This window comes from Paenibacillus sp. FSL P2-0089 (genome assembly GCF_038595095.1).
In the GTDB taxonomy this organism is placed as follows: Bacteria; Bacillota; Bacilli; order Paenibacillales; family Paenibacillaceae; genus Paenibacillus_AQ; species Paenibacillus_AQ silagei.
Window position 1 is genome coordinate 1 of the sequence record NZ_CP152006.1, and the last position, 230,686, is coordinate 230,686.

At 54.3% G+C, this 230,686-nt stretch carries 189 protein-coding genes, 1 tRNA gene, 1 pseudogene and 5 riboswitches; of the genes and pseudogenes, 124 read left to right on the forward strand and 67 right to left on the reverse strand.

Features of this window, described 5'->3' with window-relative positions; genetic code table 11:
- Entirely contained in the window at positions 1 to 525 is a 525-nt protein-coding gene (locus NST69_RS00005) for a helix-turn-helix domain-containing protein (RefSeq protein WP_342548170.1), read from the forward strand.
- Here NST69_RS00005 and NST69_RS00010 read toward each other — a convergent pair.
- The 3 genes and pseudogenes from NST69_RS00010 to NST69_RS00020 form a co-directional block, all read right to left on the reverse strand.
- Positions 522 to 638, reverse strand: a pseudogene (locus tag NST69_RS00010) (flavin reductase family protein); the annotation flags it as partial. The gene NST69_RS00005 and the pseudogene NST69_RS00010 sit on opposite strands and share 4 nt — an antisense overlap.
- Positions 639 to 656: 18 nt before the next feature.
- Positions 657 to 1,100, reverse strand: a complete 444-nt coding sequence (locus tag NST69_RS00015) for an SMI1/KNR4 family protein (protein ID WP_342548171.1) — start codon at positions 1,098 to 1,100, stop codon at positions 657 to 659.
- A 205-nt stretch (positions 1,101 to 1,305) separates the two neighbouring features.
- Complete coding sequence (locus NST69_RS00020) at positions 1,306 to 1,716, reverse strand: hypothetical protein (protein WP_340956619.1); 411 nt, start codon at positions 1,714 to 1,716, stop codon at positions 1,306 to 1,308.
- A 238-nt stretch (positions 1,717 to 1,954) separates the two neighbouring features.
- Here NST69_RS00020 and NST69_RS00025 point away from each other — a divergent pair, with 238 nt between their 5' ends.
- The 9 genes from NST69_RS00025 to NST69_RS00065 all read left to right on the forward strand — a co-directional run bounded on the left by NST69_RS00025 (position 1,955) and on the right by NST69_RS00065 (position 10,609).
- Positions 1,955 to 2,647 (forward strand): response regulator transcription factor, encoded by a 693-nt coding sequence (locus NST69_RS00025; RefSeq protein WP_036723597.1) that lies wholly within the window; start codon positions 1,955 to 1,957, stop codon positions 2,645 to 2,647.
- Positions 2,644 to 4,122 carry a HAMP domain-containing sensor histidine kinase gene (locus NST69_RS00030; protein WP_342548172.1) on the forward strand — a complete coding sequence of 493 codons (1,479 nt, stop codon included), beginning with the start codon at positions 2,644 to 2,646 and terminating at the stop codon, positions 4,120 to 4,122. The genes NST69_RS00025 and NST69_RS00030 overlap by 4 nt, the downstream gene beginning before the upstream one ends.
- A 103-nt stretch (positions 4,123 to 4,225) precedes the next feature.
- Entirely contained in the window at positions 4,226 to 5,347 is a 1,122-nt protein-coding gene (locus NST69_RS00035; RefSeq protein WP_342548173.1) for a hypothetical protein, read from the forward strand.
- Between the two features lie 209 nt (positions 5,348 to 5,556).
- Positions 5,557 to 6,099 carry a MarR family transcriptional regulator gene (locus NST69_RS00040; RefSeq protein WP_342548174.1) on the forward strand — a complete coding sequence of 181 codons (543 nt, stop codon included), beginning with the start codon at positions 5,557 to 5,559 and terminating at the stop codon, positions 6,097 to 6,099.
- 41 nt (positions 6,100 to 6,140) lie between these two features.
- Positions 6,141 to 7,595, forward strand: coding sequence for an aryl-sulfate sulfotransferase (locus NST69_RS00045; protein ID WP_342548175.1), 1,455 nt, complete (start codon positions 6,141 to 6,143; stop codon positions 7,593 to 7,595).
- A 47-nt stretch (positions 7,596 to 7,642) separates the two neighbouring features.
- Positions 7,643 to 8,671 carry an ABC transporter substrate-binding protein gene (locus NST69_RS00050; protein ID WP_342548176.1) on the forward strand — a complete coding sequence of 343 codons (1,029 nt, stop codon included), beginning with the start codon at positions 7,643 to 7,645 and terminating at the stop codon, positions 8,669 to 8,671.
- 22 nt (positions 8,672 to 8,693) lie between these two features.
- Positions 8,694 to 9,482, forward strand: coding sequence for an ABC transporter ATP-binding protein (locus tag NST69_RS00055; protein WP_339253058.1), 789 nt, complete (start codon positions 8,694 to 8,696; stop codon positions 9,480 to 9,482).
- A gap of 18 nt (positions 9,483 to 9,500) precedes the next feature.
- Complete coding sequence (locus NST69_RS00060) at positions 9,501 to 10,277, forward strand: ABC transporter permease (RefSeq protein ID WP_342548177.1); 777 nt, start codon at positions 9,501 to 9,503, stop codon at positions 10,275 to 10,277.
- 95 nt (positions 10,278 to 10,372) lie between these two features.
- Positions 10,373 to 10,609, forward strand: coding sequence for a hypothetical protein (locus NST69_RS00065; protein WP_036723590.1), 237 nt, complete (start codon positions 10,373 to 10,375; stop codon positions 10,607 to 10,609).
- Between the two features lie 814 nt (positions 10,610 to 11,423).
- On the opposite strand, the gene NST69_RS00070 is transcribed toward NST69_RS00065, so the two are convergent.
- Genes NST69_RS00070 through NST69_RS00080 form a run of 3 tightly spaced genes read right to left on the reverse strand, consistent with a single transcriptional unit; the run spans position 11,424 to position 14,786 of the window.
- Positions 11,424 to 12,506, reverse strand: coding sequence for a mannose-1-phosphate guanylyltransferase (locus NST69_RS00070; RefSeq protein ID WP_340956613.1), 1,083 nt, complete (start codon positions 12,504 to 12,506; stop codon positions 11,424 to 11,426).
- A complete protein-coding gene (locus tag NST69_RS00075; RefSeq protein WP_051477883.1) occupies positions 12,499 to 13,605 on the reverse strand; it encodes a glycosyl transferase in 1,107 nt (368 codons plus the stop codon). The genes NST69_RS00070 and NST69_RS00075 overlap by 8 nt, the downstream gene beginning before the upstream one ends.
- Positions 13,605 to 14,786, reverse strand: coding sequence for a glycosyltransferase family 4 protein (locus NST69_RS00080; RefSeq protein ID WP_342548178.1), 1,182 nt, complete (start codon positions 14,784 to 14,786; stop codon positions 13,605 to 13,607). Before NST69_RS00080 ends, NST69_RS00075 begins: the two co-directional genes overlap by 1 nt.
- 201 nt (positions 14,787 to 14,987) lie before the next feature.
- Between NST69_RS00080 and NST69_RS00085 the strand changes: the two genes are divergently transcribed.
- The 3 genes from NST69_RS00085 to NST69_RS00095 all read left to right on the forward strand — a co-directional run bounded on the left by NST69_RS00085 (position 14,988) and on the right by NST69_RS00095 (position 16,866).
- The gene (locus tag NST69_RS00085) at positions 14,988 to 15,284 is read left to right on the forward strand and encodes a helix-turn-helix transcriptional regulator (protein ID WP_339253067.1); all 297 of its coding nucleotides are present in this window, start codon (positions 14,988 to 14,990) and stop codon (positions 15,282 to 15,284) included.
- Positions 15,250 to 16,197 carry a DUF1861 family protein gene (locus tag NST69_RS00090; protein WP_342548179.1) on the forward strand — a complete coding sequence of 316 codons (948 nt, stop codon included), beginning with the start codon at positions 15,250 to 15,252 and terminating at the stop codon, positions 16,195 to 16,197. The genes NST69_RS00085 and NST69_RS00090 overlap by 35 nt, the downstream gene beginning before the upstream one ends.
- Before the next feature lie 84 nt (positions 16,198 to 16,281).
- On the forward strand, positions 16,282 to 16,866 hold the full coding sequence (locus NST69_RS00095) for a 50S ribosomal protein L25 (protein WP_339253070.1): 585 nt from the start codon (positions 16,282 to 16,284) through the stop codon (positions 16,864 to 16,866).
- Between the two features lie 127 nt (positions 16,867 to 16,993).
- On the opposite strand, the gene NST69_RS00100 is transcribed toward NST69_RS00095, so the two are convergent.
- From NST69_RS00100 to NST69_RS00110, 3 genes are all read right to left on the reverse strand, one after another.
- Entirely contained in the window at positions 16,994 to 17,935 is a 942-nt protein-coding gene (locus NST69_RS00100) for a carbohydrate ABC transporter permease (protein WP_339312400.1), read from the reverse strand.
- 41 nt (positions 17,936 to 17,976) lie between these two features.
- The gene (locus tag NST69_RS00105) at positions 17,977 to 18,861 is read right to left on the reverse strand and encodes a sugar ABC transporter permease (RefSeq protein WP_051477881.1); all 885 of its coding nucleotides are present in this window, start codon (positions 18,859 to 18,861) and stop codon (positions 17,977 to 17,979) included.
- 83 nt (positions 18,862 to 18,944) lie between these two features.
- On the reverse strand, positions 18,945 to 20,240 hold the full coding sequence (locus NST69_RS00110) for an extracellular solute-binding protein (protein ID WP_342548180.1): 1,296 nt from the start codon (positions 20,238 to 20,240) through the stop codon (positions 18,945 to 18,947).
- A 618-nt stretch (positions 20,241 to 20,858) separates the two neighbouring features.
- Between NST69_RS00110 and NST69_RS00115 the strand changes: the two genes are divergently transcribed.
- Both NST69_RS00115 and NST69_RS00120 read left to right on the forward strand, forming a co-directional pair.
- Positions 20,859 to 22,799 carry an S-layer homology domain-containing protein gene (locus NST69_RS00115; RefSeq protein WP_342548181.1) on the forward strand — a complete coding sequence of 647 codons (1,941 nt, stop codon included), beginning with the start codon at positions 20,859 to 20,861 and terminating at the stop codon, positions 22,797 to 22,799.
- Between the two features lie 23 nt (positions 22,800 to 22,822).
- Positions 22,823 to 25,366: a hypothetical protein gene (locus NST69_RS00120; RefSeq protein ID WP_342548182.1), complete on the forward strand. Its 2,544-nt coding sequence runs from the start codon at positions 22,823 to 22,825 to the stop codon at positions 25,364 to 25,366.
- A 92-nt stretch (positions 25,367 to 25,458) separates the two neighbouring features.
- Here the strand turns inward: NST69_RS00120 and NST69_RS00125 are convergent, their stop codons facing one another.
- Positions 25,459 to 26,175: a GntR family transcriptional regulator gene (locus NST69_RS00125; RefSeq protein WP_036723582.1), complete on the reverse strand. Its 717-nt coding sequence runs from the start codon at positions 26,173 to 26,175 to the stop codon at positions 25,459 to 25,461.
- A 273-nt stretch (positions 26,176 to 26,448) separates the two neighbouring features.
- Here NST69_RS00125 and NST69_RS00130 point away from each other — a divergent pair, with 273 nt between their 5' ends.
- Positions 26,449 to 27,777: a 6-phospho-beta-glucosidase gene (locus NST69_RS00130; RefSeq protein ID WP_342548183.1), complete on the forward strand. Its 1,329-nt coding sequence runs from the start codon at positions 26,449 to 26,451 to the stop codon at positions 27,775 to 27,777.
- Between the two features lie 88 nt (positions 27,778 to 27,865).
- Here the strand turns inward: NST69_RS00130 and NST69_RS00135 are convergent, their stop codons facing one another.
- The 3 genes from NST69_RS00135 to NST69_RS00145 all read right to left on the reverse strand — a co-directional run bounded on the left by NST69_RS00135 (position 27,866) and on the right by NST69_RS00145 (position 31,925).
- Positions 27,866 to 30,211 carry a UvrD-helicase domain-containing protein gene (locus tag NST69_RS00135; protein WP_342548184.1) on the reverse strand — a complete coding sequence of 782 codons (2,346 nt, stop codon included), beginning with the start codon at positions 30,209 to 30,211 and terminating at the stop codon, positions 27,866 to 27,868.
- 93 nt (positions 30,212 to 30,304) lie between these two features.
- Positions 30,305 to 30,775, reverse strand: coding sequence for an Imm30 family immunity protein (locus NST69_RS00140; RefSeq protein ID WP_036723578.1), 471 nt, complete (start codon positions 30,773 to 30,775; stop codon positions 30,305 to 30,307).
- Between the two features lie 274 nt (positions 30,776 to 31,049).
- Positions 31,050 to 31,925, reverse strand: coding sequence for a Cof-type HAD-IIB family hydrolase (locus NST69_RS00145; protein ID WP_036723577.1), 876 nt, complete (start codon positions 31,923 to 31,925; stop codon positions 31,050 to 31,052).
- A 395-nt stretch (positions 31,926 to 32,320) separates the two neighbouring features.
- Here NST69_RS00145 and NST69_RS00150 point away from each other — a divergent pair, with 395 nt between their 5' ends.
- The gene (locus NST69_RS00150; RefSeq protein ID WP_076077524.1) at positions 32,321 to 33,562 is read left to right on the forward strand and encodes a DUF445 domain-containing protein; all 1,242 of its coding nucleotides are present in this window, start codon (positions 32,321 to 32,323) and stop codon (positions 33,560 to 33,562) included.
- A gap of 232 nt (positions 33,563 to 33,794) precedes the next feature.
- On the opposite strand, the gene NST69_RS00155 is transcribed toward NST69_RS00150, so the two are convergent.
- The 3 genes from NST69_RS00155 to NST69_RS00165 all read right to left on the reverse strand — a co-directional run bounded on the left by NST69_RS00155 (position 33,795) and on the right by NST69_RS00165 (position 36,440).
- Positions 33,795 to 34,121 carry a P-II family nitrogen regulator gene (locus NST69_RS00155; RefSeq protein WP_036723574.1) on the reverse strand — a complete coding sequence of 109 codons (327 nt, stop codon included), beginning with the start codon at positions 34,119 to 34,121 and terminating at the stop codon, positions 33,795 to 33,797.
- A gap of 283 nt (positions 34,122 to 34,404) precedes the next feature.
- Positions 34,405 to 35,511 (reverse strand): glycosyltransferase family 4 protein, encoded by a 1,107-nt coding sequence (locus NST69_RS00160; RefSeq protein ID WP_340956593.1) that lies wholly within the window; start codon positions 35,509 to 35,511, stop codon positions 34,405 to 34,407.
- Between the two features lie 104 nt (positions 35,512 to 35,615).
- On the reverse strand, positions 35,616 to 36,440 hold the full coding sequence (locus NST69_RS00165; protein ID WP_340956592.1) for a hypothetical protein: 825 nt from the start codon (positions 36,438 to 36,440) through the stop codon (positions 35,616 to 35,618).
- A gap of 302 nt (positions 36,441 to 36,742) precedes the next feature.
- Between NST69_RS00165 and NST69_RS00170 the strand changes: the two genes are divergently transcribed.
- The 3 genes from NST69_RS00170 to pulA all read left to right on the forward strand — a co-directional run bounded on the left by NST69_RS00170 (position 36,743) and on the right by pulA (position 43,464).
- A complete protein-coding gene (locus NST69_RS00170; RefSeq protein ID WP_342548185.1) occupies positions 36,743 to 40,216 on the forward strand; it encodes a PAS domain S-box protein in 3,474 nt (1,157 codons plus the stop codon).
- A complete protein-coding gene (locus tag NST69_RS00175; RefSeq protein WP_340956586.1) occupies positions 40,213 to 40,839 on the forward strand; it encodes a C39 family peptidase in 627 nt (208 codons plus the stop codon). Before NST69_RS00170 ends, NST69_RS00175 begins: the two co-directional genes overlap by 4 nt.
- 669 nt (positions 40,840 to 41,508) lie before the next feature.
- Complete coding sequence (gene pulA / locus NST69_RS00180) at positions 41,509 to 43,464, forward strand: type I pullulanase (RefSeq protein WP_339253096.1); 1,956 nt, start codon at positions 41,509 to 41,511, stop codon at positions 43,462 to 43,464.
- Between the two features lie 174 nt (positions 43,465 to 43,638).
- Here pulA and NST69_RS00185 read toward each other — a convergent pair whose 3' ends face one another.
- Both NST69_RS00185 and NST69_RS00190 read right to left on the reverse strand, forming a co-directional pair.
- The gene (locus NST69_RS00185; protein ID WP_340958169.1) at positions 43,639 to 44,487 is read right to left on the reverse strand and encodes a hypothetical protein; all 849 of its coding nucleotides are present in this window, start codon (positions 44,485 to 44,487) and stop codon (positions 43,639 to 43,641) included.
- A 111-nt stretch (positions 44,488 to 44,598) separates the two neighbouring features.
- A complete protein-coding gene (locus NST69_RS00190; RefSeq protein WP_209876284.1) occupies positions 44,599 to 45,120 on the reverse strand; it encodes a TetR/AcrR family transcriptional regulator in 522 nt (173 codons plus the stop codon).
- Between the two features lie 229 nt (positions 45,121 to 45,349).
- Between NST69_RS00190 and NST69_RS00195 the strand changes: the two genes are divergently transcribed.
- The 24 genes from NST69_RS00195 (at position 45,350) to NST69_RS00310 (ending at position 70,413) form a co-directional block, all read left to right on the forward strand.
- On the forward strand, positions 45,350 to 45,676 hold the full coding sequence (locus NST69_RS00195) for a PadR family transcriptional regulator (protein WP_036723569.1): 327 nt from the start codon (positions 45,350 to 45,352) through the stop codon (positions 45,674 to 45,676).
- 5 nt (positions 45,677 to 45,681) lie between these two features.
- Positions 45,682 to 46,674 (forward strand): permease prefix domain 1-containing protein, encoded by a 993-nt coding sequence (locus NST69_RS00200; RefSeq protein ID WP_342548186.1) that lies wholly within the window; start codon positions 45,682 to 45,684, stop codon positions 46,672 to 46,674.
- Between the two features lie 293 nt (positions 46,675 to 46,967).
- A complete protein-coding gene (locus NST69_RS00205) occupies positions 46,968 to 48,452 on the forward strand; it encodes a glutamate synthase subunit beta (protein WP_342548187.1) in 1,485 nt (494 codons plus the stop codon).
- A 262-nt stretch (positions 48,453 to 48,714) separates the two neighbouring features.
- The gene (yfcE, locus tag NST69_RS00210) at positions 48,715 to 49,266 is read left to right on the forward strand and encodes a phosphodiesterase (protein WP_342548188.1); all 552 of its coding nucleotides are present in this window, start codon (positions 48,715 to 48,717) and stop codon (positions 49,264 to 49,266) included.
- 153 nt (positions 49,267 to 49,419) lie between these two features.
- Positions 49,420 to 50,454, forward strand: coding sequence for an agmatine deiminase family protein (locus tag NST69_RS00215; RefSeq protein ID WP_342550248.1), 1,035 nt, complete (start codon positions 49,420 to 49,422; stop codon positions 50,452 to 50,454).
- Positions 50,455 to 50,654: 200 nt separating this feature from the next.
- Complete coding sequence (gene aguB / locus NST69_RS00220; protein ID WP_342548189.1) at positions 50,655 to 51,530, forward strand: N-carbamoylputrescine amidase; 876 nt, start codon at positions 50,655 to 50,657, stop codon at positions 51,528 to 51,530.
- A gap of 270 nt (positions 51,531 to 51,800) precedes the next feature.
- Positions 51,801 to 52,559 carry a transporter substrate-binding domain-containing protein gene (locus tag NST69_RS00225; RefSeq protein ID WP_235191809.1) on the forward strand — a complete coding sequence of 253 codons (759 nt, stop codon included), beginning with the start codon at positions 51,801 to 51,803 and terminating at the stop codon, positions 52,557 to 52,559.
- A gap of 97 nt (positions 52,560 to 52,656) precedes the next feature.
- The gene (locus NST69_RS00230) at positions 52,657 to 53,304 is read left to right on the forward strand and encodes an amino acid ABC transporter permease (protein WP_342548190.1); all 648 of its coding nucleotides are present in this window, start codon (positions 52,657 to 52,659) and stop codon (positions 53,302 to 53,304) included.
- A 5-nt stretch (positions 53,305 to 53,309) separates the two neighbouring features.
- Entirely contained in the window at positions 53,310 to 54,041 is a 732-nt protein-coding gene (locus NST69_RS00235) for an amino acid ABC transporter ATP-binding protein (protein ID WP_342548191.1), read from the forward strand.
- Positions 54,042 to 54,298: 257 nt separating this feature from the next.
- Positions 54,299 to 54,745, forward strand: coding sequence for a tellurite resistance TerB family protein (locus NST69_RS00240; protein ID WP_036723555.1), 447 nt, complete (start codon positions 54,299 to 54,301; stop codon positions 54,743 to 54,745).
- 111 nt (positions 54,746 to 54,856) lie between these two features.
- On the forward strand, positions 54,857 to 55,453 hold the full coding sequence (locus tag NST69_RS00245) for a TerD family protein (protein WP_036723553.1): 597 nt from the start codon (positions 54,857 to 54,859) through the stop codon (positions 55,451 to 55,453).
- Between the two features lie 29 nt (positions 55,454 to 55,482).
- Positions 55,483 to 56,058: a TerD family protein gene (locus NST69_RS00250; RefSeq protein WP_209876311.1), complete on the forward strand. Its 576-nt coding sequence runs from the start codon at positions 55,483 to 55,485 to the stop codon at positions 56,056 to 56,058.
- Positions 56,059 to 56,108: 50 nt separating this feature from the next.
- Positions 56,109 to 56,690: a TerD family protein gene (locus tag NST69_RS00255; protein ID WP_036723550.1), complete on the forward strand. Its 582-nt coding sequence runs from the start codon at positions 56,109 to 56,111 to the stop codon at positions 56,688 to 56,690.
- A gap of 94 nt (positions 56,691 to 56,784) precedes the next feature.
- Complete coding sequence (locus NST69_RS00260) at positions 56,785 to 58,110, forward strand: TerD family protein (protein ID WP_342548192.1); 1,326 nt, start codon at positions 56,785 to 56,787, stop codon at positions 58,108 to 58,110.
- A 27-nt stretch (positions 58,111 to 58,137) separates the two neighbouring features.
- A complete protein-coding gene (locus NST69_RS00265; protein WP_036723548.1) occupies positions 58,138 to 58,881 on the forward strand; it encodes a TerC family protein in 744 nt (247 codons plus the stop codon).
- 233 nt (positions 58,882 to 59,114) lie between these two features.
- The gene (locus NST69_RS00270; protein ID WP_340945215.1) at positions 59,115 to 60,323 is read left to right on the forward strand and encodes an HpcH/HpaI aldolase/citrate lyase family protein; all 1,209 of its coding nucleotides are present in this window, start codon (positions 59,115 to 59,117) and stop codon (positions 60,321 to 60,323) included.
- A gap of 76 nt (positions 60,324 to 60,399) precedes the next feature.
- Complete coding sequence (locus NST69_RS00275; RefSeq protein ID WP_036723547.1) at positions 60,400 to 61,692, forward strand: phosphoribosyltransferase family protein; 1,293 nt, start codon at positions 60,400 to 60,402, stop codon at positions 61,690 to 61,692.
- Positions 61,689 to 62,843 carry a cysteine protease StiP family protein gene (locus NST69_RS00280; protein WP_036723545.1) on the forward strand — a complete coding sequence of 385 codons (1,155 nt, stop codon included), beginning with the start codon at positions 61,689 to 61,691 and terminating at the stop codon, positions 62,841 to 62,843. The genes NST69_RS00275 and NST69_RS00280 overlap by 4 nt, the downstream gene beginning before the upstream one ends.
- A complete protein-coding gene (locus tag NST69_RS00285) occupies positions 62,840 to 63,676 on the forward strand; it encodes an HAD family hydrolase (protein ID WP_342548193.1) in 837 nt (278 codons plus the stop codon). Before NST69_RS00280 ends, NST69_RS00285 begins: the two co-directional genes overlap by 4 nt.
- A complete protein-coding gene (locus NST69_RS00290) occupies positions 63,673 to 64,728 on the forward strand; it encodes an ATP-grasp domain-containing protein (RefSeq protein WP_342548194.1) in 1,056 nt (351 codons plus the stop codon). The genes NST69_RS00285 and NST69_RS00290 overlap by 4 nt, the downstream gene beginning before the upstream one ends.
- Before the next feature lie 36 nt (positions 64,729 to 64,764).
- Positions 64,765 to 65,481 carry a hypothetical protein gene (locus NST69_RS00295; RefSeq protein ID WP_342548195.1) on the forward strand — a complete coding sequence of 239 codons (717 nt, stop codon included), beginning with the start codon at positions 64,765 to 64,767 and terminating at the stop codon, positions 65,479 to 65,481.
- A gap of 13 nt (positions 65,482 to 65,494) precedes the next feature.
- Positions 65,495 to 66,589, forward strand: coding sequence for a toxic anion resistance protein (locus NST69_RS00300; RefSeq protein WP_036723538.1), 1,095 nt, complete (start codon positions 65,495 to 65,497; stop codon positions 66,587 to 66,589).
- 159 nt (positions 66,590 to 66,748) lie between these two features.
- Entirely contained in the window at positions 66,749 to 69,289 is a 2,541-nt protein-coding gene (locus NST69_RS00305) for an S-layer homology domain-containing protein (RefSeq protein WP_342548196.1), read from the forward strand.
- Between the two features lie 335 nt (positions 69,290 to 69,624).
- Positions 69,625 to 70,413, forward strand: coding sequence for a formate/nitrite transporter family protein (locus tag NST69_RS00310; RefSeq protein ID WP_036723535.1), 789 nt, complete (start codon positions 69,625 to 69,627; stop codon positions 70,411 to 70,413).
- Between the two features lie 676 nt (positions 70,414 to 71,089).
- On the opposite strand, the gene NST69_RS00315 is transcribed toward NST69_RS00310, so the two are convergent.
- Together NST69_RS00315 and NST69_RS00320 are read right to left on the reverse strand one after the other, a co-directional pair.
- On the reverse strand, positions 71,090 to 73,372 hold the full coding sequence (locus NST69_RS00315) for a TPM domain-containing protein (protein ID WP_342548197.1): 2,283 nt from the start codon (positions 73,370 to 73,372) through the stop codon (positions 71,090 to 71,092).
- Between the two features lie 245 nt (positions 73,373 to 73,617).
- A complete protein-coding gene (locus tag NST69_RS00320) occupies positions 73,618 to 73,761 on the reverse strand; it encodes a hypothetical protein (RefSeq protein WP_200869518.1) in 144 nt (47 codons plus the stop codon).
- Between the two features lie 298 nt (positions 73,762 to 74,059).
- Here NST69_RS00320 and NST69_RS00325 point away from each other — a divergent pair, with 298 nt between their 5' ends.
- Entirely contained in the window at positions 74,060 to 77,200 is a 3,141-nt protein-coding gene (locus tag NST69_RS00325; protein ID WP_342548198.1) for an EAL domain-containing protein, read from the forward strand.
- A gap of 256 nt (positions 77,201 to 77,456) precedes the next feature.
- Here the strand turns inward: NST69_RS00325 and NST69_RS00330 are convergent, their stop codons facing one another.
- Positions 77,457 to 78,467 (reverse strand): GGDEF domain-containing protein, encoded by a 1,011-nt coding sequence (locus NST69_RS00330; protein WP_342548199.1) that lies wholly within the window; start codon positions 78,465 to 78,467, stop codon positions 77,457 to 77,459.
- A 310-nt stretch (positions 78,468 to 78,777) separates the two neighbouring features.
- A riboswitch (purine riboswitch) is annotated at positions 78,778 to 78,877 on the forward strand.
- A gap of 138 nt (positions 78,878 to 79,015) precedes the next feature.
- Here NST69_RS00330 and NST69_RS00335 point away from each other — a divergent pair.
- Together NST69_RS00335 and NST69_RS00340 are read left to right on the forward strand one after the other, a co-directional pair.
- The gene (locus NST69_RS00335; RefSeq protein ID WP_342548200.1) at positions 79,016 to 80,479 is read left to right on the forward strand and encodes an NAD(P)/FAD-dependent oxidoreductase; all 1,464 of its coding nucleotides are present in this window, start codon (positions 79,016 to 79,018) and stop codon (positions 80,477 to 80,479) included.
- A 451-nt stretch (positions 80,480 to 80,930) separates the two neighbouring features.
- On the forward strand, positions 80,931 to 82,448 hold the full coding sequence (locus tag NST69_RS00340) for a methyl-accepting chemotaxis protein (RefSeq protein WP_342548201.1): 1,518 nt from the start codon (positions 80,931 to 80,933) through the stop codon (positions 82,446 to 82,448).
- Between the two features lie 295 nt (positions 82,449 to 82,743).
- Here NST69_RS00340 and NST69_RS00345 read toward each other — a convergent pair whose 3' ends face one another.
- Positions 82,744 to 83,424, reverse strand: a complete 681-nt coding sequence (locus NST69_RS00345) for a methyltransferase domain-containing protein (protein ID WP_340978318.1) — start codon at positions 83,422 to 83,424, stop codon at positions 82,744 to 82,746.
- Between the two features lie 560 nt (positions 83,425 to 83,984).
- On the opposite strand from NST69_RS00345, the gene NST69_RS00350 reads away from it, so the two are divergent.
- The 3 genes from NST69_RS00350 (at position 83,985) to NST69_RS00360 (ending at position 87,765) form a co-directional block, all read left to right on the forward strand.
- A complete protein-coding gene (locus NST69_RS00350) occupies positions 83,985 to 85,646 on the forward strand; it encodes a sensor histidine kinase (RefSeq protein ID WP_342548202.1) in 1,662 nt (553 codons plus the stop codon).
- The gene (locus NST69_RS00355) at positions 85,643 to 86,374 is read left to right on the forward strand and encodes a LytTR family DNA-binding domain-containing protein (RefSeq protein WP_036723527.1); all 732 of its coding nucleotides are present in this window, start codon (positions 85,643 to 85,645) and stop codon (positions 86,372 to 86,374) included. The genes NST69_RS00350 and NST69_RS00355 overlap by 4 nt, the downstream gene beginning before the upstream one ends.
- Before the next feature lie 131 nt (positions 86,375 to 86,505).
- Positions 86,506 to 87,765, forward strand: coding sequence for an OFA family MFS transporter (locus NST69_RS00360; RefSeq protein WP_342548203.1), 1,260 nt, complete (start codon positions 86,506 to 86,508; stop codon positions 87,763 to 87,765).
- Positions 87,766 to 88,583: 818 nt separating this feature from the next.
- Here NST69_RS00360 and odhB read toward each other — a convergent pair.
- On the reverse strand, positions 88,584 to 89,900 hold the full coding sequence (gene odhB, locus NST69_RS00365) for a 2-oxoglutarate dehydrogenase complex dihydrolipoyllysine-residue succinyltransferase (RefSeq protein ID WP_342548204.1): 1,317 nt from the start codon (positions 89,898 to 89,900) through the stop codon (positions 88,584 to 88,586).
- A gap of 59 nt (positions 89,901 to 89,959) precedes the next feature.
- A complete protein-coding gene (locus NST69_RS00370) occupies positions 89,960 to 92,827 on the reverse strand; it encodes a 2-oxoglutarate dehydrogenase E1 component (protein WP_342548205.1) in 2,868 nt (955 codons plus the stop codon).
- A gap of 495 nt (positions 92,828 to 93,322) precedes the next feature.
- Positions 93,323 to 93,426: riboswitch (cyclic di-GMP riboswitch) on the forward strand.
- A 34-nt stretch (positions 93,427 to 93,460) separates the two neighbouring features.
- Here NST69_RS00370 and NST69_RS00375 point away from each other — a divergent pair.
- The gene (locus tag NST69_RS00375; protein ID WP_143803895.1) at positions 93,461 to 93,604 is read left to right on the forward strand and encodes an anti-repressor SinI family protein; all 144 of its coding nucleotides are present in this window, start codon (positions 93,461 to 93,463) and stop codon (positions 93,602 to 93,604) included.
- Between the two features lie 145 nt (positions 93,605 to 93,749).
- Here the strand turns inward: NST69_RS00375 and NST69_RS00380 are convergent, their stop codons facing one another.
- The 9 genes from NST69_RS00380 to NST69_RS00420 form a co-directional block, all read right to left on the reverse strand.
- Positions 93,750 to 94,082: a helix-turn-helix domain-containing protein gene (locus NST69_RS00380; protein WP_036732876.1), complete on the reverse strand. Its 333-nt coding sequence runs from the start codon at positions 94,080 to 94,082 to the stop codon at positions 93,750 to 93,752.
- A 321-nt stretch (positions 94,083 to 94,403) separates the two neighbouring features.
- Entirely contained in the window at positions 94,404 to 94,994 is a 591-nt protein-coding gene (locus NST69_RS00385) for a TasA family protein (protein ID WP_036732873.1), read from the reverse strand.
- Positions 94,995 to 95,031: 37 nt separating this feature from the next.
- The gene (locus NST69_RS00390) at positions 95,032 to 95,628 is read right to left on the reverse strand and encodes a TasA family protein (RefSeq protein WP_036732870.1); all 597 of its coding nucleotides are present in this window, start codon (positions 95,626 to 95,628) and stop codon (positions 95,032 to 95,034) included.
- Between the two features lie 99 nt (positions 95,629 to 95,727).
- Positions 95,728 to 96,330 carry a signal peptidase I gene (locus NST69_RS00395; protein WP_036732868.1) on the reverse strand — a complete coding sequence of 201 codons (603 nt, stop codon included), beginning with the start codon at positions 96,328 to 96,330 and terminating at the stop codon, positions 95,728 to 95,730.
- Between the two features lies 1 nt (position 96,331).
- Positions 96,332 to 97,642, reverse strand: a complete 1,311-nt coding sequence (locus tag NST69_RS00400; RefSeq protein WP_342548206.1) for a hypothetical protein — start codon at positions 97,640 to 97,642, stop codon at positions 96,332 to 96,334.
- Positions 97,643 to 98,172: 530 nt separating this feature from the next.
- Positions 98,173 to 99,150: an aldo/keto reductase gene (locus NST69_RS00405; RefSeq protein WP_342548207.1), complete on the reverse strand. Its 978-nt coding sequence runs from the start codon at positions 99,148 to 99,150 to the stop codon at positions 98,173 to 98,175.
- 64 nt (positions 99,151 to 99,214) lie between these two features.
- Entirely contained in the window at positions 99,215 to 99,427 is a 213-nt protein-coding gene (locus NST69_RS00410; RefSeq protein WP_339253130.1) for a hypothetical protein, read from the reverse strand.
- Positions 99,428 to 99,690: 263 nt separating this feature from the next.
- Positions 99,691 to 100,281 carry a PadR family transcriptional regulator gene (locus NST69_RS00415; RefSeq protein WP_342548208.1) on the reverse strand — a complete coding sequence of 197 codons (591 nt, stop codon included), beginning with the start codon at positions 100,279 to 100,281 and terminating at the stop codon, positions 99,691 to 99,693.
- On the reverse strand, positions 100,259 to 101,779 hold the full coding sequence (locus tag NST69_RS00420; protein WP_036732853.1) for an MDR family MFS transporter: 1,521 nt from the start codon (positions 101,777 to 101,779) through the stop codon (positions 100,259 to 100,261). The genes NST69_RS00415 and NST69_RS00420 overlap by 23 nt, the downstream gene beginning before the upstream one ends.
- 268 nt (positions 101,780 to 102,047) lie before the next feature.
- Between NST69_RS00420 and NST69_RS00425 the strand changes: the two genes are divergently transcribed.
- The 3 genes from NST69_RS00425 (at position 102,048) to NST69_RS00435 (ending at position 105,466) form a co-directional block, all read left to right on the forward strand.
- A complete protein-coding gene (locus NST69_RS00425; protein ID WP_036732850.1) occupies positions 102,048 to 102,395 on the forward strand; it encodes a metal-sensitive transcriptional regulator in 348 nt (115 codons plus the stop codon).
- Positions 102,396 to 102,690: 295 nt separating this feature from the next.
- Complete coding sequence (locus NST69_RS00430) at positions 102,691 to 102,891, forward strand: copper ion binding protein (RefSeq protein ID WP_342548209.1); 201 nt, start codon at positions 102,691 to 102,693, stop codon at positions 102,889 to 102,891.
- A gap of 118 nt (positions 102,892 to 103,009) precedes the next feature.
- The gene (locus NST69_RS00435; RefSeq protein WP_342548210.1) at positions 103,010 to 105,466 is read left to right on the forward strand and encodes a heavy metal translocating P-type ATPase; all 2,457 of its coding nucleotides are present in this window, start codon (positions 103,010 to 103,012) and stop codon (positions 105,464 to 105,466) included.
- 240 nt (positions 105,467 to 105,706) lie between these two features.
- Here NST69_RS00435 and NST69_RS00440 read toward each other — a convergent pair whose 3' ends face one another.
- Entirely contained in the window at positions 105,707 to 106,645 is a 939-nt protein-coding gene (locus NST69_RS00440) for a DMT family transporter (protein WP_342548211.1), read from the reverse strand.
- A gap of 208 nt (positions 106,646 to 106,853) precedes the next feature.
- On the opposite strand from NST69_RS00440, the gene NST69_RS00445 reads away from it, so the two are divergent.
- From NST69_RS00445 to NST69_RS00480, 8 genes are all read left to right on the forward strand, one after another.
- Positions 106,854 to 108,197, forward strand: a complete 1,344-nt coding sequence (locus NST69_RS00445; RefSeq protein WP_342548212.1) for a PLP-dependent aminotransferase family protein — start codon at positions 106,854 to 106,856, stop codon at positions 108,195 to 108,197.
- Positions 108,198 to 108,339: 142 nt separating this feature from the next.
- Positions 108,340 to 109,092, forward strand: a complete 753-nt coding sequence (gene nfsA / locus NST69_RS00450; protein WP_342548213.1) for an oxygen-insensitive NADPH nitroreductase — start codon at positions 108,340 to 108,342, stop codon at positions 109,090 to 109,092.
- Positions 109,093 to 110,317: 1,225 nt separating this feature from the next.
- Positions 110,318 to 111,580 carry a prolyl oligopeptidase family serine peptidase gene (locus NST69_RS00455; protein WP_342548214.1) on the forward strand — a complete coding sequence of 421 codons (1,263 nt, stop codon included), beginning with the start codon at positions 110,318 to 110,320 and terminating at the stop codon, positions 111,578 to 111,580.
- 109 nt (positions 111,581 to 111,689) lie between these two features.
- Positions 111,690 to 112,277, forward strand: coding sequence for a TetR/AcrR family transcriptional regulator (locus tag NST69_RS00460; RefSeq protein WP_342548215.1), 588 nt, complete (start codon positions 111,690 to 111,692; stop codon positions 112,275 to 112,277).
- 275 nt (positions 112,278 to 112,552) lie between these two features.
- Positions 112,553 to 113,464, forward strand: a complete 912-nt coding sequence (locus NST69_RS00465; protein WP_342548216.1) for an ABC transporter ATP-binding protein — start codon at positions 112,553 to 112,555, stop codon at positions 113,462 to 113,464.
- Positions 113,464 to 114,201, forward strand: a complete 738-nt coding sequence (locus NST69_RS00470; protein ID WP_342550052.1) for an ABC transporter permease — start codon at positions 113,464 to 113,466, stop codon at positions 114,199 to 114,201. Before NST69_RS00465 ends, NST69_RS00470 begins: the two co-directional genes overlap by 1 nt.
- 3 nt (positions 114,202 to 114,204) lie before the next feature.
- Positions 114,205 to 115,362, forward strand: coding sequence for a sensor histidine kinase (locus NST69_RS00475; protein ID WP_342548217.1), 1,158 nt, complete (start codon positions 114,205 to 114,207; stop codon positions 115,360 to 115,362).
- Positions 115,359 to 115,961, forward strand: a complete 603-nt coding sequence (locus NST69_RS00480) for a response regulator transcription factor (RefSeq protein ID WP_209877390.1) — start codon at positions 115,359 to 115,361, stop codon at positions 115,959 to 115,961. The genes NST69_RS00475 and NST69_RS00480 overlap by 4 nt, the downstream gene beginning before the upstream one ends.
- A gap of 311 nt (positions 115,962 to 116,272) precedes the next feature.
- Here the strand turns inward: NST69_RS00480 and NST69_RS00485 are convergent, their stop codons facing one another.
- The 6 genes from NST69_RS00485 to NST69_RS00510 all read right to left on the reverse strand — a co-directional run bounded on the left by NST69_RS00485 (position 116,273) and on the right by NST69_RS00510 (position 122,364).
- A complete protein-coding gene (locus tag NST69_RS00485; protein WP_235192090.1) occupies positions 116,273 to 117,097 on the reverse strand; it encodes an ABC transporter ATP-binding protein in 825 nt (274 codons plus the stop codon).
- A gap of 79 nt (positions 117,098 to 117,176) precedes the next feature.
- Positions 117,177 to 117,938, reverse strand: a complete 762-nt coding sequence (locus NST69_RS00490) for an ABC transporter permease (RefSeq protein ID WP_209877388.1) — start codon at positions 117,936 to 117,938, stop codon at positions 117,177 to 117,179.
- Positions 117,935 to 118,228 carry an MTH1187 family thiamine-binding protein gene (locus tag NST69_RS00495; RefSeq protein WP_036732817.1) on the reverse strand — a complete coding sequence of 98 codons (294 nt, stop codon included), beginning with the start codon at positions 118,226 to 118,228 and terminating at the stop codon, positions 117,935 to 117,937. The genes NST69_RS00490 and NST69_RS00495 overlap by 4 nt, the downstream gene beginning before the upstream one ends.
- A gap of 51 nt (positions 118,229 to 118,279) precedes the next feature.
- Positions 118,280 to 119,353: an ABC transporter substrate-binding protein gene (locus tag NST69_RS00500; RefSeq protein WP_036732815.1), complete on the reverse strand. Its 1,074-nt coding sequence runs from the start codon at positions 119,351 to 119,353 to the stop codon at positions 118,280 to 118,282.
- A 149-nt stretch (positions 119,354 to 119,502) separates the two neighbouring features.
- Positions 119,503 to 119,613, reverse strand: a riboswitch (TPP riboswitch).
- 72 nt (positions 119,614 to 119,685) lie between these two features.
- Positions 119,686 to 121,137 (reverse strand): hypothetical protein, encoded by a 1,452-nt coding sequence (locus tag NST69_RS00505; protein ID WP_340956526.1) that lies wholly within the window; start codon positions 121,135 to 121,137, stop codon positions 119,686 to 119,688.
- 48 nt (positions 121,138 to 121,185) lie between these two features.
- On the reverse strand, positions 121,186 to 122,364 hold the full coding sequence (locus NST69_RS00510; protein WP_209877382.1) for an MFS transporter: 1,179 nt from the start codon (positions 122,362 to 122,364) through the stop codon (positions 121,186 to 121,188).
- Between the two features lie 159 nt (positions 122,365 to 122,523).
- Between NST69_RS00510 and NST69_RS00515 the strand changes: the two genes are divergently transcribed.
- The 8 genes from NST69_RS00515 to NST69_RS00550 all read left to right on the forward strand — a co-directional run bounded on the left by NST69_RS00515 (position 122,524) and on the right by NST69_RS00550 (position 129,634).
- Entirely contained in the window at positions 122,524 to 122,943 is a 420-nt protein-coding gene (locus tag NST69_RS00515; RefSeq protein ID WP_339221824.1) for a pyridoxamine 5'-phosphate oxidase family protein, read from the forward strand.
- 208 nt (positions 122,944 to 123,151) lie between these two features.
- Complete coding sequence (locus NST69_RS00520) at positions 123,152 to 124,186, forward strand: EAL domain-containing protein (protein ID WP_342548218.1); 1,035 nt, start codon at positions 123,152 to 123,154, stop codon at positions 124,184 to 124,186.
- A 100-nt stretch (positions 124,187 to 124,286) separates the two neighbouring features.
- Positions 124,287 to 124,961 (forward strand): response regulator transcription factor, encoded by a 675-nt coding sequence (locus tag NST69_RS00525; RefSeq protein ID WP_036732799.1) that lies wholly within the window; start codon positions 124,287 to 124,289, stop codon positions 124,959 to 124,961.
- Entirely contained in the window at positions 124,958 to 126,397 is a 1,440-nt protein-coding gene (locus NST69_RS00530; protein WP_209877379.1) for a sensor histidine kinase, read from the forward strand. The genes NST69_RS00525 and NST69_RS00530 overlap by 4 nt, the downstream gene beginning before the upstream one ends.
- Before the next feature lie 58 nt (positions 126,398 to 126,455).
- The gene (locus NST69_RS00535; RefSeq protein WP_342548219.1) at positions 126,456 to 127,367 is read left to right on the forward strand and encodes an ABC transporter ATP-binding protein; all 912 of its coding nucleotides are present in this window, start codon (positions 126,456 to 126,458) and stop codon (positions 127,365 to 127,367) included.
- The gene (locus NST69_RS00540; RefSeq protein ID WP_076083440.1) at positions 127,364 to 128,080 is read left to right on the forward strand and encodes an ABC transporter permease; all 717 of its coding nucleotides are present in this window, start codon (positions 127,364 to 127,366) and stop codon (positions 128,078 to 128,080) included. The genes NST69_RS00535 and NST69_RS00540 overlap by 4 nt, the downstream gene beginning before the upstream one ends.
- 2 nt (positions 128,081 to 128,082) lie before the next feature.
- Positions 128,083 to 128,820: an ABC transporter permease gene (locus NST69_RS00545; RefSeq protein ID WP_342548220.1), complete on the forward strand. Its 738-nt coding sequence runs from the start codon at positions 128,083 to 128,085 to the stop codon at positions 128,818 to 128,820.
- Between the two features lie 448 nt (positions 128,821 to 129,268).
- Positions 129,269 to 129,634 carry a metalloregulator ArsR/SmtB family transcription factor gene (locus NST69_RS00550; protein ID WP_036732785.1) on the forward strand — a complete coding sequence of 122 codons (366 nt, stop codon included), beginning with the start codon at positions 129,269 to 129,271 and terminating at the stop codon, positions 129,632 to 129,634.
- 269 nt (positions 129,635 to 129,903) lie between these two features.
- Here NST69_RS00550 and NST69_RS00555 read toward each other — a convergent pair whose 3' ends face one another.
- Positions 129,904 to 130,884, reverse strand: a complete 981-nt coding sequence (locus NST69_RS00555; protein WP_342548221.1) for a cation diffusion facilitator family transporter — start codon at positions 130,882 to 130,884, stop codon at positions 129,904 to 129,906.
- Between the two features lie 266 nt (positions 130,885 to 131,150).
- On the opposite strand from NST69_RS00555, the gene NST69_RS00560 reads away from it, so the two are divergent.
- Together NST69_RS00560 and NST69_RS00565 are read left to right on the forward strand one after the other, a co-directional pair.
- Positions 131,151 to 133,478 carry a heavy metal translocating P-type ATPase gene (locus NST69_RS00560; protein WP_340956513.1) on the forward strand — a complete coding sequence of 776 codons (2,328 nt, stop codon included), beginning with the start codon at positions 131,151 to 131,153 and terminating at the stop codon, positions 133,476 to 133,478.
- 184 nt (positions 133,479 to 133,662) lie between these two features.
- Positions 133,663 to 135,690 carry a methyl-accepting chemotaxis protein gene (locus tag NST69_RS00565; protein ID WP_340956511.1) on the forward strand — a complete coding sequence of 676 codons (2,028 nt, stop codon included), beginning with the start codon at positions 133,663 to 133,665 and terminating at the stop codon, positions 135,688 to 135,690.
- Between the two features lie 91 nt (positions 135,691 to 135,781).
- On the opposite strand, the gene NST69_RS00570 is transcribed toward NST69_RS00565, so the two are convergent.
- The 3 genes from NST69_RS00570 to NST69_RS00580 all read right to left on the reverse strand — a co-directional run bounded on the left by NST69_RS00570 (position 135,782) and on the right by NST69_RS00580 (position 137,984).
- Entirely contained in the window at positions 135,782 to 136,744 is a 963-nt protein-coding gene (locus NST69_RS00570; RefSeq protein WP_036732776.1) for an L-lactate dehydrogenase, read from the reverse strand.
- 271 nt (positions 136,745 to 137,015) lie between these two features.
- Positions 137,016 to 137,522, reverse strand: coding sequence for a cytochrome c biogenesis protein CcdC (locus NST69_RS00575; RefSeq protein ID WP_036732774.1), 507 nt, complete (start codon positions 137,520 to 137,522; stop codon positions 137,016 to 137,018).
- 201 nt (positions 137,523 to 137,723) lie between these two features.
- A complete protein-coding gene (locus NST69_RS00580; RefSeq protein ID WP_036732764.1) occupies positions 137,724 to 137,984 on the reverse strand; it encodes a GlsB/YeaQ/YmgE family stress response membrane protein in 261 nt (86 codons plus the stop codon).
- 257 nt (positions 137,985 to 138,241) lie between these two features.
- On the opposite strand from NST69_RS00580, the gene NST69_RS00585 reads away from it, so the two are divergent.
- On the forward strand, positions 138,242 to 139,294 hold the full coding sequence (locus tag NST69_RS00585) for a lactonase family protein (protein WP_342548222.1): 1,053 nt from the start codon (positions 138,242 to 138,244) through the stop codon (positions 139,292 to 139,294).
- Positions 139,295 to 139,392: 98 nt separating this feature from the next.
- Here the strand turns inward: NST69_RS00585 and NST69_RS00590 are convergent, their stop codons facing one another.
- On the reverse strand, positions 139,393 to 141,720 hold the full coding sequence (locus tag NST69_RS00590) for an alpha/beta hydrolase (protein WP_342548223.1): 2,328 nt from the start codon (positions 141,718 to 141,720) through the stop codon (positions 139,393 to 139,395).
- Positions 141,721 to 142,127: 407 nt separating this feature from the next.
- Between NST69_RS00590 and NST69_RS00595 the strand changes: the two genes are divergently transcribed.
- The 4 genes from NST69_RS00595 to NST69_RS00610 all read left to right on the forward strand — a co-directional run bounded on the left by NST69_RS00595 (position 142,128) and on the right by NST69_RS00610 (position 145,572).
- Positions 142,128 to 143,249: a sulfate ABC transporter substrate-binding protein gene (locus tag NST69_RS00595; RefSeq protein ID WP_036732757.1), complete on the forward strand. Its 1,122-nt coding sequence runs from the start codon at positions 142,128 to 142,130 to the stop codon at positions 143,247 to 143,249.
- A gap of 111 nt (positions 143,250 to 143,360) precedes the next feature.
- Positions 143,361 to 144,212 carry a sulfate ABC transporter permease subunit CysT gene (cysT, locus tag NST69_RS00600; RefSeq protein WP_209877361.1) on the forward strand — a complete coding sequence of 284 codons (852 nt, stop codon included), beginning with the start codon at positions 143,361 to 143,363 and terminating at the stop codon, positions 144,210 to 144,212.
- A gap of 174 nt (positions 144,213 to 144,386) precedes the next feature.
- Positions 144,387 to 145,250 carry a sulfate ABC transporter permease subunit CysW gene (cysW, locus tag NST69_RS00605; RefSeq protein WP_340956503.1) on the forward strand — a complete coding sequence of 288 codons (864 nt, stop codon included), beginning with the start codon at positions 144,387 to 144,389 and terminating at the stop codon, positions 145,248 to 145,250.
- Between the two features lie 100 nt (positions 145,251 to 145,350).
- On the forward strand, positions 145,351 to 145,572 hold the full coding sequence (locus tag NST69_RS00610) for a YezD family protein (RefSeq protein ID WP_036732753.1): 222 nt from the start codon (positions 145,351 to 145,353) through the stop codon (positions 145,570 to 145,572).
- A 172-nt stretch (positions 145,573 to 145,744) separates the two neighbouring features.
- Here the strand turns inward: NST69_RS00610 and NST69_RS00615 are convergent, their stop codons facing one another.
- Entirely contained in the window at positions 145,745 to 146,212 is a 468-nt protein-coding gene (locus tag NST69_RS00615) for a VOC family protein (protein ID WP_036732749.1), read from the reverse strand.
- A gap of 43 nt (positions 146,213 to 146,255) precedes the next feature.
- Positions 146,256 to 146,564 (reverse strand): hypothetical protein, encoded by a 309-nt coding sequence (locus tag NST69_RS00620; protein WP_340956501.1) that lies wholly within the window; start codon positions 146,562 to 146,564, stop codon positions 146,256 to 146,258.
- 228 nt (positions 146,565 to 146,792) lie between these two features.
- Between NST69_RS00620 and NST69_RS00625 the strand changes: the two genes are divergently transcribed.
- The 3 genes from NST69_RS00625 (at position 146,793) to NST69_RS00635 (ending at position 150,099) form a co-directional block, all read left to right on the forward strand.
- Positions 146,793 to 147,206: a GNAT family N-acetyltransferase gene (locus NST69_RS00625; protein ID WP_340956500.1), complete on the forward strand. Its 414-nt coding sequence runs from the start codon at positions 146,793 to 146,795 to the stop codon at positions 147,204 to 147,206.
- A gap of 60 nt (positions 147,207 to 147,266) precedes the next feature.
- Complete coding sequence (locus NST69_RS00630) at positions 147,267 to 147,899, forward strand: NAD(P)H-binding protein (RefSeq protein WP_036732742.1); 633 nt, start codon at positions 147,267 to 147,269, stop codon at positions 147,897 to 147,899.
- A gap of 445 nt (positions 147,900 to 148,344) precedes the next feature.
- A complete protein-coding gene (locus tag NST69_RS00635; protein ID WP_342548224.1) occupies positions 148,345 to 150,099 on the forward strand; it encodes an NAD(P)H-hydrate dehydratase in 1,755 nt (584 codons plus the stop codon).
- A 649-nt stretch (positions 150,100 to 150,748) separates the two neighbouring features.
- On the opposite strand, the gene NST69_RS00640 is transcribed toward NST69_RS00635, so the two are convergent.
- Complete coding sequence (locus NST69_RS00640) at positions 150,749 to 151,204, reverse strand: hypothetical protein (RefSeq protein WP_036732735.1); 456 nt, start codon at positions 151,202 to 151,204, stop codon at positions 150,749 to 150,751.
- 270 nt (positions 151,205 to 151,474) lie between these two features.
- On the opposite strand from NST69_RS00640, the gene NST69_RS00645 reads away from it, so the two are divergent.
- The 3 genes from NST69_RS00645 (at position 151,475) to sdaAA (ending at position 153,717) form a co-directional block, all read left to right on the forward strand.
- Positions 151,475 to 151,885 carry a GNAT family N-acetyltransferase gene (locus tag NST69_RS00645; protein ID WP_340956490.1) on the forward strand — a complete coding sequence of 137 codons (411 nt, stop codon included), beginning with the start codon at positions 151,475 to 151,477 and terminating at the stop codon, positions 151,883 to 151,885.
- A 240-nt stretch (positions 151,886 to 152,125) separates the two neighbouring features.
- Positions 152,126 to 152,842, forward strand: a complete 717-nt coding sequence (gene sdaAB / locus NST69_RS00650) for an L-serine ammonia-lyase, iron-sulfur-dependent subunit beta (protein WP_340956488.1) — start codon at positions 152,126 to 152,128, stop codon at positions 152,840 to 152,842.
- A complete protein-coding gene (gene sdaAA / locus NST69_RS00655) occupies positions 152,839 to 153,717 on the forward strand; it encodes an L-serine ammonia-lyase, iron-sulfur-dependent, subunit alpha (protein ID WP_342548225.1) in 879 nt (292 codons plus the stop codon). The genes sdaAB and sdaAA overlap by 4 nt, the downstream gene beginning before the upstream one ends.
- Before the next feature lie 37 nt (positions 153,718 to 153,754).
- On the opposite strand, the gene NST69_RS00660 is transcribed toward sdaAA, so the two are convergent.
- Positions 153,755 to 154,057 (reverse strand): hypothetical protein, encoded by a 303-nt coding sequence (locus tag NST69_RS00660; protein ID WP_209877347.1) that lies wholly within the window; start codon positions 154,055 to 154,057, stop codon positions 153,755 to 153,757.
- A gap of 72 nt (positions 154,058 to 154,129) precedes the next feature.
- Between NST69_RS00660 and NST69_RS00665 the strand changes: the two genes are divergently transcribed.
- Entirely contained in the window at positions 154,130 to 154,327 is a 198-nt protein-coding gene (locus NST69_RS00665; RefSeq protein WP_209877346.1) for a YwbE family protein, read from the forward strand.
- Here the strand turns inward: NST69_RS00665 and NST69_RS00670 are convergent.
- On the reverse strand, positions 154,314 to 155,129 hold the full coding sequence (locus NST69_RS00670) for an HNH endonuclease (RefSeq protein ID WP_340956484.1): 816 nt from the start codon (positions 155,127 to 155,129) through the stop codon (positions 154,314 to 154,316). The two genes, NST69_RS00665 and NST69_RS00670, sit on opposite strands and share 14 nt — an antisense overlap.
- A 307-nt stretch (positions 155,130 to 155,436) precedes the next feature.
- Here NST69_RS00670 and NST69_RS00675 point away from each other — a divergent pair, with 307 nt between their 5' ends.
- From NST69_RS00675 to NST69_RS00730, 12 genes are all read left to right on the forward strand, one after another.
- Positions 155,437 to 155,919 (forward strand): hypothetical protein, encoded by a 483-nt coding sequence (locus NST69_RS00675; protein ID WP_340956483.1) that lies wholly within the window; start codon positions 155,437 to 155,439, stop codon positions 155,917 to 155,919.
- Positions 155,920 to 155,971: 52 nt separating this feature from the next.
- Positions 155,972 to 156,985 carry a LacI family DNA-binding transcriptional regulator gene (locus NST69_RS00680; protein ID WP_340956482.1) on the forward strand — a complete coding sequence of 338 codons (1,014 nt, stop codon included), beginning with the start codon at positions 155,972 to 155,974 and terminating at the stop codon, positions 156,983 to 156,985.
- A 109-nt stretch (positions 156,986 to 157,094) separates the two neighbouring features.
- Positions 157,095 to 158,438 (forward strand): glycoside hydrolase family 30 protein, encoded by a 1,344-nt coding sequence (locus tag NST69_RS00685; RefSeq protein WP_340956481.1) that lies wholly within the window; start codon positions 157,095 to 157,097, stop codon positions 158,436 to 158,438.
- Between the two features lie 43 nt (positions 158,439 to 158,481).
- Positions 158,482 to 161,709: a cellobiose phosphorylase gene (locus tag NST69_RS00690; protein WP_340956479.1), complete on the forward strand. Its 3,228-nt coding sequence runs from the start codon at positions 158,482 to 158,484 to the stop codon at positions 161,707 to 161,709.
- Between the two features lie 158 nt (positions 161,710 to 161,867).
- Complete coding sequence (locus NST69_RS00695) at positions 161,868 to 162,533, forward strand: hypothetical protein (protein WP_340956477.1); 666 nt, start codon at positions 161,868 to 161,870, stop codon at positions 162,531 to 162,533.
- 161 nt (positions 162,534 to 162,694) lie between these two features.
- Positions 162,695 to 163,684, forward strand: coding sequence for an ABC transporter permease subunit (locus NST69_RS00700; protein ID WP_036732708.1), 990 nt, complete (start codon positions 162,695 to 162,697; stop codon positions 163,682 to 163,684).
- A gap of 18 nt (positions 163,685 to 163,702) precedes the next feature.
- On the forward strand, positions 163,703 to 164,593 hold the full coding sequence (locus NST69_RS00705) for a carbohydrate ABC transporter permease (RefSeq protein WP_036732706.1): 891 nt from the start codon (positions 163,703 to 163,705) through the stop codon (positions 164,591 to 164,593).
- 98 nt (positions 164,594 to 164,691) lie between these two features.
- The gene (locus NST69_RS00710; RefSeq protein ID WP_036732697.1) at positions 164,692 to 166,392 is read left to right on the forward strand and encodes an extracellular solute-binding protein; all 1,701 of its coding nucleotides are present in this window, start codon (positions 164,692 to 164,694) and stop codon (positions 166,390 to 166,392) included.
- A 66-nt stretch (positions 166,393 to 166,458) separates the two neighbouring features.
- Positions 166,459 to 168,357 (forward strand): histidine kinase, encoded by a 1,899-nt coding sequence (locus NST69_RS00715; protein ID WP_036732696.1) that lies wholly within the window; start codon positions 166,459 to 166,461, stop codon positions 168,355 to 168,357.
- Positions 168,350 to 169,933 (forward strand): response regulator, encoded by a 1,584-nt coding sequence (locus NST69_RS00720; protein ID WP_036732694.1) that lies wholly within the window; start codon positions 168,350 to 168,352, stop codon positions 169,931 to 169,933. Before NST69_RS00715 ends, NST69_RS00720 begins: the two co-directional genes overlap by 8 nt.
- A gap of 107 nt (positions 169,934 to 170,040) precedes the next feature.
- Positions 170,041 to 170,844: an AAC(3) family N-acetyltransferase gene (locus tag NST69_RS00725; protein ID WP_036732692.1), complete on the forward strand. Its 804-nt coding sequence runs from the start codon at positions 170,041 to 170,043 to the stop codon at positions 170,842 to 170,844.
- A 93-nt stretch (positions 170,845 to 170,937) separates the two neighbouring features.
- Complete coding sequence (locus NST69_RS00730; RefSeq protein ID WP_036732690.1) at positions 170,938 to 171,573, forward strand: histidine phosphatase family protein; 636 nt, start codon at positions 170,938 to 170,940, stop codon at positions 171,571 to 171,573.
- Between the two features lie 147 nt (positions 171,574 to 171,720).
- Here the strand turns inward: NST69_RS00730 and NST69_RS00735 are convergent, their stop codons facing one another.
- The 4 genes from NST69_RS00735 to serS form a co-directional block, all read right to left on the reverse strand.
- Positions 171,721 to 172,992 carry an MFS transporter gene (locus NST69_RS00735; protein ID WP_036732687.1) on the reverse strand — a complete coding sequence of 424 codons (1,272 nt, stop codon included), beginning with the start codon at positions 172,990 to 172,992 and terminating at the stop codon, positions 171,721 to 171,723.
- Between the two features lie 5 nt (positions 172,993 to 172,997).
- Positions 172,998 to 173,903 carry a winged helix-turn-helix domain-containing protein gene (locus tag NST69_RS00740; protein WP_036732679.1) on the reverse strand — a complete coding sequence of 302 codons (906 nt, stop codon included), beginning with the start codon at positions 173,901 to 173,903 and terminating at the stop codon, positions 172,998 to 173,000.
- A 247-nt stretch (positions 173,904 to 174,150) separates the two neighbouring features.
- Entirely contained in the window at positions 174,151 to 180,474 is a 6,324-nt protein-coding gene (locus NST69_RS00745) for an S-layer homology domain-containing protein (protein WP_342548226.1), read from the reverse strand.
- Between the two features lie 267 nt (positions 180,475 to 180,741).
- Positions 180,742 to 182,034 carry a serine--tRNA ligase gene (gene serS, locus NST69_RS00750; protein ID WP_036732676.1) on the reverse strand — a complete coding sequence of 431 codons (1,293 nt, stop codon included), beginning with the start codon at positions 182,032 to 182,034 and terminating at the stop codon, positions 180,742 to 180,744.
- Positions 182,035 to 182,441: 407 nt separating this feature from the next.
- On the opposite strand from serS, the gene ssuE reads away from it, so the two are divergent.
- A complete protein-coding gene (gene ssuE, locus NST69_RS00755; RefSeq protein ID WP_036732673.1) occupies positions 182,442 to 183,011 on the forward strand; it encodes an NADPH-dependent FMN reductase in 570 nt (189 codons plus the stop codon).
- A 91-nt stretch (positions 183,012 to 183,102) separates the two neighbouring features.
- On the opposite strand, the gene nrdG is transcribed toward ssuE, so the two are convergent.
- A complete protein-coding gene (nrdG, locus tag NST69_RS00760) occupies positions 183,103 to 183,630 on the reverse strand; it encodes an anaerobic ribonucleoside-triphosphate reductase activating protein (protein WP_036732670.1) in 528 nt (175 codons plus the stop codon).
- Complete coding sequence (locus tag NST69_RS00765; protein WP_036732668.1) at positions 183,627 to 185,612, reverse strand: anaerobic ribonucleoside triphosphate reductase; 1,986 nt, start codon at positions 185,610 to 185,612, stop codon at positions 183,627 to 183,629. Before NST69_RS00765 ends, nrdG begins: the two co-directional genes overlap by 4 nt.
- Positions 185,613 to 185,920: 308 nt before the next feature.
- Positions 185,921 to 186,152: riboswitch (cobalamin riboswitch) on the reverse strand.
- A gap of 341 nt (positions 186,153 to 186,493) precedes the next feature.
- Between NST69_RS00765 and NST69_RS00770 the strand changes: the two genes are divergently transcribed.
- From NST69_RS00770 to NST69_RS00780, 3 genes are all read left to right on the forward strand, one after another.
- Positions 186,494 to 186,802: an MTH1187 family thiamine-binding protein gene (locus tag NST69_RS00770; RefSeq protein ID WP_036732667.1), complete on the forward strand. Its 309-nt coding sequence runs from the start codon at positions 186,494 to 186,496 to the stop codon at positions 186,800 to 186,802.
- Between the two features lie 47 nt (positions 186,803 to 186,849).
- A complete protein-coding gene (locus NST69_RS00775; RefSeq protein WP_036732665.1) occupies positions 186,850 to 187,629 on the forward strand; it encodes a sugar phosphate isomerase/epimerase in 780 nt (259 codons plus the stop codon).
- Between the two features lie 88 nt (positions 187,630 to 187,717).
- Positions 187,718 to 187,789: transfer RNA gene (locus tag NST69_RS00780), tRNA-Thr, on the forward strand.
- Positions 187,790 to 187,849: 60 nt separating this feature from the next.
- Here NST69_RS00780 and NST69_RS00785 read toward each other — a convergent pair.
- Positions 187,850 to 188,596 carry a YukJ family protein gene (locus NST69_RS00785; RefSeq protein WP_342548227.1) on the reverse strand — a complete coding sequence of 249 codons (747 nt, stop codon included), beginning with the start codon at positions 188,594 to 188,596 and terminating at the stop codon, positions 187,850 to 187,852.
- Between the two features lie 97 nt (positions 188,597 to 188,693).
- Between NST69_RS00785 and NST69_RS00790 the strand changes: the two genes are divergently transcribed.
- Positions 188,694 to 189,116 carry an ASCH domain-containing protein gene (locus NST69_RS00790; protein ID WP_036732659.1) on the forward strand — a complete coding sequence of 141 codons (423 nt, stop codon included), beginning with the start codon at positions 188,694 to 188,696 and terminating at the stop codon, positions 189,114 to 189,116.
- A gap of 362 nt (positions 189,117 to 189,478) precedes the next feature.
- Here the strand turns inward: NST69_RS00790 and NST69_RS00795 are convergent, their stop codons facing one another.
- The gene (locus tag NST69_RS00795) at positions 189,479 to 189,844 is read right to left on the reverse strand and encodes a hypothetical protein (protein WP_051478700.1); all 366 of its coding nucleotides are present in this window, start codon (positions 189,842 to 189,844) and stop codon (positions 189,479 to 189,481) included.
- 749 nt (positions 189,845 to 190,593) lie between these two features.
- Positions 190,594 to 190,686: riboswitch (cyclic di-GMP riboswitch) on the forward strand.
- An 81-nt stretch (positions 190,687 to 190,767) separates the two neighbouring features.
- On the opposite strand from NST69_RS00795, the gene NST69_RS00800 reads away from it, so the two are divergent.
- From NST69_RS00800 to NST69_RS00850, 11 genes are all read left to right on the forward strand, one after another.
- Complete coding sequence (locus NST69_RS00800; protein WP_342548228.1) at positions 190,768 to 193,869, forward strand: choice-of-anchor A family protein; 3,102 nt, start codon at positions 190,768 to 190,770, stop codon at positions 193,867 to 193,869.
- A gap of 485 nt (positions 193,870 to 194,354) precedes the next feature.
- Positions 194,355 to 195,320, forward strand: a complete 966-nt coding sequence (locus NST69_RS00805; protein ID WP_340958164.1) for an alpha/beta hydrolase — start codon at positions 194,355 to 194,357, stop codon at positions 195,318 to 195,320.
- A 496-nt stretch (positions 195,321 to 195,816) separates the two neighbouring features.
- Positions 195,817 to 197,352 (forward strand): HD-GYP domain-containing protein, encoded by a 1,536-nt coding sequence (locus NST69_RS00810; RefSeq protein WP_342548229.1) that lies wholly within the window; start codon positions 195,817 to 195,819, stop codon positions 197,350 to 197,352.
- Positions 197,353 to 197,556: 204 nt separating this feature from the next.
- Positions 197,557 to 197,946: a NusG domain II-containing protein gene (locus NST69_RS00815; protein ID WP_036700638.1), complete on the forward strand. Its 390-nt coding sequence runs from the start codon at positions 197,557 to 197,559 to the stop codon at positions 197,944 to 197,946.
- Positions 197,930 to 198,493: a Gx transporter family protein gene (locus tag NST69_RS00820; RefSeq protein ID WP_036700635.1), complete on the forward strand. Its 564-nt coding sequence runs from the start codon at positions 197,930 to 197,932 to the stop codon at positions 198,491 to 198,493. Before NST69_RS00815 ends, NST69_RS00820 begins: the two co-directional genes overlap by 17 nt.
- A gap of 19 nt (positions 198,494 to 198,512) precedes the next feature.
- Complete coding sequence (locus NST69_RS00825) at positions 198,513 to 199,379, forward strand: ATP-binding cassette domain-containing protein (RefSeq protein WP_051477769.1); 867 nt, start codon at positions 198,513 to 198,515, stop codon at positions 199,377 to 199,379.
- A complete protein-coding gene (locus tag NST69_RS00830; RefSeq protein WP_340978361.1) occupies positions 199,355 to 200,263 on the forward strand; it encodes an energy-coupling factor transporter ATPase in 909 nt (302 codons plus the stop codon). The genes NST69_RS00825 and NST69_RS00830 overlap by 25 nt, the downstream gene beginning before the upstream one ends.
- A complete protein-coding gene (locus NST69_RS00835) occupies positions 200,256 to 201,047 on the forward strand; it encodes an energy-coupling factor transporter transmembrane component T (protein WP_076085408.1) in 792 nt (263 codons plus the stop codon). Before NST69_RS00830 ends, NST69_RS00835 begins: the two co-directional genes overlap by 8 nt.
- A gap of 21 nt (positions 201,048 to 201,068) precedes the next feature.
- Positions 201,069 to 202,994 carry a U32 family peptidase gene (locus NST69_RS00840; protein WP_340978362.1) on the forward strand — a complete coding sequence of 642 codons (1,926 nt, stop codon included), beginning with the start codon at positions 201,069 to 201,071 and terminating at the stop codon, positions 202,992 to 202,994.
- A gap of 125 nt (positions 202,995 to 203,119) precedes the next feature.
- Complete coding sequence (locus NST69_RS00845; RefSeq protein ID WP_342548230.1) at positions 203,120 to 204,403, forward strand: aspartate aminotransferase family protein; 1,284 nt, start codon at positions 203,120 to 203,122, stop codon at positions 204,401 to 204,403.
- A 17-nt stretch (positions 204,404 to 204,420) separates the two neighbouring features.
- The gene (locus NST69_RS00850) at positions 204,421 to 205,305 is read left to right on the forward strand and encodes a UbiA-like polyprenyltransferase (RefSeq protein WP_051477771.1); all 885 of its coding nucleotides are present in this window, start codon (positions 204,421 to 204,423) and stop codon (positions 205,303 to 205,305) included.
- 844 nt (positions 205,306 to 206,149) lie between these two features.
- Here NST69_RS00850 and NST69_RS00855 read toward each other — a convergent pair.
- The 4 genes from NST69_RS00855 to NST69_RS00870 all read right to left on the reverse strand — a co-directional run bounded on the left by NST69_RS00855 (position 206,150) and on the right by NST69_RS00870 (position 210,670).
- A complete protein-coding gene (locus NST69_RS00855) occupies positions 206,150 to 207,130 on the reverse strand; it encodes a polyprenyl synthetase family protein (protein ID WP_340978364.1) in 981 nt (326 codons plus the stop codon).
- Positions 207,131 to 207,148: 18 nt separating this feature from the next.
- A complete protein-coding gene (locus NST69_RS00860; RefSeq protein WP_036722118.1) occupies positions 207,149 to 207,598 on the reverse strand; it encodes a hypothetical protein in 450 nt (149 codons plus the stop codon).
- Positions 207,599 to 207,837: 239 nt separating this feature from the next.
- Entirely contained in the window at positions 207,838 to 209,715 is a 1,878-nt protein-coding gene (locus tag NST69_RS00865; protein ID WP_036722120.1) for an FAD-dependent oxidoreductase, read from the reverse strand.
- A gap of 49 nt (positions 209,716 to 209,764) precedes the next feature.
- On the reverse strand, positions 209,765 to 210,670 hold the full coding sequence (locus NST69_RS00870; RefSeq protein ID WP_036722123.1) for a hypothetical protein: 906 nt from the start codon (positions 210,668 to 210,670) through the stop codon (positions 209,765 to 209,767).
- A 482-nt stretch (positions 210,671 to 211,152) separates the two neighbouring features.
- Between NST69_RS00870 and NST69_RS00875 the strand changes: the two genes are divergently transcribed.
- The 5 genes from NST69_RS00875 to NST69_RS00895 all read left to right on the forward strand — a co-directional run bounded on the left by NST69_RS00875 (position 211,153) and on the right by NST69_RS00895 (position 215,549).
- Positions 211,153 to 211,356 carry a CsbD family protein gene (locus NST69_RS00875; protein ID WP_036695255.1) on the forward strand — a complete coding sequence of 68 codons (204 nt, stop codon included), beginning with the start codon at positions 211,153 to 211,155 and terminating at the stop codon, positions 211,354 to 211,356.
- A 223-nt stretch (positions 211,357 to 211,579) separates the two neighbouring features.
- A complete protein-coding gene (locus NST69_RS00880; RefSeq protein WP_036722127.1) occupies positions 211,580 to 212,995 on the forward strand; it encodes an ATP-binding protein in 1,416 nt (471 codons plus the stop codon).
- 101 nt (positions 212,996 to 213,096) lie between these two features.
- Positions 213,097 to 214,371 carry an MFS transporter gene (locus tag NST69_RS00885; RefSeq protein WP_036722129.1) on the forward strand — a complete coding sequence of 425 codons (1,275 nt, stop codon included), beginning with the start codon at positions 213,097 to 213,099 and terminating at the stop codon, positions 214,369 to 214,371.
- Positions 214,372 to 214,396: 25 nt separating this feature from the next.
- The gene (locus NST69_RS00890; RefSeq protein WP_339253239.1) at positions 214,397 to 215,059 is read left to right on the forward strand and encodes an oxidoreductase; all 663 of its coding nucleotides are present in this window, start codon (positions 214,397 to 214,399) and stop codon (positions 215,057 to 215,059) included.
- A gap of 109 nt (positions 215,060 to 215,168) precedes the next feature.
- Entirely contained in the window at positions 215,169 to 215,549 is a 381-nt protein-coding gene (locus NST69_RS00895) for a RidA family protein (RefSeq protein WP_036722134.1), read from the forward strand.
- A 175-nt stretch (positions 215,550 to 215,724) separates the two neighbouring features.
- On the opposite strand, the gene NST69_RS00900 is transcribed toward NST69_RS00895, so the two are convergent.
- Positions 215,725 to 216,489: a tryptophan-rich sensory protein gene (locus NST69_RS00900; protein ID WP_340978365.1), complete on the reverse strand. Its 765-nt coding sequence runs from the start codon at positions 216,487 to 216,489 to the stop codon at positions 215,725 to 215,727.
- 198 nt (positions 216,490 to 216,687) lie between these two features.
- Between NST69_RS00900 and NST69_RS00905 the strand changes: the two genes are divergently transcribed.
- The 3 genes from NST69_RS00905 (at position 216,688) to NST69_RS00915 (ending at position 223,603) form a co-directional block, all read left to right on the forward strand.
- Entirely contained in the window at positions 216,688 to 219,138 is a 2,451-nt protein-coding gene (locus tag NST69_RS00905) for a TIM-barrel domain-containing protein (protein ID WP_340978366.1), read from the forward strand.
- A gap of 379 nt (positions 219,139 to 219,517) precedes the next feature.
- Entirely contained in the window at positions 219,518 to 222,607 is a 3,090-nt protein-coding gene (locus tag NST69_RS00910) for a DEAD/DEAH box helicase (RefSeq protein WP_339253246.1), read from the forward strand.
- 39 nt (positions 222,608 to 222,646) lie between these two features.
- Positions 222,647 to 223,603, forward strand: a complete 957-nt coding sequence (locus tag NST69_RS00915; protein ID WP_342548231.1) for a hypothetical protein — start codon at positions 222,647 to 222,649, stop codon at positions 223,601 to 223,603.
- Positions 223,604 to 224,373: 770 nt separating this feature from the next.
- On the opposite strand, the gene NST69_RS00920 is transcribed toward NST69_RS00915, so the two are convergent.
- Positions 224,374 to 225,036 carry a GTP pyrophosphokinase family protein gene (locus NST69_RS00920; RefSeq protein ID WP_051477780.1) on the reverse strand — a complete coding sequence of 221 codons (663 nt, stop codon included), beginning with the start codon at positions 225,034 to 225,036 and terminating at the stop codon, positions 224,374 to 224,376.
- A gap of 284 nt (positions 225,037 to 225,320) precedes the next feature.
- The gene (locus NST69_RS00925; RefSeq protein ID WP_036722142.1) at positions 225,321 to 225,695 is read right to left on the reverse strand and encodes a hypothetical protein; all 375 of its coding nucleotides are present in this window, start codon (positions 225,693 to 225,695) and stop codon (positions 225,321 to 225,323) included.
- 278 nt (positions 225,696 to 225,973) lie between these two features.
- Between NST69_RS00925 and NST69_RS00930 the strand changes: the two genes are divergently transcribed.
- The 3 genes from NST69_RS00930 to NST69_RS00940 are packed head-to-tail and all read left to right on the forward strand — an operon-like array spanning position 225,974 to position 228,014.
- Positions 225,974 to 226,804, forward strand: coding sequence for a zinc ribbon domain-containing protein (locus NST69_RS00930; protein WP_036722144.1), 831 nt, complete (start codon positions 225,974 to 225,976; stop codon positions 226,802 to 226,804).
- Between the two features lie 36 nt (positions 226,805 to 226,840).
- Positions 226,841 to 227,659, forward strand: coding sequence for a TrmB family transcriptional regulator (locus NST69_RS00935; protein ID WP_036722147.1), 819 nt, complete (start codon positions 226,841 to 226,843; stop codon positions 227,657 to 227,659).
- Positions 227,660 to 227,708: 49 nt separating this feature from the next.
- The gene (locus NST69_RS00940) at positions 227,709 to 228,014 is read left to right on the forward strand and encodes a hypothetical protein (RefSeq protein ID WP_036722149.1); all 306 of its coding nucleotides are present in this window, start codon (positions 227,709 to 227,711) and stop codon (positions 228,012 to 228,014) included.
- Between the two features lie 552 nt (positions 228,015 to 228,566).
- Here NST69_RS00940 and NST69_RS00945 read toward each other — a convergent pair.
- Both NST69_RS00945 and NST69_RS00950 read right to left on the reverse strand, forming a co-directional pair.
- Positions 228,567 to 229,508: a diacylglycerol kinase family protein gene (locus NST69_RS00945; protein ID WP_342548232.1), complete on the reverse strand. Its 942-nt coding sequence runs from the start codon at positions 229,506 to 229,508 to the stop codon at positions 228,567 to 228,569.
- Between the two features lie 104 nt (positions 229,509 to 229,612).
- Positions 229,613 to 229,951, reverse strand: coding sequence for a hypothetical protein (locus NST69_RS00950; protein WP_076086522.1), 339 nt, complete (start codon positions 229,949 to 229,951; stop codon positions 229,613 to 229,615).
- Positions 229,952 to 230,477: 526 nt separating this feature from the next.
- On the opposite strand from NST69_RS00950, the gene NST69_RS00955 reads away from it, so the two are divergent.
- Positions 230,478 to 230,666 carry a hypothetical protein gene (locus tag NST69_RS00955; RefSeq protein WP_019913840.1) on the forward strand — a complete coding sequence of 63 codons (189 nt, stop codon included), beginning with the start codon at positions 230,478 to 230,480 and terminating at the stop codon, positions 230,664 to 230,666.
- The last annotated feature ends 20 nt before the right edge of the window (positions 230,667 to 230,686 follow it).

The window sequence follows — 230,686 nt, forward strand, 5'->3', positions numbered from 1 at the left end:
TTGATAGATAATAACAAAGCCGGGCAGAATATATTGAACTTAAGGAAGGGGCTTTCCCTGACCCAAACAGAACTGTCCAGATTAGTGGGCGTAAGCCATCAGGCGGTTTCCAAGTGGGAGCAGGGTGACTGCCTGCCTGATATCGGGGTGTTGCTGAAGCTTGGACAGGTCTTCGGGAAGTCGGTGGAAGAGCTTCTGTTAGGGGATAGTGTTAGCGGCGATTCAGCTTCTGAGAAAAATATAAGCCCTCCCATCGAGCTGCCGGATGAGGTCTGGACGCAAGCCTTGAATCATATCCAAGGCCGCATCTCACCACCCAGCTTCAACACCTGGTTCAAGGGCACGAAGGGGAAACAGCTGGGGGAGACTTACTGCGTTTACAGTCCGAGCCGTTTTGCTTCAGAATGGTTATATCACCGTTATTCCAATTTGATTGTACCGATTCTCGAAGATATTACAGGCATATCCAGCCTTAATGTCGAGTTCTGCTCTATGGGAGCATGGGACACCAACCGTAAGGGTTAGGTTTCTATCCGGTAGGTTTTGCCAAGCTGATGACCCAGACCAAAATAATGGCGGAAATTGTAGATGAGCGGACTCCATTTCAGAGGATCGATATGATTGTCATCCATATTAATCAGGTGCAAGGAATGAAGCTACCACTCCATAAAATTCTCTTCAATCAGCGCAGCAAACGATTCTGCGATCACCTCGTAATCCCCGTTATCATGGTCGATGAGCAGCACGCGGCCCTTGGGGTCAAGCAGGATTGGGTTGCCCGAGCCGTCCATGGAAAAGACTGCACTTCGTGCAAGCAGCCCGCTCATAGGGGTATCCTTGTAATCCTCGCGGAAGGACAACGTTAACTCGATCACACTTTCCCGTCCGATGGAGGAACCGTTGCTGAAGGCGTGTACGGATAGTCCGGCATAGGCGCCGCCAAAGCTTCGGATGAATTGAACATAATCCTGATCCAGTGACAGACCCAGTTGCTTCTCTGCCTCAGCGATTTGTTCCTCTGTTGCCGGTGTACCGAGCAGACTCTGATTCCCTTCTTTGGTTAAAAAAAGCTGTAAACGTTCCATTAGCGCATCATTCATTGTTCTTCCTCCATTTCTAAGAGTATCTATTAATCATAACAAGAGCGGGACTTAGGTCAATAGTGCTCTTTGAATGATCTAAATGTGTTGCTGCGAAGGCATATGAGCCGGATATAAAAAAGCTGTCCCATACGCAGTAATTCTGCGAAAGGGACAGCTTTTTAAATACTTTCAACCCTATTTAGTTATCGCTGCGCCCATTCACTCAGCCAAACGAAGTTTCGACACTCTGCGCGACAATCTCTCTGAGCTCGGCCTTCTGTGCGTTGAACTGCTGCGGGGTGATGCTGCCGCTGGCGAGTCTGGCTTCGAGCTGCTGGGTCAGCTGCTTGACTTGCAGGTTGATGACCTGGGTCACGTTGCCGCCATTCTCTTCTGCGATGTTACGCAGGGACTTGCCTTCATATAAGGCGTCGTATAGCTCTTCGTCAGAGGTCGGGTTCAGGTTCAGGGCATCCAGCAGCTCATCGGTATCGGCCACATCAGAGGTGGACCATTTGGCGACAGGAAGGGTATGTAAAGCCGGCTTACCCCAGGCCGTTCCTCCGAACGACATAGCTACGATCATTGTTCCTACAATCATTACACGCTTAATATTCATATGTTTTATATTCATGTGTATAATCCTCTTTTCGTGGTTGGTTATATCGGTCAAGGTTCATCATTTACGGCGGCTAGTGAACTTCAGCTAAGTACAGTTTACCCAATAATACTGAAATGAAGCTTAAGTCTTCTTAAAGATAACCTAAACTTTGCTTGGCTCTGCCGGTTCCTTGCTCCGGCTTCTTCATCTGCGTTATTCTTGAAGGGCAGTAACAGATCAGAACAAGCGTGAGCGGAAGGATGAACCGTCTATGAAAAAAATACTGGTCGTCGATGACGAACCGGCCATTGTAAGTGCGATTGCCTACGCGCTGCGGCGTGAAGGCTATGAGGTCGATACTGCCGGTGACGGGGAGGAAGCGCTGAGCAAGGCGAATACCTTTCGTCCGAATGTGCTGGTGCTGGATGTAATGATGCCGAAGCTGAGCGGTTATGATGTCTGCCGCAAGCTGGAGGATCGGGATGATATTGGAATCATCCTGCTGACTGTCAAGAATGATATTGTGGATAAAATTGTCGGTCTGGAGCTGGGTGCAGACGATTATATGACCAAGCCCTTCGAGATCCGCGAGCTGCTGGCCCGGGTGAAGGCGCTTCTGCGCCGGCTGGAGAAGAATACGGCTGAGGTTCGCAGTGAGCTGATCGAATACGGCCTCTTGCAGGTTCACCCGGACCGGCGCAGCGCCGAGCTTGGCGGGGAGCCGCTGGAGCTGACCCCGAAGGAATTCGATCTGCTGCATCTGCTGCTCTCGCACCCGCAGCGGGTGTATATGCGCGAGGAGCTGCTGGAGCAGGTCTGGGACATGGACTATGCCGGGGGAACGCGCACCGTGGATATTCATATCCAGCGGCTGCGCAAAAAGCTGGGCGAGCCCTACCAGAATATCCTGCAAACCGTCTACGGTGTAGGCTATAAGGCAGTGCCTGCGGGGAGCTACTCATGAGAATCAGCATCAAGCTGAAGTTCAGCCTGTTCCTGGCGGCGCTGCTGATTCTGGCCGTCGGCGTGCTGAGCTACTTCGTCCTGCGCGGCGTGGAGCGCAATGAGCAGGGCCAGACGGAGCACAATCTGGCCCAGCACGTCAACACGGTCAATCTGCGCGTGAAGCAGACGTACTATACCGGTGCGCGCCTTACGCCGCAGGTCTTCATGCAGCAGCGCGGCAAGGCGCTGGCTGCCGAGCTGGCCGGATTCACCGGCCTGGAGGTGACCCTGTACGACAGCCAGGGCCAGCAGGCGGGCACCTCGGCGCAAGGCGGGCCTGAGCCTGGGCCGGGTCCGGGCAAGCCGGATCTCAGCACAGTGCTGGAATACGCGCTGAATAACAAGGTCGCCTACCAGAGTGAAGGCGACAAGCTGTTCTACCTGGCCCCGCTGCAGGGGCCGGAGGGCCAGATGGGCGTGGTGCAACTGCAATACTCCCTGGAGGGAGCCCGCAGCTTCCAGCAGACACTGCTGAATCTGTTCCTGACGACAGGCGGCGTGGTTCTGGTGTTCAGCTTCATCCTCGGGTATCTGTATTTCAACCGTGCGGCTGCCTCCATCGGGCGGCTGAAGAAGGCGGCGGAGGATATCCGCGGTGCCAACTATATCACGGCTCCGCCGGTGCGGCGTAAGGATGAGCTGGGGGAGCTGGCCGAGGGCATCTACTTCATGAGCCGGGAGATCGAGCGCAGCATTGCCGCCAAGGATGAAGAACGGCGTAAGCTGGAGCTGGCGGTGGAGAAGCTTCAGGCGCTGGAGCAGCAGCAGAAGCAGTACATCGGGAACATCAGCCATGAATTCAAGACGCCGCTGACCTCGATTAAGGCGTATGTTGATCTGCTGAATATGTATGACGATGACCCCAAGCTGCTGCATGATGCCAAGCTGAGTATCGCCAAGGAAACAGAGCGGCTGTACGAGATGGTGGAGAAGGTGCTGCAATTAACGGCGCTGGAGAAGTATGATTTTGAATCCCAGGCAGAGCTGCTGGAGGTTGAGAGTACGCTGCGCGATATCTGCGGACGGATGAAAGGCAAGGCGGAGCGCTACGGCCTCACAGTCACGCTTGACGCCCAGCCCGCGCATATCTGGATCGATAGAGAAAGCTTCATGCATATCTTCATCAATCTGCTGGACAATGCGATCAAATATAATGTCCCGCAGGGGAGTATTCATCTGCACAGCGAGGTCAGGGAGCAGCGGGTATGGATTACTGTGCAGGATTCCGGCATCGGCATTCCGGAGGCGTCGAGGGAGAAGATCTTCGAAGCGTTCTATACGGTCAATCGTGACCGTTCCAGAGCCTCGGGCGGCACAGGGCTTGGACTCTCGCTGGTCCGTAATCTGGTGGAGAAGCAGGGCGGAACCATTGCCTTGCTGGAAGGCTCAGGCGAAGGGGCGGCGTTTGAGCTGTCTTTTCCGCTGATGACCTGAAGGGATAAAGTTTACAAGTTGGAGATATTTGCGATGCGGTTTGGAAATAAGCGTCCGCTATGCTGAAGTGGCAACATGAGCGATGAGCTGGAGGGAAGCCTGAATGAATCATAAGAGCCATAGAGCCAGGGGCAAGATCTGGAGCATTCTGCTCTGCGGAGCTGTTCTGCTAACGGTTACTGCCTGTAGTACTGAGAGCACAGATACACGTGAGGTTGTAGAGAAGGCAGGCCGCAAAATTACAGTCCTCGATAATATCAGCGAACCGGTCTATACAAAGCTGAAGCTTGCGGGCATACAGAAGGTGGAGGGGGTGCGGGGGACGGATTTTGCCGGTGAGGATGTAATGGTAGTGACCAAGGAGAACCGCAGTCTTCCCTCGCAGATTATTGAAGGACAGGAACGGTATCCGCTGAATCTCTATCTGCATACCCTGTCCACAGGTGAGGAAGCCCCGCTGCAGGTTGGAGAGCTGAATTACGGCGCGCCGCAGTTGTCTCCGGACAAGACGCATGTCTTCTTCAAGGAGCTGTATGACGTCACAGGGTTCGGCTATATTATGGATCTGTCCGGGGGTGCACCGGTGAAGGTAAGCGATGCAGAGTTTCGGGTGGAGGAAGGAAAGTGGGCGGATGACGCACATGTGATTTTTCCTGATATGGAAGGCAATATTCTAAGTGCAGATCTAACCGGCAAGCAGGAGACGATCGTGAAGACGGGCATCCCGTATGTGCATGAGGTGGTTCAGACCGGCAGCCGGATTCTCTATGTTACAGGTGAAGACAGCCAGCTTAGCGCCTATGACATAGCGACGAAGCAGACCAAGGTGCTGCGAAAGAATGTGATCTGGGCGGTTCCTTCTCCGGACGGAAGTCAGATGGCGATTGTCGAGCGTATCGGACCCGGAGAGATGACTCTGAAGCTCTGTGACAGCGAAGGCAATGAGCAGTCTAAGCTAGCTTCAGGGCAGCAGATCTTCGGCACCAGCTGGTCGCCGGACGGCAAGCTGCTGGCTTATGCAGTGACGGCGGCCGGTTCAACGGATGACCAGCAGGACCTGTTCATTACCGAGGTGGAGACCGGAGAGCAGACACCTGTGCTGAATGATTTTCATCTGGCTGACCCTCTCCACTGGAGTCCGTCCGGTAAGAAGCTGCTGGCGACAGCTACGGTGCTGAAGGATAATATCTATCAGTTTCTGACCTACGTGGTCAGCCTGTCGTAACAATTTTATAATTCTTACTTGACAGGTTGGTTTAAGGGGGTATATGATAACAGCAATCGTTCACCGCTAATTAAATGAACAGTGAAATAATCGCTGTGAACATCATACCTGAGATTTGAGCTGATTGGACCACCAAAGGCTCCCGTTACAGTTCCCGAACAGGGAATGGACCGGGGGCCTATTTGCGTCCCGTGGAGGAGAGAGAGGGCATGGAGGATAGACAGTGGGAGCAACTGGAGCAGGCGGATCATCTGTTCCGTAAGCTGGTACGCAGGTTCGTCAAGGAGCGCGACCGGGTAAGCGTGGAAGGGGTGGCCTTGCCGGGAATGCTGATTCTGCACAAAATCATCCGCGACGGGGAGCAGCGGCTCAGCGATCTGGCGGAGGAGCTGGACTTCACCTCAGGCGCCATCACAGCGCTGAGTGACAAGCTGGAGGCCGGCGGATATACGGTGCGCAGGCGCAAGGAGGTTGACCGCCGGACCGTATTGCTGGATATTACCGCCCGCGGCCGGGAGATGGTGGAGCGCAACGGCAACATCGGTGCTAAGTGTATTACGCTTCTGTTCGAGGGGTTCACGGAGGAGGAGCTGGAGCAGCAGAGCCGTTTCTATGAGCGGATCATCGGCAATCTGGAAGGATTCGCGGATACGCTGCTGAAGCTGGCACAGGAGAACGCTGCCGCTGCCGTTCCCGCAGAGCCTGAACAGAAGCCGCACACAGGACCGAAGAGCAATTATCTCAGCTACTGAGAATGAAGGGTATACTACCATAACGATAGGGAGAGATGAACATGGGACATTCCACAATATATCCAACAGGGGCAACCGTATATAACCCAAACAAGGCATGGAGCGGCTATACGGTGTTCCAGGCAGGCGACGAAGGCGTAGTGCTGATCGATATGAACGGCAAGGAGGTGCATCTATGGCAAGGGCTAATCGGTTTTCCGGCCAAAATCCTTCCCGGTGGCTATGTCCTGGGCAGCACCGGCAGAAGAGATCCCAAATTCGGCATTCAGGATAATGTCGATCTGGTGCAGGTGGATTGGGAAGGCAATGTGGTCTGGAGATACAACAGCTATGAGCTGATCGAGGACCCTGGGGCCGAGCCGCTCTGGTATGCCCGCCAGCACCATGATTACCAGCGGGAAGGCAATCCTGCCGGATACTATGCTCCTGGGCTTGAACCTTCGGTTAACAGCGGGACAACGCTCATCTTGGCGCATAAAAATCTGCATAACTCCGAGATTTCCGACAAAGAGCTGCTGGATGACACGATTATTGAAGTGGACTGGGAAGGTAATGTCCTCTGGGAGTGGGCGGCCAGCGATCATTTCGCGGAGCTGGGATTCGACCAGGCGGCGCGCAATGTCCTGTTCCGCGACCCCAACACCCGCTCCTTCGGCGATCTGGGCGGCGGCGTAGGCGACTGGCTGCACATTAACTCTGCGTCCTATGTGGGGCCGAACCGGTTTTATGATCAGGGAGACGAGCGCTTCCACCCGGACAATATTATCTGGGATGCCCGTGAGGCGAATATCATCGCGATCACGGATAAGCGCAGCGGGGCCATTGTCTGGCGCTTGGGCCCGGATTATTCCCTGCCCGAAGTGAAGCATATCGGCTGGATTATCGGCCAGCATCACGCCCACATCATTCCGAAGGGGCTGCCGGGGGAAGGCAATCTGCTTGTATTCGATAACGGCGGTTGGGGCGGCTACGGTCTGCCGAATCCGGCATCGCCCTTCGGGCAGAAGAATGCGCTACGCGATCACTCGCGTGTGCTGGAGATTAACCCGGTGACGCTTGCGATCGAGTGGCAGTATACTTCGGCGGAGGCCGGATTCTCCATTCCGACGGATTCCTATAAGTTCTACAGCCCGTATATCAGCTCGGCGCAGCGGCTTGCAAACGGCAACACGCTGATTACCGAAGGCTCCAATGGACGGCTGTTCGAGGTCACGGCAGCGCATGAGCTGGTCTGGGAGTATATTTCCCCATACACCGACCGCCGCAATACGAATATGGTCTACCGTTCTTACCGGGTACCCTATGCCTGGGTGCCGCAGCTTACGAAGCCGCAGGAGCTTGCGATTGAGCCGCTCGATGTGTCCAGCTTCCGGGTGCCGGGAGCCGCGCCGAAGGGATCAGATTCGGTCGTGCAGGTAGCGACGACGCTGCCTTTTACAGAGGGAGCTGCCTGTGTAGCCACTACGGATGAAGGCAGCGTCCGGCGGGCCAAGTAGAGACTCAGGCAGGCTTCAGAAATTCATAGACGAAGAGGTGCGTTCTTGTGACAAAATCAAGGTACAGCTTAAGCCTTCTGCTCTTATCCTTATTTCTGGTACTGGTACTCTCCGGCTGCAGCTCCAAGGGAGATGCGGCAGCCTCTGCGGGAGAGGGCAGCGGAACACCGGAGACCCTGAAGATCAGGATTGCTGATATCAACACGAATCCGACCTTCCGGGTAGCCCTTAAGCAAGGCATTTTCAAAAGCCACGGCATCGATGCGGAGATCATCAACTTCGGGACGCCGGCGGAGGGAGTGAATGCGCTGTTCATCAAGCAGGTGGATGTGGCCTTCGGCGCGGATTTTCCGGTGCTGAACGCCGTTGCCAAGGGCGACTATTCGATCATCGCTTCCGCCGGTCAGGCCACGGATCAGGCAGCGGCAGTATGGAAGCTGTACGCTAGAGACGACATTCAGTCTGCCGCTGATTTGAAGGGCAAGAATCTGAGCTTCCTGCGCGGCACCTTCCTGCCGTATCTGTGGGATGAATACCTGAAGGAGCAGGGCATCGCGCTCAGCGATGTGAAGCTTACAGGACAGGGGGCCTTCGACGAAGCCTTCATTGCCCTGAAGCAGGGGGATGTCGATGCCGCCTGGTTCAGCGGTTCAGCGCTGACCGATAAGCTGGCTGCACTTGAGGGCGTGCATGAGATGACCGATATGTCGAAGACGCCGGTGCGGCTGGGGATGGGAATCGTAGCCGAGAATGCTTTTGTAGAGGAGCATGCTGAAGGCATTGGGGCTTTCCTGGCAGCGGTGGATGAAGCTTCGGCGTATGTGCAGGAGCATCCGGAGGAAGTGGCGGAGCTGATGTTCAAGGAAGTGAAGCAGCCGAAGGAAGCAACGCTGAAGGACCTGCCGGCGAATCCGTGGAAGGTGGGCTTCACCCAGGCTGCGTATGACAGCCTCGCCGGACAGAAGAAATATATGGTGGATACAGGGATTATCACGCAGGACTTTGACCTTGGCAGCAAGCTTAAGCTGGAGCCGCTGAAGCAGGCGCTGCCGGATAAAGTGACCTATCCGAAATAAATAAAACCACAGGAGGTGCCCCATGTCTTTATCTGCTAAACCAGCGGCAAGGCAGCATGCTATTCATATTGAGCAGCTGCGTAAGAGCTACAGTGAACCGGCAGCCGGAGATGTCCACTACATTATTAAGGATGTAGATCTGGTGATCAAGGGCGGAGAATTCTTCGTGCTGCTTGGCCCAAGCGGCTGCGGCAAATCCACGCTGCTGAATATGATCGCGGGGTTCGTCTCCAAATCGGGCGGACATTTGCGTGTAGACAACATTGAGGTGGATAAGCCGGGCCGGGACCGGGCGGTGGTATTCCAGCAGGCAGATTCGTCCCTGTTCCCCTGGCTGACGGTGCGGGAGAATGTAGAGTTCGGACTGCGGATGAAGAAGGTGGCCAAGGCAGAGCGCCAGAGCTTATCTAGCCGGTATATCAAGCTTGTCGGGCTGGACGGTCATGAGGACAAATTCCCGAAGGCGCTGTCGGGGGGGATGAAGCAGCGGGTACAGCTGGCCCGGGTGCTGGCGAATGATCCGGCGATTCTGCTGATGGATGAGCCGTTCGGCGCGCTGGATGCCATGACCCGGCGGACGATGCAGAAGGAACTGGTGCAGATCTGGCAGGAGACGCATAAGACGGTGATCTTCGTGACCCATGATATTCAGGAAGCGCTGCTGCTGGGGGAGCGCATCGGCATTATGTCGGTAGGGCCCTCCTCCAATATCACAGACATCTACGACAATACGCTGCCCTTCCCGCGGGATGTGGCTTCACCTGAATTCTACGCGCTGTACAGCCGGATTCAGAGCCATTTTGAAGAATAGGACGGGAGGTGACACCTGATGAGATGGGTGGAAAAGAAATGGGTATCCGTATCCCTGCTGTGGCTTGCCGTACTCTTCCTCTGGCAGCTTGGCGCCTGGGTGTATGGTCCCGATGTCATTCCCGGGCCGTGGGCCACGGCCCGCGGCGGGTGGGAGCTGGTGGAGGACGGGACGCTGGTGCAATATATCGGGGTCAGCTTGTACCGCGTGCTGATTGGCTGGGTGCTCGGCAGTCTGCTGGCTATTCCGGCAGGACTGATCACCGGCAAAGTGAATGCTATACGCCTGTTTGCCGAGCCGTTCCTGAATTTCATCCGCTTCATTCCGCCGATTGCCTTCATTACACTCTTCCTGGTCTGGTTCGGCATCGGGGAGCAGTCGAAGATCGCGCTGATTATGTACGCCACCTTCTTCATTGTGGTGCTGAATACCCTGACCGGAGTCATGTCGGTGGAGGAGGATAAGATCCGCTCCGCACGCAGCATGGGGGCCAGTGAGTGGCAGATTCTGCTGCATGTCATTGTGCCTTCGACCATTCCTTATATTTTCACCGGTGTGCGGCTGGCGATGGGCACCTCCTATATGGCGATTATCGGCGCCGAGATGATTGCCTCGAACGAAGGGGTAGGGTATCTGATCTGGAACTCGCGGTTGTTCTTCCGTACGGACTGGATCTTCGTGGGGCTGATTAGCCTCGGCTTCATGGGCTTCTTCACAGACCGGGTCTTCGGCTGGTTCGGCCGGAAGGTGCTCTACCGCTACGGTGTGGTCAGCGTGGCTGCGCACAGAAGATAAAGGAATGGCTCGGATCGGTTAGTAGCAACGGGATTCGTGGTATAATGGGGGAAGCTGCAAGCAAGCAGGATGAACAGGAAGGAGCAGTACCCCCAATGGAAGTAACCGCACAGGAAGTAGCGGAGTGGATGGTGAAGGAGATTAAGTTCACAGGAACTTTATACCAGACCGCTGCGATTGAATATGTGAAGGCGAATTTCGGTGAGGAATTTGTATTCGTGAATGAGAATGGCAATGCCTCGTTATCCAAGGAAGTGAAGAAGGCCTTCCGCAAGCTGCATGGCGGCCGGATTGCCTGGGACCGCGACGGATTCCTCTGGGCCTGGACCTGAGGCTGAACGAGTAGAGGATAACCATAAGAACATAACAAAGGGAGCATTGCTGTAATAGCAATGCTCCCTTTTGTTATATTCCTGCCCTTAATACAACATTCTCCTCATTACATTGGCCCAAATCCAAGATTGTTGTAAAGAAGGCAGTATTTTCACTTGTTCATCCGGTTTAGCAGGGCGAATCCTGCAATTTCTACAACAATTCAACAAAAACACAGCTATAGAGGAATCAAAATTGTATAACGTACAACATTTGTGCCTACCGTGCTACTAGTACAGTGTCAGATTTAAAAGGGTGAGTAGGAGCGATAAGGTATGAAGAACTTAAAGAGTGAAGTCATTGGACCAGATGTATGCGAAAAAGAGAACACATTGTGCTGGCGCCAAGGTAATCCGCCCAGATGTATACGAAAAACGGAACACAATCGCAGCATCAGATTTAATAGGGTGGATAAGCTTGCGAAACTCCATCCCAAAATCTAACGGACCGGAGAGGCCTTATCCCCACGAGAACGCCACCTTTTGCAGCGTAACGGACTCAGGCGACCTTATCGCCTCTCTACGAGACGTTTCGGAGCTGAATTGCAGGGGATAAGCTCCATGGGGTCCGTTACCCGCCCAAGTGACGACTTTCTTACTTAATAAGAGCGCCTCAGTCCGTTACGCTAAGCCAAACGTCCCTGAAGAACAACCCCCGCTTGGAAAAGATGATATTTTGAAGGGGAATTGCATCTGTTCCACCTTTTTAAATCTGACGATCTACTAGGAAGCTCTCCATCATAGTAAGAAGTCTTCATTCTGCGGGTGGCATCCCCTATACATATTCCAGCATGCCCTTGTCCTTGAGCAGATCAACGATATCTTTAACCGACTGCGCCTTATCCTTGGGACAGATCATGACCGCGTCCCCGGTGTCGGCGATAATGAAGCCGTCCACGCCGATGGTGGTGATCAGACGCCCGTTGCCGTAGATAATGGAATTGCGGGTGTCGATGCCGACATGATTGGCCTTGATAATGTTGCCTTCATCATCAGGCGGGAAGATGGCGCCGAGTGCATCCCAGCTGCCGATATCATTCCAGCCGAACTGGCCGGACAGCACCACTACCTCATCAGAGCGTTCAAGTATGCCATAGTCAATGGAGATATTCTGCAGCAGCGGATAGATCCGGTTAATCGTCTCCTGCTCCTGGTCTGTACCGAGCGCTTCACTGATCGGCAGCATCGTATTATATAGCCGCGGCAGATAACGTTTGAAGTTATCGATAATGACCGAAGTTTTCCAAATGAAGATCCCGCTATTCCAGAGATAATTGCCTGAGGCCAGATACCCCTGTGCCTTCTTGAAATCCGGCTTCTCCACGAATTCAGCTACATCGTATACGGCAACCGGCTTGACTGCGATCGGCTCCTGGTCATAAGCGATGTAGCCGTAGCCGGTGGAGGGGAAGGTCGGCTTAATCCCGATCGTGACAATGGCGTCACTCTCCATCGCGACGGTGCAGGCTTCGTCCAGCGTAAGCCGGAACTGCGGCTCATCGGTAATGTAGTGATCGGAAGGCAGGACAACCATTAGGGAATCCCCTTCACTCATCTGCTGGATGGAGAAGGCGGCGAACAGGATGCTTGCTGAAGTATTCCGGGCCACAGGCTCGATCAGAATATTGCTTTTCTGAACACTACTGTGCATAATGCTCTCCAGCAGGACCGCCTGGGTGCGGTTCGTTACAATAACGGTATTCTCCTGCGGGATGATGCCCTTGAAGCGTTCGATCGTATCGTTCAGCATAATATCGTTGCCGCTGATGTTCAGCAGCTGCTTGGGGATTTCCTGTCTGGACAGCGGCCAGAAGCGGGTGCCGCCACCGCCTGCAAGTATGGTTGCGTATTTATCCATGATGAGTCACCAGATGGGCAATCGAGAAGGAGATAATGCTCTCCGATCCCTGATTGAGGTTCAGCCCTGAGCTGTGAATGCCGTCGTAGCAAGCCCCGGACTGGGGGTCAATCAGGGAGATCTGCAAGGAATTATTCCCTGTATACCAGGCGTAGCACAGGTCAGCCCGCTGCAGATAAGCCGGGTCCTTCAGCACAACGGCCGCTTCCTCGCAGGCCAGCAGCATTTCGCAGGCTTCGATGGGCTGTTCATCATATAACGCAGGGCTGCCGCCGCGCAGCAGCCAGCCGTGGCTGCCAATGGGCTTGTAATAGCCTTCCGGCGCGAAGGTCCGGGAGATCAGGAAATCGAGGCTTTCCTTAGCCGTGATTCTCAGCGCCGGATTGCCGGAAATCTTGTAAGCCTTAAGCAGCGCCCAGGGCAGCATCGAGTTACCATACGTAAGACTGTCTTCATACCAGTTCCAGCCTTCGCCCTTGGTGAGATTGTATTGGTCATTCAGCCGGACGGCAACAGATTCAATAAGTTCTGTGATGAAGGCTTCAGGCAGGAAGGCGCGTTCTTCTTCTGTACTTGGTATATGCGGATAAGGGAAGGAGTAGGTAAGTGCTCCTGGAGTCCCGGGTAAATAGCTGAGTCCGATCACGGCATAGGCCAGAGCCCGGGGTGACCGCAGGCCTGCGATATGCGGCAGCGCCTGGTTGATTAAATAACGGCAGGTATTCAGCAGATTATCAGGCAATATGGAGGAATAGGAGAGTACGAAGCCCAACGCCCAGAGGGTACGCCCCTGGCAATCCTCAGAGCCCCGTTCTTCCAGGAAGGAACGGTTATAGTCCATGAAGTTCCGGAAGTTGCCTTCTTCAGTCTGTGCATGGTGGACGAAAGAGAGGTACGTATGGATCAGGTCGAGGGAGGCGTTGTCCTGATTTTTTTTGTACATCAGAACGGCTGCAATTAGAGCCCGCGCATTATCATCGGTAGTGTAGCCTTTGGCACGGTCGGGAACCCCGAATTTCGTATGCTGAAAAATCCCTGTATCATCGGTAATCCGGCGCATATAGTCCGGCTTGAACTGTAACACTGCTGGCGCCTGCATCAGATCACACTCCGGTCAGCCGGTGTGGCAAGGCCTATAATGTCCTGGAAGATGGCGGCATAGGTCTTCGCAACCTCACTCCACATCATTGTACTGCCGAGTTCCTGTGTACGCTGTTCCATATCCCGGACTTTGGCCGGACTGTCCAGCAGCTCCAGAATACAGGCCTCCAGGGAAGCCGAATCGCGGAATTCTGCCAGCAGTCCTCTGCCTCCCGCCAGCATTTCTTCGGCATAGCGGTAAGGGGTGGAGATAATCACTCTGCCATAGCCGACTCCATAAGCGAGCGTTCCGCTGACGGCTTGTTCCTTGCCCAGATAAGGAGTCATATATATATCCGACATCACCAGGGACTCAATGACCTCTTCCTGGGTCAGCAGCTTGTCGACGAACAGCACATTATTGACCAGGTCTAATTCATGCACCAGATCGGTCAGCTTTTGCCGGTAGACTTCACCGGTCTCCTGCTTAACGACCGGATGCGTCTTGCCCCAGATGATATAGAGCGCGTCAGGATGCTGCTTCACTACGCCGCTCATAGCCTCAATTGCATATTCAATGCCCTTGCCGGGACTCAGGAAGCCGAAGGTCGAGAGGATTTTGCGTTCGCCGAACTTGTACTGGAGCTTCAGCTCTGCACGTGTGGAGGTCTGGACAAAAGGAACGCCGTGATGAATGAATGCTATTTTGACGGCGTTAATATGATAGACAGAGATTAGATCCTCTACTGTGGATTGGGCCATGGTCACCACCTTGACGCTTCCTTCGGCGAGCCGGGTGATAATCTCATGCTGCTTGGGGGTAGGCTTGGTTAAGACAGTATGGAAGATAACCACGTAAGGGATCTGAAGCTCTTCTGTGAACTGCAGCAGATATTCGCCGCTCTCTCCGCCGTAGATGCCGAATTCATGCTGAATGACTAGCAGATCGGTATCTGACTGGTTGATGTCCCTGGCTGATTCTATATAATCAGATAGCTGATGTTGGTTGATTTCCCGCATGACCTGATCCGTGTAACGGTAGTTCCCGTTGTTATTCATGGCGATGATGCGCGGTTTGTTGAAGCCCTGAAGCTTCGTGAATTCATCCAGCAGATCCTGGGTGAAGGTAGCAATTCCGCATTCTCTAGGCAGGCTGGTGGACAGGAAAACAATGTTTTTATTGCGGTTGCTGTGGTTCATAATAGAAAGCCTCCCTATTGATTATCGAACTTTTGGGGACAAAAAAAGAAAATAAAGAGGACTTTATTTTCCGGGGATGAGTGGTATAAAGTTTTGTTTCTGCAAATCATTTCCTGCCCAAACTATAACATGACCATTTAATCTTGTCAATTTATTGACTCCCTTGAAATCACCGGATATAGTGATGTAGGAGGTGTATGGATGCCAGTCATACGCAGTAAATTGAGTGAGGTTATGGATAAGCATGACCCGAAATTATCGATTCGCAAGCTAGCGAAGGACATTAATTACCATTTCGATTCCGTCCGGCGGATGTACAAAGACGAGATGGTGCAGTATCCCCGGGATCTGCTGCTGAAGCTGTGTACGTATTTCAATATTCAGCCTGGGGAATTGATCCGGATGGAACCGGATGAGAACGATTGGGCAATAGATAAGGCAAATGAATATGAGGAGGAAGGCAATGACAAGGAGCCCGGCGAAGACAGCAACCTGTAATGAACTGCTGGATACCTTTTATGCCAATCTCCGTACCGTGCACGTGGAGAAGCTGGTCTTCTCCGGCGTGGGCGGACGCGATGTCTACAATATAACAGCCCCGTTCCTGCATGACGGGGAGGAAGTGATCTTGGGAAGAGTTGAGGAACGGGATAGCGAGTTCTCTCAAGTCTTCTTTTTTACATCTGGCGCAGATGGGGTATGGGTTCCCCGTGCGCATACCCATACCTATAATCTGCAGGACCCCTGCGTAACCCGCGTCAAGGGAGAATTGATTGTCGGCGGAGTTGAGGTGATTACGGCTGGGGATAATCCGCCCAAGATAGTCTCCTGGGTTACCCAGTTTTACCGGGGATACCGGATCGACTCGCTTCATCACTTCTCCTCCGGTCCGGAGCTGATGAAGGATATCCGGCTGATTGAGCTTCAGGATGGCAGAATCGGTGTACTGACCAGACCGCAGGGAGAGCGGGGCGGCAGAGGACAAATTGGCTTCACCATTATTGATTCACTGGAGGAGCTGCATGAACAGACCTTACTGGAGGCGGAGATTCTGCAGCATCAGTTCGTGCCGGAAGAGTGGGGCGGAGCCAATGAAGCCCATCTGCTGCGCAATGGCCATATAGGTGTGCTGGGGCATATTGCCTGCTTCGACCGTCTGGGGAAGAAGCATTACTACTCTATGGTCTTCTCGCTTAATCCGGACACTTTGGAGACTACCCCGGTTAAAATCATCGCAGCCAGAAGCGATTTCCCGATCGGTCCGGGCAAACGTCCTGATCTGCAGGATGTCATCTTCAGCGGCGGACTGGTACGCGGAGCGGACGGCCGGGCGGTATTGTCTGTAGGCGTCAGCGATGCGGAAGCCTATAGAATCGAGATCCCTGATCCTTTTGCCGAATATGAAGTCTGATTGCCGCAGGTTTGACTAGATTCTATGGTCATGTTACACTTGAGGTGACAAGAATTTATGGTCGAAGAGAGCGGGAACCAAGCAATGAGTAAATTTATTCAACTAAGCAATCGTACGTCTGACACGAAGTCCAACCTGAATGTGGCAAGAAAGCAGGGCCGCATCCCGGCTGTACTGTACGGAATTGGTAAAGATACTCTTAGTCTTGAAGTGAACGAGAAGGAACTGCTGGAAGTGCTGAGAACGAATCCGCGGGCGATCCTGCAAGGGAAATTGACCGACGGTACAACCGTTCCGGTAGTGGTTCAGAACATCCAGAAGCAATCCATGTCCGGTAAAGTGCTGCATATTGATTTCCAGCATGTGAACATGAGCATCAGCATGGACAGCAAGGTGACCATTCATTTTGCAGGCGAAGCTGTTGGCGTCAAAGAAGGCGGCGTACTGCAGGTGGAAATCTATGAAGTAGAAGTCCGCTGTATGCCGGGCGATCTGCCTACTTCCATGGAAGTGGATATCAGCGGCCTTGCCATCGGCGACCAATTGCTGGTGTCGGATCTCATTTTCCAGGATGGCATTGAAGTGCTGACCGATCCAAGTACGGTCATGATTCAGATCAAGACTGTACATGAAGAAGTTGAAGAACCGGTAGTAGTTACTCCGGCTTAAATACAGTATGACGCATAGCCCTTTCGGGCAGAACGTCTTGGAAGCTCATGATATATCATGATTCCGCTACGTCTGCCCGAAGGGGCTTTTTGTTGTTGTGGGGGACAGGAAGGAAGTCAGGGGGAGGTTATTTCAGCGCCCCTTCTGTCAGGCCGGCGACGATGTAGCGGTGGAAGAAGAGGTATACGACAATCATTGGGAGCGTAATAATCGCGAGTGCTGAGAACAACAGCTTATAGTCGGTCATATACCGGCTGGAGAAGGCCAGCAGACCAACCGGTATCGTCTTCAGTGCATCATTCTGGATGTACAGCATGGCCAGCAGCAGCTCATTCCATGCATTCAGCGCTGAGAAGATCCCGACGGTGGCCATGTTCGGAATAAGCAGCGGAAGGATAATCCTGCTGTACATTCTCCAGTTGCCGCAGCCGTCTATCCGGGCAGCCTCCAGCAGCTCTTTCGGTATAGAATCCAAGTATGCCTTGAGCAGGAATATGGCCAGCGGAAGGCCGGTTCCAATGTAAGGGAGGATTAAGCCCATATAGGAATCCTTCAAATTCAGCTGCTCAAAAATATAGCTCTGGGCAATGAAAAAGGATTGCAGCGGCATAAAAAGTCCGAATACGAACATCAGCATCAGGAAGCTGCTGCCGCGGAAGCGGAGCTTGCTGAAGGCGAAGGCTGCAAGGCTCGCGAAGAGCAGAATGCCCGCAACGGTGGCCGAGGTTACAATTACACTGTTGCCGGCGTAGGTGCTCATATTGCCGACGGTCCAGGCTTTGGACCAGTTCTGGAGATTGATCTGTTCCGGCAGTGCGAATGGAGCGGAGAAGATCTCCCGGTTCTCACGGAAGGAGGAGAGAATAAGCCAGAGAATCGGGTAGAAATAGAAGCAGGAAATGAAGATCATGAACAGATAATACAGAATATGCGAGAACGCTCTGCGGCTGGCCGCTTCCCCGCCGCTGTAAGCGTCTTTCTTGAGATCCAGGGCTGTGGTCGTCAAGCGGTACACCTCACTTTCGTATAATGTACATGTATCGGGGTCCCCGCAAAGTACCTGAGTCATCACCCGAAGCCTCTTTCAGAGGACTGCGAAGCCGTGTCTTCCTAATACTCCAGTACACTGGAGTCTTTCTTATTCAGTCTGCCGGCCACAAGCCCGATCACTGCGATCACAATTGTCATGATGACGGCAAGTGCGGAGCCGTAGCCGATGCTCATATGGGTAAAGACTACTTTGACCAGGTAGGTCGTAACGATTTCGGTTGAATTATACGGTCCGCCGTTGGTCATTACATAGAACAGATCGAAGGACTGGAAGCCGGTAAGTACACACAGCATGATGCCTGTCTCCACCAGATTACGGATCATGGGCACCTTGATTTTGAAGAAGATCTGTCCTTCCCCTGCGCCGTCCAGATAGGCCGATTCATAGACTTCTCTAGAGATGCGCTGGATTCCGGAATAAAAGATGGTCATATAGAAGCCTGCGTAGACCCAGCCGGATACGATGCAGATGGCATAAAGCGCGGTATCGGGGTTGCCCAGCCAGACACGGGTCCAGCTCTCCAGGCCGATCTTCTCCAGCAGGATATTGATGAGGCCAAAGTCGGAATTATAGACGAATTTCCATAAGTAGGAGACGACTATCATCGGCAGCATGACGGGCACGAAGAAGGCGAGCCGGAAGAGTCCGCTTCCCTTGCGGCCCATCGTGATCAAGCCTGCGAGCCCGAGTCCGGCAATGACTTCAACAAAGACAGTGGCGACAATATAGATAAGCGTGTGTCCGTAGGAGTTCATGTAGACACGGTCCTGAAAAGCCCGGATGTAGTTGTCGAAGCCGGTGAATTTCATAGTGCCGATCCCGTTCCAATCGTAGAAGCTGAATACGAAGGTCATAAGGACGGGGACAAGTACAACAAAGCCAAAGAGCAGGAGGGCTGGAGATATGAACAGGTAGGGAGAGAACTTATTGCTTCGGCCGGACATGGGTCCACCTCCAATTCAAGGTATAAGGGGGGATGCGTAATCTTCGATTTCCGGATGAAGCCGCCTTATGGACGTACTCATCGTTACTTTAGAGGGGCGATAGTTGTCTCCAGCTCAGCCAGAGCCTCTTCAGGTGATTTAGCGCCGCCGATAACTTCAGAGGTGGCCATATTGAGCGCGTTGGCAACTTCGATGGAATAGCCGGTATCGGGCGGCGACACAAGCGCTGGAGCATTTTCCATCAAATCGTTCAATTCCAGCGAGAGCGGAAGCATGGTCTCCTTGTCGATCCCGTCTTTGGTAATCGGTACAGCCCCGGCATCGGACAGCTTCTTGGAGGATTCGGGGGAGCTGTAGAGCTTCATAAATTCAATAGCCTCGTCGATCAGCCTGGAGTTTTTATTGACCACCATTCCGTTCAACACGCCGATTACACTCTCCTGATTGCCCTTGCCGTCCGGTATGGCCGGAGTATTGAAGTAGCCAAGCTCAAGTTCCGGCGTCTCTTCGACTGCGGTCGGAGCGAGCCAGCTGCCGATCGGGTGCATGGCACCGCTGCCGTTCAGGAACAGCATGTCCGCCTCACTGTCGCTTGCGGCAGTTACATTTTCGTTAATATAGCCTTTATCCCAGAGCTCCTGCACGTAACCGTAGGCTTTGACAAAATCAGGCGAATTGAACGGCTGCTTCAGCTGCATAGCCTCACTGTAGGCGTCCTCGCCCACAACCCGGGAAATGATATGGGCGACCCAGTTGCCTGCCGTCCACAGATCGGAGTTGCCGATCACGAGCGGGGTGATGCCTGCCTGCTTGATGGTCTCGCATACCTTAAGGAATTCCTCCCAGGTAGCTGGCGGCTGAAGACCCAGATCATTGAATACCGCTTTATTGTAAAAGATTACGTTCGTCACATCGCCCGCAGTTGGAATCATATACGTCTTGCCGTCGTTAACCATACCATTGAAGGTACCCTCCGCGAACATATCCTTCAGTCCTGAGCTTTGGAGCTGCTCTGTAATATCCGCCGCATAACCGTCCGCTACTCTTGTCTGCAGGCGCTGCCCCGCCCATTCAAAGTACAGGTCAGGAGCGTTCTTGCCGCTTAGCAGATTTGGCAATCCGATCGTCTGATAGGTGTCATCGTCCTGATAGCTGAATTCCACCTTAATCCCCTGATGCTGTGCTTCAAACTCCGTGCCGATCGTTTCCCAGACCTTGATCAATCCTTCGCCGGGCGAACCCATAGCAATACGGAGTGTTTCCGGTTTTGCACCGGAGCCTCCGTTATTGGCCGGGCTGTTATTAGAAGCTGCAGAAGAGCAGCCCGTTAAGGCGGTAACCAACATTGTTGAGATCAGTGCAATCATCCGTTTGTTCATTCGTTAATCGCTCCCTTTGATTGGTATTGGCAAATAAGTTGACGCGACTACGCTCTTTATCCTTAGTCCCTACTCTCCCCTACGCGTTCACACTCCTAAATGTAATGTTATATGACTCAGATGAGTGAGGTGTTTCTGATTTTTGTGTGTGATTGGTTGAGCAACGAATATTTGTAGTAACAATATTGCTTTCATTATTCATGATAGCAAGAAGCCTGTCAATTGTTTTTTCATGCAAAAAGACATATAAAAATCATTTTATCCAGAAAGTAAGCAGTAAGTATTTTTGACCAATGGATTATTGTAAGCGCAAACAACATTGATTTTACATGGAAAATTACGATGTTATGGGAGTTTGTGGAAAAGGGAGGAAGAATATCTCTCTAATTAATAAATGTATTGACAATTTGTTATGATTAAAAATAGAATGTGGGTAAATGTTACTACAATAACATTGATAATATGACATGGAGGTGACATGAAAAAACCTGCCAATTTGAAAAGATAACCTGAAAAGGATGTCACCCCTGAAGATTATGCAGCACATGCTTCCGAAGCAGTTGTGTACGAAGTTATCAGCTGAAGTACCGCTTAACAAAACCTTGAGGAGGAGTGCATATGAAGTTCAAATGGAAGCAGACGCTTGGAGTATTCGCCGTAGTGTCATCCGTGGCGTTTACGGGCATGCCCGCAGCATCTGCAGAAGTAGCGGAGAAGATTCCTGCATGGGCCGCAGAGGAAATAGCCTCGTGGAAAGAGATGGGGCTGCTCAAAGGCAATCAGGAAGGTCTCGTTCTGCCGAATGAAGGAATCAGAAAAACAGAATTCGTCGCCCTGATTAACCGGATATTTAATTTCAGTGAGGAGAGCGGCCAGAGCTTTACCGACGTCCCTAAGACGGCATGGTACGCCTCTGACATCAGTAAAGCGGTTGCTGCCGGTGCTCTTATTGGTAACGGCGAAGGCAGGATCAATCCGCTGGAGGTCCTGACCCGTGAGCAGGCGGCGCTGATTCTCAGCAGAGTATTTAATGTTGCAGCCTCCGGGAATTCCTTCGTCCCGTTTATCGATGATGCTCAACTTGCCGGCTGGTCCAAGGAAGCGGTCTATGCTATGAAGGAAGCTGGTTATGTGGCGGGCACACCGCAAGGCGCGTTCCAGCCCAAGAAGGCACTGACGCGGGCCGAGGCCGTGAAGATGATGAATAACACCATGGGCCTCTTGGTTGCCGACGGCGGAGATCATTCGGGAACCTCCGGCAGCAACCTGATTGTTAACACAGCTGGAGGCACGCTATCGGATCTGAACTTCTCAGGGAATGTATATATTACTCCCGGCGTTGGCGAAGGTAATCTGAGTTTCATCAATGCTAAGATTGGAGGCACCGTCTACATAAACGGCGGCGGTATGAACAGCATCACCTTAACGGACAGTCATGTGGGCAGAATTGTAATCAGCAAGCCCGCATCTCCGGTAAGGGTTCTGCTGAAGGGAAAGACGATAGCCGGGAAGATTGATGTAACTTCTGCTGCCCGGATTGTCAATGAATCGGATCAGACGGTAAGTACCGTTAACCTGCTTACGCGGGCTTCCGATGCTGTCTCTGTATCAGGGGATGTTAATGAATTGAATGTAGCTGCACCGGCAAGCTTCACGCTGGAGGGCGGCCAGATTGGAAGCTTCAACGTCTCGTCCAAAGCAGGCGGCTCAGCGATTAAGCTGAATAAAGGCGGGGTTGTCAAGAAAATGACCTTGAACAGCGCAGCAACTATAACCGGTGAAGGAATAATCGCAGAAGCGGTGGTCAATGGAGAAGGCGTGTCTTTCTCTGTCAAGCCGGACAAGCTGACGATGAATGCCGCGAAGGTAAGCATAGGCGGACAGGATTTTGATGCTTCAGGTCAACTGATCACTTCAGCGGCCGGCCATTCGGGAGGAACCGGTTCAAGCGGCGGCACGGGAAGCCAGGCCCCTACTCCCACTCAGGCTCCAACCCCTAGCCCGGATACAGGGGGTCCAACGCCAACCCCGACACCAGTGCCGACACCAACAACGAAACCGACGCCGACACCGACGCCAACAACGAAACCAACCCCAACGCCGACGCCAACCCCAACACCTGAGCCCAAAGCTCCGGAGCTGTATACCTATGCCGAAGCCTTAAGCTCCTTCAGATCCACAGGAGCAGAAGGATTGGCCAAGCAATACCTGACCTTCCTCCAGGACCCTTCATACACGCCTTCGATAGCGAACAAAGATGTGACCATGCCGAACCTTGTGAATGCAATAACCTTTGTAAATTATGAATTTAATATCAAACCTTCCATATTCGCTTCGATGCGGGGGATTAACACCTCTGTATTGGACAAAACCCGGACTTATTTGTGGATCGGAACAGACAGCGGAGTCACCAAAATCAATCTCGTCACGAATGAAATGAACAGTTATTCCGCTCAAGGCAAGCAATTGTACGATGACAAGGTGCTTCTGCTTTTACCGGATGAAAGTACGGGTGTACTGGTTATTACACAGACCGGCGTATCGCATATCTACCAATAAGGAAAGGGGAGCTTACCATGTACATGATGAAAAGAAATGGCGTGAAGATCACGGGTGCACTGCTTGCCTTAACGCTGTTCGTACTGCCGGCAGCGCCCGTGCTTGCGGAGAAGCTGCCGGGTGCGGGCTACTCTCCTGTTCAGCTGGAGGCTGTGCAGACCAAGGAAATGACCTATTACAAAGCCGGATCTGCCTCCATCCCGGGCACCCTTGAATGGGTCACCGGTACTGCAGCGCTCAAATTCCTGCCGCTCTCGGTAACCGGTGATGTAACCAGTGTAGTTCTGGACGGGGGGGTCTACTGGATTGGAACGGAGACTGGCCTGCAGCGGGTTGACTTCGGCGCAAGCGACACTAAGGATATCGTTCAGTATATGGCCGGACCGAGGTATTTGTACGGCGGCGATGATCATGTGACAGGGCTTGCCAGCGACGGGAAGGGCGGCATCTGGGTCCGGACGGCAAGCGGTGTGACCCATATCGCCATGCCGGAGAAGACGCTGCATGACAAATCGTTTATCTATGAGGATCTTGTGGAGTCGATTCTTGATCGGCGCGGTATGGTTCATGGCGCAGGCTTTACATTTACGGAGACGGACAGCACGCTGGATGCGGTCAATTACAACTCTAAGACCGGAGTATTCACCTCCACACCTACCACCAGTGACAATGACGGTCTATGGACAGCGATGTATGCAATGGGAGAAATATTCCGCTATAAAGCACTGCAGGAGCAGTACGGAGCCAGCCCGGCTTCCGGGGAGCAGGCAGAAATTGCTGATGCAAGAGCGGCGGCGCTTAGAGCGACCAAGGCCGTTCTGCTGCTCGATTATGTCTCCGGACGCGGAAACGGATTTCCGGCACGCTCCTATATGCTGACCAGCGAAGCGAGTGCGGCTACAGTGGGCAATTCAGTGTACGGCTACCAATCTCAGAACGGCTTCTGGTTCCAGAACTTTGTCGGGCCGGACATGACTAACCCGAATGGAATCATTCCAAGCATGCAGCGTAACGACGGGGTGGAGCCTATCGGCTATTCCATGGTGAGGGTAACCAAAGACGCTGAGAACAAAAAAGGCTCCACGCTGTTCCCGAGCGGAGGTACCGATGTGCTCAATTACAATGGGCTTGGGCTTAGTCAAGCTGCCATTGACGAGCTGAATCTGACGCGTCCTGAAGGCCAGAAGCTGGGGATTGATATCAAGACACGGGTTGGAACTACCGTAACCGGCGCAGTATATCAGGTACTGCCTGTCATTACGGCCGCCACTAACAACAATGACGCGAAGGAAGATAAGACAACGGGCATCAATAATAAGCCGCTGTTTCAGCTGACAGCTCCCGTCTATGAGCAGATTCCGGAATTCTTTAATGATTTGTTCCCGGATAGCGCAATTGTGGACGGCCATATCGACATGAACCAGATTGTGTATAAGGCGGATACTTCTGCAGATGAAGTGGATGGCCATTATGCCATGTTCTATACAGCTTATAAATATCTGGTCGGTGACAGCACCGATCCTGAACTTCTTGAGCTGAAATCCCTCATTGAAGAAACGACGCACCGCATGACAGAGCTGATTTTGAAGGACGACCATTATTATATTGAGGATGCCACCGGCAAATCAACACAGTGGTCCAGATGGTTCGCCAAATACTTCAACGACAGCCTTGGCGTTATGGAGCAGCAGGTACAGTGGCAGTCCAAGATCGGCGTTGACGAAAAAGGGGATGATGCGCTGTCCTACGGTTACGAAGACGGCCCGCTCAACGCACTGCAAGTCATGGCTGCGCTGAAATCAGCAAGCTATATTGTCGCAGCGAGCTATCCGGCTGATTCGGCCAAGTATGAGCTGGCGTATGAGCAGGCTTTTGCAGGCAGCTACAGCAAGGAAGAGCCGTATATCAACGGTAAGGGCTATATGGCCATGGCACAGGACTATATTGAGCGCAGACTGGTGCGTCAGGCTACCAATGCTTACAGCGAGAACGACAACCAGCCGGTAACTATGGATAATGCAGGCGATGGCACGAACACCAATGCGACGCTTCATAATGACTGGACCCAATACATCAATTACTCGGATGAAGAGCTGGGCTGGTTCCCGGTATTCATACTTGTTACGCTTGAGCAGGATGCAGGCAGACATGCGCAGATTGTAGCAGCCTATGATCAATGGTACTCCAATGAGGTGCGGGAGGAGAATCCGTTCTACACCTTCCTCTACCAGCTTGCGCATCCGGACAAAACCGATGTCGATCTGCAGTCGGCGGTCCGCTTCCTGTACCGTTTCCCTGAATTCCAGATTGAATTCCCGGTACAGTGGGACCGTCAGGATGTGCTGTATATTGAACCGGGTGACCGCGATGATTATAAACAGACGAACTACGCACTGGCTCCGGATGAGCGGCGCATCATTAAGCATAACTCGAATCCGTTTGAAAATGACAGCCAGACTACCGGGGCCAATCCGGGGTATAACTACCGTTCGGGCAGCATTGAGGCGGGTTCGGTATTCACACTGCCCTACTGGCTGGGGCGCTATTTTGAGATCATCAAGGAGTAACAGGGCTTACTGAACTGAAGGTAACGGAGCCGGAGCGCCCCATCCAGGGGTGCTCCGTATGCTCTCTGCGCTGACGGTCGCCCGGCCTTCCTTCATCCAAACTGTCTCTCGATAGTATAGCTGGGGAAATCACCCCGGAATACGCCGAAGCTGTATTCCAGAGGGGAACCATCGGCCAAATACGTAAAAGTTCTCACTTGCAGGCAGGGGGAGCCTTCTTTGACACCAAGCAGCCTGCTGGCTGTTTTGTCCGCGAGTACAGGCTTGAGCTGCTCCACAGAGCGGTGGGCCTTCAGGTTATACTCTGACTCAAGGAAGGAGAAGAGCGATCCATCCTTATATTCATTAATGAGCCCCGGGGCGAGATCCCAGGCAATATAAGTAGTCTCATACAAGAGTGGTTCATTATCGGCATAGCGGAGCCGCAATAGCTGGTTTACCGGTGCTTTCAACGGAATATTGAGGAATTCATTGAGCGGGATTTCCGCAGGTGTCACTTTGGCTTCAATAATTGTACTGGTCGGCTCTTTGCCGCTCATCAGCACATCTTCAGTGAAGCTTCGTTTCTGGTTAAGCTGGAGCTCCTTACGTTTGACAAAGGTGCCCTTACCCTGGTGGCGCTCAAGAATATCCTGAACCTCCAGTTCGCTGAGCGCGAGGCGGATGGTGGTCCGGCTGGCGGAGAACATCTCGCATAACGCGGCTTCGGTGGGAAGCTTCTCTCCGACAGCATAGAAGCCGGATTGAATCTGTTTGAGCAGTTGTTCTTTAATATTGAAATATAATGTATTATTTGTTCTCTTTGTCATTACAAGTTTCCTCCGATGCCAATTTGTTATATTATATCACGGAAAAAGAGCAGGAGAAACCATATGGAAATGACGGGATTTTGAATCCATAAAGTGTGCACCCTTTGCCGGGTATAGAGATTCACAAATCATTTGAGTGATTAGAAAATCCAATGAGTAGAAAAAAGGTTAAAAAAGGACATGTGTTTGTAGGAACAATAAATAGAATTGTTATTATAAACATCTAACCGGGGCAATAATAGAGCATTTCAAGAGAGACGGAGGAAATCACAAATGAAGAAGAAACACTTGAAAATCGCAGTCATCGGAGGAGGTTCCTCCTATACGCCGGAGCTTGTTGAAGGGCTGATCCGGTATCATGATGAATTTCCGGTTGCTGAGCTGTATCTGGCAGATATCGAGGCAGGGGCGGACAAGCTGAGAATCATAGGGGAACTGGCGCAGCGTATGATTGATGCAAGCGGCAAGCCTATCAGGCTGCATACGACACTGGACCGGCGCGAAGCGATTCGCGGTGCGGATTTTGTCGCTACGCAGATCCGTGTCGGCATGCTGGATGCACGCTCCAGAGATGAGAAGATCCCGCTGGCCCACCATTTAATCGGCCAGGAGACGACGGGCGCGGGCGGGTTCGCCAAGGCGCTTCGCACCATTCCGGTCATTCTGGATATTTGCCGGGATATCGAGGAGCTGGCTCCGGGTGCGTTCATGATTAACTTCACCAACCCGGCCGGTATCATTACGGAAGCCGTCTCGAAGCATTCCCGGGTCAAGTCTGTGGGGCTATGCAATCTTCCTATAAGCACGAAGATGCAGATCGCTGAGCTGTACGGGGTTCAGCAATCGGAAATGTTCATTGAGATTGTCGGGATCAATCACCTCAACTGGACGACCCGGGTGCTGATTGAAGGGGAGGACATGACGGAGGACTTTCTCAATAAGCTGTCGGGAGCCAAGGGGCCTTCGATGGCCAACATCCCCGATCTGGAGTGGGATTCGGAGTTCATTCAGTCCGTAGGTGCACTTCCCTGCCCGTATCACCGTTACTACTATATGAAGGAAGAGATGTACCGGGAGATCTCTGAGCATTACCAGGAGAGCGGCAAGACACGTGCCGATGATGTGAAGGAAGTGGAAGCCGAGCTGTTCGAGATCTATAAGCAGCCTGAAGTGAACAGTAAGCCGGCTCAATTGGAGAAACGCGGCGGTGCCTACTATTCGGAAGCGGCGGTTCAATTGATGAAGTCTATCTATAATGATACCGGCGATATTCAGACCGTCAATGTGCGTAATCAGGGGGTTATTCCGGATCTTCCGGGTGATGTCTCCATTGAGATCAACTGTGTCATCAAATCCGATGGGCCGCATGCGCTTGCACCAAGCAAGCCACTTCCCCCGCAGATCCGAGGTCTGCTGCAGGTAGTGAAGGCTTACGAGGAGTTGACCATAGATGCTGCAGTAAGAGGAGATTATGCCTCTGCACTGCAGGCCCTGACGATCCATCCGCTGGTGGGTGACGAGCGGATCGCCAAGGAAGTACTGGCCGACATTCTGGAGCAGAATGCCGAGTACCTGCCCCAATTCCAGGTGCGGGCAAGATAAACCCGGGAATAACGGCATCAGCCCCTTTCTGCAGCGCCGATTAGCTGCTGAAAGGGGCTGATGTTATGCATGGCAGCCGTGCGTCCTGTTATACCGGGACCTCCCGGGTGCTTGGTTCCATCGGGGAGCTGCAGAGCGGACACGGCTTCGAGGTCAGGTGATCCTCTGCGCCGCCCGCCTTCTTGCGGGTCCAGCCCGGACAGGCTTTGCCGGTGCACTGCCAGACCGGAACAGTATGTGTTCTCACTGCGGCTGAACCGTGTGTGCCGCTGCGTGTTACATGCGTTCTGTTCGGGCTGCTGGCTCCGGCGGCTGGAGCCGGTGCCTGTGGGATGGCCGCCGAACGGAAGGCCGCGAGCATGAAGCGCGAGACCTCCGCTTTCTTGCCCCGATGCCTTGCCGGCGAGCTGATGAACAGCTCCTCCCTGGCCCGGGTAACGGCCACGTAGGCGAGCCGGCGCTCTTCCTCCAATGCGGCAATGCCCGCTTCGGCTGCGGCTTTTGCAGCAGCCGCGCTGATCACCTTGACCGAGGCCTTCGCTGGCTTGCGGTCCTTCGCACGGTCCTCCTCCAGAGCGGAGCTATGCGGCAGAATTCCCTCTGATGCTCCGATCAGGAAGACTACGGGGAACTCCAGTCCCTTGGATTTGTGGATGGTCATCAGCGCCACCCGGTTGCCTTGCTCCTTCAGCCCCGGCTGCCGGTTCTGCTCGTTACGCTCCGTTACGTTGTCGATGAATTCGAGGAACAGCGGAATTGTAGCGAAGCGCTCGGCCGAGGACTCCAGCTCATCCAGCATTTCCTTCAGCGTCTCCCGGTGCAGCGTAGCCTGATGGCGCTCGCTGCCTTCGATGAAATAATCGTAGAATACTGTGCGGATCTGGCGGATCGCTTGTAGCGGTGTCAGCTCGCGCAGGCCGCGGATCAGGTCCAGCCGTTCGCGCAGCTTGACGCCCTTGAAATCCTCCATGCCCGGCATGGAGAGCAGATGAATCAACGGGCCCTGCTTCGCCTGTACCGCCTCCATGCGCCGGATATGCTCCATTCCCTTGTCCCGGTTCATGTAGAGTGTCGGCAGAATATTCTCCATGGCAGCGAAGTCGCGGCGGTTCACCGACAGGCGCAGGTGATCCAGCACTGGAGAGATTAGCCAATGCTCATAGAGCAGCTGGCCTTCGCCGTAATCAATATAAGGAATATCGCGCAGCAGCAGCAGCTCCAGCACCGCCCGGTTGCTGCTTGTGGCGCGGTACAACAGGGCGAAATCACGGTATTCCCGGGCCCCGCTCTGCGTTTCACGCTCAATATGCTCCACGATTTGTCCAGCCTCGTCATCTGCTGTCTGCGGACGCAGGTAACGGGGCGGCAGGCCGCTGCTGCGGGCTGCCTGCAACGTCTTGGCGCGGCGCCGCGAATTATGGCGGATAATACCGTTGCCCAGCCCGATGATCGCCGGACCGGACCGGTAGTTGATATCCAGCGTAATCACCTTGGCCTGCGGATACAGCTTCTCGAACTCCAGGATGAACTCGCTGCGGGCACCGTTGAAGGAGTAGATCGTCTGGTCATCGTCGCCGACCACCATCAGGTTATCCTGCGGAGCAGCCACCATCTTCACCAGCTCATATTGCAGCGCATTCGTATCCTGGAACTCATCAACCATCACATATTGATACTGCTGCTGCAGCTCCCGCAGCAGCGCCGGCTGTTCCCGGAGCATCTGGTAGGCGAGCAGCAGGACATCGTCGAAATCGATTTTGAAATTATCGGTCTTCCACTGCTCGTATAGAGCCAGGATGGCCTTCATCTCCTTCTCTGCCTCGGTAGTCTCCGGCAGCTGCCCGGGCAAGCCCATATTCATCTTGCAGGCGGAGAGCAGGCTGAGCAGATTCTCCGGCGGATAGGCATCCTTCGGCAGCCCCAGCTCGCGCATAATCTGCTTCAGCAGAATATGCTGGCGGCGGGTCTCGCTGAAAATATCCTGCCGCAGTCCCTGCCGCCGCAGGAAATAAAGAAAGAACGAGTGGAACGTACGCGCCTGCAGGCGCGCAGCATCCCCCTCGTTCACCCCGGGCAGCAGGGCGATCCGCTCGCGCATCTCTGCAGCTGCCTTGCTGGAGAAGGTCAGCAGCAGCAGGCGTCCGGGGGCGATGCCGCGCACAGACAGCAAATACCCGGCTCTGCAGATCAGCACCGAGGTTTTGCCGGAGCCGGCTCCAGCCAGTGTCAGCAGCGGCCCGAGATGATGGCGTACCGCCGAGATCTGCGGCGGATTGAGCAGAATGCCGCCTGCCTCCAGCCGCCTGAAATAAGCGGCATCGCTGTCCCCCGGCTGTACCGTCTCCCGGCTTGTCCGGGCTGAGGCTACCTTCGCCTGGGGGATATTCTCACCGCTGGCTCCCAGCGGGATATTATGAAATAAGAGCTTGTTCATTATGTTCACCTTCGTTTGTTTCTGAATGCGTAATCAGTCATGCGGTTTTGGCCAGTATACACTATACCATTCCGCACTCTATTCTGCACGAGGCTATCTCCCGGATGCATTCAGCTTGGCCAGAAAAGAATTCACCTTGCGCTCGTACAGCCGGGGCTGGTCCTCCTTGATCTCCTCCAGCAGGAAGGCCAGGCACTGCCGGATTCTTGGCGGCATACGGACGGCGATCTCGGCGTAATCCTTGCGGTAGCGGTCGTCCTGGAGAATTCTTTGATTCAGCACAATCGCCCAGTTGCGGGCGTGCTCCAGCATCTCCGGCAGCGACTCCAGCAGCTGGGTCAGATACATCTCCATCTGGACACTCTCCACAAAATGAACAAGGCTGAACATCACCTCTTCCTGCTCCGTATCATCGTCGAATACTTTGAAGATCTGGTGAATGACGGCATCCTCTGTATCACCGGCCAGACCCTCCAGTGCCTGATCGAACTGCTCGCATTCCAGCTCGGTGCGCAGCAGCCGGTTCTCATATAACCGGGCAATCCCGGGGTATAGGTGGTTCATAGAGTAATTCCTCCCAGCAGAAAATAACGCCATTTATCATAAAGTCCACTTTTTGACAGATAATACTAATATATTGAACAAAGGACTAGCTGATTATAACAGATAGACAAATAGAAGTGAGGTATGGAGGGATATCATGTTTATTCCGGTGCTTATGGAATTAACCAATGCCGAACGGTTGACGCTCATTCTATATTTAGCAGTCAACCTGGGCGCCATCTCATTATTATGCTTTCGGCGCTCGGGGACCGACCGCCGTTAGCGGAAACAGCCTTCATTTGAAGGCTGTTTTGCTGTTCAGAAGATGCCGCAGTCCCGCCGCTACACCATTCTCCGTATGGCTCAACGTAATGAAGTCGGCGGTCTGCTTCAGCACAGGGGCGGCATTCTCCATGGCAATCTTGTACCCCGCCATCTCGAACATAGGCAGATCATTGTAGCTGTCGCCCATCACCGCCACTTGCTCCGCAGGAATCCCGTAATGGGCTGCGAGCATGCTTACACCGGTGCCCTTATTCGCTTCCTTATGGTTGATCTCGATATTGTTGACATGCGATGCGGTAATAATCAGCCCGGGAATGGCAGCGAACCGCACAGAGGCTTCCTTCAGCAGCTCACGGTTCAGCGAGAAGACCAGGGTCTTATAGATCAGATTCTCTTCCTTGCTCCAGACGTCCTCCATCTTCTCCACGTAGGTTACCGCTGCCTGCTGGAACTGCTGGTCTACCATTGCCTGGAGCAGCCAGGCCAATTCCTCGGGTACCTCAGTATCCTTAAGAGTAGCCAGCTTCTCCAGTTGTACCCGCTTGTCCAGCTCTACATATACGTTATCCTCAGTGTATACCTCGTAATACAATTCAGGAATTTCATTCATCCAGCGCAGTGCGGGGATAATATCCTCTTTATTCAGCGGAGTGCTTGCCGCCACCGTCCGGTCAGCCAGCGTGATCACAGCACCGTTAAGACTCACCACAGGGCACTCCAGATCAGCCAGCCGCAGCTGCCGTTCAGCATCCATGTAGGAACGGCCCGTAGCGATAATCACGATATGCCCCAGGCGCTGTGCTTGAAGAATAGCCTCTTTATTCTCGTTGCTGATTTCACCCTCCGCATTGAGCAGTGTTCCGTCCATATCCAGTGCAATAAGCATGTGATTGATCTCCTGTTCTATCTATTTATTGTATTTCCCCTTCAAGGGTGCGTATGCTTTGCCTGAAATATAAGAAATTATATGTTTCACACGATAAATTATCCTTCTATTTCTCGCTGAAACGGTACCGTCCCTTAAAAGGACGGCAAAGCCGTTTCCACTTGTATTTTATCATTATTTACTCGGAAATTTAAAATTAAAGTGTTCATCTATAGTATTACAGAACAGCTTCCCTGCTGCATGCAGCATGACGGATTTTCAGAAAAGAGTGCTCCCGTGGTACAATGTAAGGCAGACCTGTAACCTGACAGCCTGGTTCGTCTTCTGCATGTGCAAGGGACGATGTCCGGGATGCAAGCGGCATGGGGTCGCTATGTAAGGGGGAAAAGATACTGATGAAATCCAGAAATTTAGCTACGATCTCTCTGGCTATTATGGCCTGCGGCTTTCTGTTCACCTTGTTTCTGCCTGAGAATCTGGCAGTTATTCTGCTGAGAGGCGGCTTCGAGGCAGGTCTGGTCGGAGGAATCGCCGACTGGTTCGCCGTGACGGCGCTGTTCCGCCATCCGCTGGGCCTGAGAATTCCGCATACCTCGCTGCTGCTGAAGAACCGGGATAAGCTGATCCAGTCCCTGATTTCTGCGATGGAGAATGAACTGCTGAACAAGGAGAGCATTGAGAACAAGCTGCGCACATTCAATATAGTCTCGCTTGGAGCTGGCGTACTGACCCGGTTCTTCTCCAGAAAGAAAGCGCGGCAGGAAGTGCTGGAGCAGCTGAAGGGCTTCGTGCTGCGGCTTCCGGTAGAGCAGGCTGTTCCGTATATTCAATCGGCAGCAGCAAGCTATCTGCGTGAAGCTAAGCTCGGAGTCGCAGCAGATACCATAGCAACCAGCCTGATGAATGAGGGCAAGGATATTGCAGCCCTTGATTTTGCGCTGGAGGGGATCTCCGCCTGGAGCGGACGCCCGGAGACGCGGGCCATGCTGGGCAAGATCGCCAGTGAGAAGCTGGCCGAGGTTAAGCTTGGCGGACTGAAGGGAATGGCCTTCCAGGCCTTCGTCGGGTTCGTGGATGCTGATATGCTAGGGGAAATGCTCCAGGGTATGGTACAGTCTACGATCCGTGACTTTAAGGAAGAGGACAGCCCTTACCGGGAGGAGGTCATCCGGGAGATCCGGGTGGCTCTGTTCCAGCTGCTGAGCGATGAAGAACGGATTGCCTCACTGAAGAATTGGGCGCTGAATGAGCTTCAAGGGGAAGCCGCTGCCGCATTTGTACTACAGCAGCTGCAAGGGCTGCGCGGCAAGGCGGTTACGCTGCTGGAAGAGGACCGGGGCCGGGGAGGGCGCAGGCTGTTCTCGTTGTATGCCGCGCTGGTCCGGCGGGTTAGCCAGGAGAAGGAATGGATTCAGACATCAGAGGACCGGATTCGCGGTACACTGATCTCCTTCGTGGAAGCTAATCATTACCGGATCGGGCAACTGGTCAAGGAGAACCTCGATCAGATGGACGATGCCGCTCTGGTGAATATGCTGGAGGAGAAGGTCGGCAAGGATCTGCAGTGGATTCGTGTCAACGGTGCCGTCTGCGGATTTGTGGTCGGGCTGGGACTTACCGTGATCCAGCTGATCTGATCATCGCAAGACCAGGAATTCATAAAGGCAGCAAGGCAGTCCCCGGTCTTCCGTGAAGACGGAGAGCGGGGGGGGTGCTTTGCTGCCTCTTTCATAGAAATATAAGAATGTATATGTTTCACGCTATACATTATCCTTCTATTTCTCGCCGAAACGGTACCGTCCTTTAAAAGGACGGCAAAGCCGTTTCCACTTGTATGCGTCAATATAGCAGGGCGAAGGTTTTCTTTCTCTATAGCTGATTCTTGCCGTTACTGATGGTGAAGACCTCCTGTACAGGCAGGACAAAGATTTTGCCGTCGCCGAAGGAGCCATGCTCACCGGATCTGGCCGTACGCATAATAATGCTGATGACGTCATCCTTGTCTTCATCCTGAATGACGATCATCAGCAGCTTCTTGGAGATTTGGTTGTAATGGTTGGTTCCGACCTGAATGCCCTTTTGCTTGCCGCGCCCGAGCAGATCCATCTTGCTGATGGAGGGGAAGCCGGCCAGCAGCAATTCGGCCATTACTTCATCCGCTTTCTCAGGTCTTACGATAGCTTTGATCATTAACATAACGATGCACCCTTTCTACAGCGAATAATAGGTTGTAGGGGGTTGCCAATATCTCGGTGGCTTACTGTATAGTGCATTTGTTTAATGGCAACGCTTACACGTGTAGTATATTATTAACTCCGGCTGCATCCTGCGAGAAGGATCACAAAATCCGTATTACACATTGTCGTATCCTGACTGGACTTACAGTTCGGCGCTGTCCACCCGCCAGGAAAGTAATTCAAGGTAAAGTGTTGTGCCCCTCGTTAACCGGAGGAGCCTTCTAGAAGGATGCTTCCTCTGGTTAACGTGAAGGAACCAGCTTCAGATAAATATTCTCCAGCAGCTCTGCGGTATGCTGCCACTCATACATCTGCAGCGCATCACTTCTTCCCTGCAGTCCGATCCTTGCGGCAAGGTCCGGATTGCGGCCGATCTGCAGCATACGGCTGGCAAAAGCAGCAGGGTTCCTGTACTGCTTCACCAGATAGCCATTACGGCCCGAATCAATAATCTCCCGGATTCCACCGTTGCTGGAGGCAATCACCGGCAGCCCCGAGGCCATCGCCTCCACATTCACCAGCCCGAAGGCTTCATGCTGTTGGGAGGGGCAGATGAAACAGTCGGCAGCCTGATACAGACTGTGGATATCTTCATGGGGAATATTGCCAAGAAAAGACACTTGTATGCTCAGCCGCCGGGCAAGAGCTCTCAGCTGCCGGAGATACGGCGGCTTCCCCTTGCCCGCGATCAGCAGCCGTGCGGGCATATGCCGGTTCAGGCGGTGCATGGCCCGGAGCAGCACAGGCACTCCCTTGCGCGGAATGACCCGGCCTACGAACAGGACCGTGAAGCCGGGGCCAAGACCATGCAGCGTGCGCAGGCGCGCCTTCTCCTGCGCAGATGCAGGAGTGAAGCGCGACAGGTCTGCTCCCAGAGGAACCACGCGAAGCTTGCTGCGGATGCCGGGGAACCTCCGGATAAGCCGCTGCTCCAGGGAGCTGCTGTTGGCCGTGACGGCATCGGCCAGGGCCAGGCAACGGGCGATGCCGGGCTGCTGCGGCACGAATGTGAGAGAGTGAAGAAATATAATCACCGGAGTGCCGGGGTACTGCCGCTTCACAGCCGCCGCCAGCCGCGGCCGGTTGTCGATCTGAATAAGATCGAACGGCTCTGAGGCTTCCAGGAATGTAAGAACGGAGCTGCGGTACCGGGAAGGGGTGCCTGAGGGCAGCCGGATGAACTGGACCTGCTCGAGCTCATCCGTGTCAGGAAGCCCGGCGGCTCTGCGGCTCACAATGGTTACCTTGTGTCTCTTGGTCAGCCTCCGCGCGATATTCCAGATGCAAATCTCCACAGAGCCGTCCCCGGGAACCGTGAACTGCTCCGGTGCAATCATGCAGATATGCATTGTGGCTGCTCCTCCCGCTGCATAGTAGTTATGGTTCTTAACCTAACATATGCGTTCAGGCGTGCAGAAGACACAGGAGCAAGCAGGGAGCGGCCGTCTGCGGTCTAGCTGCCTGTCTGTCTAAGAGTAGCTGCAATGACTCCGGCAATCGTCTGCTCATAATCCAGGATCTTCAGCTTCCCCGCCGCGATCTGCTTGTACCCGGCGACCATAGAAGATAAGGATTGTCCGGCCAGAGCCGGATTCTGCTTGCGGATAGCCGCTTTGAAGTCACTCCAATCTGCCGTTAGCCGCTTGTTTAGGGCAGAGACTGCGCTTTTCTGTGATTTGATTAAGCTTTGCGGTCTGTCAATGCCCGCCAGGGTCTTACGGGCAGCGGCCATCCGGCGGGTACGGGTATCCTTGGCGGCCTTGAGCAGCGCTTCCTTGTCGCGGATCTCCTGGCGGGCAATCTGGACCAGCAGCTTCATGGCTTCCGACTGGGCCTTCAGGACGGAGTTCAGCGTCTTGTCCTTCAGTCCCTTGAGCAGGGAGATCCGCTTGTTCAGCGCGCTGTATTGATCGAACAGCGGCTGATAACGCTGCTTGGCACTGCTGACGGCAGCGCTCAGCTTGGTGATGGAGGCCTGGTCCATATTCTTGATGGACTCCCGGACTGCATTCAACGCCTCTGTATTCTGATCATGGAGCGTCCTGATCTGCACCTCCCGGCTGTCATACCCGGCAGACAGGGTGGTCAGCTCTGTGAACTGGCTCTTCATCCGGGCGCGGGCAGTGCTGTCCGCCTTAGCAGCAGTCAGGTCAAAGGAAGCCTGAACCGATGAGGTAATCACCGTCGCCGCTGCCGAAGCCGGACCGGCCGGGAAGCTTAGGGCAAGGGCAATCAAGAGGGACAGCAGCAGACAACTTGGCTTATACAGATTGTTCATTAACATTCCTCCGCTTGTCTTCATGTCCCGGAACACAAAGAAAGCACCCGCAGTAAAGGCCAACAGGCCTCTATTACGGGTGCTTCCGGCGTAATGAGTCACGAAGATAGTTTTGCTTTTTATTATAGAGATATTATCTTAATTTTGTCAATATTATCAATTTTAACTTATGCGAACCAAGGGGAGGACCTTCATTTCATTCCGTGACGGTCTTATCGTATACTGTGAAGGAAGAACGTCAAGTGAAGCACAACAGAGGGTCAGCAGAAGCGCCAGCCCCAAGATGAAGGAGGCCTTAGGTGATGGATAACCTGGCTAGGAATAACAGCATTCTCGATCAAGCCTTCCAGTTATCTCCGGTGGGGATGGCTGTATTGTCTCCGGAAGGAGGCAGATGGATGAAGATTAATCCTGCTTTTTGCAATATGCTGGGCTGCACTGAGCCTGAATTTCTCTCAGGGACTCTATCGGGGGCCGGCCGGGACCTGCAGGAAGAATTCTCTATTCAGCGAATCGGGACAGAGCTTGCACAGCGGCAGGGACAGCCTCTACAGGTGGAGCAGCGGTTCTCCGGCATTGACGGGCAGCCGTTCTGGCTCGCCCTGACCTTCATTCCGGCCCAAGAGGAGCCTTCCGGCCGGACCGTTATTGTATATGCACAGGATGTAACAGACCGCAAAATTGCTGACCAGCTGACCGTAGACAGCCGCGATCTGTACAATTTATTCATAAAAGACGATCAGAGCATGATCTCCTTCTCCCTGCCCGACGGGACGATAACCTTCATATCGCCGTCCTCCTATTCCCAGATCGGATACCATCCGGAGGAGATTGTCGGCAGGAACCGCGCCGAATTCTATCACCTGGAGGATGTTGAAGCAATCAACAGCTCCGGCAGCCTGCTGAAGAACAATATCTCCAGTCGCCGCCTGCGCCATAAGGAGGGCCATTATCTATGGTTCGAGACATCCTTCCATGTGGTCCGCGGCGATAAGGGTGAAATCACACGGATTATGGGGATTGGCCGTAACGTCACCCGGCGCAAGCACAGCGAGGAGGCCCTTGCGTCCGCGCAGCGGGTGGCGCGAATAGGCTCATGGGGTTGGGATCTGGTGAAGGGCAGAATCACGTTCTCCGACGAACTGCGGCGTATTCTGCAATATAGTGTGGAGACAGGCCAAGTGAATCAGGAGGCCTTCCTGGCACTGGTCCATCCGGAAGATGTCCGGATTCTGCAGGAGGCCGTAGAACGGGCTATGGGACTAGGGGAGCCGGGGAATACGGCTTACCGGATGATTTTGCCGGATGGGGAGGTCCTGATGGTGCATGTCCAGTGGGATGTCATCCTGGGACCGGAGGGCCAGCCAGCCCAGCTGTTCGGCATGATGCAGGATATTACGGAGCGTATGCATATGGAGGAGCAGCTGCGGGAGAGTGAACGGAATTTCCGGCTGATGTCGGAGAACTCCCTCGACCTGATCTCGCGCCATGCGATTAAGGACAGTATCTTCCTGTATTGCTCACCGGCCAGCCGTTCGCTGCTCGGTTATGAGCCTGAGGAGATGATCGGCACCAGTGCCTACGATTACCTGCATCCTGATGATCTGGAGATGATTCTGAATCAGATGGCGGAGAGCGTGGATTCGGGATTGATTCCGCCGGCCTCCTACCGCTACCGCCACAAGAACGGTACCTATGTCTGGTTTGAAACGAACAGCCGGTATATTTTTGACGCGCAAGGCCAGAAGACAGAGATTATTGCCGTAGGCCGTGACATTACTGAACGCAAGCAATTCGAATCGAAGCTGCAGGAGAGTGAGCAACGCTACAAATCCCTGTTCGAGTATAATCCTGCGGCGGTATATTCCATGAATCTGCAGGGGGATTATCTGACGGCGAATGCCAATCTGGAGAAGCTGAGCGGCTACTCGCTGGAGGAGCTGCTGGGGAATTATTTTGGACCGCTGGTGGCTGAGAAGGATATCCAGAAGACGCTGCATCATTTCACCCTGGCCAGCCAGGGGGAGCCGCAGAGCTATGATCTGACGCTGATCCACAAAGACGGGCATCCGGTGGAGATCAATACGATTAATATTCCAATAGTTGTGGATCATCAGGTGGTTGGGGTATATGGGATCTCCCGCGATATAACGGATCATATCAGGTACACGGAGCAGATTGAGAAGCTGAGCAATGATTATACCCTGATTCTCAATGCCGTGTCCGAAGGGATATTTGGTCTGGACAAAGAGGGGCGGGTCACCTTTATTAATCCTGCGGGGGCGCATATGCTGGGCTTCGAATGTGATGAGATTACCGGGCATCCTTACCTGGACCCCATCCAGCAGACCGCGCTTGACGGCAACCATTATCGGCCGGAGGAGTCTCCGCTGATGCGGGCAGTCCGGGCAGGAGAAGCCCATCAGAGTCTGGATGCGGTGCTGTGGCGCAAGGACGGCTCCAGCTTCCTGGCCGAGTACCAGGTAACCCCACTGTTCGACAAGGGTGAGCGCAAGGGAGCGGTTGTTGTCTTTCGTGACATTACCGGGGAGAAGGAGATTATCAGAGCCAAGGAGCTGGCGGAGAAGGCGGACCAGGCCAAATCGGAATTTCTCGCCATCATGAGCCATGAGCTGCGTACACCGATGAACGGAATTATGGGCATGACCGATCTGCTAAGTGAGACGGAATTGACGGAAGAACAGCGGGGGTATGCCCAGATTATCAGCGAGAGTAGTGCATCCCTGCTATATATTCTTAATGAAATTCTGGATTTCAGCAAAATCGAAGCTGGTAAAATGACGCTTACCCACGAGCCGGTAAGTCTGGTGGAATTACTCGACAATATCACGGAGCTGTTCATGCCGAAGGCCCGTGAAAAGAATATTGAGCTGTCCTGCCGCATGGCTGCGGATGTGCCGGAGCTGATCATGGGAGATGCGGCCCGGCTGCGCCAGGTGCTGGTGAATCTCGTCAGCAATGCCGTGAAATTCACAGAGACGGGACAGGTCTCCATTCTGCTCAGCAGAGAATATAGCAGGGAGCGCAAGAAGCTGACGCTCAAATTCAGCGTGGCCGATACAGGGATAGGAATCCCATCTGAGAAGCAGCCGCTGTTGTTCCAGTCCTTCTCGCAGCTGCACCCGTCCATTAACCGCAAGTATGGGGGAACCGGACTGGGGCTGGCCATCTGCAAAAAGCTGGTGGAGCTGATGGGCGGTGCCATCACTGTGGATAGCGTAGTCGGGGAAGGTTCGAATTTCTATTTCATCCTGCCTGTAGATATGGAGCTGGAGCCGGAAGGCGGCTGGGAGGATACGGTGATTGTCTCTGATCCGGCGCCGGTCTCTGAACATAGTAGCATCCCGGAAAAAGGCGAATCCGCTGCTGAATTTGGGCGTCTACGTATCTTGGTGGCGGAGGATCATCCGGTGAATCAGAAGCTGCTGGTGACTATGCTGGACAAAAGAGGCTATGCCGCCGATCTGGTCGATCATGGCGAAGCGGCGGTGCAGGCAGTGCTCCGTGAGCAGTATGATCTGGTATTCATGGATGTACAGATGCCGGGGATGAGCGGGCTTACGGCAACAGCCAGAATCCGCGAGCAGGCGCCTGCCCCGCATCAGCCGTATATTGCAGCTGTGACAGCGTATGCCAGAAAAGAGGACCGGGAGCGCTGCTATGCGGCGGGCATGGATGACTTTGTCAGCAAGCCGTTCCTGGCTGCCGATATTGACCGGGTGCTGGAGCGTTGCAGCCATAGGGTATCCCTATGAGCCGGAGGCCTTCTGGTGAGCGATTGAAGGCGAAGGCGTATACACAGTGGGAGACAGGCGTAGCCTCGCCTTCCTCAGCCTGCGGGCCGGCGACCATGGCCGCCCTCCTGGAATATTGGCATTCGCAAATGGGCCGGACGTTTATTCCGGGTATCCGTCATTTTGATTCCATGGCCGCGCATATCAATTACATCTACACCCATCATGGCGGGACGCCCTGGGGCATGAGTGCACGCAGCTTTGTCAGAGGCCTCCGGGCGTACATCGGTGCAGCCCTGCCGCCTTTAAGTAACCGCTCCGACCTGATTAAGGTATCCGTGTTCAATGATATCGGTCGCTACCGGGCCGAGATTGATGCCGGGCGTCCGGTCGCGCTCAAATTCGACAAGTGGTTCAGCTTCCGCTGGCGCGGAAGATATGCGTATGACTATCATTGGGTGCTGGGAATCGGTTATGAGGCTGAGGAGGACGGCTCCTGTAAGCTGATTGTCCATGACAACGGGGTGCAACATCCTGGCGGCGGTTATACGCCGGGCAGAGAACGGCAGATCTCCTATTCCGCGAATAAAAGAATACTTACGATGGTGTCGCTCAATCTGCCGGAATCGCCAGATGTGCCGTGACAGACGGGCAACTCCTATTCTGGAAGGAAGCCACCTTTAGCAAGTAAAGAACTCCTTGGAGTAAAGAGGCAGGCATTCAGTTCGTAGCGAACCATATCAGAGATAAATGTATTCTATGCAACTAAAAACACTGAAACGGGTAGAATCCCTCTTCTAATTGTAGTCTGTACAACTAAATTAGCCCGAATGGGCGAAAATCCAGGTATAGAGGGATTTTAATTGCAGGAAATACAACTAAACGTTGATTAAGCGGCACATAGGGCGATTTAGTTGTACAAATTACAATTAAGCCTACCCCTTGCAACCTAATTTTGGCCCAGTAAAGCCTCAACAAGCAATTAGTTAAAATAATTTCTCATGCATTTAAATCTGATGAGCTACAGTCTGCTTCAAGATCATGGCCGGGCCGGGGCAGGATATTTCTTGTGTCCCGGCCTTTTCTAAATATAGAATTTATATGTTGCACACGATAACTTATCCTTCTATTTCTCGCTGAAACGGTACCGTCCTGTAAAAGGAAGGCAAAGCCCTTTCCACTTGCAGAGTGTGATTCAAACGTTTGCACAATGTTGGCGGTTAGGATAAAATTTCAAATAGAGAAAAGAGGAATTGTATAAATCCCAGGAGCCCTGCCGTATATTTAGTTAAGGGTAAAGGAGGCGGTATGCCTTGTCAGTACAGAAGGAAATGAAGGAACCGATTGATTACGGGGACCCGGCGGCTACTAGCGGAATCTCCGTCTTCGACCGGAATTTCGATGAGCTGTTCAGCTATGACGGAGAGGATCTTGGCCTAACCTATTCGGCGTCCGGCTCCGCGTTCTGTCTGTGGGCCCCGACGGCCCAGGAAGCGGAGCTGGTGCTGTATCCATCCTGGAAGGATCCTGCGCAGCGGCAGATACCCATGGTGCGAGACGTCCGGGGAACCTGGAGACTCAGCGTTCCGGGCGATCTGGATGGGATGTTCTACACCTACAGGGTGCGTATCGGGGAGCTATGGAATGAAGCGGTGGACCCGTACGCCCGCGCGATCGGCGTGAACGGGGACAGAGGGGCTATACTGGATCTGCGCAAGACCGATCCCGCGCGCTGGACGCAGGATAAGCCGCCGCTGGAGGACCCGGTGGATGCGGTGATCTATGAGCTTCACCTGCGTGACTTATCGGTTCATCCTGCCAGCGGGATTAAGCATACAGGGCAATACCTCGGCCTTGCAGAAGCCGGAACCCGGGGTCCTGAGGGCATTGCCACCGGTCTTGATCACATTGCCAGTCTGGGTGTTACCCATGTGCAGCTGCTGCCTATCTATGATTATGCGACAGAGAGCGTAGATGAGACCCGCCTGGAGGAGCCGCATTATAATTGGGGATATGACCCCAAGAATTACAATGCTCCTGAAGGCTCTTATGCATCAGATCCGTATGTTCCGGGCCTGCGCATCCGGGAGCTGAAGACAATGATTCAGGCGCTGCATGACCGCGGCCTGCGTGTCATTATGGATGTGGTCTACAACCATGTCTATGACGGCTTCCGGGTGAACTTCACCAAGCTGGTTCCCGGCTATTATCTGCGGTATAAGCAGGACGGGCGGTTGTCGAACGGCTCAGGCTGCGGGAATGATACTGCTTCCGAGCGGAGGATGATGTCCCGCTTCATCGTTGAGTCCGTGCTGTACTGGGCCAGGGAATACCATATCGACGGCTTCCGCTTCGATCTGATGGGTCTTCATGATGTAGGGACTATGAACGAGATCCGCCGTCGTCTGGATGATCTGGACCCTTCGATTATAACGATAGGCGAAGGCTGGGTGATGGACACGGAGCTGGCCGAGGACCTTCGGGCCAACCAGTGCCAGGCCAATCAGATGCCGGGCATTGGCCACTTCAATGACGGCTTCCGCGATGCAGTGAAGGGTAATATATTCCTGCATGACCAGAAGGGCTTCATCAACGGTGGGTTCGGCTTCGAACGCAATGTGAAGGCAGGCATTGCCGGAGCGATCTACTACGGGCCCGGCCTCGGGCAATACGCCCAGGAGCCGCAGCAGTGTGTGAACTTCGTGGAGTGCCACGACAATCATACACTGTGGGATAAGCTGGTCTTGTCTACGGCAGGAGTGGAAGACGGGCAGCGCCGCGCTATGCACCATCTGGCCTCGGCTATGGTGCTGACGAGTCAGGGGATACCTTTCATTCATGCCGGTCAGGAGTTCCTGCGGACCAAGGACGGTGTGGAGAACAGCTATAAATCGCCAGTGGAAGTGAACTGGCTGGACTGGGAACGCTGCGCGGAACATGCCGGATCTGTAGCATACATGAAGCAGCTGATCGCGCTGCGCGCCGCTCATCCCGCCTTCCGGCTGCGTACCGCAGAGGAAATCCGCGACCATCTGGTGTTCGAAGAGGCACCGGCGCATGCGGTGGCCTTCACGCTCCGCGATCATGCCGGAGGAGATTCGGCGGAGTATCTGTACGTTCTGTACAATGCCAATCCCGAAGGTGCAACCCTGATGCTGCCCGAACTGGGCGAATGGGACATTGTATTCGGCGAAGCGCATATTGGACGGCTGGAGAGCGGTGCTTTAACCACTGCAGGAATAGGAATGATCGTACTTGCTGTGAACTAAATCATAGGTACCGGGATTGTAGGTATCGCACAAAAGCAGGCTGCCGGGGCAGTCTGCTTTTTGCTGTGGCGGAAATATGCTTAGTGTAGGCGAAAAACCGAATACAATGTGCTGGGGTCGGGGGCTGTATTAAGCCCAAACACTCACCTTTTGTTAAACCGTACTCAATATATATCATATCCTTCTCACCCGCGACATTAGAGCCGAAATGACAGTGAGCAGCCAAACCAGTAAACAGAGGAGGGCAAATATCGGGAACAAGCTAATCTCAAACATAGAACGGCCAAGACTGGTCTGAACGGCTATTACCAAAATGGCAATCAGCCAAGCTATACAACCTGTATGCAGGAGCAGACGCTGTTTGCCGGACCCTAGATTCGAATGTTCCAGCAGCCAGGCGGGTAACAGCAGGGTTTGGAGAGAATGGAGGCCAATTCCATGTAGTACAATATAATTGCCTCCAGCTCCGGTAAAACGTCCTTGTAAGCTCATCATGATCAGTCCGGCCAGATTAGCTATAAATACCGCCAGCAAGGCATAACGGATACCGTTGATTAGTACAGGGCGCGATAAGGGAGCCTTCATTTTCAGAAATTGGACAGCCAGCAGGATACCCCCGATGACAAAAGAAAGAGATACGACGCCAAATAAAGCTCCCCCAAGGGTGTCCACCAGGCCGCCGGCTTTGGAGAAACGGGGATTGAAGCCCCGAAAATTCTGCAGGGTTTCAATTACATAGCTGTATGAAGCAGCAACAATAAAAAGCCGGCGAATCACTTTTCTCTTGCGAGCGGTAAAGCCTGCAAAGGGCAAGATCGCAGCAATGGATAACAGAAAAATTCCTAAGGCTGCTGTAAACGAGAATACATTTTCTATATTACCCTCCGGTAGAACAACTACTCCATGAAAGAACATAAAGACAGCAGCACATCCCGCAATAATAAACCCGAGCCCTCCAAGCATAACGAGTCCTTTTTCACGCCTATAAATAGATACGGCAGATGTCATCAATTCGGTTAACATAGTATGCAAGGTTAGCTCACTCCTTTATTTATTTATCGATTAATAAATAATTATCAAAATAATTGCAAGCAGTAACAGATAAGATTTATCCGTTTGCTGCTTGCATTTACTTCATTCTTTAGTCATCAGTATGGATTGTTTTATTTCTGACAGATCAAGCACCTCGGATAACGTGACTAGCAGCCCTATGCTCATAAAGCGGATTGCATTTCCTTCCGCATCAGGTACCCCGGCTTTCTGAAATTTGGCAGTCACTTCGTCAAAAATAGTCGTATAGAGCTTAGCAGAATGTTGTTTGATCCCAGCTTCCGATATGGTGTAAGCCTGCATGACCATGAGTACTTCGGAACGATGTGTCTCCATTAAGTTGAAAAAACTGGCGCCCATCGCGCCAACCAGCTGATCAGCAGGTGCCTCGACTTCCATGAAAGTGTTATGAATCCGATCGTAGGCACGTTTTAGCACAGCTATATATAAGTCTTCTTTGTTGTCAAAAAAATGAAAGATGTAGGGCTGCGTAACTCCCGCGGCTTTAGCTACCATAGCAGTTGTTGTCCTGTAGTAGTCATATTCTGCAAATAAGGTCAAGGCACTTTCCATAATTTTTTGCTTCTTATCTTCCTTTGCTGCCATTGTGATCATTTCCAATCGTTTATTTATCGAGCGATAAATAAATCATATAAAAGAAACATTTGTCTGTCAATCCTGCTGTTCTTGCTAACAGCTCGATGCACGGATAACGCCCATAAACCCGCTTTTAAAAATAATTCTCCATTCATCATAAACACTACTTCATCTGTCGTAGTAATTGTGCTACACTGAATTTAATTACTACGACAGATGAAGTATAGGAGGCAGGCAATTGATCAGCAGTGATGTGATTAGGGGATACAACGACACGATGATCCTCTACATGCTTCTGGACGGGGAGTCTTACGGCTATGAGATTTCCAAGAACATACGGAAGCTATCGGAAGAGAAATACATTATGAAGGAAACCACTCTCTATTCGGCATTCACCCGGCTGGAGAAGAACGGTTATATTGATTCCTTTTATCTGGATGAGACGTTTGGCAAAAGACGCACCTACTACCGCATCACTCCGCAGGGTCTTGCCTACTACCGGGCCAAATGCGAGGAATGGCAGATCACGCAGGAAGTTATCAACAAATTCATAAAGGAGCTGTGAGGAACTTGGATACCATCATTGGATACTTGAACAATATGTTCGCATCTCTGCCCAGAACGGAACAGATGGCGATGCTGAAGCAGGAGCTGCTTGGCAACATGGAGGAGAAATACTATGAACTGAAGCATGAAGGGAAGTCGGAGAACGAGGCGGTGGGCATCGTCATTTCCGAATTCGGCAACATTGATGAACTGGTCAGTGAGCTGGAGCTTGGAGAGGTTCGTAAGGAGGAAAGACTAGGGCTGCCCATGCTGGATGAGCTTGCTGTAGAGGGATTTATCGCTGCCCAAAAAAGATCCGGCTTGCTCGTAGGTTGGGGCGTTGGGCTAATTATGCTGGGTGCTGCTCTGCTTATCCTGATCTCAGGTCTGGGGGAGAACGGGTTCATGGGAAATGTATTCTCTGAAGATGCTATGAGCATGATCGGGCTGATCCCCCTGTTACTGCTGCTCGGTCCGGCTATCGCATTATTTATCTACAGCGGTACGAAGATGGAGAAATACAAATACATGGAGTCGGGTTTCAGTCTGCCGTATCCGCTGGAGGCGTATATTGAGCAGAGACAGTCCGCTTTTGCCGCCACCTATACGCTGTCGCTTATCATGGGTGTTTGTTTATGCGTATTGTCGCCGATTGCCATCTTTGTATCTTCCGCGTTTGGAGATGAATACATTTCCTACGGGGTAGCTGTTCTATTGATTATAGTGGCTGTAGCCGTTTTCCTCTTCGTGTATTACGAGAATATCCGGGGGGCTTATCAGAGACTGCTGAAGACCGGCGATTTCAGTGAGGAGAAGCAGGAGGAGAAGAAGGAGGAGGACCGGATTGTCGGTGCGGTTGCCGCTATTATCTGGCCGCTGGTTACCTGTGTTTTTCTGGTCAGCGGTTTCGTGTTCGACCAGTGGGAGATCAACTGGATCGTCTTCCCGTTAACGGGCATTCTGTTCGGGGTGTTCAGCTCGGTCTACAATATGTTCAAGAAAAAAGATGCTGCCTGAGTCTGCTGTACATTATTTGCCACACAACGTTAATAAAAAAGGTGACATTGCTCATGTTCCCTCCCTGCGGGTAGATGGTAATATGAAGGCATTTATTCCCCTTATGATAACCGTGCAAGAGCCTGTACCGGGGTGATTTGAAGCCCCGTTATAGCCTCTTGCTTCGCTGCTTTACAGTGACAGAATAACGGACGGTGACAGAAGAGTGTGTTTCTTTTTGGAGCCGGGTGTGGGCATGAATGCCGTCTATTACCTTTCGGCGGCCAATCAGAGAGACTCGGAGGATGACAGGGATGGGTAAAACAACCGGATTTATAGAATATCAGCGGCGGACGCCTGCTGAATGCGAGCCAATGGAGCGGATTAAGAACTGGAATGAATTCTCGGTTCCGATGGAGGAAGAACAGCTGCGTGAGCAGGGTGCCCGCTGTATGGATTGCGGGACACCGTTCTGTCATGTGGGGCGTATGTTGTCAGGGATGGCCAGCGGCTGTCCGCTGCATAATCTGATTCCAGAGTGGAATGACATGGTCTACCGCGGGAACTGGCAGGTCGCGCTGAAGCGCCTGCATAAGACGAACAACTTCCCCGAATTTACGGGACGCGTCTGCCCTGCGCCTTGTGAAGGTTCCTGCACAGTAGGGAAGAACGGCGATTCGGTAACGATTAAATCGATCGAAAAAGCGATTGTAGATAGAGGGTTCGCTGAAGGCTGGATCGTTCCTGAGCCGCCGCTTACCCGTACGGGCAAGAAGGTGGCTGTCGTAGGCTCCGGCCCTGCCGGGCTGGCCTGTGCCGCCCAGCTGAACAAGGCGGGACACAGTGTAACGGTGTATGAGCGGGCGGACCGGATCGGCGGTCTGCTGACCTATGGCATTCCAAACATGAAGCTGGATAAAAAGAAGGTACAGCGCCGGGTGGATCTGCTGGCGGCGGAGGGCGTTACCTTCGTCACCCGGACTGAGATCGGTAGAGACATTACTGCTGCGCAGCTCCAGGAGGAGAACGATGCAGTGGTTCTCTGCGGCGGATCGACCAAAGCGCGCGACCTGCCGCTGGAAGGCCGGGAGCTGCGCGGTATCCATCAGGCGATGGAGTTCCTGACGCTGAACACGAAGAGCTTGCTGGATTCTGAACTGGCGGATGGAGAGTATCTGTCGGCGGCGGGCAAAGATGTGGTCGTTATCGGCGGCGGAGATACGGGGACGGACTGTGTAGCCACTTCGATCCGCCACGGCTGCCGCAGCGTGATCCAGCTGGAGATTATGCCGCAGTCGCCATTGACCCGCCAACCTGGCAACCCTTGGCCGGAATGGCCGAAGGTGCTGAAGGTGGACTACGGACAGCAGGAGGCTGCTTCTCTATATGAGGAAGATCCACGCCGCTATCTGGTGAACACCAAGCGCTTCATCGGCGATGCAAGCGGACATGTACAGGAGCTGCACACGGTGCGTATTGAATGGAAGCGCACGGAGGACGGACGGATGGCCCCGGTAGAAGTGCCGGGCAGCGAGGAGGTCATTCGAGCGCAGCTGGTGCTGCTGGCTCTGGGCTTCACTGGACCGGAGGAGACAGTGCTTGGAGAGCTTGGCGTGGAGCGCGATGAGCGTTCCAACGTTAAGGCAGAGTTCGGCGCGCAGTCAACGAATGTGGAGGGAGTCTTCACGGCAGGTGACATGCGGCGCGGCCAGAGTCTGGTGGTCTGGGCGATTAACGAGGGCCGCCAGGCCGCCCGCGAGGTAGACCGCTTCCTGATGGGCTCGTCCAATCTGCCTTGAGGCGACTGATTAAGTAACTAATTTTCTAATTTTATATTGCGGAGGCTGTGATGCGACCGATTGTTGCATATATTGCAGTTTTGGTGCATGGATACATGGGAGTTTAGGCGAAAGGTTGCACAAATTGCAGGAAATCATCCCGTAATTCAGCTTGAAGGAACAGGAAACCTGCTTTTTATGCAACAATAGTCGATTCGTACTGGAATGGTGAGCGAAATGTTGCATTTTGGGCAGGATATATAGACAGAGAGGAAGCGTACGAATGAAGCTGATGTTTATTTCCGATATTCACGGATCCCTGTACTGGCTGGAGCAGGCGCTGGCGAAGGCGGAGGAGGAGCAGCCGCACACGCTGGTTATACTGGGGGATTTCCTGTATCACGGACCTAGGAATCCACTGCCGGAGGGGTACAACCCGCAGGGGGTCGCCGATAAGCTGAATGCCTACAGCCAATCGGGCAAATCGCTGGCGGCGGTAAGAGGTAACTGTGACGCCGAGGTGGATCAGATGCTGCTGCAGTTCCCGATGATGGGCGATTATGTGCTAATTCTGCACGAGGGCCGCAAGATCTATGCGACGCACGGGCACGGATTCAGCATCGACCACTTACCGGCGCTATCCCCGCAGGATGTGTTCATTCAGGGGCATACGCATCTGCCGGTGGCAGAGGTGAAGGACGGCATTACTGTGCTCAACCCCGGATCGATTGCGCTGCCGAAGGAGAACAACCCGAACTCCTACGGCGTTCTGGAGAATGGGGAATTTCTCATTAAGGACTTCAGTGGCAATATCATCAAGCAGATCGGGTTGTAGCAAGTCAGCTTCACACTCTAATCCCTCTGGATATTTCCAGAGGGATTATTGCTGCGCGGCAATTGAGCCTGCCGGCATATTCATGTATGATGGGTGAGGAGCTTGCGGGCAGATCCCCGGCTTCAAAAACTAAACAGCAGAGGTAACTAAATGATGCATCCACGTGATTTACACTATACAATGCCGGCCGAATGGGCCAAGCATGAACGGACCTTTATTTCCTGGCCGGTGAAGGACTCTATGGTACACCCTGATAATCATGAAGCGGTTAGTAGGGGCTATGCTGAGATTATCCGGGCGATTGCCGAATTCGAGCCGGTGACGGTTATCGTCAATCCGGATGAGCTGGATACGGTGGAGAAGCTGGCGCTTGGGGACAATGTAACGCTGCTCCCCATCCGGCACAACGATGCCTGGCTGCGGGACAACGGACCGACCTTCCTCACGGGTCCTGACGGGAAGCTGGCCGGGGTCAACTGGAAATTCAATGCCTGGGGCGGCAAATACTCGCCTTGGGATCTCGATGATGAGGTAGCTCCGCAGATTCTGAAGCACCTGGAGGTCAGCGCGTTCGATGCTCCGCTGGTGATGGAGGGCGGCTCCATTCATACGGATGGCGAAGGCACCCTGTTGACCACGGAGGAATGTCTGCTCCATACGAACCGTAATCCTGAGCTGAACCGGGAAGAAATTGCTGATTATGTCAAGCAATATACCGGGACGGACTCCATCATCTGGCTGAAGCGCGGCCTCAGCGGGGATGAGACGGACGGGCATGTCGATAACATCGCCTGCTTCGCGGCACCGGGCAAGGTGATTATTCAGGTCTGCGAGGACCCGCAGGATGAGAACTATGCGATTACGCAGGAGAATCTGCGCATCCTGGAGCAGGCCGTCGATGCCAAAGGCCGGAAGCTGGAGATTATCCGCATTCAGCAGCCGCCCCGCGTGGACTTCGAGGGCAGCCGCCTGACGCTGAGTTATCTGAACTTTTATTTTGTGAACGGCGGCATTATCTTGCCAGTCTTCGGCGGTACAGCGGCTGAGACGGACAAGCTGGCTGAAGAGACGCTGGCCGGGCTGTTCCCGGACCGCAGAATCCGCACGGTGAACGGAATGGCCGTGATCGGCGAAGGCGGAAACGTGCATTGCACCACCCAGCAGATGCCTGCGGTGGATGGAGCTTAGCGAAAAGCGAAAAGAAGCGGAGGGGAAATTTGGAACTGTAGGAGCGTTAGCGTCCGCCTTTGTCACCGGATTTCAACCGCGAAGAGCGGATTAAATCAAGAAATCTGGTGACAACAGCGGCCGGAAGTCCAAATGTTCACCGCAGCGACGGTCAAGCTTTGAGTTCTAAGTGTTATAAGTTCATACAAGGAGGAACAACCATGAGACAAGTAAAAGTAGCCGCGACGCAAATGAGCTGTTCCGGCGACATTGATGAGAATATCCGCAAGGCGGAGACACTGGTTAGGGAGGCGGCAGCCCAAGGCGCGCAGATTGTTCTGCTGCAGGAGCTGTTCGAGACACCGTATTTCTGCCAGAAGGAGAAGTCGGATTACTATGCCTATGCTACAGAGCTTGAGCAGAACAAGGCGGTGAACCACTTCAAGGCTATCGCCAAGGAGCTTGCGGTGGTGCTGCCGATCAGCTTTTATGAGAAGAAGAATTATGCGCGGTACAACTCGCTGGCGGTCATTGATGCGGACGGAACCGTGATGGGCAAATACCGCAAGAGCCATATTCCTGACGGTCCGGGCTATGAAGAGAAGTTCTACTTCAACCCGGGCGATACCGGCTTCAAGGTGTGGAATACCCGCTATGCCAAAATCGGAGTCGGCGTATGCTGGGACCAATGGTACCCGGAAGCTGCCCGGGTGATGAGCCTGATGGGTGCGGAGATTCTGTTCTATCCTACAGCCATCGGCTCGGAGCCGCAGGACGGGTCAATCGATTCCAAGGATCACTGGCAGACCTGCATGCTGGGTCATGCTGCCGCTAACCTGATTCCTGTCGTGGCCTCCAACCGGATCGGCAAGGAGACTGACGAGGATTCCAGCATTGATTTCTACGGCTCGTCGTTCATCGCTGGTCCGCAGGGCAACAAGATTGTCGAAGCCGGACGGGATGAGCAGACCGTGCTGGTCAGCGAATTCGACCTGGATGCGCTTGAGGTAGGCCGGATTGAATGGGGGATCTTCCGTGACCGCCGTCCGGAGCTGTACCGGATGATTGCTTCCTATGATGGCGATCTGACCTTCTAACTTATGCGCTAATATGTATAGACCATTAAGCAGCCAGAATGCTGCCGGAGCTCTCTCCGGGGCATTCTGGCTGCTTTTTTGCATGAGATGTTACAATATATCGATAATAATGTCATATTATATTACACAAAAGGATAAAGTTAATTGTCATCACTACTTTAATCTGATAAAATCTCCTTAAGTTATTTTACAAATAAGTAGGGGGATTGGAGAATGGGAATCCGGAAAAAATGGGCGATGTCAGGTATGGTGGCACTCCTGGTCTTGGCAATGGCGGGTTGTAGCTCTGGTAATGATGCGAAAGGCGGCAGTGCGGACGGGAAAAGCCTCAAAATCGCTACCGATGCCAGCTATGCACCAATGGAGTATATGGATACCGATACGATCAAGGGCTTTGACATTGATTTCATTAAGGCCGTGATGGCGGAGGCCGGCATTGATTACACGGTCACCAACACAGGCTGGGATACCATGCTGACCAGTGTGAAGCAGGGCACTGAATATCAGGCGGGTGTATCCTCGGTATCAATTACAGATGAGCGCAAGGAAACCTATGACTACTCTATCCCTTATTTCGAATCTACGAACATGATCATGGTGAAGGAAGGCAGCGATATCAAATCCGCCCTGGACCTGAAGGGGAAGAAGGTTGCGGTTCAGGCAGCCACGACAGCCGATGAGCTGATGAGCGGCATTATGGGCGTCGACAACGGTAACCTGAAGCGGTTCGACAGCAATGCGGTAGCGCTGATGGAGCTGAACGGCGGCGGGGCGGATGCGGTGGTCGCGGATATCGCCATCGTGAACGAATACATCAAGAACAATCCGAAGGAGAAGCTGACCGGCATTATCGACAAGGAGAATTTCGGCTCCGAATACTACGGCATCCTGTATCCGAAGGGCAGTGAATGGAAGGCGAAGCTGGACCCGGCGATCAAGAAGGTCATCGAGAACGGCAAATATGCGGAGATCTACAAGGAATGGTTCGGCGAAGAGCCGGACACGGCGGCGCTTATGAACGCGAAGTAGCATGAGGGCCAGCAACAATTAAGCATGCGTAATGATTGCTATTGCGCGTGCTTCTTTTTTTGAGCAAGCCACAAGCAGAAGAGAAGGGAAGAATTCTATGGATTTCAGATTCGACATCATCATTCATTATTTACCGGTTCTGTTAAAAGGGACCTTGTTCACCATCGGCGTATCGCTGGTCTCCATCCTGTGCGGCTCCCTGCTGGGGCTGATTATCGGCTTCGGTAAAATGGCGCCCAGATGGTATTTCCGCTGGCCGTTCCATGCCTATATCAACATCTTCCGCGGTACACCGCTCTATGTGCAGATTCTGATCGTCCACTTCGGGCTGATCCCGTTGTTCTACGGCAAAACCTATGCGCTGATGAGCGCATTCGTGGCGCTGTCGCTCAATTCCGCTGCCTATTCTGCGGAGATCTTCCGCGCCGGTATCCAGTCCATCGACCCCGGTCAGCGGGAAGCGGCCCTATCCCTTGGAATGACCCGGCAGCAGGCAATGTGCTTCATTATTCTGCCCCAGGCCATCAAACGGATGGTTCCCGCCTTCGGGAATGAATTCATTGTGCTTGTTAAGGATTCCTCGCTGCTGGCGCTGATTGCTGCCCCTGAGATTATGTACTGGAGCAATACCATGAAAGGCCAATACCTGCGGATCTGGGAGCCGTATCTGACCGCTGCACTGATCTACTTCATTCTTACTTATTCGCTCAGCAAGCTGCTTAATTACATCGAACGGAAGGTGTAGCCCCTATGGAACCGGTTATTTCAGTCAAGCATTTGTACAAATCATTCGGTGCCCATCAGGTACTGACGGATATCAGCGTCGATATTCACAGCCGGGAGGTTGTGGTTGTCATCGGGCCTTCGGGCTCCGGCAAATCGACCTTTCTGCGCTGCCTTAATCTGCTGGAGCAGCCGCAAGCGGGCAATATTATGATTGAAGGCACTTCCTTGATGGCCAAGAGCACAAGGATTAACGATATCCGTACCGAGGTGGGGATGGTCTTTCAGCAGTTTAATCTGTTTCCGCACCGTAAGGTGATCGAGAACATCATGCTGGCCCCGATGAAGTTGCGGAAATGGACGGAGGATCAAGCGAGGCAGAAGGCTGTGGAGCTGCTGCAGAAGGTGGGTCTCAGTGAGAAGGCGGAGATGTATCCTTCCTCGCTCTCTGGCGGTCAGGCCCAGCGGGTGGCGATTGCCCGGGCACTGGCGATGGAGCCGAAGATCATGCTGTTCGACGAGCCGACCTCAGCTCTGGACCCCGAGATGGTGGGCGAGGTGCTGGCGGTTATGAAGGAGCTGGCAAGTGAGGGGATGACCATGGTTGTGGTGACCCATGAGATGGGCTTCGCCCGTGAAGTGGGGGACCGGGTGCTTTTTATGGAGCAGGGGGCTATAGTGGAACAGGGTGCGCCCGAGCAGCTGTTCGGCAGCCCGTCGCATGAGCGTACACGGGAGTTTCTGTCCAAGGTGCTGTAAGAATCGCCCAAAGTAGAATATTGTTATTTAATCGGTTATATTAGAAGAGTAAGAAATAGGCAATAAGTCCAAGCGTGAATAGCTGCCCAGGGTGGCGGGGAGGAGGCTCGGCGATATCTTTTTTTAAAGTATAAGGATGACAGCGGTTCTGCATAATGATTTATCCTTATATTTCCGGCAGAAAAGGATAGGGTGCTTAATAAGACGGCATAGGCTTTCTGCTGGTCATAATTCCATAATGATAGAAGGAGAATACGATGAGCACATTCAAAAATTGGCTGAATACCACCAAGAGCGGACTGACGGATCAAGTGAAAAAATTTAAAAATAAAGACTTTATGAATGCGGTAGTAGCTGGCTGCGCGCTGGTCGCTGCTGCTGACGGCAAGATTGAGGAAGCTGAGAAGAACAAGATGGCGGGATATATGAATCTCAGCAATGAACTCAAGGTATTTGACATGAGGGACGTCATTGCCCAGTTCAATTACTATGTAAGCAACTTCGAATTCTCGCCGGAGATCGGTAAGCAGGAAGCGCTGAAGGCTATCGGTAAGTTTAACGGCAAACCGGAGGTTGGACGGTTAATCGTGGGCGTATGCTCGGCGATTGGTGCAGCCGACGGTGACTTCGACGAGCATGAGAAGGCAGTTGTGCGGAATATCTGCAGCGTACTGGGACTTAGCCCAAGCGAATTCAGCCTGTAAGTACAGGCTGGATTTCATTTGCTAATTACTGAAACTTTAGGCGATGGACCGCCGTATCACTGATGTAACACCCGCAAGCACACTTCTATTTGGAAACGGAGGTACTTCAAGTTGGCTGGAATTAATCTGGTAAAAGGTCAGAAGATCGATTTAACCAAAGGCAATGCCGGACTGTCTAACGTAATCGTAGGACTGGGCTGGGACCCTGCCGAACCGGCAAGGGGATTCTTTGGGGTTAAAAAACAGGCGAATGTTGACTGCGATGCTTCAGCGCTGCTGCTGAATGAGAACGGCAAGCTGACGAACAAGCTGAACCTTGTCTGCTTTCACAACAAACAGAATGCGAATAACTCTGTAGTCCACTCGGGGGATAATCTGACGGGTGAGGGCGACGGGGACGACGAACAGATCATGGTGAATCTGAAGCAGATTCCTGCCGATGTCCATAAGGTCCTTGTTGTAGTTAACATCTACGATGCGGTGAACCGCAAGCAGGATTTCGGAATGATCAAATCTGCGTATATCCGCATTATTAATGCGGCAGGGAATGCAGAATTGGTTAAGTTTAATCTGACAGACAATTATACAGGCTTCACGGCACTGATCTGCGGCGAGCTGTACCGTCATGGCGAAGAGTGGAAATTCGCAGCCGTCGGTGAAGCGGCCCACGCCGCGCATATCAATCAGCTGGCAGAACGCTATATCTAAATCCAATTTGAGAAAAGAGGGCTCTATTCATGGCTATTAACTTATCCAAGGGACAAAAAATTGATTTAACCAAAACCAATCCAGGCTTGTCCAAAATCACAGTCGGCCTCGGATGGGATACGAATAAATATGATGGCGGTAAGGACTTTGACCTTGACGTTTCCGTGTTCCTGACGAATGCGAACGGTAAAGTCGATAAAGAAACCAACTTCATCTTCTTCAACAACAAGCAGAACGAGAACGCTTCAGTTGTGCACACCGGCGACAACCGCACAGGGGAAGGCGACGGAGACGATGAGCAGGTTCAAGTCGATTTGCTTAATGTTCCTGCAGATGTGGACAAGATTGCCTTCACCATTACCATCTATGAAGCAGAATCCAGAAGCCAGAACTTCGGACAAGTCTCCCGTTCTTATGTACGTATCGTCAACGATGCGAACAGTGAGGAACTGATCCGCTTTGACCTGGGTGAAGATTTCTCCGTTGAAACAGGCGTAGTTGTAGGCGAATTGTACCGTAACGGCGCAGAATGGAAATTCAACGCGATTGGCAGCGGCTACAAGGACGGTCTCTCCGGCTTGACCCGTGATTACGGTCTGCAATAAGGCTCTGACATTACGGGAATTAAATCTGTAAGGAAAGAGGGTTTTTGACAGTGACGATCAGTCTTTCCAAAGGACAGCGGATTGATCTTACCAAGACCAATCCGGGTCTGACCAAAGTAGTTGTAGGACTGGGCTGGGATACAAACAAGTACAGCGGCGGCAAGGATTTCGACCTCGATGCATCAGCATTCCTGCTGCATGAGGACGGCAAAGCCAAAAGCGAAAATGACTTTGTATTCTATAACAACCCGAGCGGCGGTACAGGCTCTGTAACCCATACAGGGGACAATCGCACAGGTGAAGGCGACGGGGATGATGAGCAGATCGTCGTAGACTTCAGTCTGGTGCCTGCCAATATTCAGCGGATCGGGATCACGGTCACGATCTATGATTATGAGGCCCGGGCGCAGAACTTCGGACAAGTCTCCAACGCTTTCGTCCGTGTAGTTGATGCATCCAGTGACCGTGAGATTCTGCGGTTCGATCTGGGCGAGGATTTCTCCACCGAGACGGCTGTGGTCTTCTGTGAATTCTACCGCCAGGGGGCGGATTGGAAATTCCAGGCGATTGGCAGCGGCTTCGCTGGCGGACTAAGCGCATTATGCAAGAACTACGGGCTGGACGCGCAATAAGAGCTTCAAAGGCGGGATCATCATCGATCCTGCCCTTTTTATACACAAAATCTGATAAGTTGCGCTCTTATCCATGTATAAAGGTGGCGTAAGAATGAATACAGAAGTAGTCAAAGGACAGAAAGCAGATCTGACCAAAGGGAACCCGGGGCTCCGCAGCATTACGGTTGAGATCGGGTGGAAAGCTCCGTCTTCCATGGATATTGATGCTTCCGCATTCCTGCTTGGAGCTGGCGGTAAAGTGAGCAGTGATGACGATCTGATCTTTTACAATAACCCGTCTACTCCATATATCACTTATAAGGATGTGCCGGGTACGGCTTCGGGCGGACTGAAGCAGTTCGAGGTCTCGCTGGAGCGGATTCCGGCAAACATAGTGAAGATTGCCTTCACGCTTACTCTGTATGACGGAGAAAACCGCAAGCAGATGTTCGGACAAATGAGTGAAGCGGAGTGCCGGATCGTGAATCAGGCGACAGGTGCGCAGCTTCTGCGGTGTAACCTTGGAAATCAGTTCTCTGTGGAAACGGCTGTTGTAGTTGGAGAATTATATAGACATGGTGAAGAATGGAAATACAGTGCGATTGTTGCGGGCTTCTCGGGCGGGCTTAAGGCGCTCTGCGGCAACTATGGCATAGAAGTAGAGGACGAGCCTGCACCGGCACCGAAGCCGCCGGAACCTACACCGACACAGGCACGACCGCCGCTTCAAGTGCCGCCGCCCCGCGCAGAGTCATCCAGACCGAATATTGTGATTCCGCCACCGCCTGCACCGGTACCGCCTAAGCAGGAGGCTGCTCCCGCACCGGCGCTGAATCTCAATCTGAAGAAGATTGAGCTGAAGAAGAAGGGCGATTCGATTAACCTGAAGAAATCCGCTTCCGGTCTGGGTGAGCTGCTCATTAACCTGAACTGGAACCAGAAGCAGGGCGGAGGGCTGTTCAGCCGTAACAAGGGCGGGGTGGATCTCGACTTGGCCTGTCTGTATGAGCTGAAGAATGGCAGCAAAGGCGTGGTGCAGGCACTGGGCAATGCGTTCGGTAACCTGCAGCAGCAGCCTTATATGATGCTCGATGGAGATGATCGGACAGGCTCCGTAACATCCGGCGAGAATCTGCGTATAAACGGAAGTAAGGTAGCCCAGATCGAACGGATTCTGGTGTTTGCCTTTATTTACAAAGGAGTTACCAACTGGTCTGAGGCGGATGGGGTGGTTACCCTGAAGCAGGATGGAGGACCGGATATTATCGTTAATCTGGACGAGCATAACAACCGTAAAGGCATGTGCGCCATCGCGCTGATCCGGAATGTGGATAACGAGACCTTCAGTATTGAACGGCTCGTGCAATATTTCAGCGGTCACCGGGAGATGGATGAGGCTTATGGCTGGGGGCTTCGCTGGGTAGCGGGAAGCAAATAATTTGATATTACCGGAGGCGCAAGTGGAATGGACTGGTTCAGTGATTTTTTTAGGAGTATCGGTGAGAATTACGGGCATTTCTTCTCATGGAGTGATATTGCAGGAACGCTCTCCGACCCTGTCAGCTGGGGAATAATCGGAAGCCTGATTCTGCTGGAGGGTCTGTTGTCCGCTGATAACGCGCTTGTACTGGCGGTCATGGTTAAGCACCTGCCGAAGGAGCAGCAGCGTAAGGCGTTGTTCTATGGTATTATCGGTGCTTATGTATTCAGATTCCTGGCGATTGGGCTGGGGACCTATCTCGTCAAATTCACGCTGGTGAAGGTGCTTGGAGCCTTGTATCTCTTCTACATTGCCTACAAAGGGTTGTTCAAGGGCAGCGGAGAAGAGGGAGAGATTAAGAATAAAGGCGCATCCTTCTGGAAGACGGTACTCCTCGTTGAATTAATGGATATTGCCTTCAGTATTGACAGCGTGGTAGCCGCATTTGGTCTTAGCAGTGAAGTATGGGTACTCTTCCTGGGCGGTATTCTCGGCGTGCTGATGATGCGCGGAGTGGCACAGGTGTTCCTCAAGCTGATTGCCAGATATCCTGAATTGGAACAGACAGCATTCCTGCTTATTGCACTGATTGCCGGTAAAATGCTTGCCGGAGCTTTCGGCTATGAATTGCCGCATGTAATTTTCTTCGGTATTCTAATTGCGGTGTTTGCAGGTACTATCGTGTACAGCGCAAGCAAACGCAAGAAGGCTGAGAACCACAAGGCCTGATGGTTGTGCGTGCTTCATCTCTTTATTCTTTATAGCTGTGCAGGAAGGCGCGGGGTTCACGGGAAGGGTGGACTCCGGCACGCCTTTCGGGTAATCGTAACAGGTTTATAGCATGGCCTTTGCTTGGGTTCTAAGCAAGCCGGATACCGTCCCCGAGAGGACGGCATAGCTGGTTCTGCTCGCAGCCAAAGGCCATTTGGATTGTGCTGGCACAACATTAAGGGGGAAGGGCCTTGAGATATTTCGATTACCTCACACAAGAACAGGAAGCCTCATTATTCCATGTTCCGCCGGTTTCATTTGATCATACTACCCGCAAGGATTTACTGGCTTATGCCGTCGGAGCAGCCCTTTATATGCCGGCCACCCGTGCCAGTGTTGCCGAAGATATTATTAAGCTGAGAGCCTCGGGGCTTATCACGGTAATCATAGATTTGGAGGATGCCATCGGGGACGGTGAAGTGGATTATGCCGAAGAATCCATCGTCAGGCATCTGGCATTTCTGTCCGCTTATGCGGAGAATGAGCCGGAGCAGCGCGGCAGTCTTCCGCTGCTGTTCATCCGCGTACGTAACCCTGCACAGCTGCGGGATCTGATCTTTCGGCTGGGATCATTAATCACCATGCTGACCGGCTTCGTCTTCCCCAAGTTCTCCGTAGAGAACGGTACGGATTATTTCGAGGCCATTGCCGATTACAATGACACACGCAGCTATTCAGCCCCGGTGCTGTACGGGATGCCGATTCTGGAGAATGCACCGATCATCTACCGGGAGAGCCGGATGGACACTCTGCTTGGGGTCCGGGATCTGCTGGGGCAATACCGCGAGTATGTGCTGAATGTCCGGATTGGGGCTACGGACTTCTCCAGTCTGTTCGGATTGCGGCGCAGCCCGGATATCAGCATCTATGACCTGACGCCGATCCGCGACTGCATGTCGGATATCATTAACGTATTTGGCCGTGTGGAGGAAGGATACGTGATCTCGGGTCCTGTGTGGGAGTATTTTGCCAGCAAAGGACACCGGGTCCTCCGCCCGCAGCTGCGGGAGACGCCCTTCGAGGATACTTATGGCAAGCATGGCCGCGAGATGCGCAACAGCTTCATTTCAAGCTCGATGGACGGGCTGATCCGGGAAGTAATTCTGGACAAGGAGAACGGCATTGTGGGCAAAACCATTATCCACCCTTCCCACCTCAGACCCGTGCAGGCGATGTATACCGTAATGCATGAAGAGTATGTGGATGCCTTAAGTATTGTAGACAGCAACGATGGCAGCCGCGGCGTGTTCAAGAGTGAATACTATAACAAAATGAATGAAATCAAGCCTCATTTGAACTGGGCCAGACGAATTTTATTACGATCTCAAATATACGGGGTGTTACATGAACAACAGCATTTTGTCGGATTACTACCCGAGAACGAATACACACACGTTTAATATCGTCGAGAATCTGCAGGTTACGGTAACAGAAACCTCCAATCCTTTTCATATGCCTGTGGAGTCCTTGTTCTCCATGGCTGCACGAATCAATAAGAAGCGCTCCTTCCTGTTCGTCAGCAAAGTGCTTGGCAAGCACATTCCCGTAGGGCCCTATACCCCGCTACTTAGCGGAGCGGCACTCGCCTTGCTCCTGTATCTGGAGATGAGTGGGGATACCGCTGACCGGGAGGTTATGGACCCGCTGATGAACCGGGCCGTTCATGGCCTGATCCATCCTGAGTATGCGGAAGAAGCTTATCATGCGCTGCTTGCTGCACGTCTGGCTCTGCCTGAGCCGGTTCTGTTTATCGGGTTCGCCGAAACCGCTACCGCCCTGGGCCACAGCATGTATAATGCATTCGCCGGCGGCGCGTCTTATATTCACACCACGCGTGAGATGATTCCTGAGCTGGAATCGGTGGTGACCTTCGTGGAGGAGCATTCCCATGCGATGGACCACCTCTGTTACGCGCTGGATGCCAGCCTGCTGTCAGGGACTGAACCGGTCATCCTGGTGGATGATGAGATTACCACCGGCAATACGGCGGTCAACATCATCCGGGACATTCAGTCGAAATTCCCGCGCCGCGAATATGTAGTGGCTTCGCTCCTCGACTGGCGGAGCGAGGCGAATATTCAGGCGTACCGTGAGCTGGAGCAAGAGCTGGGGATACGGATTACCGCTCTATCCCTGCTGCAGGGAAGCATTAAGGTTGAGGGGGTTCCGCTGCTGCAGCCTGCAGCTGATAACGGAGCCGCTGCTACCACAGGTGCAGAGCTTGTAACTACTTATGCATTCGACGGCTTAGAGCGGCTTCCGGTAACCTCGGCGGACGGGCAGGGCGTTATCAATCCATCTCCTTATCTGAAGCACAGCGGCCGCTTCGGGCTGGAGTCTGCGGATAATGCGCGGATAGATGCAGGTGTAAGCCGCGTGGCCAGGCAGCTCCGGGGGCTTCGGGAAGGTGCACGTACCCTGGTGATGGGCGTAGGCGAGTTCATGTATCTGCCGATGCGGATCGCCGCAGAGATGGGAGAAGGCGTGTTGTACCAGTCTTCGACCCGCAGTCCGATCCATCCCGAGCGGCGTGCGGATTACGGCGTGCACAGCGCTGCTGGCTATCCGTCCGCAGGCGATACGGAGATCATGAATTTCATCTATAATGTGGACCCCGGCCAGTATGACGATATCTTCGTCCTGCTGGAGCGCGAGGTACCCCGGCAGCGGATTGCACCGATGACGGATATTTTACAGAGGCTGGCGGGCAATAAGGTACATCTTGTTGTGCTCAGCCCAGAACCAGATACGGGAGGCTCAGGGCTATGAAGGGAATAGATATCGAAGCCATTCACAATAGAACAATATCCCCTCCGGTGGCACTGGGCAGCTATCCTGCTTCCGACGTTACCTTCCTGCTCAAGGATCTAAGCAATGTATCCCTGGAGCGGGGAACAGCCGAGCGGGAGGAAGCGATCCAGTCCGGCGTGCATTATTCGGAGATGCTCCCGGTGGAGTACCAGCCGACAGAGCAGTATATCGAATTGTTTCATGAGACGCTGCAGCAGACTGCGAGGAAGGTGGCGCTGGCTGTAGCTGTGGTGTCCGAGATGATTGTTGCCCGGCGGGGAACGGCGAATACGGTGCTGGTCTCTTTGGCGAGAGCGGGCACACCTATCGGGGTGCTGATCAAACGTTATATTCTTGAGAAATATAGAGCGGATCTTCCGCATTACAGCATCTCGATTATCCGCGGCAAGGGGATTGATGAGAATGCGGTGCTCTATATGCTGCAGCAGCATGGAAGGGATGCCGAACTGCAATTCATCGATGGCTGGACCGGTAAGGGGGCCATCCGGCAGGTGCTGATAGAGGCCTGTGAGAGTATGCATAAGAAATATGGCATTACGCTAAATGATGATCTGGCGGTACTCGCAGATCCCGGGCACTGCTCGGGAACCTACGGCACCCGGGAGGATTATCTGATTCCAAGCGCCTGCCTGAACTCCACGGTGTCCGGCCTGATGAGCCGAACAGTGCTCCGTGATGATCTGATCGGGCCAGAGGAATTCCACGGGGCCAAATTCTACAAGGAATGGCTGGACAGTGATCTGTCCAACGTATTCGTTGAAGCGATTACCCCGTATTTCGCGGAAGTAGCAGCAGAGGCACTTGCGCAGGCTGCGGAGATGCTGGAGCATCCGCCGGAGATTACCTGGCAGGGGCTGGCCGATATCCGCAGTATCCAGGATACCTTCGGCATCGATAATATCAATCTGGTGAAACCAGGAGTGGGGGAGACGACACGTGTGCTGCTGCGGAGAGTGCCCTGGAGAATCCTTGTTGACAGGCTGGACAATCCCAACCTGCGGCATATTCTGCTGCTGGCGGAGGACCGGGGCGTGCCGGTAGAGGTCTATCCCGGGCTGACCTACTCCTGTTGCGGAATCATCAAGCCGCTGAAAGGGGAGAGTGAATGATCTACGCCAGCGATCTGGACCGCACGCTGATCTACTCTCTTAGCGCGATAGGCGTTCCTGAGGATACCCCCGGTCTGGTTCCGGCAGAGGTTGTTGACGGCAAGGTGGTATCGTATATCTCACAGCAGGCTCTGGCTACACTGAAAGAGCTGGCGGCGAAGATCGTCTTCATGCCGGTGACTACACGTACCATTGCCCAGTACCGGCGGATTAACCTGTTCCAGGAGACGGTTATTCCGGATTATGCCATCACCAGCAATGGCGGCAATATTCTGGTGAACGGGGTAGTGGATCAGGATTGGCGGACGGCTGTCGGCAAAGCGGTGGAACGCGGCTCCGCTGCGGCGGAAGAAGCCGAGAGCATCGTGCGTGCTGTTGTCCGGGAAGAATGGATCATTAGCCGGCGGTATTGCGATGAGCTGTTCTATACCTTCGTGGTTCACCGGGATTCGCTGCCGCTTGAGGAGATTGCCCGGATGTCTCAACGGCTGGGTGAGCTTGGCTGGAGAGTATCCCTACAGGGGCGCAAGCTCTATATCGTGCCGGAGGCGGTGAACAAAAGCGATGCCATTCTTCATGTCCGCCGCTCCGTGCATTCAGAGCCGATGGTCGCCTCCGGTGACTCTCTTCTGGACAAGAGCCTGCTCGCTGCCGCCGATTATGCCATAGCCCCCTGCCACGGAGAAATATTTGCCGAGCAGCAGGCGGGTTTAGTACACTTAGAGTATCCGTTTACTAAGCGGCCGGGGGTATTTGCCGCGGATGAGATTATGCAGTATATTCACAGGATCTATACACATTCGACAGCATTGGGAGTTGGACCGCCACCATGAAAAAGGTAAATATATATTTCAACCGCTGGTTCTCTGTTGCCTATCACTATATGAATCTCATCCGGAGCAATGAAGACGGGATTCCGGTGCAAATCTTCGCCACCCACCCGGATATCCACCATATGTCGCTGCAAGGCGCGGATGTGGCCGGAACCGAACCGGCGCTCGAAGGCATTGAATATGTGCAGTTCTGTGTTGATTTTTGCCGCCGGAACGAGATAGATATCTTCATCCCCCGGCTGCATATGCTCGATATCGCGCTGCATGCTTCGCTGTTCGATGAGATCGGAACGAAGGTGCTGGTCTGCCGTGATCTGGATCTGCTGGAGATGATCATGGACAAAGGCAAGTTCTATGAGAGCGTGAAGACCACCGGGATTATGACGATTCCTGATTATCATGTAGTTAGTAATGCAGAGGAGTTCAGGGAAGCTTATGAAGACCTCTCAGCTAAAGGACACAAGGTCTGCTTCAAGCCTACCGAGACGGAAGGCGGACTCGGATTCCGGATCATAGACAATGACCGCAGTCCCGTGGAGGAGCTGTTCGGCCATGTGACTCCGCTGATCTCCTTCGAGGAAGCTTACCGTATCCTTGATGAAGCCGGGAGCTTCCCTAACCTGATGGTGATGGAGCTGCTGGAGGGATATGAATATAGTATTGATTGCTTGTCGGATGAGAAGGGCAGGCTGCTTGCCGCAGTTCCCCGCCGTAAGGCAGGCGGACGCCTGCGGTTGATGGAGTATATCCCGGAGCTTGCGGAGGTGGCCCGCAGGGTGGCTGAGACATACCGGATTCCGTTCAATTTCAATATCCAGATGAAATACAGCGGTGGCGTCCCTAAGCTGCTGGAGATTAACCCGCGGATGTCCGGCGGCCTGCATATCTCCTGTCTGTCCGGAATCAATTTCCCATATCTGGCTGTCAAAAGCGCGCTCGGCGGCGAGGTTCTCCCTGCATCGTTCGAGCATAACGTCCTGGCCAGCCATGTCGAGCAGCCGCTGATCATGAGAATAAACGGAGAATCCGTCATTACGGATTCCGTGAATTGAGCGTGTAGCATTCACGCTCATAAGAGGTGAGAAGGAATGCAAGCTAAATTCAAAGTACTGGCGTATGCCGGTGCCGGTTATGTTGTAGCCGTACTGACCAGCGGCTTCCTGCCTGAGCTGGTCTCGCTGCTGCTCCCGGTAATCGGGGCAGCACTTGCAGTGCCGGAGCTCAGGCGCACCAAAGTGAATCTCCCGGTGGAGGTAATTCCTGCCGGACAGGAGCCGCAGGCCATTCCGGCGGCATCCTCCGCCGCGCCGCAGGCTTCGTCTGCTGCCACTGCCTCTCTTGCTGCTGCGGGACAGGCCTCCCCGGCCCATTCGGGTGCCGGACACAGGGAGGACATACAGATCGGAGCGGAGTTCGCTCCGGTGGTGGAGTATCTGGGCATCCTGGAGGATATGATCATCTCCGAAGGGCAGAAGGATACGCTGGACAATGAAATTGTCGAGAAGTCGCTGGCGCTGTTTGCCAGACTGCAGCGCGTCATTCCGCTGCTGCAGGAGCTGGGTAACGGTGAGATTAACCATACCGTCCGCAGGCTGGTGCTGAAGGACCTTAATGGAGTAATCAACCCGTTCCTGCGCCTGGGCGGCGAAGCCAAGACAAGAAACCGGAGAATGCTGCTGAACGGTCTGCGTGATGTCGATGCCAAAATTTCCGATATTGCGTCGACGATCGAGCACAAAGACCTGATGGAACTTCAGACCAAGGCGGAACTGATTCATCAGCGCTACAGCAGTTCCGAATTATAGGAGGAGGATAGCCATGTCCACGCAGTTAATTGAGCTTAGAAAAGAAGATGAGCAGAAGGTAGTCCAGGAGGCTTCCCAGTTAATTGAGCAGGTAGCCAAGACTGACACGGTGGCATTGGATTCCCTGATGGATGATATCGGGAAGCTTGGGGTGAAGACGCAGGAGAAGGCAGGCCAGACGCTGAAGCTGCTGGACCGCCCCGTCAATGACCTGATGAGCGGCAAGCGGGTGGAAGTGCCCAATATGATTATGAAGCTGCGCAATGAGTGCGAGACCCTTCAGCAGAGCAAAAATGTCAGCTTCTTCGGCAAAATGCTGCGCAAAAGCCCGCTTAAAAATTATGTATACAAATATCAGTCGGTCCGCACCAATATTGATGCCATCATCACCGGTCTGCGTGACGGCCGGGATACGCTAGAGGAGAGCATCGTTAACATGCGCCAGTTGAAGCGTACCTCCATGGAGGAGATCTATAACCTCCAGACCAAGATCGCCTTCGGCAACAAGCTGAAGGAGCTGTTCGAGGTGGAGATCGCCAAGCCCGAGAATGAATTCCGCAAAGCGTATCTGGAGCGGGGGCTGCGCAAGGTTATGGTGCGGATTCAGTCCATGACCGAGATGATTCTGCTCTACAATCAGGCGATTGCGGCAACGGATATCATCAATGACAATAATGACAAGCTGATTGATTCCGTAAACAACGCGATCGATAAGACCTCTAACCTGATCACCGTCTCGGCGATGATTGCCATGTCCCTGGCCGATCAGGAGAATGTCATCAATGCGGTCGAAGCCACCAACAAGACTATCGAGGACCAGTTCAAGGAGAATGCACGGCTGCTGCGCACGACGACCGAGAAGACAACGGAGCTGCTCTCCAAGCCGTCCATGTCTCTGGAAGCCGTGAATCAGGCTATTGGCGACTTGCTCAGCGCCCTGGATACCTCAGAGCAGTCCAACCGGCGGATCATCGAGAGCTGTCAGGACTATACGTCCAAAATGACCACCATCAACACCCAGCTGAACAACCGGCTCGGGCTTAACGAAGGCTCACAGCCGCAGGCTTTGAAGCAGGCGGAGAGCGGGCTGAGCAGCTTTTTGAATTAAGGGTTTGCTTCTGGGCCGGTAAAATAACTTGAATAATGCACCAAGCCTGCTGATATGGATTCGGCGGGCTTTTTTTGTTGTTAAATTTCTAATTTACTAATATATTCCGGTGAGATATTATGAGATGGGTTCAGTCGTACATTCAGGGGGAGAGTATTGATGATCAGGAAGTTAACGGGAATATTGGCAGGTATAGTCGGAGCGGGGATGCTGTTTGGTTCTATGGGGACAGCGGTAGCCCAGTCTGCAGGAACAAAGGATTATGAGGGACATTGGGCGCAGCAAACGATTCAGAGCTGGCTGGATAACGGCTTGCTTAAAGGCTTCGGAGATGGATCGGTTAAACCGAACCAGACCATAACCAGAGCGGAGTTCATGACGCTCATCAACCGTTCTTATCATTTTACGGAACAGAGTAAGGTGGAATTCACCGATGTGCCTTCTACCAGCTGGGCGTATAGTGAGGTTGCGAAGGCTATAGCGGCTGGATATATCCAGGGCTTCAACAATGAGATGCGCCCGAATGCTCCGATTAACCGCCAGGAAGCAGCAGTTATAGTCAGCAAGTTGCTGAAGCTGGACGCGGGCAGTATAGAGGTATTGGAAGTATTCAGTGATGCAAGCCAGATTGCATCCTGGAGTAAAGGGAGTGTTGCTGCCGCAGTCACAGCGAAGGTGCTTAAAGGGTATCCGGATGGAACCTTCGGGCCTGTCAAAGCCTTGACCCGTGCAGAATCCTTAGCGCTGATCGATGCGGCAGTCTCCCGAACGGGTCAATCTGCACAGGGAGCGGCGACGCCTGCTCCAGCCGTAACGCCGTCGGCTACTCCCGCAGCTACAGCTGCACCAACTGCAACTGCTGCTGTAGCTGCGGGAGGAAGTGGCGGCGGTAGTGGCGGGGGCGGTGGTCCTCAGGTGACACCAACCCAGGCTCCGGCGGCAACACCAACGCCGGTTCCAACACCGACACCGACACCGACACCGACACCAAGCCCGGAACCTGTTAATGAATTACCGGTCAAGGAGCTTCCGGCGCTGGATATCAGCATCACCTCTCGCCCTGACGATTCAGTTACGAATGCTGTTTATCTAGAAGTTGATTATAGCAGGGTGATTGGAAGCACTATCAGTCTAAATGACCAGATAACTTATTATGTAACAGCGAAGCCGATCAGCTCTAGAGATCTCCACTGGGAGCTTACCAATCTCCAGTACGCTTCTATTAGTACGGGATACTCGTTGAAGACGCTGACATATACCGGTGTTTCGATTCCAAAGAGCAGGATTGGCACAGCAGGCGATAAATATGTCTCGGTTGTGGTACGGAATTCATCTAATGAAGTGACCGGATTCTATACTCAAAAGGTGAATTTGCAGCCCTCAGTTACTGAGGCTTATAGCAGTATAATGTTACTAAATAGTGGTGTGACTATTACCCAGGAGAAATTCAGCACAGTGTCTTCCCAAGTATATTATCGGGATACTATTGATGTGGAAGATGCTGCTTTGCAATTTGGCGGAAGAGCAGTGGGATATACAATTACCCCGAAGTACTATATGGACAGTAACCTGAATTTGGAATTGAATGATATCATTCATGCTTCGCGTAAAGTGTACAGAGACGGCTGGGTCAGTGTGGTTGATGCCACAGTATCCTCTAATACAGCAGTAGGTGCTTCATCACCGGGCTATATCCCGTTTGCCTATGACACATTATATAATTTCAAAACATATAACGAAGATGAATACACCATTATTTTCCTCGATTCCGAGATGAAGCCATTGGGTTATTACACCGGCAAGGTGATGCTTAGCACAGACCTGAAATTAGAAGCAGCCATGAAAAGAATTGACGAGCTTCCTTCGAATGTAACTTTAATGGATGAAGATGCAGTTAACAGGGCTTATAGAGCCTACTTGCCGTTTGATGATTCTTTCAATTGGGGAGAACGCAAGACTAAGCTTAAGAATGCTGTATCAGCTCTTATGGACGCCAAGAGATCGGGACCACTTCAAAATATGGATCTGGTTCAATCCGTAATTATTGATGGGTATAATCAATTCAACGGCAAGACAATAAGTATGAATTGGATGGGTTTCCCGGATGAGTTGAAGGGAAGCATAGGCAGCTTCTCGTATTACATTACAGCCAATCCTGTTCGTGCAGAGGATTTAGCACAACCAAGCCCTTATGGGGAATTTGATTTTGCTGACATTCATTCAGTAGTTCTTCCGGTGACAGATAAGAGCGGACAGAATTACGTTACAGTGGTCTATTATAATAAGGCAGGGCAAGCAATACGTTATACCACCAAGCTGGTAGATTTCTCGTCGAAGCGGCCGGTGTGGGACGGAACGGCGGCACAGATTGGGGATGGAGTTAAGCTGGTCCGGGATTATAATAACGGTACCCGTATAGACTATGTATCTGTAAAAGATTATCAGAAAACGCATCCCGAGGCGGTCTATTTCACAGCGACCTCTAAATCAGCGTTGGCAGCAGCTAAGCAAGAATTCTCTGCAGAATCTGCAGTACAGTATTTAAATGATTATCGGAATACTAACAGTATCTATCCTTATGAGCGAATTCAGTTATCTGATGATGCGGCGCGGAATGGACAGCCGGAAGACTACATTATCCTGTTCTATGATGCTAATTATAAGGCGCTTAATTATTATATTGGCGGTTTGACTGACTGATTCTCCGCTAATCCTACTCATATTATCCCGCTCCTCCACATACGTTGTCACTAAGGCGACCTGTGGAGAAAGAGGGGATAAGCGGGATGATTCTGGGATGCTTGATCGTGGTGCTTATCGTCGTAGCCAGCAGTGAGAAGGCGGAGGCGATTGCCAGCCTGAATGATCGGGAGGATAACAACCTGTAACAAGGGTGCGGGGAGTGAACGGAATCCATAAATTATTGATGCTCTGTGATTCAAGCAATTTCCAGTGGTTTATTGGGTATAATAGCTGGAGGCTGTACATCAGTCTTCCGGCACCACTGAAAATATAAAGTGAATACGGAGGGTCAAATGGAGAACGAGGCACTGCTGCAGGTAGAGAAGCTTGCACTTAAGAAACAGAAGATCTTCCGGCAAAGCGTATGGCGGTACATTGCCAGGGCCATGCTCGCCAGCATGTTTATCGGATTCGGCGTGATCGTAGCCTTTAAGACCGGCAACTTCTTCTATATGGAACAATCGCCGATGACCTATCCGATGGCTGCGATCACCTTCGGCGCAGCCATCATCCTGATTTCCTACGGTGGAGGAGATTTATTTACCGGGGACACTTTTTATTACACCTATGCGGCACTGAGGCGCAAGCTGGCATGGACTGAGGTTGTGCGGATGTGGGTCGTCAGCTATCTGGGCAACATTCTTGGGGCTACGGCGTTTGCCCTGCTTATTTTTCTGACCGGATTGTTCTATGATTCCTCTGTCAACGGGTTCCTGCTTAATGTGGTGGCCCATAAGATGGAAGCACCGGCGATGCAGCTGTTCTTCCGGGCGATTCTCTGTAACTGGCTCGTCTGTCTGGCCTTCTTCGTCCCGATGTCCATGAAGAACGACGGTGCCAAAATGTTCGCCATGGTCCTGTTCGTGTTCTGCTTCTTCATCTCGGGGTACGAGCATAGTATTGCCAACATGTGTACCTTCGCGATTGCTCTCGTCCTGGATCACCCTGGTACGATCTCCTGGGGAGGCGTGGTGCATAATCTCGTCCCGGTCACATTAGGCAATCTGATCGGCGGCGGCGTGCTAATGGGCGTGATGTATTACTATGTGAACAAGCCGTTTCTGGAGGATGAGTCTCACTGAACGGCAATAACACGACACAACAGCGATTCTCCGGAGATAGGGGGATCGCTGTTGTGCGTTCGCAGGTAGGCCTAGGGCAAATGTATGTGGAAAAGCGAATACAATCGGTGCTGGCGAGGGTAAGTGGGCAAATGTATGCGAAAACAAACATGTCTTTCAAGGCACAACTCCAGCCTGAAAATGAGCAGCGTGGCTAAAAAACAGAACATCGTCTTTTCATTTATTTAACATATTTTAACGGAAAACCAAACACAATGGGACTGGGTGCGCTGCGCAGGCCAAATGTAATCGAAAAACCGACCACAATGGGACTGGGAGCGCCGCGTAGGCCAAATGTAATCGAAAAACCGACCACAATGGGACTGGGAGAGCCGCGTAGGCCAAATGTAATCGAAAAACCGACCACAATGGGACTGGGAGCGCCGCGTAGGCCGAATGTAATCGAAAAACCGACCACAATCGGATTGGGAGCGCGGCGTAGGCCGTGCGTTTATCGCAGCGCCAGACGTATTTTCAAAGAAAAACCAAATACAATGTGCTAGCGTGAGGGCGCAGGGTCCGGAGGAAGTACATAGAAAGCAAAAATCAGGGACACTAATGCCCCTGATTTCGCTTGATGGCCCAGAATAAGTTGTTACAGTTAGGGTGAGGATGTGCTGTAGCGGCAGTCTACTGCTTACCACTTGGAGCCGCCGGAGCTTCGGCCGGATTTGCCGCCGCCAAACGAAGAGCCGCCGGAGGAACGTCCGCCGCCACCGCCGCCGCCCCAAGAAGAGCCGCCGGAGGAGCGCCCGCCGCCGAATCCTCCGCCCGGCGGGCCGGAATTGCGTCTGCGGGCTTGTTCCCGGCGCTGCTGCTCCCGCAGCATGGCCATTTGGGCTGCGCGTTCGGCCTCTTCCTTCTGACGGACCAGCCGGTTCGCTTCTTCTACGAAGGAAGCAATCTGCGAAGCATAGGAGCGTCCTGTCTCCTCCAGTTGATCCAGATCGTAGGGACCTGAGGCCAGACGCTGCTCCAGCTCGGTATACTCCGGCAGCAGAGATAGCTGGAAGCGGTTCTGCGAGGCAATTCCTCTGCTGTGCAGCAGATTGTAGGCGGCATCCACCCGGCTCTGCCCTTCTGTGAACAGCCTGCTCAAGCTGTCGAGGCGCTCCTCCAGAGTGTCCAAACTGCTGCTCATGCTACTCATGCTGCTTGCCGTCTCATCCTGCAAAGCAAGCAGCCGGTCCAGCCCGCTGCGGGCATTGTCATACTCTCCGCGTGCATCGCTGGTCCAGGTCTCAAGCTGAGGCACTTCCGCCGCGCCTTGCCGCAGCGTGCCTCCGGCCTCCTCAAGCAATTGCTCCAGAGCGTCCAGGTGCTTCCGGGCGAACCGGTTCTTCGCCCCGGCAAGCCGGCTCTGTAATTCGTTCCGCCGCTGGCTAAGCGTTGCCCATGTGCTGCGTACAGTCTCCAGATCCTTGAGGTTATTCTGCCGGATCATAGCCTGGCCTTCCGTCATGGCCACGGCTTCAGTCAGAAGGGCATCCATGTCAGCGCCAATCCGGCGCACTTCGTCCATATCGCCGCTGTGCAGCGGCGCTTTCATGGAACTGGCGGCAGCGGAAGACTGCTCCAGGCTGTCGTAAGGCTTAACCTTCATATTGTGCAAGGAGTTCTGGTCGATCAGCCCGGCAATCCGGCTGCGGGTAGCCGCCAGGACACCGGGGAAGGCCTTCAGCTTATCGTCAAAGGTCCCCACATCCTGCATATCCTGCTCAATCTGCTGTTGCCGCTTTTTAGCTTGTGCAGTAATCTCCTGGGCAGCAATGGGGTCGAACAGCTCCAGTTGATCTGCCTTGGCCGTCTCTTCGGCCAGCTCCTGAAGATCTTGGGCAATCTCCTCCAGCGTATAGCCCGTCTCCAGGGCCGCTTGCTGCCGCTGTTCTTCAAGCTCCGGGGCAGCCTGCTTCAGCTCGGTGATCTGCTGCTTGACGTTCCGGTCGGCGTCGCTGACGACTGCGATATTCTTCTCCTCTTCCTCCAGGGAGGCACGGAATTCCCCCTCTGTCTGCTGAAGCTGCTCTGCCGCCGCCTTAAGCGCAGACAAGCGGTAGAACGGCGGCAATGGTGCTTGCCCGGCGGTCTGCAACGCAGAGATTTCGACCAGCCGGGAGGTCAGGCGCTTCGAGATGCCCTCGACCCTCTCACCAGTCTTGCCCTGCACAATCCCCTGGAAAGGCTGAAGGGACTCCAGAGCGCGGTTCGCCCGTACCAATAGGTCGGCGAGCTGCTCACGCTGCACGGACAGTCCCTTGCGGCGGCGCATTCCGGTAATTGCCACATACAGCAGCAATATCAGCAGGGCGGCCAAGACAAGACCGCCTGCGACCGGCAGGAGAGGGAATCTGCTGCTGCTGCCGTTAGGACTGGAGCCAGCTCCTGCCGTACCGGCATCCGCACCGCTGCCGGTATTACTGCTCTGTCCGCTGCTGCCAATGGCTTGCATCTGCTGGATCACAGAACGTATGCCTTCAGGGATATCTCCCTTTTTGGCATAAGGATTGAAATATTTCTCCAGCACCTTGTTAATTGCTGCGTTACCCGCAGCTCCGCCCTGTTGTAAGGACCAGGCATCGAGCGCATCCTGCAGCCCGGGGTTAATGAAGCTGATCTCAGTCAGCTGATTTTCATAAGCGATCAGGAGCAGGATGTCCCGGGACTTCAGCCCCCAGGTATCATATACATCCGCAGCATAACTGGACATGCCGCTCCCGGTCAGTGAGTCAACGGTTAAGACATGGAAGGTGTAACGGCCTGTAGTGGCTAACCCGGTAAGGCTCTCTACTTCTTGGGCAGACAGCAGCCGGGCTTCATCCGTAATTACTCCTTGCTGTGCAGGAATATTTGCAGCATAGACCCCTGGAATCCACAGCAGGGATAATATCAGGACCAAGGCGAGGGTGAGGTTTTTTCTCAATCTGACACACTCCGATCTATAGGCTATTGTTCATTGTAGTATGCTGATCATTATACTATATCATTACACATTCTAAGCCCCGCAGATGCAGGTACCCCGGAATTGATGGGCGATAGCGTCCACCCAAGTGCTCACGTTGATCCTGCTCCAAATCAAAAGGCGGTTCCAGCAGCCATTTCATGGCTTTTGGAACCGCCTCTTGTATAAGAAGTAAGCTATATTCATCTATTTCTGTATGAAATGGGCTATCTGGTCTCTAGGCACAGGATATACTGCAACCGGGACTTGATTTCTTTCTGCCATTTCATATCTCCGACTTTCACAGCAAGATTGAGCAGGTCCAGGTAATCGTCAACCTGCAGGGCGGTCCGGGTAGTGGCTGCGTTCATGGGGGTTCAGTCTCCTTTTAGCTCGAATATAGAAAATAGTGAATGTTGTACATCCAATAATGATAATCATTATCAACCGTTACTGTTATTATCCACAATTTAACCGCAAAAAGCAATACAAATCTAAAGTTTTTGATTAAATCTAAGATGATGCACTAAAGAATTAAGGATATGAAACCGCAGGATGTGCACAATTTATCGGAAATGAGAAAAAAGGAGCAGGAACCCTACCATATTTTGTCGAATAAGCTTGTATACATAGTTATGCCGATCTTACTTGGGATAAAGGAGAATTGCGATGAAGCGGTGTAAATTGTTGCTTCTAATTAGCATTGTGCTCATGCTTGCACACCCCGCTGCCGCTTATGCCGAAAGACAGGAAATTAAGTACCAGGCAGAACTGGAGTATCCACCTTATAAGTACATACAGAATGGTTATCTGACGGGCTTCGATATTGACCTGACAAGTATGATCTTTGAGAAGAACGAATATCTTGTCCACTACAGCACCGGGAAGTGGGAGCAGACGTACCGGCGGCTGAGTGAGGGCGGGATTGATACTACCGGGCTTATGGCAGTCAGCGAGGAGAGGAAGCAGAACATTCTTTTCTCGAAACCCGTGTTAAAAAGCTATATTTCTGTCTATTCGCGTCAGGAACTCCAGGTTGACGTGACGCTGGGCACACTCCGTAAGTACAAGATCGGTGTTGGCAAAGGACAATATGCAGAGACCATCCTGCAGAACGAGGCGGGTATCCCGCCATCAGAATACATAGAATATGCAACCGTACCGGATGCGTTGGACGCTCTGCGTCAGGGGGAGATCGACCTGCTGTTCGAGAATCAGGGGGTTGTCGATTATCTGATTGTAGAACAGGGCTTAACCGGTAATATTATCCGCAAAATGAGCAATTTGTATCCGCAGGATGTGGCCTACGGCATCAGCAAGTCCAAGCCGGAGCTGGTGTCCTACGTCAATGCAAGGCTAGAGCGTCTGGTAAGCTCAGGTGCCTTCGAAGAGCTGTACCAGCAGTATTTCTTCGTGCATTCCGACCATTATAATGAAAAGATGCGTAACCGGATTTTTACCGTATTCTCCATCGGGACCCTTCTGCTGGTATTCGGTGCCGTCCTGCTCCGGATGTATATCCGGCGGCTGCGCCGTACGATTCACTCCGAACAGGAATTCTTCAAGGATGTGATCGAGAATGCCGGAGTGATTGTGTGGGCTGTTCACGGGGACAAGCGGAGCGTGCGCTTCAATAAATATGCCGAGATGATGACCGGGCTGGAGGAGAAGGAGGTGCTGGGCGTAAGCATAGATGAGCTGCCTGGCCTGGAAGACGGTGCAGCCGTGCTTAGAGATCTCCTTGCCAGGGCGGCAGCCCGGGATTATGTGACCAATGTCGAGCTGAGGCTTCCTGACCATTCTCCGGGTGCGCATTATTTCTCCGTCCGCACAGCCCTCATTAAGGGGATGGATGAGCAGGCGGAGGATATCTTCGTACTGGTCGGCATCGATATCGATGAACGCAAGCAGAATGAGCTTAAGCTGCAGCTTAGCTACGAGGAGCTGGAGTCTACATATGAGGAGCTGGCGGCCACAGAGGTAGAGCTGCAGGATCAGTTCAATAGGCTGGGGGTCAGCGAACGGCGGTTCCGCCTGGCCTCGGAAGGCTCTGGTGCGTACATGTGGGAGCTGGACTGGGACAGCGGCTTCTACAAGCTCTCGGACCGGTGGTACGAGGTGATGGGATATACCGAGGCGGAGATCAACTCCTTCGAGGGAGGCGTGCTCAGCATTATTCACCCGGATGATCAGGAATCTGCGCGCAAGGCCAGACAGGAGCATCTTACCGGATTGACTCCGATCTATGAAACCGAATACCGGATGAGAACAGGGCAAGGGGAGTACATCTGGTTCGAGGTGCGGGGCAAGGCAATCGTTGACCCGAAGGATCAGATCGTCCTGTTCCTTGGTTCCCTGATCGATATCAGCAAGCGCAAGCAGGCAGAATTCAAGCTGAATAACAGCTACCAGGAGCTGGAGGCGACTTATGAGCAGCTTACAGCGACCCAGCAGGAGATTGTAGGACAATATGATATGCTGCTGGAGAATCAGAAGAATATGCATCGCCTGGCGTATATGGATTCGCTCAGCAATCTTCCGAACCGGCTCAGTCTGCTGGAGACGATGGAGAGTTATTTCCGCCGGACGGGAGGCAGTGCGGCGCTGCTTTTCGTAGATATGGATAATTTCAAATACATCAATGACACGCTTGGACACAAGTCCGGCGATATTCTGATCCGCAAGGCCAGCGAACGGCTCCAGTCTGTAGTGCGTGAGGAGGATCTGCTGTCGCGGCTGGGCGGAGATGAATTTGTGATTTTCCTCAAGGATATTGAGAGCCGGGTGGATGTGCTTAATCTGGCCGAGGATATTATGCGTGCGTTCCGCAAGTCTTTTCTTATCGGTGAGAGCAATCTGTATGTGTCCTCCAGTATCGGGATCTCCTTCTACCCAGAAGACGGCGAGACGACGGAAGAGATTCTGAAGAACGCCGATGTAGCGATGTACCGGGCCAAGGAAGAGGGGAAAAGCACCTACGTCGTATATGATAAATCGATGCATACCGCCTTCAATGACCGGATGAATATTGAGAAGCATCTGCGCAGTGCAATGAATAATAACGAATTCGAGCTGCATTATCAGCCGCAGGTACAGATGGAGACCGGGCTGATCTCAGGCTTCGAGGCTCTGATCCGCTGGAACAGTCCGGTCCTCGGCTTTGTCTCCCCGCTCTCCTTCATTAAGATCGCCGAGGATTCCCGGCTGATTATCTATATCGGCGAATGGGTGCTGCGGGAGGCCTGCAAGTTCATGAACAGCATCCATCAGCGGACCGGCATTCCTTATAAAATATCGGTGAACATCTCCATCATTCAGCTCCTGCAGGATGATTTCGTAGAGATTGTGCTGGACAGTCTGGAGGAGAGCGGCCTTGTGGCATCCAGTCTGGAGCTGGAAATCACAGAGTCTATCTTCATGGAGTCGTTCGGGAGTACGGTTAGCAAGCTGGAGTTCCTGCAGTCCCGGGGGATACGGATTGCCCTGGATGATTTCGGAACGGGGTATTCCTCCCTTAGCTATCTGCAGCAGCTGCCGATCTCTACGCTCAAGATGGATAAAGTCTTCATCGATTCCTTGGCCGATAAGGCCTTTAGTGAATCTTTTGTGCAGACGATTATTACTCTGGGCCACAAGATGGGTCTGGATGTAGTAGCCGAGGGCGTGGAGGATGCCAGCCAGTGGGCCTTCCTTAGAGAAGCTCATTGCGATAAAGTGCAGGGTTATCTGATCAGCCGGCCGGTGCCGCAGCGCCAGGTCATGGAGCTGCTTGTTCCGCAGAGACGGTATGGGGCGGAGGAGCTGGAATAGATATCAGACAGGTTCAGATGACAAGCGGGTCCCCGGCATAGGCTGCTATGCACGGTGGACCCGCTTTTTTGAAATATAGAAATCATATGTTTGGGGGCCCCGCTAAATACCTGAATCATCATTGCAAGTGTAAACGGCTTTGCCGTCCTTTTAGAGGACGGTACCGTTTTAGCGAGAAATAGAAGGATAAGTTATCGTGTGCAACATATAAATTCTTATATTTAAGCTAAAGCCACACTTTGTGGGATGGATGGACTTAGAAGATGACGATTTTGTTCTTGCCGGTTTTCTTGGCCTCGTACAGGGCGTCGTCCGCCTGCTGAAAGATAGAGCTCTTGGAATCTCCGCCGTTATATTCATGCATTCCGATGCTCACGGTAACCGATTCATTGTCCATTTCGCTGATCGGAAGGCTTGCAATTCCTGCGAGGATATTCTCCATAATGCGGCCCGAATCCTCTAATGTCTTGGATGTCAGAATAATCACGAATTCCTCCCCGCCGTACCGCGCTGCGAAATCATCCGAGCCGATATGCTGGAGCATGACAGCGGCGACCTGCCGGAGAACGATGTCTCCGACCCAGTGCCCGTACCGGTCATTGACCTTTTTGAAATTGTCGATATCAATAACCGCCAGCTGCATCGGAAAAGGATTGCTCTGCTGATGGTCAATCAGCCAGCCCAGGTACTCATGAAAGGTCTTATGGTTGTACAGGTCGGTCAGCGGGTCGATCTTGGACAGCCGGTCCATAATAATATTCTGGATGCGCAGCTCTTGCTCTGACTTCAACGAATTCTCCAGCGAGCGCATAAGATCCTTGCCCCGGGCTATAACACCGAAGCCGGCCAGGGAGGTTCCGGCTAGGATCAGGGTGATAATGATGTTCTGGATGCGTAGCGTGTAATCGGTAATAGAGGTGTTCAGAAATAGTATGATGATGTAGATCAGGCAGATCACAGAGGAAGCCCTCAGATAATTCTCCCTCAGATAGATCATGGACACCAGCAGCGGAAGTAGCATAATCAGCGGCTTCACATGATATTCGGAACTAAGATTCAGGATGAACACGATACCGCACAGGTGACTTCCAAGAATAATTGAGAATTCGGATAACAGCGGCTTGTATTTATGGACAGCCTCCAGAATCAGCAGCAGGGCGAACAGAATAGCATCTGGAATCCAGATATGCCTAATGAGATATGGCTTGTCGGACAACTCGGGCCGGTGGCCCCACATGGATAAGTAAACATATAGCTGGCTTGCCATATAAACAAAAAGCGCCATCCAAAAGGTATTGAGGAGGACGCGGTTCCAATACATTTGGCGAGGAGTAGGGGGCGGGATCTGCATAAGATGTTCCTCTTTTCCAGTGGCAATGTACTTATATATTCGACAATGTTCTCGTTTCTCCTTCTAGGTCTTATGTCAGGGAATAGGTCTGGAATAACGTTCGTGTTTGTAAGGTGTTTGTTAGGTTGTCTGGGTACGTGATTCTGAATAATGCTATAAACACGAACTATTCATGCTATTCATCATTGACACATTCGGATTTATTCGGTAAAATTCCAATTGCCCCGTAATAACGGGTTAAGTTGTTCGTATATCCTCAATGATAAGGTTTGGGGGTTTCTACAGGGGACCGTAAATTCCTGGCTACGAATAGGGTGCATTTTGCATACCTATGAAGAGGCCGGGTTTTTTTGTGTGCTGTTGTGTGCTGCTTGGTTAAGTGGACTAATATACTGCAGAGACGCTTTGCGGCCCCTGTCAACCGCAGGCCGAAGCCGTTTCACCTTGGGAGGAACAGAGAAGATATGAGTAAATATGATGTAATTGTTGTTGGAGCCGGTCCGGCTGGAATATTCGCCTGTTATGAACTAACACTGAAGGCCCCTGAGCTGAAGGTGCTGCTGGTGGACAAGGGACATGATATCTACCGCCGCAACTGCCCGATCCTGGAGGAGAAAATCAAGCTCTGTCCGCCCGCCTCCGGCCGCAAGGAATTCGCCGGGTGTCTGCCGGCCTGCTCCATTACTGCGGGCTTCGGCGGCGCTGGTGCGTACAGTGACGGCAAATTCAACATTACCACCGAATTCGGGGGCTGGATGACGGATTATCTGCCTCCTTCCAAGGTGATGGAGCTGATTGAATATGTAGATGGAATCAACCTGGAGCACGGGGCAACCCCGGTCATTACCGATCCGACTACGGAGAGCATTCGCGGTATCGAGCAGCGGGGATATGCCGCCGGGCTGAAGCTGCTGCGGGCGCAGGTCCGCCACCTCGGAACCGAGCAGAACCTGGAGATTCTGAAATCGATCTATGAATATCTACGGACACGCATTGATATGTTATACAAGACAGAAGTTGAAGATATCGTTACCGTCAAAGAGAACGGAACGCACCGCATTACAGGCATTATGCTGAAGAACGGGGAGAGTCATGAGGCTGGCCTGGTGATGATTGCTCCGGGACGGGACGGCTCGGCCTGGCTGACCGAGGTGCTGAAGAAGCGCAGGCTCAAAATGTACAATAACCAGGTCGATGTCGGGGTGCGTGTAGAGACCTCGGATGTGGTGATGCGGGAGATCAATGAGCATCTGTACGAGGGCAAATTCATCTTCAATACCTCCGTAGGTACACGCGTCCGCACCTTCTGCAGCAATCCCTCGGGGCATGTGGTTGTGGAGAATCACAGCGGAGCGATGGCCGCGAACGGGCACTCCTATAAGGACCCTGCGCTGGGCTCGAAGAACACCAACTTTGCGCTGCTGGTCTCCCATACCTTCACCGAGCCGTTCGACAAGCCGAATGAATATGCCCGGGAGATCTGCAAGCGGGCGAATGATCTGTCCGGCGGCGGGGTCATTGTACAGAAATACGGAGATATCCTGCGGGGCCGCCGGTCTACGGAGACCCGGATTAAGGAAGGGTTCCTGGAGCCGACTCTGAAGGAAGCGGTGCCCGGTGACCTGGGTCTGGTGCTGCCGTACATCACGATGAAGAGCCTGATTGAGATGGTTGAAGCCTTGGAAAAGGTAACCCCGGGCATCGCCTCCGAACATACGCTGTTCTATGGCGTGGAAGCGAAATTCTATTCCGCCCGTCCGAAGCTGACGGATGAGTTCGAGACCGAAATCTCCGGCCTCTACTGCGGCGGCGACGGGGCAGGCATTACCCGCGGATTGGCCCAGGCCGGAGCGGCTGGCGTGTGGATCGCCCGCGGCATGATGGCGAAGAATGCCCAAGAGGTTAGTGTACAACCGGCAGGGGTATAATCCTGGGCGGGATGACGCCGGAAGGACAGCCGTATCCTCATATGCTGGGGGTCGGCTGTTTTTATTGTTTTTTAGGAAACTATAGATTTGGGGATAAGTATTCTTTGAATGATTCGTAGAATGACTTTAATGCTGAGGTATGCTTAAAACCGAATGGAAATTGGCTGGTAGAGCGGCGCACGGACTAAAGGTATGTGGAAAATAGTATACATTGTGCTCGCAAGCAGGCGCACGGACCGAATGTATGTGAAAAACAGTATACATTGTGTTCTGATGCAGGCACACGGACCAAATGTATGTGCGGCCGGAAGTCCAAAACTTCTATGGAGTCACGGCAATCCCATAACAGAAAAAATATAAGTGAAATCTATATAGTAGTGGTTTCCTTAATTTAACTCTGCTGATATAATGTTAGAATACATAACATGATAGAGTGGAGTGAACGTGCAGAATGGGAATTCGCCGGAGCAAGGCCGCTATCGTTATTATTTTGCTGCTAGGTGTGGGGTTGTATGGCTTATGGATGGAGATGTACTGGGTACATAAGGTTGTCTATCTGCTGCTGATGGCGGCGCTTGCCGGGCTTGTGCTGGATACCCGACGGGGTGAAGTGCTTGCAGCCGGGCAATTAGCAGAATCCCGGAGCAAGGTAGAGCTGCTGGGCAATGAAATTGTTGTCACCTCGGACCGGCTGCATGGTGCTCTGGAGGAGATTACCCGTCATACCGAAGGACTTCAGCAGACAGCGGACTATTCGCATGCCTACGAGGTGGAGCTGCAGACCCGCAGCAATGAGGCGAAGGCCAATATTGAGGGGGCTTTTGCCAGGATGGGCGGAGTCGCAGCAGTTACCGGACAGATTGGAGAGCTGACCGGACGGCTGAGTACGGCGATGCAGGCAGCACGTACAGGGATGGCGGGGATGGTGGATTCCCTGAAGAATACAGATGGGGTCATGGAGGAATTGCAGGAGCAAAGCGGAGATATGCTGGGCAAATTCACCGTGTTAAGCGGACATATTGCGCTGGTGGAGGAGATGAACGCCCTGATCGTAGGCATCGGCAATGAGACCTCGCTGCTGGCCCTGAACGCCTCGATTGAAGCTGCGCGGGCCGGGGAAGCGGGCCGCGGATTTGCTGTGGTCGCAGGCCGGATCAGGCAGCTGGCCGATCAGAGCCGGGATTCCGTGGAGCGCTCTACGGCGGTGCTGCTGGATCTCAATCATGGAGTACGGCAGGTGCTGGAGTCGGTCACGAAGGAGCAGACTGCGGTTGCGCATGGAGTGAATGAAGTGGCGAAGGTGAAGCAGCGCCTCGGGGATATCTCGGCCCGGGTGGAGGAAGTTGGGATCATAGTTACGGAGTCAGCGGCTGCGGCCGAGCGTCAGAGCAGGCTGATCGACGAGGTGACCGGCGAATTGAGCGGTGCGGTAGGGATTGTCAATGAGACCATTGCAGGCGTAGACCTGACCCTGGAGCAAGTAACCCGCCAACGGACACAGATCGGACAGCTTAACGAGATCAGCGCAAGCCTGCTGCTGGAATCTCAGACCCTGCAGCAGTCGGTGAAAGGCATTGCCGGACGCGAAGTCATTGAGCTGGGCCAATATACGGCGCGGCTTGAGGAAATGAAGACGGTGCTTCAAGAGATAGCAGCCAAGCAGGAGATGTGTGCAGCGGATGCGGACATCCATGGCAGAGTTCTTACGGCCTGTAAGAATAAGGTGCCGGATGTGCAGGCCATCTGGTCCAACCGGACGGATGGCACCTTCATCTACTCCGAGCCTGCGGCCGGGCTGCTGAATGCGAAGCGCCGGGACTGGTGGAACGGGGCAATGGCGGAAGGCCAGTACGTCTCGCAGCCATATGTCTCAGCCATTACCAAGCGTTCCTGCATCACACTCTCCAGAGCAATTACGAACGGGGACGGTGAGATTGTGGGTGTGGTGGGGATTGATCTGGCAGTCTAGAGGCATTGAACAGTAGACGCATACGGCGCAGTAAGAGAGGGATAGTAGGTTGAATTGATTAGCGGGTCATTAGGCTGGAATGGAGATATAAGCATTTTGCGAACAAACTCAAATTTGCATAAGGTGCATTAAAAACATTGGCCCCAAAAATTTCAACGACGACAGCTCTTGAACGAGATAATAAAGTCATAGACTGCCGTTGTGTTATTGAGTTAACGTGGCTCTTTAGCATAACGAAGGACTACCATACGGTAGCCCTTCGGTGTTCAAGAGTCATTCCCTGTTAAATTAACGCTTATCGCCGTACTTTCTTGCCAACAGCGAGCCCTAGACTCAACCAACGTCCTTCATCGTGCAAAATAAAATCCTTCTCGCCTTCGTAATATCGGAAATTATCGAGCATCCATTGGTAACTCTCAGAGAAGTAAGAACTTTCGGTAATTAAAAAACCTTGATTTCGAAGTAAATTGCAATTCCAATCTAACGTCCGAATCCATTTTTTGTAAGACTGTAAGATATCGAAATTCTCCAAACCAAGCGGTATTGGATTCAATGTACACATAGGTTCTGCAATTCCAAAAAAACTGTTAGTGCGAGTAATGCGTGTGATTTCTTTCAGAGCTTGTTCCCTATCCTCTATCATAAAAAAAGAGCCGATACTAAAGACTGCATCAAATGCTTCGTCAGGAAATGGCATAAGTTCAGCATTCGCTCTTACTGCCAGAACGTTATTATCTACACCCTGTTCTGATGCATATTCCTGGATAACACTCAATGTTTCCCACAATTCCAATGTAATTACAGTTACTCCCCAATGTTTAGCTACCGTTGCCGCAACTTGACCAGTACCAGCGCCTATTTCCAATACACGCATACCTGGCTTCAATTCTAAAGCAGTAATTAGTGGCAGAGCCATTTCGTATGAACCCGCGCCTAATGGAGTTGGGTTTTGGATACTTAGAAAAGGATTATTCAAGACATTTTTCTCCCTAATGGGGAGTCGCAGTTATAGGGCTAATTAGGCGCTATATTCCCCGTTTTTTTGCCCATTATTCTTCTTACTTTTCATGTTAACCGCCTCCAATTCTTATATATTCCAAGTTTATCAAAAAACAATCAAGGATACCATCATCTACTATCCTGCCTTGAAGCTTTTTCATCGAGAGTCATAGTGACTGTTGCGCAGTCCGAAGAAAAGGTGCAGCAGTTATTTTGAGGGGCTGTTATAGCCCCTATAGATTACTTTCGTTTGTTACGGCCAATTAGGCCGCCCACTATCCAAAAGATCAAAATACCAACAAAGGCGAATACAATCCAAAAAGCTATACGCACAAGCTATCACTCCTTTAAAGAAACCATACGATAATAGTTAATTTTCCGCAATAGAAGGGCTTTTATACTCAGTGAGGGAACACGACATGCCTGGTTTGGAAATCCAATAGGATTACCTCAACCCTTAGAGGCGGCTGGGCAGATTGCTATAACCATTATCCCAACTTATAATGGACCGATAGCTTGTCCTATGGAGGCGTGAGTGTGCAATATAATCTGAGTATTCTGCTGCAATTGTTGGAGCGGGCAGCGCTGCTGCTGATGTGTCTGTTCGTCCTGAGCCGGGTGCCGCGGTTCAAGGAGATTTTTGCCAAAGGGGTTCATGCCCCTCAGGAGCTGGCGATTGTTACGGTCATCTTCAGCCTGTTCGCCATCTTCGGAACCTACAGCGGGATTAATGTGGAAGGGTCTCTGGTCAACGTGCGGATTATCGCCATCATAGCCGGAGGGATTCTGTTCGGTCCTTGGGTCGGGCTGATTACCGGGATCATCTCGGGCGTACACCGCTTCCTGATCGATATCGGCGGGGTCACCTCGCTCCCGTGTCTGATTACCAGCATTACGGCGGGCGTGGTATCCGGGATCATCTACCGGCGCACTTCGCCTGAACGCCGCTGGATCGCTGCCATTGCCGCCGGGATGGCCTGCGAGGCATTGACGATGGCGCTGATTCTGGTGATGGCTGATCCCCATTCGCTGGGCGTGGATATCGTGTCCAAGATTGCTTTTCCGATGATTGTGGGGCAGATCTGTGCCGGGCTGATCGTTACGCTTGTGCAGAGTGTAGAAGGGGAGAAAGAACGTATTGCCGCGAAGCAGTCCAAGCTGGCGCTGGAGATTGCCATTAAGACGCTTCCGTATTTCCGCAGTATTACTCCCGAGTCGCTGCGTACCATCTGCGGAATCATCCAAGAGGATATCGGGGCCGATGCGGTGGCAATTACCGATACCAGAGTCATTCTGGCCTACGTGGGTGTCGGGGAAGAATATTATGCCGAAGCTAATGAGATCATCAGTGAGGAGACGAAGCAGACGCTGAGCAGCGGGGAGATTACCATCCGTGACGACGATACCGAGTACATGAACCGGGACATCCGCTCGCTGATCATTATCCCGCTTAAGGAGAAGGGGGAGGTGACGGGATCACTCAAGATCTACTATACCCACGCGCATAAAATCACCTATTCCCTCCAGGCTATGGCTGTAGGGCTGTCACAGATCATCTCCACACTGATGGAGGTGTCACGGGTTGAGGGCATCAAGGAGATGGCCAACAAGGCCGAGCTGAAGGCACTGCAGACCAGCATCAACCCCCATTTTCTGTTCAATGCGCTGAATGCGATTATCTCCTCCATCCGGATCGACCCGGACAAGGCGCGCGAGCTGATCGTCAATCTGTCGGGGTATATGCGGTATAATCTGGAGCTGACCGATGAGTCCATAGATATCCGGCGCGAGCTGCAGCAGGTGCAGCATTATGTGGAGATTGAGAAGGCCCGCTTCGGCAGCCGCCTGAGCGTTCTGTACGATATAGATGAGGTAGCGGTACGCATTCCGAGTCTGGTCATTCAGCCGCTGGTGGAGAATGCGATTATCCACGGGATTTTGAAGGGGAAAGGGAACGGAACGGTAGACATCTCGGTCAAGGACCACGGAGACAGCGTAAGGGTGCGGATTGCCGATACCGGAGCGGGGATCAGTGAAGAGACGATTGCGAAGGTCTACAGCGGAAGCATGGAGGGCAACAAAATCGGCCTCAACAACGTGCACCAGCGTATCAAGTTGATCTACGGTACGGGTCTGACCATCCGGCGGCTGGCTAAGGGGACGGAAATCTATTTTGATGTGATAAAGGAGCAGCGATGAGAGCGATCATTGTCGAGGATGAAGTGCTGGCAAGACAGGAGCTTACGTATCTGATTCAGACCCATAGCCGGATCAAGATTGCGGCGGAATTCGAGGACGGGCTGGAGGCGCTGAAGTATCTGCAGACGGATACGGTGGATGTGATTTTCCTGGATATCAATATCCCTTCAATTGATGGGGTGCTGCTGGCCCATAATATCAGCCGGTTCGCGGTCAAGCCGTATATTGTGTTCATTACAGCCTATAAGGAGCATGCCGCCGAGGCATTCGAGATTGAAGCGTTCGACTATATTCTGAAGCCTTACAGCGAGACGCGGATCAGAGCGATGCTGCAGAAGCTGGAGGGTGCCATCGCGGCCAGGAGCCGCCAGGGGGAAGAGGGGCCGGTGAAGCTGGGCAGCGATAAGGTCAATCTGTGGAAAAATGAAAAGATTATCGTCGTCGATGCGGACGAGATCTATTATGCTTCGGCGCAGGAGAAAACAACGAGTGTGATCACCAAGGGGGAGGAATACAGCATGGCCCTCAGTATCAGTGAATTCCATACCCGCCTGCCGCAGGAGCAGTTCTTCCGCTGCCACCGCTCCTATCTCGTCAATCTGTCCAAAATCAAGGAAATCATCCCCTGGTTCAACAATACCTATCTGCTTAGGCTGCGTGATCTGAATGTGGAGGTTCCAGTCAGCCGCAGCAAGGTGAAGGAATTCAGGCAGATTATGCGTCTCTAACGGCAGTTCATTCCCCGTCAGTGTCATCTCATTCCGGATTTCTCTCAGAAGGAGCTCCTTTCGCTACAATGAAGAGGCAGAGTAAGCCTTGAAGCGACTTCAGCGACTTCAGAGAGAAAGAGGGAATTCTGATGATAACGGATACAGCCAGTAAACGGTGGCTCATCGTATTAGGTACAGTAATTATGCAAATGGGACTCGGTACCATCTACACCTGGAGCCTGTTCAACGCACATCTTGTTAGTACATTTGGGTTTGAGCTCAGCTCAGTTTCGATAACGTTTTCTATTACCAGCTTCGCCTTGGCCTTCGCCACACTGTTCGCAGGCAAGCTGCAGGACCGGTTCGGTCTCCGCAGACTGACCGCAGCTTCCGGTATACTGCTCGGACTGGGGCTGATTCTAAGCTCACAGGCCAGTTCCTTGCCGATGTTCTACCTGCTGGCTGGCGTAGTGGTCGGGTATGCTGATGGCACGGCGTATATTACTTCGTTGTCCAACCTGATGAAGTGGTTCCCGAAGAATAAGGGACTGATCTCCGGGGTGTCCGTGGGTGCTTACGGAACGGGCAGTCTGATCTTCAAATACATCAACGGCGGCCTGATTGAATCGGCAGGGGTGTCGAATGCTTTTCTATACTGGGGCCTGATGGTCATGCTGATGATCCTCCTCGGCTCGTTGCTGATCCGGGAGGTTCCGGTGGCTGCACCTGCTGTAACTGCTGCGGGAAACCGGGCATCGTCCGCTTCCGGGGCGGCTCTGCTGCCTAAGGATTATACGGTAAAAGAAATGCTCCGCACGAAGGAAGCGTACCTGCTGTTCGTGATTTTCTTTACCGCCTGCATGAGCGGCCTCTATCTGATCGGTATCGTGAAGGATATCGGTGTGCAGCTGGCGGGTATGGATGTGGCGACGGCGGCGAATGCGGTAGCGATGATCGCTATTTTTAATACGGCTGGACGCCTGATTCTTGGCGCATTATCCGACCGGGTAAGCCGCACCAAGCTGATTAGTATCACGCTCGCAGTAACGGCTGTGGCAATGTTTACCCTCAGCTATGCCACACTGAGCTATGGCCTGTTCTTCGCCTGTGTGGCGGCCATCGCCTTCTGCTTCGGCGGTAACATTACCGTCTTCCCGGCGATTGTCAGTGACTTCTTCGGCCTGAAGAATCACAGCAAGAACTACGGCATCATCTATCAGGGCTTCGGGATCGGCGCGCTGTCCGGTTCGTTCATCGCCGCCTTCCTCGGCGGGTTCAAGCCTACTTTTAACATCATCGGTCTGCTGTGTATTCTGGCCTGTATCCTGGCGGTTTCGCTTAAGCCTCCGGTAGCCAGAGCAGCCAAAGCCAAGGGAATGAGCCTGAAGCCTTCACGGCATACGGCTTAAACCATATATCGACTTATCGACTTACGTCGGCTTAAAGTAGTATAGACAAAGAGAATAGCTTTTGGAGAAGAGATGTCCTACGTTCGCGTGAGCGGGTGGTGGAGGTCTTTTTTTCATGGTCGAAAACAAACATGTCTTTCGAGGCACAACTCCAGCATGAAAATGAGCAGTGTACCTAATACAGAATGTCGTCCGTTCGACTGTTTAACGTACTTAATTCAGCAAACCGACCACAAATGGACTGGACGCGCTGCGTAGGCCAAATGTAATCGAAAAACCGACCACAATTGGACTGGGTGCGCCGCGTCGGCCAAATGTAATCGAAAAACCGACCACAATTGGACTGGGTGCGCCGCGTCGGCCAAATGTAATCGAAAAACCGACCACAATTGGACTGGGTGCGCCGCGTCGGCCAAATGTAATCGAAAAACCGACTACAATTGGACAGGGTGCGCCGCGTCGGCCAAATGTAATCGAAAAACCGACTACAATTGGACAGGGTGCGCCGCGTCGGCCAAATGTAATCGAAAAACTGATCACAATTGGACTGGGTGCGTCGCGTCGGCCAAATGTAATCGAAAAACCGATCACAATTGGCCCGGACGCGCTTCGTCGGCTAAATGTGGTCGAAAAACCGACCACATTTAGCGCGGTGGAGGTGCGTGGGCTGCCGAGAACAGGCGCATGGTGGTATGAGCGGGTATGGCTGAGTCAGAGTCAGCGGATATAGCAAAAAGGCATCCGGGAGGGCGTAGGGTTACGCTCTAACGGGTGCCTTTATGTTAATTAAATGGTTGGAGAAGCGATGGGCCGGGGGCTTAGCCTTCCAGCAGCAGGGATTCCGGGTCCTCCAGCAATTCCTTGACTCTGACCAGGAAGCTGACCGCTTCTGATCCGTCCACGATCCGGTGATCGTAGGACAAAGCGATGTACATCATCGGACGGTTGACCGTACGCTCCTCATCCAGCGCGATTGGGCGCAGCTGGATCTTGTGCATGCCGAGAATGCCGACCTGCGGGGTATTGAGGATCGGTGTGGACAGCAGGGAGCCGAACACTCCGCCGTTCGTGATGGTGAAGGTGCCGCCCTGAAGCTCCGGCAGGCTGAGCGTATTGGCGCGCGCCTTGGAGGCCAGCTCGCCGATACGCCGCTCGATCTCTGGGAAGCTAAGCCGGTCGGCATCGCGGACGACGGGTACGACCAGGCCTTCCTTGGCAGCTACGGCAATGCCGATGTCGTAATATTTTTTCAGCAGGAGATCTTCCCCGTCGATCTCGGCGTTCAGCATCGGGTAAGCCTTGAGCGCGCCGATGACGGCCTTGGTGAAGAAGGACATGAAGCCGAGTCCGACCTCGTGCTTCTCCTTGAAGGCATCCTTGCGGCGCTTGCGGATGTCGAGAATGGCCGTCATGTCCACCTCGTTGAAGGTGGTCAGCATCGCGGCCGTCTGCTGCGCTTCGACCAGGCGGCTGGCAATCGTCAGCCGCCGCCGCGACATGCGCTTGCGCTCGGTGGCTTTGCCGTCCTCGGCATGCGGCGCCTTGCCCGCTGCCGGCGGCGCGGGCTTCGCCGGCTCCGGCCGCACGGCCGCCGGAGCTGCTGGCGCAGCGGCCTGCGGCCCCGCTGCGCCATGACCATCCACATCGGCCTGACCGATCCGGCCGATAGGGTCGCGGGCACTGACCTCGCCGAGGTCGATGCCCCGCTCCCGCGCCAGCTTGCGCGCCCCCGGCGAAGCCAGGGCCGCAGTGCCTGCCGCCGCACCTTCGGCGGCGGCTGGAGCCGTTACCGCAGCGGCCGGTTCAGCCGCTGCGGCACTTGCGGCAGCAGCAGGCGCGCTGCCGCTCTGCGGAGCATTATCTGCTGCAGGCTTGCCCCCGCTGGCAGCACCTGCCCCGGCGGCGCTGCCGATGATGCCGATGGCTTCGCCAACGGCAACGTTCTCGCCCGCCTGGCGCAGGATGGAGGAGATGACGCCGTCCTCCTCTGCACTGATCTCGAGATTGACCTTGTCGGTCTCAAGCTCGGCAAGCACATCTCCCTGGCCGACAGTGTCGCCTTCTTTAACCAGCCATTTGTAGATCGTTCCTTCGGAAATCGATTCGCCCAAATCGGGTACTTTTATCTCGGACACAGGCCGTACCTCCCCAAATATAGTGGTGTGCGTGATATCGGATGACCGCCTTGCTGTGCTCAGGAAGACGGTACAGGTGCTTGCACTGCAGCATTCAATTTCAGGGCTTCCCGGACAATGCGCCGCTGCTCGAAGCTATGGACATCTGCGTAGCCGCTGGCCGGACTGGAACGGTCCGGACGGCCGATATACTGGACAGTGACCTTCTGCGGTGCGATGGCGCGCAGCCGGGATTCGGCATACGTCCACCCGCCCATATTCTTCGGTTCTTCCTGCACCCAGACGATCTCCTCCAGAGAGCTGAAGCTGCTCAGGTGAGCGCCAAGCTCGCGTTCCGGGAACGGATAGAGCTGTTCCATGCGCAAAATGTGCAGCCAGGAGAAGTCCTGTCCGCGCGTTGCCTCCAGCTCCGTCTGCAGGTCGATGGCCACCTTGCCGCTGCATACCACGAGGCGCTTCACGGCTTCCGGCTTACTGCCGAGCAGCGGCTCGGGAAGAACCGGCTGGAAGGTGCCCGAAGCGAGGTCCGCTCCGGCTGAGGTGCTGCGCGTGTTACGGATCAGGCTCTTCGGCGCCATGATCACCAGCGGCCGGGCATCCGGTTGTCCGCAGAGCGCGGCCTGACGGCGGAGCAGATGGAAATACTGCGAAGCGCTGGTCAGGTTGGCTACAGTCCAGTTCTCCTCGGCGGAGAGCTGGAGGAACCGTTCCATTCGGCCGCTGGAGTGCTCTGGTCCTTGGCCTTCATAGCCATGAGGCAGCAGGATCGTCAGATTGCTGCGCTGCGTCCACTTGGCACGGCCGGCGGAAATGAACTGGTCGATAATGACCTGAGCGGCATTGGCGAAGTCGCCATATTGAGCCTCCCAGATGACGAAGGTCTCCGGTGCGAACACGTTATAACCATATTCGAAGCCGAGGACAGAGGCCTCGGACAGCGGACTGTTGTAGACGCCGAAGGAAGCGCTGGAATCACTCAGCTGATGCAGCGGAGAATAGAGTTCGCCGTTCTCGCTGTCATGCAGCACCAGATGGCGGTGGGCGAAGGTGCCGCGCTGTGAATCCTGTCCGCTGAGGCGGATCGGCGTGCCATCCTTCAGGATGGTAGCGAAGGCCAGTGTCTCTGCCAGCGCCCAGTCTACCCGCTCTCCGTCATTCAGCGCATCCTTGCGGCGCTGCAGAATCCGTTCCAGCTTCGGATAGACCTTGAAGCCTGCCGGTACGCGCAGCAGCTCGCGGTTAATCTCCTGCAGACCAGCCAGAGGGAAGGCAGTCGGACGCTGCTGGGGACTGCCATTATCCAGCGCGACGGCGGTTTTGGACTCCGCATTCTTCTGCTTGCCTTCCTTCATCTGATCGAAGGCCTGCTGGAGGACGCTCTCCGCCTCGGCAATCATGTTCTTCAGATCATCGGCTGTGATTACCTTCTCGCGCTCCAGGCGTTCTGCATAAGCGCGGTACACAGTAGGGTGGTTCCGCACTTTGCCGTACACAATCGGCTGGGTCGTCTCGGGATCATCCATTTCATTATGTCCGTGGCGGCGGTAGCCGATCAGATCAATCAGGAAGTCCTTCTTGAACATATGGCGGTAAGCGCTGGCCAGACGGACTGCGGCAATGCAGGCTTCCGGGTCATCGGCATTAACATGCACGACCGGAATCTCATACCCTTTGGCCAGGTCGCTGGCATAATGGGTGGAGCGGGAATCCTCGCTCTCGGTGGTGAAGCCGATCCGGTTATTGACGATAATATGCACGGTACCGCCATTCTGATAACCCTGCAATTTGCCGATATTAAGCGTCTCAGCGACAATACCTTCGCCAGGGAAGGCTGCATCGCCGTGCATCAGCACAGCCATAGCCTTGCTTGTGTTCAGCTTAGGCAGTCCCGGAGCGTTGCGTTCTTCCTGTGCGGCGCGTGTGAAGCCCTCGACGACAGGATTGACGAATTCAAGATGGCTCGGGTTATTGGCCAGCGTGATCCGGGTGCGCACGGTCTCGCCTTCGCGGACGGCACGGTCAGCCCCGAGATGGTACTTCACATCACCGCTCCAGCCGTAGGTCACGCCCATGGAGCCTTCCGAAGGGAACAGCTCTTTGTTCGGCGAATGATGGAACTCTGAGAAAATAATATCATAAGGCTTGCCCAGAATATGAGCCAGCACATTAAGTCTTCCGCGGTGGGCCATACCCATCAGGATATGCTCGGCGCCGTCATGCGCGGCAGCCCGCACAATCTCATCCAGCATTGGCACAAGGGCATCATTGCCCTCCAGGCTGAAGCGCTTTTGACCGACGAAGGTCTTGTGCAGGAAGGTCTCAAAATGCTCCACCTGAACCAGCCGCTTCAGCAGCTCTTTGCGTTCTGTATTATTCAGCGGGGCAGGGGAGGTCATCGATTCCGCCTGGCTGTTGAGCCAGCGCAGCTCGCGTTCATCATGCACATGCCCGAATTCATAAGCAATGGTCTGTGTATAGGCCTGGCGCATTCTGTGGACGGCATCCATCGCGGTATGCACATCCGCAGGGGCATTATCCCAGATCAGCGAAGCGGGCAGGGCATTAAGATCCTCGCGGGTAAGCTCGTAGGTCTCCAGCTCCAGCCATTTGGCCATCGGGTTCGTGCTGCGCTCCAGCGGGTCAATGTCTGCGGCCATATGGCCATATATTCGAATATTGGCGATCAGCTTCGAAGCCTTGACAGCCTTCTTGAGCCACTCGGCATCTGCTGATACGGCAGGCCTTGGAGCCCTCTCGGCATCGGGTGCCAGTGGAGGGGGGCCGGATACGGTGAAGAGATCGCGGTAATGCTGTTCAACAGAAGAGGGGTCCTTGACAAATTGCTCATATCTTTCTTGGATGTAGCCCAGGTTGGGGCCGTAGTATTTGCTCCATACTGTGTCGTTATAGGGCTCTTTGACTGCCATGAATAGGTCCTCCTAACGGATAAACTCCACGCGAGGCATCCAGTGTGCCACTTGGCGGAGCTGCAAATGTTTGCGGTTTCATTCTCATCCTATTGTGCTACTTTCCGGCGGGGTAATCAATTCATACTTTCGGTCAATCCGTTCGCAATTTGGCATGATTCATTACAGTATTCATACGGAACTATCATAAATAGAAAAAACTCATATAACAGCCCGTTATACATACAAATGGGTAATTGTCTCTATACGATGTTGCGTGCAGCGGCAAGTCGGGGCGGATGGGGTTCCCTTTAGTATATTTAAACTATTAGATAGTGTTTGAACTTGGAACTGGAAATATTTATACAAGCCGCTGGCAATTTCAGCTAAGTTTCCTCACATTTTTTCATAAAAAAATTCCAGAAAACGACACACTAATTGCGTATGATCTTGTATAATGTTATTGCGGAGAACGGTTTCATCGATTCTTGCCAGATCCTTTCATGATGGAAAGGGTCCAGTAAAAGGTAAACCTGCCGAAAGACAGGGGCACAAAGTCTCGGATCTAAAGTAGAAATACTACAAAGTAGCAATACTACTATGATGGCCGGACTGCCTGGGGACGCGAAAATTCTAGGAGGAGATTTCTTGGATATGTCCAACCAGGGGAATGACGAGCTGCAGGCAGTAGATCTGGATTTAGAATGGGTGCACTTGCTGATGTCTGCCAAGCAGGCGGGGATCGCGGCGGAGGATATCCGCCGGTTTCTAAGTGAGAAGGCGCTCCAGGCGATGTAAGGGCGGTCATCATTGTTCGGATACATACAGAAAAGGCACAGCGTCCGGTACGCTGTGCCTTTTCTGTATGCCGCTTGAAAGGCTGCCTTCGCCGAAGGTGGCCTCCCTGCCGTGCGGAGTCTTCCCTGTGGCATATAATGCTCGTCTAGTTGTCCTTTTGTTCCATGCGCCATTTCTGGTAATCGAGGAATTCCTTGAATTCGCGTTTGCTTATACCGGAGGCCATGGCCTCCTGAACAAGCCGGAACCATTCCCCGTCCAGAGCCTGTTCTTCCGTCTCTGCCAGTCCGCCATACAACAGTGCATGAATGGATACCTGAAGCGCGTCAGCGATTTTTTCGATGAATTGAATGGAGGGGTTGGATTGAATGTTCCGTTCCACATTACTGAGGTATGATTTCGCCACATCAGCCTTATCGGCAAGCTCGGATAACGAATAGCCCTTCTCCAGCCGGAGTTTGTGGATGCGGCTTCCCATAGTATCTGACACGATTACAACGCCCTCCGTACTTTTTTTGGTGAAAAATAAGAAGTTATATGCTTTGCGCTATACATTCTCCTTATCTTTCTCGTTGAAACGGTACCGCCCGTTCAAAGGCCGGCAAAGCCGTTTTCTCTTGTCAGTATAACAAAAATCCGCAAAACGGACAAAAATCCTTGAACCCGGCAGCGGGAAAAAAGAAACGGCATACCCGGCCCGGATGAGGGAGGATATGCCGTCTTGATGGATTGCTGAAACGCTGCCTTCCTAATAAAAGGCCGGCAAAGCCATTTTCACTTGTATAGGCTGGCCCCTGATCTACTTGGCTTCTCCCACTCCTTGAAGAGCATCGAAGGTCCAGTTCAGAGCTAAGCCGTCACCCTGGAAAATGTTCTGATCGAGCGTGTTGTCTACGAATTCGAAGGCGATCTTGAAGGTCTTGGACCCGGCGGCGGCAATCCCTCCTGGCAGTACACCTGCTGCTACGAGATCGTAGCTGGGGGTGTTTTTCAGATCCTTCAGGGAGATCTCGGACAGCACATGACCGCTTAGTGAACCGCCGGTGTACGTATTATCCAGGAGCTTGACCTTGAAGTGGTCTCCGAGATCCTGGCCCGCGTTATCGCCCTTGGCATCGGTCACGGTGTAAGTGGTGGCAAGCTTGAGGAATTTGATATCCAGTGTGCCGTCATTGGACAAGGTGAAGGTGCGGACGGTGTAGTCTCCCGGCTTCAGATTCGTCAGCGCTACCGGAGTATTGAAGGAAGAGCCGAGCTTCAGCGTACCCGCTGCGAAGGTTGCCGTGCTGGTAGCTGTGGAGCTGAAGTAAGCGAAGGTGCCCCCGCCGATTAAAGACAAGCCCAGTGCTGCCGATGCTACGCCAAGACCCAATGTTTTTTTGATACCCATTATTTATTTCCTCCTCGAATGGTTTGTTTTTGTGGAATTATTTGAGCGTGCCTTTTTCCTGGTTGGCTTCGAAATTCAGAGTCAGTGCAAGCGTGTCGCCCTGATAATAGTTCTGCGGCTGGAGGGTCTCCTTGAAGGCGAACTGGATGGTCAGGTTATCCGAGGTGCCGGCTTTGATGCCGGACTTCTCTCCGCCTAAGATCGCTCCGAGAATTCCCCGGGCCACCAGATCGGGACTCTCCTGCTCCAGATCGGCCAGCGAGATGACCAGGAGCGGCGATTCCTTCTTATCCTTGTTCACGAGGAAGGTCACAATAATATCATCCTTGAAATTATGGGAGCCGTTGTCTCCCTGGGCGTCTGTAATGGCCGATGAGGTGCGCAGTACCACTTTGGGAATATTGAGCGTCCCGTCATTTTTGAGCTTGAAGTCCCGTAAGACGGTATCGCCCGGCTTGAGATTGCTGAGATTAACAATGACGGAGGGATCAGATTGTAATGATAGGGTTCCGTTGTTAAAAGAAGCTGAGGAAGTAGAAGTGCTGCTGAAGTAAGCGAAGGTGCCTCCGCCGACCAGGGTTAAGCCTAATGCTGCCGATACAACGCCGAGACCTAATGTTTTTTTGACGTTCATTTGTTCATCCCTCTCTTATGAGTCTGCTTTGTGCATAGCCGGTGCTTCCGGCAAGCTGTATTGTGGCTCCGCGTTTCGTAAACGGGAGAGAACAATTGATCATTGTACGAGGTCAGTCAGAGTATCCGGCCCGCCGCTGCTGGCTGCGGATGACGGGGCATTCTTCTTTTCCAGTGCCGCAACGGCCTTCCAGGAAGAATACAGCGCGTAGAGAAGCAGGAGCAGTCCGGGAATAATCATCAGCACTACGCTTCCGGCTTTGGAGACTGCGAAGCTCATGGCATAGCCCACATAGGGGACGGTCACGCCGGTGTACTCACCTACCACATTCGTGGAACTGACGGCTGCGGTGTCGGCTGAATCATTATTGTCGCCCTTGGTGGTGTAGCTGGCTTCCCCCAGAGCACTGTTCAGCTCGGCAGCGACCACGCGGTGGGTAATCAGGATATTATCGGGATTCAGAAAAGTGATCACATCGCCCTTCTGGAACCGGGTCATGTCCCCGCCCGGCTTAATGGCCACAATGGAACCGGTCTGGATGCCGGGCTCCATGGAGCCGGATAATACCGTCTTGATCTGGTAGCCGAAGAAGGAGGGCTCGCCGCCGGAGGCTTTGGAGATGACAACGGCTGTGATTAGCACCAGGAACACTATAAGAATCAGAGTGGAAATTATCGTATTGACTATTTTTCGGATGCGCATCTTATTCGCCGCCTTTGCTGGGTTCAGATTGTGGAGCCGGTGTAGCTGTAGGAGCAGGCTGCGCGCCGTCCATTACAGTGCCTGGAATTACGCTGCCGGGTAATGGATCTGGAGTTGCTTCCGGTAAAAGAATCTCAGACGCCGGAGTGGCAGTGGGAATAACCTCTGCTGCTGCTGAAGCTGTGGGGACTGGATTGTCCTCTACAGGCGCTGCGGGAGCAGGCTCCTCTCCCGGCTGGCTTTTGTCAGGAAGACTGGTTGCGGCCGGCTGGTTCTGTGCTTGTTCATTCTCCAGCTTCAGCGCTTCGTCAGCAGCCTTCTGCTTCTCTATGGCGAGCCGCTGGGCTTCCTCCGCTCTGGTTTTATCGGCCTTTTCAAGCGCCAGGCGTTCCTCTTCCTCTTGCTGTGCCTTCGCTTTGTCCTCAAGGGTTGTTTTGGCTTCAGCGATTTCTGTGAGCCGCTCCTGTAAGGTATGGATTGTGGAGAACAGGGTATCCTTGGACGCGGTTAATTCTGTATTCAACTGCTCATACGTGGCTAGCAGCGCGGGGGATACCTGCGAATCTGCTTGGTAGGCGCTGGTTACGAATGAGAGGATAGGCTCTTCAGCAGGGAAGCTGTAGTCATCCTGCCGGAGCAAGACGCGGTCCGGATTGCCGGTGGGCAAGGATCCGCCGATATCATGAATCGAGCCAAGATACTGCACAATTCCGCTTAACGTCTCTGCCAGCGATTCCGACAGAATCCCGCTTTGATGAAGGCTCTCTTGAATCTGGTCGAAGAACTGGGCATCACGGATTTCCAGACAGTTAGGATCGAGGTTCACCATATATCCTCCAAGCTTGTGCAGAATGGCCGCTGCATTGCCAATTTCCTGCAGAATGTGTTGCCAGACCGTCCCATTGAAGCTCAGCTGCTTCTCCAGCAGGTCGATCTCGCTGCCAGCTTGAGTGAGCTCGGACGAGAGTTCATCCGCAGCCTGATCCAGCTCTGCAAGCGACAGCTCTCCGGCAGCGACTGAGGTGTTATACACTCCGCTGATGCTATGGCTGCCAAGGGAAGCTTTCAGCTCTATGACGGTGTTTAGATGACCGCTGAATTCCGACAACAACTGCTCAATCTGACCCGGGAAAACCGAACACAGCCCGATGGAGCTGATCTGTTCCTGGGAGGTGTTGAACTCTCCATAGGTGCTGCCGATCTGGCCTGAGGTGTACATCAGGAGCACAGATACGGCCATACCCGATTGCAGAATCCGCAGGCCGAGCTTCCTGGTTTTCCGTTTGCGCCGCTTGGCAGATCTGGGGTACATAGCTAAGCCCCCTCTCGAGTTGCTAATGAATAATTCGTTATATTCGTTCTTAATAAAGAACGATATCGTAAGCAAATCATACACTGTGCTGCTCAGAAAAGAAAAATGTTATTTTCAGCGGAATGTTCGCAATAAAGTACGAAATGTATGAGATATCTCGATTTATCTGACGATATCGCTGTTTTTCACAAATGTTCTTTATAAAGAACGAGTATTAGGGGCGGGGGAAGGTGAGGGGGAGATAAAGTGCCTGTGAGGAATGCGGGAAAGTGGGCGGTAGGCGAGAATGAGGGGCATTAGTGCCCCTGAATGGTGCAAAAGTGGGCGGCGAGCGGGAATGAGGAAAGTAATCGGACTCAATGTATGCGAATACAATTCGGATGCTGCACCAGTTGGCTAAACGATGGGTTAGTCTATTCCGCCGCAAAGAAGGTACTGTCCATATAAGGACAGTACCTTTCGCTGATTCTATGCACTTGTTCCAAATTACTGAACCTGTTCAATCATGTAATTTCCAGTAAAATTCAAGCTCAGGGAAGCTTCTCCCCGCGCGAGGTGACGTACAGCTCATACCATTCCTTGCGGGACAGCTCCAGGTGGACTGCGCCTGCACAGGCGGCGATCCGCTGCGGATTCACGGTGCCGATGACGGGCTGGATGGCTGCGGGATGCGTCATTAGCCAAGCCAGTACGATGGCCTCGGGTGTCGCGCCCTTCTCGTCAGCGAGTCTCCGTACCATGGCCGCTGTATTCACAACCTTCTCCGGCTGGCCTTCAAGCGGCCGTCCGCTGAAGAGTCCCTGGGCCAGGGGGCCCCAGGCCTGGAGCTGGATGTTCCCGGCGCGGCAATACTCCATGGTGCCCTCCGGGAATGTAATGTCCTTCCACGGGTCGCGGTTCACGCTGAGTACGGCGTCGACCCAGCTGATCCGGGACAGGCTCATATGCAGCTGGTTGACAATGAACGGCTCGTCGCAATAAGTCTGTAGCAGCTGGATCTGGGCGGCGCTCATGTTGGAGACGCCGAAGTGGCGCACCTTGCCGGAGGCCTTGAGCTGATGGAGTGCTTCCGCCACCTCTTCAGGGTCCATTAACGGGTCGGGGCGGTGCAGCAGCAGAATATCAATATACTCTGTGCCCAGCCGTGCGAGAGTTCCATCGACGCTGGACAGAATGTGCTCCCTGGAGAGGTCGAAGCTATTGGAGATATCGCCTGGCTCCATCAGCTTGATGCCGCATTTTGACTGGAGGAGAATGTCCTCGCGCAGCCCCGGCCGCTCCTTGAAGATCTGCCCGAACACCTTCTCCGCCTTGCCCCGGGTATAGATATCCGCATGGTCAAAAAAATTAATACCTATAGACAGCGCCGCATCCAGCGCCTCGTGTCCCTGCTTTATGTTCGCAGCCGTGACCGGTTCACGGTCCCACCCGCCGCCCAGCCCCATGCAGCCCAGGGCGATACGGCTGGCAGGTATGCCGCGCCGGTTAAGGGGTAACGCTCTCAGCAATGTGATCCCTCCATACCATTAAGCTTGTAATGCTCCGATGATACTACCGGAAAAGCATACATCTTTAGAACCCGGTGTGGTATCTCTTGTCACTGGAGGAGCGGTGTTTTGTGGTCTCTTTATCCTTCTCTTCCTCTTTCTCAAGAGTCAGGTCCTCTACCGGTATCGGGTCCACATGCTGCTCGCTCTCATCTACATCGAACAGGCTGGGCTTGTCTGTAGGGTATTGCTCCGGGTGGTCACGCTCGTCTCTGATCGGCTTTTTATCATCGCTCATAGCGGCTTCACTTCCCTTTCCAGAGTATCCGCCAGGGCGGGGCCGGCACACCGCACGAATACAAACTGTAGTACAGCCGGATGCCCAAGCCGCTCGCCAGCGGTTTGCTCCAAATATAAGAATTTATATGTTGCACACGATAACTTATCCTTCTATTTCTCGCTGAAACGGTACCGCCCTTTAAAAGGTCGGCAAAGCCGTTTCCACTTGCTAATAAACACATATCGTCTTCGCTAAACAATCACATCGGCTATCTACTTCTTTTAGTCTGCGATAATCGGTCTGCCGATATCATTCATTTTGCGGACGGCTACATCCTCATACAGGCGCTTCAGCCATTTCAGCTCGGTCTGGCTATGCTCATATCTGCCGTACATCATATGCAGCACCGAGCGGGGCACGATGGAGATATGCTCCTCGTATACTTGGTAGGCATAATTCACCTGATGCTCCGCCTCCCGGATGCGTTCCTCCAGCAGCTTCGCCACCTTGCCCTGGTCGATATGACGCGCGAGGGCCAGGGCCATGTACAGCGGATGATAGGGTGGATCACTTTTTTTAATCTGCTGGAGAATGAGCTGCTCCATCAATTCTTTGCCTTCATCCGTAATGCGGTAGATGGTCTTATCCGGCCGGTCCGGGCTGTGGATAATCTCTACCGCCTCGATATGGCCGCCTGCGGCCAGCTTGTCAACGGCATAATATAAGGAACCGGTCTGCAGCTTGATGACTTGATCCATAGAGCGTTCCTTCATGACCAGGGTAATCTCGTAGGGATGCATATCCCGCTCCAGCAGGAGTCCCAGAATCAGCAGCTTCATCGGCATGGGCTTACCGCTGACCTTGATTTGCACCGTGCTGGCTGCCCTGCGGCAGCAGACGGTCCTTCGGCATCAGCAGGACGAAGACCACTGTAAGCACCGCCGGAACGATGGCCCACAAGAAGGTATGCGAGATCGACGAAGACAATGAATTCGTAATCTTCTCCAGGACAGGCGGCGGAATCTGCGCTCTGGCCTCGGGCGTCAACGCGGAACGCGGGTCGCCGAAGGAAGCGGCCTGGCCGCTGTCTCCGAAGGCTGTACTAAGCTCGGAGGCGAAGCGGTTACGCTGGATGATGCCGAAGATCGTTATCCCCAGCGTCATCCCGAGCGAGCGCATGAAGGTACTGGTGGATGTTGCCGAGCCGCGCTGGCGCATGTCGAAATGTTGGATCGAAGACAGGCTGAGCACGGAGAAGGAGAAGCCGACTCCGAAGCCGGTCAGGGCCATGAAGGCATTAAGCGCCATCCGGGAGGTCTCCGGGGTCAATGTGCTGAGGGAGTAGATCCCGCCTACGAAGCAGACTGCTGACAGCAGCATGATGTTGCGGAAGCTCGTTTTGGTGGTAAGCAGGCCGCCGGACTGGCTGCCGATTACGGTACCGATCATCATCGGCATCAGAATCAGGCCAGAGTTGGTGGCCGAGCCCCCGTATACCCCCTGGACGTAGATCGGGATATATACCGTTGCTACGATGAATGCCGAACCATAGAACAGCCCCAGGATACTGCTGGTTGCGAACAGGCGCCCCCGGAACATGGCGAAGGAGATGACCGGCTCTGCCGCGAATTTTTCAATGACAATGAAGGCGATCAGAAGCACGGCGAACGCAGCGAACAGTCCGAGAATGACCGCAGAGTCCCAGGCATACTGATTACCGCCAAGCTCCAGGGCGAACATCAGGCAGATAATCCCCGCCACCAGGGTGAAGGCGCCGCCCCAGTCAATCCGCTGCTTGGAATGTGATATGGATTCCTTGTAGGAGGTCATAATAAGGAAGAACGAGACAATCCCGATGGGCAGGTTAATATAGAAAATCCAGTGCCAGCTCATATATTCGGTGATATAAGCACCAAGCAGAGGCCCAATCACACTGGAGATCCCGAAGACAGCGCCGAAGAGTCCGGTGAGCTTGCCTCTTTTCTCAGGCGGGAAGATGTCGAAGACAATCGTGAAGGCAATCGGCATCAGTGCACCGCCGCCAATCCCTTGAATCGCACGGTAAATACTGAGCTGGGTAATGCTCGCCGACGTTCCGCACAGGGCGGAGCCAATCAGGAACACGATAAGCCCGAAGATGAAAAACCGCTTGCGCCCGTACATATCGGACAATTTGCCGAAGATCGGGGTGCCGGCCATAACCATGACCATATAAGCAGAGGTGACCCAGACGATTTTATCCAGTCCTCCAAGATCGGACACAATCGTGCCCATAGCTGCGGCAACAATGGTATTATCCATGGCCGACATCAGAATGCCCAGCAGCAGTCCGACAATGACGAGCTTGAGATTACTTTCTTTGGTGTGCATGTTAAGCTCCTTTATGTTTAAAATTCAATGGAATTTTATTATATTCAAATTTGAATAGGGTGGCAATTGTTTTTTTCAGGATGACAGACGGGTTGGCATCTGCTTGGGAACTTGCATGCGTGTACTTGGTATTCCTTATCGGCCGGTCCTTTATTCCAGCTGCAATAGGGCAAAATATCTGAAGGAGGGGCGGAGGGCACTTGTCCTCTAAGGTCTTGACATACCCATGGGGGGTATATTATATTGGTACATAAGGAGGCTGATTCCTGTGTCTACAAATGAGAAGGACCCTGCCGGACAAGATTGCGCCGAAGCCTGCCATTCTTCTGCTTCCGGCGACCGCAAGAGTCATCATTCCCCGGAATTCAAGAATGGGCTGACGACCCGGCTGAACCGGATTGAAGGGCAGATCCGCGGTGTGAAAGGCATGATTGAACGCGATACCTACTGTGATGATGTGCTGAATCAGCTGGCGGCGGTGCAGGCGGCCCTGAACAGTGTCGGCAAGCTGCTGCTTGAAGGCCATATGAAGAGCTGCATTATCGAACGGATCGAAGCCGGTGAGCATGAGGTGATTGATGAGCTGCTGGTCACGGTGAACAAGCTGATGAAATAGAGGTTGGGCCTGTTGAGTTTGAAGGTCTAAATTCAATGATGCGGGTCGTAACTGCGGTGAATTTTGAACTTTCGGCCGCTGTTGTCCACAGATTTCATGATTGATACCGCCGTAGCGGTAGAAATCCGTGGACAAAGGCGGTCGCTGGCGCTCCTGCAGTTTCAAAATTCCCCTCCGTTACTATCATCTATTGTTATTTTCTCAAGATCAAACTCTTCAGGCATATGAGGAGCCGAAAGACCAAGCATTCGCTTACAATTAAGCAAATGCTAAATAACATTGGGAGGTTATTCAAATGTCGAATGTAACACTGAAAGTTGAAGGAATGTCCTGCGGTCATTGTGTAAGTGCTGTAGAGAAGGCTGTTAGCGGCGTAGGCGCTGCGGCGAAGGTGGATCTGCCGGCGAAGACGGTGGCGGTTGAATTCGATGAGAATACGGTAAGCCTGGATAAGATCAAGGCTGCTATTGAAGATCAGGGCTACGACGTAGTGTAAGCTAAGGGTTGTAATATAAGGGCTTGGAGCAGGGAACCCTGGGGTACAGGGCCGGGCGCCAATGCCTTTTCTTTTCAAAATAAATATACCCCTTGGGGGTATGTGGAGGTGCATGAGGATGGAAAAGAGTGCAGAGTCCGCCCCGCAGCAGCAGGCAACGCTGCAGATTACCGGCATGACCTGCTCCGCCTGTGCGGCGCGGATCGAGAAGGGTTTGTCCCGCATGGAGGGGGTGACCCGGGCGAATGTCAATCTGGCGTTGGAGCAGGCTACGGTGGGCTTCGACCCGGCGGCTCTGGATGTGCCGCAGATTGAAGAGAAGATTCGTTCCCTTGGCTACGATACGCTGAAGGAGTCGGCGGATTTCGATATCACAGGAATGACCTGTGCGGCTTGCTCGTCACGGATTGAGAAGGTGCTGGGACGGATGCCGGGGATTGCTGCGGTCAATGTGAACCTGGCGTTGGAGACCGCGCATGTGGAGTACTCGCCGGGTAATATCAGTACCGCTGAGATAATGGATAAGGTGAGCAGCATCGGCTATAAGGCGGCGCTTAAGCAGGACCGGAAGGATATCGCGGAGCAGCGCAGCGAAGAGATTACACGCAAGCGGAATAAGTGGATGCTCTCCGCGTTGTTGTCTCTCCCGCTGCTCTGGGCCATGGCGGGCCACTTCTCGTTCACAACCTGGATCTGGACGCCTGAGCTATTCATGAATCCCTGGTTCCAGCTTGTGCTGGCTACCCCGGTTCAGTTCGTGATCGGCTGGCAGTTCTATGTCAGCGCCTATAAGGCGCTGAAGAACGGCAGTGCCAATATGGATGTGCTGGTGGTGCTGGGCACATCTGCGGCTTATTTTTACAGCCTGTACCTGACGATCGATTCCCTGAAAATGAGCGAGATGAACCATACCGTGGAGTTGTATTTCGAGACCAGCGCGGTGCTGATCACGCTGATTCTGGTGGGCAAATGGTTTGAGGCGCTGGCCAAAGGGCGTTCATCAGATGCGATCCGCAGCCTGATGGGGCTGCAGGCCAAGACTGCGCTGGTGCTGCGGGACGGTGCAGAGCTGAGTATTCCCGTCGAGGATGTAGTGATCGGCGATATTGTGCTGGTGAAGCCCGGCACGAAGGTGCCTGTAGACGGTGAAGTCGTAGAGGGGCTATCCTCCGTCGATGAATCTATGCTCACGGGCGAGAGTATGCCGGTAGAGAAAAAGCCGGGGGATTCCGTTATCGGAGCCACGCTCAACAAGAACGGAATGCTGCGGGTCAAAGCCCGCAAGGTCGGCCGCGATACGGCGCTGGCACAGATCATCAGAGTCGTGGAGGAAGCGCAGGGCTCGAAGGCGCCCATTCAGCGGGTTGCCGATGTCATCTCTGGGATCTTCGTGCCGATTGTGGTCGGTATTGCTGCTGTAACTTTTGGTGTCTGGTATATCTGGGGAGCGCCCGGTCAGTTCGCGGAGGCCCTGGAGAAAGCCATTGCGGTGCTTGTCATCGCCTGTCCATGCGCACTGGGACTTGCGACACCAACCTCGATTATGGCCGGGTCCGGCCGGGCCGCCGAGTTCGGCATCCTGTTCAAGGGCGGGGAGCATCTGGAAGCTGCGCAGGGCGTCAAGGTTGTGGTAGTGGATAAGACGGGAACGGTGACCAACGGTAAGCCGGTGCTGACCGATATTATAGCGACTGCCGGAAATGAGACTCAAGGCAGGGTGCTTGCCGAGAATCGTCTGCTGTCGATTACAGCGGCTGCGGAGAAGCTCTCGGAGCATCCGCTGGCGGAGGCCATAGTGGCTGGAGCACAGGGCAGAGGAATCGACCTGCCGCCTGCGGGCCAGTTCGAGGCGGTACCGGGGCGCGGGGTGTCGGCTGTAGTGGACGGCCAGAAGGTAAGCGTAGGCACACGGCGGATGATGGTGGAGAACGGGCTGGATATCGGGCCGTGGACAGGGATCATGACCAGGCTGGAGCAGGAAGGAAAAACAGCGATGCTGGTAGCTGTCGATGATGCGGTAGCGGGAGTGATTGCCGTGGCTGACACCATCAAGGAGACCTCCCGTGAGGCGGTATCCCGGCTGCATGCCATGGGCATCGACGTTGTCATGATTACTGGAGACAACAAGATTACGGCCCAGGCGATTGCGGATCAGGCGGGCATCCGCACCGTTCTGGCGGAGGTGCTGCCTGAGGGCAAGGCGGAAGAGATCCGCAGGCTCCAGAGCGGCGGGGTCAAGGTGGCTATGGTCGGCGACGGCATCAACGATGCTCCGGCGCTGGCGACCGCGGATACAGGCATGGCGATCGGCACCGGCACGGATGTGGCGATGGAGGCGGCGGATATTACGCTGATGCGCGGCGATCTGATGAGTATCCCGGATGCGATCCTGATGAGCCGCAAGACCATGCGCAATATCAAGCAGAATCTGTTCTGGGCGCTGGCCTACAATACGATCGGAATCCCGATTGCGGCACTGGGCTTCCTGGCGCCTTGGCTGGCCGGAGCCGCGATGGCCTTCAGCTCGGTGTCGGTTGTACTGAACGCGCTGCGTTTACAGCGCGTCAAGCTGTAAGAATCATGCGGCCTGCCGCAGCCGGAGTCATCCGGGCGGACGGAAGGCCGCAACTCAAAGAATCGCCGGCGAGTATCTGCCGGCGATTCTTTATTTAAATATAAGAATTTATATGTTTTACTCTATAAATTATCCTTCTATTTCTCGCTGAAACGGTACCGTCCTTTAAAAGGACGGCAAAGCCGTTTCCACTTGTTATCGAAGAAGCTGAATGGATAGGCGAATGAAGTCTAAGCTACTCTATTCGCTGGCTGCTGCGGAAGCCGCAGCGGTCTTTTTCCGGCCAAGCAGGTTCGTGCCAATGACCCCGGCGATGATCAGGAAGGATCCGATCCAGTGATAGACCGTGATCTGCTCACCCAGGAAGACCGCTCCGGCTGCAATGGATACGATGGTGGACAGATTAGTGAACACGCTCATGAGTGAGGCCTCGATTTTGGATAAAATATAGGTTGAAGTCAGGGTTGTGACCAGCGAGGCGACGACCCCAAGATATACGGCGGACAGGACAAACGTTGCGCTTCCCAGCGGATTCAGGAAATCCCCGAGCGTCCCGCTGACTGTATGACCGGTGAGCGAGATGATCAGGAAGGTGGCGAAGCCGACCCCCATCATCAGGTAGCTGAGCTCAGCGGGGCTGAAGTGGCTGGAGAGAGAGCGGGCCAGCACACTGTACCCGGCAAAAGCGAGACAAGTCATGAACAGCAGCACAATCCCGGTCATATTAGACAGCTGAATGCCGCTTCCCTTCATGACGAAGATGAATACCACGCCGAACACCGAGAGGAAGATGCACAGCTTTTGCAGCAGGGTGGTCTTCTCCTTCAGGAAAATCGCAGCGATGATCATCGTCACCACCGGAGTGAACGAATAGAGGATGCCTCCCTCGGCTGAGGTGGCGCGCTGAAGTCCGAAGACCTGCAGGGTGAAGAAGCCGAGCGGGTACATCGCGGCGAGCAGCAGGGCCCGGCCAATCGGCTTGCCCCGGTAGGAAACCTTGACCCAGCCGAGGGCGACCGGAACCGACATGACGGCAAAAGAGGCGGCGAACCGGAAGGTCAGCGTGTCCGACGGCCCGGCATGAACGAGCGCCACTTTGGTGAACAGGAAGGAGAAGCCGATAATGACCGCATTGAGTACGGCGAAGCTGTAGGCCAGCTTGAGTCCTTGTTTGTGCATGGGTACATCTCCTTGTAGGTTAGTGAAGATTGGATGCTGTAAACATTCGATCTATTACTTTAAAATTAAAGGAAAAGGCGTACACCAACAATACAAGGTTTCCTTAACTGTACCGGTACAGTTTGCAGCGATCCCTATATAATAAGGGAAGAATAATAGGATAAAATACAAGGCATAGCATGGTAATGACGGCGAACGGAGGCGGGCGATGAACAAGTATCATCAGGTGATCACAGAGCTGGAGCGGCAGATGAAGGAAGGGCAGTACCGCCCCGGGGATAAGCTACCGTCTGTGCGCAGTGCTTCAGAAATCTATGGCTGCAGCGTCAGTACCATTCTGAAGGCTTACGGGGAGCTGGAGCGGACGCATACGATCTACTCTATTCCGCAGAGCGGCTATTACATGGTGGACAAGAGTGACGATTCGGCAGCGGCGGGGGATGAAGGGGCGGTTGATTTTGCTTCGGCTTCGCCGGATCTGAACGTTTTTCCGTACCTGGACTTCCAGCATTGCCTCAATAAGGCGATTGACCAGTACAAATACCATCTGTTCACCTATGGCGATGCCCTGGGGCTGGAGACGCTGCGCCGCACCCTGGTGTCGCATCTGGCGGAGTATCAGGTGTTCACCAAGGCGGAGTCGATCCTGATTACCTCGGGGATTCAGCAGGCGCTGGAGATACTGGCCAGAATGCCTTTTCCCGGCGGCAGGACGGAGATTCTGGTAGAACAGCCGGGATATGATATCTATCTGCGGTATTTGGAGGCTGAGGGGCTGCCGGTGAGCGGAATCGGGCGTTCGGCGGCGGGCATCAACCTGCAGGAGCTGGAGGAGCGGTTCGCCAGCGGGAGATTCAAGTTTTTTTATACGATGCCCAGATATCACAATCCGCTTGGGACAACGTACAGCACAGAGGAACGCAAGGCCATTGCCGGCTTGGCAGCCAAATACGATGTCTACATCGCCGAGGATGATTATATGGCGGATCTGGGGATCGGACGGCGTTATGACCCCATCTATGCGTATGACCAGACTTCCCATGTCATTTATCTCAAAAGCTTCTCCAAAATCATCTTCCCGGGCCTCCGGCTCGGTGCGGTGGTGGTGCCGCAGCCGCTGCTGGAGACCTTCCGCTCCTATAAAGGCTACACCGATACCTCGCTGCTGTCGCAGGCTGCGCTTGAGGTATACATCAAGAACGGGATGTACGGGCATCACAGGCACAAGATCAAAGCCATGTACGCCAAAAAAATCCGCGCGGTATACGAAGCGCTTGGGCGGCATAATACGGACGGCATCATCGAAGCCTCTGCGGACAGCTCCGGCATCTATATCCAGTTCAAGCTGCCGCTCACCGTCAACCTGGAGCGTCTGGTCAAGCGCCTGGCCGGGCGGAAGATCCACGTGGTGCCGGGGAACGGCTTCTATCTGCCGGGTTACCAGACCCGGGACAAATTCCTGCGCATCAGTATTTCCCGGGTGGGGCTTACGCAGATTGATGAGGGAATCCGGGCGATAGTCCAGGAGGTGAAGCGGGGGAGCGGGTGGTAAAGGCCTTAGAGGCGGAAGAGGCTAAAGAGTCGAAAGAGTCGAAAGAGGGAGGAAGAGGCTGGAAGGAAGCCCCACTTGTTGTCTGAGCCACGAAATGGGATCATAATAGGCTTATATAGGAGTGAAGAGAGGCGGGATGATAATGAAACCCACGAATGAAACCCTTGAGCTGTTGAACCGTCATACCTCTGTCCGCCAGTACCAGGACAAGCCGGTCAGTGACGAACTGCTGGCAGCAGTGATTGGAGCGGGGCAGATGGCTTCGACCTCCAGCAATGTCCAGGCGTACACAGTAATTGCTGTAACGGAGCCAGCACTGAAAGGCCAGTTATCTGCCTTATCCGGCAATCAGGCGTACATCGAGCAGTGCCCGGTCTTTCTGGTCTGGTGTGCGGATCTGTACCGGCTGCGGGAAGCGTCTGCTCCGCATTTGGAGGGGAAGCCGTCCTATGAGGACACGGCCGAGAATCTGATTGTAGCGACTGTCGATGTGGCGCTGGCCGCGCAGAATGCTGCCGTTGCGGCAGAATCGCTCGGCCTGGGCATTGTCTACATCGGCGGCATCCGCAATCAGATCGCCGCGGTATCTGAGCTGCTCGGCCTGCCAGAGCTGGTCTATCCGGTCTTCGGCATGTGCCTCGGGTATCCGGCCGCCGTGAACGGCATCCGCCCGCGCCTGCCGCAGGCAGCGGTGCTGCATCATAACGGCTACAATGCCGAAGCCGCAGTGGAACAGGCCCGCGTGTACGACGCCATCTCCAGCGACTATATGCGCGAGCGTACCGGCGGTCAGAGCGCAGCCTCCTGGTCGGAGATGATGGCCGGCCGGCTGGCTCAGCCTGCCCGGCTGCACATGAAGGAATTCCTGCTTAGCAAGGGATTCATGCAGAGGTAGAGATTTGGTGAGCCTTCCCCGTGGTCGCGGGGGAGGCTTTTTTTGGATTGGAGGGGCTCGGGGCGAATGTATGCGAAAAAAACAGGCATGACAAGACAGAGGCCTTGTCACCCCCAGGAATGAAAATAAGTCGGGTGCATCAGTCGCATCCCGACTTTTATTTTCGTATTAACCGAACATAGTGGTCTGGCGCGAAGGTACGCAGGCTCAATACGCCGCAGCCAGTAACAAATATTGAAATTTCCTGCAAGAAATGCAACAATGCTGCCCAATATAAGCGGCCTATGCAGAAATCCTGCGCCAAATGCAACAATGTCAGAGCTAACCTGCTCAAAACACCAAAATTCCTGCAAATGATGCAACATTGCACCGCAGCCAGTAAGATGTCTGGAGAAATCCTGCAAAAACTGCAACAATGTTGCTCCATACAAGCGGTTGGTGAGAGTGAAAACCATCAAAATTGGTCAGAGATAGGCAGAACGTCGCCAAGATGTGCTACTGCGTGTGATCGGGGCGAATATATGTGGAAAACAACATACAATGTGCAACTGCAAGGGTGAGAGGGGTGAATGTATGTGGAAAACAACATATAATGCGCAACTGCAAGGATGACCAGGCGAATGCATGTGGAAAACAACATACAATGTGCAACTGCGGGGGTGAGCGGGGCGAATGTATGTGGAAAACAACATACAATGCGCAACTGCAAGGATGAGCGGGGCGAATGTATGCCGAAAACAACATACAATGTGCAACTGCGGGGGTGAGCGGGGCGAATGTATGCGGAAAACAACATACAATGCGCAACTGCAAGGATGAGCAGGGCGAATGTATGTGGAAAACAACATACAATGTGCAATTGCTAGGTGAACGGGGCGAATGTATGCCGAAAACAACATACAATGTGCAACTGCGGGGGTGAGCGGGGCGAATGTATGCGGAAAACCGAATGCAGTGGGTTCGAGTGAAGGTAAGGGAGCCGAAGCGAGCGGAATACTATCCCCCCATTTGATTATTTTGCACGTATTGCAAAATTGCATTAAAAGAAATATTGCGTGTTGCGCAAAAATATGGAAAGTGCTAAAATCTGGTTAGAGGTTGGATTTCGCTGGACGCCAACACCCGGGCCCGGAATCGCGCCGTAGCCTGATTCCCTCTTCCGCTTCGCGGCTGTGTCTGCTGTGGATGATCTTGAAAGGATAGATTGGAGAAGGAGGAGAATGGTATGGTACAGGTAGATGGGCAAGAGACAAAGGTGGCTGCACGGTTGACGCACAAGGTATTCTTTGATCGGGATGACATTGAATTCACGTTCCAGTGGCTGCTGTCGTTCGTACACTGTGGCGGTGTGGCACAGGGGGAAGTATTCAAGCTTGCAAGGAACATCGATCCCGGCTCTTTGACCAGCTGGAAGAATGAATTCGAGAAGGAAGCCGTTAAAATCGAGGCAACAGCAGAGCGCTGCCTGAAGAAAGGGCATCTGATCAGCGCCGGTGAGGCATTCATTCGTGCCCATTCGTATTACAGGGCAGCCTTCTATGGAGCTTTTCCCGGCGAACCGGATTTCGTTCGGTACCACGGCAAAAGTGTGGAATGCTTCCGTAAGGCGCTTGATGCGAAGTCTGAGCAGATTCCCCATGAGTGGGTCGATGTGGAGTACAAGGGGTATAAGTTCCCGGGCTGCTTCCTGAAGGCGGAGCACGGGAATGCGCCTAAGCCAACGATTATTTTCCATAACGGCGGGGAGACGCACAAGGAAGATACCTATTTTCTCGGAGGGCAAGCGGCTATTGACCGGGGATACAACGCGCTGATCGTAGACCTTCCTTATGATGTATGTGTCAGATTCTATGAGCCTGAGGCGACAGCACGGAACTTCCCGCGCGAGGAGCTGCATAATGTCTACAGAGCCACCACGGATTTCGTCCTGGCCCGTCCGGATGTGGACCCTGAGCGGCTGGTGGTCAGCGGCATGAGCTATGGCGGGGCCAAGACGATGGTGCATGCCAGCTGTGACGACCGCTTCGCTGCGGCAGTGCCGAACTCGCCGGTGTACTCTATGGCGTCCTTCATTGAACGCGGGATGCCTTCATTCCTGCGGGGCACCGCGGAAGAAGCGGCGGAGCAGAGCAAGAAGATGCCCTATACCGGCCAGGTTCTATTCGCCGGATCGGCTTGGTCGCACGGCTTCGACAGTATTGCCGAGTGGTATCCTGTAGCCAGGGAAGCTATCGAAGTGGACCCGAAGGACGTCAAATGTCCCCTGCTCTCCATGTATTCGGAAGCAGAGCATCCTGAGATGCAGCGGCAAGCGATAGACACTTACGAGAAGGCTCCGAATGAGAAGAACGCGATATTCAAGGGGACGGAAGAGGATGGTGCCGACCTGCATTGCCAACTGAACAATCTGCCGCTCAGCTATCAGGTGATGTTTGACTGGCTGGACGAGGTGCTGGATTATAACATTCAGCTTCCAGTGGCGCAGTAGACCATTCCGCAGAATGATAACAGGGTCTGTAGTGCTGAATTTTTCAGCACCGCAGGCCTTTGATTACATATAGAATTGACTATATACAGGAATGGAGACATAGACGGACATGACGACTGAGAAACCGGGCTTGAGAGAACGCAAGAAGGAAGAGACCAGGCGGACGTTAAGTGATGTAGCCTGCAGACTTGCCATGGAGAAAGGGGCCAGTCAGGTTCGGGTGGAGGATATTGCCGCAGCTGCGAATGTCTCCATGCGGACGTTCAATAACTATTTTGCGTCCAAAGAGGCTGCTATTGTCGGCAATGCCTATCAGCGTTCCGAGCGGATAGCGGCTACCCTTGCCAGCCGTCCTTTAGGTGAACCGCTTCAGGACTCCATCCGCGCCGCTGTGCTTGACGGATTCGCTGAGACTACAGACCGGCAGTGGTATGCACGCATCGTCCTCCTCCGCGATGATCCTGCATTGTTCGGCGCGACACGGAAGGTGGAGATCGAGATTGAGCGGGAGCTCGCCAAGGTGATATCGGAGCGTACACACAAGGATGTGAAGCTCGACCTGTACCCGGATTTATTGGCCGCGCTGCTTATGGCAGCGATACGCACAGCGGTTTTCCATTGGGTAAGCGCCCCTCCCGGAGGGGAGACGCTGAACGGCATGCTGGAACAGGCGATTGGGCAATTGAGGTTTGAGTAATATGCACACGGAGGCGCTCCTGCTACGATAACGGAATCGTGGACAGGAGCGCTTTATTTAAATATAAGAATTTATATGTTTCACATGATAAATTATCCTTCTATTTCTCGCTGAAACGGTACCGTCCTTTAAAAGACCGGCAAAGCCGTTTCCACTTGTTGCCCGGGTGACAGTTGTCACTTTGAATCGGTGACAGTCCATACTGATGCTTCTCTCCGGTCTCCGGTACTATAGCAATATAGCCAAGAGGGCAGAAGGACACGGAGGGATACACGATGGAACATGTCATTGAAATGAACAATGTGAGCCGCAGCTTCCAGGAGAAGCAGGCGGTAAAGCAGGTGAGCTTTACGATTAGCCGCGGCTCGATCACAGCGGTGCTTGGCCCTAATGGAGCCGGCAAAACCACCACACTGGCAATGCTTCTGGGCTTGTTTGAGCCCTCGGAGGGCAGCGTGAAGGTGTTCGGTCTTAAGCCGGCAGACGTCAGGGTGAAGCAGCGGACCGGAGCCATGCTCCAGGAGGTCAGTGTCATGGACCGGCTCAAGGTCCGGGAGCTTCTGGCCCTGATCCGCAGCTATTATCCGCAGCCCATGGAGATGGAGGTGCTGCTTCAGGCGACGGGGCTAGGGGAGGCGGATCTGAACCGCTATGCGGAGAAGCTCTCCGGCGGACAAAAGCGCAGTCTCAGCTTCGCGCTGGCGCTGGCGGGCAACCCGGATCTGCTGTTTTTTGACGAGCCGACGGTGGGGTTGGATACGACAGCGCGGCGGCTTTTCTGGGAGAGGGTGCGGGGACTGGCCGATCAGGGCAAGACGATTCTGTTCAGCACCCATTATCTGCAGGAGGCGGAGGATATCGCGGACCGGATTCTGCTGTTCAACCGGGGAGTGCTGGCGGCGGACGGAAGCCCGGACGAGATTAAGGCGAGACTGGTCAAGAAGTCGCTGTCCTTCCTGGCGTCCGGCGACCCGGCGCTGCTGCGCGATCAATTGCTGGAGCTGCCAGCCGTGGAAGGCTGCTACGAGAAGGATGGACGGCTGCATGTGTCGACAGGGAATACGGATGAGGCGCTGCGGGCTATTTTCGTGAACGGGCTGGCCGTGCAGGATGTACGGATCGACCAGGGGAAGCTGGATGAAGCGTTCGAGCAATTGACCCTGAATCAAGAGGAGGCGGCAGTATGATGAAACCTATGATGGCCCAGTGCAAGGCAGAGTTGCAGCGGATTATCCGCAATCCCTATTATGTATTCTGGTCGCTGCTCATGCCGATTATGTTCTACTTCATCTTCACCCGGGTGGTGAATACGGGGACGGACGATACGAAGCAGTGGCAGGCGCATTATCTGATGTCGATGGCGGCCTTCAGCGTGATGGGCTCGGCGATTATGACCCTCGGCGTCCGGCTGGTGCAGGAGCAGACGCAGGGCTGGAATACGTTTATCCGCATTACTCCGCTGCCGTCTTCGGTATATTTTTTCGGCAAAATGTTCGGTCAGAGCATCATGCATCTGTTCTCGGTTCTGTGCATTTTCGCAGCCGGGTACCTGATTAACGGGGTATCGCTGACAGCAGCGCAGTGGCTGCTTAGCGGACTGTGGCTGCTTGCGGGCTCTCTGCCTTTTCTGGCGCTGGGTACGATTATCGGGTCCATGAAGCGGGTGGATACGGCCAGCGGGGTGAGCAATGTGCTCTATATGGGGCTGGCGGTGGCCGGGGGCATGTGGATGCCTCTGGAGATTATGCCTAAGCTGATGCAGAAGATCGGACACTGGCTGCCGTCCTACAATTATGGAGATGGAGCCTGGGCGATTGTAGCGGGAGATTCCCCGTCGTGGAAGGCCGTACTGCTGCTGCTCGGTTACCTGGCTGTATTTATGTTATTATCGGTCTATATAAGGCGAAAACAGGAAGCGGTGTAATCCATGGTGGCACGTAAGCAGTTCCGGATATTTCCGAAAAGATTCGGCTTCTTCCCCTATATCTGGCTGTTCTATCTGGTGTTCCCGGTGCTGAATCTCGATGGCTACAGCGGCTATAAGCTGATGTGGGGAGTGGCGCTGCTCCTGCTGTTCCTGGTGATTTACCGCCAGCTCTACTGGGCGGAAGAGAGAACGTATACGGCCTGGCTGGGGCTGCAGATGCTGATTATTGTCGTGCTAACCGTAGTCTATAGCCCCTACAACATGTATATGGGCTTCTTCACCAGCAACTTTATCGGCTGGTATACCGACTTGCGCCGGTTCAGACGGGCCTTGGCCATATTCACAGCTATGCTGATCGCGTTGGCTCTGCTGTCCCTGGATCAAATGTACAGCACGGGGGGATTGCTGTTCATGGTGCCCTTTGCGCTGATGATGCTGATTACTCCCTTCGGTATCCGCTCCATGAACCGGCGGAGGATGCTGGAGAAGGAGCTGGATCAGGCCAATGAGGTGATTAGAGAGATGATCAAGCGCGAGGAACGGATGCGCATCGCCCGCGATCTGCATGACACGATGGGACACACGCTGTCACTGATTACCTTGAAGAGCCAGCTTATTGAGAAAATGGTGGTGAAGAACCCCGAGCGGGCGCAGGCGGAAGCCCGTGAGATCCAGCGGACCTCGCGGGCCGCGTTGCGCCAGGTGCGGGAGCTGGTCTCAGAGATGCGTGCAGTCTCAGTTGCCGAAGAGCTGGTTGAGGCAGCGGAGATGCTGCGCAGCGCCGAGATTGCGCTTGAGGTAGAAGGGGATGCAGCGTTGCCGGGCGTATCCGATCTGACGCAGAGTATTCTCAGCCTCTGCATCAAGGAGGGCGTGACCAATATCGTCAAGCACAGCCGTGCGGACCAGTGCCGGATCAGCATCGTAATGACACCCGGCGAGGTACAGATTACGCTGGAGGATAACGGCATAGGGGTAGAGGCCTGCGGCTCGGAGAGCACGGATCGCCGGGACGGCAATGGCATGAAGGGAATGGGCGAGCGGCTGGCCCTGATTGACGGTTCACTGACGCTTGCCCAGAGACCCGGAGGGGGAACCCGGCTGACGGTGGTCACACCAAGAGTAGTTAAGGATGGAAAGGATGGGGAAACGGCATGATCAGCATCATAATTGCCGAAGATCAGCGGCTGCTGCGCGGCGCGATGGCATCGCTGCTCGATCTGGAGGATGATATTGAGGTAGCGGGCGAAGCGGGAGACGGGGCGGAGGCGCTGGCTCTGATCGAGCGTGTCCAGCCGGATGTGTGTCTGATGGATATTGAGATGCCGCTGATGAGCGGTCTGGAGGTGGCCGAGCTGCTGAAGTCGCGGGGCTGCCGCACCAAAATCATTATCCTGACCACCTTCGCCCGTCCCGGTTATTTCGAGCGCGGGGTGAAGGCCGGAATTCAGGGCTATCTGCTGAAGGATGAGCCGGTGGATAAGCTGGCGGATGCCATCCGCCGCGTGATGGGCGGGGGCCGCGAGGTCTCGCCCGAGCTGGTCTTCGGCAGCCTGCGTGAAGAGAACCCGCTCTCGGACCGGGAGCGGGAGATTCTGAAGCTGGCTGCCGCAGGCCGCAGCGCCGGAGAGATCGCCGCGGCGCTCCACCTCTCCTATGGCACGGTCCGCAACTACATCTCGGAGATCCTCAGCAAGCTTGCGGTCAAGACCCGGATCGAAGCCGTGCGGCTGGCGGAGGACAAGGGCTGGATGTAGGGGGAGGGCGTGTGCGGAATGTAAGCGAAAAACCGAACACATCAGGCTGGCGCGGGGTGCGTGTGCGGAATGTAATCGAAAAACCGACCACAATGGGACCGTGGGTAGCGCGTAGGCCAAATGTAAGCGAAAAACTGATCACAATGGGACCGTGGGTAGCGCGTAGGCCAAATGTAATCGAAAAACCGACCATAATGGGACTGGGTGCAGCTCGTGGTCCGAATATAATCGAAAAAACGATCACATTAGGCTGGCGGGCACATAGCAAATAACCTCCCTACACGGGGAGGTTATACCGCCGGAGTGGTTACTTAGCTCTGGCTCTTCGCCTGCTCCTCGCGCATCCACTCTGAGAGCTGGCGCCGCATCCGGAGGAACTCCGGCGAATCGGCGATCTCTTCGCGGCGCGGACGCGGGAACGGGACCTCCACGGTGTGGAGGACGGAGCCGGGACGCCCCGAGAAAACATAGATGCGGGTGGAGAGCAGCAGCGCTTCTTCAATGTTATGGGTGATGAACAGCACGGAGCGGCGGTTCTCCTCCCACAGCTCCAGCAGCCAGCGCTGCATCTGCTCGCGGGTCAGCGCATCGAGCGCGCTGAACGGCTCGTCGAGCAGCATCAGCTCCTGCGGCGCGAGCATGGCCCGCAGGAAGGCGGCTCGCTGCTGCATGCCGCCGGACAGCATGTGCGGGTAGGCCCGCTCGAAGCCGCCTAGGCCGATCTTCGCCAGCCAGTGGCGCGCAGCCTCGCGCGCCTCCCGCTGCGGGGCGCCTTGCAGCTCGCCGCCAAGCAGGACGTTATCCAGTGTGCTGCGCCACGGGAACAGCGCGGGCTGCTGCGGCATATAGCTGATCTTGCCGCGCTGCCCGGTCACCGGGATGCCGTTCATGCGGACGGTTCCGGTATCCGGCAGCGTAAGGCCGCCGATGATATGGAACAGTGTGCTTTTGCCGCAGCCGGACGGGCCGACAATGGAGACGAATTCCTGCGGCTCCACGGTCAGGGACACCTGATTCAGCACCTGTGTCTCCCGGCGGCGGTGCTTGAACGACTTGCTGATGCCGCTGACTTCGAGCGCAGGCGGAACACTCCGTGTACCCAGGCGTCCGTCTCCGTCCGCCTTCTCCAGTTCAATCCTCGTAAGCTCAGACACTTCGCGTAACCTCCTTCAGTTGATTATAAGTACTTCCGTGTTGGGATATCCTCCCGTGGCATTAAGCTTCCTTGCGCGGCTTCCAGCGCACCAGCCATCTCTCCAGGAGGGCAATGAGCGCGAATAATACGAGACTCAGCAGCACGATAATAGCGATGGCCACGAACATCCGGTCCGCACGGTAAGAGGACTTCTGCAGCAGCATATAGTAGCCGATCCCTTTGTCGGCGCCGATCCACTCGGCCACCACTGCGCCCATCACCGCATAAGTGGCGGAGATTTTGAGCCCGGAGAACAGGGAGGGCAGCGAGCCGGGAAGCTCCAGCTTGGTGAAGATCTGCCACTTGCCTGCACCTGCCATCTTCATATAATTCAGCATTACCCGGTCGCTTTGCGTCAGCCCGCCCATGGTCGCAACAGCCACAGGGAAGAAGCAGACGAGGGTGATCAGGATGATTTTGGGCAGCAGGCCGAAGCCGAACCAGATAATCAGCAGCGGGGCAAGCGCAATGGAGGGCACATTCTGGCTGAGAATCAGCAGCGGATAGAGCGCTCGCTTGACCCAGGGCAGCAGATGCAGCAGCAAGGCGGTGAGCAGGCCGATGCCTGTGCCGACCGGGAAGCCGATCAGGGTCAGCCGCAGCGTGGCGGCGGTGTGCTCCCAGATCCCGGAGGCGTTGTTCTTCGTCTCACGCGCAATATCCGCGGGGCTGGGCAGCTGGTAAGCCGGGATGTCGAACAGCATGACCGATAGCTGCCATATCCCGACAAAAAAGAGGACCGCCACAAAGGGCGGCCACACTAGCTTCCAGGTGCTTCTCACGGCCGGTATTTCTCCGTCAGCTTCTCCATGCTGATGCCGCCCGGATTATGGGCGATCTTGATCTGTGAGATGACACTAGGACTGCCGGAAGCGATCAGCGCCTCGTGCATATCACGCACAATATCCAGCAGTTCGGACAGCTCGCCTTCCATCGTGGTCTCCAGCGGATTCACCTGATGCTTCACGCCTGACTTTTGAATCACCTCTATAGCCTTGTCCACGTAAGGGATGGAATCCTCGTTGTTCGGTGTCTTGGGAATTACCTGAATGCTAAGCAGTGTGTTAGCCATGATCAATCATTCCTTTCAAGTTAAGTATAAGATTCCCGTCATGCGGGTTCATTATGATTCCGGCAAAAATTCATTCGTAAACGTACTCTCCGCATCCAGCGGCTTATCCAGCAGCTTCAGGCCGTACATCCAGTCGGCGTAATTCTTCCAGATCTCAAGCTTCTGCTCACCCCAGCGCGGGGCGTCGTCCTTGTATTTCGGGCTAAGCCATTTCTGGCTGGCCAGCACCAGCTTGGGGTCCAGATCAGGTACAGCATCCGACAGTACCGTCGCGGCTTCTTCCGGGTTATCGATAGCGTACTGATACCCCTTGGACGTAGCCTTAAGGAAGGCCTTCACCACTTCAGGATGCTCGGCGATCTCCTTCTCGCTGGTGGTCAGCACCGGTGTGTAGTAATCCAGCTGCGGAGCGTAATCCTTCAGATACAGCATATCCAGCGGCTCCCCGCGCAGTTCGGCTTCCACCCCGGTCCAGGCATAGAAGATCCAGGCGAAGTCAATATCCCGCTTCACGGCTGTGAAAAAGTCCGCTTCGCCGATATTCACCAGCTTCACCTTGGAGACATCCCCGCCTTCGGGGTCCATAATGGCTTTCATGGCAGCCTGCTCCGCAGGGGAGCCCCAGCCTCCGTACGTTTTGCCTTCAAAATCCTTCGGCGTCTTAATATTGCGGTCCTTCGGAGCCGCAAAGCCCGAGGTATTATGCTGAATGATTGCAGCAATCGACACCAGCGGCACATCCTGCAGGCGGGCCAGGGTCAGCGCCTCCTGGGCGCTGATGCCGAACTGGGCTTCGCCGGAAGTGACCATTGTATCAGACCCGGCAGCGCCTGGCTGTACAATCTGTACGTCAAGACCTTCCTCCGCGTAATAGCCCAGCTCCTTGGCTGCATACAGGCCGGTATGATTCGTGTTCGGCGTCCAGTCCAGGGCAATCTTGACCGGGGTCAGCGCCTTAGGTGCATCCGTGGGTGCAGCTGCGGTTGCATCAGGTGCAGCCGTACTGTTCCCGGCAGCAGGTGCACTGGCCCCCGCATTGCCGCTGTTGTTCCCGCCGCCACATCCCGCGACCGTGAGAACCAGCATGGAACTGAGCAGCAGCATTACTGTTTTTTTGACTCCCATTTCTCTTTTTCTCTCCTTCCAGCAACCCCTGGTCTTCAGAGCTTACAGAAACCCTATTCCTGTACATCCATATAATCAAAAAAGCGTCCCGAAGATCGGGACGCCAGTTACTTGCGTGAGGGGAATTCAGCTTCAGTACCGCTTAAGGCACTGTGCCGAATGAAGATTCCTACGCTGGCATTATCCAGATCAGGTATAAGGGTCAGTATCTTGTGGGATACAATCTCAGCCGGCCAATTCCAGCACCCCTGGTTCTATAAAGTTCACGGGTATTGCTATGTTCTTACGGTGTATTATAGACGGCAGCTTCGACATTGTCCACCCTCTGTGTCTTAATCCCTCGTATAATGCCGCTTCTTGCGGCGGCTGCGGATGCCGTTCCAGATCTCTCTCAGCGTTAAGCCGACACTGACGGTGATCCCCGAGAAGGTCAGGAACAGAGCCAGATACTCGAACGCGGAGTACTCCAGCATTTTGCTCCAGTCAATCTGGCCCTTCAGATCCTCGATGACCTGATTCATCCCGTATATTCCGCTGATGACAGTAAACACGGTGAGCACCATCAGGAGCGTATCCCGCCGCTTGGCCTGGAATTTGTCCTGGTACTGGAACAGGTCATTCAGGGTCATTTTCACCTCATCGAACAGGGCATCATTGCCATACACCTTACGCAGCTGAAAAAAAATCTCCCGCCCCTGCGACTGTGAAATCAGCTCCAGGAAGTAGAATTTGGCCGAGAATTTGTTGATCAGGAAGATCAGATTCTCGATCTCGTCGTTATCGTGGTTGATGCGCAGCCGGGAGTGAAGGTTGGCGAGCTTCAGCAGCACGATTTTATGAAAAATACTCAGCAGCATTCCGTAATAATATTCGCCGTACATCTGGCTGATCAGGCCTGCGGCAATCTCCGGCTTCGCCCGGCTCACGCAGCAGAAGGTCTGCTCATTGGTCATATAGTAGGTGTCCGGCCCCCAGCGGCTATAGCAATGCTCCCGGGTGTACTGCTTGATATAATCCGGATCACTTGCACTCATGTAGGGGCTGCCGTCGATGGTCAGACCATCCACCTGAGAGGCACGGTAGAGCATTTCGACACTGATCTCTTCCTCGTCCTCAGGGAGATTAACGCCGTAGAAGGCCTGCACCAGCATCCGTTCATCGACGAAGAAGGGCAGGGTCTCGAAATAATTGCCATTGGTCTCCGCAGGATCAAGATACGGCTCCAGCCCGGCTGCCAGATGCCTGAACACGAAGTCCTCCACCCGGGCAAAAGACTTCTTATGACAATGGATGAAGGTATGCTCATCCTGAACGCTTACATCCTCCAGGTTGCGGAACCGGTCGGCGAATTCGAGCACCATGCTGAAGGGGAGATTCTCTTCCTCAATAGCCACTCTTACCGTCAGGAAGCCCAGCTCGAACGGGCAGAGGAACACATCTGTCGACAGCACGCGGAAGGGAACCGTCTGAAAGGGCATTTGCAGCCCGCACAGCAGATCACTCACCCGGGAAAAGCGGCGGAAGGAATCCCTGTCCTTCTCATGCGGAAACAAGACATGGGCGGCAAACGGAAGATAGCTGCGCTCCATTTTCTCATGGGATACACAGTGGTTCTCTCCGTAATAGGCATGCTCCAGTTCCTTGTTCTCAAGAAAAAAACGCGTAAATCCATCCTTCTGTAAACTCTCAATCAGCTCTTCATCGACCTCGGCCTTGATGGAGAAGGGGAAAATGAATTGCAGCAAGGCGGTATGCAGAGTGGGCTCGGAATGCAGTTCAGCCATGTGTGGGTTCCATCCTTATTCACAGAATATGGACCTTGTTGTATACAATTACCCGATTCTCCAGGCGGTTACGCTCAGCACGAATAACAGCGCGGCAAAAGCGGCCAAAAGTCCCGAGGTCTGGGCGATCTGCAGATGATCCATGGACCAGCCCGTCAGCAGCGGCAGCACCGCGCCGCCGATTCCGCCGGAGGCGATCATAATGCTGGGCGTGGATTCTTCCGCGCCGGGCAGCAGCTTGCTGGAGAAGACCAGCGCGATGGAGAAGATGCCGGACATGAACAGGCCAAGCAGCAGGATGATGGCAAAGGCGGCAAGCCGGTGACCGGCGAACGGGAAAATAATAAGCAGCAGCAAAGCGGCAAAGCAGCTGACGAGCACATAGATGCGGTAGGAGATCTTCTCGGCGATGACACCGGCGAACAGTCTGCCTGCCGACATGGCAAGCCAGAAGAAGGTCACCGTGAGCGCAGCCGCGGCCTCGCTCATGCCCAGCTTCGCGATGAAGATCGCCGGCATGAAATTCACCAGGCTCATCTCAGTGCCTACATAGAGAAAGAAGAACAGAATGAACAAGCCAAGCACCACCCATTGCTTGCCCTTGTAGGGCAAGGACAACCGTCTGGTGGTTCCCGCTGCCGCAGCGCGGTCAGGGCGGGCAGGCCGCTCATTCAGCGCGCTGTCCAGCGGGCCGAATCTGCTCTTCGCCCAGAAGAGCAGCGAGAGGAGGGAGAAGGCGGCAACGATCAGGAAGGCCAGCCTCCACTGCCCGGCGGCAATCAGCGGACTGGCCGCCAGCGGCATGAGCAGCGCCCCGACACCGAACAGCACCTCCAGCCGGCTCATGGCAACCGCCGTTCCTTCGGTGACTGCGGCAATAATAATCGTGCCGATGACGGCTTCGATCATCCCGAAGCCGAACCCTGCGGCTACGGCAATTACGTACATCCAGCCCCAGGGCGGGAGGAAGGCGTAGGCAATCTCGGCACAGAGCAGCAGGCCGGTGGCAATCAGAATGCCGCCGCGCTTGCCGAACCGCCGGTTCAGCAGCGGCGAGACCAGTACGCCGGCCAGGAAGCCCGCGAACTGGCTGAAGATCAGCTCGCCCCCTGCACTGTAGCTGCGGTCATAATGCTGGAGCAGCACCGGAAGAATGGAGCCCAGGACGACATGGGCGAGGCCGATTACGAAATAGGAGAGACAGCCGATCCAGATTAGTTTTTTCAAGAATAAGACTCCTTATGAATCAATTTATGAACAGATGGCGGGATTCAGAATGAACGGGAAGGGTACACTATATTAGGCACAGGTTAATCATAAATCCAAACCGTGGACGTGAATATATAAACTTATATTCACATGAATTTGAAGGGAGCTGTGACGTCAATGGATAACAAAGAGCTGGAGAAAACAATCATACAGGTGCTGGACGACAACAGGTTCGGTTCCTTCGGCACGATTGAGGCCGGTAACAAACCTAAGGTTCGTTACATGGCGATATTTCATGACGGACTGTCCATCTATCTGGCAACTAACCGCAAGACTCATAAGGTAGAAGAGCTTCAGGATAATCCAAATGCTAGTCTCTTGCTTGGCTATGAACAGGGCGGCGGCAAGGATGTACTGGAGATTGAAGCTACAGTTGCTGTGACGAAGGATGATAGCTTGCGCTCTAAGGTATGGAATGAGTCCCTGGAGAAATGGTTCAAGGGACCGGATGATCCCGATTATGTCATTCTTGAGCTGTCCCCTTCGCGGATTGAATATATGGGCAAGAACGGTGAGCACGGGGTATGGCAGTCTTAAGCGGTTGTCTCCGGTAAAAGGATGGCAGTGGCCGGTAACGGATAAGTTCCGCCTAAGCCTAAGTACTATATAGTCCGGCAATCCGGGCCTCTTAGGAACCTTCATGGTTCATAGGGGGCCCTTTCTGCTGCTGCTTTTCGGATTGTGCCGGAGGAATCATGCTATAATGACCTCAGGTTATCGACATCATGAGGCGGAGGGGATTGCCATGAACTGTGTTGATTGTGCTGACATCGACCCGATAGAGGATCAAGGGGAGCTGAAGCTCCGCCCCTGCTCTGATCCGCTGGCTTCTGCCATCCGGAATGCCGGTTATGAAGTATTTGAGACAAGCAAGACCTGTATCATTCCATATCATCGTAAGGAAGAGCTGTTGAAGCTTATAGAAATGCTGGTGGCGGCTAAGGACATAGCGGACTCCTTATCCGTGTGCGTTAAGAGCAAAGGTGCCCCTGCGGCTCCGGAACGGTGGCTGACCTTCGATCAGCTGAAGGTCCGCTTCGCTAACGAGAATCTGGTGTCCATCATTATGAGCCATGATTTCTGCAGCCACATGCAGCCGATTGTGAATTTCAGCGAGGAGATTGTCGGCTTTGAATTTCTGCTGCGCCCGCTGCCCCAGGGCAGTTATTTTCAGCCCTATGAGCTGTTTGAGATTGCCCGGCGGACAGGATTTCATTCCTTCCTTGACCGGGCCGCCCGGATCTCGGCGATCGAGACCGGCAGTAAGCTGCTGCCTAAGGGCATCAAGCGGTTCATTAACTTCCTGCCCTCTTCTATTTATAATCCCAAGTATTGTCTTACGCATACCTTCGAGGCGATCCGGAGGCTGGACCAGAACCCGGAGGACTATGTATTTGAAGTAGTGGAGACGGAGCAGATCAGCGATATTGCCCATCTGCGCGCCATCTTCGCCGAATACCGCCAGCAGGGGATGCGGGTTGCGCTGGATGATGTCGGCGCCGGCTACTCCACGCTAGAGCTGATGTCCCTCCTCCAGCCGGATTATGTCAAGGTTGACCGCAGTCTGATCAGCTTCTGTGACCGGGATGAGGGGAAGCAACGGATGCTTAGGGAGATAATCTCCAGGGCCGGAGAATTCGGTGCAAGCCTGCTGGCTGAAGGCATTGAACGCCGTGAGGAATTCCTGGTCTGCCGTGATCTCGGTATGGATTTGGGACAAGGCTATCTGTTCGGGCTGCCGGAGGAGAAGCCTCCGGGAAGGTTCGGAATTACGGCCTGAACAGCAAGGATCATTCTCCCCGGATACCGGCAGACCTCAAGACTGCCGGTATCCGGGGATTTGTGATGTCACTTGGAAGGAAGAAAGGACGGTTAACAACGTGAGTGTAACCCTATTGTACGTAGAAGACGACCGGGAGATCGGCAGTGTCGTAGCTGCAGATCTGCGGGAACGGGAATATGCTGTGCGCTGGCTGGAGAGCGGAGACGGGGCGCTTGAAGCTGCAGAGGGCTGCCAGCTTGCGATTCTGGATGTGATGCTGCCGGGGCTGGACGGCTTCACCGTCGGCCAGCGGCTGAAGCGGGCTTATCCGGAGCTGCCGGTTCTGATGCTCTCGGCGCGCACCTCCATTGACGATAAGCTTCAGGGGCTGGACTTCGCGGATGATTATCTGACCAAACCGTTTCATCCCGATGAGCTGGCGGCGAGAATCGAGGTTCTGCTGAGAAGAAGCGGCGCTGCCGCGCCCGCTCAGTTGACCCTTAAGCATCTGGTTGTCATACCGGGGAGCAGTGTGGTCACGGAAGCTGCGACCGGACGGGAGATTATGCTTACCGGTAAGCAGTTTCAGATCTTCTCTTATCTGCTGCGGCATCTGGGCCAGATTCTGACCAAGGAGCAGATCTATGAGGCGGTCTGGGGGGAGAGCTATATCGAAGGCGACAAGACGCTGATGGTACATATCCGTTATCTGCGCGAGAAGCTGGAGCTTGATCCGGCCGCGCCGGAGATTATTGAGACGGTCCGGGGGATCGGCTACCGGGTGAGAGGGTGAAGGGGGCAGGGCGTTTCCAGCTGCTGCACCGTTCGCTGCTTTTTCGTTATCTGCTGATTATTGTAGCTGCACTGCTGTTCGTGCCGGTTGTTATTCCGCTGACGATTGCCGTATACAGCATCTTCGCGGGGGCTACTCATACAAGTCCACCCAAGGAGTATGAACAGTATTCCAGTATAGATAAGCTGGAGATTCTGTGGCATGAGGAAGCGCGCAAGCTTCTTGGTGAACCCCCGGCGGATATTACCAAGCGGCTGTCGGCCTTAGGCGAAGCCTATCCGCTGTCGAGAATATTCTGGGTCGATCCTGCGGGCATAACACAGCTGGTGACAGAGCCTTCAGGACCGCCGCTGCTCTTGACGGGAGAGGCTCCGGCTGTTCCCGCCCAGTGGAGCGCCGCTGAAGCGGTATCCTTCATGAAGGACAGTGCGGCGCTGAAGCCGCTGGCGATTGTCGCTTTTATAGGAGACCGGGCAGAGGCCGCAGAGGGCTTCATGGTCATGCAGATTCCTGAGGATATTACGGAGACCAAATACGCGGCAGGACTGGATAAATGGTATACGATTGCCATGCTGGTGTTCTTCCTGCTGTTCATCACCAGCTCCTGGTTCTTCTTCATCATGATCCGCAGAAGACTGCTGCGGCTGCAGACCGCTATGGTGTTCACCGGGCAGGAGGGCTTGCCGCAGATTGTTCCGCCGGGGAAGCCGGATGAGATCGGGCGTCTGGAGGAAGCATTCAATACCATGGTGACGGAGCTTAAGGCAGGCCGTGCCAGAGAGGCGGAAGAAGAGGCGCTGCGCAAGCGGCTGGTGGCCGATCTGTCGCATGATCTGCGGACTCCGCTGACCGTCATTCGCAGCCACCTCCATGTACTGGGCAAGGAGCCGTTGTCACCGCACGGCCAGTCCTCCCTTGAGCTGATGGATCAGCGGATTGAGAGCCTTGGCATCCTAATTGAGAATCTGCTGTCCTACAATCTGCTGAACAGCGGACGCATTGCGCTGCACCCGGAACGCCGGGATGTGCTGAGACTGGTGCGGGAGAGCGCCGCCGCCTGGTATCCGGTGTGGGAGAAGGAGGGGTACCAGATCGAGATTGATCTGGAGGGAGCGCCGCTGTACTGGGAGATCGATGACAGCTGGTTCCGCAGAGTGCTGGATAATCTGTTCCAGAACATTCTGCGTCATGCGCGCAGCGGATTATATGTTGGAATACTTACGGAGATCCGTGAGGGCAACCGGGTGATTATCATCTCCGATCACGGCGGCGGCCTTGCGCAGAGCACGGACTCCGCAGGAGCCGGCCTGGGCCTGTCGATTGTCGATCTGCTGCTGAAACGGATGGACCTGGAATGGAGCATGGAGAGCACGGCGAAGGGGACCGAGGTTGTGATCTGGAAGCGGGATGCCCCGAACAATTTAAACAAAATTTAAACTTGCTGCTTCCGTGCTTTTAACCTTGGGGCGTTATGCTGTTACCGAGGTGAAGAGAATGAAGGATACAGTGATAGAGACAAAAAATCTGCTTAAAGAATACCGCGGCCGTGCGGCTGTGAAGAACCTGAATCTCAATATTACAAAAGGGGAAATCTACGGCTTCCTCGGACCGAACGGTGCCGGCAAAACAACAACCATCCGCATGCTGCTCGGCCTGATCAAGCCGACCTCCGGCAGCATTGAAATCTTCGGCAAGGAGCTGCGTGCGAACCGGATGCAGATTCTGCGCAAGGTAGGCTCGCTGGTGGAATCGCCGTCCTACTACGGGCATCTGAGTGCATGGGACAACCTGGAGGCGATCCGCCGCATTCTGGGTGTGCCCAAGGTGCGTATTGCCGAGGTGCTGGAGATCGTATCGCTTACCGGGGAGGAGACGCGGCCAGTCAAGGGCTTCTCGCTGGGCATGAAGCAGCGGCTGGGGATTGCGGCAGCCCTGCTGGGCAGCCCGGAGCTGCTGATTCTCGATGAGCCGACCAACGGACTGGACCCGTCAGGCATACAGGAGATCCGCTCCCTGATTAAGCGGCTGCCTGGAGAGCAGGGCATTACAGTTCTGGTATCCAGCCATCTGCTGAGCGAGATTGAGCAAATGGCTGGTACAGTCGGCATTATCCGCGAGGGGCAGATGGTCTATCAGGATACCATTGCACATCTCCAGCAGCAGGCGGCCGGCCATCTGCGTCTGGCGTTATCCGAGCCGGAGACTGCGCTGATGACGGCGGTGCGGCGCGGCTGCGGCGGCGAGCTGCAGGAGGGCCGGCTGGTCCTGCCCCGGCTGAGTGATGCGAGAGTATCGCTGCTGGTCAAAGAGCTGGTCGAGGAGGGTCACGCAATCTACAGGGTGGAGGAGCACAGGCAATCTCTGGAGGAATTCTTCCTGCAGGTGGTTGGTGGAGGGGAGCTATGATGTGGCGTGCGCTGTCGGCGGACTGGCTTAAGATCCGCGGCAAAGGCATTTGGTTCCTCGCCTTCCTCGGCCCGCTGGGTCTTATCGCCATGCAGGGGCTGAATTTCGGCCTCCGCTATGACTATCTTCGCGGGCAGTACCGGGAGGACCTGTGGGGTGGCCTGCTCAGTGAGGTCGTACCCTTCGTACCGATTGCCCTGTATCTTGGAGGCACACTGATCTGCTCTCTGATTGCGAATGTCGAGCATCAGACCAGCGCCTGGAAGCAGCTTCTGGCACTGCCTGTCTCCCGTACGGCTGTGTTCATGGCGAAGCTGCTGCTCTGCCTGCTGTTGCTTATCGTGTCCTGCCTGCTGCTGTCGGCAGGAACTGTCGTCCTCGGGCTGCTGCTCGGATTCGGCGCTCAGCCGATACCGCTTGCAGATGTCCTGCGGATAGGCTTCGCCGCTTATGCTGCGGCCATGCCCGTCATTGCACTCCAGCTGTGGCTCTCTCTATCCAGCCGGAACCAGACCCTTCCGGTATCGGTGGGATTGACCTTGTCGCTGGTCAGCCCGTTCGGTGTGTACTTCACGGAATGGTTCCCGCTCTCCTGGCCGGTCTTAGCCTGGAGTGATCCGCGTCCTTGGCTGTTCAGCGGAGCCGGCCTGTTGCTTGGACTCCTGGTAATCCTGCCTGGAGCCATACATTTCGCGCGAAAGGATGTGGACTGAATATGCGGACTTTTCTGCGAATAATGTCTGCGGAGTGTATGAAGATAGCCGGATTCCGCACCTGGTTGTTAATTCTGCTCAGTCCGCTGATCTCCCTGCCGATAGGCGCGCTTTCGGACATGCAAGAGGATAGGGTGATAACCTGGCAGGTTCTGCTGAGCACAATGTCAGCGGTACATGCGCTGCTGTTTCTTCCGGTACTCTCTGGACTCTTCGCCGCTTTAATCTGCCGCAATGAGCATAGTGACGGCGGCTGGAAGCAGCTCCTGGCGCTTCCGGTTACACGAACCTCCGTATATTTTGCCAAATATGCTTTAATTGTAGCGCTGCTGGGTGCGGTTCAGCTGCTGTTTCTTGCAGGGGTTCTGGGAGTGGGGTGGTATCGCGGTGCAGAAGGGGGAGTTCCCTGGGGGCTGATGCTGAGCAGCCTGTTCGGGGGCTGGTTTGCCTGCCTGCCGCTGGCTGCACTGCAACTGGCGATATCTCAAGGCTGGAGCAGCTTCGGCGCCCCGCTTGCGCTGAATGTCTGCTTCACCATTCCCAATATACTGATAGCCAATTCCTCCACCTACGGTCCTTATTATCCATGGGTGCAGCCGGTGCTGGCCATGTCCCCCTTCGGCGAAGAACGGTTCGGCGCCTTCAACCTGCCGCTGGAGAGCCTGATGATTGTCGTGGCGGGGAGCCTGCTTCTGTTCCTGTGTGCTGGCTTGATAGCCTTTTGGCGTAAGGCGGTATAAGGTTAGCAGGTATCGGAATGCGGCTGGCGGGAAATGTTAAAACTAATCACATGTTAGGGTATACGAATTATTTACGTAGGTGATTATGGTATACGTGGTATGCGTAAATGCACTCTGTACAACTAAATCACCTGATATATGGCCTAGGAGTGGTTTAGTTGCACTTCGTACATTTAAAAATCCATCTGTACCGGATTCTCACCCATTCGGGCAGATTTAGTTGTACAGACTACAACTATCACTGAATGTTCGAAGTGAACCCGAACGAAACTGATCATACTAGCTGATCTCGCTGATGGATAGGCTATACATCGCCGCATGTTTAAGTGAATCCCCTCCCGTATTTTCTTCTCAATGGACATTGGACGCCATTTTTTCTATAATTAATCGTAGAAGATACTATTAAGCGCCGGTGACACCGGATGAGCATATGGAGGAGGGCGGGAGCATGGAACCAGCGGCACTTGAAGAATGCGACAACACCTGTAATGGTTCCGAACTGGAACCGGAATCGATGGCCTTGATTCTGCCGGACCGTGAGATCACAGATAAGATGGCAGAAATGTTCAAGGCACTGGGTGATCCGACAAGAGTTCGGCTGATCTACGCATTATCCCAGCAGGAGCTGTGTGTGCATGACTTGTCCTCTATACTGGATATGGGACAATCGGCAGTCTCCCATCAGCTCCGCTATCTGCGCAATCTGCGGATTGTGAAGCGCCGCAAGGAAGGCAAGACCGTATATTATTCGCTGAATGATGCACATGTGGAGCAGATTTTCCTGCAGACCCATGAGCATATCCGGCATGAATAGATTGTCCTGACAGCAAAAGGGCTGTCCCAACGCCAGGTAATGGCTTGGGGCAGCCCTTTTATAAATTATGATGTGTGATAAACCGAATACATGTGCCAGCGCGAGGGTATGTGTGTTCGAAATATATGTGGAAAACAGCATACAATCGGTCGTTGTGAGGGCAAGTGGCCGAATGTCTGTGGAAAACAGCATACATTCGGCAGGCATACAGAATCGTTAGATTTTCCTCGGACTCCCTCATTCTCCCTTACCCGCTTACCACCTCTTCCTCAGACCGGAAGGTGACCGTGCTTCACAGCAGAATTCTCAATTTGCAGTGTGGAGTGCTGGATGCCGAAATTCTCTTCCACTAATTTAAGTGCCTGCTGCAGCACCTGCTCTGTATTCACCCCGTCTTTGATCAGCAGATGACCGCTGAGAGCATCCAGGCCGGAGGTGATGGTCCAGATATGCAGGTCATGCACATCCTGAACCCCTTCAATTTGAAGTAGCGCCTTTTCGACCTCTTCGGCATTCACGCTAAGCGGAGTTCCTTCCATAAGGATATGGAAGGCCTGCTTGATGACACCCCAGGCGCTGCGCAGGATGAGCAGGGCGACCAGCACACTGATGATAGGGTCTGCCACATACCAGGAGAACAGGTTCATAATCAGACCAGCCGCCAGCGCGCCGACGGAGCCGAGAGCATCGCTGATTACATGCAGGTAAGCGCTGCGGATATTGATATTGTCTTTAGCCCCGCTTTTGCGCATCAGTGACCAGGCGCTGACGAGATTGGCCAGCAATCCGACACTGGCAATCAGCATCATCGTTCCGCTGGCTACCACCGGAGGGGAGGAGAAGCGCTGGAAAGCTTCATACATAATGAATCCGGATATTACAAACAGGGTCACCCCGTTGAACAAAGCCGCCATAATCTCAAACCGGTGGAAGCCGTAGGAGTTCTTGGAGGATGCCGGCTTCAACGCGATAATCATGGCCACAAGGCTAAGGGCAAGGGAGGCGGTATCGCTGAGCATATGCCCCGAGTCGGACAAGAGAGCCAGGCTCCCGGTGAACAGGCCGCCGAAGAATTCAAGGAACATAATACCGCCGGTGATAATTAAGGCGATCAGCAGGCCTTTCTTATTATCCGGTGCGTGGGAATGCGCATGTGAATGGGAGTGGGAATGCGAATGCCCGCCAGCGTGCGAATGAGTGTGTGTTCCAGCATGTGAGTGAGCGTGTGAATCGGTTTTGGAATTGTTCATTAGATAGGACCTCTTTTCAGTTAACATATGAATGATTGCTCATATGTTAATATTATGGCCAACTCAGACAAATTACAAGCTTTTTTATATAGATGAAGAATAGTTTGTCCAAAATAACTCCATCGGCAGATTCTTCACAGTACATAATTAGCCACAATCTGTGGGCTGAATGCATTGACACTGCATGATTCAGGGGAATATAATAGGTGTAAGTTAACATATGAACAAATACTCATATATAGGGACGATCAAGGGAGATGAGTCATTTGAGTACGGTAGAAGACAATGTGAAGCGCAAGTGGGTCCTGGATGGGCTGGACTGCGCGAACTGCGCAATGAAGATCGAGAATAAGGTCAAGAAGATTGAAGGCGTGTCCTCCTGCTCCGTCAACTTCGCGACGAAGACCATGACACTGGAGACAACAGCTGCTGCTGCAGATGAGATCGCGAAGCAGGCTGAGCATACGGTAACCAAGCTGGAGCCGCATGTGAAGCCGCGTGCGGTTCGAGCTTCGCGTGCGGTCAAGAAGCCGTTGTCTGCGGAGGGGGCAGCTCAGGTACGCGGCGTAGCGGTTCAAGGACAGGGTCATGTTCATACCCACGGCGAACCGCACGGTCATGAGCATGCCCATGGAGAAGGACATTCCCATGAAGAGGGGCACCCGCATTCACATGCTGCTGAGCATAGCCACAGCAAGGAGGAATCACATGGCCACGGACACAGCCATGAGCATGGGGAGGGCGATACGCGCCGCATCCTGATGCGGCTGGGCGGCGGTGCCATTCTGGCTGCGGCCGGCATGTTCCTGCCGGTCAGCGGGATCACCGAGCTGCTGATCTTCCTGGCAGCTTATCTGATTGTCGGCGGAGAAGTCGTCCTCGCCGCTGCCCGGAATATTGTAAGGGGCCAGGTGTTCGATGAGAACTTCCTGATGGCCCTTGCGACCATCGGCGCCTTCGCCATCGGCGAATATCCCGAAGGCGTTGCGGTTATGCTCTTCTATCAGGTAGGTGAGCTGTTCCAGGGAATGGCGGTGAACCGTTCACGCCGTTCGATCACAGCGCTGATGGATATCCGGCCGGAGTTCGCCTATCTGAAGGAAGGCAGTAATCTGCGGAAGGTGTCCCCCGAAGAGGTTAGAGTAGGAGACAGCATCGTAGTTAAGCCCGGTGAGAAGGTTCCGCTGGACGGGATTATTCTGGAGGGCAGCGCGATGATGGATACCTCGGCACTGACCGGAGAATCCGTTCCCCGTTCTACTCAGCCGGGCAGCCAGGTACTCAGCGGATTCATTAACCGCAATGGTGTGATTACCATTGAAGTGACCAAGGACTTCGGTGAATCGGCAGTCTCGCAGATTCTGGAGCTGGTCCAGAATGCTACGAATAACAAAGCAAAGACAGAGAATTTCATCACCAAATTCGCCCGTGCCTATACGCCGGTCGTAGTCATAACAGCGCTGCTGCTGGCCGTGGTTCCGCCGCTGATTCTGAGCGGAGCCACCTTCTCCGACTGGATCTACCGTGCACTGGTCTTCCTCGTTATCTCTTGCCCTTGTGCGCTTGTCGTGTCGATTCCCCTCGGGTTCTTCGGCGGGATCGGTGCCGCGTCGAAGAACGGGATTCTGGTGAAGGGCAGCAACTATCTGGAAGCCTTGAATGATGTGAAGATCGTTGTGTTCGATAAGACTGGAACCTTGACCAAAGGCCAGTTCACGGTAACCGGCAATGTTCCGGCGGAAGGCTTCACAGAGCAGGAGCTGCTGCGGGTAGCGGCTTATGCGGAGAGCCACTCCGGCCATCCGATTGCGGAATCCATCCGTGCGGCCTATGGCGAAGCTATTCCGGGTGAAGCCATTACCGGCTATAACGAAATTTCCGGCCACGGCATCGCAGTTACCGTGGAGGGGAAGGCAGTGCTGGCCGGGAATGCGCGACTGATGGAGCGTGAAGGGATTACCAGCGTAACTCCGCAGGAGTACGGGACGATCGTTCATATTGCTGTAGATAAGCGCTACGCAGGCTATCTCGTCATTGCAGATGAAGTGAAGGACGATTCGCTTAAGGCGATTCAGGCTCTGAATGCATTGGGAATCCGCAAGACGGTTATGCTGACGGGTGACGCCGCTCCGGTAGCCGAGTCTGTCGGCAGACAGCTGGGCATTCAGGAGATTCATGCTGAGCTGCTGCCGGGAGATAAGGTCGCAGCGATTGAACAGCTGGAGCGGGAAAAGGGACCGAAGGAGAAGATCATTTTTGTCGGGGACGGGATTAATGATACTCCGGTGCTGGCCAGAGCGGATGTCGGGATTGCCATGGGCGGACTTGGCTCGGATGCGGCCATTGAGGCAGCGGATATTGTAATCATGACGGATGAGCCTTCCAAAATCGCTTCCGCCATCGGGATCGCCAAACGGACACGGACCATTGTCTGGCAGAACATTGCTTTTGCGCTGGGAGTCAAAGCGGTCTTCCTGCTGCTGGGAGCGTTCGGAATTGCCACTATGTGGGAGGCCGTATTCTCAGATGTCGGAGTTACTGTACTCGCTGTACTGAACAGCATGCGCGCCTTACAGCCGCCGAAATCGTTATAATCGTGTAAGATGAATCGATAATGAAATAATTATGAAAAGTATAAGCCTTAATGATCCTAATTTTTGGGTCTTAAGGCTTATTTTTATTGTATGTATTATGCTTTTTGTCTATTTATGCCGATATATCAATATATATATTTACAGCATATGGAAGACCAGAATGGGTTTCTAGGGGGATTTTGCGGTGAATGAGGGAAGTGTACGGTCAAAATTGAAAATGAATGCAAAGAACGGAAAATCATTATCGCTGCAAAGCAAGTATTCGCTTGTTATTTTGGCAATTGCTATTGTACCTCTGCTCGGCGTCACGATTTTTTTCATGCAGTACTTCGGGGGTGTCACCAGAGACGATAGCGAGGAGCTCGCCCAGAATATTCTGGAGATGAACACTACACGCATCGTAGAGTGGCTGAATACGCGGACATCTGCGGTCCAGGAGCTGATTGCGCAGCATCCTGAATTCGATACCTCAAGACCGGATACTATTTTTCCTGTGGTCAAGGTACTCGAAGAGAGCGATACTCAGTCCGAAGGCTACAGCGTCATTAACAAGCAGGGCATTCTGGCTAATTCCCTTAAGCTTACGGCGGATGTAGGCCAATCGGCATATTTCCTGCAGGCCAAGGAGAGTCTTGCTCCGGCGGTAGCGGAGATGTCTTATCTGGAACAGCTCAGTAAATATATTATCCCGGTATTCGTTCCGGTCGTGGACAAGGACAAGCAGTTTGGCGGCGGTATCGCCTTCTCGGTGACACCGGACATTCTGATGGAGATGGGCAAAAACATCCACGTGGGCGATACCGGCTACGGATATGTGATCTCTGGCAAGGGTGATTATTACGCCTACTCCGAGACCGAGCGGATCGGCAAGAATATCGCGGATTACGCGAAGACCACAGAGATGAAGCAGGCCGTAGAGCATATTCTCGGCAAGGAAGCAGGCTCGGAAGTTTATAAGGGAGAGGACGGCAAGCAGGTGATTACCTATTTCCGTACCGTCCCGGGCACAGACTGGAAGCTGCTGATTACGGTTCCCAAAAGTGAGATTACCGCCAAAGTCACCTCAGCCCAGCGGATATCCACATTGTTCATTGCAATCATCATTCTGGCGGTCGTTGCCTTGGCCTTGTATCTGACCCGTCTGATTGTGAAGCCGATTGTGGCGATCTCCGGGGTGATGAAGAAAGTAGCGGACGGCTATCTCAGCGAACGGGTGACCGTGCGCTCGGGTGATGAGATCGGCCAGATGAGCCAGAGCATTAATGATATGATCGGATCATTGTCCGGCATTGTCGGCAAAATCGATGCTACCGTGGAGCAGGTTGCTGTCTCGGCAGAACGCGTGCTGAAATACGCCAGTCAGACCTCGAATACATCGGCAGAGATTGAGACGGTCGTCCAGGAGGTCGCGCATGGAATGGGCGAGCAGTTCAAAGGCTCGGAGCAGGCGGCCAGAGCTACGGAGGAGATGGCGATCGGGCTGCAGCGGATTGCGGAATCCTCGGTTAATGTGTCCGACCAGGCGGAGACAGTCAGCGCCGAGGTCGAGAACGGCTATGTGGAGATTCAATCCACACTTAAGCAGATGAATGTCATCAGCGGCGCTGCGGAGGAGACCTCGGCCCTGATCAGCAATCTGAGCGGGCAATCCGAACAAATTGGCCAGATTGTTGACGTAATCTCCGAAATCTCCAATCAGACGGGGCTGTTATCGCTCAATGCGTCGATTGAAGCGGCCAGAGCAGGCGAGCACGGGCGCGGGTTCGGCGTGGTGGCGAATGAAGTGAAGAAGCTGGCGGAGCGCACGAACAGCGCCATTGTGAACATTGTGGAGCTGATCCGTCAGATTCAGGAATCCACCAGAGCGGCCGAGGTCTCTATGGAGAAGAGCATTGCTGAGATCGGAGACGGGATGGGTAAAATGCAGAATGTAGGCACCTCCTTCGACCATATCCGCTCGTCCATCCGTGAGGTATCGGTTCAGATCCAGGACGTCTCTGCCGTCAACGAGCAGATGTCCGCCGGGACAGAAGAGATTACGGCCTCCATTTCCGACATGCTGATTATTGCCAGAGATTCTGCCGAGAGCGCCGAGATGGTGGCGGAGGCTTCCACCGAGCAGCGGAATCTGATGGGCCAGGTTGTCACCTCAGCCGAATCCCTCAACCAGCTGATGAGCGAATTGCGCAGCGAGATCGAGAAGTTTCAATAATATCAGGTAAAATCATCGCAAACACCCCTCTGCCCCACAGGTTACTGTGTGAAGCAGAGGGGGGTTTGCGGTATAGGCTGTGCTGTTAAGCTTAGTGCTGCTCCTCCAGCGTGAGGCTATCAATTCCCGCGCGGATGATATTGCAGGAGTCGGTGAATTTAGCCATCTCTGTATCGCTGAGGTTCAGCTCCAGCAATTCCTGAATACCGCTGCTGCCGATAATGGCCGGAACTCCGGCGCATACGCCGCTTTGTCCGTATTCCCCGTCCAGGATGGCGGAGACGGCGATGATTTTGTGCTCGTCATTCAGAATGGAGCGGGTGATATAAGCGAGGGCACTGCCGATCCCGAAGTGAGTCGAACCCTTGCGCGTAAAAATCTCCCAGCCGGCATCCTTCGTCTTGCGGGCGATATCCATAAGGTCCAGGCTGCTGAAGCGCTCGCGGTGCTGCTCCATAATCTGCAGAATCGGCTTGCCGCCGATTGTCACATGGGACCAGGCTACGAACTGCGACTCCCCGTGTTCGCCAAGGGCGTAGCCGTTGACGCTGCGCGGATCAATCGTGAACACCTCCGACAGCAGTGTCTTCAGCCGGGAGGAGTCGATGGAGGTGCCTGTGCCGATCACCCGGTGCCGCGGCAGGCCGGAGATCTGCCAGACCATATAAGTTACAATATCTACAGGGTTCGCAGCGACGACGAAGATCCCATCGAAGCCGCCCGCCATAATCTCGGTGATGATCTCCCGGGTAATTACAGCAGCGGCATCCAGTACATCCAGCCGGGTCTGCCCCGGCTTGGGATTGGCGCCTGCCGTCAGAATGACGACATCCATCCCCGCACAGTCACTGGCGGTGCCGGCATAGACCTTGGTGCGTGTTCCGGTGAAGTCCATGCAGTGCGAGAGATCAAGCGCTTGTGCCATGGCGCGGTCGTAGGTACGGTCGATCATCATGATCTCATCGCATATGGCTTGATTCACCATGGAATAGGCAACGCTTGAGCCGACCATGCCGGAGCCGACGATTGCCACTTTTCTCGATTTACTTTTCAATTGCCCAGTCCCCACTCTCTACAAGTATGGTACTATTCTAACTGATCTCATCGCAAGTTACCTGACATCGCACCGAAAATGCCCGCCGCACCCGTCCGTTATTTGGCCATAATTCACATGGAAGGTTAGAGTATCAGGGTTCTTATGAATTATAATATGCAGCTGATGGGTATTTGGGAAGACAGAAGGAAAGGGTGTTCCCGGCAGTCCTCCCTAAGGCTGCCGGGGACACCCCCTTGTACATAATTATATAATCCATCCCGGCCTCACCCTAGACCCGGGGCTGCGGAATCTGCGGCTCGGCAGGCAGCATTCCGGTATAGTGCTTATACATGAACAGTCTCCAGTGGAGGATCATGCCGAAGGCCAGAATGAAGAATAATCCGCCGGACTGCGGAACTGAGACATACCGGTTGATGAACTCATGGAGCAGGGTGCGGACCAGCAGCAGTCCAAGCAGAATGAAGGCGAAGCTCTTGGAGCGCTGGGCATAGATCAGCCCTTCACGTTCTTCGAACCGCGTACTGCGGATTAGCGGGTAGGCAAAAATAAACCAGCCGACCAGGAAAGCCGCTACCGCCCACCACCAGGGGAAGCGCACTTCCGGTACGACGAACATGGCGAAGCCGGTGGACATGCCAAGCGGCGGAATCCATATTTTGCGGATGGTTACCGGGCGGGCGCTGGCCTTCATGCGGATAAAAATCACCATCAGCGCCATGAATACTGCTCCCAGCGTGGAGCCCACATGCAGAAGTGAGGGGTTGATGTTACCCATAATTCACGTTCCTCCTCTGTGATTTCGGTCACTATTTACTTCATTATAGCAGATAATGAACGGATTTCATTAATGATGCGCAGCCTGCCTCATACGGGTGATCTGCCTGAAGCACACAGCAAACCCGCCAGAGTCTAACCCCGGCGGGTCTGCTTGCTAAGTATAGTTCAGCAGCTTCAGGAAAGAATGCTGCCATAGAGCTTAAGAGCGGCTACGTCCGCCAACCGAACGCAGAATCAGGCTTACGATAAAGATCAGAACCACAGCACCGATCAGTGAAGGGAAGACATAGTAGTCGCTGATCTTAGGTCCCCAGCTTCCCAGCAGCATGCCGCCGAGCCATGAACCGAGAATACCAGCGATAATGTTGCCGATAATTCCGCCCGGAATGTCTCTACCCATAATCAACCCGGCCAGCCAACCAATTACGCCACCAACAATCAACATCCATAGTAAACTCATTAACTTTCAGCTCCTTTTGTGTTTGTTGTCTTCGATGGTTACTATTAACCTCATGCACAGCGTTTAAACCAAGTGTTAAATTTTGCCGGCACACATTTATTTAGTATTCCAGTCTGTCCAAATTTATGCTGTTTAACCCTGATAACGCAGTGGGTACATAAAGATGTTATAGTGAATTTATGGTTCACCCGCTGAGTGAGTATAGGGGTGTACAGGGTATATAAGCTTATATACTATACAATAAAGGAGCCGCTGCCATGCACCAGCCTAATGAAGTATTATTCTATATTGGAACGTACAACAGTGAGGAGAAAGAGGCCATCCTGCTCGGTGCGCTGGATAAGGAGAGCGGAGAAATGAGGGTTATGGGCGGTACCCGGGCGATCCAGAACCCTTCCTATCTGGCGGTTAATGCGGCGCAGACGGTATTATATGCTGTGAGTGAGCAGGATGAGGGTGAGGTTCATGCCTACGCCATTGATCCCGGCAGCAAAGCGCTGCATCCGCTGGGCAGCAGAGCGACCGGGGGCGGCGCGCCCTGCTATGTCTCGGTGGCTCCGAAGGGAGATTACATAGCCGTGTCTAACTATACGGGAGGGAATGTCAATGTGTTCCCGCTGAATGAGGACGGGTCATTACAGGAGATGTCCTCCCAGGTGAAGCATGAGGGCTCGGGAATCCGCAGCGACCGTCAGGAGGCCCCCCATCCCCATTCCGTGATTCCGGACAAGACGGGTGATCATGTGCTGGTCTGTGATCTCGGTCTCGACCAGATCGTGTTCTATCGTGTGGAGGACGGGAAGCTGGTCACTCACCGGGAGGTAGAGCTTCCTCCAGGCTCAGGACCGCGCCATCTGGCGGTTCATCCTTCGCGGCAATGGATCTATCTGGTTAATGAACTGAACAATACGGTTACCGTGTTCGCCAATGATGAGCCTCAGGGCAATCTGAAGCTCCTGCAGAGTATCAGCAGTCTCCCGGAGCATTATACCGCCGGAAGTGATGATACGGCTGCAGATATCCATGTATCACCATGCGGACGCTACCTCTACGTATCCAACCGTGGGCATGACAGCATCGCACTGTTCCATATTGATAAGGCTACGGGTCTGCTGGAAGCGGAGGACTGGGTGACTTCCGGGGGACGGACACCGCGTAACTTCGCTCTGATCGGCGGCATGCTGCTCGCTGCTAACCAGAACAGCGGCAATATTGCCTCCTTCCGCATAGACAGTGAGACCGGACGGCTGATCCCTACCGGCAATGAGCTGGAAGTGCCGGCGCCTGTCTGCCTTGTAGCCCTGGATTAACCTGCACAACGACCCTGTGCAGGAACAGCAAAGCCCCCTGTCCGCAGTATGGCGGACAGGGGGCGATTTTGGCTTTTTATAGATAGAATGATGTCCGGTTAATACACTCCTGTCAGCGGGTCCTCCCGCTCATAGAAGCCGATGTCATCCAGCATAATCTTGTCTTCTGTCCCTTGCAGATAAAAGGTGATGTCTGTCAGACTATCCGGATCAAGCTCGGGCTCTTCCTCAAGGAACAGCTCGAAGGGCAGCTTGTACGTCTGGTAGACGGCTTCCGAGAGGTTGCCGAATTTGCCGTCACTGATCCGCTCCTCCAGCCATGGACTAAGCGTAAACTCAGTCTGCGGCAGCGGCAGAATATCCATCACTTCGTCCAGGGGAATTCTTGCAGAGGTGTCCTTACTGTCGGTCAGCTCCACCTCTACCTCCGGGGAGAGTTCTGCCTCCGGCAGCGGCTTGGAATCTCCATCCTCGTTAGGACCGGAATTATGATTCGCCAGGGAGAAGGTCAGTCCCTCTACGGCAGGGGATTCCGCAAGCGTCTGAGTCAGCGTGTCGCTAAGCCTAATGCTGTAAGCGGCCTCGGCATCCGTATGCTCCTGATCCGGGCTGCTGCTGCGCTCCAGCAGAATACCGTAAGAGGGCTTGTTGTTCCGTTCGCGGTCCTTCGCGGCCTCTTCGCTCCAGTGAAGCCCCGTAGTAGTAGAGACGGTCCCGCCTTGGACGGCGTCTCGGTTGCGGTCTTCATCATAGTCCGCCACCGTGATATAGGCCCCGCTCTGGAAGCGGTTATAGTAGGCGGTATCCGGCAGCCACCGGGCACCGCTGCGGTAATCGCGGAACAATTGCCGGTACTCGCTCCTCCCGTGCAGCGTGGTCTCCAGGAAGGCAGAGACATAGACCTTGGCGATTCTCCGCTGCTCCTCCCCGTCCATGATCCGGGAGCGCTTCAGGAACAGGCCGGTAGGCAGCGTCTGGTCATATAGCCCCCAGTCCGTATTGAACTGGCTGTGATTAGCGTCGGCAATATAGAGCGAACTTTTGAAGCCAGGGGTATTGCCGGTGTAGGAAGAGCGCATATATTGACGATCCCCGTAGAAATCATGTACATCGCCGTCACGGGCGCCCTGGAGTGTCAGATAGCTCACATCGGTTAGACGGGCCTGCTTGCTGTCGATCATTTTATCCGTAGGTGCCAGGGCAATGACCGAAGTAATATGGAACTGTTGAATAGCGTCCAGAACCGGATCACTGCCGAACCAGCGCGCCGCATCCGCAGCCATGGCTACGGCCTGCCCGCCGCGGCTGTGGCCAAGCAGTGCAACAGAGTCATAATCAACCTTCTGGTAAAAGGGGGTGCCGGGCTGCTCCGCGAAGCTGCCGATCTGCTGCAGATGCTTCAGAATCATCCAGGTCCGCGCCTTGAAGTCGTTGTCAGGAATACCCGACCAGGCCGAATAATTCAGGAAATTCTCATCCAGGGTGACCGCGATGAAGCCCCGGCTGGCCAGTAATTCACCAAGATAGGCATAGCCGTCCTCGGAGAAGTCCTCCATCATATGGTTGCCATGGACCATGAGCACCAGCGGATAAGGCCCGTCCCCATCCGGCATCCACACTCTGGCATTCAGCGGGAGGGAAGCGGGATCGAACCCCCAGAACAGGGTCCGCAGCACGGGCCAGGAGGAGATATATTCGGTAGCATCCACGGAAGCAGAGGCTAGCAGGACATCCTTGCCATACGCCTTGCGCTGCAGATCCTTGCCGCTGCCATAGGTGAAGGTGTGGAACTCATAGTCGCCCGGCTGGGCGGGATCGTCCGCCGTTACGGGAAGCACCTGTCCGTCCGCCGCCAGACTCTGAAGCGAGGGTACAGGTACCGGGCTGCTTCCCGTCCCATAGCCATAGGCCAGTGCGAAGGGGGAGAGGAAGAGTGCCGCTGCCAGCAGACCACCGGTGAACATTCTCCGGGTCCGCAGCAGACCGGCCGCAAGTCCCCCTATCCCGCAGGCCAAGGCTGCGATACAGGCGACAACGGCTGCAGCTCCAAGCTCCAGATCGGAAAAATACAGGATCAGCAATACAGTCCCATAGGTGCTGAGCAAAGAGCCTGCGAACAGATGCGGACAGCGGAGTCCGGTTAGGGAGAGCAGCACAGCCAGCAGATTGCCGGCCAGCGCCATAACTAGCGTCCCCGCGCCGGCTGCCAGCATAATATCCGCTGCGCTTCCGAGTCCGGTAGGAATACCCATAATAACTATAGAAAAAGCCAGAATGCATAGCGTCCACGGGCCGCTGAGCGCAGTCCTCCATAAAGTAGTATCATACCTGTACGTCTCCAGGATACGTCTGCCCAGTTCTCTGAATACACGCCTGTGCAGCCGCGGTCCCTGCGGCGCGGGACCATACTCCAAATCCATTCCCATGATCATTTCCCCCGGTGTAAGCGGCAATAATAGAAACTGCGATGCCGTTTTTATTTATATGAATTCGCTCTATTTTCGCTCAATAAGATGTAGCAATGATATTACTTTGGGGCAACAATAACAAGTGGGTCTTACAGGAACGGGCGCCACTTCCTGCCCCGGGTCCAGCGATCGCCGTCTTTCATTCAAAGTGAAAAAAAGGTTTGACAGCGCGGGAAGCGTTCAGTATTATATCTGTATAACCTACTAAATGGGTAGGAATAATCGAATAAGTTCTTACCGTACAGACGGAGGAACGCCTGCTTCAGGCTCGCAGATACGTGTCTATAAGACCGGTTTGACTTGCCGCAAGCGGGCTTTCCTGCGTCTATTGCTTGTTACAAGACTATTATGGGGGAGTGGTTGGGATGACAAAAGGGATCAAGAAGGGGCTTCTCGCCGGGGTTGCATTGATATTGACGGCAGGGCTTACGGCTTGCGGGAACAGTAATGCAGGGAATAGTGCGGGTGCAGGAACAGCGGCCCCGGCAGCAACAGAAGCGGCTGCGAATGCATCTTCAGCACCGGAAGCCACCCAGACACAGGCCAAAGATCCGGTGGAGCTGCTGAATGTATCCTACGATCCGACGCGTGAGCTGTATGAGAACTATAACAAGGCCTTCGCCGCCTACTGGGAGAAGGAGACCGGCCAGAAGGTAACCGTTAAGCAATCGCATGGCGGATCGGGCAAGCAGAGCCGGGCCGTGCTGGATGGCCTGGAGGCGGATGTCGTTACGCTGGCGCTCGGGTATGACATTGATGCGCTTCAGGAGGCCGGCTTGATTGGCGCGGACTGGCAGAGTAAATATGAGCATAACAGTTCCCCATATACCTCCACCATCGTCTTCCTGGTCCGCAAAGGCAACCCGAAGGGCATCAAGGATTGGCCGGATCTGCTTAAGGACGGCGTAGAGGTCATCACCCCTAACCCCAAGACCTCCGGCGGTGCCCGCTGGAACTACCTGGCTGCCTGGGGCTATGCGCTGGACCACAATAATAATGATGAAGCCAAGGCTCAGGAATTCGTGCAAAAGCTGTTCAAGAATGTACCGGTCCTGGACACCGGAGCACGCGGCTCAACCACTACCTTCGTGGAACGCGGCATCGGTGATGTGTTGATCGCCTGGGAGAATGAGGCTTATCTGTCCATCAAGGAGCTGGGTCCGGATAAATTCGAGATTGTGAATCCGTCAGAGAGTATTCTGGCTGAGCCGCCGGTTGCTGTGGTGGATAAGGTCGTCGATAAAAGAGGAACGCGTGAGGTAGCAGATGCCTATCTGAAATATCTCTACACCGAGGAAGGCCAGAAGATTGCTGCCGAGAACTATTACCGTCCGACACTGGATAGCGTAAAGGCCGAGTTCAAGGATCAATTCCCGGAGATCAAGCTGTTCACCCTGGCGGATAAATTCGGAACCTGGAAGGAGACGCAGGCGAAGCACTTCAATGACGGTGGGATTTTCGACAAAATCTACGTACCGGGCAGCTGACAGCGGAGTTCGTGAACGATGATGCAGAAGCGGCAAGACCATACTGACAGGCGGAATTCCGCCAGAGGCTGATCGGCCATATGCCGAAGGCAGGAAAGGGTGAATGGGCAGATGAATGTCACGACCAAAGCTGCTGCAAGGACAGTGTCACGGCGCAAGCTGCTGCCGGGGTTCGGGATTACGATGGGATTCAGCGTGCTGTATCTGAGTCTTGTGGTCCTGCTGCCGCTGTCCGCGCTGCTCTTTAATTCAACGGGGCTGAGCTGGGCGAAATTCTGGGATGTGGCTACGGATGCCCGCGTCCTGGCCTCCTACCGTGTCAGTCTGAGTACGGCGGGCGCTGCGGCCCTGATCAATGTTTTTCTGGGACTGCTGCTGGCCTGGGTGCTGGTGCGGTATGAATTCCCCGGCAAAAGAATCTTCGACGCCCTGATCGACCTGCCGTTCGCGCTCCCTACAGCCGTGGCGGGCGTATCGCTGACCGCCCTCTATTCCCAGAACGGCTGGATCGGCTCCCTGCTGACGCCGCTGGGCTTCAAGGTTGCCTTCACGCCGCTGGGCATCACGCTGGCGCTGATGTTCATCGGCATTCCCTTTGTCGTCCGTACGGTGCAACCGGTGCTGGAGGATCTGGACAGGGACATGGAGGAAGCCGCTGCTACGCTGGGGGCAGGCCGCGGGCGCACCTTCCTGCGGATTGTCCTGCCCGAGCTGCTCCCGCCGCTGCTTACGGGCTTCGCCCTGGCGTTCGCCCGGGGCATCGGCGAGTACGGCTCTGTCGTGTTCATCTCCGGCAATATGCCGATGCGCACAGAGATCGCCCCGCTGCTGATCATGTCCAAGCTGGAGCAGTTCGATTACGCCGGAGCCACCGCTGTGGCCCTGATTCTGCTGCTGCTCTCCTTCCTGATGCTGCTGGTCATCAACAGCCTTCAGCACTGGGCGCGGAGGAGCTCGCGATAAGAGAGAACGGGTATGCTTCATAAAACTTAAGCATATGCTTCCGAAGCGAGTTTTGTTAGGAGCGGATTCAGGATGCATATACCAACAAAACTTAAGCATATGCTTCCGAAGCGAGTTTTATTGCGAAGTTAATAGGGGAGCGTATGCTTCATAAAACTTTTAGGAGGAATAAATATGGCCGGTACGGTTCCCCTGCATGTCCCCGGGCCGCGTACAGGCGCGTCATCGCCTTCTACGACGGAGTCACAAGCGGTGAAATGGGTGCTCATCTCCCTGGCGGGACTGGTCCTGCTCTGGCTGATTGCGCTGCCGCTGATTATTGTGCTGGTGGAGTCGCTGAAGCGGGGGCTGGATGTCTACTGGGCCGCATTGACCGACCCGGATGCCGCCTCGGCGCTGAAGCTGACGCTGCTGGTCGCCGCAATTACGGTTCCGCTGAATACGGTCTTTGGGGTAACGGCGGCGTGGGCGGTAACCAAGTTCCGTTTTCGCGGCAAGGGCTTTCTGGTGACGCTGATCGATCTGCCTTTTGCCGTATCACCGGTGATTGGCGGGCTTATCTTCATTCTGGTGTTCGGCTCGCATGGCTGGTTCGGCCCCTGGTTAAGCGACCACGATATCAAAATCGTCTTCGCCCTGCCGGGCATCGTGCTGGCTACGCTGTTTATCACGTTCCCGTTCGTCGCCCGTGAGCTGATTCCCCTGATGGAGGAGCAGGGCACACAGGAGGAGGAGGCTGCGATTACGCTCGGTGCGCACGGGTGGCATATCTTCTGGCGCGTAACGCTGCCGAATATCAAGTGGGGCCTGCTCTACGGCATTATTCTCTGTAATGCACGGGCCATGGGTGAGTTCGGGGCCGTCTCGGTGGTGTCCGGGCATATTCGCGGGGAGACGAATACGTTGCCGCTGCATGTCGAAATTTTGTACAACGAATATCAGTTCTCGGCATCCTTCGCGGTGGCTTCTCTGCTGCTCCTGCTGGCACTGGTGACGATGGTTGTAAAAAGCCTGCTTGTACGCAAAAATGCTCATTGACAGCTATTGGGTGCCGTGCTAAGTTAATTCATAGTATACAAGTTGGTAATAACGGAATTTAGGCAGAGTTATTCCCTAACCGGGAAAGGGAGGCTTGCGAATGGCTAAACCACTGAAGGTGGATGAGGTATGGCTTGCGCGGATAACGGAACTGCTCGACGATATGGAATTCGGCTCCTTGCACATCGTAGTGCATGAAGGCCAAATCGTACAGATGGAGCGCACGGAGCGCAAACGTTTCGAGAACAGCACAGCAAATTCACGTGGTAGTGGAGAGACCGGAAGCCGGCGGACCGATACCCGTGCAGGGGGACGAGGATAATACAGAAAGACCTCCCATTGGGCAACCAATGGAAGGTCTTTCTTGTGGTATAGGAAATTATGATTTTCTTCTGTTGTGAATAAGTGGCGCGCAGGCGTGTGGCTCAAATGTATGCGGAAAACAGTATACATGTCGGTTTCCCTGTAGGTTCCTCTCAGCATGGCTGCTGGAACTAATCGCTGGACTTCCTGCACAGCTCCTCCCACTCCTCAAAAGACAGCTTGCTTGTGATCGTCTTCAACCCCTGAGGGACTTCGATATGACACATCAGCTCCAGAGAGTTGCCGTCCGGATCATTGAAGTAAACCGAGGCATTGCCTTGATGGGGGCGGATAAAAGGCTCAACCGTGCTTCTGCTGCCGAAAGGAACCGGGTCAATCTGTAGGGAACGCAGCCAGGCGAGCGATTGCTTCAGGTCCTCATAAGTGACTTCGAAGGCAATATGCCTCAGGGAAGGGTGATAAGGGGTCTGAACCTCCGGCCCTTCCCATAATCCGATCCAGCTCCGCCCCTCTGTAATCCAGAAGAACGCGGTGTCCTCATCGCGCCAGGCGAATTTCAGTCCCAGTCTTTTATAGAATTCAATAGATGCTTCCAGATTAGAAACGGGTAAATGGGCTTCGTATAATCCTTTAATCATAATTAGTAAGGTACTCCTTGTTCATTGATTAATGTGCTTACTGTCAGTAACGTGGATTGCGCCGTGATCCGCTTAGCCCTTCTACGAGCAGAATAATAGCGGTAATTGCATGCATCACCCAGCCGACAAAAGGAATCAAGGCAACCACCGAGGTGACCACGCCCACTACATTCCCGATAATCGGACCGCGCTCTCTCAGCAGAATGATTATGGCTACAGCATGCAGCAGAAAAGCGATTCCTAGCGGCGCCCAGGCATTTGCCACCACAAAGCTTCCCCCGATAATCGGCAGCGCCAGAAAAGCCTCATAAGCGAAAGTTCCCCATTTAAACAGTTTCCCTGTAGGAGACATAATTACTTCACCAACCTTCCAAAATAGTAGTGTTGCTTGTCTATCCACAGTTTACCCAAGGACACGGGGTAAGAATAACCTGCCCGTCTGCAGAGTGCAAGTGCTGTGTTTTGAGTTATTGTACGCCGAAGGAGGCGGGGCGTTTCAATTTTGAACAAATACATATATATTGGTATCAGTATAGCAGGCGGGTTATGCTTGCAGATTGCAGTAAATAGGAGGAGTGGCATGACAAATTCAGCACAGCCGGAGATCCGGCAGGAGTTGCCCTCAGTAGAGGATTATATCGCACTGCGGCAGGAAGCCGGGCTTAGTCCGATGAGCATAGAGGGGGCGGCAGTCGGACTGCCTAACTCTGCTTTTGCGGTGACCGTGTATGCGGGGGATCTGCTGGTGGGAATGGGCAGGGTTATTGGGGACGGGGGATGTTTTTTTCAAGTGACGGATATAGCAGTGAAGCCTTCCTTCCAGGGACGGGGTCTCGGAAAAACCATCATGGGGGAAATCCGCGCATTCCTGGACAGTGTGCCGGAGAAGGCATATATCAGTCTCATTGCTGACGGGGAAGCGGCCAAGCTGTATGCCAAATACGGGTTCGCGCCGGTAATGCCTGCTTCACAGGGAATGTTCCTGCGGCGATAAATCGTGTGAATTCGTGTAATGCTAATGGATAGCAGATTAGGAAAGTGAGGCAGCGGGAGAATGGATATTGTAGTGTTTGGAGCATCGGGCAGGGTTGGAAGTGCCATCGTACAGGAAGCGTTAAAAAGAAAACATGAGGTCACGGCTGCGGTACGCAGACCTGAAGCCTTCAGCCTTCAGCATGAGCGGCTGCAGGTGACGGCTGCTGATCTGCTGGACCCGGCCTCGGTAACGGCAGCCGTGCGCGGACATGAGGAGGTAATCAGTGCTTTCGGTCCGGCGGCAGGGCATGAGAATGATCTGCTGCGGGTAGCGGATTCACTGCTGGAGGGGCTGCGGGCGGCTGGGCTTGAGCGTCTGATCATTGTCGGCGGAGCAGGCAGCCTCAAGACGGAATCGGGAGAATGGCTGATGGACACCGCCGGATTCCCGGAGGACTACCGCGCGCTGGCTTCGGCTCATGCTAATGCCTATGAGATCTATAGGGGGTCGGAGCTGGACTATACGTATCTTAGTCCGCCTGCCGCTCTGGTAGACGGGCGCCGTACCGGCCAATTCCGCATCGGCCTCGACCGGCTGATTGTAGACGAAGACGGCCGGAGCAGCATCAGCATCCAGGATTTTGCCGTGGCGGTCATCGATGAGCTGGAGGAAGGCAATTTCAGCAGAGCCAGGTTTACTGTAGGGTATTGATGGGGGGTACGCGGAGGCGGAAGGTGAAAAGGCAGAGGTAGAGTCGGCGGCGGGTTTAATCGCACTCTGTACAACTAAAACGCCTGATTTTCCACCGATTATCCGTTAAGTTGCAGTCTGTACATTTAAAAATGCCGCTGTGCCGGGATTCTCTCCAATTGGGCAGATTTAGTTGTACAAACTACAGTTAGAAGAGGCCAGCCTTGATTTTGAGTGTTTTTAGGTGTATGGAATGCAACTATGGATCCAATTATGCTTATCTGATCCTCAAGACTAAGCAGTTGGGATCATAACCTATCTAACATAGAAGTCCTCTTCGTAGCGGGAGGGCTTTTTGCTGTTCTGGGGGCTTGTTGCTCGTTGGCTGCCATGAGCTACCTGGGTTATTTGCTTGCTGAAACGGGACTTAGTACAATCGAAGCAACTATGAAGGAGGTCTGGACCAATGGATGTGGTGACAGCGGAGGAGATGCGGGCATTCGACCGCGACACGATCGAGCGGCTGGGCATCCCGGCCATCGCCCTGATGGAAAATGCGGGACGGGCCATTGCCGAGGAGGTCATCGCCCTATGCCGCCGCCGGGCAAGTGAAGCTGGTGTGCCTGGTGGCAGGGTGTGGGGGGCTGGAGCGGGAGCGGCTGGAGGTGGAGCGAAGCGGGATGGAGCGGGAACGACAGGTGGCGGAATGATGCGGAACGGAGCGGAAGCAGCTGGTGACGTAGCGGGCGCCTTAAGCGGGCGCGGGGCGCCTGGCTTCGGCGCTGACGCTGCGGGCTTCTCTGTCAGCGGAGATGCAGCGCTGACGCTTGCCGCTGCCGGCGGAGAGCATTGGCTCGTCCTCGCCGGCAAGGGCAATAACGGCGGCGATGGCCTCGCCGCCGCCAGGCACCTGCGTGAGGCCGGCATCGCCGTCACGCTGGTGTACGCGGCCGCGCCGGAGTCGCTGGCCGGCGAAGCCGCGCTGCAGCGTGATGCCGCTGCAGCTATGGGCATTCCTGCCGTAGTCTACGGCAGAGACGCCCTGGACCTTGCCGCATGCAGCGGCATCGTGGATGCGCTGCTCGGCACAGGCAGCGCGGGAGCCCCGCGCGGTGCCTATGCGGAGCTGATTGCCGCTGCGAATGCCAGCGGCAGGGCCATTGTGTCCGCGGACATCCCCAGCGGGCTGGATGCGGACACGGGGGAGACGCATGAGCCCTGCATTCATGCGTCAGTGACCGTCTGCCTCGCGTTCCTGAAGCGGGGGCTGCTGCAATATCCCGGCGCGCAGGCCGCCGGGCGGGTCGTGGTCCGCTCCATCGGCATACCCGCTGCCCTTGCCCGGGAGGGCGGCGTCCAGGTCAGTCTCCTGACGCCGGAAGTACTGACGGCGCGCCTGAAGGTTGACCTGGCGCGCCGCCGTTCGCCCGAGGGCCACAAGGGCACCTACGGGCATGTCCTGCTTGCAGCAGGAAGCCTGCGCATGAGTGGCGCAGGCCTGTTGTCTGCCCGCGCTGCACTGCGCGCAGGCTGCGGGCTGGTAACCTGGGCGCTGCCGGAGAAGCTGCTGCCCTATGTGATCGGTTCCGTACCGGAGCTGATGCTGGCCCCGGTCACCGGAGGTGACGGGGAGTGGAATGCGGGTACGGCCGCTGAAGTGCTGCGGCTGAGTACCAGCCGCGATTGTACAGCCATCGGCCCCGGCCTGGGCCGGTTCGAAGGAGACACGGAGTGGCTCCGCAGACTATGGGAGGAGACGGAGGGTCCTATGGTTATTGATGCGGATGCGCTGAATATACTGGCGGATACCGATTACCGGAGCTGGAGCCGCCGCCATCCGGTTATTCTGACCCCTCATCCGGGGGAGATGGCCCGTCTGGCGGGGATATCTACAGCGGAGGTGCAGCGGGACCGGATCGGATTGGCATTGTCTTACGCAGTTCAGCATGGGGTAATCCTTGTGCTAAAAGGAGCCCATACCGTAATAGCAACGCCCGAAGGGCAGGCCTATATCAATATCACCGGGCATCCCGGTATGGGTACCGGCGGTGCGGGCGATGTGCTGACAGGCATCATCTCCGGTCTGCAGGCCCAGGGCCTGGAGGCGGATCAGGCCGCCGCGTTCGGAGTCTATCTACACGGGCTGGCTGGAGAACGTGCTGCCCGGAAGCGGGACCATCCTGCTGCCCTGATCGCCGGGGATATTATCGAGGCGCTGTAAATGTAAGCACCGGGTTTGATGTCTCCAACCAACAGCGCCAGCCCTCCATTTCATTAACAAGTTCAAGCTCTTGCTCGCTCTGGCGCACGGGCTGCTTGGAGTTCAAAGTCTATGTTAGTCTGCTGTCTGCTTTAGCGGATAACAGGTGGATTTTGTCCACCTGCTGATGAGCGGATGAGCTCTGGCGGGACGTTAGTTGGATAAACGGCACTTAATTTAGCACATTTCACCCCAGGCGACAAAACTAACTTTATTAGTTGGAGCTTTTCCACTTGCCTGCCTGTAAACGGCAGAAACGGATGAAATAAGACACATTTCTCCAATTGTTTGCTTCGGGCATCCTACTTGAGCGCGATGCACCGGACGATAAGAGTTAACGCAATGTGCCAGCGCGAGGTCATCGGGCCCAATGTAATCGAAAAACCGACCACATTGGTCGTGACGGAGACGTGTGGTCCAAATATAGTCGAAAAACCGACCACATTGGGCGTGACGGAGGCGTGTGGTCCCAATGTATGCGGAAAACCGAACACAATGTGCCGTGAGAAGGGTTTGCGGTTTCCGGATACTGATCCCATCCAGCCCGGTATCCAGCCTTACCCGCCATCCCGGCCCTCCCCAATGCTCCGCCCTGCCTGAACCCGCCAGGTCAGAACAAGACCAGACAGATCAGCGGAATGAACAGAGCGAAGAAGGGAAGCAGGATCGGGAAGCGTTCGCCCGCGATCTGGGCGATGCGGAATAGCAGCAGGATTGCGAGGCCGGTAAGGCCGGAGACAAGGGAGTCGCCGCCCTGCTCCGCAGCGAGCCACAGGCCGGCGCCATAGCCGGCAATGGCGTACAGGGCCAGCGCCGGGCTGAGCGAGGTGGAGCGGAACATGCGCAGGAGCGCATCGGCCAGGATGGCAGCCGGCAGGCCGTAAGCGTAGATGGCATAAGGCACCGATACCGGCCAGCCGGACGGAATTCCGTTCTCATAGCCATGGATCAGCATGAACAGGGAGATCAGGATGAAGGTCAATCCGGCGGCCGACAGCTTGGTCAGAGCGTACATGCCCGCATTCAGGCGGACAGAAGGCAGGTTGAAATCCTTGTGTTGATTCATCGCTATACATCCTCTCGGGTTGGGAATGAACAAGGCCGGCGTGACCGGCTGAAGCCTGGACATGGATCAGCTGGTAACGGTCCTGGTGCTGAGGGGGAAAAGCAACAGGCTGCACATGGGAGACCGTTTTGTCATCATAAGAAGGATACATGGGGTTCATCGGCGGTTACTCCTCCTTGCCTGCTCAGCTCTTCCGTATATGGGTATGCATGCGCCCAGAAAAGCGTGCGGCGTGAAGTGGAGTCATAAGCATAGAAAAGGGGAGAATGCATGATATATAGAGCAATGACAGGGGACGATTACGAGGCGGCTTACCGGTTGTGGGAGAATACGGACGGAATGGGCCTCAGTGAAGCCGACTCGCGTGAAAATATCATCCGTTATCTGGAGCGGAATCCGGGCATCAGCCAGGTGTGCGTGAAGGAGGACGGCACCCTAATGGGTACCGCGATGTGCGGGCATGACGGACGCAGAGGCTATATGTATCATGTGGCTGTCGCCAGCGGCAGCCGGGGAAGCGGTGCAGGCCGTGAGCTGGTGAGGCGTTGCCTTGCGGGACTGCGCGAAGCGGGCATAACGAAGTGCCATCTCATGGTGATCGAAGCTAATGTGCCGGGCCGCAGCTTCTGGACCCGTATCGGCTGGCAGGAGCGGGACGGCTTGGTGCTTTTCTCGAAATAGAATGTATAGACTTCACGCTATACATTCTCCTTTTACTTCTCGCTGAAACGGTACCGTCCTTTGTAAGGACGGCAAAGCCGTTTCCACTCGCAGAGCAGCGAATAATAGGTCACAATTCATGTAATAGTGTAGCTTTGGTGCGGACGCAGTATAATATATAGGTGCTGTACAATGAGCGGATGGACATCATTACATTATTCGCTGTACATGGCCGAATTCAGATAGCGGGAGACCAAAACTATGAGATTTAAAGATGTATTCTCAATTATAGGCCCGGCCATGGTCGGGCCTTCCAGTTCTCATACAGCGGGAGCCGCGCGGATCGGGCGGGCCGCAAGGCAGGTGCTTGGTGAGCTGCCGCGAGAGGCCGAGGTTACGTTCTTCGGTTCTTTTGCCGCGACTTATCAGGGACACGGGACAGACCGGGCGATCGCCGGAGGTCTGCTTGACTTCGCCACGGACGACTACCGGCTGCCGGATTCCATTGGGCTTGCGGCCGAAGCCGGGATGAGCATTTCCTTCGGTCAGGGAACGGGGCTGTTTCCCCATCCCAATACGGTCCGTCTGCGCCTTACAGGCAGGGAGAGCGGGACGGAGATGACCCTTACTGGCACATCCATCGGCGGCGGCAATATTGAGATTGTAGATATTGACGGCTTCAGCGTGAAGCTGACCGGCATGTACCCGACGGTGCTGATTCAGCATATGGATTATCTGGGTGTACTGGCCAGTGTCACAGATGTCATGCGGGAGGGACAGTTCAATATCGGACATATGTCACTGGACCGGAAGAACCGCAGCGGCGCAGCCCTGACGGTGCTGGAGCTGGATGAACCAGCCACGGCGGAGCTGCTGGAGAAGCTGCGGGCACTTCCGGCAGTGAAGAGCGTCAAGGTAGTCGATTTAAACGGCAATACACAAGAACAGACACAGAAGGGGAAGGACATCACAACATGAATTTTCAAACACTCAGCCAGCTGGCTGTACTATGCGGGGAGCGGGAGCTTGGGATCGGCGCTCTGATGCTTGAGGAGCAGAGCGCCGAATCCGGCCGTTCCCAGGAGCAGGAATTCGCCACCATGCGCGAGTATTATGGGGTCATGAAGGAAGCGGTGCAACGCGGCATGACCGAAGACACCACCTCACGCAGCGGCCTGACAGGCCTGGATGCCCAGCGGGTGGCCGCCTATAATGCAGCGGATGAGCCTTGTCTCGGGGGACCGGCAGGCCAGGCGTTGGCGTATGCCCTTGCCGTCTCTGAAGTGAACGCTTCTATGGGCCGGATTATTGCCACACCGACTGCCGGCTCCTGCGGAATTATCCCTGGTGTGTTCCTGAGCTGTCAGGAGCGCTTCGGCTGGGACGATGATTATATGGTCTCCGGTTTGTTCGCGGCTGGAGCGATAGGGTATGTGATTGCTAATAATTCTTTTGTATCGGGTGCGGAAGGCGGCTGTCAGGCCGAGGTGGGCTCAGCGATCGGCATGGCAGCCGGAGCCTTGACCGAGATGCGCGGCGGGACTCCGGCACAGGCTGTACATGCAGTAGGTCTTGCGCTCAAAAATACACTGGGGCTGATCTGTGATCCGGTAGGCGGACTTGTGGAGATTCCATGCATTGTCCGCAACGGCTTCGGTGCCGTTACGGCGCTTGCAGCGGCGGATATGGCCCTGGCCGGCGTCCGCAGCGTGATTCCGTCCGATGAAGTGATTAAGGTCATGCTGGAGGTCGGCTCTGCGATGCCTGAGAAGCACCGGGAGACGGCAGGGGGCGGGCTGGCCCAGACCCCGACCGGCCGCCGGATTATGAAGGATCTGCGGAACCCGAAATAACCTCCCGGTCACAGGCGCTCTTGCAGTCTGCCGTTCATCAGAGCATACGGAAGCGTTCCAGGTGCTCCCATAAGCCCTCCTGCCTGAGAATCTCCGCCTGCTTCGGGCCCATGAGGTCGAAGTGGGGGAATGGCTGGCGGTTATGAATATACCGCGCCGGGAGACCGTGCTTCCTGCACCACTCCCGCAGGCGGGGCAGATCGCTGCAGCCCACCTTGGTGACTGTTGTGATCTCAGGGTAGCGTTTATCGATCCAGTAATGGGTCAGGAACGCAATCTCCCCTGCGGAGACGGCCTGTTTCCAGCGGGTTAATTCCGCCCGGTTGATTCCAAAAGCCATGGCTGTTCATCCTTATCTGTAAGAGTAAGTTGACTATATATTACGCGAATATTAGCGGAAGGAGAGTGTATTATGAACGGACAAGTAAGAGCAGATATCCGCCCCGGCATTCAGGTAGACATCGTACTGAAGCAGGATCAGGCGACCGGCAAGCTCACGCACGGCACAGTGAAAGACATCCTGACCAACTCGCCCCGCCATCCGCACGGGATCAAGGTGCGCCTGGCGGACGGCCAGGTTGGACGGGTCAAGAACATTACCGGCTCATGAATTGCTCCACTAACTGGTCAGCCTTCGTCTGATTGCATAAATTGCAGGCACAGACGCAGTTATCCGGCGTAGTATGCCCGCCTTTGGCGCGGGGGAGCAGATGATCGATGGTATCCCCGTATTGACCGCAGAAATAACAGGTATAGTTGTCCCTCGTCAAAATATAGGCGCGGAAGTCCTTATTGCTGTACAAGCGGCGGATCGTACGCCGGTTCACGACGATGGCCGCATGCTCCTTGACCAGTGTCACGGCAAGCTCAAGGTCGATCTCCTGATGCCAGCGGCGGCCCTTATCGCTGTGCCCGCGCATGAGAATCATGCCCTTGGCCGAAGGAATCAGGGCAGAGGCATCCTGCGGATCGGGCTTCGGCCCGCGCTGCTGCGGAAGGCTGCGCCCGGTCTCGGCGGCATGCCGGGGACGCGCCTTGCCCTTATGGCCGGCCGTGCCCGCGCTGCCTCTGGCGTCCCGGGCACGTTCCGGCCGTGAGGCTGGACGGGGTTGGGCCATGGGCGGCTTTGCCTTCTCGGGCGCAGCTGCCTTGGAGATAGAGACCGGCCCCTTGTCCCGCTTGAGGGGACCGGCCGGTCCGGCCTGGCGCTCCGGCAGGGCAGGGGCTACGCTTGCCCGCACTGGCGGCAAGGAAGCCTCGGCCTCGCGGAGCTTGCGGCATTCCCGGCACGCTCCGCGCCGGGACACGCCTTTGGCGCGCTTGCCTGTGCGCCGGCGGAATTCAGCGAGCGGCTTAAGCTGATGGCAGTACGCGCATTTTTTGGATGGAGGTAGAGTTGTAATCTCAGTCATAAGTGTACTTGGCAGAAGCAGCCTTAAGCCGCAACCGTCCAATCCCTTCTGTATTGTGAATGATAAATGCATCTGCTTGCATGCGTCCGCTTTAATGTCAGGAGTTGTCCTAATTGATACTAGTATAGCGTAAACCGCAGACATTCACACAGCAGGCACATCATGCAAATTTTCCGGAGTGTGATTTCTTTCCCGGCAATCTTGAGGAGAAATCTGTAAAATCTCAATAAAGCATAGGCGCTAACCAGAAATAGCCCTAATCCGTAGCCGGAAAATAGGTGCCTGAAATGGGGAATGAGGAATGAGGATGAACGCTGCTAAAAAAACGCCAGGTGCTGTTAGGGTGCTGCTGGTACTTCAAGGGTTTTTGGGCTTGGGGGCCATCGCAGGCGGGCTGGCGCTGCTAACTGATCCCAGCGGGGAATTGCTCGGCATGCCGGCCTCTGCAATGGTACGAATGCCCTTTCACAGCTTTGCCGTCCCTGGGCTGCTGCTGTTGTTCGTATTCGGCGTGCTCCCGCTGCTCGTGCTGTATGGTCTCTGGAAGCAGCCGCAGTGGGCTTGGAGCTACGCCTTGACACCGTTTAAGGAGCGGCATGCGGCCTGGAGCTTTTCGCTCTATATCGGCTTCGGCCAGATTATCTGGATTATGGTGCAGACCTACATGTGGAACATGGTCAGCTTGATTCATGTGTTCTATATGTCACTTGGAATGATGATTCAGATCTTGACGTTGCTGCCTGGGGTCCAAAGATATTTTATGCTGGACGGCCGTGCCGAAAGAAGTTAGAATGTCAGTGAACATAAAAGGGCTTTCATTGAGCTGCGGGAGTGAACCGGAAATGACCACGATATACGATATTGCCAAAAGGACCGGCTACTCACCAACCACAGTGTCCAAGGCGTTCAATAACTATTCCGATGTGCGGGAGAAGACACGTGAGGAGATTCTGCGTACCGCCCGGGAGATGGGGTATCTTCCCAATGCGCATGCACGTACACTGACGACCAAGAAATCCTGGACCATCGGTGTGCTGTTTGTGGAGAATACGGGGGCGGGAATCCGCCATCCTTTTTTCAGCGCAGTGATTGAGAGCTTCAAGCAGGTTGCCGTAGCCAAGGGCTATGCCCTCATGTTCATCTCGAAGGATGTAGGCGGCAAGCAGAGCGGATATCTGGAGAACTGCCGGATTCGCGGCGTCGACGGGGTGGTAGTGTTCCTCTCTGATTATGATGACCCGTATTTCCGGGAGCTGCTGGAGAGTGATATTCCGACCGTGGTGCTCGATTTCGAGACGGAGCTGTCGCATACAGTCTGCTCGGATAACATGACGGGTGCGCTGCAGGCCGTGGAGTATCTGGTCAGTCTTGGACACCGCCGGATTGCCCATATCTCGGGAGGCGGGAACACCTATCCGGGACAGCAGCGGGAGCTGGGGTACAGAACGGCGATGGAGCAGCAGGGACTTGAGGTACCGGATGAATATGTGGCCGAGGGAGCCTTCTACGCGCTGGAGAATGGTTATGGTGCAATGAAGCGTCTGCTGGCGTTGCCGCAGCGGCCGACGGCTGTTTTTGCTTCGGGTGACTTGCTGGCCCTGGGTGCGGTAATGGCGGCTAAGGATCAGGGGCTTGCGGTGCCGGAGGATGTCTCGGTGATGGGCTATGACGACATTGAGCTTGCCGGATACGTTACGCCTGCGCTGACCACTGTACGCCAGAATACTGAAATGTTGGGGACCCGGGCGGCGGAGCTGCTGCTGGCATCTATGAACGGTCCAGGTACGGCTCAGGAAGCACTTGTGCTGCCTGTGGAGATTATTGTGAGGGATTCCTGCGCACCGCCGCGCATGTGATGAAGGTGCGTACATTCAGGAATACCTTTTTTTTCGGCAAAATCGAAACCGGTTTCGATTTCTTTCGTCCTTGGTTTCGCCTAGCAAAAATAATAAAGGAGTGATAGACATGACAACCGTTCAAACCGTAGTCACCGCCAAAGATACAGGAGATCGCCTGAGTCGCAAGGATGGCATTCAGTTTAGCGCAGAGGGCGCAGCGGCAAAAGCAGATATCGTGCTGCACCCGGAGCAGGCGTTCCAGACCATTATTGGTTTTGGCGGCGCATTCACAGAAGCAGCGGCGTATACCTTGTCCCGGATGAGTCCAGCGAAGCGTACAGAGGTCATCCGGCGGTACTTTGACCCGGTAGACGGGCTGAATTACAGTATGGGCCGTGTGCATATCCATAGCTGCGACTTCGCACTCGGTAATTATACGTATGTGGAGGATGGGGATACGGAGCTTAAGACCTTCGATATCGCGCGTGACCATAAGTGGGTGCTGCCGCTGATTAAGGATGCCATGGAGGTCCGGGGCGGACCGTTCACCATGCTGGCCTCCCCGTGGAGCCCTCCCGCCTGGATGAAGACGAACGGGGAGATGAACAACGGCGGCTCGCTGAAGCCGGAGTATGCGCCGGTCTGGGCGCGGTATTATACCAAATTCATCGAGGCCTACCGCAAGGAAGGCGTTCCGGTCTGGGCTGTCTCAGTGCAGAATGAGCCGGCAGCGGTGCAGACCTGGGATTCCTGTGTGTACAGTGCTGAGGAAGAGCGTGATTTTGTCAAAAACCATCTCGGACCCGTGATGCACGAAGCCGGAATGGGCGATGTGAACATCGTGATCTGGGATCATAACCGCGACATTATGGTCGAGCGCGTGACCCCGATTCTGTCGGACCCGGAAGCTGCACAGTATGTCTGGGGGACCGGTATCCACTGGTATGGCGGCGAGGAGTTCGGCAACGTGGAGCAGGTGCATGAGCTTTTCCCGGATAAGCATGTGCTGTTCACCGAGGGCTGTCAGGAGGGCGGCGTGCGTCTGGGCGAATGGTTCACGGGTGAGCGCTACGGCCGCAATATGATCGGCGATCTGAATGCCTGGACCGAAGGTTACCTGGACTGGAATCTGGTGCTGGATGAGACGGGCGGGCCGAACCATGTGGGCAATCTCTGCGATGCTCCGGTGATCGCGGATACGGCTACTGACGAGGTCCACTACAACAGCTCGTATTACTACATCGGGCATTTCAGCAAATTCATCGCCCCGGGTGCGGTGCGGATCGGGCTTGAATCGGCAGCAGCAGATGTGCTGTCGGCTGCGTTCCGCAATCCGGACGGCAGTCTCGCTGTGGTGCTGATGAACGAAGGCGGGCAAGCACGTACGCTGACGCTGGGACTGGGCGCTGAGACCGCCGAATGCACGCTGCCTGCGCACTCTATCGCGACACATCTGATTACGCAGGGGTAGGCCTGCACTGCAAGCATTCATTGATATTTTAGGAGGAGTAAATATGAGCCGTTATACTTTTGACTCAGGAAAATTTGTGATCAAGCAGTTCCATGAAGGCAAGCCGTTCGCCAGCTTCCTGCCGGGCCTTGCCGGACTGAAGGGGATACCGATGTGGACATTCTATGTGAACCGCGGCCAAGGGATTAGCAGCTTCGGCGTGCGGGACAAAAACTCGCCGATCATGGAGTTCTCGCCGGCCAATATCTCCTACAAGAATGTAACATCGACCGGCTTCCGCACCTTCATCAAGCTGAAGGGGAACGCAGAGATCTATGAACCGTTCCAGTCGGCCCGCCCGGACCAGGCAGCCCAGCGGATCATGACCATTCTGCCGAACGGACTGACCATTGAGGAATCGCATGCCGGACATGGCCTGAAGACCACAGTCCACTATTTCAACCTTCCGGGGGATGATTATGCCGCGCTGGTCCGTCAGGTGGAGATTCAGAATATCGGCGGAGTTGAACTTGCGCTTGAACTGCTGGACGGTCTGCCGGAGGTGCTTCCGTTCGGAGTGGCGAACGGAGGCTATAAGGAGATGGGGAACCTTCTCCGCAGCTGGATGGATGTGTTCAACCTTGAGCACGGGATTCCGTTCTACAAGCTGCGCTCCGGCACGAATGACGATGCCGAAATCGGCAAGATCGAGAGCGGGCATTTCTATCTCTCCTCCACGGCGGAAGGAGAGCTGCTCCGCCCGCTTGTAGATTATGAAGTGATCTTTGGCGGAAATACGTCACTGACCTATCCTGACCGCTTCGCGGCGCTTCCGCTGGCCGAGCTGCTGGCACAGGCGCAGTATCCGGTCAACAAGGTGCCGTGCGGATTTAGCGGCACTGCCCGGACGCTTGCCCCCGGGGCTTCGCTGAAGCTGAACACCATCATCGGGCATGTAAATGATATTGCCCGGATTAATGAACGGACGGCGGAGCTGTGCCGTGAGGAGTATTTTGCCGCCAAGTCCCTTGAAGCTGCCGCACTGACCGAGGAGTTAACTGCGGATATCGCCACCCGGACGTCCTCGCCGATCTTTGACGCGTATTGCCGCCAGTCCTATCTCGACAATTTCCTGCGCGGGGGATATCCGTTTATCTTTGACAATGGGGAAGAGGGCTTCGTGGTCCATCTCTACTCCCGCAAGCATGGCGATATGGAACGGGATTATAACTTCTTCTCGCTGGCCCCCGAATATTATTCGCAGGGGAACGGGAATTTCCGCGATATGAACCAGAACCGCCGCAACGACGTCTTTTTCCATCCCAAGGTGGGCAGCTTCAATATCAAAATGTTCTATAGCCTGATTCAGGCAGACGGCTACAACCCGCTCAGTGTACAGGGCACCAGCTTCGAGATTCTGCCGGGTGCGGAGGAGCAGCTTAAGGCATGGCTGACCGGGGCGCTTGCAGAGCAGCATGCGGGACTTACTCAGCTCCTGGCCGGACGCTTCACCGCAGGCAGTCTGATTAACTATATTGCCGATCAGCAGATCGTGTTAACCCTAAGTGAGCAGGAATTCCTCAGCGGGGTGCTTGCGTTGTCGCAGCAGAACATTGAAGCCGCCTTCGGCGAGGGGTTCTGGTCGGATCACTGGACGTATAACCTGGACCTGGTGGAAGGCTATCTGGATATTTATCCTGAGCGCCTTGGAGAGCTGCTGTTCGGGGATGAGACGTATGCGTTCTACGACTCTCCGGCCTATGTCCTGCCGCGCAGCGAGAAGTACGTGATCAGCGGCGGCAAGGTGCGGCAGTTCGGAGCTCTGCTGGAGGATGAGGAGAAGCTGCATAAGCTGAAGCGCAAGGCATCCGGTACCGAGTGGCTGCGCACACAAGGCGGGCACGGGGAGATCTACCGGACCAGTCTGTTTGTGAAAATGCTGTCGCTCGCCCTGAACAAATTCGCCACGCTTGATCCATACGGTATGGGTGTGGAGATGGAGGCGAACAAGCCGGGCTGGAACGATGCGATGAACGGACTGCCGGGCCTGATGGGCTCGGGCATGAGCGAGACACTGGAGCTGAAACGGATGCTGGTCTTCATGGTGGAAGCGCTGGAGAACAGTGCCGGGCTTCCTTCCACAGTGGCTCTTCCATCGGAGATTGCGGCGCTGCTCACACAGGTAGGCCAGGCTGTAACGGAAGTGCTGGACGGTTCGCTGGCTGAGTTCCCGTATTGGGACCGTGTGGCCGCAGCGCGTGAGGCATACCGGGCGTCCGTTCGGTTCGGGATCACGGGCGAGACCGGCGAAGTCTCCCTTGAAGTGATCCGCGGAATGCTGGAGCAGTGGCTGCACAAAGTGGATCAGGGGATTGCGCGTGCGGTAGACATGGGCGGCGGACTGGTGCCAACCTATTTCCGTTTCGAGGCTACGCGCTTCCGGCCGGTCACGGATGCTGCCGGCGAGCCGGTCATCAGCGGCTATGGACTGCCGAAGGCAGTCGTAGAAGAATTCGAGGCTTCGGCGCTGCCGTATTTCCTGGAAGGCCCAACCCGCTGGCTGAAGACACTGGAGGATCAGCAGACCGCCAAGGCTATCTACAGCAAGGTGAAGCGGAGCGGGCTGTTCGATCCGGTCACCTCGATGTACCGGACTTCGGTATCACTGGAGGAAGAGGGGCATGAGATCGGACGCATCCGGGCGTTCACCGCAGGCTGGCAGGAGCGGGAATCGAACTTCCTGCACATGTCCTATAAATACTTGCTTGAGCTGCTGAAGGCGGGACTGTATGAAGAATTCTACAGTGAGCTGAGAACGTCGCTGATCCCGTTCCTTGATCCTGAGGTATACGGACGCAGCACGCTGGAGAATTCGTCGTTCATCTCCACCGGCGGCAACCCCGACCCTGCCACACATGGCAGAGGGTTCGTGGCCCGGCTGAGCGGATCCACGGCCGAGTTCCTGAGCATGTGGAGAACGATGATGGCAGGCAGCAGCCTGTTCGCTACCCGGGATGGCGAATTAACGCTGGCGCTGCATCCGGCTCTTCCCGGCTGGCTGTTCGACGAGCAGGGAGAGGTCTCCTTCAAGCTGCTGGGCAGCACGGAAGTGACGTATGTGAATCCGCGTCATGCGGATACCTTCGGCGACAGCAAGGCAGTTATTCAGACGCTGGCACTGACCTTCCGGGACGGTATGGAGCGCGTGATTACCGGCGGCTTGCTGCGCGGCGCAGATGCCGAAGCCTTGCGGCGCGGGGAGATTGCCGCGATCCGTGCGGTAATGGAATAACGGGCATAGATAGTAATGGGGAGGAGGTCCTTAGGGGCCTCCTTTCTGATGTATAAGAAGTCTGGATTGAATGCGAAATACAGAATACAATGGCTGATGTGAAGTTGCTTATAATAATGGGTATACATCTGTTAACAGGAGAGGGGCAGGATGAAGGAATGAGCGAGCTTAAGATCGGACTGATTGAGAAATACTCCATGATTATTCCCGCCGCTGAACGGGAGACGTGGGAGGCTAAAGGCTGGACGGAAGAAAGTTCGTTCAGGGACTTCCACTATGAAGCGGAGGAAGGCGAGGCGATGATGACCGCCAGACCCCGGACGATGACAGAGATGGACAAGGACGCGCTGCTGGGCAGCAGGGCAGTGGGATTCTCTACCCATCTGGGAACCTATGGCATGGGAGGTCCCGGGTTCTTCGGACTGCTGCTGGAGAAGGAAGGCGTTAGACAGTATCTCGTATATGCCGTCTGGGCATCGGGCCAATATATTCTGCTGGACGGCAGAGTGATTGAATGCCACCTGAATTATAACAAGAGCCACCGGCCGTGGATATCCAGCTGGGCAGGGGAGCCTGAGGAAGAGCAATGGGATGAGCTGACGGCAAAAGTAACGGGGAGCGTGGTGTCCGCTGTCTGTCTGACCGATGAGGAGCTGCGGCTTGAGCTGACGCAGGAGGGGGCGCGATCCCAGCTTGTTTTCTACAAATACCATCAGGATCTGCCCCCGCTGGGAAACGGCCAGCCCCGCAAGCCTGCCTTTGAGGACGGCGTGATCGGTGACTATCTTGTTTTGTCGGAGGAGCATGCGGTTCTGCATGTGTAAGAGGCTCGGCTTGGGGAGCCCAGAAGAATACTCCAAGCCGAAATATGAGCCCCTAAATACGAAATATGAGGCCTTTTACCGTATACCTAAAACGCATACAATACTTACATAGAGATGAAAACGCTTCACATAAACAGATAGGTATCCTGGAGGTCCACACGATGGAGAACAAACGAAATACCAAGCAGGACCCGGTCATGGGTCCGCTCATTCCGGCGTCAATCGAAACCGGTTCAGGTCGGAAACATTCACTCTGGAGGAAATTTGTAGCCCAGCGGCATTTGCAGACGATGGCCCTGCTTGGCGTAGCCTGGATGATTGTATTCAACTACATTCCAATCTATGGCCTGATTATTTCCTTCAAGGAGTACAACATCGTCAAATCGATTGCCGAAGCCCCCTGGGTGGGCCTGCAGCATTTCAGGGAATTATTCGACGACGACGAGTTGCCCAATGTTATACGCAATACGCTGGGAATCAGTCTGATCAAGCTGATTATCGGATTCCCGCTGCCGATTATCTTCGCTTTATTTCTTAATGAGGTCCGTTCCCTCCGGTATAAGAAGGCGATTCAGACGATCTCCTATCTGCCGCATTTCCTCTCCTGGGTCGTGCTTGGCGGGATTCTGGCCACCTGGCTGGCCGATGTGGGGATTATCAATAGTATCCTGATGGCGCTGCACCTCATTGACCAGCCGATTACGTATCTGGCCGAGCCAAGCTACTTCTGGACCATTATCATTAGCTCCGACATCTGGAAAGAGCTGGGATGGTCAGCCATTATCTATCTGGCGGCGATCGCCGGTGTCTCTCCGGAGATGTATGAGGCGGCGACGATTGACGGAGCCGGGCGGTTCCAGAAAATGTGGTTCGTTACGCTGCCGTCCGTCCGGGGCACGATCAGCATTCTGTTCATTCTCGCGGTCAGCGGAGTGCTGAGCTCCAACTTCGACCAGATTCTGGTGCTGCGCAACTCGCTGAATGAAAGTGCTTCTAACGTCATTGACTATTATATTTATCAGACAGGTATTGTCTCTAACCGCTTCTCCTACTCTGCGGCGGTCACTCTGGTTAAGGCGGTCATTGCACTGATTCTGCTGCTGATTGCTAACCAGGTATCCAAAAAAATCAACGACACGTCGCTGTTCTAGAACAAGGAGGATCTATCTATGTTTGCACTCAAACGCAGAACCAAAGGCGAAGTCATCTTCGACATCATCAATAATCTGGTCATGCTCTGCGTCTGCTTCCTGACGCTCTATCCGATCTGGTATGTGCTGGTCAACGCCTTCAATGACGGCAATGACGCCATGCTGGGCGGAATCTACTGGTGGCCGCGCATCATCACACTGAAGAACTTCGAGGCGGTCTTCGCAAGTCCGGGCATTATGCTGGCGATGGCCATTACCGTAGCCAAGACAGTAGTCGGTGTTGCCGTGCATGTATTCTTCACAGCAATGGTCGCGTATGCTCTATCCCGCAGGGATCTGGTGGGCGGCAAAATCTACATTCTGATCGGTACGGTCACCCTGTTCTTCAACGGCGGGCTAATCCCGACCTTCCTGCTGAACCGCGACCTGCATCTGCTGGATAACTTCCTGGTCTATATCATCCCGGTGATGTTCAGCTTCTTCGACCTCATTATCTTCATGACCTTCTTCCGGGAAATTCCGGATGGTCTGGATGAAGCGGCGCGGATTGACGGGGCCAACGACTGGTCGATTCTGCTGCGGATTGTGCTGCCGGTCTCCATGCCGGTCATTGCCACCATCGCCCTGTTCCACGGAGTCTACCAGTGGAATGATTATTTTACAGGCATTATCTACATCAACAACGTGGATCTTCAGCCGATTCAGACCTATCTGTTCCGGGTCGTGGCCCAATCCAGCTCCAATACCATGATGACCGCTGTCCAGGGCAGCGCGGCCACAAGAACGGTCACCTCACAGTCGATCAAGCTGGCCACCATGGTCGTGACCACACTGCCAATCGTATTCGTCTATCCGTTCCTGCAGCGTTATTTCGTCAAAGGTATGATGATTGGTTCGATTAAGGGCTAAGTATCTGCAAGCCACAGGTAACTCCTCCAACGCCCGGGTGTCTGAAGGGCTACGGGGTTGAGCTTATAAATATTATGATCTAGAAAAGGGGGAAACAAATGGGCATGAAACATAAGCCGAAGAAAACGGTCCTGCTGATGTTGGGACTCATGCTGGCCTTATCTGCAACGGGCTGTGGTAACAGCAATAATGCTTCATCCGGAAACAAGGCGAATGACAAGCCGGCGAACACGGAGGCTACGGCGGCACCTGCAACAGACGCTGCAACTCCGGCACCTGCGGCTTCGGCCGATGAACCGGGCTGGAAGAGCGATACTTCACCGATTACCTTTGACTGGTATCTGAACTTTGCCTGGTTCCCGAATAAATGGGGTGTAGACCCTACTTCCCAATATGTGACCAAGAAGACCGGCGTTAACCTTAACTTCATCGTGCCTGCAGGCAATGAGAACGAGAAGCTGAACACGCTGATTGCTTCCGGCAAGCTGCCGGATTTCATTACCCTTGGGTTCTGGGAAGATGCGATCAAAAAAATGATTGAAGGCGATCTGGTTCTTCCGCTGAACAAGCTGGCCGATGAATATGACCCGTACTTCTACAAAGTATCGGATAAGGATAAGCTCGGCTGGTACACTCAGCCGGACGGCAATGTCTACGGGTATCCGAACTCCTCGTCCTCCCCGGCTGATTATAAGCAATATGGCGACGCCTATGTATCCAACCAGACCTTTGCGGTTCGCAAGGATATCTATGAAGCGATCGGCAGCCCGGATATGCGTACTCCTGAAGGTTTCCTCGCCGCGCTGAAGGCTGCGAAGGAGAAATTCCCTGAGGTGAACGGCCAGCCGCTGATCCCGCTGGGGCTGCATGAGTTTAAAGAGACCGGCAACGACTCGCTGGAAGGCTACATTCAGAACTTCCTGAACATTCCTTGGGAAAAGGACGGCAAGGTCTATGACCGTGAGACGGATCCGGAGTATGTCCGCTGGATGAAAACGCTCCGTCAGGCCAACCAGGACGGGCTCTTGGCCAAGGATATCTTCATTGACAAGCGTGCGCAGATGGAAGAGAAGATCGTACAAGGGCGCTACTTCGCCATGCTGTATCAGCGCACAGACTTCGCTTCCCAGCTCGGTACGATTTTCCAGAAGAACCCTGAGCAGGTGTACATTGCAGTTGACGGACCGGCCAACACCAAGATGGACCCTCCGGCCCTGGACGGCCCCGGAATCTCAGGCTGGACGGTGACCCTGATCTCCAAGAACGTGAAGGATAAAGCGCGTGCGATTAAATTCCTCAGCTATCTGAACAGTGAAGAAGGCCAAAAGGATCTTTTCCTGGGTGAAAAAGGGGTCAGCTATGATACAATTGACGGCAAGGACCAATTCCTGCCTGAAGCGCTGAAGCTGATGAACAGTGACCGCGGAGCCTTTGATAAGCAATACGGTTCATCCTTCACCTTCTGGATGATGCAGAACACCAATATTACCGAACAATGGAAGCCGGAATCTGTGGAGCCTTACAAGCAACTGGAAGACTGGACAAAGGGCAAATCCGTCAATACCTCTGAATTCCAATTGATTGACCCTACCGGCAACTCGCCGGAAGGCATTATCGCTACCAAACTGAAGGAACTGCGCGGTAAAACACTGCCGAAACTGCTGATGGCGGATTCCGATGCAGACTTCGATAAGATCTGGAGCGATTATCTCGCCAAGAAAGAAAAGGACGGCCAGGCGACCTTCGATGCCTACCGCCAGACGAAATATGAAGAGAACAAAAAGAAACTCGGAATGTAAGTTTTTAAATATAAGACCCATTGGCCCGCAGACTGCGGGCTTTTGGGCTATTTTCAAGAGGTGAGCATGCGCGAACGAACAGGGGCATTATGGAATTCCTTCCGCTATTGGTGGGGGCGGAGGTCACTGCAGAGCCGGCTGATTGCTGCATATATCTTCATTATTCTGGGACCCAGCCTGCTGGTGTCCCTCTATTCGTACAGAGCGATCAATAATACTTATAAGCGTGATTCTATTGAGAAGAACAGCTATCTCCTCCAGATGGAGAAGCTGTATGTGCTCAACCAGATTGAAGCGATGGAACGGGTCGCCCAGATGGCTTCCTCGGATAAAGGGGTGGAGAGCTATCTGGTCAGCGAGGATGAGCCTTCGCTTGGAGAACTGATCGATTTCAATACAACTACCTTTGTGAGCTTGAGCCAGATGCAATTCAATAATCCGAATATTGAGCATCTGCGGCTGTTCTCCAGCAATAAGAATGTGCATGAGCTGTGGCCGGTTATTTTCAGTGAGGACCGGGTATCGATGGAACCGTGGTTTCAAAAAGCGCTGCAGATGGAGGGACAGCATTACTGGTCCTTTCAGAAGCGGGATCCCGACCTCATGAAGCGCTACGCAGGGGAGGTGGAGGCTGGTCCGGCCAAGGTGTCGCTGCTTAAAGAGAAAAGCATTCCTGCCGGGCATCATGTCGGGATGGTGCAGGTCGATATGCAGCTGAGCAAGTTCGCACCTAAGGCATTCACCTCTGTGCAGGACAATGAATCGCAGATGATGATCGCAGATGAGGAGCTGAACCTGTTCACCCGGACGGACCACTCCTTCTTGGAGGAGAATCCGGGACTCTCTGCGGCCGTTAAAGAACGGCTGGATGTCTACCGTAAGATGGGCGGATGGGAGATGGATTACGAGGAGAACGGGAATTCATTCCTGCTGATTCAAGCGCCGCTGGAGCAGATTAATGCTTCCCTGGTCACGGTGGTCTCCATGAAGGGATTAATGAAGGATATTTCGCGTACCCGCAACCTGATTATTGGGGCGAATATCGTTTTTATTTTCCTGGTAACGGTCATTGCCTATATCATGAACGCATTTATTCTGAAGAATCTCCGCCGCCTGACCGAGACGATGAAGAAGGTCCGCAGAGGTGAGCCTTACGGCAGCATCCGGGTCAACGGCGGCGGTGAGGTCGGGGAGCTGGCCCATCATTTCTCGAAGCTGCTGAATACGATCAATACGCTGGTGGCCCAGGCGGTCCATAAGCAGGCGCTCTCCAAGGAAGCGGAGCTGCGCACCCTGCATAATCAGATCGATGCCCACTTTCTCTATAATACGCTGGAGAATATCAAGATGCTGGCCGAAATCGAGAACCAACGGACCATCTCGGATGCATTGACCCGGCTGGGCGGCATGATGCGTTATAATTTCAAGTGGAGCGGAGAATACGTCAAGCTGAGGGACGAGATCCGCCATATTGAGAATTATGTGGAGGTTATGAACATCAGGTTCGAGCATACCATCCGGTTAGAGCTGGATATTGACAGCGCTTATCTGGAAGTGGAGGTGCTTAAAATGTCGCTGCAGCCGATTGTCGAGAACAGTGTGAAGCATGCCTGGAATGCGGACGGAGTCGAGCTTAAGGACCGCGTGGTGCGGATTGATCTGACGGAGGTCGGGACGGAGATTCTAATTGTCGTGCGCGACAATGGTCTGGGACTGACGCCGGAGCGGCTGCTGGCGCTGCATGAGGCGATCTATGCGAAAGAGGAGCCTGGAGCGGACGCTTCCGGGATCAGCAGCGGAGGATATAAGGCGGGCGGCGTCGGACTGCGCAATGTGCACCAGCGGCTGCAGCTATTCTACGGTGAAGCCTACGGGCTGGAGGTACAGAGCGAAGCGGGAAAATGGACGGCCGTGTACATGTCACTGCCCAAAGTTCTATTGACGGGGGATAACAGCTATGACTAATCTGCTGATTGTGGATGATGAAAAAATGATCCGTTTAGGCCTGAAGGCGATGATTGAACGGGAATATCCGGCTGTCTACAGCATATCGATGGCGGGCAACGGCGCGGAAGCACTGGAGCTGTACAAACAGGAGCGGCAGGATGTGATTATCACCGATATCCGGATGCCGATCATGGACGGAATTACACTGCTGGCGCGGCTGTCTGCGGAAGCAGCGGCGGATGGGGCTCCGGCTGTCATTATACTCAGCGGCCATGATGATTTCGAATATGCCAAAAGCGCGATCCGCTACCGCGTCAAGGATTATCTGCTGAAGCCGATCCGCCGTGAGGAGCTGTTCGAGATTCTGGAGCGGATAGCCAAGGAAGGGGAAGAGCGGGAATTCAGCAGCCACAAGCAGCTGCAGGAAGCAGAGGGCTACCGCCGCGAGCTGCGGGCGGCCCGTCTGCGCAGCCTCCTGATGCAGCAGGAGGGCGAGGTATCGTCTGCGCAGCATGAGGAGCTTGCGGGGCTTGAAGTGCCTTTTACAGTAGGAGTGCTGAACTATTATCACAGTGACGGTACACGGATGAAGCCTGCAGAAGTGCAGGGGCTGCTGGAGCAGCTGGGCGGACCGCTAGAGCACAAATTCAAGGAGATTCTGACGGACGGAGACGGGAAGCTGGTGCTGGTCGGTGGCGGGGAGAGCTTCCTGGAGCTGGCCAAGAGGGCCGAGTCCAAGGAGCTTACGCGGCTGCTGCTCGGAATCAGCAGGGAGAGCCGCAGCGCCGGGCAGTTCCGCGCCTGTTATCTGGAGGCTTGCCGGGCGCTGCAATATACCTTCCTGTCGCCGCAGGCCAGCTTCGTGGACTATGCGGATATTCAGGCTGGACGGCTGAGCTTCCCGCTCCCGGAGGAAGAGCTGCGGAAGCTGCTTAATATGCTGGGAACCGGGCGGGAGAAGGAAATCAAGGCGCTGCTTGGCGTTATTTTTCAGACGGAGCATCTGCTGAGGCTGGATCTGAGCTACCTGGAGAATGTAGGACGGAGTATGAATGAACGCGTACTGGATGAGGTGTTCCGTACGCATGGCGAAGCTTCGGTGGAGGTGCTGAAGCTCTACCGCCAAGTGGGCAACCTGCATAATTTCCGCCATTTCCACGACTATTACCGTGCGCTGGAGCATCTGCTCCTGAGCGTTAACGATTATATTATAGGCATCAAATCCGCTCATACCGAGCATGCCGATATGGAGGAAGCGCTGGCGTATATCGAAGCGAATTATGCGCGTCCGCTGAACATGGCGATGGTCAGTAATTATGTGTCCCTGAACTATTCTTATTTCAGTGAGGCATTCAAGGCCTATACCGGGGAGAGCTTCGTGCTGTATCTCAAAAAAGTCCGCATCCGTCACGCCAAAGAGCTGCTGGCCGATAACCGGGTCAAGCTGGCCTCCGTCTCTGAGTCCGTCGGCTTCGAGAACAGCAAGCAGTTCGCACGGGTATTCAAGGAGCTGGAGGGCATCTCCCCCGGAGAGTACCGGGCGAAGCTGCTGATGGGGCGTTATCCCGGCCAGGCTGAGGATAAGGAGTCTTAGGATTAGAGCAGCTGCAGGAATGATAAAGAGCGGGAGTTAAGGGCCGGGTGGCAAGACTTGAGGTTCTGGTCTATGATAGGATAGATGGAAGGTCTGGAGGTATTTGTATGGAAGAGATCCAAGGAACACTGATTACGGTAGATAGGCTTGCCGCCGATTTTCGGCAGCTGGGCGTGCAAGAAGGCATGACGCTGCTGCTGCACTCCTCCTTGAAGTCACTCGGGCAGTGGGTGGCAGGCGGACCCGTTGCCGTGATCCTCGCGCTGGAGCAGGTGCTGGGCGAGGAAGGAACGCTGGTGATGCCGACGCAATCCTCGGATCTGACCGATCCGTCAGGCTGGAGCAGACCGCCGGTGCCGGAGGCCTGGTGGCCGGAGATCCGGGAGCATATGCCGGCGTATGACCCGGACCTGACGCCTATTCGCGGTATGGGGATTATCCCGGACTGCTTCCGCAAGCAGCGGGGTGTGCGGCGCAGCAGCCATCCGATTGATTCTTTTGCCGCCTGGGGGAAGCACCGGGATGTCATTATTGACAGCCATGGCCTGGAATATGCCTTCGGAGAGCGGTCGCCGCTGGCCCGGATCTATGAGCTGGGGGGAAGCGTGCTGCTGCTTGGCGTGGACCATGGGAACAATACCTCGCTGCATCTCGCGGAGCACCGGGCCGATTATGCAGGGAAGCAGGAGGTTATCGCAGGTGCTCCGATGCTGGTGGATGGCGTCCGGCAATGGGTGGAGTTCAGTGATTACAACTGGAATTCGGATGATTTCGCTCAGCTTGGCGCGGACTTTGACAAGGAGACCGGGCGGATTGCCAAGGGCTTCATTGCAGCATCTGCGGCGCAGCTGGTCCCGCAGCGGGAGATTGTCGATTATGGGGTGAAGTGGCTGGAGCGCCGCCGCAGGTAGACCCTGAATGAGACGATTGGCACATGCTGGTGTCATAGCGGCCGGAATGGTCCAATCATCGATACATAATTGGGTAAAGGGGAATAGGAATTCATGACTACAACGGTGTATATTACAAGACACGGGCAGACGGAATGGAATGTGCAGAAGCGGATGCAGGGTCATCAGGATTCGCCGCTTACGCCGCTGGGCGTCCAGCAGGCGGAGTGGCTGGGCAAGGCTATGAAGGATGTCCATCTGGACGCGGTCTATGCCAGCTCCAGCCCCCGGGCGCTGCGGACGGCAGAGATTATCCGGGGCGGGCGGGAGATCCCGCTTACCGCTTATGATGAGTTCAAAGAGATTAACCTTGGCGTCTGGGAAGGCCGGGAGGCCGGTGAGCTGGAGGAGCAGTACCCGGAGCAGCACCAGCTATTCTGGGGGGACCCGGCGCTGTTCAGCATCCAGGGCGGCGAGACCTTCGCAGCAGTGCAGGAGCGTGCGCTCGGCAAGCTGCGTGAGCTCATAGACCTGCACGAAGGCGGCACGATCCTTATTGCCACCCATACGGTAGTAGTGAAGGTGTTGATGGCTTATTTTGAAGACCGGGCCATGGACAAGCTATGGGATCTGCCCTACATTCACCCTACCTGCCTATGCAGAATTGATATTACTGACGGCGTGCCGGAGATTGTGCTGCACGGGGACACCAGTCATTATGTGACCAGTGAGGGCGGGCTGGAGTCCTGAGTAGCAGTTACTGGATAGCAGCACAGCAGGTAGAGTTACGATAAACAGGCGATGCGCATGTGGCATCGCCTGTTTGGCGTGGGGCGGCGTAAGGCGTGCGCGGGAATTTTGCACGAAATGCAACACTGTCAGCTCCTTAAGGTCCATCTACATAGATGCATTGCCCGTCAGCGCAGCCTCCTGGCGCTGGCGGTCCCGCTGCTCCAGCACAGACAGGTCGCCGTCCAGCGCTTTCAGGCCGGGCAGGCGCAGGGCCACTCCGGCGTACAGCACCGGAAGAAGGCCTGCGGCAATCAAAAGCACAGGAACCCCGTACAGCTCAGCGACCGTACCGGCTGCCAAGGCGCCAATCGGCGACAGGCTCCCGCCAATCAGGAAGCGGACCGAATTCACCCGGCCCTGAAGCTGACCGGGTACGAGCCGCCCGTGCAGGGAGGAGCTTAGGGAACTGAAGAACGGCCCCATCAGCCCGGCGGCGAATACGGCGAACAAGGCGAAGGCATAGCTGGGGATGAAGCCCCACAGCATGGTGACGATACCTGACAAGCCCAGGCTGCCCAGCATGACAGCGCGCCGCTGCTTAATCTCGCCCATGATGGAGATGACCCCGAGTCCGGCGAGGTACCCAAGCGCAGAAGCTGTAGACAGCGTACCTACAGCCGCCGCATTGCGGTGCAGCACCTCGCGGACATAAGGGACCATCATCGTCCATATGGCTGTGGAGCTAAGATTGCTGACGGCAGCCATCATCATGATCGTCAGCATGGCCGGGAACCGCCGATAGAACGAGAAGCCTTCGGCTACCTCCCGCAGATAGCCGGATACGGAAACGGCAGCAGCAGGCGGCCCGGCGGGCTTGCCCATCCGGGGCAGCCACAGCAGCATGGCAATCGCAGCCATATAGCAGACGGCGTTGACCCCGAGCGCTGGCAAGGCGCCGCTGGCCGCGGTCAGGATACCGGCAAGCGCTGGACCGAGCAGCACGGCAGCGCCCTTGCAGCCGTCAATGATGGCGAAGGCGCGCATCAGCTTGCCGGTTCCGGCGATTTCCGGGATGACGGCCATGGCCGTCGGCAGGAACAGCGCGGAGCAGGCGCCGCTCAGGCTGGCGGCCGCGAACAGCTGCCAGAGCTGGAGATGGCCGGCGAGGCCCATGCCGAGCGGAAGCAGGAGCGCCAGCAGCCGCAGCACGGCAAGGCAGGCCATGAACCGCACGCGGGGCAGCCGGTCGGATAGCGGCGAGCCGAGCAGGCGCAGCACTTGCTCGGGAATCATGGAGCTGAGCGCAAGCGCCCCCATCGCTACCTTGGAGCCAGTCAGGTCATAGACCAGCCACTCCATGGCCAGCAGCCCAAAGGCGTCGCCGAAGGCGCTGAGTGAAACCGTGGATAACAATCCGTAATAGCTCCGTTTCTGCAACTTTCTCACCCCTTCAGGTAATCCTCAATTTGCCCAGGCAGATCGTCCAGAGCCTCCAGCCGCAGGCTGTAGGAGACACTTTTGCCGCTGGTGTGAACGATGACCAGACCTGCTGCGCGCAGCGCGATCAGGTGGTAGTGAATCGTGCTTTTGGACAGCTGGACCGCCTTCACAATCTCTGTGAAATTCATCTGGCTGCCGGTAAGCTGCCGGAGAATGAACAGCCGGGTCTCATCCGATAACGCCCGGGTAAGCCGCAGTAGCGCGGCAGTGGGCCGTCCTTCTTCGGGGGGAAGCGCATCACAAGAGTAGCTGGTGAACACAAACTCATCATATTGAGAGGAGATGACCAGCGGTCGGGCATGATATTGCGGAGTGATAATAACCTGCTTCAGCGTCTTAGACGGATAGAGCCGCATTCCTTCGGTAGCTGCCTCGTAGATGGCCATATCATTCGTGCCGTCCAGCATCGCTGCCCGTGCTTCGGCCTCCTGCCGCAGCCCTTCCATAATGGCCGGATCAATGCTGCTGAAATAGCTGTCATTCCACACCCGGATCACTTCAGCCGCAGCATCCCGCAGCCCGGCAAGATTCGCAGGCACACTCTGCCCGAACCGCCCGGCAATGTCGTAGAGCTCCCCCGGAGACAATTCTTCGAACCAATGCAGGAATGCCTCCGGCGTACGCTCTCCGGGACAGCTCCAGATGTAGGGGGAGAGACTGAAATTATCGGTGAGCTTCAGCACTTCCTTCATGCGCTGGAGCATGACAGGGGCAAACTGCGTCTGGACCTGGCGGACCCAGGAGGTCCCGGCATCCATAGCCGTATGATTTTGCTTGCCGATAAAAGCGTTCAGGCTGGTAATGCATTCATAGACAGGCGCGAAGTCCACAGTTACTTTATAATCCATAAGGAATTCCTGCTTTCTGGTGTAGTGGGGTTAGATATAACAGAGATAATAGATAGTGAAGGATAACTGAGCTTGGAATTAAAAAAAGTTCTATAAACATAGAACTTATATTTGTTTTATCATAAACGAACTTTTCTGGTTTGGCAAATCTTATTATTCAAAAAAAGGCGGTTCCCGCAGCGCATCATGCGCCTTGGGAACCGCCTTTACTGATTTAAACCTCGTATAACGCTTTAGCGTGCGTGCGTTAGTTAATGAATTGCAGCGACTTCAAGGTCTTCTCCAGCATCGTAGCCGCTTCCGCACGGGTAGCCAGCTTCGCCGGAGCGAACGCACCATCAGGGGTACCCTGGATGATGCCTGCGGCGGCGATCTCTGCTACCGCTGCTCTGGACCAGGCCGGGATGCTTGAGGCATCGCGGAATTTAGCCAGTACAGCCGAATCGGCCGTCAGGGTCTTGCCGGTGTATTTCATAGCTTTGGACAGGACGGCTGCCATCTCCTGCCGGGTAATCGGACTGCCCGGCTTGAAGCTGCCATCGGTATAACCGGTAATCAGACCTGCGGCTGCTGCTGTCTGTACAGCATCCGTGTACCATGCGCCAGCACGGACATCACTGAAGGATGTTCCTGTTGCTGCCGGTGCAAGCCCCAGCGAGCGGGTGATCAAGGCTGCGAACTCTGCCCGTGTAATAGACTGCGCAGGTGAGAAGGCGGTATTGCTGGTGCCGTTAATCACCAGCTTGGAGGCCAGCAGCTCAATGGAGCCCTGTGCCCAATGGCCGGCAGTGTCACCGAAGGTCTTGGACGATTTAACGACAGTGTAGTAGCTGTTGCTGTTGCGCTTGATCGTTACCTCTGTATGTCCGTCTGCCGGGCTTGCGAAGACAGAAGGCACGAAGGAAAGCTTGCCCGTGGCCGGGTCAAAGGCGACACCGGTCGCACCCTTGGCATCAAGTGCACCTGTGGCCGTGATTGTCCGCTTCACATAAGTGCTGCCGAAGCTGTTCAGCGGTACATTGGTGGTGCCTGCCTGGGCAGTGACACTGAATTCAATGATGGGGCCGGCTAGTGTGACCACATTGCCCTGTGCGGCAATGGCCTTGTTCAGACCGTCAAGTGCAGCAGGTCCGGCCTGAAGCAGCGAGACAGTGACCGTGAACTCCCCGGTGCCAAATCTTGCAGCCAGTGCTGATCCGTTCACAACGCTCAGCGGCAGGGAGTAGGAGGCTCCGCCTGATGAGGTGAAGGTAAGCACGGTATCAGGGCGGGCAGCCGCCTGCTGAACCAGCACACTGCCTGGCAGGACAACCTGTGCGCCTCCTGCCGACGCTGTAAGCGGAATGATCAGCTCACTAGAACCGGCTGGCAGTGCGGCCAGCTTCGCTGTAAGCTCTGCTGCTGTAAGCGTGGTAACCTGCGGTGCTGCCGCGCTTGGAGTAGAGGTTACTGATGGCGTTGCCGTAGGAGTCACTCCTCCGGTGCCCCCTGGGCTTCCGCCTTCCGGTGCCGTGGTTGGAGCCGGAGTAGGCGTTACAGTCGGACTTGGGTTTGGAACGGCACCCTTCAGATCGGTGATCCGTCCTTCAACGCTTGAAGTTACCGGATTATGCTTCTTCAGATAGGCCAGCAGGACTTCGAAGTCGGGAAGACCCAGTTCATAATAACGTCCATCCGCCTTGGCTGAAGCCAGTGCGCGGTAGAAGTCCCCGCCGCCAGCCATGAAGGAGTTCGTGGACAGAATATAATAGCCTGCCGGATCAATCGGCTGGTAAGATCCGTCCGCCTGCTTGATCTCAACGGAGATGATGCGTTCCCCGGTCTGGGTCACCTGACCGGTCAATGAACTCACAATCTCTGGTTTTTTAGTCGAATCATACGTGTATTTCATCCCCGAGACATGGGCGAAACGTCCCTGGTCTAGCTCCAGGCCGCTGACTGCGTTCTCCAGGGAGGAGATAATCTCCGCGCCGGTAACCTTCAGGGCAACCAGGCTGTTATTGAATGGGAGTGTGGTTAACACTTCGCCCATCGTAATCTCACCCTTATCAATCGCTGCACGGATCCCTCCGCCATTCTGGATGGCCACGACGCCTTTGATCGTACCAAGCTCCTCCTTGGACACGAAGTTAGGCATCAGCTCGGTAACCTTCTCCGCAATACTGTCCGCAATCATATTACCTATCGGCGTCTCTTCCTTACGCACCACGCGGACGGATTTCCCGTCGATGTCGCGGTTTGTGTAGAGATCAACGTCTGAATATCCTACCTTCTCAGCCCGAACGGCGGAGAGCTTAGAATCGTATTCAGAAGCGAGCTTGGCTTTGGCCGCCGGATCTTCAGCGTATTTGGCTACATCCAGCAGCTTTCCGTTGTACGATACAATTTCACCGTTTTTGTCAAAGACAACATTCAGCTCACCCAGATTTTGGCCGTATTCTCCTGTCTGGACCACCAGCACAGGCTTACCTGTACCAACGTTGGTAACCGGCTCAGGAGGGTTGTCGATCTTGGTATGAGAATGCCCGCCGACAATGATGTCAATGCCGTCGACGGCGGCAGCGAGATTCTTGTCTACGGTATACCCCAGATGGGTTACCGCGATAATCTTATTAACCCCTTTAGCTTCGAGCATCGCTACAGTGTTCCTCGCGCTCTCTATATGGTCCTTGAAGCTAATCTTATCCCCCGGAGAAGATAATCCGACCGTATCCTCAGTGGTCAGGCCGAAGACACCGACCTTCTCCCCGTAGACGTCTTTGATTACAGCCGGATAGATGTTCCCGTTATACGCGGTGTCACCTTCGCCGATGGTAACGATATCGTTGTGGTACCGGTCTGCAAGCTCACTGTTCTTAGAGGTAAAGTCAATGTTTGCGCTCGCGAACGGGAATTTCGCCGCTTCCACGAAATTTCTCAGGTATTCAGGATGCTCCTTATTCTGATCAAATTCATGGTTGCCGAAGGTCATCGCGTCATAGCCGAGGTCGTTCATGAAATCAACATCCGCCATGCCTTTAAACGTAGTGGAATAGAGTGTCCCTGAGAACACATCTCCTGCATCTAACAGTAGAGTATAGGGATTGCGTTCCTGCTTGATCGCCGTAGCACGCTTGGCAATCGTCTCCAGATGTCCATGCGTGTCATTCGTGTGCAGCACACGCAGAGCGAAGTTGGATAGGTCGAACTGAGCGACTACCGGATCATGGTCGGATGCCCGTCCACGCGATGCCGGGAAGTCTGCATTAAGATGGACAACGTCCATTTCTGCGGATTTCGCAATATTTTTACTCGCCAAAATATGATCCAGTACCTGTGAGTTTCCGTCATACGTATAAGTGTACTGTTCATTAAGCGGCAGCTTGTCAATCAGATTGTCCAGCTCATTACCTTTGAGAATATCTGCGGTCTTGGTGAATTGGAAATCATTCAAGTCGCCCATGGCAATAATATTCGCCGACGGGTTGGCTGCGAGCACATCCTTGACGAAGCCGTTCACGACGGCGGCAATCTTGTGACGCTGTGTCTCACTTGACAAAACCGGTGGCTGAACGTTCTCAAACGGGCCGTTGTCCCCCGACTTGGAATTGAAGTGATTGGCAATTACAATGACCTTCTTGCCTTTGAACTCGAATTGTGCCGCAAGCGGCTTGCGGGATTCTTTAAAGGCATCGTTCGCCGGGTCAATTCTTCCCGGATTGTAGGTGAGCTTGTCCGCAGCCGCATTGTAGCTGACCGCTTGCAGAGCGGAACCCTTCTGTCCGCTGATGCTGTCAGACAGCTTGACTCTTACCGGATTGTAGAGGAATCCAACCCGGATGTTACCGCCGGGAGCACCGCCGTCTGCTTTATCCGATGGAGCAATATCAATATACTGGTACGCCGGGCCTCCGGCGGTCTGAATCGCTTCGATCAGCTCGGCGGCATTGGCTTCCACGATACCGTTGTCAGTCTCGCCGTTGCTGTCCTGCATTTCAACGACGCTGATAATATCCGGCTTCTGGAGATTTACAGCGATGGACTGAGCCAGCTTCTGAATCTTCGCGGCTCCTACGCCAGGGTAATAGTTCTCGATATTATACGAAGCCACCAGCAGCTTGTCCTCAGCTACAGCAATCGTAGAGGTCTCCTGTGTGAAGCTTCCTTGCGTAATGCCGGGCAGACTTCCATTCGCCGGAATAACCTTGAAATTTCCATTGTTGTAGCCGATTACTCCGGTCACATCACCGTTGAATGTATCACCGGTACCAACCTCTTGGCCGGGATTGCCATAGGCGATCAGCAGCCGTTGCGGATTAAGGTTTTTGGCGCCTTTTAGAACAAGTCCGCCTGCCGGTGTAATAACATCGTCCATCATATTGTCCACTCTCGTAGGAATGTTATATACGGTGGAGGTACCGCCGCCGCTTGTCCAATACGGACTGAGAATCGTAGGAGTCGGAAGTGTAACGAGCATCCCCTCAAGCGATTCATAAAAGTCCATAGCATCCTCATCGGGCTGGAATTCGGTTAGTTTATCATCGTCGATGACTGAGGACGGGATGATCCGCCCGCCTTTGCCCAGAACTACAGGCTCTGGAAGTTTTACGTTTTTGGCAACTGTCTTGATTGTACTGAGTGTAATTTGGGTGGAAGTCAGATTCTTGCTGCTGCCCTCATTGTACTCCGACACCATACCCGATACAGTCACATGATCTCCAATATCGGGCTTCAGGCTGGCATTCGTGCTGTATACGAATATGCCTTCAGAGGTATTGTCATTGCTATCCGGCTTAGGGTCCTGGATGAAAAATCCTTTATAATTGCCGTTCGCAAATGTATATCCATATTGGGTAACAATCCCCTCGACATCAGTAACGGTCTGGCCGGCATATTCAGAGGAATGGGATTCCCCTTGAATATCATGGATGCGCGGAGGCGCTGAAGCGGTATAACTGAACGTGAATACTTTGCTGGTCTGGCCCGGAATGGAAGCGATAGCTTTAATTACAGTATCCTTAGTAATCGTAACCGGAACGGTATACAACGTACTGGTCACGGTAGGTTCTGAGCCGTCGAGCGTATAATAGATAGCTGCTCCTTCTGTAGGACTGGATAGTGTTACAGAGCCTCCGCTAATGATTCGTCCGGCGCCGGGGCTGGCGGTCACAGAGAATAGCTCTTCTACCAGACTCTCGGCATTCAGCGGAATGAATTGATAGACATCATTAAACTGTTCAATAACACCGGTGATTCTATCAAAATGCTTTTCTGCGGTCAGTTGAGGCAGGTCAGAGTAAATTCTGAACGGCTGCTCAGCTTGAATGGCGGTGACATTCTTACCGTCTTTACTTTTGATTGTTACATTCTCAAGTGTGACAAGTTTAGCCTCATAAGCTTCACCATTTGCTGTTGTCAGTTCTGCGGCGGTAATTAACTGGGGAGCAGGAACACCGGCATCCGGAGTCACTACACTGTAGTTAAGCCCGGCGGACGGTTTAAGTTCCTGGAGGTTACTGTAGATATCCATAACACCTTGAATATTAACAATATCTCCTGCTTTGGCGAAGTCAGGGTACCCGTACAGCACAAGGCCAGCAGTGGCATCCTGAATGTACATTTTTGCGCCGTCGATGTGTGTAACCGTTCCTTCCGTCCATACGTTCTGACCCTTAGGTGCCGGGCGGACAGAGGCAATATCCTGTTGTTTAAGGAGAGTGTAATCATAGCTCGATTCTGTGCTATAGACTGCATCGGATACAGCATAGGTTTTGATTGTCGTGGGTGCATTTAGTAGGATAGGGGTGCTGTATGGCTTGAATGCCGCTTCGGCGCCGTCTATGTAGACTGCGGCGTACACGGATGCGCCAACGGTTGAAGTATTAAGGGAGATTTCAGTGCCTGCGGGCCAGGCATTGGCAGACGGAGTGGCAATAACCGGCGCTACAGTCTGACTGAGACCATAATGGCTATTGCGGGGATCAGGGGGCTGGACGGTGAAGTCCTTAGAGTTATTATCGGTATCGAAGGCACGGTTATCTGCAGGTGAAATGTCTGCGGTCTTGCGCACTGCGGCAAGGGTACTGCTTAGTGCGGCTGTAGCTCCGCTGCCTTCATAAGTAGTGGCAGTTCCGAAGCCAACCATATCAACACCTGCATTGGAGGCATCTACAAGGTCAATTTTGCCATTGGTAGCTCCAAGCTTTAATGTTCCTGTATAATCAGGGGCTGGCAATTCAACCGTACCTCCGGTACCAGCCGATTGCTGGATCAGAAAGTATCCCTTCGCGGCAATGGTTCCTGTTAATACTGAGATGTCGGATGTGTTAATTAGGTCACCATTGGCACTGGCATAACGCACCTTCCATCCCTCAAGACTCACTGCTGTATCCGTAGGATTGTATAATTCAATGAAGTCATTTTTGTATTTAGCGCCGCCGTTGCCGCCGCCACCGTAGACTTGTGAGATTACAATATTACTGTTATCCGCTGTTGCCTGTGCACTTTGTCCAGCAGGCGTTAACAGTCCGAGCAGCATTAGCACGGATAACCCTGTAGACAGCCATCTTCGCATCCTGTGAGAAATAACCATGATCCTAAACCCACTCCTCTCAAAACTATGATTGGCATTCCCCATTATTCTACCATTTAATTGTTAAATAAAGGGTCGCTTCATATAAATATATATTAAATTGAGACCAATTCAAAAGAATAATAGAGAAGTTTATTAGAAATGCATAAAAATAGTAGTAATGTTTAGTATAAAATCTATATAAATAGCCATTCCCCAATATTGGGGAATGGCTATTATCGATTATTAATAGAAAATCAATTATAGTCGACGTTGTAGAGCCGGATATCAGCCGTGATTCACTCCCGTTTCAATCCGCTCCGCCCCGCCCATATACGGCCGCAGCGCCTGCGGGATATAGATCGATCCGTCCTCCTGCTGGTGGTTCTCCAGCAGCGGAATCAGAATGCGCGGCGTGGCCACCGCTGTGTTGTTCAAGGTATGGCAGTATTGCAGCCGCCCGTCTTCATCACGGTAGCGGATGCCCGAGCGGCGGGCCTGGAAGTCGAGCAGATTGGAAGCCGAGTGGGTCTCCCCGTAAGCTTCTCTGCCCGGCATCCAGGTCTCGATGTCATACTGCTTATGGGTCTTCATCGCCATGTCTCCGCTACAGACGGCGACTACCCGGTAAGGCAGCTCCAGCAGCTGAAGAATATGCTCGGCATTGCCGAGAATCTCCTGGAGCATCTGCTCTGATTCTGCCGGATCGTTCTTGCACATGACCACCTGCTCGATCTTCGAGAACTGGTGGACCCGGTACAGCCCGCGCACATCGCGGCCGGCCGAGCCGACCTCGCGGCGGAAGCAGGCCGACATCCCGGCCAGCCGCAGCGGCTGATCCAGCTCCAGAATCTCATCGCTGTACAGCGAGACCAGCGACACCTCCGAGGTCCCGGCCAGCCAGCGCTTCTCGCCTGTCAGCTCGTAGGTCTGGTCCCGGCCGCCGGGGAAGAACCCGGTCCGCTCCAGCGCTTCCGGCCGGACGATCACGGGCACATCCATCGCGGTGAAGCCGCGCTGCATCAGCACATCGAGCGCCAGCCGCTGCACGGCGAGGTGCAGCAGCAGCCCGGCCCCCTTCAGCACATAGCTGCGGGGCCCTCCGGCTTTGACACCGCGCGGAAGGTCGATGATGTCGTGCAGCTCTCCGAGCTCGACATGGTCCCGCGCGCGGAAGCCGAATACCGGCGGCGCGCCATGCCGCCGCAGCTCCACATTCGCGCTGTCATCCGGCCCGATCGGCGTATCCGCCGACACGGGATTCGGCGCTTCCAGCAGCAGCTCGCCGCAGCGCTGCTCCGCTTCTGCCAGCTCCGCCTCCAGCAGCGCCAGCTCGCTGAGGGTGCCCCGCACCTGCGCCTTTGCGTGCTCGGCGCCTTCAGGGTCGCCCCCGCGCAGCAGGCGCTCGACCTCCTTCGTCAGCGCGTTGCGCTCCGCGCGCCGCTGCTCGGTGGCCCGGCGTACCTCCCGCCGCCGGTCATCCCACTCCAGAAGTTCCTCCAGGGGGAACTTCAATCTTTTCCATTCGGCCGTCTTCCGTACAAGGTCCTCATTCTCCCTGATCCAATTCATATCCAACATCTGCATCCGCTCCTTAAGTGTGGGTAAAAAAACGCAAAAAACGCCCTCATCCATGGGACGAGGAGCGTCAGCTCGCGGTGCCACCCAGGTTGACCTCATTCGCGTATAGCAGCTAAGCAGCGCGGAATCAGGCCCTCTTTGGTCTTCGCGGTAACGGGCGAAACCCGGTAAACTTAGGGAACAGGAAGCTGCTCCGGTCGCAGACGCCTCGCGGTTGGATGCCGGTCGTTGGCCTGGTCGGGATATAGGTTTGCCGTTTATTATAACCAGAGCGGCAGCAGTTTGCAAGCATAAGAGGGGTTTGACAATATTCCTTGTACTCTGCTAGGATTATTACTAATTTAAAGTATTGATGCCCGGCGAAGCAGCCCGGTTTATCCTATTATGCGGACGGAAGAGGTGCGGAAATGGCCAAAATAGTCGTAATTAACGGAACACCCTCGCTGGTCTCACGGATCAATGCCGTGATTGAGTATGCAGAGAATGCCCTGCGGGAGCGCGGGTATGAAGTGGAGCGGATCAATGTGGCGGAGCTGCCTGCGGAGGATCTGATCCATACCAAATTCGAGAGCGAGGCCATTGTCAAGGCGAATGGGCTCGTAGCGGAAGCTGATGCGGTAATCGTAGTCAGTCCGGTATATAAGGCTTCTTACACGGGAGTACTGAAGACCTTCCTGGATCTGGTGCCGCAAAAAGGGCTGGCCGGCAAAATCGTCCTGCCGCTCTTCATGGGCGGAAGTCTTGCACATCTGCTGGCGATCGACTATGCACTGAAGCCGGTACTGTCCGTGCTTGGCGCCCGCTACATTCTTGGCGGCGTCTACGCCGTAGACTCCCAGGCGGTTCGTAACGACCAGGGCGTAGTTGAGCTGGCTGAAGAGCTGCGTTTACGCCTGAACAGCGTGCTGGAAGAGCTGGCGGAGGAGACGGAGCATAAGGTGGGGCGCAAGGCAGGACAGACAGGAGCCGCGGAATAAGGTTACGCTGCCGGTCCGATCATCCCCGGTACAATCAAAAGGCACTAAACCACCCGGATGCGGGAGTTTAGTGCCTTTGTCTATTTAGGAGTTATACTCCTTGAAAGCTCAGCTCCGGCTCCCACAGAACAACCCTATCTCCCGCCAGACTCGCCGGAATATCAATGATCCGCTGGTTGCTGCTTCCCCGGTAGGAGAGGGTAAGGTCTTTGAGCTCTTCGACGAACCGTCCGTCGATCACGACCTGGCACAAGGCCAGCAGCTTCCATTCCGCAGAGCCCGGGGAAGCCGTAAGCTCCTCGTACGTATAGCCGGTATAGATCCAGACCGGGAAGGCCGGCAGCTCGGCGCGCAGCTCGTGTATGAAGTCTGCAGCCTCCTCAGCCGAGAAAAAAGGGTCCCCGCCCGCCAGCGTCAAGCCGTCCAGCAGCGGATTGCCTGCAATCTCCTCTATAATCTCCCGCCGGCGCTCCGGGGTAAAGGCCTCCCCGTAGTTAAAGTTCCAGGTCTTCGGGTTGAAGCAGCCCGGGCAGCGGTGGCGGCAGCCGCTGACGAAGAGGACGGCCCGCAGGCCTTCCCCTTCATTGATCGACTCCGGATAATATCCGCAGATGTTCATAGATGCTTAACACGGTCCCGGACTTCGGCTTGCTTGGCCGCATTGAAACGGGTCTGATAGTCACCGGTCAGATACCCGGTAACCCGGCGCAGACGGCGGATATGGGTGGTATCCTCATGGGCATTGCAGGTCGGGCAATTCGTGCCGATGACCCCTTCATAGCCGCAGCCGGAGCAGCGGTCAATCGGATGGTTGATGCTGAAGTAGCTGATGTCCTGCTCCAGCGCATATTTGATGATTTTGACGAAGGCTGCAGGATTGCTCCGGGCATTGCCGTTCAGCTCGACATAGGAGATCGCTCCGGCGTTGCAATATTCATGGAACGGGGCTTCCAGGCTGATCTTCTTGGCTGCGCTAAGTTCATGGTAGACCGGAATGTGGAACGAGTTCGTATAGTATTCACGGTCGGTTACCCCAGGGATAGAACCGAGCACCTTGCGGTCGATCTTGGTGAACTTACCGGAGAGACCTTCGGCCGGTGTTGCGAACAAGGTGATGTTGAGGTTAAGCTCCTCGCTCTTGCGGTCGCAATATTCACGCATGTGGCGGACAATGGCTACAGCCTTGGCGTGAATCTCCATATCTTCGCCGTGATGCTTGCCGTACATGGCTTTCATGCATTCGGCCATCCCGATGAAGCCCAGCGACAGGCTGCCGTGCTTCAGCAGTTCGCCTACACTGTCATCAGGGGCAAGCTGCTCGCCGCCCTCCCAGACGCCTTCACGCATCATGAAATCGGAGGCTTTGGCCTTCTGGGAAGCCTGGATACGGAAGCGGTGCAGCAGACCGTCCAGCGCAATATCCATATAGTGATTCAGGTCGTCGAAGAACCCTTCTTCATCAGCAGCCAGGCGGCGGCCGGTTATCGTGCCGTGGGCCAGTCCAAGACGCACCAGGTTGAGCGTATTGAAGGACAAGTTGCCTTTGCCGGAGCAATGGTTGCGTCCGAAGCGGTCGCCGAGCACACGGGTCCGGCAGCCCATCGTAGCGAACTCGGTATCCGGGTCAGCCGGATCATAATATTGCATGTTCAGCGGAGCGTCCAGGTTGGCGAAGTTCGGATACAATCTGCGCGCCGAGCACTCCGCTGCCTTCAGGAACAGCTCATAGTTAGGGTCACCCGGTTGCTGGTTGATGCCTTGCTTGCATTTGAAGATCTGAATCGGGAACACCGGCGTCTCCCCGCTGCCCAGTCCGTTCATCGTAGCCGTCAGCAGTGAGCTGATCACAAGCTGGCCCTCCGGGGAGGTGCAGGTCCCGTAGTTGATGCTGGTAAAAGGAATCTGGCCGCCGGAGCGGCTGGACATCGTATTCAGGTTATGTACCATACTCTCTGCGGCCTGCAGGGTCTCGCTCTGCGTCTCCTTCAGGGCAAAACGGAAGGCGCGCGGATACTGCTCAGCCAGATCGCTGCGGCTCATCGTAATCTCCCCAAGTTCTGAAACCTCTGCATTCTCCTCGAAATACTCCAGACCTTTGCGGAAGAGCTTGGAGAAGGACTTGGTCACATAAGGAGCCAGATCATAATCCAGCTTGTTGGCGGACACACCGCCGTACTGCGCATTCTGCTGCGACTGGAAAATAATCGCCACCAGCGACATCGCCGTCATAATCGAGTTGGGAGGCCGTACGCTGCCGTTGCCGGTGTTGAAGCCTTCACGGAGAAGCCGTTCGAACGGGATGAAGATGCAGTTGGTGGTTCCGATGGCGTATTGATCCAGGTCATGCACATAGACGACATTATCCAGGGTAGCCTGTACCAGCTGCGGCGGCATGGTGAAGTTGCGGGCATACCATTTGGAGTATTCACTGCCGAATTTGCTCATTTTGCCGGAGAAGCTCTCCCCGTTCAGGTTGGCGTTCTCGCGCAGCAGATCCAGATCCCGGCTGTCGATAATATCCCGTCCCAGATGAATGACCTCTTCCAAAAGATCCTCCTGTGCAGCTTGTCCTTCGTTATAACGTTTCTCCAGCAGCGTCATTATATAACTCTCTCCTCTCGGGTATTGTAAGCGTTAAAAAAGCACCTCCGGCCGGGAAGGCCGGAAATGCCCGAATGCATGATGCAAAGATCCGGGAAGCGGAAGTTTGCCTGTGGTCTGGGTGGAATATACGAGCAGACACTGGGCAAATAGCTTACGCCCGTTCTTGTACATTCCGCAGAGCCGATACCTGAAGATAATCCACGATCGTCCTCAGGTATCGGCAGCCTCTGGCCCGATTGACGGAAGGCTAACTCTGCTATGGCAGGCCGCATACGGACACCTCCCCTGTTCCTCGCAGGAGTCTAAGCGGTGCCACCGAAACAGGCAGGTCTCCTGGCTTCCGGCAACTCCTCCGGCGCCTTCCCGGGGGGCTTATTCCGCCCCTTAGTGGCATTTAGCCGGAGAATGCGGCCCTGGGCATCGCACCCTGGGAGCATCCGGTTACAGTGGCGGGACCGCAGCGGTTTTGCACCGCGCTTCCCTATTAAGTCGCACCTCTATTACAAGGGGTGAAACACCCGTTTCTACTATATTTTGTTGTTATCTATTAAAGCTACCGCAATATATTGTGTTTGTAAATGTTTTTTTGCAATCCCGCACGGGGAGCGGGTTCGGCGCTTTTACTCACAGCTGATCCACAGTTAGTCCACAGGTAATCCACAACTTTCCTATGAATCTGCCGTGAATTTTTCATAAAATCTCCGAAAATACGCCACAAAGAATCCATAAATAGAGTGCGTCTAATCCTGGTAATCATTTTGACGGATATTAATAGAATAGAGAGGGTGCAGGTGATTTGTAGCAAGCCTGGCGAAGCGTTACAATAAGAGGATAAATAAGAGACTCAGGCATACCAGATAATTAGGAGGGAGATCACAATGGCAATTGGCGAAGTGACCGTTATTCCGATCGGGACAGGCAGCACCAGTCTCAGCAGCTATGTGGCCGAGATGCAGCGTGTGCTGCAGACGGTGGAGGGCATTACCTATGAGCTAACTTCTATGGGTACAATTATTGAGGGACCGGTAGCGCGGATTCTGGCTGCGGTAGAAGCGCTGCATGAGTCGCCGTTTACCGCCGGGGCACAGAGAGTCTCAACCTCACTCAAGATCGATGACCGGCGCGACAAGACCTCGACCAGCCGCAGCAAGCTGGAATCTGTGGAGCGCAAGCTACAGGGAGAGTAACCACAATAGTATCTAATCAGAATCAACCGATAAGGAGCGGATTCTTAATGACAGAAGCAGCACAGCAGATCGGAATTCAAATGTATACACTGCGTGACCAGACGGAACGCGATTTCCTCGGCACACTGGCCAAGGTGGCAGAGATGGGGTACCAGGCAGTGGAATTCGCCGGTTATTTCGGTGTATCTGCAGGGGAACTGCGCCGTAAGCTGGATGAACTTGGCCTGGCGGCCCCTTCGGCGCATGTAGGCCTGGACTTCAGCAGTCTGGATAAGATGGAGCAGGCATTAGCCAAAGAGATTGAATACGGTGTAGAGCTCGGACTGCAATATATGATCACCCCGTCGGCACCGCTTCCGCCGAACCCTTCCATAGAGGATGTAACGAGAATCATTCCATTCCTGGAGAAGGCTTCCGCAATGGTCCGGGCGGCGGGGATGCAGTACGGCTACCACAACCATGATTATGAATTCAAAGAGGTTGACGGCAAGGCGGTCATCGATATCTGGCTGGAGCAGATTCCTGCCGAGCATATGCTGGCTGAGTTTGATCTGGGATGGGTATACAGGGGGGGAGCCCGGCCCGTTGATTATGTGTCGCGGTACGCCGGCCGTGTTCCGCTGGTTCACATTAAGGACTTCGGAGCAGACAATGAGGAGACTGATCTCGGAAAGGGAGAGGTCGATTTCCGGAGCGTCTTCGAGATCGCGGAGCAGAGCGGAATTCTCTATTATATTGTGGAGCAAGAGGCATATGAGGTATCTTCTCTTGCAAGCGCTAAGCTCGCACTGGATTATTTCCGCGGGCTAGGGCTGATGCAGGGCTGATGACACAGCAGCCAGCGGAAAAAGGGGTTGCGTTTTCCGCTGGAAGAGTTATAATATTTTGTGTTTGGCAGGACAGCAAAGCCTGTTCGCTGGTGTAGCTCAGGGGTAGAGCAACGCACTCGTAATGCGTAGGCCGGGGGTTCAATTCCCTTCACCAGCATTCTTATGAATTAAGCTTGACGCGGCCTTCCGGTTCTGGGGACCGCGTTTTTTATTGGCCTTAAGCATTGGTATGATTACATTCACTAACCGGCTTGGTGGCATCTCCCTGGTCGTTAGTGCACCAGGATTGGGACTGGAAGGCCAGGAAGATAGCCACCCATCTGTGTTCATTCTCGAAATGAATAAGGACGCCGCCGTCTTGCCATGTGCCATTTTCTCTGGCGTACCCGCCCGCATTGCCTTGGTTCATATGAATATTATGAACGCCCTGCCCAGGGGAGAAGCCGAAGTACTTATCGGGCTTATCCTCTTCTGGTCCCCAAGGCTCGCCGAATACGTACAGGGTTGCATCCTGTTGCTGTGCCTCCTTGAGATAAGAGGTGATTTTATCATAAAGATTGTTGCGGGGATCGCTGTTTTCGGGTTCATTCCGGTTCGTATTAGGCAGAGCTACCATCTTACTGGGAATCACCAGGTTTCCCCTGATATAATCAAGGGCAAGGCTCCGGTTATGCCTGGTGATCTTCGTGAAGCCGGATTCAAGCGTGAGCCAACGGGCCGTTTCTTCCGCTTTGAAATGTTCGCCCACATAATAAAGCACCTGATTTGCGGTGTCCTCCGGTAAATGTTCCGCTTTTGCGCTTGATCTGATATTGATAGCCACCCTGTACTTTTTATTAATATCACCTTCAACCTCAACCAGTACCTGGACATGATTATTTTTGACACCTAGCTTATATATGGTATTCTCATTGGATAATTTGCATTTTAATACCCCGTACCCTTGATCTAATCCGTTACCCATAGTTCGTCAGTCCCCCTTCTTAGCTATTAATGTTTCCCATAGAAGGCCATAGTCATTCTGAGTAAAAAGGTGTTCAACAGAGGAGGCAAGCTGCATTATGAAATGCCTAACCATTCGCCAGCCGTGGGCCACGTTAATTGCGCTGGGAGAAAAACAAATCGAAACCCGGACCTGGCGGACCGCCCAGCGGGGAGAGTTAGCCATTCATGCCGGGATGCAGGTGAATAAGGCGATCTGCCGGACGGAGCCGTATCAGTCGTTGCTGGCACGTTACGGTTACACTGCGGACAACCTGCCAACCGGCAAGATCATTGCAGTCAGCCGCATTGCGGATTGCTGTGAGGTGACGCCGGAGCTTGCGCAGCAAGGCTGGCCGGGCGGCAATGAATATGTATTCGGCAATTATGCCGAAGGAAGGTATGCCTGGATGCTGGAGGAGGTTGTTCCGCTGGTACATCCCATACCTGCTAAGGGACGTCTGGGTTTCTGGGAATATCCTGTGCTGGAAGAGGAATTGTGAATTTCTTGACGGCAATGTGAAGAAAAATTGCTCCAGATTGGCTGTCAGCTGGTATAATTGGGATATTCGGCGGGAAATCTTCCTATATATAAGGAGAGTTGTGCTCTGAGGCGGTCTACCGCTGGAGAGGGGCAGAAATGCCGGGAAGGAGCGTATGCATAATAGATGGGAAGCCTTCTAATTGCATGGCTTTGTATGCTTTGTTTGTTTCTTGCGTTCAGGGATCAGGTAAGCCGGAGAATCCTGTACCCGGTAGCTGTGGTGGTGATATGCGGCACATTGGGGTATTGGACGTTGTTAATGTAGCCGCATCCGGGCGATCATTTAATGCAGAAGTCTGCCGCTTGCGGCAGGCTTCTTTGTTAGCGCTGCTCCATCTTCTCCATACCCAGATATCTGCGCATATGCAGAGTGGCCTGGGCGGCAATCACATCATCCAGCAGCAGCATCCGTTCGTGATAGCCCCTGCAGACAAATTTGGCTTCAACACCCGTCTCCAGCCGCTGCTGCTCATAGACCTTCAGACCACGTGCGCGCATTCCGGCACGGACCTCCCGCAGATCGGCAGAAGCGGCATGAGCGGCCGACTGGATTACCTCCAGATAAGGTGCAGGCGTGCGCAGCTCAGAGGCTATAGCAGAAGCATCGCGCTCGAAGGCGGATAGAATAAGCGGCAGCAAAATATAAGATTTGACCAGCAGGTTGTCCTGGCTCTCTGCTCTTTGCATCCTTCTCAACCCCTCGAAGAGAACGTATATTCGCATTGTAACTCATCCTTCAAAAAATAATCAATGGGTTTTATAAATTAACTCAAATAATGTGATATATTTCACAAAAAAATAAGATGAATTATTTTATATTAAAATTGAAATATTAAAGATTGAAAAATAAATCAGCTCAAAGGAGAATGGCAATGAGTCGTGAAGGAAGCCTCCGCCGTGGTTTGGTATTCGGGATCATTCTAAGTGTTCCGCTCTGGGTATCGATGATTGGCTGGGTTCAGCTGTTCGGGTCTGCCTAGGCGACATTTTATTCAAAATATATGAAGTCTATTAGCAGGTGTCGTCCCTATGGGCGGCACTTTTTTTTCGAGCTGAGGTGCCTGTAAATAGGTAAAATTGCATTGAACAGGAGCAGACAATGAGTAGGAGGGGTCTGAAGGCGATAAAATAGGACAAATGCATCAAATTTAAATAATATAAATTGATATTATTATAGGTAAGAGAGATAAACGGCTACAGCCAATCCTCTGATTTCTCGACTTTTTTCGTCAGCATATAAAAAAAGATTCGCCCCTGAAGCCTTATGATAAAAGGGTTAAATGAGGAATCTTCGCAAAAATAATTTCAAAAAATATACTGGGAATGGATTGACAACAGGGTGGGGGAGCGGATAAACTGAAATTAGTACAAAAGTAACAAATGTCATAGACTCAACAATGATCTTACATAAGCAAATCTTAATTGCATACCGAAATCATGTACAAACGCAAACCGTATCGAAAGAACGGGACGCAAAGTCAGGAATCTACTGTCTCTAAAGTTGAGGCTAGGGTCGTCCGGCCGCCGTGAAGCTAACCCTTCGTGGCGGTCTTTTTGTTGTTATAGTCGCGTGACAGATTCATAGAATAGTAACTAGGAGGTGTGGACTATTGAAGAAAAGAGTACGTAAAACAGCTGCCATCCTTATGGCAGGCCTATTGACCCTATCCAGTGCCTTTACGTGGGGGACGGATGTTAGAGCAGCTTCAGGGGTGCCGTATACGCCAACACCGGTTTTGGGGGTTGCAGGGAATTTTAATGCTTTTATCCTCGGGGATTTTAAACAAGCCAATGACCAGATTGAAGGCCGCCTGGCAGCGGCGGGGAACATTACCCTCTCCGGAGGATACGGAGTAGCCAGGGCATACAGGGATGCTTCGCCGACGGATGTACTTGTGGCCGGTAAGAATTTTGTACATTTAGGCAGTGGAGAGATCTATGGAAATGTGGTATTTGGGGATAGCTTTACAGCCAATGAGCCTGGTGTCAACATCAAAGGCGGGAAGAAAAATGCCAGCCCGATTGATTTTGCAGCCGAGCAGCAAGCTCTGATCTCCCGATCCACAGAGTATGGGGCCTTGGCCGACACGAATGAGATTGGCGATAATCATTATGGACAGCTCAAGATAAGTGCACCGGATCGTTTCAATGTAGTTCATTTGGATGCCTCGACACTGGCGAAGACCAACTATATCGAATTCAACATTGCACAGAACGCTACGCTGATTATTAATATAAGCGGGTCTACAGTCAATGTGCCGAGCTTTTCAATGAATAACGGCAGAGCCAGTCAGGTATTGTTCAACTTTTACGAAGCTTCTGAGGTGAATATCGCTTATACCTCATTCTTCGGGACGATCCTCGCACCTAGAGCGGATGTTCATTATGCCGGAGCAGAGCTGTACGGAACCCTGATTGCAAAATCTTTTAGCGGCGGGGTAGAGATGCACCTGGGATTGTACGAGGGAGAGGGGCCGCCGCCGAGTCCGACGCCGACCGCAACGCCGACACCTAGTCCATCACCGACACCAACGCCGACAGTGAAACCAACACCAACGGTAACGCCAACACCGACTGTGAAACCAACACCAACGGTAACGCCAACACCTACAGTGAAGCCAACACCGACGGTAACGCCAACACCTACAGTGAAGCCAACACCGACGGTAACGCCTACACCTACAGTGAAGCCAACACCGACCATAAAACCGTCACCTACACCTGTGTGCACTCCAACTCCAAAGCCAACACCGACTGTAAAACCGACACCAACGCCGACCGTGAAGCCGACACCAACGCCGACCGTGAAGCCAACACCAACGCCGACCGTGAAGCCAACACCAACGCCGACCGTGAAGCCGACACCAACGCCGACCGTGAAGCCGACACCGACCGTGAAGCCAACACCAACGCCGACCGTGAAGCCGACACCAACGCCGACTGTGAAGCCGACACCAACGCCGACCGTGAAGCCGACACCAACGCCGACTGTGAAGCCAACACCAACGCCGACTGTGAAGCCGACACCAACGCCGACTGTGAAGCCGACACCAACGCCGACTGTGAAGCCGACACCAACGCCAACGGTGAAGCCAACACCGACGCCGACCGTGAAGCCAACACCAACGCCGACCGTGAAGCCGACACCAACGCCAACGGTGAAGCCAACACCGACACCAACAGCGGTGCCGACGCCAACACCAACGGCAGTTCCGACACCAACGCCAACAGCGGTACCGACACCAACGCCAACAGCAGTACCGACACCAACGCCAACGGCAGAACCGACACCAACGCCAACGGCAGTACCGACACCAACACCAACGGCAGTACCGACACCAACACCAACAGCAGTACCGACACCAACGCCAACGGCAGTACCGACACCAACACCAACAGCAGTACCGACACCAACGCCAACGGCAGTACCGACACCAACGCCAACGGCAGTACCGACACCGACGCCAACAGCGGGACCGACACCAACGCCAACGGCAGAGCCGACACCAACACCAACGGCAGAGCCGACACCAACACCAACGGCAGAGCCGACACCAACGCCAACGGCGGTACCGACACCAACGCCAACGGCAGAACCGACACCAACACCAACGGCAGAGCCAACACCAACACCGACGGTAGAACCAACACCGACACCAACGCCAACGGCAGAGCCGACACCAACACCAACGGCAGAGCCAACACCAACGCCGACAGCGGAACCGACACCAACGCCAACGGCAGAACCGACACCAACACCAACGGTAGAACCAACACCAACGCCGACAGCAGAGCCGACACCAACGCCAACGGCAGAACCGACACCAACGCCAACGGCAGAGCCAACACCAACGCCAACGGCAGAGCCAACACCAACACCGACGGTAGAGCCAACACCGACACCGACGGTAGAGCCGACACCAACACCGACGGTAGAGCCAACACCGACACCGACGGTAGAACCGACACCAACGCCAACGGCAGAGCCAACACCAACACCAACGGCAGAGCCAACACCAACACCGACGGTAGAGCCAACACCGACACCGACGGTAGAACCGACACCAACGCCAACGGCAGAGCCAACACCAACACCGACGGCAGAGCCAACACCAACACCGACGGTAGAGCCAACACCGACACCGACGGTAGAACCGACACCAACGCCGACGGTAGAGCCGACACCAACACCGACGGTAGAGCCGACACCAACGCCGACACCGACACCAGAGCCGACACCAACGCCGACACCGACACCAGAGCCGACACCAACGCCGACACCGACACCGACACCGACACCAGATCCAACACCAGTAACAACGCCAGCGCCAACATCGCCGCCGTTCAGTTTCCCTCCAGTGCCTACGCCGACTCCGATTATCGGATTTATCGTGAGCAATGATGTGGTTGTGAATGATGATCCGCTGCCGCTTGGACCTGTAGCAACTCCAATAGCTACAACAGTGCCGACGCCGACACCGGCTGTTGCGGTTGCGCAAATAGCAGCAACACCGGAGCCAACGCCTTCAGCAGAACCGGCACCCGATGTAGTCCTTATTGATGATGAGGTTCCTCTAGGCGGTGTGCCTGTGGATGGAACCTTGCCGAAGACGGGCGAATCCAGTCCTGCGCCTTATTATTTTGCCGGTTTGGCACTCGCTGGTCTGGGCTTGATTCTTAGAAGAACCACCAGAAACAGCAAACGTAAATGAGTGACCGGAACTGAGATTTATATAAACAAACGATGATCCTGTAATTTGACCAGGGCTGCTTTCGGAGAAGATGTTCTCCTGAAAGCAGCTCTTTTTTTTATTGGAAATAAGTGCCCGGATACAGAATGTATGCGAAAAACAACATACAATGTGCCGGTGAGAGAGTCAGCGGACCAAATGTATGCGAAAAACAATATACAATGTGCCGGTGAGAGAGTCAGCGGACCAAATGTATGCGAAAAACAATATACAATGTGCCGATGAGAGAGTCAGCGGATCAAATGTATGTGGAAAACAGCATACATGCAATCTGCTGCGGGAAGGCGAGTGTGCTAAATAGAGTCCACCTGCTTCTTTCAAGAGTCTTGCAGAGTACAATGGAGTTGAAGTTTGCGCCTCAGCCGTATTTTTAGTTGGCCGTACTCCCATGCTATACTAGGCTCAAATTAATATGGTTGCTTACTGAAGGAGGAACGTTGATGTGGATGATATACCTGCTTGTGGTGCTGATCGTGGTGGCCGGAGGGGTGGGGTATGCCGGATTCTATTTTTATGGAGTAGCCATTAAACGGGCCCCTAAGGAATTCCTGGCCAAGACCCCAGACCTTAAGATCGATCCGCCGCCGGTGGCCGGAGCCTCGTGGGGAGAAGGAGCGGAGTGGGTGTCCCGGCAGACCTTCCGTGAGGTAGAGCTGGTCTCTGAGGATGGGCTCAAGCTGCAAGGCTATTATCTGGCGTCAGAGCGTGCTGCCGGACGGACGGTCATTGTTGCCCACGGTTATTCCGGGAAGGCCAAGGATATGGGAGCGACCGCCAAGAACTATTATGAGAACCTGGGGTACAATGTGCTGCTGCCTGATGCCAGGGGACACGGGAAAAGTGAAGGAGATTATATCGGCTTTGGCTGGCCGGAACGACGGGATTATCTGAAATGGATCGGATTCGTTCTGCAGGAGAATGGTCCGGACGCGCAAATCGTACTGCATGGTGTATCTATGGGCGGAGCCACGGTGCTGATGACGTCCGGCGAGGAGCTTCCTCCGCAGGTCAAGGCGATTGTCGCCGATTGCGGTTATACCTCGGTCAAGGCCCAGCTGTCCTATCAGCTGAAGCGGATGTACCATCTGCCGAGCTTCCCGTTTGTGCCGGTGGCCAGTCTGGTGACCCGGATGAAGGCCGGTTATTTCTTCGGGGAGGCGTCTGCGCTGAAGCAGGTTCGCAAGGCCAAGGTGCCGATTCTGTTCATCCACGGGGATGCGGATAAGTTCGTGCCTTATGCAATGATGAATGAGCTGTATGAGGCCTGCCGGAGTCCGAAGGAGCAACTGGTGGTGCATGGAGCGGGGCATGGTCTTGCCTATGATACGGATAAAAGCACATACATCCGCACAGTAGGCGAATTCGTGGAACGTTATGTACACAGTCCGGCTGCCGCTGAATCTATACGGTAAAAAAGTCCGTAGAACGTAGACGCGCCCGATATCCGCTGACAGCGGTTATCGGGCGCTAATTATGTTCCACACATGGGGCCTTTCCCTGAAGAACAGAGAAGCAGCCAGCCATGTCTTATCGGTATATTAATCCCCCGCCGTCTGTGAGCAAGACGGGTGTCGTTATTCCTTGTTATTTCCAGCAGCCGTGTGGCGAGAATAATCCTTCCAATACGACAAAAGCCCTACCTCTCTTTTGTCCTTGCGGCTCCGTGGCCGCGCCAGTGTGAATCGGAATGCTATGTTCGAATTTAGTCTCATAAAAGGGATAAGTACTGCAAGAAAACGTAAGATATTGTGTCCAAACCGCCGATAATATAGAGAAGTGATTCATCGGCCTGACATCTTCTTGATGGGGATAAACATACTCGAAAACAAATATTATTTTATTATAGCATGGTCTTTACATAAATGCAACTGTATATTGGGCTGAGGCCGGATGGGGATGAGGGGACAGATGAGACTATACAGAAGCTTTTTGAGAAATCAGATCCGGAACTATATCTTCGGCTCAGCTGTAGCGGTACTCGCGGTCGGGAGTCTGCTTATGTTATCTTCCCTGGAGATCAGCCGGGTTGAATATTACCGCCTCTTGCTGGTGCTTGCTTGTTCTTTCGTAATAATGGCCTCTATTGAGATTACTGTCTTTCTCAGACAGATCAGGCCCGTACGGGCTGCGCTGGTTCAGGAGAATGCCGCATTGTCTATGCTGGAAGAAGCATATCTGCACACGCACCTGCTGCCCAAACGGGCTATACAGCGGATTATGGGGCCGCATCTGCTCGGCTTATCCGTTCCGGCTCTGCTGCTGTCGGTGTGGATGATCAATTCTGGCTGGGTCACGTTTCCGTACTTCTATCTGATTCTGGCGATGTGCTGCGCAGTGCTTGTGGCTTGTATGCATTCCCTTATTGAATTCTTCCTGACCTGCACCTCCATTATTCCGCTGATCAAGGAATTCAGGAACCGTGCACTGGAGCAGTATGGTGTGGATTTTTCCCTGGAGGGCCATGTGTTCGTGCCGATACGCCCCAAATTCCTGGTAAGCTGTATGCTGATCGGCACCTTCCCGCTGTTCCTGTTTATTATGGCCACGCATATCCGTATGAACGGTGAAGGGGATTCGATAGTTGTCGTCGGACTTCAGAGCTACTGGGCCTGGGCGGGGATGGTGATGCTGATCGGCACGCTGTTCTCCTCCATTGCGGCCTGGCTGCTGACGAACAGCGTACAGCATCCGATCCATGAGCTGTATCAGGCGATGAACCAGGTGAAGGACGGGAATCTGGTCCAGGTGCAGGATGAGTACTCCGATGAGTTCTCGAAGCTGGTGGCGGGCTTTAACATGATGGTCCGGGGGCTGCAGGCGCGGGAGCAGCAGAGCCGCCAACTGCTGGACAGCTACTTCTCCACCCTTGCCGTGGCGCTGGACGCCCGCGATTCCTATACGGCAGGACACTCGCTCCGTGTAGCGGAGTATTCGGTGATTATCGGACAGCTGGCCGGACTGAGGGGGCAGGAGCTGGATGATCTGCGCAAGTCAGCGCTGCTGCATGATATTGGTAAGATCGGGGTGAGAGACAGCATCCTGTTCAAGGAAGAAGCCTTAACGGATGAGGAATTCCTCCAGATTCAGAGTCATACTGTGCTGGGAGAGAATATTCTGCGGCAGATTGAACCGGCGGACAAAATGGCACCCTATCTGGGCGGCGTCCGCTCGCATCATGAGCGTTATGACGGCCGGGGCTACCCGGATGGTCTTGCCGGTATGAATATTCCGTTGCACGGCCGGATTATCGCTGTGGCGGATGCTTATGATGCTATGACGTCCGACCGGCCTTACCGGAAAGGGATGGACCATGAGCGGGCGCTGAATATTCTGGAGCAGGGCAGGGGGAGTCAGTGGGACCCTGAATTCGCCGGACTGTTCCTGGGGTACTTCGGCCGGAATCCGGAAGCCCGTAAGGGTGCTCAGCCCGTCCAAGCCGGGTAATTCTATAAATGATTGCATTATCCTTATATTCCTTGCCGAAGCGGATACTATCCAGTTTATGGAGGATCCGCTTCAGCTTTGCGTGCCTATTTTGTGAACTGACATGGAATTGCGACAATTAACGACTACATTCATTGAAGGATTGAGGGCAGACCGTTATAATTATTAAGTCTGGATTTTAATTAAAAAATAAGGGAGATTTCTATGAAACGCGCAGATGTGCTGCTGATTTCTATCGTTCTGATTGCTGCGCTCGCTTTTCTCGTGCCAAGATGGCTGTCAAACGATGCTGATAAAGGTGGGCCGGGCAAAGAACTCAAGGCCAACATCACGGTAGATGGTAAGTTATTCAAAACGATAACCCTTACCAAAGAAGAGCAGACTATTGAGGTCCGCACCGAACGGGGCTATAACATTCTGAAGGTGCATGATTACGGGGTCGAGATGTTTGATGCGGATTGTCCCGATAAGGTATGTCTTGGCTTCGGATTCATCACGTTGCCCAAGCAGACCATCGTCTGTCTTCCGCACCGGGTATTGGTTGAGATTGCAAGTGCGGCCGGGGAGGATGAAGTAGATGGCTATGTCCAGTAGTGAATCGGCTACAGCTCTGAAGCGGACCGTAATTATCGCTATATTCGCTGCCGTTGCTGTGGTGCTGAGTATTGTGGAGGCGCAGATCCCGCTGGCTGGAGTGGGGCTCATGCCCGGGGCGAAGCTGGGCTTCGCCAATATTATGATTTTGACCTGTATTTACTTTTTGCGCGGACGGGATGTCCTGGTTCTGGTGATCCTGAAGACACTGCTGACCGCCTTCCTGCTCGGTACGCTGTCCAGCCTGCTGTTCAGCCTGTTCGGCTCCCTGTTCAGCTTCATCGTGATGTTCGCGCTGGTGAAGCTTGGCCGCAGAAAGTTCAGTGTCATCGGCATTAGCATTGCAGGCGGATTGGCTCACAATACGGGGCAGCTACTGGCAGCCTCGTTCGTTTTCAATTCAACGAGTATTTTCTATTACCTGCCGGTGCTGCTGATTACCGGTATTATTACGGGCATTGCTGTCGGCTTCGCCGTCCGGTATGTGGTTGACTCGCTATCCAAAATATCCTTGTTTGAAGAGTTCCTGAACGGACCGGGTCACTAGCTGCGGAAGGATGAGTAACATGAACCAAGCGTACAACGATACAAAAGCCGGTGAGAAGCCGGCAGTGATTGCCCTTGAGGGAGTATCCTTCGGCTATGACCCGGAGCATCCGATTCTCCATGATATCAATGTGTCGATCCCGCAGGGCCAATGGGTGAGTATTGTGGGGCCTAACGGCTGCGGCAAATCGACCCTGGTCAAGCTGTTGAATGCGCTGCTCCCGAAGAGCGCCGGCCAGATCTCTGTCTGCGGACATACGCTGCAGGAAGAGACGGTTCAGTCCATCCGGCAATGCATCGGAATGGTCTTCCAGAACCCCGATAACCAGTTCATCGGTCAGACGGTGGAAGAAGATATTCTCTTCGGCCTGGAGGGCCAGTGCCTATCCTACGAAGAGATGAAGGAGCGGCTTGAATTCTATACTGGTAAGCTCGGGATTGGCCATCTGCTGTCGAAGCATCCCGGAGAGCTGTCGGGCGGGCAGAAGCAGCGAGTGGCCATCGCCTCGATTCTCGCCATGAAGCCAGGCATCGTCATCTTCGACGAGGCCTCTTCTATGTTGGACGAAGGCAGCCGCGATGAGCTGATGGGGATTCTGCGGGACATGCAGGCCGCGGGCAGCTACACGATTCTGCTGATTACCCATGATGCCGATGAGATTCTGGCTTCGGACCGGGTGCTTGCGCTGCACGGGGGAAGCATTGCGGCAGATGTATCACCTGCGGAGCTGTTCCGTGATGCGGAGCTGCTGGAGAAGTGTCATTTGCGGGAGCCTTATACTTGGCAGCTAGCCCGTGAACTGGAGAGCCGGGGAATTACGGTGGATGTACCCGCCAGCGAAAAGGAGCTTATAGACACACTATGGCAATACAACTACAGCAAGTAAGCTACACGTATGCCGACCGCAGTATGTGGAAGCAGACGGCGCTGCACGGGATTAATCTGGAGATTGCCGAGGGTTCGCTGACCGGCATTGCCGGAGCTACCGGCTCCGGCAAATCTACACTGCTCCAGCTGTTCAATGGCATTCTTAAGCCGACGGAAGGCACGGTGCAGGTGCTGGATGTAACGATAACTGCTGGGGAGAAATCACCGAGGCTGCTTCCGCTGCGGCGGAGGGTAGGCCTCGTCTTTCAATTCCCGGAGCAGCAGATGTTCGAAGATACGGTGGAGAAGGATCTCTGCTTCGGGCCGCTGAACTTCGGAGTCAGTCTGGAGGAGGCCAAGGCACGGGCCCGCAAGTCGATGACGGACATGGGGCTGGATCTGGCGCTGCTGGAGCGCAATCCCTTCCGGCTCAGCGGAGGACAGATGCGCAAGGCGGCTATCGCTTCCGTGCTGGCAATGGACCCGGACATTGTGGTGCTGGATGAGCCGACAGCCACCCTGGACCCGGTAAGCCGCGCGGAGCTGATCGCGCTCTTGGAGCGGCTGTGCCGCGAGCAGGGCCGGACGATCATCATCGTGACGCACCGGATGGATGAACTGTTGCCGTATGCCGACAACTGGGTGCTGCTTAAGGATGGGGAGCTCGCCTTCCAGGGCAGTGGCGGCGAGCTGGCCGCTGATCCGGCGATTCTGGAGCGCTGCGGACTGCGGGTTCCGCAGTCTCTGCGTTACTGGCAAGCTGCCGCTGAGCGCTTCGGTCTTAGCGGCGAGAAACCGCTCCTTACAGCGGAGGGCCTCGCGGGGCGGCTTGCGGCCTTGCTGGAAGAGCGCCGCACGCTGAATGTCTCCGGCACGGAAGAAATGGGGAATGGCCATGAATGAGCGTCTGCTGCTGGGACGCAGCATTGATACGGGCTCCTGGGTCCATAAGCTGGATGCCCGGTCCAAAATCACCGGGATGCTGCTCTATGTAGCCATCATCCTGCTGTCTACTTCGTGGATATCAATCGGGCTGGTTGCGGTCTTCTCCATCGTGGTGATGGCGACGACCCGCATTCCACTGAAATATTTCATCAAGGCTGCGAAGCCTCTGCGTTATCTGATGTTGTTCATCTTCATCGTACAGGCGCTGTCCGTGAAGGAAGGGGAGGTGCTATGGTCGCTTGGCTCGTTCTCGCTGCATGCGGGCGGCCTGCGGATGGGAGCATTTTCTGTCATCCGCATGTTATTCCTGCTGACCTTCACAGCCCTACTGACCTTCACGACGACACCCGCCAAGCTGAATCAGGGGCTGGAGGGAGTGCTGGCCCCGCTTAAGAAGCTCCGGCTGTCACCGGACCGGATTACGCTGATGATCAGCATCGCGCTCCGCTTCATCCCGACGATTCTGGATGAGGCGCAGATTATTCTTAAGGCGCAGGCCTCGCGCGGAGCGGATCTGAAGGAGCTGCCGCTGAAGGAGAAGGCGCGGATGCTTGTCTCGCTGCTGGTCCCGGTTATCGCCAGTGCGTTCCGGCGCGCCCAGGACCTGATCTATTCCATGGAAGCCCGGGGCTTCCGCATGGATGCGCCGCGCAGCCGGTATCACCGGCTCAGGTGGGGCGCGGCGGATACGCTTTTTGTTGCTATGTTCGTTGTACTGGGAGTTGCAGTTGTATTATTGTAAGACATTTAGGGGGATACGGGAATGGCACGTTATTTTAATGGTAAGGAAGTAGAGTTACTGGCACCTGCGGGAACCTTCGAGATCTTCAAGGCTGTTATTGAATCGAAGTGTGACGCGGTGTATTTCGGCGGTCCGGTGCTGAACATGAGAATGATGCGCAAGGGCTACAACTTGAGTCATGAAGAGATTATCGAAGCCCTGAATATCGCTCATAGTATGGACAAAAAAGTATATATCACGGTCAACAATCTGTTCAGCGAAGAGGATGTGGAAGAGGCCAGAGCGTACCTTAGCTTCCTGGACACGGCCCGACCGGACGCGCTGATCGTGCAGGATATGGCGGTGCTGGAATTGATCCGCGAGATGGGGCTGAATCTGCCGGTTCACGCATCCGTCATGATGAATGTGCATAATCTGGAGATGATCCACGCGCTGAAGGAGCTGGGCGTCAGCCGGGTGGTTACCTCGCGGGAGATGGATCTGCAGACTGCGAAGCTGCTGGGACGCCAGAGCGGTATGGAGCTGGAGTATTTCATCCATGGCGATATGTGCTCTGTCCACGGGGCGAACTGTTATTTCAGCTCCCAGGTGTTCGGGATGAGCAGTAACCGGGGCAAATGCATGAAGCCTTGCCGCTGGGATTACCGGATCAAACGTGACGGCTATGTCTTCCCTGCGGAATATCCGCTGGCGGTGAAGGATATGTTCATGTATGAGCATCTTCCGGAGCTGATTGAATCGGGCATTACTTCCTTCAAAATCGAAGGCCGTATGCGCGATAAAGACTTCATGGTGATGCTGTCCAACAGCTATGGCGATGCGATTGACCGTTATATCGATGATCCGCTGGGCTTCGACCGGACCCAGGATTCCAAAGAGCTGTATAACAACCGTAAGCGTGATTTCTCCACGGCGTATGCTTTTGGCAGACCGGGACTGTCGAATATCAACCGCCGTTATGAGGGAACAGGCAAGTTCTACAGTACCGGCAAAGTGTTCAGTACGCCGACTGCCGAGCGTGAGCTATCTGCAGAGCGGGTGACTGAACTGCGGGCACGAATGGCTGAAGACAGACGCAGTACCCTTATCAAGCCTGAGCTGGCAGTGCGTGTGAATAATATGGAGCAGGCGCGTCTCGTACTGGAGATGGGAGTAGACAGCTTGTATCTGCCGGGCGATGTGTTTGAGCCGGACCGTCCTTTTACGAAGCAGGATATTAAGGATCTTGGAGCGGTAAAAGGCCATACCAAGCTATATCTGGGTCTGCCGCGGATGATGAACGAGCTGCATTTCGACCAATATGATCATCTGCTGAACGGGGAACGGCTGCCGATTGACGGCCTGATCATTACGAACCTGGGAGCGATCCGCCGCTACCGTGGCACCGGTTACCCGATGATGGGCGATGCCAATCTGAATGTATACAACCATCTGTCAGCCGGACTGTATGCCGGACTGGGCCTGACGAAGCTGACCGTTTCGCCGGAGATGACGCTGGAGCATTTCGCCTCCTTCACCTCGCACAGTGACTTGCCGCTGGAGGTTGTGGTTCACGGAACGCCTGCTCTGATGTATATGGAGCATGATCTGTTCGAGAATACAGAGGTGATGGAGCCGATTGGGGAGGAAGACAACCAGTATGTCCGCAATGAAGTGCTGGTGCTCAAGACCGACAAGGGCGAGAACCCGGTCTACCGTGACCAATATGGCCGCTGCCATCTGCTGTTCGCTAAGGAGCTATGTTATCTCCCGATGCTGGGTGAAATGAACGGCCTGGGAATTACAAGCTTCCGGATTGAAGGTGCGACATACAGCATAGAGGAGCTGCGCGCCATTATTGCTGCTTATCAGGCTGCGATGGATGGGGCGAAGCCGGAGGAGGAACTGCTGGGCGGGCTGAAGCCGGTCTATGCGGGATACACCCTCGGTTCACTGCAATTCAACTAATGTTAATAATTCAATTTTAAAATAACGCCGAGGAGAGTATAATAGGGCATATGGCGCAATTATAAGTACCTTTTTTCACAAACTAGTCATCTTGAATTATCAGCAGTTGAAAGTGAGGGATTTACATGGAACAGAGCGTCATCATTGGAAGAGAAGCGGTAGCTGCCAAAAGAAAGCAGTATTTCTACCCGTGCACCGCACATTTTTACCGGGATGCCCCGCAATTGGTGCGCGGAAGCATGCAGTATGTCTACGATGAGAACGGCAAGGAATACACCGACTTCTTCGCAGGAGTCTCAGTGGTTGCCTGCGGCCACTGTAATCCGGCTATTACTTCCCGTACGATAGCACAGCTTCAGCAATTGCAGCACACTTCGCCGATCTACCTGACCCAGCCGAATGTAGATTTGGCGGAACGCCTGGAAGAAGTGCTGCCGGGCGCGCTGCGCCGGACATTCTTCGTCAACAGTGGCTCGGAGGCGAATGAAGGGGCGCTGCTGCTGGCGCGGATGCATACCGGCCGCAAAGGCTTCATCGCCCTGGAAGCTGGCCTGCATGGCCGGACCAACCTCACCATGAGTGTGACCGGGCTGCAAATGTGGAGAACCGATGCCTACCTGGATGAGGATGTTACGTTCATTAAACGCCCGTATCATCCGGAATTGACGCTGGAGGAAGCGGCGGCGCAGTCGATCAAGAATCTGAAGGAGGTACTCGCTGCCCAAGGAGACACCATTGCCGCCATGATCGTGGAGCCGATTCAAGGGAACGGCGGGATCGTCATGCCTGCGCTGTCCTATTTCCGTGAGGTGAAGGCGCTGCTTGAGCAGTACGGTGTACTGCTGATTGACGACGAAATCCAGACCGGCTACGGCCGGAGCGGAGCTATGTTTGCAATGGAGCATTTCGGCGTCGTGCCGGACATTATCAGCATGGCCAAGGCGCTGGGGAACGGAGTGCCCATCGCTGCCTTTTCCACAACAGATGAGATTGCGGCATCGCTGAACAAGCCTTCCGCCTCGACGTTCGGAGGGAATCCGGTCTCAGCGGCTACGGCGCTGGCGGTGCTGGACTACATCCGTGATGAGCGGCTGGCGGAACGTGCGTCTGTGCTCGGCGGACAGCTGAAGCAAGGCTTGCTTGCTCTCCAGGAGCGTTACCCTGCGTTGATTACCGACGTACGGGGCAGCGGACTTATGCTGGGGGCCGAGCTGGCCGGTTCGGAGACTGAGGATGCCGCTGCGGTGACAGACTATGTGCTGGAGGAGCTGAAGGACCGCGGATACCTGATCGGCAAAAACGGTATAGGCCGCAACGTCCTCGCCTTCCAGCCGCCGCTTGTGGTCACTTCCGGTAATATCGATGCCCTGCTGGATGCACTCCATGAAGTGCTGCAAGCGATCCACTGAGAAAGAGGCCTAACAATATGGTTATCATTAATGCTTTTAAACATACGGCGCTTAAAATGAAAATGTTCAGCGAGCTGGTGATGTTCTCGCATACGCTGTTCTCACTGCCTTTTGCCATCATCTCGATGGTCTGGGCGGCGGGAGGCTGGCCTTCCGGCCATATGATGTTATGGGGACTAATCGCGCTGATTGGGGCACGCAACGGGGCGAATGCGTTCAATCGTCTGGTAGACCGCACCTTCGACGGCAATAATCCGCGAACCGCCCACCGGCATCTGCCGCAGCGTCTGCTCGCAGAGAAGGAAGTCATTCTGTTCATTATCATCAATTATGCCCTGTTCATTGTGGCCTCCGGGATGCTGAACCTGCTCTGCCTGGTGCTGTCCCCGGTAGCTATTGTACTGATCTCATCCTACTCTTATACGAAGCGGTTCACCTTCCTGAGCCATCTGTATCTGGGCTTCGTGATTGCTTCGGCCCCGATTGGCGCCTGGTTTGCGGTTACCGGGAATATCGCGTTCACGCCATTCGTGATCGGAACCGTGGTGATGCTCTGGATTGCCGGGTTTGATATCATCTACGGGACTCAGGACATTGAGTTCGACCGGAAGAACGGCTTATGGTCCATACCGAGCTTCTTCGGCCTGGAGAACGCGCTGCGGATCTCCAAAGGGCTGCATTTCATTATGGTTATGCTGCTGCTGTTCCTGTACGTCTGGCGTGATCTCGGCTGGATGTATCTGGTGGGCATCGGCATCGCTACGGTGCTGCTCATGACGGAGCACAAGATCATCAAGCCTGCTAACCGCAAGCTGATGAAGGTGGCTTCTTATAATTTGAATCAGGTGATCAGTATGGTGATCTTGCTGTGTACGCTGATTGATTATTTTTACGTTAATTAGGTTGGGGGGGGAAGGAGGTTGGGATGCTGCACTGCGCGGAATGTTTGGACTTCCGGTCGCTGTTATATTTGGATTTCCTGATTAGAACCGCTGGCCGAGGTAGAAATCCAAATATAAAGGCGGACGCTACCGCTCCTCCAGTTCCAAAATTCCTCTCCGTTCCGTCCTAACCTCCCCCAGGCAGGATTAACTTCAAAAAGACAACAGGCCTACCCAGAGGGGGGAGGCAGAAAAAGCGCGAATAAGCTTAGAGCTTCGCGCTTTTCTTCTTTTTGGGCGGCAAACAACCCCGAACCCCAACCCCCAATAGCCAAAGCTCCCTGCTAAACTCACTCACGTACGCTCCGCTGCGTTCGCTATTTAGCGGATAGGTGAGATGTGGGCGGTTAAGTGTATTTCGTACAACTAAAAGACATCCAAAAAGCTAATTTCGTATGATACATGTATTCTGTACAACTAAAATAATGAAAAGTAGCTTTTGAGGGCATTCCAGCCTAAATAGGTGTACAGAGTGCAATTAAAGCACCTGCCAGCTCATTAGAGGGGACTTTAGTTGTACAAAATACAATTAGCGCGGCGAAGTGTGATAAAAAACAAAAAAACGAGCCTTACTCAGGCTCGTTTACTTAATATGTGTTAATACATATAGTGTGAAGGGTGGAGCGTACAGTATGAACTAATAAAGCAGCGTGGAGCTTGCAGCATCATAATACAGCTGAGCTACGTAAGCATTGTACGAAAGCTTACAGATGCTAACCGATTGCAACAGCCTTGGCCAGGTATTCTCTGCTGACGGCCACAATGCGTTAGAGCATCGCTGGCTATAACCCATTCAGTCCGGAGCTCAGCGGTCACGCCCAGCGAAGTACTGCAGCAGGGTTTCCAGATCGGCATGCGCCGGGAAGCTGGAGAGCTGCTCCACAATCGCAGCAGCCCGGGCCAGATAGTCCTGGCTGACGGCCTCTGAGCGGGTTAGGGCATCACTGCCCCTTACCAGCTCCAGGACTTGTTCGATGTCGGCGGGAGATGAGCCAGGGCCTATTCTGCGGATGACAGGGGCAAGCTCGGCATCCTCTAAGGCAAAGAGCACCGGAAGGGTAACCTGGCCGTGGCGGAGATCGCTGCCGGCCGGCTTGCCTAGTACATCCGCCGATTGCGTGAAGTCCAGGATATCATCCTGGATCTGGAACGACATCCCCAGCGCTTCGCCGAAATCATAGAGGAGCTGGGCTGTCTCTGTGCTGCTCTCCGCCGACAGTGCGCCTACCCGCAGGCAGGTGGCCATTAGCAGCGCGGTTTTGTTACGGGATTTCTCCAGATATTGCTCCAGCGTAAGATCATAATCGAAGGCATGCTCTAATTGCTGATATTCGCCAAGACACAATTGGGAGGTGGCGACAGAGGACAGATCGTGAACGTAACGGTCCTTATCCCCGGTGTACTTGCTGAGCAGTTCAATGATGCGGGCAGACATATAATTACCGATATGAACAGCGGATAGAATGCCTGTCTTGATATGAAGCGCAGGCTCGCCCCGCCGCAGCTCGGCGTTATCAATAATATCGTCATGAATCAGTGAGGCCACATGGATAAATTCAGCCGCAGCGGATAATTGCAGAGTTCGGCGTCCGGCAGGTCTCAGGCCAAACCGGCTGCCGACAATAACCATCAGCGGGCGGAGGCGTTTACCGCCGGAGCCTGTTAATTCGAGAATGCTCTGCGCCAGCTGCGACTTTTTGGGAACATCCTTATCATGGGTGACCAGATTCTTAATTTCACGGTTAATTTCATTCAGATCAATATTCAAGGCTTCATGCAGCTTCATCGTTCATGTTCCCACCTGTCAAATGGCTTTACTGGTACGGCTTCGTTGTCTGCGCTCCTGAATGAGGAATTCATCCAACTCCCGGGCCGGATTGTGTTCGGTGAACTCTCCATTTGAACGTGCGATCTGCATTTTTTTGATGGAAGGGGCCATGTAGGCAACCAGATCCAGCTCCCGGCATTTCACTGCAAACTGCAGATAGAAGCTGTACAGGTAATCTCCATCCAAAATGTTACGGGTCAGGTCAGGATGATGTGGGACACATTCCATATGGCGCTGTGCTGCCACGGTAAGAATGGTATAAATACCTAGCAAATGGGTTTTGCGGTCATATTCCAGATCATGGCGTTCCAGTACCGAGAGCATTTGCTCACATTCTGCCGGAGAGAGAGACAACTGAATTCCGGCGATCTTAGACATCTCAGCCTGAAGCAACCGGAATGTATCTTGGGCGATTTTTTGGTTCACAAGCTTCTCTCCTTCATGTCGGTTTTGCTGGATAGAACCGAATCCCTGATTATCCCTACAAAACCATTTTGTTGAAAACGAACATATAAATGTACTTTCACCTCGTTAAACAAGGAGAGTAATGTGTCCTAGGGACACATTACTCTTAAGAATATCCTATTCAGCTTGCAGCAGCGCAGCTTGTGCATACGCTGCTGTTATAAATGGATGTAGTTCTTAACCACCGGTTACCCGGTTCATCAGTCGGTATACAGATACCAGCGCCGGACCAGAGGTATTCTCTTCCACTGCTTCTTGAGCCAAGGAAGAACATAGTAATCCAGGCTGAACACGGTGCCGGAACCGCCGATGCAGGCAATCGCTGCCCCAACATACCAGAGCATTTCTGTTGCTGCCATCTTGGTGGTCCAGATCATAACCGCCATACCTATCGTAGCTATAGCAGAGATAGCTGTGAACAGACCGACGATCAGCATTACACCGAAGACGATCTCGGCACAGACCATACCGATTTGGAACCATTTGGCCAGGAAGGTGTAAGAACCATCCGGGTTATAGAACATGAGATCCATGAACCAGTTAGAGATATCATAAATGAAGCCTGGAACCGGAAGAGCCGATACAGCTTCTTTGGCAGTGGATACTGCGGAAGCGGCAGATTGGGCATCTACGGTAGTTTTGACTGCATCCACAGCCTGACTTGCTGCCGATGTGGCGTCTGCATAAGGAGCCGCAGGAATCAGGAAAATCTTATTCGGATCAACCCAGATCTTGCGGATCTTCTCTATACCTTCATATAACCACATTCCCCCAAGGAGCATACGGAGCGGAACGAGCCAGAAGTTCGGCGAGCGCTTGGAGAAGTAACCGCCAACGAAGCTCTTGCGGTTCTCAACATGGAAGAACTCGTGCATCATGTAAGTCCAGACCTTATTGAAGCCTACAACCTGTGACAGATAGAACATATTGATGAAATGTTTGGACAACATAGCCATGAAGCCGGTCAGCATGAAGAACTTGCCCGGAAGACCAACGTTCGCTACACCGTAGCGGCTGCCGATCGAAACCATGGTGCCGTGGAAGCCTGGTTTGTATGCTTTTTTAGGCGTACCCTTGATATCGGCAGTGATATTGCCTGCGATAACCGGAGCCGCTTGTTCAGCATTCTCAACCATTTGCGGAACTGGACGTTCTTCGCCTTCAGGGATGAAGAAGATGTTATCCCCTACAACGTATACGTTCTTATGGTCAACACTTTCAAGGTGTTCATTGGTAACAATACGTTTGCGGCCTTGCTGCTGAACATCAAGGTTGCCGACAATTTCGGAGCCTTCAACACCGGCTGTCCAGACAATTGTCTGTGCATCCACGATGTTCTTCTCGCCGAGGGCAACAGAGCCTGCGCCTACTTCGGTGATTTTGGCGCCTGTAACAATTTCTACCTTCAGCTTGCGCAGACGGGCTTCGGCTTTCTGGATCAGCTTATCCGGCAGGATAGGCAGGATCTTCGGAGCCATATCAGCCACGATTAATCTCACTTCGGAAGGATCGATGAAGAATTCTCTGCAGAGCTCATCGCGCTGCTCGGCCATTTCACCTACAAGCTCAACGCCGGTAAAGCCGGCACCGATAATTACGAAGGTCAGCATAGCGCGGCGTGTAGCCGGGTTCTTTTCCTTCGCAGCTTTGGTGTACATGTCGCGGATTTGACGCTTCAAGGCAACTGCATCATCATAGGACCAGAAGGAGAAGGTGTTCTCTTCTGCTCCGGGGATTCCGAAGAAGGTTGGCTTGCTTCCTGTGCCGATGACCAGATAATCATAAGCATAAGTGGCTTTGTCGGACTTCAGCTTCTTGTTCTTGAAATCAATGTTGCTGATTTCGTCCAGAACAACATCTACCTTCAGGCCGGCAAAGATTTTCTTCAAGTCAATTTTGATCGAATCCTCAGGTGCGCGATTCGCAGAAACCTCATGCAGCTCAGTCAAAAGAGTGTGGTATGGATTTCGGTCGATCAGTTTGATTTCTACATCTTTGTCGTTCTTAAATTTCTTTGCCAGTTTCTTAGCCGTGAGTACGCCGCCGTAGCCGCCGCCCAAAATGACTATTTTCTTCAAGAGAAACTCACCTCATTCATCTGATTAGCTGCAAAAGGGTAGCGAATAATTATTTCGCGCCTTCGAGTGCTTTTTGTGCAAGTGTGAAATATTCACCAACGTGGATGGATACGCCGGAGATTGCATCTGTTTTACCTTCAGCATCCAGGGTAGGAGCTACGCCTTTGTTCTCAAGGAAGTATTTCTCGGCAAGGGCGATTTCTTCATGCCATTCAGCAGCAGCGCCGCCGGCTTTCATGCCGTATTTGCCATCTACAGAATATTGTTTCTTATCGTCGCCTGCAGCATTCACACCGCTGAAATTAACAGCTACAACGTTGCCGTTAGCAACAGAGAGAGCTACTGTGGACTTCCAGCCGGATTTAGCATCCATTTCACCTTCAGCAGTATATCCGCCATCTTTGTATGGGCCTGCTTGTGCAGGGCCGGCAGCAAGTGCAGCCTGAGCCGCGCCAACGAAATCACTAACGTGTACGGATACACCGGAGATTGCATCTGTTTTGCCTTCAGCATTTACAGTGAGAGCAGCAGGATCTTGTTTTTCAATCAGGTAAGCTTCAGCAAGAGCAGCCTGTTCATGCCATTCGGACTTCGCTCCGCCGATTTTTACCAGGCCGTAGTTGCCGTCTTCAGATACTTTTTTCTTCAAATCGCCCGCTTTTTTAACATTGAAAGCATTCCAGTCAGCTTTGGTGATTTTGCCGCCTTCTACAGTCAGTTGTGTAAAGGTCTGCCAGCCAGTCTCTGGATCGGCATCCACCGTACCGTAGTAGGTTCCGTCCTGGTACTTGCCTGTTTCGGCTGCAGGTGCAGTAGTTGCTTCAGTTGCAGCAGTAGCAGTTGCCACAGGTGCTGTTGTTGCAGCAGCGTTCTCTGCTTTGTTGCTGTTGCCACAACCTGCGAGTAAAGTACCCAATACCAGAGCGCTCGACAAGATTACAGAAGCTTTTTTCATTTTGATATGACCTCCAAGAAAATAGTTTAAAATATATATATTAAAATGTAAAACATTTTAATAGCGGTGGAAGTGATAAAAATCACTTTATAAATGATAAATGTCACTTTCATCTCGGTCTTAAGTCCCTTTTTGTAGCAGGCATACGACATATATCGGCAGGCAATAAGAAAAAATTTAATCATATCGTTTCTTGTTCGATGGCATTTTAGCACAAGCTATGGAACTATCATGTGAAAATAATCACTTAAATCATAAATAAATTTACTTCTGAAGTATATCAAATTTTAAGATAGTTGAATAGCTTTTTAAAAAGACTTTTATGTGACAAAAGTTGAGTTGTTTTGCATGGTTTCAAGCAATTGTAGGTGCAGCCCCTGCACAGCCTGGCGATTCAGCCAAAAGTCATGGGGGTAATAGTTCACAAGCAATTATAAGCTTTCGCCAGACATTAAATAGACAACTAAGGAGATGAGCTTGTAGTGGATAACAATGTGATCAAAGGTAAATGGCTGCAGATTAAAGGTGAAGCCAAGAAGCAATGGGGCAAGCTGACAGATGACGACCTGGATATCATCGATGGTGAAAAAGACAAGCTGGTAGGCAAGCTGCAGGAGCGTTACGGCCATTCCAAGGATGAAGCCGAAGCGGAGTACCATAAATGGGAGTCCTCCCACCGCAGCTAATCAGAAGGATAATTTATAGCGTAAAACATATAAAATCTTATATTTCAAGGAAAGAGCGCAAATCGTATCTGATTTGCGCTTTTTTGCTGTCCCCGGGACATTCCGCAGCTATCACTCTCATACATATACATATGCAATAGCTCTCACGCTTCATGTTTTTCATTCCTCCAGTATGATACTATAAATATTATTGTGAACTTATTTTCGCTGCAGGAGTGAAGCCATGGAATATGTCAAAATCTTTTTTGTGAATACAGCTTTACTAATCACTCTGTCGTATCTGGCGAATCTAATATACAAGTACACTGTAACCCACGCATCCGAGCCTGTAAAAAGAGTAAGCTGGGTGCTGCTTGCGGTCTTTGCAGGGTGGATCAGCACCTTTTTCGGCTACAGACTGCATGAGCATGTCATTTTTGACCTGCGGTATGTACCGCTGATCATCTCTACACTGGCTTACCCCCAGCCCTTGGTCCTGATTATCATCGGAATCGCAACCGGGCTTACGCGCCTGACCTTTGGAGTAAACGAGGCAGCGCTGGTAGGCGTGCTGAATCTGACTATCCTGGGCTTTGTCTGTGCCGCGCTAAGCGTACAGATGAAGCGTTCGTCTTCATCGGTGATGTATAAGGGAATTGCTACTATTCTGGTAGTCAATGTAGTGAATGTGCTGAATATTGCCGTATTTGGGGTCATTCCCACACATGATTACATAACGAAGATTCTGCCGGTTACCTTTCCCGCAGGCCTTGTCCTCAGTGCGTTGTTCGCGCTGATTATCCGCGATTTTCATCTGGACCTGATGCGTACAGGACAGATCATTAGAGCGAATAAGCTGTTGTCCGAGCAGACGGAGGAGCTGCATAAGAATAAAATTGTGCTCGAGGAAAGAGCCAAGCAGCTCATGCTAGCCTCACAGTTCAAATCGGAGTTCCTGGCGAACATGTCCCATGAACTAAGAACCCCGCTGAACAGCATTATCAACCTGTCCCAGATGATTGAAGAAGGCGGTGAGTCCCTGAGTGCGGAGGAGCTTGCTGAATATGGGGGGATCATTCACCGCTCCGGGGAGGATCTCCTGTCGCTCATCAATGATATTCTCGATCTGTCCAAGGTGGAGGCAGGGAAGCTGGATATTATTATAGAGGATTTAAATACCAGCGAGGTCCCTGATCTGCTCGTCCAGCAGTTCGGCGTCTTAGCCAGACAGAAGCAGCTCACCTTCAGTGTCTCCCTGGACGAAGGGGTGCCTGCGGTAATCTACACGGACCCCCAGCGGGTGCAGCAGATTCTGCGCAATCTGCTCTCGAATGCGTTCAAGTTCACGATGACTGGCGGGGTCACTATGAATATCCGTGTAGTGGAACGTCAGGAGGGGGCTGCTGCACAGAAATGGATTGCCTTTGAGGTGCAGGATACCGGAATTGGCATTCCCCCGGAGAAGCATGATCTGATCTTCGAGGCCTTTGAACAGGCGGATATCAATGTCAGCCGCAAGTATGGCGGTACGGGGCTGGGCCTGTCTATCAGCAATGATCTGGCCAGGCTCCTGGGCGGCTTCATTACCCTGCATAGCCGCGAAGGCCAGGGCAGTATATTCTCCTTATATTTACCACTGCATTCAGACGCGTCCGTATAATCCCCGCAGCTCCAACTTTATTTGTGATTTCGGTGTATTGACAGGAACCTGGTGCTGAGTAGAATGAAGCAAAAGCCGCATCAAAGGAGAGTCAACACCCCATGAACATCATGAGAAGCCGGCCGCTGCGGAACCGTTCCAAGGATTTGCGCAAGGCCTCCGTACACCGCAAGAATCTGCAGATCGCTACCTTTGAGGGGATACCATCCACCATATTCCAGGTGCTGCTGCAAGGCCAATTTCTTACAGGATTTTTGTTATACCTGGGTGCCAGCTCCAGTCAGATCGGATTTGTCCTCGCGCTTACTACGCTGGTGAACGTCGCACAGATCGGTGTGGCTTTCCTGATTCAGAGGCTGCCGAGCCGCAAGTGGGCGCTCGTGACTTTTATTGGCTTACACCGGCTGTTGTGGGGATCTACGGGCCTGGTTCCGTTTATTTTTCCGCAAGAGCACTGGGTTACTGCCTTCATCGTACTATATACCATTGCCTTTATTGCCAACACTGCCGGCGGTGTGCTCTGGAATTCGGTCATCAGTGACCTGGTGCCTGCAAGGGTCCGGGGCCGGTATTTCGGTATTCGCAATACGTTCCTTAATGCGCTGGGAAGCCTGGTGATGTACGGAGGCGGTATTATTCTTGACCGTTATCCGGGCGGACACGGATTCCTTATCCTGTATATTGTAGTGTGGATTTTCTCGATCTCGAATATTGTGGTGTTCTTCTTCTACCCGGATGTGCCGTTTGAGAAATCGGAAGAGAAGGACTTCCTGCCGATGCTCAGGAAGCCGCTTCAGGACAAGATGTTCATGAAATCCACGCTGTTCCTGTCTGCTTGGCTGCTGCTGCAGAACCTGACCGTGCCGCTGTATTCCTATGTCATGCTGCAGCTGCTGAATATCAATTATGAGAAGCTGTCCCTGCTGAATGTCGCGCAGACGGTCTTCATGATGGCCAGCTTCTATGTATGGGGCAATCTGAACGCCAGGCACAGCAACAAGAAGCTGCTGCTGTGGACGCTGCCGATTATCGCGGTCTCTTCCCTGATCTGGGGACTCTTGTCTGTGCTGCCGATGCTTCCGGTATTATTTGCGGCCCATATTGTGTTCGGCGTGGGTGTGGGAGGCTTCAACCAGCTCGCCTTCAACTTCATTATTGGCGATACGCCGAAGCGCGAACGGCCGATGTATATGGCGATGTATGCGGCGCTTACCGGTCTGGCGGCCTTCTTCGGCCCACTGCTGGGCGGCCGTATCTATGAATGGATTAAGGAATGGCCCCAGTGGATGCAGATCTACGGCATGCAGTTAGTGGTAGGCGTGCTGATGATTCTGCTGGCACTGCTGCTGGGCCGCCGTATTCTGCGGGATGAATAAGGAGGAATAGAAGGAGGCTATTTCGGTGACAAGAATTGCACTGGTACTGGGAGCTACAGGGCTGGTCGGCAGTGCGCTGACCCGGGACCTGCTGGGCGGGAATTGGGACGAGGTCCGTGTACTGGTCCGCCGTCCGCTTGCGCTTGAGCATCCGAAGCTGAGACAGATTCAAGTGGATTGGGACCGGCTTGAGCAATACAGCGAGCAATTCGCCGGTGTATATGCAGTATTCTGCTGCCTGGGAACGACGATTAAGCAGGCGGGCTCGCAGGAGCAGTTCGAACGGGTGGACCTGGAATATCCGCTTGCGGCTGCGGCCCTGGCCAAAGAGCATAATGTGAAGCAGTTCCTGGCCGTGTCCTCTATGGGAGCCAGCGCCAAATCGCGCACCTTCTATAGCCGGATCAAGGGGCGGACGGAGGAGGGCCTGATTGCTGCCGGATTCCACGGCCTGCATCTGTTCCGGCCTTCTCTGCTCCTTGGGGACCGGGCAGAATTCAGGCTGGGTGAACGCGCCGCAGCTGTGGTTATGAAGGCGCTGGATTTCGCGATGGTCGGCAAGGCTGCGAAGTTCCGGGCCATTCCGGCTGCAACGGTAGCGCGGGCGATGATGAACATTGCCCTGGCCGATACAGGCGGCGTTCATATCTACACCAATGAGGTTATTCATGTGATTGGCAAGCATTAGCTGGGCAGCAGGGTTTGCAAACCGCAGACCCCAGGACTTACAATAAACTTACGATTAGAATGTACATAGCGGTCTACAGGCCGCGTACAGCATGCAGGAGGCGTTCACTATGACCAAAAAACAAGTAGCTACAAAGAAAGCTCCAGGAGCGATCGGCCCTTACAGCCAGGCCATTGTTGCCGGCAACTGGGTCTACACTTCAGGCCAGCTGGGAATGGACCCGGAGACGGCGGAACTGCCGGGCAGTGTGCAGGAGCAGGCACGCCAGTCGCTTAACAATGTGAAGGCCATCCTGGAAGAGGCCGGAGCATCAATGGATCAGGTGGTGAAGACAACCGTGTATCTGAAGGATATGAATGATTTCGCGGCGGTTAACGAGGTGTACAGCACCTTCTTCACCGAGCCTTACCCGGCCCGCAGTGCCGTTGAAGTAGCCCGTCTGCCGAAGGACGCGCTGGTCGAGATCGAAGCGGTAGCACGCAAGAAATAACCCAGGCCGGTTACAACCGGTAAGGGTATGGTACAACGAAATCCCCCGCACGTGAATCAGGCGTGCGGGGGATTTTGCGTGCATATATAAGCATATCTACATAGATTGAACTTGAATCAAAACTTCTCTGGAGTCACGGCTAATCCCAAAATAGAAAACCATTAGTTCAATTTATTTAGTATCTGCTGCGGGAACGGCGCGGAGTCAGCAGCAGCCAGATACTGTAGAGCAAGAGAAGGCCTGCTGCAATCAGGCCGGTGAAATACACCTCATTCGTGTCCTTATGCTCGATAGCAATGGCGATATAGGCCCAGACGAAGACGAGCGGATAGATGCTGTCCCGGTACGGGAAGCTTACCAGCACAGCGAGCACAGCACCGACGCAGAGCATGATGACGGCCCAGAACGGGCCGCTGAGTCCGAAGCCTCCCCAGTCGTTCTTCACCAGCACAACGCTGACATTGACGATGGTGGCTACCGAGATCCAGCTGAGGTAGAGGCTGAACGGCAGCTTCACGAGCCATTTCTCGCCTGTCGTGGGATCTGCGATGAAGCGGGTTTTGCGGTAAATGACGATCAGGGAGAGCAGCAGAAGCACCATCGCCACCAGCGACAGCTCAATGTACAGGTAATGCCAGAGGAGCAGCCAGCCCATATTGAAGAGACAGCTGAGCATGAACCAAATCCCGATCCGCTGGACGGAATCCCTGCCCCCGGTATCGCTGCGGAACTGATAAATAATGAATCCGGCCAGCAGCAGATAGATCAGGGACCAGATGGAAAAAGCATATCCGGCCGGTGTGAGGTACGTATGATACCTGTCCGAGATTTCGGCGGTGCTGTTCCCGCCAAGCGGCAGGACGACCGAAAGGGTATTGACGGCAATGACGCCGAGGAAGAGCAGTAAATTCCCCCACTTATAAGGATTAGTTCTAGTCATATGACCACTCCCTAACTTGTTTGATAACTACGTTTTGACCTTGGCCTATATAGAATATACCCGCTGTGGCGGCAATTAAGACTAATCCGGCAAAAAAAATGACCAATTGGTCATAAGAATCGCGGATAGTATTCCTTAGGCCCGGGGTAATATGTAGTCAAGAAGTAGATCAGCAAGCAGCGAAGGGAGAGAAGATTCATGGAGAGCAGTGAGGCGATACGCCCCGAGAAGATGGGGCCGATGGTGATGAAGGAGACCTGGAACACGCCGGGCAGCGTGGTGTCCTGGGAACGCTCCGAGAATATCTACATCGTCCGGGGGGAATGCGCCGGGATGGCTTTTATCTTCCTGAGCGATGATATGTTCCGGATGAAGGTCTTCCATAGCAAGGTACCGGACCTGACCACCTCGGAGGCTGTGCTGAAGGAGTGCTGTATTCCGCATCTGTTTCCGGTAGAGGAGACGGAGGAGCAGCTCATTTTTTCTACAGGCGCTATCCGGCTAATTATTGAGAAGGCCTCGTTTCTGCTCCGTGTGGAGAATACATCCGGAAAAGTGATCATGCAGCAGAATCTGGCGAGCTGGAACCCGCGCGGCGCAAGCCATGCGGAATATGATATGCAGCCGGACTCGCATTTCTACGGACTGGGTGAGAAATCAAGCTTCCTGGACAAACGCGGGGAGCGTTATACGAACTGGAACACCGATGTGTTCGCCCCTCATCTGCCGGAGATTGAAGCGCTCTATGAGTCGATACCGCTCATTATCCACATGCACGGTGACCTCTCCTACGGGCTGTTTCTGGATAATACGGGCCGGAGTGATTTTGACATGCGCTCGCACGGCGTTGCTTTTACCATTGGCTGTTCTACGGGAGCTTACGATATCTATTTCATTAATGGGCCCGAGATGAAGGATGTCGTCCGAAGATACACCACGCTCACCGGCCGGATCGCACTTCCGCCTAAGTGGGCGCTCGGTTATCACCAGTCCCGCTACAGTTACATGAATCAGCAGGAGGTGCTGCAGCTGGCCAAGACCTTCCGTGAGAAGAATATCCCATGCGATGTGATCTATCTGGATATCCACTATATGGACGAGTACCGCGTATTCACCTTCGACCCTGTCAACTTCCCTGATCCGCAGAAAATGATCTCGGAGCTTGCGGAGCTGGGTGTGCGCATTGTCCCGATTGTAGATCCCGGCGTCAAAAAAGACCCCAAATACGAGGTGTATAAGCAAGGGGTGCTGGAGAAGCATTTCTGCCGCCGCCTGGAGGGCGATATTTTCTTCGGTGAGGTGTGGCCGGGGATCAGTGCCTTTCCTGATTTCAGCGACAGCCGGACCGCCGAGTGGTGGGGAGATTTGCACAAATACTACACAGAGCTTGGCATTCAGGGCATCTGGAACGATATGAACGAGCCTGCGGTCTTCAATGAGACCAAGACGATGGATCTTGATGTGATGCATTTCAACAACGGGCGGCCGGTGACGCATGAGGAATACCATAACCTGTACGGGATGATGATGTCCAAAGCGACCTATGAAGGGCTGGCCGAGCATATGGGGGGTGAGCGTCCCTTTGTGCTGACCCGTGCGGGGTATGCGGGCATCCAGCGCTATGCAGCCGTATGGACCGGCGATAACCGCAGCTTCTGGGAGCACATGGCGATGGCGATGCCGATGGTGCTCAACATGGGGCTGTCCGGGCTGGCCTTCTCGGGGCCGGATATCGGCGGGTTCGCCCATCATACGTCGGCGCAGCTGCTGGTGCGGTGGACGCAGATGGGCGTCTTTTTCCCATACTGCCGCAATCACTCCTCCATCGGGACGCTGCGCCAGGAGCCGTGGTCCTTTGGGGAAGAGGTGGAAGGGATTCTGCGTGAATTCATCGGACTGAGGTACCGCTGGATGCCGCATTTGTATAATCTTTTTCATGAGGCGGAGAAGAGTGGTCTGCCTGTCATCCGTCCGCTGGTGCTTGAATATCCGCGTGATCCGCATGTCAGTAACCTGTGTGACCAGTTCCTGCTGGGTGAAAATGTGCTGATTGCCCCGGTCTACCGCCCGGATACGGATCACCGCTCTGTCTATCTGCCGGAAGGCCGCTGGCTGGATTATTGGGACGGAGAGATTCACGAAGGCGGACGGCATATTCTTGCGGCTGCACCGCTGCACATCATGCCGATGTATGTGAAGGCCGGCAGCTTCGTGGCTGAAGGCCCGCTGAGACAGTATGCGCTGGAGGACACGGAGGAGAAGATCATCTTCCACCTCTACGGGGCGGAAGCGGCTGCGGGCTTCTCTTCGTCCTTCAAGCTGTATGAGGATGACGGCCACAGCTTCAGCTACCGCAAGGGGCAGTGTACGGAGCTTGCCGTGCAGGCCGAAGGCGGGGAAGGTCTGCTTGCACTGAAGTGGGCGTATGCGGTGCATGATTATAAGCCGCGCCGGGAGACGCTCCGCTTCGCGCTCTGCTATCCGTTCTTCACTGTCGCTGCGGTGGAGGGACTGGCAGAGATTAGCCTGGAGCAGCTGAATGAGGGGGCGCTGGGCTGGGCCCGGAACGGCAAGAACGGCGCGATCATCGTTCAGGTAGCGGATGCTGCCGGGGGCGGGGAGCTGCGGATTCTGGCAGGTACGGATTAGAGGGCAGGTAGATGTAGCCCGTCAGATTTTGGTAGTCCAGCACGAGTTGCTGCACAGGATTTCAGGACCGGCTAGCCTGGAGAGGGCGGGCCGGTTCTTTCTGCTGCAACGCTATCTGGACAGTAATCGCCTGATCTGAACAACAATCTGCTGAAAATCACAGAAAATGTGCAGAAAAGTTTTTAAATATAGGCTTTTTCGTATAAGATGAAGGGATGAAGAAAAAGTTGCAGCAGACAACGTAACAGGAAGGCTGTACGGCTAGAGCTATTGCTGCCGGTGCAGCTTCATAATATATTTCTCGCGCAGCAGGAGGCAGTCTTCCGGATTGGAAGGGCTGCTCTTGCTGTTTGCTCACAAGAATGGAGATTAACCAACAATGATTAAGCATCTGTATGCAATATGGTTAGGGGACGTATTATTCTGCTTCTCGGGCGAAACCTCCGAGCCGAAGGTGGACGCATGGACACGCGTGATCAAACGGCTGGAGCTCCGCAGCGGCTGGCGTCCTTTTGCGGGTGCTGCACTGCGGCTGGCGGAAGTGAAGTATCCTGCGGCCGCCGCCGTGGAGGGCAAACCGGCGCGGCGCGGACTGCCCGGACGCACGCTGGAAGGGCTGGCGCTGTCGCCGAAGGATGCCTTCGAGCTGCTGCTGGCTTGGGATGAGCAGGCGAGCCGTGCCCAGGGCATTGAACCCGGGGGGGAGCTGCGCTACTGGTCGGCAGCCGCCCGCTTCGCGCTGGAGCTGATGGGCAAGGGCGGGATTGTGCCCGGCGCCCAGCCGCCGCGCAAGATCGGTTCGCGGCGGCGCGGCGGCGAACAGGCCGCTGCCGTATGCTGGTCACCGGCGTTCCGGGAAGAGGCGGATAAGGAGTTCTTCCTGCAGATGGCGGCTTCCATGCCGGTGCTTGCACTTGGCACACACGTAGCTGAGGAAGGCGACCTGTCCTCGCGGGAGGAAGCGGGCGGGTATGTGCTGTATTCCTTCCTGCAGGCGGTCATGACCGCCGAGATCAAGAATGTGGTTGCCGCCCATGAGAGCGTGCTGTCGCCGTATAAGGCCAATTACCGCCGCGGCTATTCTCCGCTGACGGAGCTGTGGTGGAACAGTCTGCTCACGGGCAGCCGGGATATCCCCGTGCAGGGGACTCCGGCTGAGGTAACGGAGCTGCTGGCAGTGGTGAACGAGACGGCGGGCCATGAGGTGCCGCATTTCGAGACCGAGGAGGCCCGCAGCGGACAGCTAAGCCTGGGCCTGCGGCTGGAGCCTCCGGCGGAGGAGAGCGAGCTGTGGCAGCTGACCTTCTGGGCGGAGAGCCGGGAGGAGGGGGAATTCTGGATTCCGGCGGAAGCGGTGTGGAGCAGCCGGGAGCGGGAATTCACCCTATGGGGCAAGCGTTACCGCAATATTCAGCAGCAGCTTCTGGCTGCGCTGGGACGGGCGGCGAAGAGTTCGCCGGACATCCGGCGCTCGCTGGCTGAACCGGCCCCGCGCGGGATTGAGCTGCCGCCGGAGCGGCTGTATTTCTTCCTGAAGGAGAGCGTGCAGCAGCTGCGGGAACGGGGAATTACCGTGCAGATGCCTTCGCGCTGGAGCCGGGAGGGACGGCGGCGGATCGGCATGAGAATGAAGATGCAGCCCCCGGCGGGTGCAGCGGATGGCCCGGTGCAGTCTGCGCTGGGTATGGAAGAGCTGATCTCTTTCCGTATTGAAGCCTCTCTGGGAGATTCAGACATCACAGAGGAGGAACTGAATGCCCTGGTGGAAGCAGGCGTGCCATTTGTGCGCTTCCGGGGAGAATGGATTGAAGTGGACCCGAAGGAAGTTCGTCAGGTCCTGAGATATATTAAGCGTGGTGAGAGCGGAGAGATGACCGCAGCCGACTGGATGCGCCTGGAGGCTGAAGATGGTGAAGAGCGGCTGTGGAAGGGAATGTCGGTTACCGGCATGGAGACCTCTGGCCTGTTGGCCTCCCTCATGCACGGCGATGTGCTGCGCGGGATGCCGCTGCGTCCGGTGCCGGAGGATCTGAACGGAACGCTACGGCCATATCAGGAGCGGGGTTATCAGTGGCTTACGGCACTCAGCAATCTCGGCTTCGGCGTCTGCCTGGCTGATGACATGGGCCTCGGCAAAACCGTGCAGGTCATCACCTGCCTGCTCGACCGGGCGCTGAATGCCCCGCCGGGCGAGAAGCAGGAGCCTGTGCTGATCCTCTGCCCGACTTCGCTGCTGGGCAACTGGCAGCGGGAATTGCAGCGCTTCGCCCCTTCGCTTAGCTTGCATATTCACCATGGAGGGCGGCGGGTGCGCGGTGAAGGATTCAGGGAACTGGCGGCCAGCCATGAGATTGTGCTAACTACCTACCATCTGGCGGGCCGGGACAGCGAGGATCTGGCCGGGGTGCGCTGGTCCACGGTTGTGCTGGATGAAGCGCAATACATCAAGAATCACCGCACCAAGCAGGCGCAGAGCGTCATGAAGCTGAGCGCGCCGCACCGGATCGCAATGACCGGGACTCCGGTGGAGAACCGGCTGGGCGAGCTGTGGTCGATTTTTCATTTTCTCAACCCAGGTTATCTGGGGACGTATCATTCCTTCCGCCAGCGTTATGTGTCGGGAGAGGGCGGCGAACGGCTGCGTGAGCTGCACCGGCTGGTCTCGCCCTTCCTGCTGCGGCGTCTCAAGAGTGACCCGGATATCTCGAAGGATCTGCCGGAGAAGCTTGAGCTGAAGTCCTATTGTCCGCTTACGGAGACCCAGGCCGCGCTGTATCAGGGGGTTGTGGATGAGATGCTAGGCGTCATCGGCGAGCGTTCGGGCATGGCCCGGCGGGGACTGGTGCTGTCTTCCCTGACCAAGCTGAAGCAGATCTGCGATCATCCCCAGCTGTTCCGCAAGGACGAGGGGCGGAGCCTGCGAAGTGAGCCTTCGGGCAAAATGGACGTCATGTTCGAGTTGCTCGACAGCATCTCTGAGCTTGGCGAATCGGCGCTGATCTTCACCCAGTATGTAGCGATGGGCGAACTGCTGGTCAGCCGGCTGGCCAGACGATACGGGCAGACGCCGCTGTTCCTGCATGGCGGCATCTCGAAGCGTGAGCGCGACGAGATGGTGCATGCTTTTCAAGAGGGGGACGGTCCGGCCTTCTTCGTTCTGTCGCTTAAGGCGGGAGGCGTAGGCCTCAATCTGACACGGGCGAATCATGTGCTGCACTATGACCGCTGGTGGAACCCGGCTGTAGAGAATCAGGCGACGGACCGCGCCTTCCGGATTGGACAACATAAGAATGTACAGGTGCATAAGCTGATCTGCCAGGGAACGCTGGAGGAGCGGATCGACGAGCTGATTGAACGCAAAAAAAGCCTGTCCGAGCAGGTCGTCGGCTCCGGCGAGAACTGGTTGACCGAGATGTCTAACCATGAGCTCAAAGAGCTGATTGAACTCCAGGGACAGGACTGGATGTAAACAGGGCAATACATTGTAAGGCAGAAGGAGGCAACATCTATGAATGAGCTGCTGGAGCTGCGGCTGGAGGTGCTGCCCGGGGTCATTAAGGCCATCGGGAGTGTGGGGCCTGCTGCTGAAGGAGCAGACAGACGCAGCAGCAAAGCCGGAGCAGAGATAGAGAAGCAAGGGGAACAGGGCCAGCGGGCGGAGCCGGTGCGGCAAGGAGAGCAAGCGGAGAAAAAGCAGCTGGTGCAGGGAGAGCGGGTGGAGAATAAGCAACTGGTGCAGCAAGGGCAAAAAGAGCGGGTGGAAGCAGTGCCGCAGGTACGGCAAGGACAGCAGGCGCCACTACCGCAGGCGCAGAGGGAGGCTGTTACTCTGCGTATTCCGCAGTGGACACCCGCCAGGAAGAATGAAGTGCTGCATCAGCTCGCTGCGCATCCGGGCGAATTGTATGATCTGCTGCAAGGCAGCCTGAATGGCGGGCTTGCTGCACTGGAGCTGCTGCCTGTAGATGACGAGCTGAGGCTGGCTGCAGAGGAACAGGGCACGGGTCTGTTGCCTGCTGAGGAGCTGGTGCAGCGGGTCCGGCAGCAGCTGACCCAGGAGCCGCTGCTTGCGTTCGCCCTGCGCGGACTGTCCAAGGAAGAGCTGCTCTCCGGCGTATTCGCCTTGTGGGCGGAGCAGGAGAACGAGCGGAGCGCTGAAGAAGACGCGCCTGCGGCTGTGTCGCTCGCGTCCGAGCTGGCCCGGCTGGAGCGCAAGGGTCCGGCCGTATCCTCTGGAGAGTGGCTGGCTGAGGCAGCGGCTGAAGGCTCTCTACACCAGCCGGGGCCGCTGTTTCACGAGATATCCTCACGTCCGTTTCCGGCTATGCCTGAGGTAATGGAGCCGGAGGAGGATTGGAGCGCACTCCTGCCACAGACACCCAAGGCGCGTGAAGGGCTTGCGCTGCTGATGCGCCGGGTCTCGGAAGCTGCTGCGAAGCGCGCGGCGGGCTTGAATAAGCTGTAGCTGCGCGGGTTCGTGAGATGGGGCTTGAGTAAGCTCCGGGTTGCATGGATAGGTGTGGTGGGAATGAATGAGCTATAGGCTAAATTGTTTATGCGGCGACTGAAACTGCTCTTTAAGTAATGTAGAGGGTAAACTAGGCCAACTGGTGGAAATGAATCGGATGCCGGGCTCGAATGTAAGAGTTGTTTTACCAAGTAACATTAGTTTTGAGAGCAGTGCGCCGGGTAGGTTGCGAGGTGGCTGCACGGGAATAAAGTGGATAAATCCCTCTGGATCAGCCAGAAGTCGGCGTGCGGACATTTTGCTACTATTCAGCAGGCGGGAATGAGGGGCAGAAGTGCCCCTGAATTGGCTCAAACCGTGCGGTAGGCGGGAATGAGGAGCAGAAGTGCCCCTGAAATGGCCCAAACCGTGCGGTAGGCGGGAATGAGGAGCAGAAGTGCCCCTGAATTGGCCCAAACGGGGCGGTAGGCGGGAATGAGGGGCAGAAGTGCCCCTGAATTGGCCCAAACCGTGCGGTAGGCCGGAATGAGGGGCAGAAGTGCCCCTGAATTGACCCAACCTGGGCGGGGAGTGGGAATGAGGGGCAGAAGAAGTGGCAGAAGAGCACCTCACTTCCGTCCTGATCGCCAGAAAGAAGTGAGCAAAACAAAAGAGGAGCACACAAGTGCCCCTCTAGTAGCCGGATAACGACCTGGCTGCAGCCATTTTACCCTAAGATTATGTCTGCTTGGTTATGTTATTCACTTATACTACGGCAACAAGCGCAATTAAGACTCGTTGCCGCCGCTGCCTTCTGACAGCTCCAGGATCTCCCGGCGCAGGCGGAGCATCTTCTGGTCCAGCTCATCGGCAGCACGGGCGGCTTCCTTCAGCTCCTCGGCCACATGGGAGGGCAGCTGTTTGTCGAATTTATAGTAGAGAATATGCTCCATGCTGGCCCAGAAATCCATGGCTAACGTACGCAGCTGCATTTCTGCCTTCACCCAGCGGGTGCCATCAAGCAGTACCAGCGGTATAGCCACGATAAGGTGCAGGCTCTGGTAGCCGTTCGGCTTCGGGTGAGCAATATAATCCTTAATCTCAAGCACACGGATATCCTCGCGGGCGCACAGGTGGTCCACCAGCCGGTAGATATCCTTCACGAAGGCGCAGACAATCCGCATCCCCGCAATATCATGGATGTGCTGTTCCATATTATCCAGGTTAAGCTCATAGCCCTTACGCTGCATTTTTTGCACAATGCTCTTCGGTTCTTTGATCCGGCACTTCACATGCTCAATCGGGCTGAAGCCGTCACGCACCTGCCACTCGGTCCGGATGATATCGATTTTATTCTCAAGCTCATTCAGAGCATGACGGTACAGCGCCGGCAAAGCCTTGAAATTCTCAACCTGCTTGGCAAAATCCTCGTTAATCTGCCACTTCTGCATATCCTTCACATGGACCTGCAACTTGTTCAATGTTACTTGTGTACTATCATATTCTTCCACTGAAACTCTCCCGGTTTTCGTTATTTGTGACTGTAGACCATGAATGGATGACTACGGCAATCTTATACAGCGCTAGCTGCGGTTCTGATTCTATTTTAACCGATGTACAGCCCCGGAAGCAAAATAAAACCGTAACCCTGACCGAAGAGAAACATTCTTCCCTCCGGCGCGTATTAGCTCAGTATAGGCTTTAGGCCGTCCTTATGGCGCAGCTCCGTTCATTCTTATTTGTTGGTGGGAGAGCCTGTGCCGTAGCCTTCATCCTGATAGCCTGTATTCTCCAGCTTCTGCAGGACGTTCAAGCCTTCGATCTGAAGGCGGGTCTCGTCAGTGCCATGGTCGTGCAGATACTGGAACAGGCGGATGGTGGTGTCATCGAACTGCTCCGCGGCATCATCATGATCGGCTGACTTGTAGGGAACCAGAGCACGCCGGAAGGCGTAGTCATCCCCGCTGGCCAGATCGGCCAGAAGATCCTGAAGCACAGTCAACCCGTCACTGGACAGCAGAACCTCGTACTCACTGGAGTCGCCTCTCTCTTCCTGAATCAGACCGTGATTCACAGAGACGAAATATCGGTTAAGGTTATCGTCAGGCACAATTCATCCCTCCATCATTCGATAATGTACGGGTACGCAGGAACGGATCCAGCAGAAGGCAATATGTATGATTGCTTCTTCCGCAGCATACTCATTCCAATAAGAACGCTAACCGCCTCTACTTGGTATTTACCACATGACGACAAATAATGAATCTGCCGTGGACTTTTGGTATGATAGAATCACGTTTCCGCTGCTGCGTGGGGCGGCAATCGGAATGTAAGGATATACGCGGCTGCGAATCAGCCTATTCTCACTCTGGAGAAGGAGGAACTACAATGAATTTACTGCAACGCATTAAAGACGGTGCCAGCCGGGTGAGTGAAAAAGCGCAAAGCTCGGTGGAAGTGAGCAAGCTGAATGGGCAGATTTCGGATATTGAGCATGAGATGCAGGTTGAATTTCTGAAAATGGGGAAGCTGTTCTATGAGGGATATCGTTCAAGGGATATGTCGGTGGCTGAAGGCCAGATGATCGAGCTTGCGCGGGGCTGTAACAAGCTGCAGGAGCAGATCGAGGACGTACGCTCAAGAATTGCCGAATTGAGAAATGAACGCTTGTGTGCCTGCGGTCAGATCGTAGGGCTGGATGCCAATTTCTGTCCGCATTGCGGACGTAAGCTGGAAGCACGCAAGCCGGAAGATAAGGAGATTTCACTGCGTAAAGAGCCGTCTTCGGCCGCCGCCGCTACCGCAGCACCGCCTGTGGTTACCGTACATACGGTGCTGGAGCATGAAGATGAGGAAGACCAGTACTACGGTGAGGAAGAGCTGACCGAAGCGGAACGGGAGCTGGCCAGAAGACCCGAAGCACGTGTGCAGTATGCGGAGGTGCTGCCTGAACTGGAAGAAGAGGCAGAGCTGGAGGATGCGGACCGGATGGCTTCAGGTTCTGACCGGAGCCGCCGGGAGGCAGATGAACTGGAACGGGAACGGGAGCGGCAACTGGAGCTGGACCGCCGGATCAGGGACTGGAAGGCAAGTGAGCCAGCCGAAGAGCGGGTAGCCGGAGACGCGGATACACGGGAGATTGTGAATTGCCAGATCTGCCGCGCCGATCTGCCGAAGGGCTCCATGTGGTGCCCGCGCTGCGGCTCGGAGCAAATATAGACAGTGTAGTACTGACAGCTTAGGGGGACAACATAGATGGAACAGTTGCTGCTGCATCTGCGCAATTTGGGTTTCACAGAGATGGAATCCAAAATTATGGTTGAGCTGGCCACCAAGGGCCAGGCTTCGGGCTACGAAGTGGCTAAGCAGCTAGGAGTATCAAGATCGAACGTATATGCGGCGCTTCAGCGCCTGACTCAGCAAGGCTACGTGCGCTGCGGAGAAGGGGAGCCGGCACGCTACAGTGTACTGGACCCGGAAGAGCTGGCCACGATGATATCCGGCCGGGTGCAGGCCTCGCTCGCCTATATGGAGAGTGAAATGCCGCGCGGAGGTCCGGTCAGCCCCTCCTTCTACAACGTGGAGGGTGACCGGAATGTCATAGGAGAGCTGGTCCGCCAGCTGAATCTTGCCGCCCAGGAGATTGTAGTGGATGTATGGCGGGAGGAAGCCTCGCTGCTGCGCAGTGAGCTTGAGCAGGCGGAGAAGCGCGGAGTGAAGCTGCTGTGGGCTTTTGACGGCGGTGATGCTGTGCCGGCACCTTATCCGGTATGGCCGCCCCTGCCGGGGAAGCCGGAACGCAGCGGAGGCCGGAAGTTCTCCTTCGTCGTGGACCGGAGCTGGTGCATGCTCGGCATGCGTTATGAGGACGGGAGCGCCCAAGCCGTGATTACCGAGCATCCAGTGCTTGTGGAGCTGCTGCTCAAATCTTTTACACAGGAATTGGTATTGTTCGAGCTGGAGGAAGATATGGGCCCCGAACTGCAGCGACGCTACGGGGAGCGCTATAGCCGGATCTACAGCAAATATGTGCTGCATGATCAGGAGGAATCGGGGGAAGAGCCGGAGGAATAGGGCTGCAATAGTAAGTGCCCAAGTTCACTAAGCAAGGGAGGTGACAAGCATGGAGTGTATTGTACATTTTGAAGTGCAGCATGCAGAGGGCGTCAAGCCGCTGCGCGGACTGCTGTTCCTGGAAGAGGGCAAGACCCCGGGAGAGCGGGAGCTGGTGGAGATGTTCAAGGACATGAAGTTCAACGTCCGGCTGGATAACCGGGAGAAATGGATTTTCAAGCCCGTGGCTCCGGGAGAAAGTTATTCCGAGATCCGCATTACCAGCTTTGACAACGGGAAGAAAAGCAGCACGACGGAGGGTGAGCTGAAGTCGATTGTCGGCAACCTGCTGCCCCAGAAGCCAACCGGGATATAACCGGAGCAGCGGGGTTCCAGCGGTTTTTGTCCAAAGATAAGAATTTATATGCTTCGCGCTATAATTATCCTTATCTTTCTCGCTGAAACGGTACCGTCCTTTAAAAGGACGGCAAAGCCGGTTCAGCTTGGCCAGCAGAATTACAACTGCTAGCGGAAGATATCTTTGTGATCAAGGTCTGTTCCTGCACGAAGCAGGAAACGGACCCGGCGGAAACGTGAAATATGTAACAAAAAGCAGGCCTAGGGGAATACCCGGGGCCTGCTTTTTGTGTTGGGAAATATTATTCCAACTTCTTCATTAGCCGGACCAATCTGCTCCTATCGGACCTGAGAGACCTTATCCCCTGGAAAACACCGCTTTTGATGTCTTATCGGACCGAGGAGACCTTAAGGTAGCTCAAAACGATACTTAAGAGCAGTATTTCAGAGAATAAGCTCCATGCGGTCCGTTACCTGCCTGATTTATGACTTTCATCCAGAATAAGAGCGCCTCAGTCCGTTACGCGGAGCCACATATATACCCCGCCGCGCCTGTCCCGCCGCGTCCGGCCTAGCCGCCCGCGCGGCAGGACCCCGCGGCGCCGGCAGCTGCCGCCAGCGGCGAGAGCACGCGCAGCGCGCCCGGCTCGCAAGCCACGGCCAGCGGCGCTGTGCCGAGTGCTTCGCCGTCGCCGATGGCGTGGCGCGGCTGCGCGAAGTGCACGGCTACGCTGCGTCCGCGCAGCATCGTGACATAGGGCAGCTTCGTGTGCCTGCCCTTCACCACCGTCGGGAACAGCCGCAGCAATTGCCCGCGGCTGACCCCGTGCACGACGCAGACGTCAAGCAGGCCGTCGCCTGATTCCGCCAGCGGGCAGATCAGCAGCCCGCCGCCGTAGCTGGGCAGGTTGCAGACCGAGACCAGCCACGCCTGGTCGAAGGCCTGCTCCTTGCCGTCGCAGGTCACGCTGACGCGGCAGGGCTTGAAGGTCATCAGCGTATGCAGCACGCCGATGATATAGGCTAGGCGCCCGGCGCCAATGGCGTTGCACAGCCGCTTATAGCGGCTGCCGTTCACATTGACGGCCACCTGCGCGTCGAAGCCGCTGGCGACCGCGGTCAGGGTGAGACCACCTGCCGCGTTAAGCAGATCGGCTTCGATGCAGTGTTCCTGCAGCGCGGTGTCCAGCGCAGCCTCAGGCGCGAGCGGGATGCTGAACCCGCGCGCGGTGTCATTGCCCGAACCCGCCGGGATAACTCCCAGCGGGACCCCTCTGCGCCGCAGTGCGCCCAGCACACTGTGGATCGTGCCGTCGCCGCCGACAATGATGGCGGCGCGCCAGTCCTCGCGGCGGGCAAGCGCCTGCAGCACCTGACTCTCTGCACTGTCAGCGCTCTGGGTGAACAGCGCTTCATACGAAACAGTCCGCGCCGCAAGCAAGGCCTGTACGGTGTGCCAGGTCCGCCGTCCCGCCCCGCCGCCGGAGCGGGGATTTATGATGAACAAATACATGGATGCTTCCCCCAGCCTGTAGATTCCTGCATGTCTTATCCCATTGTAAGGAGCGGGCAGGCAAAAGGGAAACTATTTTCTGCTGCGCGGAGCTACATCTACAGCTACAGCTGCCGCAGCTGGCTTTCGGCGATCTCTCCCACCCAGGGGAGCTTGAACCATCTGCTGCCAAGGGCATGGTAGATCATCAGGAGCCAGACTGCGAAGCTGCATAGGGAGATCAGGGCGCCTGCCAGATTACCGAGAAGCGGAATGAAGCCGCTGAGCACATGGGCGATCATAAGGACTCCGAAGGCAATCAGGGATTGAAGCGAGTGGAACAGGACAAAGCGGCTGCGCTTCTCCAGTGCAAGGAAAATAATCGCCCCGATGAACGGGAAGAAATAACACAAGGCGGCGGCAAGGTTATCGGGCAGTCCGGTCGAAGATCTGAAAGGCGACAAAGGGCTCACTCTCCTTGGATTGTAGAAGAAAAAGGCAAAGATTATTCGTGCTTCTTCCCTACAAGCCTATGAGGTGTCCGGGCAAAGTATGAGCTGTGCGGAATGCTGTCCAATAATTTTTGGGGATAGGGGGCATACTATGAGTAGGTTCCCAAACGGGAGGTCAAGCATATACTATAAAAAATTTCCATTTGCATTTTTACATGGAAAGGTGGAAGTTAATCTGGAATATGATACAATATAACGATAAGGCCCGAAAGGAGTGATTCAGCAAGTGGCTCTTCGGGTAATTAAAGTGTCAAGGTGTCTTTGCAGTGGGACATCCTTACTCTCAGCCCAAATCACGACGAACCTGCTTCACCGGCAAGGCGGATTTCCAAGTTCATGGAATGGTAGTCTGGACGGGTAATGCAAGCCGCGTATGTGTAATGGTTTCTTACTTGCATTTCAAGGTTACGGCGAACTTTTCATCATGCATTCTCTACAACGGAGCATTCATTTTCAATGTTTTGGGAGGGAACTGATCATGGCAAGTAAAGGTCATAACGAAGTCAAGGAAAGTCTGCGGGAAATGACACGTATTTTCCGGCCCAAAGATCCCAAGAAATTTGTGAAAGAGTACGTCCGGAAGTATCGGATCACGGGAGGATACGAGGAAGAGCTGACCATGGTTGTGGAGCATGAGCTGGTTAGAATGAATTCTTCCGTCTCCTGAAGAAGCGGGCAGAGAGAGTG

Coding starts and splice junctions, on each gene's coding strand:
- NST69_RS00145 (WP_036723577.1), bottom strand. CDS start 31,925: ATGCTTATTGCACTGGATATGGACGGAACACTGCTCAATGCGGAGGGT.
- NST69_RS00025 (WP_036723597.1), top strand. CDS start 1,955: ATGAAAAAAATACTGGTCGTCGATGACGAACCGGCCATTGTAAGTGCG.
- NST69_RS00080 (WP_342548178.1), bottom strand. CDS start 14,786: ATGAACCACAGCAACCGCAATAAAAACATTGTTTTCCTGTCCACCAGC.
- NST69_RS00855 (WP_340978364.1), bottom strand. CDS start 207,130: ATGAAGCTGCATGAAGCCTTGAATATTGATCTGAATGAAATTAACCGT.
- NST69_RS00585 (WP_342548222.1), top strand. CDS start 138,242: ATGCACCAGCCTAATGAAGTATTATTCTATATTGGAACGTACAACAGT.
- nfsA (WP_342548213.1), top strand. CDS start 108,340: ATGAAACCCACGAATGAAACCCTTGAGCTGTTGAACCGTCATACCTCT.
- NST69_RS00325 (WP_342548198.1), top strand. CDS start 74,060: ATGAAGCGGTGTAAATTGTTGCTTCTAATTAGCATTGTGCTCATGCTT.
- NST69_RS00140 (WP_036723578.1), bottom strand. CDS start 30,775: ATGAACCACCTATACCCCGGGATTGCCCGGTTATATGAGAACCGGCTG.
- NST69_RS00360 (WP_342548203.1), top strand. CDS start 86,506: ATGATAACGGATACAGCCAGTAAACGGTGGCTCATCGTATTAGGTACA.
- NST69_RS00335 (WP_342548200.1), top strand. CDS start 79,016: ATGAGTAAATATGATGTAATTGTTGTTGGAGCCGGTCCGGCTGGAATA.
- NST69_RS00715 (WP_036732696.1), top strand. CDS start 166,459: ATGCGCGAACGAACAGGGGCATTATGGAATTCCTTCCGCTATTGGTGG.
- NST69_RS00520 (WP_342548218.1), top strand. CDS start 123,152: ATGAACTGTGTTGATTGTGCTGACATCGACCCGATAGAGGATCAAGGG.
- NST69_RS00730 (WP_036732690.1), top strand. CDS start 170,938: ATGACTACAACGGTGTATATTACAAGACACGGGCAGACGGAATGGAAT.
- NST69_RS00910 (WP_339253246.1), top strand. CDS start 219,518: ATGATTAAGCATCTGTATGCAATATGGTTAGGGGACGTATTATTCTGC.
- NST69_RS00395 (WP_036732868.1), bottom strand. CDS start 96,330: ATGCGCATCCGAAAAATAGTCAATACGATAATTTCCACTCTGATTCTT.
- NST69_RS00550 (WP_036732785.1), top strand. CDS start 129,269: ATGGAACCAGCGGCACTTGAAGAATGCGACAACACCTGTAATGGTTCC.
- NST69_RS00935 (WP_036722147.1), top strand. CDS start 226,841: ATGGAACAGTTGCTGCTGCATCTGCGCAATTTGGGTTTCACAGAGATG.
- NST69_RS00085 (WP_339253067.1), top strand. CDS start 14,988: ATGCCAGTCATACGCAGTAAATTGAGTGAGGTTATGGATAAGCATGAC.
- NST69_RS00385 (WP_036732873.1), bottom strand. CDS start 94,994: ATGGGTATCAAAAAAACATTGGGTCTTGGCGTAGCATCGGCAGCACTG.
- yfcE (WP_342548188.1), top strand. CDS start 48,715: ATGAAGCTGATGTTTATTTCCGATATTCACGGATCCCTGTACTGGCTG.
- NST69_RS00340 (WP_342548201.1), top strand. CDS start 80,931: ATGGGAATTCGCCGGAGCAAGGCCGCTATCGTTATTATTTTGCTGCTA.
- NST69_RS00900 (WP_340978365.1), bottom strand. CDS start 216,489: ATGACTAGAACTAATCCTTATAAGTGGGGGAATTTACTGCTCTTCCTC.
- NST69_RS00835 (WP_076085408.1), top strand. CDS start 200,256: ATGAATGAGCGTCTGCTGCTGGGACGCAGCATTGATACGGGCTCCTGG.
- NST69_RS00545 (WP_342548220.1), top strand. CDS start 128,083: ATGCGGACTTTTCTGCGAATAATGTCTGCGGAGTGTATGAAGATAGCC.
- cysW (WP_340956503.1), top strand. CDS start 144,387: ATGGCCGGTACGGTTCCCCTGCATGTCCCCGGGCCGCGTACAGGCGCG.
- NST69_RS00675 (WP_340956483.1), top strand. CDS start 155,437: ATGAACGCTGCTAAAAAAACGCCAGGTGCTGTTAGGGTGCTGCTGGTA.
- NST69_RS00725 (WP_036732692.1), top strand. CDS start 170,041: ATGGAAGAGATCCAAGGAACACTGATTACGGTAGATAGGCTTGCCGCC.
- NST69_RS00540 (WP_076083440.1), top strand. CDS start 127,364: ATGATGTGGCGTGCGCTGTCGGCGGACTGGCTTAAGATCCGCGGCAAA.
- NST69_RS00535 (WP_342548219.1), top strand. CDS start 126,456: ATGAAGGATACAGTGATAGAGACAAAAAATCTGCTTAAAGAATACCGC.
- NST69_RS00300 (WP_036723538.1), top strand. CDS start 65,495: ATGTCCACGCAGTTAATTGAGCTTAGAAAAGAAGATGAGCAGAAGGTA.
- NST69_RS00785 (WP_342548227.1), bottom strand. CDS start 188,596: ATGGGTAACGGATTAGATCAAGGGTACGGGGTATTAAAATGCAAATTA.
- NST69_RS00470 (WP_342550052.1), top strand. CDS start 113,464: ATGAAACCTATGATGGCCCAGTGCAAGGCAGAGTTGCAGCGGATTATC.
- NST69_RS00610 (WP_036732753.1), top strand. CDS start 145,351: ATGGCTAAACCACTGAAGGTGGATGAGGTATGGCTTGCGCGGATAACG.
- NST69_RS00100 (WP_339312400.1), bottom strand. CDS start 17,935: ATGACTCAGGTACTTTGCGGGGACCCCGATACATGTACATTATACGAA.
- NST69_RS00160 (WP_340956593.1), bottom strand. CDS start 35,511: ATGCATATCTGCATGATTGCACCGGAGCAGTTCACGGTTCCCGGGGAC.
- NST69_RS00615 (WP_036732749.1), bottom strand. CDS start 146,212: ATGATTAAAGGATTATACGAAGCCCATTTACCCGTTTCTAATCTGGAA.
- NST69_RS00595 (WP_036732757.1), top strand. CDS start 142,128: ATGACAAAAGGGATCAAGAAGGGGCTTCTCGCCGGGGTTGCATTGATA.
- NST69_RS00400 (WP_342548206.1), bottom strand. CDS start 97,642: ATGTACCCCAGATCTGCCAAGCGGCGCAAACGGAAAACCAGGAAGCTC.
- NST69_RS00790 (WP_036732659.1), top strand. CDS start 188,694: ATGAAATGCCTAACCATTCGCCAGCCGTGGGCCACGTTAATTGCGCTG.
- NST69_RS00170 (WP_342548185.1), top strand. CDS start 36,743: ATGGATAACCTGGCTAGGAATAACAGCATTCTCGATCAAGCCTTCCAG.
- NST69_RS00150 (WP_076077524.1), top strand. CDS start 32,321: ATGAAATCCAGAAATTTAGCTACGATCTCTCTGGCTATTATGGCCTGC.
- NST69_RS00830 (WP_340978361.1), top strand. CDS start 199,355: ATGGCAATACAACTACAGCAAGTAAGCTACACGTATGCCGACCGCAGT.
- NST69_RS00055 (WP_339253058.1), top strand. CDS start 8,694: ATGTCTTTATCTGCTAAACCAGCGGCAAGGCAGCATGCTATTCATATT.
- NST69_RS00685 (WP_340956481.1), top strand. CDS start 157,095: ATGACAACCGTTCAAACCGTAGTCACCGCCAAAGATACAGGAGATCGC.
- NST69_RS00635 (WP_342548224.1), top strand. CDS start 148,345: ATGGATGTGGTGACAGCGGAGGAGATGCGGGCATTCGACCGCGACACG.
- NST69_RS00670 (WP_340956484.1), bottom strand. CDS start 155,129: ATGACTGAGATTACAACTCTACCTCCATCCAAAAAATGCGCGTACTGC.
- NST69_RS00515 (WP_339221824.1), top strand. CDS start 122,524: ATGGATAACAAAGAGCTGGAGAAAACAATCATACAGGTGCTGGACGAC.
- NST69_RS00090 (WP_342548179.1), top strand. CDS start 15,250: ATGACAAGGAGCCCGGCGAAGACAGCAACCTGTAATGAACTGCTGGAT.
- NST69_RS00930 (WP_036722144.1), top strand. CDS start 225,974: ATGAATTTACTGCAACGCATTAAAGACGGTGCCAGCCGGGTGAGTGAA.
- NST69_RS00775 (WP_036732665.1), top strand. CDS start 186,850: ATGACAGAAGCAGCACAGCAGATCGGAATTCAAATGTATACACTGCGT.
- NST69_RS00045 (WP_342548175.1), top strand. CDS start 6,141: ATGGGACATTCCACAATATATCCAACAGGGGCAACCGTATATAACCCA.
- NST69_RS00190 (WP_209876284.1), bottom strand. CDS start 45,120: ATGGCAGCAAAGGAAGATAAGAAGCAAAAAATTATGGAAAGTGCCTTG.
- NST69_RS00320 (WP_200869518.1), bottom strand. CDS start 73,761: ATGAACGCAGCCACTACCCGGACCGCCCTGCAGGTTGACGATTACCTG.
- sdaAA (WP_342548225.1), top strand. CDS start 152,839: ATGAATTTTCAAACACTCAGCCAGCTGGCTGTACTATGCGGGGAGCGG.
- NST69_RS00460 (WP_342548215.1), top strand. CDS start 111,690: ATGACGACTGAGAAACCGGGCTTGAGAGAACGCAAGAAGGAAGAGACC.
- NST69_RS00850 (WP_051477771.1), top strand. CDS start 204,421: ATGGTTATCATTAATGCTTTTAAACATACGGCGCTTAAAATGAAAATG.
- NST69_RS00250 (WP_209876311.1), top strand. CDS start 55,483: ATGGCTATTAACTTATCCAAGGGACAAAAAATTGATTTAACCAAAACC.
- NST69_RS00430 (WP_342548209.1), top strand. CDS start 102,691: ATGTCGAATGTAACACTGAAAGTTGAAGGAATGTCCTGCGGTCATTGT.
- aguB (WP_342548189.1), top strand. CDS start 50,655: ATGAGACAAGTAAAAGTAGCCGCGACGCAAATGAGCTGTTCCGGCGAC.
- NST69_RS00410 (WP_339253130.1), bottom strand. CDS start 99,427: ATGAGCGATGATAAAAAGCCGATCAGAGACGAGCGTGACCACCCGGAG.
- NST69_RS00435 (WP_342548210.1), top strand. CDS start 103,010: ATGGAAAAGAGTGCAGAGTCCGCCCCGCAGCAGCAGGCAACGCTGCAG.
- NST69_RS00620 (WP_340956501.1), bottom strand. CDS start 146,564: ATGTCTCCTACAGGGAAACTGTTTAAATGGGGAACTTTCGCTTATGAG.
- NST69_RS00355 (WP_036723527.1), top strand. CDS start 85,643: ATGAGAGCGATCATTGTCGAGGATGAAGTGCTGGCAAGACAGGAGCTT.
- NST69_RS00130 (WP_342548183.1), top strand. CDS start 26,449: ATGAAGAAGAAACACTTGAAAATCGCAGTCATCGGAGGAGGTTCCTCC.
- NST69_RS00175 (WP_340956586.1), top strand. CDS start 40,213: ATGAGCCGGAGGCCTTCTGGTGAGCGATTGAAGGCGAAGGCGTATACA.
- NST69_RS00265 (WP_036723548.1), top strand. CDS start 58,138: ATGGACTGGTTCAGTGATTTTTTTAGGAGTATCGGTGAGAATTACGGG.
- NST69_RS00290 (WP_342548194.1), top strand. CDS start 63,673: ATGAAAAAGGTAAATATATATTTCAACCGCTGGTTCTCTGTTGCCTAT.
- NST69_RS00015 (WP_342548171.1), bottom strand. CDS start 1,100: ATGAATGATGCGCTAATGGAACGTTTACAGCTTTTTTTAACCAAAGAA.
- NST69_RS00805 (WP_340958164.1), top strand. CDS start 194,355: ATGATATACCTGCTTGTGGTGCTGATCGTGGTGGCCGGAGGGGTGGGG.
- NST69_RS00260 (WP_342548192.1), top strand. CDS start 56,785: ATGAATACAGAAGTAGTCAAAGGACAGAAAGCAGATCTGACCAAAGGG.
- NST69_RS00590 (WP_342548223.1), bottom strand. CDS start 141,720: ATGGGAATGGATTTGGAGTATGGTCCCGCGCCGCAGGGACCGCGGCTG.
- NST69_RS00230 (WP_342548190.1), top strand. CDS start 52,657: ATGGATTTCAGATTCGACATCATCATTCATTATTTACCGGTTCTGTTA.
- NST69_RS00840 (WP_340978362.1), top strand. CDS start 201,069: ATGGCACGTTATTTTAATGGTAAGGAAGTAGAGTTACTGGCACCTGCG.
- NST69_RS00905 (WP_340978366.1), top strand. CDS start 216,688: ATGGAGAGCAGTGAGGCGATACGCCCCGAGAAGATGGGGCCGATGGTG.
- NST69_RS00240 (WP_036723555.1), top strand. CDS start 54,299: ATGAGCACATTCAAAAATTGGCTGAATACCACCAAGAGCGGACTGACG.
- NST69_RS00310 (WP_036723535.1), top strand. CDS start 69,625: ATGGAGAACGAGGCACTGCTGCAGGTAGAGAAGCTTGCACTTAAGAAA.
- NST69_RS00380 (WP_036732876.1), bottom strand. CDS start 94,082: ATGGGAAGCCGCATCCACAAACTCCGGCTGGAGAAGGGCTATTCGTTA.
- NST69_RS00455 (WP_342548214.1), top strand. CDS start 110,318: ATGGTACAGGTAGATGGGCAAGAGACAAAGGTGGCTGCACGGTTGACG.
- NST69_RS00330 (WP_342548199.1), bottom strand. CDS start 78,467: ATGGCAAGCCAGCTATATGTTTACTTATCCATGTGGGGCCACCGGCCC.
- NST69_RS00720 (WP_036732694.1), top strand. CDS start 168,350: ATGACTAATCTGCTGATTGTGGATGATGAAAAAATGATCCGTTTAGGC.
- NST69_RS00920 (WP_051477780.1), bottom strand. CDS start 225,036: ATGCAGAAGTGGCAGATTAACGAGGATTTTGCCAAGCAGGTTGAGAAT.
- cysT (WP_209877361.1), top strand. CDS start 143,361: ATGAATGTCACGACCAAAGCTGCTGCAAGGACAGTGTCACGGCGCAAG.
- NST69_RS00075 (WP_051477883.1), bottom strand. CDS start 13,605: ATGCAGGCGCCAGCAGTGTTACAGTTCAAGCCGGACTATATGCGCCGG.
- NST69_RS00475 (WP_342548217.1), top strand. CDS start 114,205: ATGGTGGCACGTAAGCAGTTCCGGATATTTCCGAAAAGATTCGGCTTC.
- NST69_RS00555 (WP_342548221.1), bottom strand. CDS start 130,884: ATGAACAATTCCAAAACCGATTCACACGCTCACTCACATGCTGGAACA.
- NST69_RS00295 (WP_342548195.1), top strand. CDS start 64,765: ATGCAAGCTAAATTCAAAGTACTGGCGTATGCCGGTGCCGGTTATGTT.
- NST69_RS00115 (WP_342548181.1), top strand. CDS start 20,859: ATGAAGTTCAAATGGAAGCAGACGCTTGGAGTATTCGCCGTAGTGTCA.
- NST69_RS00955 (WP_019913840.1), top strand. CDS start 230,478: ATGGCAAGTAAAGGTCATAACGAAGTCAAGGAAAGTCTGCGGGAAATG.
- NST69_RS00765 (WP_036732668.1), bottom strand. CDS start 185,612: ATGACGCTGCTGGAGAAACGTTATAACGAAGGACAAGCTGCACAGGAG.
- NST69_RS00705 (WP_036732706.1), top strand. CDS start 163,703: ATGTTTGCACTCAAACGCAGAACCAAAGGCGAAGTCATCTTCGACATC.
- NST69_RS00030 (WP_342548172.1), top strand. CDS start 2,644: ATGAGAATCAGCATCAAGCTGAAGTTCAGCCTGTTCCTGGCGGCGCTG.
- NST69_RS00695 (WP_340956477.1), top strand. CDS start 161,868: ATGAGCGAGCTTAAGATCGGACTGATTGAGAAATACTCCATGATTATT.
- NST69_RS00105 (WP_051477881.1), bottom strand. CDS start 18,861: ATGTCCGGCCGAAGCAATAAGTTCTCTCCCTACCTGTTCATATCTCCA.
- NST69_RS00445 (WP_342548212.1), top strand. CDS start 106,854: ATGAACAAGTATCATCAGGTGATCACAGAGCTGGAGCGGCAGATGAAG.
- NST69_RS00795 (WP_051478700.1), bottom strand. CDS start 189,844: ATGCAAAGAGCAGAGAGCCAGGACAACCTGCTGGTCAAATCTTATATT.
- NST69_RS00420 (WP_036732853.1), bottom strand. CDS start 101,779: ATGCACACCAAAGAAAGTAATCTCAAGCTCGTCATTGTCGGACTGCTG.
- NST69_RS00165 (WP_340956592.1), bottom strand. CDS start 36,440: ATGAACAATCTGTATAAGCCAAGTTGTCTGCTGCTGTCCCTCTTGATT.
- NST69_RS00065 (WP_036723590.1), top strand. CDS start 10,373: ATGGAAGTAACCGCACAGGAAGTAGCGGAGTGGATGGTGAAGGAGATT.
- NST69_RS00740 (WP_036732679.1), bottom strand. CDS start 173,903: ATGGATTATAAAGTAACTGTGGACTTCGCGCCTGTCTATGAATGCATT.
- NST69_RS00040 (WP_342548174.1), top strand. CDS start 5,557: ATGGAGGATAGACAGTGGGAGCAACTGGAGCAGGCGGATCATCTGTTC.
- NST69_RS00110 (WP_342548180.1), bottom strand. CDS start 20,240: ATGAACAAACGGATGATTGCACTGATCTCAACAATGTTGGTTACCGCC.
- NST69_RS00700 (WP_036732708.1), top strand. CDS start 162,695: ATGGAGAACAAACGAAATACCAAGCAGGACCCGGTCATGGGTCCGCTC.
- ssuE (WP_036732673.1), top strand. CDS start 182,442: ATGGCCAAAATAGTCGTAATTAACGGAACACCCTCGCTGGTCTCACGG.
- nrdG (WP_036732670.1), bottom strand. CDS start 183,630: ATGAACATCTGCGGATATTATCCGGAGTCGATCAATGAAGGGGAAGGC.
- NST69_RS00580 (WP_036732764.1), bottom strand. CDS start 137,984: ATGAGTTTACTATGGATGTTGATTGTTGGTGGCGTAATTGGTTGGCTG.
- NST69_RS00235 (WP_342548191.1), top strand. CDS start 53,310: ATGGAACCGGTTATTTCAGTCAAGCATTTGTACAAATCATTCGGTGCC.
- NST69_RS00375 (WP_143803895.1), top strand. CDS start 93,461: ATGTCCAACCAGGGGAATGACGAGCTGCAGGCAGTAGATCTGGATTTA.
- NST69_RS00285 (WP_342548193.1), top strand. CDS start 62,840: ATGATCTACGCCAGCGATCTGGACCGCACGCTGATCTACTCTCTTAGC.
- serS (WP_036732676.1), bottom strand. CDS start 182,034: ATGTTGGATATGAATTGGATCAGGGAGAATGAGGACCTTGTACGGAAG.
- NST69_RS00035 (WP_342548173.1), top strand. CDS start 4,226: ATGAATCATAAGAGCCATAGAGCCAGGGGCAAGATCTGGAGCATTCTG.
- NST69_RS00885 (WP_036722129.1), top strand. CDS start 213,097: ATGAACATCATGAGAAGCCGGCCGCTGCGGAACCGTTCCAAGGATTTG.
- sdaAB (WP_340956488.1), top strand. CDS start 152,126: ATGAGATTTAAAGATGTATTCTCAATTATAGGCCCGGCCATGGTCGGG.
- NST69_RS00710 (WP_036732697.1), top strand. CDS start 164,692: ATGGGCATGAAACATAAGCCGAAGAAAACGGTCCTGCTGATGTTGGGA.
- NST69_RS00660 (WP_209877347.1), bottom strand. CDS start 154,057: ATGGCTTTTGGAATCAACCGGGCGGAATTAACCCGCTGGAAACAGGCC.
- NST69_RS00665 (WP_209877346.1), top strand. CDS start 154,130: ATGAACGGACAAGTAAGAGCAGATATCCGCCCCGGCATTCAGGTAGAC.
- NST69_RS00120 (WP_342548182.1), top strand. CDS start 22,823: ATGATGAAAAGAAATGGCGTGAAGATCACGGGTGCACTGCTTGCCTTA.
- NST69_RS00275 (WP_036723547.1), top strand. CDS start 60,400: ATGGCTGCACGAATCAATAAGAAGCGCTCCTTCCTGTTCGTCAGCAAA.
- NST69_RS00645 (WP_340956490.1), top strand. CDS start 151,475: ATGATATATAGAGCAATGACAGGGGACGATTACGAGGCGGCTTACCGG.
- NST69_RS00505 (WP_340956526.1), bottom strand. CDS start 121,137: ATGGCTGAACTGCATTCCGAGCCCACTCTGCATACCGCCTTGCTGCAA.
- NST69_RS00825 (WP_051477769.1), top strand. CDS start 198,513: ATGAACCAAGCGTACAACGATACAAAAGCCGGTGAGAAGCCGGCAGTG.
- NST69_RS00810 (WP_342548229.1), top strand. CDS start 195,817: ATGAGACTATACAGAAGCTTTTTGAGAAATCAGATCCGGAACTATATC.
- NST69_RS00690 (WP_340956479.1), top strand. CDS start 158,482: ATGAGCCGTTATACTTTTGACTCAGGAAAATTTGTGATCAAGCAGTTC.
- NST69_RS00280 (WP_036723545.1), top strand. CDS start 61,689: ATGAAGGGAATAGATATCGAAGCCATTCACAATAGAACAATATCCCCT.
- NST69_RS00940 (WP_036722149.1), top strand. CDS start 227,709: ATGGAGTGTATTGTACATTTTGAAGTGCAGCATGCAGAGGGCGTCAAG.
- NST69_RS00820 (WP_036700635.1), top strand. CDS start 197,930: ATGGCTATGTCCAGTAGTGAATCGGCTACAGCTCTGAAGCGGACCGTA.
- NST69_RS00020 (WP_340956619.1), bottom strand. CDS start 1,716: ATGAATATAAAACATATGAATATTAAGCGTGTAATGATTGTAGGAACA.
- NST69_RS00390 (WP_036732870.1), bottom strand. CDS start 95,628: ATGAACGTCAAAAAAACATTAGGTCTCGGCGTTGTATCGGCAGCATTA.
- NST69_RS00370 (WP_342548205.1), bottom strand. CDS start 92,827: ATGGCAGTCAAAGAGCCCTATAACGACACAGTATGGAGCAAATACTAC.
- NST69_RS00745 (WP_342548226.1), bottom strand. CDS start 180,474: ATGGTTATTTCTCACAGGATGCGAAGATGGCTGTCTACAGGGTTATCC.
- NST69_RS00500 (WP_036732815.1), bottom strand. CDS start 119,353: ATGGGAGTCAAAAAAACAGTAATGCTGCTGCTCAGTTCCATGCTGGTT.
- NST69_RS00680 (WP_340956482.1), top strand. CDS start 155,972: ATGACCACGATATACGATATTGCCAAAAGGACCGGCTACTCACCAACC.
- NST69_RS00155 (WP_036723574.1), bottom strand. CDS start 34,121: ATGTTAATGATCAAAGCTATCGTAAGACCTGAGAAAGCGGATGAAGTA.
- NST69_RS00095 (WP_339253070.1), top strand. CDS start 16,282: ATGAGTAAATTTATTCAACTAAGCAATCGTACGTCTGACACGAAGTCC.
- NST69_RS00440 (WP_342548211.1), bottom strand. CDS start 106,645: ATGCACAAACAAGGACTCAAGCTGGCCTACAGCTTCGCCGTACTCAAT.
- NST69_RS00895 (WP_036722134.1), top strand. CDS start 215,169: ATGACCAAAAAACAAGTAGCTACAAAGAAAGCTCCAGGAGCGATCGGC.
- NST69_RS00815 (WP_036700638.1), top strand. CDS start 197,557: ATGAAACGCGCAGATGTGCTGCTGATTTCTATCGTTCTGATTGCTGCG.
- NST69_RS00625 (WP_340956500.1), top strand. CDS start 146,793: ATGACAAATTCAGCACAGCCGGAGATCCGGCAGGAGTTGCCCTCAGTA.
- NST69_RS00945 (WP_342548232.1), bottom strand. CDS start 229,508: ATGTATTTGTTCATCATAAATCCCCGCTCCGGCGGCGGGGCGGGACGG.
- NST69_RS00640 (WP_036732735.1), bottom strand. CDS start 151,204: ATGAATCAACACAAGGATTTCAACCTGCCTTCTGTCCGCCTGAATGCG.
- NST69_RS00070 (WP_340956613.1), bottom strand. CDS start 12,506: ATGGATAAATACGCAACCATACTTGCAGGCGGTGGCGGCACCCGCTTC.
- NST69_RS00215 (WP_342550248.1), top strand. CDS start 49,420: ATGCATCCACGTGATTTACACTATACAATGCCGGCCGAATGGGCCAAG.
- NST69_RS00770 (WP_036732667.1), top strand. CDS start 186,494: ATGGCAATTGGCGAAGTGACCGTTATTCCGATCGGGACAGGCAGCACC.
- NST69_RS00915 (WP_342548231.1), top strand. CDS start 222,647: ATGAATGAGCTGCTGGAGCTGCGGCTGGAGGTGCTGCCCGGGGTCATT.
- NST69_RS00880 (WP_036722127.1), top strand. CDS start 211,580: ATGGAATATGTCAAAATCTTTTTTGTGAATACAGCTTTACTAATCACT.
- NST69_RS00575 (WP_036732774.1), bottom strand. CDS start 137,522: ATGGGTAACATCAACCCCTCACTTCTGCATGTGGGCTCCACGCTGGGA.
- NST69_RS00845 (WP_342548230.1), top strand. CDS start 203,120: ATGGAACAGAGCGTCATCATTGGAAGAGAAGCGGTAGCTGCCAAAAGA.
- NST69_RS00205 (WP_342548187.1), top strand. CDS start 46,968: ATGGGTAAAACAACCGGATTTATAGAATATCAGCGGCGGACGCCTGCT.
- NST69_RS00480 (WP_209877390.1), top strand. CDS start 115,359: ATGATCAGCATCATAATTGCCGAAGATCAGCGGCTGCTGCGCGGCGCG.
- NST69_RS00185 (WP_340958169.1), bottom strand. CDS start 44,487: ATGTTAACCGAATTGATGACATCTGCCGTATCTATTTATAGGCGTGAA.
- NST69_RS00305 (WP_342548196.1), top strand. CDS start 66,749: ATGATCAGGAAGTTAACGGGAATATTGGCAGGTATAGTCGGAGCGGGG.
- NST69_RS00870 (WP_036722123.1), bottom strand. CDS start 210,670: ATGAAAAAAGCTTCTGTAATCTTGTCGAGCGCTCTGGTATTGGGTACT.
- NST69_RS00465 (WP_342548216.1), top strand. CDS start 112,553: ATGGAACATGTCATTGAAATGAACAATGTGAGCCGCAGCTTCCAGGAG.
- NST69_RS00135 (WP_342548184.1), bottom strand. CDS start 30,211: ATGAACAAGCTCTTATTTCATAATATCCCGCTGGGAGCCAGCGGTGAG.
- NST69_RS00125 (WP_036723582.1), bottom strand. CDS start 26,175: ATGACAAAGAGAACAAATAATACATTATATTTCAATATTAAAGAACAA.
- NST69_RS00630 (WP_036732742.1), top strand. CDS start 147,267: ATGGATATTGTAGTGTTTGGAGCATCGGGCAGGGTTGGAAGTGCCATC.
- NST69_RS00495 (WP_036732817.1), bottom strand. CDS start 118,228: ATGGCTAACACACTGCTTAGCATTCAGGTAATTCCCAAGACACCGAAC.
- NST69_RS00225 (WP_235191809.1), top strand. CDS start 51,801: ATGGCGGGTTGTAGCTCTGGTAATGATGCGAAAGGCGGCAGTGCGGAC.
- NST69_RS00060 (WP_342548177.1), top strand. CDS start 9,501: ATGAGATGGGTGGAAAAGAAATGGGTATCCGTATCCCTGCTGTGGCTT.